The organism is Mucilaginibacter sp. P4_C11 (assembly GCF_056402115.1).
The window spans coordinates 1-230,686 of the sequence record NZ_JBFUIA010000001.1 but is presented as its reverse complement, the minus strand read 5'-3'; the positions used below and the strand labels follow the sequence as shown (position 1 = coordinate 230,686).

The following is a 230,686-nucleotide window of genomic DNA, read 5'->3' as shown; positions in this document are numbered from 1 at the left end:
TGTTGCATTAATCTTAATTGTTGTATCTGCTGTATTACCGGCACTATCTTTTTTACAACTATCAAACGCCAGCAATACTACCACACCAAGTAAAAATATTTTCTTCATGATTTAGGTTATATCCCCATAAAGATAACATTATTCGATATAACTTTCCAAAATTTTAAATCCACTATTGGTTTCCAACTCAATTTTATCAATGCTTTTTGGCAGCAGGATGCACTCGCCCATTTTTACAGGGTAGGTTTCGCCGTTATAGGTTACATTATAAGCTCCTTCAACGCAAACATGTACCACAAACGAGTCAAGCGCCGAGTAATCTTTTGCGGTGCTTTTGTCAAAATCAAGTATGTTGGTGGTAAAGTACGGGCAGGTTACTAAATGAACCGTTTCGTCTTTTTGAGGTTGATATATGGTTTTATACTCCGGGTAGTGTTTATAGTCAATTGCAGCCAATGCCTCCTGGGTATGCAGTTCGCGTTTGTTGCCTTTATCATCAACCCTGTCAAAATCATAAATACGGTAAGTGATATCAGATGTTTGCTGAATTTCGGCAATTAACAATCCTTTGCCGATTGTATGCACACGACCTGCCGGTAAAAAGAAAACATCGCCCGCGGTTACATCCTCTTTGTTCAGGATATCCATGATATGGCCACTGTTTAGCGCGTCTATATACTTTTGCTCGGTCATCTCCTGGTTAAAGCCAGCTATCAGCGTGGAACCCGGATCGGCTTCAATCACATACCACATTTCGGTTTTGCCGAATGAGTTATGGCGTTTTTTGGCCAATTCGTCATCCGGATGCACTTGAACAGAAAGATCGTCATTAGCATCAATAAACTTGATCAGTAAAGGGAAAATATTACCAAAATGGGCGTAAACTTTTTTACCAACAAGCTCGTCTTTATATTGCTCCAGCAAATCAGCCAATGATTCGCCGTCCAGTGCACCGCCGTTTACTACAGATACGTCGGATTTTACGCCTGAAAGTTCCCAGGTTTCGCCACAGTTTGGCAAATCGCCAAAATCTTTATGCAGATAGGTACTGATTTTTTGACCGCCCCAGATCTTATCTTTAAATATGGTTTTAAATTTTAAGGGATATAATGCCGACATAGTAGTGTTGTTTTTTGAAGCGCTAAGTTAAAAGTTAAATATAAAAAGGCGTAAATAGTTACAAAAAAAGCCTATTCCATCAGAATAAGCTTTTTTTTGTAACATATTAACCAATAGAGGGAATTTCCAATTGTTTACAAACCTTCTTGCAAAGTAAGTTATCTAATTCCTGGTGACGCCCAACTGCAGTTTGCTTTTGATTGATCGGGTTGACATAAATAGCGTGGTTGCCCCCTTCTCGCAGCAGGTAACATCCGTTTTTTTCAAGATGCTTAATTAAGGCCGAGCGTTTCATCAGCTAAGTTCAACCTCTTCAAAAATCACTTGTTTGCCTACATACTCTTTCTCGGTAATCTCTTTATTGGTATCCATTATTAGCCGCAATGCATCTAATAAATTAGTTTTTACGTCCTCAATAGTTTCTCCCTGGGAAATTGCCGCCGGAACTTCTTCGATCTGGCCTACAAACCAACCGCTTTCACCTTTTTCTATAACTGCTGTAAACTTCATATTCAAATATAAGAAATTGCTTGCACAAAAAAGCCCGCTCTTTTAAAGAGCAGGCTTTAAATATTAAAGCATTATCAGGCTTATTTACCCAATTTAGCTTTCAGGTTTTCGTCAATTGCGGCCAAAAATTCTTCGGTATATAAATAATCTGTGCCGTGTTCAACTTTTGGTTTAATGGTGATGGCTAAATCTTTGGTCATTTTGCCACTTTCAACAGTTTCAATACAAACTTCTTCCAAAGCTTTACAGAAATCTATCAGCTCCTGGTTTTTATCTAATATACCACGGAACTCCAATCCTCTTGTCCATGCAAAAATAGATGCAATAGGGTTGGTTGATGTTGGCTTGCCGGCCTGGTGCTCGCGGTAGTGGCGGGTTACTGTACCATGCGCAGCTTCGGCTTCCATTACAGTACCATCGGGTGTAACAAGTGTTGATGTCATTAAACCTAATGAACCAAAACCTTGGGCTACCGTATCCGACTGTACGTCGCCATCGTAGTTTTTACAAGCCCAAACAAAATTGCCGTTCCATTTTAAGGCCGATGCAACCATGTCGTCAATTAAACGGTGCTCGTAAGTAATGCCTGCTTCTGCAAATTTTGTTTTGTAATCGTTTTGATAGATCTCTTCAAAAATATCTTTAAAACGGCCATCGTATTTTTTAAGGATGGTGTTTTTGGTTGATAAGTACAAAGGCCAGCCTTTCATTAAAGCCTGGTTAAAACAAGCGTGTGCAAATCCTTTGATAGATTCGTCGGTGTTATACATAGCCAACGCCACGCCGTCGCCTTTAAAGTTAAACACTTCAAATGATTGCTCGGCACTGCCGTCTTCAGGAGTAAAAGTGATGGTTAATTTACCCTTTCCTTTGGTAACAAAATCGGTAGCACGGTACTGATCGCCAAAAGCGTGGCGGCCAATACAAATAGGGGCTGTCCAGTTTGGCACCAGGCGTGGCACATTTGCCATAACAATAGGCTCACGAAAAACAGTACCATCCAAAATGTTACGGATAGTACCATTTGGCGAACGCCACATTTGTTTTAAGCCAAATTCTTCAACACGTGCTTCATCAGGAGTGATGGTTGCACATTTAATACCTACACCATATTTTAAAATAGCATTTGCGGCATCAACAGTTACCTGATCGTTAGTTTCATCGCGATACTCAATACCCAAATCATAATACTTGATATCCAGGTCAAGATAAGGGATTATCAATTTGTCTTTGATGAATTTCCAGATGATCCGGGTCATTTCATCGCCATCCAGCTCAACTACCGGATTTTCTACTTTAATTTTTGACATAGCTGACGTTGTTTCTTTATTTTAATGGCTTCAAATATATTAATTTGAGTTTATCAAACTAACTAAATAACACATGAAAATAATTGATGGCTGTTTAATGACGATTTATTGAAACAGTTTATTGTTTTTATAAACTTTGATGCTATTTTTATAAAATTAAACGTTACTACACCAACGGGCAGCTAAATCAAAGCCCTGTTATTTGTATTATGATAAAATTCATCGCTAAAACCGTTCTGATAATAACCCTTTCAACAATTTCCTTTTTAGCAAAAGCACAGGTTGGATATGATTATGCCCAATATGATGTTGGTACCGCAGTAGGGGTTAACATTGCCGCTATGGCCGATGTAAATTCATTCACGGTTACTCCATCAGTTCACTTTAATTTTAATTATAACCAAAGCCCGTTTGTTAATTATGTATTTGAGTTACAGGTTGGCCGTTTAGAAGGTGGAACGCTGGAATCATCGTCGGGCAGGAAATTTGAAAACCACTTTACAGCCTTTTCATTCAGAGGACAGTTACAAGCTGGTGAGTTTTTGGATTACTCATCAAGTCCGTTCATGAATGTGATGAAAAACTGGTATGCCTCGGCAGGAATTGGCTATATAGTGAACCATATTGTATACAGGAGTGATGATAAGCGTGGATATATTATACCCGGCGACTACAATGCCCAGGTACCCTTTTTACCCGTAAGGATAGGATACGAATTTAAACTCTATAATCAATATAGCCAACCCAGTGTAAGAATTGATTTGGGCTACCAATATAATTTTGTATTTAGCGATAACCTGGATGGTTACAACAACTCGAGCACGGCTAATAACGATGCGTATGCCCAATTTACCATAGGGGTAAAATTTGCTATTGGCGGCGTTACTTCGTACCGTAAGCAAATTCATTATTGATACAGCAGGTATGCACTTAATTTTTGCATTACTGCCAGCACCTGATATTATACTCGCTGTTGTTTTTTTGGCAAGGTTTTTACTGTATCTTTAATTACAAATTACAAAACCTATGAGCATTCAAAATATCAACCCCGGCGATGAAGATGACGATGCATTAACCGATAATGCCAGCGACCGCGACCTGACGCTGAAAGATGAACTTGGCGAAACCATTGACAAGGAAGACCTGAGTTATAACGAGGAAGAGGACAGCTTTGAATACGATGTAAAAAGCGACGACCCGGATTATGACCACCCGGATCCGTATAAAACATCAGTAAAAAATGGCGAGGACATGAACTCCACGTACGACGAAGCCAACCCCTATGATACGGCAGACGGTGAATACGCCAGTAAAAGATCTATTGAAACAGATGTTGATGACCTGGGGATGCATATTGACGATGGCGACATTGTTGAGGTGGATGCCGCCGATGCCGCGCTTGCCCATACACCAGAAGATGACAGGGACGACCTGGATGAAGAGGGGTATCCTAAGAATATTTAAGTTTTGAGTGGTAAGTTAAAAAACAACTCAAAACTCATTACTTAAAACTCACAACTTGATTAATCAAAATCGAGATTAAAGCGATTGCGCAAATCCATTAGTTCGGGGTTGCGGGATGCCATATACTGAAATTTTTCTATTGAGGTGTAGGGCTTGCGTACAACTTCCTGTTCATCAACGCGTGCATTTACTTCGATAGTGAAGTTGTTTAGCTTACTTCGCAAAAAATTATGCATCTCTGGCCGCTCTTCTCTGAATAAATTTTCCTGCACTTTATTGCCCACCAAAATTTCAAATTCGTACGGCCTTATCATCCGCGGCGCGTTTGATGTAAAAATGGTAACCAGGTTTTTTTTACCGTCGGCTTTAACTTTAGCGGCAAAATCACTCCAGTATTTTAAAAAACTATCCATTGTAAAATCATCCCGGGAATCGCCTTTTATATACGGGTCTTCTTCTTCAAGTATTTCCTCTTCTGTTTTAGCGGTATCTGTTAACGACGGAGTTAGCGTACTCCTAAGCGGCATAATAATTTTAGGCTTTTCGGCAGCAGCTTCTTTTACCTGTACAGCTTGATTTGCCGGGGCGGGCTGTCCATTAGTTGCGGGAACTGTTTTGTTGATAGCCTGTGCAGCGCTTAAAACCGGCGCTTCATTGGCTAAATTAACTGCCGGCAGAGGGGTTATTGCTGGGGTATCAGGTTTTTTTTTTAATCCCCCATCTGCGATGGGCGTTGCGTTAAGTGGCGTGGTTGCCATATTAAAGGCCGAAGGCAGGTGGCACATTTTGAGCAGCGCCAGCTCTACCTGTAACCGTTGGTTTTTACTTAGCTTATAGCTGATGTCGCATTGGTTGGCAATATTCATGGCCGATAACAGGAACGATACCGAGCCTGCCTGCGATTGCTGCAGGTATTTATTTTTGATGCCCTCGCTTACTTCCAATAACTTTAAAGTGGTTTGATCTTTACTTACCAGCAGGTTACGGAAGTGTTCGCTTAAGCCGGCAATAAAATGCGCTCCATCAAAACCGCGCGACAATATCTCGTCAAAAAACAATAGTACTTTGGCCGTGTCTTCTTTGAGTAGGCTTTCTGTTATATTAAAGTAGTAATCGTAATCAAGTATGTTCAGATTGTCAATAACCGAACGATAGGTGACCTTACCGCCCGAGAAACTCACTATCTGGTCAAACATCGAAAGCGCGTCCCGTAAGCCGCCATCGGCCTTTTGGGCTATAATGTGCAGGCCATCGGGTTCATAACTGATATTTTCTTTGCCTGCGATAGAAGCCAGGTGGCCAGCCATATCATCAACCCTGATTCGGTTAAAATCAAAAATCTGGCAGCGGGATAATATGGTGGGCAGTATTTTGTGTTTCTCGGTAGTAGCCAATATAAATATGGCATAATGAGGCGGCTCTTCCAGTGTTTTCAGGAAAGCGTTAAAAGCCGCCTGCGACAGCATGTGCACCTCATCAATAATATAAACCTTATAGCGGGCAGCCTGTGGCGGTATGCGTACCTGCTCAATAAGGCTCCGGATATCATCAACCGAATTATTGGACGCGGCATCCAACTCATGTACGTTAAAGGAGTTGCCGTTTTCAAATGCCTTGCAGCTTGGGCATTCGCCACAAGCTTCTCCGTTTGGCTGCAGATTAGTACAGTTAATGGTTTTAGCCAGGATACGTGCGCACGTAGTTTTGCCCACACCACGCGGCCCACAGAACAAAAATGCCTGTGCCAGCTGGTTGTTTTTAATAGCGTTTTTGAGCGTATTGGTTATATGCTGCTGACCAACAACGGTTTCAAAAGTAGCCGGGCGATACTTACGGGCCGAAACAATGAAATTATCCACAGCCGCTAAGTTAATGAGAAATTAGGTTTGTTTAAAGCTGATGTTGGTAAAATTTTGGAAGGAGTATAGCGTTAACCAAATGAATTAAATGCGTATTTTTGATTAAAGTTCAAATACCATGCAGTTATCAGACCTTGATATTACTAAATCATACACTTACGCCGACTATTTAAAATGGGCTTTTGATGAACGATTGGAGTTAATTAAAGGCAAAATCTTTAAAATGAGCCCTGCCCCGGGATCTGCTCATCAACTAATCTCGGGCGCTATTTTTAATGAGCTTTATAACTATCTCAAAGGCAAACCCTGCAAGGTAATCCACCCTCCTTTTGATGTACGATTGACTACGCGATCAAAAAAAGACAACAAAGACATTTTAACTGTAGTACAGCCGGATATTGTGGTAGTTTGCGACCCTCTTAAAATTGATGAAAAAGGGTGCCTGGGAGCGCCGGACATCGTTGTTGAAATTTTATCGCCAGGAAACAATAAAAAAGAACTTCAAAATAAATATGAAGTTTATGAAGAAAATGGTGTTCTTGAATATTGGATCATCCATCCATCCGAAAAAACATTTCTCAAATATACTTTAATTGACAACATCTACCAGGCATCAAGGCTGCTCACCACCGGCGACAAATTAAGCACCCCCATATTACCTGGTTTTATATTGAATTTGGACGAGCTATTTGCCGTAACCAATAACTAACACTTTTTTTTCAACTTACCGGATAAAACCAGCCAACACTATTGCAAATCGTCATCCGGCAGGTGGTCATCATCGTCAGGGTCGGGGTCGTCAATATCATTGCCTGTCTGCATATCATGCAGGTCGCTTTCGGCATCCAGTTGGTCGTCAAAATCTTCGTCGTCCTCATCTTCCCAATCGCCTTCAATCTCATCGTCATTCCCGCCGCCGAAAGACAATACATTGGTGTTCATTTTAGCTAAAAAACTTTCCGGCTCAATGTTTGCCGAACGCATTAAAGATATGGCCATATTTAGATTATGTTTTATATGATAAGTAACAAGAAGTAAGAAGGGTATGTTTGTTGCCAAATAACGGATTAAAGAAAATCGACTCTTAAAATCTCTTTAATAGTATAATACCCCTTTGCTTCGGGCATATAAACTTCTTTTGGGGCCCAGGTTATTTTGAGTTTTTTATTTAAAAGTAAAGCGGGTGTTTTTATGAATTTTTCAGAACCCGGGAAATTGCCGTACCATAAAAAAGATTTTTCGGTATCCTGATCATCTTTTATCACGATATAATTAAACCCTTTCAAGTCAATCCTTTTAAATGTGCCGAGTGTTGAACTGGTAGCGGCCTCCTCACTGTCCTCTTTTTTTGCCATTGCTGTAGATAGCTGTAAAAAGTACTTGCAGTTTTGCTTCATCAGGTCTTTGCCTAATTCAATACCAACAAGGCGCATAGCCGCCTGATCGGTCATGTCCACTTTCTTTTCAGCTGCCAAATCCGGCAACATATCGGCATGCGCCATCACGCAACTTGTATAAGCTTTGACAGCCTCGCTCTTGGTAGTAATTTTTGAGAGGTCGAGCTTTGAAAGGCTGCTGCAGATACTGTCAGCAAGTCTTCTTTCTACTGGGCCGGGGGTAACCGTCTGGGATTTAGCGGTCGTAATAATTAATGTGAGAATAGCAGTGAAAACGAGTAGATGTTTTTTCATGTTTTTGTTTGTCGCAAATATAAATTGACAATTTATTTTTAGATGGTAAATATGCTAATTTTCAAGCTGAAAATATTTGAATGGTAAAAATATTATCACTACATTTGCAGCCCCGTAATAGCGGGTAATTAATTAAAAATCAAAGTATAATAATGCAACAGTACGAAATCGTGATCGTTCTAACCCCGTTGTTATCAGTAGAAGTTGCTGCCGAGGCTAACGCCAAGTTCAGCAAAATCTTAACTGATGGCGGAGCCGAAATTGTCCAGGAGGATAATTGGGGTTTGAGAAAATTAGCGTACCCTATTCAAAAAAAGACTACAGGGTACTATCACTTAACTGAATTTAAGGCTCCGGGTGAATTAATTAACAAATTGGAGGTTGAATTAAGGCGCGATGAGCGTGTTTTGCGTTTCCTGACCATTGCTTTAGATAAGCATGCTGTTGCGTACAACGACAAAAAACGTAGCGGTGCCTTTAACAAGAAACCTAAAGCAACAGAGGAGGCTTCGAAATAATGGCAAACGAACAAATTAAATACGTTACCGCTCCAAAGGTGGAGGATAACCGTAAAAAATACTGCCGTTTTAAAAAGAATGGTATTAAGTATATCGATTACAAAGACGCTAACTTTTTATTGAAGTTCATTAACGATCAGGGTAAAGTATTGCCACGCCGTTTAACAGGTACTTCATTAAAATTCCAGCGTAAAGTGGCCCAGGCTGTTAAGCGTGCCCGTCACATTGGCTTATTACCTTACGTTACAGATTCATTAAAATAATAGGAGATTTAAGAAATGGAAGTTATTTTAAAACAAGATGTAAAAAACCTGGGTGATAAAGACGATGTAGTAAACGTTAAACCAGGTTATGGCCGTAACTACCTTTTACCTAAAGGTTTCGCCATATTAGCTACTGTAAGTGCACGCAAAGTTTTAGCTGAAAACTTGAAACAAGCTCAGTTTAAACAAGAAAAAATCCGCAAGGATGCAGATGCAATTGCTGCCCGTTTAGAAGGTGTTAAACTTAACATTGGCGCTAAAGCCGGTGAAAGCGGAAAAATCTTCGGTGCTATCAATACCATCCAGGTTGCTGATGCATTGAAAAAAGAAGGTTTTGATGTTGACCGTCGCCGTATCACCTTTGATCAGGAGCCTAAGTTTGTTGGTGATTACATCGCAAACATTAACCTGCACAAAGAAGTTAAGGTACAAGTTCCTTTCTCGGTAGTAGCTGAGTAATTTATATTTCGGGATTCGAACTTTTGATTTTTCGTGTATTAATTATTATTTTAATTGGTACTCAAGAATGCTTCGCAGTTTCGGATTGTCAGAAAAATTTTAGAATTTTAAAAGGTGTTTTGCAATGCAAAGCACCTTTTTCATTTTATAGAAACTTATTACAATAGTGCAGCGCAATTACAACTCATCAAAATTATCCAACTCAAAGCCGGGTAAAAAAAGTTCGGTATCAAAAACCAGGTTTAACGGTATTTTTAAGCTTGTTTTCAGAGTTTTTAAGCTGGGATTTATCCTTTTTTTTGGGCTTAGTTTATTTGGCGTACTGCTGTTTCGCTTTGTGCGGCCTCCCTTTACCTGGCTGATGATTGAGCGTGGTTTTCAGCAAAAAGCCCGTGGTGTTGATTGGAAGATAGATAAGCAGTGGGTAAGTTTCGACGAGATATCTGACAATATGAAACGCGCTGCCGTGGCCGCCGAAGACCAAAGCTTTTTAGAGCACCATGGTTTCGATTTCAGGGCGATAGAAAAAGCTATCGAAAAAAACGCGCACAGTAAAAAACTGATCGGTGGCAGCACCATATCGCAGCAGGTAGCCAAAAACGTTTTCTTGTGGGAAGGCCGCTCGTTGCTGCGTAAAGGGATCGAGGCATATTTTACCGTGCTGATTGAAGTTTTCTGGAGTAAGAAACGCATTATGGAGATGTATCTGAATGAGATTGAAATGGGCGACGGCATTTACGGTATCGAAGCTGCATCGCAGGCCTATTTCCATAAACATGCCTCGGAGCTTACAAAACACGAGGCCGCCGCTATAGCGGTAATATTCCCAAGTCCGCTTAAATGGTCGGCCACAAATCCTACAAGGTATTTAAAGCACCGGCAGTATCTGATCATGAAAAACATGAAAAGGCTGGGGCCATTGGATTTTTAGCCCCTAACCCCCTGAAGGGGGAACAACAGTTGCATTTAGTATGGTCTTTACGAACTTTCGTTCCCCCTTCAGGAGCTACCGTTTGCCCACATCTTTTGGATCTCATCAATTAATAAAACCGAATGTCATTTCGAGCGAACCAGGAGGGGCTTTTGCGCAGGGGTGAGGAGAAATCTTGAACGCCCTACATCCAAACCAGCCAATTGGAATGCAGGGCGTTCAAGATTTCTCTTTCGCGCTCCCACTCTTTGCCCTCCCTTGCTCCATCGAAATGACAATTTTCTTTTATTAAAAGATGTGGGTACACTGTAGCTTCAGGAGCTTCGCTTCTATTTATACTTCCAGTGCCTTGATTTACCTTCGGCAATCCATTCCGCGGCAGTTTCCATGCGTTTCTGACGGGTAGCTTCGCTTTTAGCGTCAACAATCCATTCCACATATTCCTTTTTATGCGAGTAGCTGGATTTATCAAAGTTAAAACTCGCGTTAGGGTAGGTTTTTAAAAACTCCGTGAAGTATTCGGGGATAACCAATTCGGTTTTGGGCGCTGACGCCTTTTTTATTGCTTCGGGTGTTTTTTTGCCGCTCTCGTTTAGGGCGATGGCTTGCCGGATAAAATCTTGCAGGATTTCTTTAGATGGCAGGTCTTCTATTTTGGTTATCCGGCCAAAGCTGCCGGCAGAACCATCTCCAATGCTCAATGCACTATGAGGATCATTCAATAACGTTGCCTTCCAAAAACCGAATGAACAGTGCTCTTTGAAAGCAGCCATCTGGCATACCGGGCCTTTATAATCAAAGAAAGGGAAGCCCCATTTTACGGTTTCCATCAATAAGGGGGATGTTTCATGTACAATTTCCCTGATGTATTCCAATATTGGTTTGGCAAAATCCGAGGCTTTTTCAATAAAAGCATCAACGCGACTATCGTATTGTTCCATGAAATAAATTTAGTAACAAATACTATAATTTATAACAATCGGCTCAAAATTTCAGATTAGACATTTATATATCTTTAAGGCTAAGTGATTCTATCTCGCCGGATTGGATCTGTTTTACTTGGTTTAATGCCGTAGCTATCTCCTGAGTAAGTTCACTTTCTTTTGGCAACTCAATAACTTTTGCCTTGAATTTTTTCAAGATCGTTAGCAGCATCTCCGCATCGCTATCTTTTACTTGTACAGTGAAAGTTGTCATATACAAATTTAATGATTATCAACCATTAACCAAATCCCTGAACAACTGAATATGCCAGCTGTTTTTAAATGGTACCTCCCATTTGGTTTCCAGTTCGGTAAGGTTTTGTACCATGTTGTTGTATACAATGGTTTCGGTATTTATTTTGCCTTGTTTTAGCATATCCTCAAAAGCATGGCGGGGGAGGGATAAAATTTCTTCGCCATCGCGGTAGGCCAGGTTAAACCTATCGAACAGGTTGATGTCAAAATGCTGCCCGATATTCTGCATAAAATGCACCGACTTATCAATAGAGCAGCCGCTGGCGCCTGCCTGGCTTTCGTCAACAATGAGTATCAAAAAACGGTTGTAACGCACCTCGCCCTTAGCCTTCAGCTGGTTGTTGTGCGCCGTCCATCCTGTAGTGAATTTATCCAGTTCCTGCTGGATTTGTTGCACCACTTCGTCGGTTAATTTTTTGTCGGCCTGGTAGATCCAAACTCTTGAGTGTTGAGAAAATTCCATTTGCAAAAATATCAATTTATTAACTTAGGGTAACATTTTGTTGTCATGAAAACATCAATCTCGTCGTTAATAAAAAAAAGGGTGCTAATTATAGCAGTTTTGGCCTCCAGTTGCTTTATTTACGGTTTTAAACCGGGTATGGGCGACCAGGAATGGCTTGCCTGGAGTAATAAATGCCTAACAGAATCATTTAATCCGCCGCTGGATATCGCACTGAAAAAGTGGGAATTAATACTTACCAACGATTATTTTTTGCGTTTAAGGAAAACTTATCAACACGACAGGCAAGAGTATTTTTCGTTTAATTTACACCGCCTCAACAACGTGGAGTACCTGGGCAGCGATACCACCGGAACCCTTAAACTAAGTACCCTAACCGACGATATTATTGTGCAAACCTACGAAGACCCCAAAGGCGACCTTGACTCGATGGCCACCGCTATTGAACTGCCCGTAAAACACATGAGCCAGGCAAAGCTGGACAGTTTAAAAATAGCACTGAATTACTTTAAAGCGAAGAGCTTATAATATCGACTATTTAGGTTGATGGATCTTTCGATATTTATATAACGGCAGGTAATCGCCTTTAAATCCATCCCATACCGCCACGTAAGGTTTAATGTCTACCTTGTTAACATCAACCTTCATTATTTTAAATTCGTAGCGGGTTTCAAAACGGTAAACACCAGAGTGGCCTACGTCTACTAAATAATAAGGATCATCCGGAGTCGGCCTTTTTACAACCATTGTTGAAAGATGGAGGTTTAGCCGATTCAACTGTTTAACAACCCCTCGGATTTCACGTAATTTATAAAGCTTATCTGCTAGCTGCCCTTCAATTCGCTCACTTTCATCAATTGGGTGAATCATACAAGTCGCGCGCTCCTTTGCCCGCAACACGGTAGTAATCATCAACATAAAAGCAAGCCAATAAATCTTCATTTGTTTAAAGCGCTATTATAACCCATTTGCCCTTACCGTTATTTCGGCAATATCCAACACCTGTATCTCGTCCTGTTTATCCTGTAGTTTAACGCCATCTGTAAGCATGGTCATACAAAAGGGGCAGCCGGCAGCTACAATATTGGCTTTGGCCTCAATTACATCCTGCATGCGTTCAAGGTTGATATCTTTTGTGCCTTTTTCGGGTTCTTTAAACATTTGCCCGCCGCCTGCGCCGCAGCATAAGCCATTGCTTTTGCAACGTTTCATTTCAACCAGTTCGGCGTCCAGTATCTCCAGCGCGGCACGTGGGGCTTCATAAACGTTATTTGCCCGGCCTAAGTAACAGGGGTCATGAAAGGTAATCTTTTTACCTTTAAAGCTTTCGCCTCCCTCAGCTTTCAGCTTACCTTCATCAATTAGTTGTTGTATCAGCTGGCTATGGTGTATTACATCATAATTACCACCCAAACCCGGATATTCGTTCCTGATGGTGTTAAAACAGTGCGGGCAGCCGGTTACTATTTTTTTGATATTATAGGCGTTAAGCACTTCAATATTGGTCATGGCCTGCATCTGGAACAAAAACTCGTTACCGGCCCGTTTGGCGGGGTCGCCGGTGCAGCTTTCTTCGGTACCCAAAACAGCATAGCTGATGCCTACATGATGCAGTATTTTACATATATCGCGGGTTATTTTTTGCGCCCGCTCGTCAAAACTACCTGCACAGCCAACCCAGAACAGTATTTCGGGTTCAATGCCGTCGGCGGCCATTTGGGCCATGGTGGGTATTTTGAAGTTTGTCATAAATCCGGATTATAAGTCGTCGGGCAACTCGTTTATATTGGCTATAAAGTCATCTACGCCGCTGTAGTTTTTAAATACAATTGCCGTGTTGTTGGCATTTAACTGGTTAAGAATATCGAGCGCCACATTTAAAGCGGGGCTTTCTTTTCCAAACATTTTGGCATCCCAGTTAATACCGGCCAGCACGTCGTTTTCGTGCATTTCCACACACCAGCTTTCTAAAAATTCGGCTATCAGAATTTCAACCGGCAGGTAGCCTTTCCAATCATCACGTGCGCAAGCTTTGGCCAGGGCCCTGTCCGACCAAAATGGAATCACGCTAACGCCTTCATCGTCGCTTGAGTGCGAGTTGGCCCAGCCTGTTTTACTTTTCAATCCCCATACCGATTTAGCTGCGGCTGCACGTTCAATAAATAAATTATATTTCAGTTCAATGGTTGCGGTATCCTGCAGCATATCTGTATTTAATAAAACCTGTAATTAATCGTTGTTTGCCCAGTTCAACCTATCGGCCTGGCTGTACTTCCAGGGGGCGCCGTTATTTTCTACATTGCTAAACATATTGTTCAGGCTTGCCGGCGCCTGTGATTCTTCCATTACTATGTAACGGCGCATTTCTGTGATAATTTCCAATGGATTGATATTTACCGGGCAGGCCTCGGCACAGGCATTGCAGGTAGTACATGCCCAAAGCTCTTCGCGGGTGATATAATTATCCAGCAGCGATTTACCATCGTCATGACCCTTGCCATGCTTGTCCAGGTTGTTGCCCACTTCGGTAAGCCTGTCGCGGGTATTCATCATAATTTTACGCGGAGATAATAGTTTGCCGGTAATATTTGCCGGGCATACTGATGTACACCTGCCGCACTCGGTACAGGTATAGGCCTCCATCAGGTTTTTCCAGGTAAGGTCGGTTACATCCTTTACACCAAAACGGGCAGGCTCGCCGGTATTTTCCGGAACGAACGAAGGATCGAGCATAGCCTTAACCTCGTTGGTAACCGACGCCATATTGGTAAACTTTCCTTTGGTGTTCAGGTTTGAGTAATACACATTGGGGAAAGCCAGCAGGATGTGAAAATGTTTGGAGTAGGGCAGGTAATTTAAAAATGCAAGGATACCTATGATGTGGAACCACCAGCAGCCTCTTTCCAGCATCACCAATGAAGCTGCGCTATCGGGCAATATCGGCGCTATAAGCGAGCTTACCGGGAAACTGCCGGCTGTTATATAATGCTCAAAATGCAATAACTGTAGTTTATAGTCGGCCGCGTTCATGGTTAAAAACGCGGTCATCAGCAATATTTCGATACAAAGGATATAGTTGGCATCTGATTTTGGCCATTGGGTCATCTCGGTGCCCGAAAAGCGCTTTAGGTGTACAATGTTACGCCGGCTCAGGAAAACAATACAGGCAACAAGTACCAACACCGCCAGCACCTCAAAACCGCCTATCAGCAGGTTATACAAGCCGCCCAGCGGGGTCGAAAAAATACGGTGCGAACCAAAAATGCCGTCTATCATAATCTCCAGCACTTCCAGGTTGATGATAACGAAGCCTACATAGATAAAAAAATGCATTATGGCCGCAACAGGGCGCTTAACCATTTTGGTTTGGCCAAGGGCTACTTTGGCCATTATTTCCCATCTCGTTGCCGGCTCGTCGCTGCGGTCAACATCCTTACCCAGTAATATATTGCGCCTTATTTTACCCGCGTTTTTGGCAAACAGGTAAATGGCAGCGCTTAAAATGACGATAAATATAGCTTGTGCAATCATTATGCGTGCATAGTATTTTTATTCAAAGTTAACGGAATTGTTGAAACGGCAAAAGGTTACTTAATTATTTAAGATTGGCATCAATTTTTGAATTTAAATCCATCACGGCCTGCTTTGCGCTTGCTATCCGGGTATTTATTGGCGCTGTGCTGCCCTCAACGTTAATATCTGTCATTTTGCTTAAAGCATCGGTATACCATTTTGCCCATACATCAATTTTATGTTTTTCGGCATCGGCCGGCAATCCGTCTTTAATGGCCTGCGCGCCCAAAGCATATTCGTCATTTAGCCTGTCGGCCGCGTTTTTTTGCAGCTCGTCAATCAGTGTTAACGTAGTTGGTTCATCTGCCGCGGTTAGTGCATAGGCTGTAGCCAACGCACTTACACCCACATTCTTCATTTCCTGTGCCGAAACCATATTTAACCTGTCGGCATCGGTATGGTAAAATACATCGGTAAAATGCCACATCAATAAACCGGGAATTTTGGCCTGCAAAAATGGGGTATGATCGCTGCCGCCTTCAAAAGGGTTGCTTTTTACTACCCAGCCATTATCGCGGCCCTGCTGCATGCAGCGGTTAAGCACCAGATCATTAAAATAATGCGGAAACATATCCGACTCTTTTAACTCACTGCCACCCCACTCAGTATGCTTATCTTTACCACGGGTCCAGATAGCCGATGGGTCGGGCATTTTTTCAATCAGGAAACTGCCGCCTGTTTTGCTTACATCTTCACCCACCATATCCAGGCTTAATCCCCATTTAATACCTTTGGCCCTCAGGGTATCTTCAGTAATATACCTGCCTGTTGATACAATTTCATCGCCCCATAAAAACGTGATGGTACGCTTAGGGCTGAATTTTTTCTGGTTGATGATTGTTGCGGTTACCCTTGCCATTTCGGCAAGCGTACCTACTCCGGTAGCGTTGTCATTGGCGCCCGGCTCCTGTACATGCGCGCTAAATACAAAACGTTCGTCGGGTTTGGCTGTGCCGCGGGCATTAGCCACAATGGTGAGCTCTTTTGACGGATATATTTTTGATTCCACCTCAACGTGAACCTTAACCGGCCCTTTTTGTAAAGCCGCTTTGAGCCTTTCTTTAGCAGCATACGAAAGCAGGATCCCAAATTTCTGGCTTAACGAATCCTGGTACCTGATACCGCCAAACTGGATAGAATTTACATTTTTTTCGGGCTGCGTGTAGGCTGGCATGCTATAACCCATTGCACCAAGCGCGCCGTTTTTAACAGCCGATGTATAAAACCTGCCCACATTAGTTTCGGCAAAAATAATTTTGCCTTTTAAATCCTTGCCGTCGAGGTTTTTCATGCCGGCTTCATCAACAAAAAGCACATCGGCGTCAACTCCTCCCGGCGGGGTACTTGCTGAATAAATAGCCAGCATGTTACGGTTGGTAGTAAAAGTAAGCAAGGGTTTTGCGTCGCCCTCAATGGTTACAACCGCGTTTACTGGTTCCCAGGTGGGGCGGTGCATTTCGCGGGTTTCAATGCGGTAGGTTAGCGGACCATCGGCCTCACCTTTTACCTCTTTTTTATATCCGGCCTGCTGTAGTGTTTTTTCAACTTCGTATATACTTTCGTTAAAGCCCGAATTACCGGGAATCCTCCAGCGTTTTTCAACAAACGCTACCGTTTTATAAGCATTGGCCTCAATAAATGTATTTCGCAAAAGGGGGTAATAACTATCAATAGCATTTGAACCTTGAGCGTTTGCCACCCCGGCAGATAGTGCAAGCAATGTTATTAATAACGGTTTAATCATAAGGGCAAGTTAGCGATTGCCGGGTATAAAGCAAAATAGGTGGAGGTTGCAATGTTTTTTGTAGAGACGCATCACATGCGTCTCCCGCATGCAATCGAATCTGCCTGACATGTTGGTTCACACGCACATTTGATTTGAACGCTGGTCACGACTCACCCCGGCTACGCTGCGCTGGCCGAATCTCTTTCCGGCTTGCGCCGCGAAGAGGGTTGAGGAAAGAAAAATATTTTTTTAGCCCCTCTATGCGACGCAGTCGGAGAGAGGGGCAGACGGGCGCAGCCTCGTCGGGGTGAGTCAACTCGCCGACATGCGATGTACATCATCTGGCCTTCAGAGTTCCCGATTTTACAACTCGCAAGGCGCTAAGAAACTAAGCGATTTGATTGTTTTTTGTGCTTTGCGCTTTAGCGCGAAAAAAGCAACCTCCCAATAAATCTCATCCCATGTCTTTTTACAGCGTTCATAAAGTGATGCAAATCAGATTTGTTAATGACTTGTATTATAAGTTACGCTTTTATTTAAGGTTATTTTTACTTAATAATTCAGGCGATATGAATAACATCCTCGTGCTTACCGATTTTTCTGAAAATGCAAACCACGCAGCCAAGGCAGCCCCGCTGCTTGCCGCGAAATTGCACAACGACATCATTATTTTTAATTCCTATTATAACCATCCGGTAATACCTGTTTATGCGGGTGGCCCTTTAGCTGTTGATGAACTTGTTTTTCGGAAAGGGGACAGCAACTCAGCGCTTCAGCAGTTGGCCAGGCAATTGAGCCATTTGAACAATGGCAATACTAACGACGAATTTAAACCCGAAATCCATTCGCAATGTGGCGAAGGCTCGCTTGGAAATAACCTGGCGGCAGTTATCAATGAAAAAAAAGTATCGTTTATAGTAATGGGCGGCAGTTTAAACAGCCCGCTTAATCATCTTTTTTTTGGTAGCGATACTATGGATGTGATTGACCATGCATCGTGCCCGGTTATAATTATTCCTCCAAAGGTTACGTTGGAAAAGCTGAAGAAAATCACTTTAGCAACTGCATTTGAACCGTTTGATAATTTTGCCGTCACCTACCTGGCCAATCTGAGCAACAAGCTGGGTTTTGAGCTGGAAATAGTACATATATCGGTGTTTGAAAAGTATGAGGATCCTGATAAAGAAAAAGCTTTGCTAAGGCATATCAAAAAGCTTGAAGATTCGGGTATAGTTTATAAACAGATACGCGGGAAAGATGTAATTGACAGGCTGAACCACCTTTGCAAAGAGAACGGATCGGATATGCTTGCGCTGGTTCATTATGAGCATGGCTTGCTTTCAAGTATTTTTAAGAAATCTACCACCGAGAAAGCGCTTGGTCACCATCATATCCCACTGATGGTTATTCCCGCAGGTATTCAATAATGTGATTTTTTTGACGATGGTTTTACTAATTACCGATTCAAAACCCCCAAATGACATTAAATAACCAGGATATAAAAGGACTGAGCAGTAAAGAAGTTATAGAGGCCAGGCAACGGTATGGCGTCAACAGCCTTACCTATAAAAAAGAAAACGGTTTTATTGATGTCCTAAAAAGTATTGCAAAAGAGCCAATGGTTATTTTACTATTGGTTACCGCGGCTATTTATTTTATCAGCGGGAAAAATGGCGACGGCTTTTTCCTGGCATCGGCCGTTATATTGGTATCGGGCATTTCGCTATACCAGGATTCGCGGAGCAGGAATGCCCTTGATAAGCTTAAAGATTACTCGCAGCCAACCTGCAAAGTGATAAGGGATGGTGTTATAGTAGAAATAAAAAGCGACGACCTGGTTATTGGCGATTGTTTGATTGTTGAAGAAGGTACTTCTGTATCGGCCGATGGCGTAATTATCCAATCGAATGATTTTTCGGTAAATGAAAGTATCGTTACCGGCGAATCGCTGCCGGTTTATAAAGATAAATCGTCAACAGATAATACAATTTTGCGAGGTACTACGGTGGCCGGCGGCTTGGCGATTGCCAAAGTAACGGCTATTGGCAATAAAACCCGGCTGGGCGCTATTGGCAAAAGCCTGGAAGCAATTAGCGAAGAAAAGACCCCGCTTGAACTGCAGATTAACAATTTTGTGAAAAAAATGGTGGTTGCTGGCGCCATTGTTTTTATTATAGTATGGGCTATTAACTACACGCATTCCCGCAACCTTACTGATAGCCTGATTAAGGCGCTTACCCTGGCTATGAGTATTTTGCCCGAGGAGATACCGGTCGCCTTTACCTCGTTTATGGCTTTAGGTGCCTGGCGCTTAATGAAAATGGGTATAGTAGTTAAGCAAATGAAAACGGTTGAAACCCTGGGCAGCGCATCTGTGATATGTACCGATAAAACCGGTACCATTACCGAAAATAAAATGAGCCTGGCTAAGGTTTTCGCACTCGAATCGGGCAAGGTTACGGATGCCGGTGGAACATACGATGAACCTGAACGGAAACTTATAAGGCTGGCGATGTGGGCCAGCGAGCCTATTCCTTTTGATCCTATGGAAATTGCTTTGCATGAGGCGTATGCAAAATTGGCTGTAACCGACGAAAGGCCCCGATATAAAATGGTTCACGAATACCCGCTGGGTGGTAAGCCGCCCATGATGACCCACTTGTTTGAAAACGACAATAAAGAACGGATTATAGCAGCCAAAGGGGCACCCGAGGCGATAATGAAGATAGCCGGACTGGCTGAAACCGAACTACGGCAATTGCAAACTACTATTGACGCACTTGCATCTGAAGGCTATCGTATTTTGGCTGTGGCAGAGGCCCACTTTGCCGGGAACAATTTTCCTGCTACACAACAGGAGTTTGAATTTGGGTTTAAAGGTTTGGTGGCTTTTTACGATCCGCCTAAAAAAAATATAAAAGCTGTACTTGAAACGTTTTATAAAGCAGGTATAACGGTGAAAATTGTAACCGGAGATAATGCCGCTACCACAGCCGCAATTGCCCGGCAAATTGATTTTAAAGGCGCCGATAAATGCATCAGCGGCGACGAGCTGATGGAACTGGATAGCAAGCAACTTGGGAAAAGTGTTGAAAAGCTAAACATTTTTACCCGTATGTATCCCGATGCAAAGCTCAGGATAATTAACGCATTAAAATCGAAACACGAGATAGTGGCCATGACCGGCGATGGCGTAAACGATGGCCCTGCACTTAAAGCCGCGCACATTGGCATAGCCATGGGTAAAAAAGGAACAGAGATTGCCAGGCAGGCCGCGTCGCTCGTATTGCTGGAAGACGATTTGTCAAAAATGACAGATGCAGTGGCCATGGGCCGCAGGATTTACACTAACCTGAAAAAGGCTATACAGTATATCATCTCCATCCACATACCCATCATACTAACGGTGTTTATCCCTCTGGCACTCGGCTGGGTATATCCCAACATATTTTCGCCGGTGCATATTATTTTTTTAGAATTGATTATGGGGCCTACCTGTTCTATCATCTATGAAAACGAACCCATGGAAAAAAATACCATGCTGCAAAAGCCCCGGCCATTTACTACTACTTTTTTTAACTGGAAGGAGTTAGCCACCAGCGTTGTGCAGGGGCTAATGATAACCGCCGGAACTTTAGTTACCTACCAATGGGCGATAAAAGCCGGGTTAAATGAGCCGCAAACCCGTGCCATGGTTTTTACCTGCCTTATAGCTGCCAATGTATTACTCACGCTGGTAAACCGCTCTTTTTACTATTCAGTTTTTACAACTTTAAAGTATAAAAACAATTTGGTGTTGCTGATAATCGGTATTACCATAGTTATTACTGGTTTATTGCTTTATGTAAAACCTTTATCCGTTTTCTTTGGATTTGCATCATTGAGTTTGTTTCAATTGACATTTGCTTTTGGTAGCGGATTTTTATCTGTTGCCTGGTATGAAATTGTTAAGTGGAGAAAGCGGAGGGCAAATCAATTAAGTTAAGATCCGCACCCAGGGTGAATAATGCGGAATAAGGAATTTATAGCATTTAAAAATAAAAGTGCCAAAATTTCGCCCTGTTTTTCAAAAAAACGGGTCCGCCGTTCTCGAAACGAAACTTGTGGCGTAAAAATACGTAAACTACGTGTAGTACTGCCATAAACCACAGTGCACAGACCTAATTATACAATTCGTGCTTAAAGCCAGCCAGATCATTCATTTATGGATTAGTGTTTTTTTATTTGCGGGCATGCCACTGGCTTGTTTTGCGCAAAACCAAAGCCTGAAGTTTGAGCATATCGGAACCCGGGACGGGCTATCGCAGATTGATGTAAGCAGTATTATCCAGGATAGCCGCGGGTTTATGTGGATTGGCACCGGCAATGGTCTTAACCGGTACGATGGGTATAAATTCACCAACTATCGGTTCGACCTGGCTAACATCAGTTCGTTAAGCAACAACGTTATCAGCGACCTGGCAGAAGATAAATCCGGAAATATTTGGATAGCCACCAAAGGTGGATTAAATAAGTTTGATAGGGCTTCCGGCCGCTTTATCAGGTACCTGCATAACGACCATGACCCCGCAAGCTTGGCTGTAGATGTGGTTAATCGGCTAAGTTTTGATAGTGCGGGCAATTTGTGGATAGCGACCCAAAACGGAGGGCTTGATTACCTCGATGTGCGTTCAAACAAATTCAGGCATTACACACATTCCGACGTGGATAGCAATAGCCTGAGCAATAATACCGTATACACAGTTTTTACCGACTCGCACCACAACCTGTGGGTGGGAACGGCCGGCGGGTTAAACCTTTACCAGCCGGCAAGTAATAACTTTTCGAGGTTTAAATATTCAGATAATGATGTAGGCGCATCAGGCGATCATATCTTTTGCATCTATGAAGATAGGGCCGGCAACCTGTACCTGGGCACTATATCACAGGGGGTTTTTGTATTTAATCCTGCAAAGCACACTTTAAGGCACATAAACAATAAAGATAGCCTGGGTAATACCAGTTCGGTAAACACAGTAAATAGCCTGGGCCAGGATGATGATGGCAATATTTGGATAGGGGCCGAACATGGCGGGCTAAATTTATTGGATGCTTCTGGCAATCTTTACAATTACCAGCATGACGATATTGACAATAACAGTATAAAAGGTATCACTATTAATGCCATCTATAAAGATAAAACCGGCAATATGTGGCTGGGCGCTTTTGGCGGCGGAATTAACCTTTATAAAAAGGCAACTTCCAGCTTTGCACTTTACCAGCACAATTCTTCACCATCAAGCCTCTCGAGCAATTTTGTACTTGACCTGTTTGAGGACCGGGATAAAAATATATGGGTAGGTACCGATGGCGGCGGGCTCGACCTGTTTAACCGGTCAACCGGGTCTTTCAGGCATTATAAACAACCGCCCGCCGGCAAAAACGGCATTGCCGGCAATTATGTGTTAACTACCACTCAACACCCCGATGGAAACCTATGGATTGGCACCTGGGGCGATGGGTTCAGTATATTTAATCCTAAAACGGGCGCATTTAAAAATTATAAGGCAAACCCCGTCAAACCGGATGGACCAGGCGGCAATAACATTTACGCTATACTGCATACCAAAGATCAAAACACCTGGCTGGGAACATTTAATGACGGGTTGGACTTTTATAATCATAAAACCGGCAAGTTTAAACATTTCAGGTACGATGCCCATAACCCGCAAAGCATCAGCAGCAACCGCATTTATGATTTGTGCGAAGACCGTGATGGCAACTTGTGGATTGGCACAAATGATAATGGGCTTGATATGTTAGATAGTAAAACAGGCGTTTTTACCCATTTTAGGCACCAGGACGGGCGGAACAGCCTGAGCAGTAATACGGTTACAGATATTTTTTTAGATAGCAAAGGTAAATTATGGCTTTGTACCATTAGCGGCCTTAATTTATTTGACCCGGTTACTAAGCATTTTACAGTTTTCACCAAAAAAGATGGCCTGGCCAGCGATATTATTTATGCGATAAAAGAGGATGGTGCCGGTAATTTTTGGGCCAGTACCAATAACGGCATATCGATGTACAACCCGGTTAAGCGGTTGTTTAAAAATTACACAACCGAAGATGGCTTACAGGGCGATGATTTTAAACCACATTCGGCTTTAAGGACAAGCAATGGGGCGATTTTTTTTGGAGGCATTAATGGCTTTAACGCTTTTTATCCGGCGCGGATACTCCGGCCGGCACCATTTTCGCCGGTGGTTATAACATCGTTTCTTGTTTTCAACAAACCTGTAAGTACCGTATTACTTGCGGATGATCCAAACGCGCTGAAGCAGGATATAACTGATACCAGGAGTATTATCCTATCCTACAGACAATCTGATATCTCGATGGAATATGCCGCCCTCGACTTTGCCTCTGCCGACAGGAAAAAATACGCCTTTATCCTGCAGAATTATGATACCCAGTGGAGTGAAGTTGGGAGCAGGAATACTGCCTCCTACACCAACCTGCCTGCCGGCGAATACTATTTTAAAATAAAGTACCAGAGTAGCGCCGGGCAATGGTCGCCGGTGACAACCGCACTTGAAATTACCATTGTACCTCCATTTTGGTTAACATGGTGGTTCAAATTGCTCGCCGTTATCGTTTTAGCGTCCGCTATATATGGGCTTTTCAGGTACCGGGTAAGGTTTATCAAACTGCGGCAGCTGGTATTGGAGCGGCAAGTACAGGAACGTACCGAGCTGCTGGCCAAAATGACAATTGATGAGCATAAAGCACGAATGGAGGCCGAGCAGGCCAACGCGGCCAAAAGCCTTTTTATGGCTACCATGAGCCACGAGATACGCACGCCGATGAACGGTGTAGTGGGCATGGCCATGCTTTTATCGGGCACGCAGCTTACCCCCGAGCAGGAAGAGTATACCGAAACCATTAAAAATTGCGGCGATGCGTTGTTATCTGTAATTAACGATATCCTGGATTTTTCGAAGATAGAATCGGGGAAAATGGAGCTGGATGAAAACGATTTCGACCTGCGGACCTGTATTGAGGGTACCCTCGATGTGTTTGCAGGTGGTGCGTTTAAACCCAACCTGGAGTTGCTTTACCAGATTGCACCCGATGTTCCGGTAGTTGTTTTTGGCGATGAGCTGCGCCTGAGGCAGGTACTGCTAAACCTGGTGAGTAATGCCGTTAAGTTTACTGTACGGGGCGAGATTGTTATTAATGTAAGTATGGTGCCCGGCCACAACCAGGATTTCGCTTTATCGTTTAGCGTCCGCGATACCGGTATAGGGATTCCGTCCGAAAAATTAGACAAACTTTTTCATGCTTTTTCACAGGTCGACTCGGGTACAACCCGCAAATACGGTGGGAGCGGGCTAGGCCTTACCATTAGCAAACGACTGATTGAACTGATGGGCGGTGATATTAAAGTTGAAAGCGAATTTGGGAAAGGTACTACTTTTTGTTTCCATATTAAATCGGCAAAGGGGCATGAAAGTGGTATAGCCGAGCATTTGGAAAGCCATGCCGGCTTGCAAGGAAAACATATATTGATTGTTGATGACAATGATGCAAGCCGCGGGGTATTGCAGGCGCAACTTGCACAATGGGAATTTGCTGCGACAGCGGTAGGGTCGGGGAGTGAGGCCCTGGAAATATTGGCTGTGAATGATAAGATTGACCTGGTATTGGCCGATTTTAATATGCCCGAAATGGATGGCTTCCAGATGACAAAACTTATACTGGCCAGCTACCCCGCTGTGCGCGTGATTTTGCTTGGACCAGCAAGCCATGAGCAGTACAAAAAAGAACCTGGTCTTTTTAACGCTGTAGTAGCCAAACCTGTTAAATATCATGTGCTTTATAGCACTATCATTAGCCAGTTAAAAAAGGTTGATGTGGCCCACGAACCCCATGTGCGCGGAAACCTGTTCACTGTAGAATTTGCCAGGCGATATCCGATAGATATCCTGATAGCAGAAGATAATTTGATTAACCAGAAGCTGGCCATGCGGGTACTCACAAAAATGGGTTATGCACCTGATGTGGCCCCGAATGGACTGGCAGCTTTGGATTCGCTTACCCGCAAAAATTATGGGCTGATTTTTATGGACGTTCAGATGCCGGAGATGGATGGGCTGGAGGCCACCAAACGAATCAGGCTGGACAATATTCATCAGCCTGTTATTGTGGCGATGACAGCCAATGCCATGCCCGAAGACCGTGGGGCATGCCTTGCCGCCGGCATGGATGATTATCTGAGCAAACCTATAAAAGTGGATGAGATACTATCGGCGATAGAGAAATGGTGGAAAAAAACGCGGGATTACTAAATACTGTTTCGGCAGAGCGAATTGTGCTATCAGGTTTAGTGTTAACCATGATAAAATATAAAATATTGATTATCAATAACTTGTAAATATTTTATCTGAAATATGTTAAGTTATGTTAACCCAATTAGATGCGTTTGCCCTGTTACGCCGCCGAGTACCTTAAATAGGTATCGTTTAAAGTTTGTTTACTAAAAGGTTTTGAAACAAAGGATTTTACGAAGGGATAATTCTTTGATCTTGAAAAGTCCCTGGGATCAATGGATGACGATACAATGTATACATCAACTGTTTTCTTAAAAAGGGGAATTAACTCCTTAAATTGAGCCAGGAATTCCCAGCCGTTAAAATCGGGCATATGAAGATCTAAAAATATTAAATCGGGAAGCTTGTTGTTAAAACCACTGTTTTCCCTAAGCGATTCAATTTGTAACCGGGCGTCCGAGCTATGTGTAACGTGTTGAAACAGGTTACCGGAGTCAATCATCCGCTGTAAAATCAGGTGTTCAATCGGGTTATCGTCAATTATCAAAAGCCGGCACATATCTCTTTATGTTTATAATGTATCTAATGCAAATTCGATGCCATGATTTACGCTGCGCTTGTCATTAGTCATTTCGCTTCGCTGTCATTGGTCATTGTCGCTTTTCGAAAAATAGTTTGAAATAATTAAAACAATAAAGTCTCTGGTCGATTCCTCACAACTCACAACTCACAACTCACAACTCACAACTCACAACTCACAACTCACCTTTCCACTTTAAATATTATTGTTGTAATTTCGGCGTTTCAGCATATTATATACAGCAGTGCTTAGCATCCTTAAAAAAGAAATAACATCATACCTCAGCTCGCTGGTGGCCTATGTTACCATTGGCGTTTTTTTACTGGTTTTGGGTTTGTTCCTTTGGGTATTTCCCGATTCCAGCATCCTGGATTACGGTTACGCCGGCCTCGACAGCCTTTTTAGCACTGCACCCTACCTGTTCATGTTCCTGATACCAGCCATCACCATGCGCTCCCTGGCCGAAGAACGTAAAGAAGGTACCTTCGAACTATTGTTTACCCGCCCGTTGAAAGACTGGGAAATTGTGCTGGGCAAATACTTTGCCTGCCTGCTCATTGTACTTTTTGCGCTGTTGCCTACGCTGATTTATTATTACTCGGTAAGTATATTGGGTACACCACAAGGCAACATTGATACTGGCGCCGTTATCGGTTCGTACATCGGGTTATTTTTATTAGGGGCAGCATTCGCAGCTATTGGTCTGTTTGCATCGTCCATCACCAAAAACCAGATCATTGCCTTTACTATTGCGGTTTTCCTGTGTTTCTTTTTTTACAGCGGGTTTGATTCCCTGAGCCAGATGCTTTCCCTGCAGGATCTGGGCCTGCAAAGCCTGGGCATTACCCAGCATTACCAGTCGGTAAGCCGTGGTGTGCTGGATACGCGCGATTTGATTTACTTTTTATTGGCAGCGAGTGCTTTTATATGGCTTACCTTATTTATACTGATAAAGCAGCGGCAAAAGCAGCTAAATACGGCGGTTATGGTTGGCTTGTTGTCGGCTTTTATATTGGTTGGTATTATTGCCCAATTCGCCTTTACCCGTTTTGATTTTACTACCGAAAAACGCTTTACCATATCGCCCATCAGCCGGAAAATTATAAACGACTTACCCAAACCGGTAAAAATTACGGTTTACCTGCAAGGCAGTGGCTTGCCTGCCGGCATGAAACGCCTGCAAGGCGCCGCCCGCGATATGATAACCGATTTAAAGGCTTATAGCCATGGCAACATCCAGTTTGAATTTGTCGACCTGTTATCAACCATAAAAAAGCTGCCTGATGATAGGCAAAAAGAGGCTTATGAGGATTTTGAATCCAAGGGCGTAACAGGTCAAAATATCAGCTTTAAAACCGACGACGGCGTATCGCAAAAATTAATATTCCCCGAAGCTGTTGTAAAGTCGGGCGACAAAGAAGTGGTGGTAAACCTGGTGCAAACGCGCATTGGCTCATCGGATGAGGAGCAGATCAATATCTCGGTTCAAAACCTGGAATATGCCTTTACATCGGCCATAAAAAAAGCGGTAAGCGGCGGCAAACCGCAGATTGGTTTTACCGAAGGCCATCATGAGCTTACCGATGTGCAGTTAAACGATGCCATGAAATCGCTGTCGGATGGTTTCGAAGTGGGCAGGTTAAACCTGGCTACCATTCCGTTTAAGGCGTTACAAAACATTAAACTATTGGTTATTCCAAAACCCGACCAGAAGTTTACCGAACTGGAAAAGTTTAAGTTGGACCAGTACATTATGCGCGGCGGCAAAGTGCTGTGGACTATTGACCAGGTAAGCGCCGAACTGGATAGCCTGCGCGGCCACGGCGGCGAACAAATGTCGTTCCCCAAACAGCTTAACCTTGATGATCAGCTGTTTCGGTACGGGGTGCGTATCAATTATGATTTGATTGCCGATATGAGCTGTTCGCCCATACCGGTAAGTACTGGCGAGGTTGGCGGTCAGGCCCAAATTCAGATGCTGCCATGGTTATATTACCCGCTGTTTATGCCGTATTCCAAACACCCGATAGTAAAAAACCTGGACGCCATACACAGCGAATTTGCCAGCACAATCGATCTGTTAAATACTAAAAACGTTAAAAAGACTATCCTGCTGGCATCGTCGCCTTACAATAAAAAGATAAGCGCACCGCATATTCTATCCTTACAGGCGTTGGAGCAGGAGCCAAACCCCAAAGATTTCCAGGGAACGCCCAAAACGGTTGCCGTATTGCTGGAAGGTAAGTTTGTATCCGACTGGCGTAACCGCCCGCTGCCTGATAGTATGGGCGAGGCTGTAACCATTATGCCCGAAAGTGTGCCCACCAAAATGGTGGTTATCAGCGATGGCGACATTTTAAAAAACCAGATTGGCCGGGATGGATCGCCATACCCGCTGGGGTACGATCATTATACCCAGCAAAGCTATGGCAATAAAAACCTGCTGCTTAACATTGCCGATTACATGACCGACGACTCGGGCCTTATTGCCCTGCGTACCAAAGAGATCAAGATCCGCCTGCTTAACCGCGCCCGCATCCGTAACGAAAAATTGTACTGGCAACTGGTAAATACCGTTGGCCCGCTTGCTTTAGTGTTAATATGTGCTATTTTTCAACATTATATCCGCAAGCGGAAGTATGCCCATTAAATTTTATATTTTTGATAGATTAATTAGACCCATATGAGATTTATTGTTTCTACCACAACTTTACTCAAACAACTACAGGCAGTAAGCGGTGCCCTAAGCAACAGCACTGTTTTGCCTATACTGGAAAACTTTTTGTTCGAGATAAAGGAAGGAAACTTAACCATTTCTGCAACTGACCTGCAAACCAGCATGACCACTTCCTTAACTGTTGAAGCTAAGGAAAACGGCCGCATAGCCATACCATCGCGTATTTTGTTAGAGACCCTTAAATCGTTACCAGAGCAACCGGTGGCATTTTCGGTTGATGACCAAACCTTTGCTATCGAGATAAACGCCGGTGATGGTAAATACAAACTAAGCGGCGAAAATGGTGAAGATTTCCCGAAGATTCCCGTTGTTGAAAATGCATCGTCAGTAAACCTTCCTGCATCTGTTTTGGCCGAGGCTATTAACAAAACCATCTTCGCGGTAAGTAATGACGAACTGCGCCCCGCTATGACGGGTGTTTACTGCCAGTTAAGCACACAACACCTTACTTTTGTAGCTACCGATGCCCACAAGCTGGTACGTTACCGCCGTAAAGATGCGAAAGCAGCAAGCACTACCGCGTTTATATTGCCTAAAAAAGCTTTAACCCTGCTTAAATCGGCTTTGCCTAATGACGATGTAAACGTATCTGTAGAGTATAACTCAACCAGCGCGTTTTTTAAATTTAACCATATTAACCTTGTTTGTAGGTTGATAGATGAGCGTTACCCTGATTACGAAGCGGTTATCCCACAAAACAATCCCAATAAATTAACTATCGACAGGCTTACCTTCCTGGGCTCGTTAAACCGTGTGGCTATTTACGCCAACAAAACAACCCACCAGGTTAGGCTTAAAATAAACGGCAGCGAGTTGAATATATCATCAGAAGATATTGACTTTGCAAATGAGGCCCACGAGCGCTTAAGCTGCCAGTACGAGGGCGACGACATGGAAATTGGTTTTAACGCAAGATTTTTAATAGAAATGTTGAAGAATTTAAGTTGCGAAGAAGTATCTTTGGAGATGTCAACTCCAAACCGTGCCGGCTTATTGCTGCCACAGGGTGGTGATGAAAATGAAGATGTGCTGATGCTGGTTATGCCGGTGATGCTCAATAGCTATGCTTAAGTGTAAACTTAAATTATAAATCCAAAACAAGAGTCCGGCTTTAAAAACCGGACTTTTTTGTTCGATGCAGATAACAAATGTTTCGGGAAGCAGTTATTAGTGTTGAGTTTATATTATGAGAGTTGAACTGTTTAAAATGATCCTTAAAATATCTTTTTTTAGAGACGCACTATTGTGTATCCAATCAGAATTGCTGACTCATGATGTGAGCCTGAACGCGGGAGATGCAAGCATGCGCCTGTACGAAACCTTGCCCTCCCCTGGTAATTCACTACTCACTACTCACCACTTTTAACCTCATATGAATACCAGGATAAAGGTTTTATTTTTTATTGCAGCAGCCGGTGCCTGCTGGGCATCCTGTAAAAAGAGTAACGATGCGCCTGCCAGTGCATCAACGGTAACCGCTCTTGTTGATGTAGTAAATGTATCAAACGCCAATGTTAATTTTTATATAAACGGTACGCGTTTTAACAATACATCAACCTTTTATCCGGGTGGTACATTGGGCTATGTTACTGTGCCTGCCGGTACTAAAAATTACTCATTTAAGGTTGACGGCGCTTCCACGCCATTTTACAATAAGCCTTTCCAGGCCGATTCGGCTGCAGGCTATACCATATACGTGGCAGCCCAAACCAGCGATGATGTGTTTAGCAGCCATGATACCTGGATACCTGATACAGGCACAAATTTAACCAAGTACGCGCAAATAAGGTACGTAAATGCTTCGGCAAGCACAGGAAATATGACCTTTGTTTTAAGAGGAGGAACTACCGATAGTGCGCAGTTTAGCAACGTTGCGTATAAAACTACAACAAATTTTATACGCATTACTAAAGGTGTGCATTATATTGGCATATACAGGGCGGCTTATCCAACTGTTCCTAAGGTCGATACAGTAACTTTATCGGCAGGTAATATATATACTTTTTATGGTTACGGTACCGCGTTGCCTGCGGGTAACCAGGGTGTACTTGCGGGCTTATTTAATAATGGCAGCGAATAATAAAATGAATAATAAAAATAAAAACGGCCTGTTCATATGGTTGCTTACCGGCATACCATTGGTGTTGCTGCTGTGCTTTGCAGCATCGTGCGGCAAATCAACTAATATAACAGGAACTAACACGAAGTTGCAGGTTGTTAACTTAAGCTCAGATGTGCAGCCTTTGAATTTGTACCAAAACTCGATTAAGCAAAGCACAACTACTTACACCTATCCAACAGGTTCGGGTTATTTTACGCTGTCTACCGTTACGCCGCCATTGCAATTTCGGCAGGCTACCGCTGCTGCTTTGAATATCCCGTTTGAAATAGATACTGTTTTAAGGAGTAATGTAAAATACACCATTTTTTTAACCGGCTACCTTACCGATGGTACCATAAAAAACGCCATCCTGTCGTTAGATACCGCAACGGTGCCGCCAATTGGCCGTGGCCTGGTAAGGTTTCTGCATGGCTCACCTTCATCGGCCAGCCTGGATTTAAGGGCAAACGATACCTTGCTTACGGCTAAAGCCGGTGTTGCGTTTAATACCCTAACCCCGTATGTTAAAGTGCCAACCGGTAATTACACCTTTACCATAAACGTGCACAGCACCCCAACAAAAACAGAATACAAACTCAGCAACGTTAGCATATTAGACGGACGCGCCTACACCATTTATACCCAGGGCATTGTAGGCCGAACAGATTCTGTTGCCTTTGGTGCCGCAGTATTAACCAATAATTTGTTGGAAAAAATAACGCAGTAGAGAGACATCAACGCCGAATAAAAAAACTTCGGCATTCTAAAATTATAGGAATCATCTATCAGGGTTTATTTAACAAGGCATTAATTACCGATGTTGCCCTCTTTTCAAAATCATCGTCATATCCCATAGTTACGCTTGCAATTTTACCTTCTTTGTCAATGAAATAAAAGGTAGGGGCGCCTGTTATATGATATAATTTGGCCACATCGCCGCCATCAGGATACATTTGATTTTTTATGAGTTGAGCTTTCTTAAATGCCATAACCAATTCTTTGTTGTCCCGGGTACTAATACTTAGTATTACCAGGTTTTTATCCTTATATTTTTTATGAATTCTATCCAACGGTGCCAATGTGTTCATACAAGGGACACAGCCAACAAAGAAAAAATCCATCAATACAATTTTACCTTTCATTTGTGATAATGACGTTTTCTTACCTCCGGTATCATATAAGGTCCAATCAGGTGCCATTGTACCTGTTGTCAGTAAAGAAGGTTGCTCCTGTGGCTCTTTAGTTTGATGGAACCCTTCGGGTATGGCAAAGGAAGCTGCATTGATATTATCCTGGTCAATCGTATAATTGAAGTAACTTTCTTCGGTATAATAATTGGTGACCTCTTTTCCAAAATCAGCAGTCCTTGACCTTGAAAATCTACCAACAGGCAAACCTGTTACCTTGTTGATGAACAGATGTATCCTTGCATACAAATGGTTGTTGTTAATGATGGTATCTTTGGTATTAAAAATTAAATGATAACTATTTATAGCGTTAAAAGTGGTATCTGCTGATTGTACAATTTTAGAAGGATTTTTCTTTGAAAACGTTTTCATCCAATTTAACTCACCAGGCAACGTCCTTTCAAAAGCCATGGCTTGTATTTTGTTTGAATTATAAGTACTGTCCCCAGGATTTAACGATATTAGGTTAGTTCCATTGTATACATCTGTTGCCTGGGGTTTCATATCCCCGTATGCATGTTTAAAAAAATAACCAAAATCTTTTTCTTCAGGAACCTTTAATAAAACATATTTGTCGTTTAATGTTAGGGTATCACTAAAAACTTCCTTCTGCTTATAAACATAGTTATAGCTAAAATTTTTATAAGTTCCCAGTTTATCAATGGTGTTTTGAAGCAATGAAACCTGTGCGTTTGCAGCTACTCCATGCAAAACCAATGCCATGCAAACAGATAGTTTAATGAGTTTTTTGATAAGGTAAGTCATTTAAACTTTTTAAATAAGGATAGTGTAACACAAGGTAATCTAAAATCTCTTTTTATAAAAAAACCTTAACTTTTTTTAACACTCCTGCTGACGTAGCTTATCAAGTATCAAACTTGCTTCGTTTTTCCGTTGTTGAATAGCGGCGTTGAAAAAATACCATGGTAAATTGTAATTGGTTTAAGCTATTCTTTTCGCAAAAGTGCTAGGTGGCCATTCATCCACTTGCCTTTCTGTGCGCCATTGAGTATTCACACGAAATAAATTTTATCCTGTTACCTGACAACAATCATTTGCTTTATCCGCAAAAGTTTAAAAGCGATTACATCCGGCTTTTCTGTTTATATTCCTATTTTTGGGCAAAATTTAAAAAAGTGGAAGTTATAAAAAGCATCATCGATTTTATATTGCATATAGATAAGCACCTGGTACAAATAACCAGCGCCTACCAGGGTTGGACATACCTGATCCTGTTTGCCATTATTTTTGCTGAAACCGGTTTTGTTGTTACCCCATTTTTGCCCGGCGATTCGCTGCTGTTTGCGGCAGGAGCCCTTATAGCCGGCGGCCAATCGGGCCTTGATATTTACCTGCTGGCCATTATATTGGTAATTGCGGCATTTGCAGGTAATACGGTAAACTACCTGCTGGGCAGTTACCTTGGCCCCAAAGTGTTTAAAGAACAAAATAAGATTCTGAAGCTGGATTATTACCTTAAAACCAAAGCGTTTTTTGATAAGCATGGCGGCAAAGCGGTAATCTTCAGTCGCTTCTTGCCCATCATCCGCACAGTGGCGCCGTTTGTAGCAGGCGTTGGCCATATGCCGTTTTTGCGTTACAGCCTATACAATATTGTGGGCGGGGCTGCCTGGGTGCTTAGCTTTTTAATGATAGGCTTCTTTTTTGGTAATATCCCGGTGATCAAAGAAAACTTTACCATTGTGGTAATGGTAATTATACTGGTATCGGTAGTGCCGCCTGTTTATGCGGCTATAAAGGCTAAAACAGCGAAGAATACAGCCGGGTAATAAAAACCCTGGCTTGTAGTGCTAAAAATTAAACATATAATGGCATTAGTTAGCCATTAGGCCGGTTATACCTTACGCTTTCCATGTTTAACTTAAGCCGGGATGCTGTGATAGTTTACTTCCTGGTATCAGGTAGCAGGGCTTGTGGCAACACCTTCGCCAAATAACATCCTGCTTTTTTTGCCCCGGCGTGCAAACCAAACGGTATAAGCAAGCGGAATGGAGCAATATAAAAAGCCAGAAACACCCGCCAGTACCGGGAAAACGACCCCGATTAGCATAACTACCACGCATATACACATGCATATAAAATTGATACCAGTAATGGTTTTGGTATCAAACAGCTCGCGCTCATTTAGGCCAATTTGGGCGGCGTTTTTAGCCGCGTGCCTATACATTAAATAAAACAGCAGGTATATTACGAAAAAACCCGCGCCGTAGATCAGCATGAGTGGCTGTGTCTGGCCGGTGCGCATCATCGGGAATTCGTGCCCGTTTTTGGTATACATCCCATCCGAAAACGAGAATAAAAGCATGGAAAGGAATTTTAACGGATAGGTGTATATCAGCACTACAAAAAGCAGTACAGCATTTACCATGATGGTATAAAAATCATTGAGTGCATACCTGCGGAAGTAGATGTTCTGGTTGTTCCAGATCTGGAAAAGCAGGGCGAAGCAAACGCCAAAACTAATGGTGCCCTTCATGGTCTCCATCAACTCATCAAATGATTTGGGCACCTCGATAGATACAATGATGAGTGTTAAGGCGAATGCGAAAACAGCATCGCTAAAGGTTTCAATACGCGATGGCTCATGACTGCGCCACTCAATGCTGTTTGCCTTTTTGTGAAGGTTAGCTGCTTTTTTCCTCATATTAGCTTTGTTTTTGTGCTAACAATTTCACGTATTTTTTTCACATAAGCAAATTACCGGGAGCACGTATCGTTGATAATGAAGGAATTGGGATAAAATACCTATCGGCAATCGTTAGTATTCCCAGCCACCGTATTTAATATTGGGAATCTGTTTTGTCTGTTTTTCTTATTTTTCGGTTTCGTTGTTTTTTTAACCATCTCCTAAACCCCGACTTTGGTTTTATACCATATTTTCGAGCAAATTTATGCTCAATTTGATAATACTGTAAAGCCATCTGCTTATTGCTGAAGTAATGGTGGTATTTAATGAATTAAATAAAACAGCCGCGGGGGCACTATAATAGCTTAGTTAATAGCATCAAGCATGGTTGTAGCCACCAGTTTACCATCCTTGCCATAAGTTTCAGATTTGGCAAAACGGCCCAGCTTTGGCGCAAACCATTCAATAACTTTTATTTGAAACGGGATTGATGCCCCCATCATGCTAATCCTGAAAATGATATCGTTGGTTATCTTAAAACAATCAAAGCTGCCGGCTTTGGTGGTTACCTTCTCCTGCTTTTCAACCTTGCGGTTATTGATATTTAATTGTACCTGGCCCATTTGCGTGCCGTTGTTGCCAATATTAATATTAAGGGCTCCGTCGTCAAGCTTTTGCCCGCTTTTCAGGTTGATGGGGTAGGTCAGGTATTTGGTATCGCCGGTCATTTCCATGTTACCCAATTGCCTTAATGAGGCCGCCGGGATAAATGTTTTCATATCAATTTTTATAGCTTGCCCAGTACATATAATTTCGGAATTTCCGCTGCCCATTGATTTGCCTGTTTTGTCAAACAGCTCTATCCTGGCATTTACGGTAGCCGCGTCTTTCCTGTTGGTATTGCACACCATCGATCCCATTGGCTTGCTATCGCCACCCTGGTTAACGTATGTAAATTTTTTGCCATTTACATTGCTGATGAAAGGGCTACAGTTTTGTGCCGATACATGGCAAACGAAAGATGTAATAAAAATTATAGCAGGAATTAATTTTTTCATTGAATTGATTTATTGAACATTAAAACTACAAAACCATTGTGATATTGTGGATACATTACTAACGGATCACTGTTGTCCGGTAAAAATAAAAAAGGAGAAAAAAAGGTCATTTGTGTTTAATTGAGGGATATTTAACGGCGACAATTAAAACAAAGCCCCCTTTTTAGGTTTTAAAAAGTGTTAGTTGGTAGCTTTTTACTTCGCTGTTATATCCTATAATTGCTTTTTCAGGATTTACGAGGAAGTTGATCAGATCGATATAAGTTCCAAGATGTTGCCTGATAAGACCGGCTACGTTAGCAAATGACCATTTATTCTCCTTTAGCTTATCGGCCTTGTCTTTTACTATTTTGACCAACAGATCTGCTATTAACGTGCACCAAAGCTGTATTTTAATTGCATTTTGATTGTCTCCCAGGAAGTTGCTGAGCTGAAAGTTTTGTTTGATGCGTTTGAACAGGATCTCGATCTGCCACCTTCTTTTATATATCCCCGCTATTGTTAAGGCATTAAGTTCTGTATTATTAGTAAGAAACTCAAATTCCTGACCTGTTTCTTTATCATAATAAGTAACCAGGCGGGCTGGTTGCAGGGGCACTTTATGGGCCTTTTCCGGGGTACCCAATAAAATGATCTTATCGCTGCGAACACCGTTAGCCGCCATCTTTTCACTTACCGGCTTCTCTTCCACACATTTCCATCTCGCCCGTTTATTTAAGCGTGTTACCCAGCTAATGCCCTTTTCTGTCCATTCAGCCATAGGTAAATAGCTGTTATAGCCTTTATCCATAACCAGGATCGAACCGTTAGGTAATTCCAGTTTGGGCATTACCGTTTTATCGTTAGTCGAGGCACTGGTAATGTTAACAAAACAAGGGACATTATCCTTAGCCCTGATCAAAACACCTTTCTTTTTTCCATTGCCATTCGCATTTCCGCAAGCTTTAAAAATCTCGGAAAACAAGGTTATTGTTGTTGAATCGACTATAAATAGCTTATCAGATAGTTTGCTGGCAGGCAGGCTGTCCGGTAAAACTCCAAAATGATGCCTGAACAGTTCATGGTACAGATCTTCAAAAAAATCAGCAGAACGCCGTTCATTAGCATCTGCGAGTGTACTCCTGCGGGGCGTATGAACTATTCCCAGGTGTTTTAACCGGTGAGCATTTACCTGGATACCTGTTATAAGTTCCCGAAGCGATGTACAACGGTGAAAACAGCAAAAAAGCATAGTTACCAGATGGTCATATGTCTTAAACTTCTTACAATAATGATTGGAATTGTGCGCAAGGGTTAACTGTTCGACTTTAGCGCCCGGGATATAAGAAAGTAGCTGATTGAAGATCGGCTGTCCGGTAAAAAATGTACTTTTGGGCATAAGTTCAAACTTTGGGTGTGGTAATTCAAAGTTAAACTTTACAGGGGCTATTTGTCCCTGTTTTTTTCTTTAATATGTTTACCGGACAACAGTGACTAACGGATATTTAAGCTACCTTTCGGAGGCTACTTTATACCCATATCTTTTTAACAAGTGAAATTGTCATTTAGATAGAGCTTGAGGGGGAAGAAGCGGGGTGCAAGATTTCTCCTCCCCCCCCTTGTGCACAAGCCCCTTCTGGTTCGCTCGAAATGACATTTGGTTTTATATTAATTGATAAGATCCAAAAGATATTGGTACTCTATAACTTCAAAGGAAAGACAGATTAGGTTGCCCCGCATCTACCCAGGCCGAGTACCAGAAACTGCCCACCGAAAGGATGGATGCCCGCATTTTTCGTTCGACCATACCTTTCAACGCTTTTTGATAGGCAAGGCCGTAGGCTTCCGAGTAATCTTTTACCTCTTTTTTGCCATGCAGCACCATGCTGTACTTTTTATCGGCAGGGAAGTTTTTGCTTAGTATCCTTTCGAAACGTAAAACCGTATCCACGCTTTTAAATGATGCCCTGCAAATCCGGAAGGCTTCGGCCAACGGGTTTTCTATGTAGCGGGCCTTGCCTACCTTTAAATTGTACTTATCGGCAAAAAGCTCGGGTATGCGGCTTTCCCATAGCGCATGGATGCCGGTTTGGTTGCTAAACTGCCCATTGTAGTTAATGGTAAGGTGCAAAGGCACATGAGCATCGGCAATATAGTGCCCAAGGTTGGCCGATGTATTCAGGATAGCCAGTGTGTCATGGGTTTTAAACGCCCTTACCAGTTTATAATACTGGTATTGGATGGTCCATGGAACGGTGCCGTATTTATCTAATGTATCGGCGGTGTATTTTGCGGCGGCATCCTTCCATTTTTGCGGCATAGCGGCCCATGGTTTTTTGCCGTAGTGGTCGGCATCAAAAAAATGGCGCGATGCTTCGGTCGAGTCCACATAACGCCGTTTGTCGGCGCTTACGGCGTGTTGTTCAATGTAATCGATATTGGCCTTGTAAAAGCCTGCCATGCCCTTCGGCAGCGTATAAACGGCCAGTTTGTTGATGCGGTAATGCGCAAAGAAGCCCCAGGAGGAGCAGAGCAATATTAACCCGATACCCGATAGGTTTAAAACGATGACGCGCTTCATAACAGGTCGTATTTTTCTCTTAGGCCGATACTTACTTTGTTGGCTTCGTTAATAATACTGTCGGGGAAACCAATTCCCTGTAAAACAGCTATTCCATTGCGGGTTTTCAGCAAACCCTCCTTCAGCTTGTAATCAAATACAAGGCGGTCATTGCCGCTAAGCTCTTCAAACGAAAATACTTTATACTCGGCACCCAACAGTTCGGCCAGTTCCAGGTCATGTGTCGATACGAATACAAAGCTTTTGTTTTCGATAAAATGGGAGAGTACTGCCTTTGCCGCGGCTATCCGTTCGATGGTGTTTGTTCCCCTGAAAATCTCGTCGATGATTACCAGGCTGTTTACCGGTTTGGCGGCTTCGGCCTCCATCACAATTTTTTTTACTGCCAGCGCCTCGGCCTGGAAATAGCTTTTTTGATCGCCCAGGTCATCGCTCATATTAATGCTGGTAAATATCTTTAATGGCGGCGCACTGTAAGCGTTGGCGAAACAGGTATTAATGGTTTGGGATAGCAGCACGTTTAAAGCGATAGCCCTGATGAAAGTAGTTTTGCCCGACATGTTGGAACCGGTTACCAAAATCCCCTGTTTATTATCAATGCTTATGGAGTTGGCCACACAGTTTTCAATTAAAGGGTGGTACAGGTTTTTTATGGTGATATTGTTGCCTGTTGCCTGGAAAATGGGTTTGCAGTAGTACCCTGCTCCATCCCTTACCGATTGTATGGAGATGGCTGTATCAACCTGGGCCACGGCCTCATACAGTATTTTAATATCATGCAGGTATTTGTTAACCCGGTTTAACGATATGATGAATACCAATGGTTCAATAACCAGGAACATCTTAAACCATTCGGTAATGAGATAGGAAATATCGGTAGGGTCAACAGCTGTTTTATTTTGCAGGTTGATAAAGCTTAGTGATCTTTTAAGCTTATCAACGTTGCTTAAACTATTATCGATGCGATCATCTTTTACAAACAAGCGGTGATTTAACATCCATTTACTTACGCGGTTGAGTGTCAGCAACTGTGGCAGCGAGTGCGTGAAGCTTAGCATTTTGCTTTTGTTACTGTAATGGATCACTACGTTGGCAATAAGCATCGCCAGCAGCAGGAGTAAGGAAAACTGGTCGGGCCTTATTGCTAATTTGGTTGTCAGAAATACGGTCATCAGCGGACTAACAACGATATAAAGCTTTGCCGCCGCCGAGAATATCGGCGCATGTGGCTTGTAGAATAGCTGCGGCAGGTAGCAGGCATCGTTGCTCCCCAGTTCTGATAGTTTAAGCTGGGTAAGTTCTCTTAGGTTTTGGTTGCTGTTAACCAGCTCAATGCTTTGCTCAAGCGATTTAAAATAGCGTTTATCAATTTGAGGCGAATGTAATATCTTATATAAATACTGTTGCCCCGGTTTGGAGCTGGTGTGGTCGATATAAGAGAATACATCATCAATGTCCAGGTCGGAGGCGGTCTCATGGGCAATATCACTGCCGCCTTCATTGGTATTTAAATATGCCGAAATAAGCTTAAAGTTGCGACCGGTGTATTTAGGTTTGCCCCATTGTTCCCTTATTTCGGCCAGTTTTTTCTTTTTCAGGTTTCGGCTTTTAAAATAGGCCAATACAAAAAACAATACAAGTAAAATTAATAACCCCGGTACCCAATAATGCATTTTTAAAAGTAGTATTAAAGCTTAACTAAAACAATTACTACTACAACTTCCCCACATAAACCTTGGTGTCATAATTAATGGTAATAAAACCGTCTTGCTGATACCGGGCAAAAAGTATCTCCAGGTCATTCATCATCGGTTCATATCCGGCCTCGTCGCGGGTGGGCATGTATGATGATGAAAGCAGCCGCCCCGTTAGTCCTTCAAAATCAAAAACCTGTTTGTTTGGAAACATGTTGAGCCGGAAAGGTTCGGGGGCAAAAAAGGCACCTATCTGTTCATCATTGATATTCCGGTGATCAACCTTCACATAATCATTGCCATGCTTAATGATGAGCTGGTCGTACTCCAGTTCAAAATCCGAACTTGTTTTTCGCTCATTCCATATCAATACCACAATCCCGGCAGGCGTTAGTACGCGCTTAAACTCCGCCCTTGATTTTTCCCGGTCGAACCAATGGAAGGCCTGGCCGGCTATAATGAAATCGATGCTGCCGGTTTCCAGGCCGGTATTTTCGGCTGTGCCGTTCATGGCTTTGAAAACGGGATAATTACCCAGGAGCTCAACCGATTTAGCACGCATCTCCTGGTTAGGCTCAATGGCGATAACTTTGTATCCGGCATCAAGGAACAGGGCGGTGGATATGCCGGTACCCGCGCCAATATCGGCGATAAGTTTGTCGGTGGATAGCTCGTAATCGTCTTCCAAAAATTCCACTATAGTTTTGGGGTAGTGGGGCCGGTACTTTACATAATCGTTTACCCGATTGCTAAACCTGGTTGTGCTGTTGTTTTCGGTCATGGGGTGATTGAGTTGGATTGAGATAGATTAAGTTGATTGGGTTAGATTGAGTTAGATTGAGTTGATTAAGTTGGATTGGGTTTTTAAAACAGTTGAACACTAATAATAAGGACAACTGAAGTAGATTGTTTTAGTTTTTTATAACCTTATAACAGTAACTTAATCAACTCAATTTAACCCAATCAACCAATTAACTAATTTGCGTATAACCCCAACATAATCAACCTAATCTAACCTAATCAACCAATAAACTAATTTGCCTTATAACAGTAACTTAATCAACCTAATCTAACCCAATCAACCAATAAACTAATTTGAAAAAACTATTTGCAATAATCAAAATATCACCCTATATTTGCAGTCCTTAAAATAAGTAGAAAAAAGAATAACAAGCTATACGATGGCAAATCATAAATCATCTTTAAAAAGAATCAGGTCAAACGCTGCGAAGCGTCTGCGCAACAGGTACCAGGCTAAAACAACCAGGAACGCTATTAAAAAATTAAGAACCACTACAACTAAAGCTGATGCTGCTGCATTGTTAGGTAAAGTGATTTCTATGCTTGATCGTTTGGCTAAAAAGAATGTTATTCACAAAAACAAAGCTTCAAACAATAAATCGAAGCTTACTAAATTTGTAAACGGCTTAAGCTAAATATCAGCTTTCCAGTATATTAAAAAGGGATTGTACCATTGGTATGATCCTTTTTTTGTTCCATCCTTTTTCATACATTAATGCCGTGGAAAACTACGAAACCAAGATCGGCATAAAATCATGGGCCGAGGCCGACCGTCCGCGCGAAAAACTAAGCGGCCAGGGCCGCCGGGCGCTCACCGATGCCGAACTGATTGCTATCCTCATCGGCTCGGGCAGCCGTAACGAAACCGCTGTCGAACTCAGCAAACGCATCCTGCACCATTACGGAAACGATTTGAATAAGCTGGGGAAAGCATCTATATCAGAGCTTTCTAAATTTAAGGGAATAGGGGAGGCCAAGGCTATCTCTATCATCGCGGCCCTGGAAATTGGCCGCCGCCGTAACGAAACCGAAAGCCAGGCCCCCGAATATATCAACTCCAGCCGCGACGGCTACAATATTATGCGCCGCCATTTGATGGACCTGAACCACGAAGAATTCTGGATCATATTATTGGGCCGTTCACAAAAAGTATTAGGTAAAGAACTCATCAGCAAGGGTGGACTGGCCGCCACCATCTGCGACCCTAAAATTATTTTCCACGCCGCCCTGCAATACCAGGCCAGCGGATTGATTTTAGTGCACAATCACCCTTCTGGAAATCTTAAACCCAGCCAGGAAGATATTATGCTCACCAAAAAGCTATCCGCCGCTGGCAGACTACTGGACATGAGCGTATTTGATCATCTGATTATTACTGATAATGGGTTTGTTAGTTTAGCAGATTCGGAGATGATGTGAGGTTAGATGTGCAGATTGTAGATTTCAGATGTGCAGATGCTTTTGACTATAGAAATACAAGGTTATGAATTTTGATTTTTTAAGAAAACTATTTAAGCACAATCAAATGCATGTTTATGACGTGCCGAGCTTGCTTGATGCGAGCGAAGCGGAAAAGCAACTTGTAGGTGACTTTGTGAAATTATCGCCAGCAGACAGAATAAGAAATATTATAGAGTACGGCGAATCCGGTAGCAAAGAATACTTCTATTTATTAAAATGGGTTGTTTTTTACGACTTGGATAAAAGTATAAAATTTGCGGCGCTCAAGCGGATACATTTGTTTAAAGATAATTCAGATGTAGTAACAGTATTAAACGAATTATCGCATCATACTGAAACGCTTGATTTAGAGCCTTATTATTCCATGGCCTTAAGTCGAGTTGGGATGATTTCAGAAAATGAATTTAAAGAAAGGATGAATAATGCAAAGTAGTCGCCTATAGTATCTTTTGGTTTCCTTGCATCTGCACATCTGAAATCTGCATATCTGCACATCACTATTCACCCTAAATTGTATCTTTGCCGATTATCATTTCTGAATAATGAAGATATCGTATAACTGGCTTAAAGAATTTATTGATACCGATAAAACTCCGCAGGAAATTTCGATCATCCTTACCGGTACAGGTTTGGAGGTGGAGAGCCTGGAGAAAGTACAACCTATTCCCGGTGGCCTGGAAGGGCTTGTGATTGGTTTTGTAAAGGAGAGTGTTGCCCATACCAATTCAGATCACCTGCATGTTACCAAAGTTGACGTAGGCGGCCCTGAAGACCTGCAAATTGTTTGTGGAGCCCATAACGTGGCCGCAGGTCAAAAAGTGGTTGTAGCCACTGTAGGCACTACCATATACCCAACCGTAGGCGAACCATTCGCTATTAAAAAATCAAAAATCCGTGGTGAGGTATCCGAAGGGATGATTTGTGCCGAAGACGAAATTGGTTTGGGTACCGACCATGCCGGCATTATGGTACTGGATGATGACGCCGTAGTAGGATCGTTAGCTAAAAACTATTTTAAACTGCACGACGATTATATGTACGAGATAGGTCTTACGCCTAATCGTGCCGATGCCGTATCGCACCTGGGTACCGCCCGCGATATTGCCGCGTTTTTGAAAATAGGGATCAGGAAACCCGATGTAAGCGATTTTAAGGTTGATGATACCAGCCGCACCATTGAGGTTGTGGTAGAGAATGAGCAGGCAAGCCCCCGTTATGCCGGCTTAACCATCAGCGGTGTTGAGGTTAAAGAATCGCCAAAATGGTTAAAAGAGCGGCTGGCGGTAATTGGTCTGCGTTCTATCAACAACATTGTAGATGTTACCAATTATGTGTTGCATGAATTGGGGCAGCCGCTGCACGCGTTTGATGCTGATGAAATAACAGGTGGCAAAGTGCTGGTTAAAAACTATCCCGAAGGCACTGTTTTTAAAACCCTGGATGATGTTGACCGCAAGCTATCAGAAAATGACCTGATGATTGGCAACACCCAGGAGCCCATGTGTATTGCCGGCGTTTTCGGTGGTGCAAAATCTGGTGTTAAGGAAGCTACCAAAAATATCTTTTTGGAGAGCGCTTATTTCAATTCGGTATCTGTACGTAAAACGGCCAAGCGTTATGGTTTAAAAACGGATGCATCGTTCAGGTTTGAGCGTGGTACCGATCCGGATATGCCGGTGTTTGCTTTAAAACGAGCTGCTTTGCTTATTCAGCAGGTTGCGGGAGGTAAAGTATCGTCGCAAATCTCTGATCATTATCCTGCCCCGGTAGCGCCTTTCGCTTTCGAGGTTACCTATAAAAATATTGACAGGCTGATAGGCCAGCAAATTACTCATGGCGAGATCAAGGCGATTATCGAGGCGCTTGATATTAAGATAGTGGGTGAAACTGCGGACTCATTATCATTGGAAGTTCCTCCATATCGTGTTGATGTAACCCGCGAGGTTGATATTGTAGAAGAGATACTGCGTATTTACGGATATAACAATATTCATATCCCAACCCAGATCAGGGCGTCGCTTAACAATTCGCAAAAAAAGGAGAAGGATACGGTTCAAAATCAGGTCTCTGACCTGCTTACTGCTAATGGCTTTAACGAGATACTTTCAAACTCGTTAACAAAATCGGCCTACTCAGATAACCTGGATGTGGCTGTAAAGATCCTGAACCCGCTGAGCAGCGACCTGGATGTAATGCGCCAAAGCCTGCTGTTCTCTGGCCTGGAAGCCATCGCCTACAACCAAAACCGCCGTGCGGCCGATTTAAAGTTTTATGAATTTGGTAAAGTGTACAGCGTTAAGGATGATAAATATAGCGAGGTACAACGCTTTTCGGTATTCATTACCGGCGCTGATGCCGCCGAGCAGTGGAACCAAAAACAAAAGCCGGTTTCGTTTTATAACCTGAAGGCAATTGTTGATGGTATTTTGCAACGCTTAAACATTACCGATTTTGTGGTTGAAGATGCTACCTGCAGCAAACTGGCCTTCGGGTTGCAATACATGCTGAATGGCAAACAACTGGTTAAGTTTGGCCCTGTTGGCGCTAATGCCCGGAAAAAAACCGATGTAGATAAAGAGGTTTTTTATGCCGACTTTAATTTCGATTTGGTGCTGAATGCCGTACGCAAAAACGTGATTGTTTACCAGGAGGTTTCTAAATTCCCGGCCGTAAGGCGCGATCTTTCGATGCTGATAGATAAGTCGGTTTCGTTTGGTCAGTTAAAACAAATTGCCCAGCGTACCGAGCGTAAGCTTTTAAAGGAAGTAAGTGTATTTGACGTTTACCAGGGCGATAAGCTGCCTGCCGGTAAAAAATCATACGCACTAAGCTTCATCATCCAGGACATTGAAAAAACCTTGACCGATAAAGCCATCGACTCGGTAATGCAGAAATTAATTTATAATTTAGGAAAAGAAGCAGGAGCGGAGATTCGCAAGTAATTATTGAATTATTGAGTGATTGAATTATCGATTTAGCATATAGCTTATTAATTCGTTCAATCATTAATTAAAAAAATCAATAATTCAGTAAATCAATAATTCAGTAATTAAGGATGCCTTCAGTAGCAGAACAGTTAAACAAGATAGTTGATAAAACCGAAAGGTTAATTGAGCTTTGTGCTGCTTTACAGGAGGAGAATGACCTGTTGAAGCTGGAGAGTGAGGCGCTTACTGTTGCACTTGATGCAAGTAAAAATAAGACGAAAGACCTGGAAGAAAAGCTTCGTGTATTGAAACTTGCAAAATCATTTTCAGAAACAAATGAAAAAAGTGTTGACATTAAGCAAAAAATTAACGACTTTGTGCAAGAAATAGATAAGTGTATTGTATTATTGAAAAAATAGTACAAAAAGTGAAAAGCTCAAATGGGAGAAATCTCAATAAAAATAAATATTGCTGACAGAGTTTACCCCTTAAAGGTAAACATGGAAGAAGAAGAGATAATACGCAGGGCGGCCAAACTAATTAATGACCGGATAAAAGAATATCAGGAAAATTATGCGGTGAGGGATAAGCAGGACTTGCTTTCGATGTGTGTGTTGCATTATGCCACATCATCGTTAAAGGCAGAGAAGAAGGTGAACAACGAAGATACCGATGTTGCCGAAAAGGTGTACCAGTTAGACCACATGCTGAACGAATTTTTTTCGAAGTAATAAACGTTCTTTACATAACATACAGAGCACATTTAAGATTTAACCGCAGTTAAATTTTAGGTTTCACTATTAAAAACTTAACGCTTCAATATGAGCGGATCAAAGAGGCATGCGTTACTACAAGTATTAGCGTAACCCATGATTCCAATATCCGAAATGAGGTTTTTAAATACATGATACTTAAAAATTAGTTGCGGTTTTTTTATATACATACATACCCAATAAACCTAAAATGGACATATTTCTATACGTAATAATCGGACTACTCATAGGCACAGGCCTCGGGATAGTCATCGGGCGCTTCCTATTACGGAAGCTTTTTAAAGATCAGGAGACATCGGCACAAAATAAAGTGAAGAAAATATTAAAAGATGCCGAAAACAATGCCGAGATCCTGAAGAAAAACAAGTTACTGGAAGCCAAAGAGAAGTTTTTGCAAATGAAAGCAGAACATGAGCAGGAAGTAACCAACAAAAACAACAACATTAACCAGCGCGAAAACGGTGTAAAACAAAAGGAGCAATCATTAAACCAGCGCCTGGAGAACATGAACCGCAAGGAAAATGAGCTGGATAGCACCCGCAAAAACCTGGAGAAACAAACCGAAATTGTTGTTAAAAAACAAGAAGAGGTTGATATCCTGAAAAATTCGCACCTGCAACAGTTGGAAACCATTGCCGGCCTATCGGCCGAGGAGGCTAAAAACCAGTTGGTTGATAACCTGCGCGAGGAAGCCCGCAGCAAGGCCATGATCCAAATTAAGGACATTGTGGACGAAGCGAAACTTACCGCTACTAAAGAAGCTAAAAAGATAGTTATTCAAACCATTCAGCGTACTGCTACGGAGAGTGCTATTGAAAACACGGTATCTATTTTCAATATCGAAAATGACGAGATCAAGGGCCGTATCATCGGTCGCGAAGGCCGTAACATTCGTGCATTGGAAGCTGCCACAGGTATCGAAATTATTGTTGACGATACCCCGGAAGCCATCATCTTATCTGGCTTTGACCCGGTAAGGCGCGAGATTGCGAGGCTGGCCATGCACCGTTTGGTAACAGACGGCCGTATCCATCCGGCACGTATCGAGGAGGTGGTTGCCAAAACCAAAAAGCAAATTGAAGAAGAAATTGTTGAAATAGGCGAGCGTACCGTTATAGATCTTGGTATTCATGGTTTACACCCTGAGCTGATCCGTATGGTAGGCCGTATGCGTTATCGGTCATCGTATGGGCAAAACCTGTTACAACACTCGCGCGAGGTTGCCAACTTCTGTGCCACCATGGCTGCCGAATTAGGCTTAAACGTGAAGATGGCTAAACGTGCAGGCTTATTGCATGATATTGGTAAAGTGCCTGATGATAACCCGGAGCTGCCACACGCTATTTTGGGTATGCAATTGGCCGAGAAATATAAAGAGCATCCTGAAGTGTGTAACGCCATTGGAGCCCACCATGATGAAATCGAGATGACCTCGATGTTATCGCCTATAATCCAGGCTTGTGATGCTATTTCGGGTGCCCGCCCCGGTGCACGCCGCGAGGTGGTTGAAAGCTACATTAAACGCTTAAAAGAGCTGGAAGAACTGGCGTTATCATATCCCGGTGTCGAGAAAACATTTGCTATCCAGGCCGGCCGCGAACTGCGTGTGGTTGTTGAAAGCGAAAAGATAAGCGATGCACAATCAGAAGTTTTGGCGGCCGATATTTCAAACCGTATCCAAACCGAAATGACTTATCCGGGCCAGATAAAAGTTACCGTGATCAGGGAAACCCGTTCGGTTGCATTTGCTAAATAGTTTTTTAATAAAAAATCAATACAAACCCTTTCGGCTTATACCCGGAAGGGTTTTATATTTGTACCGTGGCCAGCAAAAAAACAGTAAACAATAAAGGCGGGGCGCAAGCCGATGCCAAAGCTAACGAAAGTATTGCCCAGCAATACATTAACAGGTATGCACTAAGTCACCAGGATCCAGCTAACCAGGTGATACATTATATATGTGTGCCATTGTTAATGTTTAGCATATTTGGGTTGCTATGGGCTATTCCTTTTCCCTACTTTAAATTTTTAGGAACCTATAATGGTTATTTTAACTGGGCGTCATTTGCCATTGCTGTAGCGGTCTATTATTATCTGCGTATATCGCCGCTTATTTCGTACACCATGTTGTTCGTATTGTTAGGGTTTAGCTATGTTATCATGACGCTGTTAAGCTGGCAAGCAACAGGCGGCCCCGCCATGTGGCTGGTGTGTCTTATTATTTTTATTCCCTCGGCCGTCCTGGTATTAATTGGCAACACCCGCGAAAAAACTTTCGCCCAATACGGGCTTAATTTAAAGTCGTTACCCGTAGCCCCCGTTTACCTTGTGTATATGCTTTTAAAGAAGTTCGGTATTAATAGCTGATATATTTAAATTATAGTTAATGTTAACAGTTGGGTGTAAATATAATCTTGTGTTAACATTGGGGTAATATTGTAGCGCAACCTTTGTGTTCAAAATAAACACAAATGAAAAAGTTATACTTTATCCTTTTATCACTGCTCATTATTGGGGTTGCTAATGTTGCCAATGCGCAAATTACCACCTCGTTAGTAAGCGGAAAAGTTACCGACCAAAAAGGCGCTACGCTTCCGGGGGTAACTATTACAGTGCTTAACACAAGTACAGGTACACGCTATGGCGCACAAAGCAATGGTGATGGCCGGTATACAATTGCCAACGTTAATCCGGGTGGTCCATACACTATCACTGCTTCTTTCATCGGCTTTAAAAAAGATGAAAGAACAGATATTACTTTAAGTTTAGGTACAACAACCTTAAATTTTGCCCTTGCCGATGAAACCACAACTTTATCGGAAGTGAAAATTAAGGGCACTGCAGGCGGCACCAAAACAGGTGCAAGCACACGCATTAATCAAAACCAGATTAAAAACCTGCCTACCATTAACCGTAGCCTGCAGGATTTAACCAGGTTAACACCACAAAGCAATAACAACTCTTTCCAGGGAACCAACTATCGTTACAACAACGTAACCCTTGATGGTGCCATCAATAACGATGCAATTGGTTTTAGCCCATCATTAGGAGGTCAAAACAATGCTTCGGGCCAGGTTGGTAGCAGTACCCGTACAAGCCCGGTATCTTTAGATGCAATTCAGGACGTTCAGGTATTGGTTGCTCCTTATGATATCAAAATTGGTAACGTATTAGGTGGTAGTATAAATGCGGTAACCCGTAGCGGTACAAACGATTTTACCGGCGCAATTTATGGTTACGGCCGTGGTTCCTTTTTAGTAGGTCCCAACAATGCAGCAGCCGCTGCCGGTGGCGATGGTTCAAAACTGCCAACAAGTTTCCATGATTACCAAACAGGTATCCGTTTAGGTTTCCCTATAATAAAAAACAAATTATTCTTCTTCACCAACGAAGAAATTGCCCGTCGCCAGGATCCTGTTATCCGCGGTGCCGATGCAAGCGGTTCAAGCCAGATCCTGAGCTTGCAGGATGCTCAGAATCTTACCACTGCTTTCAAAAGCTTTACAGGTGGTTTAAGCCCTGGTACTTATCAAAATACCTCTATCTACTCGAAATCAAACAAATTCTTTAACCGTTTAGATTGGAATATCAACGATAATAACCAGTTAACTATCCGTAATAATACCATTTCATCTACGGCTACTAACCTGGAGCGCGATCAGCAAAACTTCCGTTTTGGCGGTATTGATTATGTATCTCATAACAACTCAACTTCAACAGTTGCCGAGTTAAAATCAAGGTTTTCAAACAGCGCCAGCAATAGCTTGGTTATTGGTTACTCAAACGTACATGATTACCGCGATCCTACTTCAGATCCATCGTTACCACAAATAGAAATTACAGGCCGCACACCAGGTACTACCATATTTATGGGTACCGACCGCGAGGCTGCTATATTTGATATGCACCAAAAAACTGCTGAGTTTACCGATAACTTTACTTTAACAAAAGGTAAACACACATTTACATTTGGTACTCACAACGAGTTTTATAACATCACTTATAACTTTGTTAACTCATGGAACGGCCGCGTTGCTTACAGCAGCATAGAGAACTTTATAAACAACGTTCCGTCACGCGTTCGTGCAAACTTTAACTATACCAACAACAGCCGCGATTATATATTAGCCAATCCATCTGCTAAATTTAATGTGGACTTGTTGAGCTTATACGGCCAGGACGAAATTCAGGTTACTGATAACTTTAAACTGACTGCTGCTTTACGTTTTGATTATGCAGGCATACCTAACAAACAACCATTGAGCAGCAAAACAACCAATGCCGCCAGTGATTTGAACTACGGTAATACCTTTACTTATACCAAGCCCCGCGATATCAAACAAAATTATTTGAGCAACGTTGAAATAAACCCACGTGTATCATTTAACTACGATGTAAATGGCGATCAAAGCCTGATTATCCGTGGTGGTAGCGGTTTCTTTACAGGCCGTGTACCGTTTGCATGGTTTGGTTACGCGTTTTATAACAACGGCGCAACTTATGGTGCTTATGATAGCAAAGCAGCTCAAAAGGCAGGTACAAACCCGGTTTCTACCTCGGCAAATGGCCGTTTAGATTATGTTAACGCACAGGGCTTTAATACTGCATCTACCGGTGCAACCCAGGTAGATTTAATTGACAACAATTTTAAAATGCCACAGGTTTGGAGAAGCAGCTTAGCTTTTGATTACACAACCGACGACCAGTGGAAATTTACTTTGGAAGGTATTTACACCAAAACCATCCATGACCTGAAATTCCAACAGGTAAATACCAAGGATAGCGTAACTTACTATACTTACGATACGCAAAAACAACAACCAATATTTGTTAACCAGAAAGTTAGCTCATCATTCACCAATGCTTATGAGTTATCAAACACAAGCCTTGGCTACCGTTACAGCATTACTGCACAGGTAGGTAAAACCTTTCCTTTTGGCTTAAGCGGTAATGTTGCTTATACCTATGGCCATTCAAAAGATGTTACCAATGGTATCCGTAACTCAATGGAATCAAACTGGCAGTTAAACCAGGCTTTAAATCCTAACAACCCGGGTTTAGCCAATTCAAACTTTGATATCCGTCACCGTATCGTATCAAACCTTAACTTAAGGCACGATTGGGATGCTGCTAAAAACTATACTGCAAACTTTACCTTCTTCTTTAGCGCACAATCTGGTAACCCTTACACTTACGGTTTTTACCCAAGCGCTATCGACGGAACAGGACAACAAGTTAGCTTAGCTTACATCCCTAAACAAGGCGAAACTGTTAACTTCTTTAGCGATATAGTAGGTGGTAAAACCGCTGCCGAACAAGCTGCTGCTTTTGATGCCTTCATCGATAAAAACAGCTACCTGTCATCACGTCGCGGTAACTTTACCCAACGTAATGCAGCTTTCACGCCATGGAATAATCAATTAGATTTCCGTTTTTCTCAAGACTTTAAATTTGGTGGCAAACACAAACAGGTTATTACTTTTACCTACGATATTGTTAACCTTACCAACTTGCTGAACAAAAAATGGGGTCAGTATTATTTCTCGGCTAATACATTCAACTCAACTTCAAGTATTGGTTTAGCTCCAAAAACTACTCCATCATTTGCTAATGCTGCAACAACTTATCCTAAATATACATTCCAGGATCCTGGATTGCCATATTCGGTTGATTTATTTGCTTCACGCTGGCAAATGCAGTTTGGTATCCGTTACGGATTTTAATAACCAAACAACATAGTTAATATTCAAAACGTCCCTGCTGGTTTATCCGGCAGGGACGTTTTTCATTTTTGCGAAAATTGCGCGCATATTTTTTAACCATCAAAATTATTTATATTTTCGGCCCGAAACCTTATTACAACATATGTATCTAAATTATTGCCGCTATTACCGGCTCTGCAAAATTATTCCCCACTTTCCAAAACTCCTGTTTTTATTTTTTATCCTTAATTCATTTGCCGCGAAAGCCCAGTTCTCATACGGCGAAAGTTCGCAGAAATTTGGCGTAGGCATTAATGCCGATTATGATATGCCCGCGGGCAGCCTCAAGTATACGTATAAAGCCGCCCCAGCTTATGGCGTAAGCTTTTATATTTTTGATGAAAACTGGACTGCCAACGTAAGTGCCGGTTATCGTGTTTATAAACCTAAGCAGGATGTTTTTTATTATGCGGTGGGCGACAACGATTATGGAACCGCTACTTATAGTAACTTCAGGAGCTATATGTTTTACTTGGGCGGTGCTTACAACCTGGAGATAAGTGATGGCTTCAAAATTTTTGCCGGGGTTAATTTGGGAGCTTATCAAACAAAATTTAGCTCGCATTCGGTTGATGCGACCCAGGATAACACCAACGACATTGAGGGCGAACAGCAAATTTACGGTGCGCCTAAGGCCGGCATTAACCTAAGCTTTGGCGAAAATATTCAGCTTAGTATACAAGGCTCCTATAACTTTTTTGCTGCCACCGGGCGCAGTGATTATTATAGTCGCACCGGCACTTTATACAAATCAATATCAACCGGCGCAGGCTTAATTTATAAATTTTAATGATGAAAAATATTTACCTGGTTTTTATAGCGTTGTTGATTACATCCGTTACCGCCTGCCAAAAAGATGTTAACCCATATATTACCAAAGCGCAAGTTGATAAAATTGATAGTATACGGCACCCGGCTATAAAAAATGTTGCTTTTATTTACAATAACGAAGTTTACTTTTTAGCCGATTTTGCAAACAAACCACAGAAAATTACGAACAACGGATCGACTAAGAAGTTTATCAGGATGTCGCACGATCATGCCAAATTTGCTTACAAAAACGTAGCAGGATCTATTGATATAGTTGATAAGACGGGTAAACTGATGGCATCATTAACGCAATATAATGATATTCGCAACTTTGACTGGAGCGCCGATGATAAAACCCTGTACATTATCAATAGCGATAATGTAGCATTTTACGGGCCGGCCATGAAAGTGCCCGCAATAATTTATTTTACCGGTTATTACGATTTTATATCGGCTGCTGTATCAAAAAACGGCGACCTGGTGTACCTGCTGCGTAAATATAACTTTGATGCCCTTGATCAGTACGAAATGGTGATAAGAAAGGCAAGCGGCGGCGATCCTGTTTTTTACAGGGCCGAGGAGTCGGGCTTACCGCCCATGGCTACCATTAATTTTGCGGCTAACGGCATGGATATGGTACTCGGTTTTGAAGGCCCGGGTGACGATGTATCAAACGTTTACCTGTTTGATAACATGGCCCAGTACCCAACTTATAAATTCGGTTTTAATTCTATAAGCACACCTGCTTACCAAAGTAGTATTAAATATATGCTTGGCGTGTATGATGATGATGCCGGAAATCATTTAATAGGCGCGGTTTATTTGGATACCGACATTAAGGATAATAACAAAGCCTTTGCAGGATATACAGGTGTAAAATACCTGGATTGGAAATAGCAATAAAAAATCTCTGTAGTGTTGCTAAGTCGCAAGTTCTAAGTCGGAAGTCTTAAGTTGATTTTTTTGACTTAGAACTTCCGACTTAGAACTTAAGACTGAAAACTTAAACTATAAATTTTTACCCAGTTTTTCCAATATATCCTGTGGCACCTGCTCCAGGTCGAGCACCAGGAAGCCATCAAGGCAATCGGCAAACTTAGGATCGATATTAAAGCTGATGATCTTGGCATTAAGCGCGATGTACTGGCGCAGCAATACCGGCACTTTCATATTACGCGTTTCCACCTCCGATATCAGGTTATCAAGCCCTTTAAAGCTGTCTTCGCCGGCCATCAACAAGTCGGTGTCGATGCTCGAAAAATCAACTTTGAATTTTTTGCGTGGCTTCACATACTGCGCCAGTTCATGGTCAAAATGGTTGCGGTTGATATAGTCGACAATGAGCGATTTGGAGAATTTAGAAAATGAGTTACTGATGCTTACCGGTCCTATCAAATAACGGTACCTGGGGTTATCAATCAGGAATTTGAGGATGCCTTTCCAAAGTAAAAACAGTGGTAGTGGCTTGGTCTGGTATTCCTTGCGGATCCATGAACGGCCAAGCTCCAGACTTTTACGCAGCACCGGGGTAAACTGGGCCTTTAACTTAAACAGTTCGTTAAGGTAAAACCCCGTTTTGCCTACGCTATAAAAAATCTCATCACCTAAACCAATACGGTAAGCGCCAACTATAAGTTTGGCCTCAAAATCCCAAATAAACAGGTGGTTGTAATAAATGTCGTATTCATCAAGGTCGATAGCTTTGTTGCTGCCTTCGCCAATTTCGCGGAAGGTTATTTCACGCAGGCGGCCAATCTCGCGGATAACATTCGGGATTACCGATGTAGGTACTATAAATACTTCGTAGTTTTTTTCTACCCATATCCTATAGTTATCGCGCAGCGGGGCAACCTCTTTTTCAAGTATATCCACACTTATTTCGGGCACAATATCCTTTGGCTGCCGTTTTATTTTAAAAAGGTTACGCGGGCTAAAAATCTTTTTTTCCTCTTCAAGCCCGGTGCCTAAAGCGTAGGTACGGGCACGTAAAAAATTAAGCAGTTTGGCGCTGTTGTTATAGTCGGGCACATCCAATACATTAATGGGTTTGCCTATGCGTAGTTTAATGGTATGGCCTTGCTTGTTAAATAACTCCGATGGCAGTTTGGCCGTGCGCAGGGCTGGGTGTATCATACTAAGCAGGTTAAACAATAAGCCGTTGTTGCCATGGAAGTAGATAGGTATAACAGGCACTTTTGCCTTCGCGATAATTTTACCTACTACGGGGTGCCATAAACGGTCGGTTACCTGTTGTTGCTCTACTTTAAAGGTAGATACCTCGCCGGCCGGGAATATACCTATCGGCGTTCCATTGTTTAACAACTCGAGCGTGTTTTTAAGGCCGCTGATGCTTGACGAGTGTTCAACATTTTCAAAAGGGTTTACAGCAATAAAAAAATCGCTCAGGTTTGGGATCTTTTTAAGCAGGAAGTTGGCCATCAGTTTGGCGTCGGGCCTTACTGTTAATAACATTTTTAACAACACCAGTCCCTCAATGCCACCATAGGGGTGATTGGCTATGGCAATAAAGCTGCCGGTTTTGGGAATGTGCCTCAGGTCGCGCTCATCAAATTCTATATCGATGCCGCATCCTGCTAATATAGCGTCAATAAACTCGATGCCTTGTTTGGGCTGGGCCTGGGCAAACAGTTCATTAACCTGGTTAATTTTCATTATTTCCATCAATAAAGCGGCCAGGCCAGGCATTTTCAGCTTATCAAGTTTAGTGGCTTTGGCAAACTCTTCGGTGGTTATTACTTTCATTTTTTAGATAGATGAATTAATTGTCAAATAGGTATCCTGAAATTTTTATTAATTTACGGTTGATAATGCTGTAAATGAAAACACCTGTAAAAAACTATCTTTCGGTAACCAAAAAAGAATGGAACGGAATGGTAGTGTTGATTATTTTAATAGCATTGATTTTAGCTGCGCCATACGCGTATCAAACCGTCCGCAAAGATAATACAATAAATTTTAAAGAGTTTGATAAAGCCGCTGCAATGCTCAGCAAAACAGACAGTGCAGGCCCGGCATCAAGTGGCCCGGTAAGTCGTAGTAATGCCTTGAAAACTAAGCTATTTACGTTTAATCCCAACAATTTACCAGAGGCCGATTGGGAGAGGCTGGGGTTGAGCGCAGATCAGGTTAAAGTCATAAAAAACTATGAGGCCAAAGGCGGCCGGTTTTATGCCAAAGGCGATGTTAAAAAGATATACGTTATAACTGATGCTGATTACCAACGGCTTGAACCCTACATAAACCTGCCAGCCACCGATAATTACACTAAGAAAGCAGCGCCCGGCGAAATTATAGAAATAAACAGTGCCGACTCGGCTAAGCTGACCATGATCAGGGGCATTGGGCCCTCATTTGCCAGGCGTATTATCAGGTACCGGGACAGGCTCGGCGGTTTTTACAGTAAGGAACAGCTGAAAGAGGTATTTGGTATAGATGCCGGTAAGTATGCCGAAATTAAAAACGGCATTGCTGTAAACGACAGCCGTATTAACAGGCTTGATATCAATAAAGCCACCTTCGACCAACTGCGGCGCTTCCCTTACTTAGGCTTTAAGCAGATAAATGCGATAATAGAATATCACAACCAGCACGGCGATTATGAATCGGTAGCCGATATGAAAAATATTGCCATACTTGATGACGGAATTTTGCGTAAAATTGGGCCTTATTTAGTTTTTAAATGATTACCGAGCAAATAAAGAAAGCCATCCGCGATATTCCTGACTTCCCGAAGCCAGGGATAATATTTAAGGACATAACCCCCATTTTGAAAGACCCTGCCCTTTGCGATAGTATTATTAATGCTTTTGTGGAGCAATTGAAGGGTACCAAAATAGATGTGGTTGCGGGGATAGAGAGTCGCGGATTTTTATTCGGGCTTACGCTGGCTTCTAAATTGGGCGTTCCGTTTGTGCCTATACGTAAGGCGGGCAAGCTGCCATATACCATAAAGCGCAAGGCCTATAAACTGGAGTATGGCGAAGCGGTAATTGAATGCCACACCGATGCCTTTGAACCCGGCCAGCACATCCTGATCCATGACGACCTGCTGGCTACCGGCGGTACTGTAACAGCTGCCAGCGAGCTTATTGAAGAGATGGGAGGCATAGTAGCCGGTTTCTCGTTTGTAGTAGAGCTGGGCTTCCTGAAAGGCCGCGAGCGGATAGCACCAATAAGCGATACGCTGGTGGTATTGGCGGAGTATTAACTTTAAAGTATAAGGTAGTTGGTATCGAGGGCAAATACTCAATAGTTAGGGAAAACGTATCATAGTTGGGTTAACATAACTTAACACATTTTGGGTGTGTGTTGCGTTAAATATTTGATAATCAATATATTGTTATTTTTTCATGGTTAACATTGAACTGCTGTTTTGCGCAATTTAAAGTATCCAAATGCTTGTTCCTGTGCCGTCTAAAACAGGCGCTAACGTGAGATAAATCTTTTACCGAAATGAGGCGATACGAACAAAGGTATCATTTGATGCTTGTTTTTGCTTAAAATCATCAACTTGTTCTGGCAACTTCATCAGATGGGGGACCGCAGCCTGTTCCCGGTTCTGGCAATCTTTGCGTTAGGGATCGGCGCGGATACCGGCCAGCGTGATTAAGGCCTGTGCAGTATGAGCAAAGAGCCCGGCCGCAGGCAACGCCCTTGTTAAGTATCAAGTAGTTAGTATCAAGTATCAAGACTTTTTGGACTGGTAAACCTCACAGTTAATAATTTTATAAATGACAAAAAATAAAATTTAAAACACTCCCCAAAAAAACGAAAATGGGCATAACTGAATAGGAAAATAGCTACTAATCGGCAAAATAGCTGTGTTGTTTAAATATTTGGTAAAAATATTTTCGTCCTCTTTTCTCACCTAAAAATAAGCCTGTTTCAACTAAAGCTACTATTCATACCGTATACCATTTTGTACTATGTTTACCCGGTATTTTGGATGAAACTTTACCCATACTTAAATCGTTTATTTGTATAACCAGTTATATAAATTAGTATGGAAACCTTATTTACAGACGATTCTACAATGCATGGATTCGACTTTTCTACCAGTGAAAATCAGCGTATGGTGGGCCAGATGGCTAAAGATTTTGCCGAACGCCACATTAAACCTCATGTAATGGAATGGGACGAAGCGCAGCACTTCCCCATTGAATTGTTTAAGCAATTAGGCGAACTGGGCATGATGGGTGTGCTGGTTCCTGAACAGTACGGTGGCTCGGGCTTTGGTTATTTTGAGTACGTAACTGTTATTGTAGAAATTGCCAAGGTTTGCGGGTCGATAGGGTTATCGGTAGCCGCGCATAATTCGCTTTGTACCGGCCACATCCTTGCCTTTGGCAGCGAAGAGCAAAAAATGAAGTGGCTGCCCAAACTGGCTACCTGCGAGTGGCTTGGCGCCTGGGGTTTAACTGAGGCCAACACCGGCAGCGATGCCTTAGGAATGAATACCACCGCCGTTTTAGATGACGACCACTACATAGTAAACGGATCAAAAAACTGGATTACCCATGGCAAAAGCAGCAATGTGGCCGTAGTAATGGTGCGCACCGGGGCAAAAGGCGATTCGCATGGTATTTCGGCGCTGGTTATTGAAAAAGGTACGCCCGGTTTTACCCATGGCAAAAAAGAAAACAAGCTGGGCATGCGCGCATCTGAAACTACCGAACTCATATTTGATAATTGCCGCGTACCTAAAGAAAACCTGCTGGGCGCTGAAGGCGAAGGCTTTAAACAAGCCATGAAGGTTTTGGATGGCGGCCGCATTTCTATAGCAGCTTTATCATTAGGTATAGCTAAAGGTGCTTTTGAGGCCGCCGTAGCTTACTCTAAAGAGCGCAGGCAGTTTGGGCAGCCGATAAGCAATTTCCAGGGCATTGCCTTTAAACTGGCCGATATGGCCACCGAGATAGAGGCATCTGAATTATTGATTATGCAAGCCGCCGACCTGAAAAACCGCCACCAGCCAGTTACCAAACAATCGGCCATGGCCAAATACTTTGCATCAGAAACAGCAGTACGTGCAGCCACCGAGGCGGTACAGATTTTTGGCGGTTATGGCTATACCAAAGATTTCCCGGTTGAAAAATATTACCGCGACGCCAAACTATGCACCATAGGCGAGGGGACGAGCGAGATCCAGAAGATTGTGATAAGCAGGGAGATTTTAAGATAGTATCAAGTAGTTAGTATCAAGTATCAAGATTTTTTTGAATGCCGGGTGTTGGGTTTTTACTTCAATGCTTGGCATTTAACATTAAATAACGGTTGGAAACAATCTTGTTGATCTGTTAATGGTTGTTTCGCATCAAAATTGGTTTTATGATCCAGAGGATCAAAAGCTTTGTAGAAACCAGGGTAAATCCTATTTTAGAGCTCCAGAGGAGCTCAACTTAAATCACAATGGCTGCAAATAATACATATACCCAATTATATATCCATTTTGTATTTGCTGTTAAATATCGTGCTGATTTACTTAATGAAAATTGGGATGGACGCTTACCATTGTACATGGCCGCGATTATTCAAAACAATGGACATAAAATGATCGCCATAAACAATATGCCCGACCATATGCATTTGTTTATCGGTTTAAATCCCAAACAATCAATTGCCGATTTGATGAAATGGTAAAAAGCGATTCATCGGAATGGATCAATAAAGAAAATTTAACAATCGGCAAATTTCAATGGCAAAATGGTTACGGCGCTTTCAGCCACAGCCGGTCGGAAGTTGATAATGTGGTTAAGTACATAATCAACCAACAGGAACACCATCAAAAGAAGGCTTTTTTAGTTGAATAACGGCAATTGCTAAAACGTTTTGATATAGATTATGATGAGCAATATATTTTCAAATTGCCCGAATAATCTTAAAAACAGGTTGCGTAGCATTATCGGGATAGATGGTGCTCCTCTGGAGCACAGAAAATTGATGCGTTTTTTCTACAAAGCTTTTGATCCTCTGGATCAGGGGAAGTACGCTTATTACCTCGTGATAGTTAATTTAAAATAGGAATGCGTTTGATTAAATATCGCAAGGTAAACCCGGTATTAACATTAAATAACATTCGTAAATAAAAAAATACTTTTTCAAAACTTTATATTTAAAGATTGAAAAAGCATTTTCTCATAACCTTTATCTTATCGATGGCTGTTAATTGTGGATATGCCCAGGATTTAACTTTTAAGCCCGGGCGTATTATAGCAAAATTAACTGCTGCGGATTCACTGTGTAGAAATAGTAGGATCACCTATTTTACAGTTTCTCCTCCCGCTGTTGAAGGTTTTATATTATCTGTAGATCAAACTAAGGTAGAAGTGCTCCACGGGCCTCTTTATGATGGCGCAAGAGAATATTACGTACAAGTGCCGGTGAAATTAACCAATACATCTGCCGATACTTTACGATATCTTAGTATGTCATGTTCATGGTGGGATATTTATAGAACTGATAATCAAAAGTTAAATATTTTTTCACCGAATATCTGTTTTAAAAATTCGCCAATAACTTGTTTAGTACCGCCTCATCAGTTTGTAATAAGGAACTTTATTGTTTTGGTTCCTAAAGAAATGGCATCCGTGATTTTTAAAATAGGAATGACTGTGCAGAGGAAATTTGACAACAATTTGCTTAAGGAGAAGATTTTGCTAAGTTCAATTACACCGGCAGACCAGCATGTAATATGGTCTAACTATGTATTGGTTTCGCAGTGGAAGGCTAAAAAAAATAAAAAATATAACTTGTAAATGATCTTGATTGTAATAGAGGGGTATCAAGCAAGCAATCTGTTAATTTTCGATATCTTCTGAACAGATAGCGATCCCTTAATCCTCCGGATCAGAGCAAGCGCACTTATTATGATTTTATTCTTTTACCTAAATTCAAAAATGAAAAAAATATCCCTTGTTTTACTTATCCTCAGTTTTACCAACGTAACGAATGTTTTTGCCCAAAGGCCTACAATTGTTGCTACTGGTGCGATATCGAAAAAAGAAATTATCGGAATATGGCAAACTGGTGTGGTAACAGGAAATGGCTATACAGAAGCATTTATTTTTTTTGCCAACGGCGATTTTAAATATAATTATGACCCCAGTGAAGATACCAGAAACATACTTGGATTTAAAGGTAGATATAGGTTAGTCGGAGATCAATTGTTGATTACGATAAAAACAAGAATTGTTTGCGACGGAGGAAAAATTGCCGCCGGGGCATTAGGTTCTGACGATTTTCTTTTTGTTTTTAATAAGGGAGATGTAAAAGAATTGGACGAGCCGAATGCAAAAGAGCTTGATCCCTTATACATCTCAAAAGTGATTCGAATGGCTAAACGTTTAAGTTTGTTTATAAACAATAGGCAATACTTTAAAGTATCATCAAACCCAAACCAAAAAGAATAAAATACTTTAAATTAAGGCGGAGGAGACGGCAGCGACAATTTAACCACTCACCTAATCAACCTAATCAACTATTTCACTTTCCCTATTTGATATTCAAAACCAAATAGTTAACTTTGCCCTCCCTTGAAAGGAGGTATTTAGGAAATTATGATCATTATTAACGTAAAAGACGGCGAATCATTAGACAAAGCATTGAAACGCTTCAAAAAGAAATTTGAAAAAACAGGTGTTTTAAGAGAGCTTCGCAGTCGTCAGGCTTTTGAAAAAAAATCTGTAACCCGTCGTCATGTTGTTAAACATGCCATCTACAAGCAAAATATGAACTTAGAAACCACTGTTTAATTCTGTCAAAAGAATTTTTCAGTTTTCTTAACACTATATTAAAACTATTTGTACATTCAATCTCTGGATGTTCAAATAGTTTTTATGTTTTTAGAGCGTTTTATCCAATATATTAAGTTCGAAAAACGGTACTCCCTGCATACCGTATCGGCCTATCAATCAGACCTGGATCAGTTTATGCTCTTCCTCAACAACCCTGGTAATGCCACCGTTGTTCCCGAACCCATAATTACCCATCCCAACCAAATTACCTATCATGATATCCGCAACTGGATGGTGAGCATGATTGATCATAAACTAACCGGCCGGTCTGTTAACCGCAAGATGGCCACCTTGCGCAAGTATTTTAAATTTTTATTGCAGGAGGGTGTTATTACCCAAAACCCGGCATCAAAAATCCGTTCGCAAAAAATACCTAAGCATCTGCCTGTGGTAGTTGAGGGCGCAAGCCTTACCCAAATGCTGGATAACGATATTGTTACCGATGATGATTTTGAGGGCATGCGCAACAAGCTGGTGGTTGAATTATTGTTTGGCACCGGCATACGCCTTGCCGAGCTGTTGGGCCTGAAAGACAGTGACATTAACGATTATGAAGGCACCTTAAAAGTGCTGGGTAAACGCAATAAAGAACGCATTATACCTATCAATACCGAACTGCGGATATTACTTGGCCGTTACCTGGAGTTAAAGAAAAATCAAAATTTTCATAACATTTCGGTAATGTTAATCGTTACAAGTAAAGGTACCGACGCTTATCGGCAACTAATTTATTTGATAGTGCAAAAATACCTCTCTAACATATCAACCCAAACAAAAAGAAGCCCGCATGTACTGCGGCACACATTTGCAACAAGCTTACTCAACAATGGGGCCGACCTAAACTCCATTAAAGAACTTTTGGGGCACGCTAACCTTAGCGCTACCCAGATTTATACACACAATTCAGTTGAACGATTAAAGTCTATTTACAAACAAGCCCATCCAAAGGCGTAATTAAAGGAGGAAACATGAAAATTACAGTGCAATCAATTCATTTTACCGCAGACAGGAAATTATTAGATTTTATTCAGAAAAAGGTTGATAAGCTCGAAACCTTTTACGACCATATAATTAGTGGCGAAGTGTACTTAAAGCTTGAGAATGTGGAAGATGAGGCAAATAAAATTGCCGAGATTAAACTATTGTTGCCGGGTAACCAGATTTTTGCCAAAGAAAAATGTAAAAGTTTTGAAGAAGCTACCGATTTATCGGTTGAGAGCCTCCGCAAGCAGATTGAAAAGCATAAACAGAAGAAAACCATTGCCGATGCAGCCGCCAAAAAGGCGATACTGACGGAGGTGGAAGAAGGTTTTTAATATAAAAAAGGCCATTTTATGGTTAAAATCGACGGGTTTACAGCCCGTCGATTTTTTTTGATAAAAAATTTTGAAGCGCGCTATTTTTTTGTAGATTTGCAATCCCTTTCAGAGAGGTGCCAGCGTAGTAAAATACCTTGTAAATTTTTGTAAAGAATGTTCTTTAAAATATAAAAAACTTATTAGTTTTGCCGCTCGATAAACGGAACCCCTGGGTTACGGTAATTGAAAGAGTAAAATAAAAAATAAGCCTCCTTAGCTCAGCTGGTAGAGCGACTGACTTGTAATCAGTAGGTCATTGGTTCGATCCCGATAGGAGGCTCTGTTTTTTTCGGAGGTGTGATGTTTAGCTTCAATCTTGGACACCACAAATCCGAAATCAACAAATGGGGAGATACCAGAGCGGTCAAATGGGGCGGACTGTAAATCCGCTGCTTCGGCTACGAAGGTTCGAATCCTTCTCTCCCCACTTATTGAGTAGGCAGTTTTCAGTTTTCAGATAGCAGTTAAAGTTATCAGATGATTGGGAACTGCTAACTTGATTAAAAAAGGTTTACGAATTTGTATTATCAGCAGGCACGGTGCCAACTGAAAACCGCAAACCGAAAACTGAAAATAAACAAGCGGAAGTAGCTCAGTTGGTAGAGCGATAGCCTTCCAAGCTATAGGTCGCGAGTTCGAACCTCGTCTTCCGCTCGGTTACAGAAGGCAGTTGGCCGTAGGTGGTTTATAGTTATCATTAACTAGCAACTGCAAACTAACAACTGATAACTGCAAACTTAAAAAAATAAGCCGACGTAGCTCAGGGGTAGAGCACTTCCTTGGTAAGGAAGAGGTCATGGGTTCAAATCCCATTGTTGGCTCAACAGAATAAAACATAATAAAGAATACATTTTTAAGTATAAATTAACCTACAAATAATTATAAATCATGGCAAAAGAAAAGTTTGACCGCAGTAAACCGCATTTAAACATCGGTACAATCGGTCACGTTGACCACGGCAAAACAACCCTTACTGCAGCTATCACTAAAGTTTTAGCTGATGCAGGTTTATCAGAAGCTCGTTCATTTGATTCAATTGACTCAGCTCCTGAAGAAAAAGAACGTGGTATTACAATTAACACCGCGCACGTTGAGTACTCAACTGCTAACCGTCACTACGCTCACGTTGACTGTCCAGGTCACGCGGATTATGTGAAAAACATGGTTACAGGTGCTGCTCAAATGGACGGTGCAATCATTGTAGTTGCTGCAACTGATGGTCCGATGCCACAAACCCGCGAACACATCCTGTTGGCACGTCAGGTAGGTGTACCTGCACTTGTTGTTTTCATGAACAAGGTTGACATGGTTGATGATCCGGAATTATTAGAATTAGTAGAAATGGAAATTCGTGAATTATTATCATTCTACGAATATCCAGGTGATGATATCCCAGTAATCCAGGGTTCTGCATTAGGTGGTCTTAACGGCGATCCTACCTGGGTTGGTAAAATCATGGAGTTGATGGATGCTGTTGATAACTTTATCCCTATCCCTCCACGTTTGACAGATCTTCCTTTCTTAATGCCTGTTGAAGACGTATTCTCAATCACTGGTCGTGGTACTGTTGCTACCGGTCGTATTGAGCGTGGTGTAATCAACTCAGGTGAGCAAGTTGACATCCTTGGTATGGGTGCCGAAAACTTGAAATCAACTGTAACTGGTGTTGAGATGTTCCGTAAGATCCTTGATCGCGGCGAAGCTGGTGACAACGTAGGTTTATTGTTACGTGGTATTGAAAAAACTGATATCCGTCGTGGTATGGTTATTTGCAAACCAGGTTCAGTAACTCCACACACCGACTTTAAAGCAGAAGTATACGTATTATCAAAAGCAGAAGGTGGCCGTCACACCCCATTCTTCAACAAATACCGCCCGCAATTCTATTTCCGTACAACTGACGTAACCGGTGAAATTTCATTGGCCGAAGGTGTAGAAATGGTTATGCCAGGTGATAACGTTACCATCACTGTAAAATTGATTAACGCTATCGCTATGGAAAAAGGCTTACGTTTCGCTATCCGTGAAGGTGGCAGAACAGTAGGTGCTGGCCAGGTAACTGAAATTTTGAAATAAGAATTTCAAAAAGGTTAATTGGAAACATAAGTTTACTGTAATAAGTAAACTTATGTTTTCTTATTATAAAATATACACGGGAATAGTTCAACGGTAGAATAGAGGTCTCCAAAACCTTTGATCAGGGTTCGAATCCTTGTTCCCGTGCATAAGCAAAGTTTAAAAATGGCTAACGTAACTGAATATATTAAAGAATCATACATCGAGTTAACTGAGAAGGTAACCTGGCCAACCTGGCGTGAGTTGCAAAGCAGTGCCATATTGGTATTGGTTGCTGCAATTATCATTGCAATGGTTATTTTAGGTATGGATCAGATCATAGCTTATTTGCTTAAAGCATTTTATAGTTCACTTACATAATATTTAGGAGATAGCGATGAGTGATCAATTGAAGTGGTATGTAGTTAGGGCCATAAGTGGTAAAGAAAAAAAGGTTAAACAATATATAGATGCCGAAATTAGTCGTTTGGGCATTACCCATTTGGTACCACAGGTATTAATACCAACAGAAAAGTATTACCAGATGCGCGATGGAAAAAAGATTGCTAAAGAGCGTAACTACTTTCCGGGCTATGTATTGATGGAAGCCGTGTTGGATGGCGAAACCGAACACATCATCAAAAATATAAACAGTGTTATAGGGTTTTTAGGCGATAAAGCCGGTAATGCTATCCCACTGCGCCAGGCCGAAGTTAACCGTATTTTAGGTAAGGTTGATGAAATGAGTGCCCAGGGCGAAACAATGAACGTACCTTACTACATAGGCGAAAACGTAAAAGTAATGGACGGACCTTTCAATGGCTTCAGCGGTGTTATCGAAGAAGTTAACGAAGAGAAAAAGAAATTAAAAGTTATGGTAAAGATATTCGGGCGCCGTACGCCGCTTGAATTGAATTACATGCAAGTTGAAAAAGAATAGTTTTTTAAAATTTCGGATGTCGGATTTTCGATTTCGGAGTTTTTGAATTAAAAATATAAGATAGAAGAGTAAGGAAATAAATCCGAAATGGAAAATCCGAAATCCGAAATCAAAACAACCTTAAATGTTACTTAGCTTCCACTTACTAACATTGAGTTATAATTAAAGTAAATTAAAATGGCAAAAGAGATCGGTGCAATGGTAAAGCTGCAGGTTAAAGGCGGCGCCGCAAACCCATCACCTCCAATTGGCCCTGCATTGGGTGCAAAAGGTGTGAACATCATGGAGTTTTGCAAGCAATTTAATGCACGTACCCAGGATAAAGCTGGAAAAGTGTTGCCTGTTTTGATTACTGTTTATGTTGACAAATCTTTCGAATTTATCATCAAAACCCCTCCTGTTGCAATCCAGTTATTGGAAGTTACAGGTTTAAAAAGTGGTTCGGCTGAACCCAACCGTAAAAAAGTTGCCAATGTAAATTGGGAGCAGGTTGAAACTATAGCCAAAGATAAAATGGTAGATTTAAATGCATTTACTGTAGAATCAGCCATGAAAATGGTGGCAGGTACTGCCCGTAGTATGGGAATCACCGTATCAGGTACGGCTCCCTGGAACTAAATTGATTTCGGATTTCGGATTTTCGATTTCGGATTTTTAAAATCTTAAATCTCAAAATCTCAAATTTCAGATCAAGAATTAACGTTTCGATGGAGGACGGGGATAACGGAGAATTAAATCCGAAATCCAACATCCGAAATCCGAAATAAACAAGAATTTATACAAAATCAGTTTAAGACAGTGGCTAGATTAACAAAAAATCAAAAAGCGGCACTCTCCAAAATTGAGGCAAACAAATCGTATTCATTAGAAGCTGCATCAGCTTTGGTAAAGGAATTAACCTTAACTAAATTTGATTCATCAGTTGATATAGACGTTCGTTTAGGTGTTGACCCGCGTAAAGCCAATCAAATGGTACGTGGTATTGCAACATTACCTCATGGAACCGGTAAAACTGTACGTGTATTGGTGCTTTGTACTCCTGATAAGGAACAAGAAGCTAAAGATGCAGGTGCGGATTACGTAGGTTTGGATGAATATATTGCCAAGATTGAAGGCGGATGGACTGACGTTGATATTATCATCACTATGCCAAGCGTAATGGCTAAGGTAGGTCGTTTGGGTAGAATTTTAGGCCCGCGTAACCTTATGCCAAACCCTAAATCAGGAACAGTAACTCCAGAAGTTGGAAAAGCTGTAACTGAGGTAAAAGGCGGTAAAATCGACTTCAAGGTTGATAAAACAGGTATCATCCATACCTCAATAGGAAAAGCATCATTCCCTGCAGATAAAATTTATGAGAATGCATTAGAAGTATTGCAAACTATCTCAAAATTAAAACCATCAGCAGCAAAAGGAACATATTTCAAGAGCATTCATATCTCTTCAACCATGTCTCCTGGAATAACAGTTGAAACTAAATCAGTAGCGGGGATCTAATCATGAATAAAGAAGAAAAATACGACCTTGTTCTTGCCCTTACTGAGCAAATGAAAGAGTTTGGTAATTTCTATATTACTGATACCTCTAATTTAACAGTTGCAAAGATCAACGATATCCGTCGTCAGTGTTTCCAAAGCGAAATCACAATGAAAGTGGCAAAAAATAGCTTGATTAAAAAAGCTATGGAAGCTGCAGGTGGCGATTACACTCCAATATTTGATGTATTAAAAGGTTCATCATCAATCCTTTTTTCAAAATCAGCAACTGCTCCGGCAAAGTTGATTAAACAATTAAGGAAAAAAAGTGACAAACCGATTTTAAAAGCGGCTTATATTGATTCAGCAATATTTATTGGCGACAACCAGATCGATACGTTGATCAAGTTGAAGTCAAAAGAACAGCTGATAGGCGAAGTTATCGGATTATTGCAATCACCAGCCAAGAATGTTATTTCTGCACTGCAATCAGGCGGAAATACTATCGCAGGTTTGGTAAAAACATTACAAGAAAGAGGTTAACTAACACCTCATTAAAGTTAGATAACAATAAACAAAAAGCATTAAAAGTAAAATTTAAATAAAATGGCGGATTTAAAAGCGTTTGCTGAACAGTTGGTAAACTTAACAGTAAAGGAAGTAAACGAATTAGCTCAGATCTTAAAAGACGAGTATGGTATTGAGCCTGCTGCTGCAGCTGTTGCTGTTGCTGCTGCTCCGGCTGGTGGCGATGACGCGCCTGCTGCTGAAGCAGTACAAACTGCATTTGACGTTATCCTGAAAGAAGCAGGTGGCGCTAAATTAGCAGTTGTTAAATTAGTAAAAGACTTAACTGGCTTAGGTTTGAAAGAAGCTAAAGATCTTGTTGACAGTGCACCAAAAGAAGTTAAAACTGGTGTAACTAAAGAAGAAGCTGAATCTTTGAAAAAACAATTAGAAGAAGCTGGAGCAGTAGTTGAGGTTAAATAAGTTAACCCAATAAAATATAGCATGAGACTCCGACCTATTTTGGTCGGGGTCTATTGCTGTTTATAAAGGTTTGGATTGAGAAGATAATAGATATGAGATTTGAGATAGGAGACTTTGCCGTTTATTAGTAACGCTAAAGTCTTTAAAACATCATTTCCGTCTCAAATCTCACATCTCAAATCTCACATCTACAATAAGTTTATTAATAAACTAAAAATTAAACACCTTGGCAAACAACATTAATCAAAGAGTAAACTTTGCAACCAGTAGAAAGGTACTTGATTACCCCGATTTCCTGGATGTTCAGTTACAATCTTTCCAGGAATTTTTTCAATTGGAAACCACCTCAGACAACCGCTATAAAGAAGGTTTGTTTAAAGTGTTTGCTGAAAATTTTCCGATCTCAGATTCAAGGAACATCTTCGTTTTAGAGTTTCTGGATTACTTTATTGATCCGCCACGTTATGATATACAAGAGTGTATCGAGCGCGGATTAACTTATAGCGTACCATTAAAAGCCAAGCTTCGCCTGTCATGTAATGATGAGGAGCACGAAGATTTTGAAACAATTGTACAAGACGTTTATTTGGGTACAATCCCTTACATGACGCCTAAAGGTACATTTGTTATTAACGGTGCCGAGCGTGTAATTGTATCGCAGTTACACCGTTCACCAGGTGTATTCTTTGGCCAAAGCCGCCACACCAACGGTACAAAATTATACTCTGCCCGTGTTATTCCTTTCAAGGGTTCATGGATTGAGTTTGCTACAGACGTTAACAACGTGATGTATGCTTATATCGACCGTAAAAAGAAATTCCCGGTTACCACGTTGCTTCGTGCCATTGGTTATGACTCTGATAAAGATATCCTGGAGTTATTTGAACTGGCCGACGAAGTAAAGGTTAGCAAATCGGGCCTGAAGAAATTCATTGGCCGTAAGCTTGCTGCAAGGGTACTCAAAAAATGGGTGGAAGATTTTGTGGACGAGGATACCGGTGAAGTGGTATCTATCGACCGTAACGAAATTATCCTTGAGCGTGAAACTGTATTAGAAGATGACCATATTGATATGATCATTGATGCTGGCGTTAAAACCATCATCCTGAACAAGGAAGATGCTTCAACCAGCGGTGATTATACTATTATATATAACACTTTACAAAAGGATACTTCAAACTCTGAGAAAGAAGCGGTAGAGCATATCTATCGTCAATTACGTAACGCCGAACCACCTGATGAGGAAACTGCACGTGGTATCATCGATCGTTTGTTCTTCTCGGATAAAAGATATGACCTGGGTGATGTGGGCCGCTACCGCATCAACCGTAAATTGAAATTAAATACCTCTGATGAAACTAAGGTATTAACCAAACAGGATATTATCGCCATCGTAAAATATTTGATCAAACTGATCAACTCAAAAGCCGAGGTGGATGATATTGACCACTTGTCAAACCGTCGTGTTCGTACAGTGGGCGAGCAATTATATGCCCAGTTTGGTGTTGGTTTGGCCCGTATGGCCCGTACCATCCGCGAGCGAATGAACATCCGCGACAACGAGGTGTTTACACCAACCGACCTGATCAATGCACGTACGCTATCATCTGTGATCAACTCGTTCTTCGGAACTAACCAGTTATCACAGTTTATGGACCAAACCAATCCACTGGCAGAGATTACGCACAAGCGTCGTCTGTCAGCCCTTGGGCCCGGTGGTCTGTCACGTGAGCGTGCAGGTTTCGAGGTTCGTGACGTACACTATACCCACTACGGTAGGTTATGTACCATCGAAACTCCGGAAGGACCAAACATTGGTTTGATTTCGTCACTTTGCGTACACGCCAAGATCAATAACTTAGGCTTTATCGAAACCCCGTACAAACGTGTGGTTGAAGGTAAAGTACAGGTTCAGGAGCCGGTTATCTATTTATCAGCCGAAGATGAAGATGGTAAAACAATTGGCCAGGCAAACGCGMATTATGATGATAATGGTGTATTTGCTTTACCAAAAGTAAAAGCCCGTTTTGAAGGTGACTTCCCGATCATTGATCCGGAGAAACTTGATTTAATGGATATTGCGCCAAACCAGATCACTTCTATCGCCGCTTCGCTGATTCCGTTCCTTGAACATGATGATGCTAACCGTGCCTTGATGGGATCAAACATGCAACGCCAGGCTGTACCTTTGTTACGCCCTGAAGCGCCAATTGTTGGTACCGGTTTGGAAGGCCGTGTGGCTAAAGATTCACGTACACTAATCAATGCCGAAGGCGATGGTGTGGTTGAATATGTAGATGCTAACGAAATCCGTATTAAATATGACCGTAACGAGCTTGACCGCCTGATATCTTTTGATGGCGATTCAAAAAGCTACCGTTTAACCAAGTTCAAGAAAACCAACCAAAGTACTACCATGAACCTTAAGCCAATTGTTAAAAAAGGCCAGAGGGTATCAAAAGGAGAGGTGCTTTGCGAAGGTTACGCAACACAGGCAGGCGAGCTTGCCCTGGGCCGTAACTTAAAAGTGGCTTTCATGCCTTGGCAAGGTTACAACTTTGAGGATGCTATCGTGATCTCTGAGCGCGTTGTTTCACAGGATATTTTCACTTCGCTTCACGTTGAAGAATTTGAATTGGAAGTACGTGATACCAAACGTGGTGAAGAAGAATTAACACCAGATATCCCTAACGTATCAGAAGAAGCCACTAAAGATCTTGACGAAGACGGTATTATCCGTGTAGGTGCCGAGGTTAAGGAAGGCGACATCCTGATTGGTAAGATTACCCCTAAAGGCGAATCTGACCCATCACCGGAAGAAAAACTGTTACGCGCCATTTTTGGTGATAAGGCAGGTGATGTTAAGGATGCATCTTTAAAAACTCCACCTTCAATTGCAGGTGTGGTTATAGATACCAAATTGTTTAGCCGTGCTAAGAAAACGTCGAAAGCCGAAGAGAAAGCGCAGTTAGAGAAACTGGATAACAAACATGATAAAGCAGTAAAAGATCTTAAAAACACTTTGATTGAAAAGTTATTTGAGATTGTAAACGGTAAAACATCACAAGGTGTTTACAATGTTTACAAAGAGCTTCATGTACCTAAAGGTGTAAAATTCACCCAGAAAATTTTAGTTGAGCTTAGCTATGAAAATATCAACCCAACTAAATGGACAACTGATGATGATAAAAACGACCAGATAAAAACCCTACTTCATAACTACAACATCAAAGTTAATGAAGAGTTGGGCGCTTACCGTCGTGATAAATTTGCTATCAGCGTGGGTGATGAGCTGCCATCAGGTATAGTTCAAATGGCTAAAGTTTACATCGCTAAAAAGCGTAAGCTTAAAGTAGGTGATAAAATGGCCGGTCGTCACGGTAATAAAGGTATTGTTGCACGTATTGTACGTGATGAGGATATGCCTTTCCTTGAAGACGGAACACCGGTTGATATTGTGTTGAACCCGCTGGGTGTACCTTCACGTATGAACTTAGGGCAGATATATGAAACCGTATTAGGTTGGGCAGGTAAAGAGTTAGGCATTAAATTCGCTACCCCAATTTTTGATGGTGCAAGCCATACCGAAGTTGAGGAGTGGGTTAAAAAAGCAAACCTACCAGAATCTGGCCGTACCTATTTATACAACGGCTTAACAGGCGACCGTTTTGACCAACAAACCACAGTAGGTATTATTTATATGCTGAAATTGGGTCACATGGTTGATGATAAGATGCACGCACGTTCTATCGGGCCTTACTCATTAATTACGCAACAGCCATTGGGTGGTAAAGCCCAGTTTGGTGGTCAGCGTTTTGGTGAGATGGAGGTTTGGGCATTGGAAGCATTTGGTGCTGCCAATATCCTGCAGGAAATATTAACCGTTAAATCGGATGATGTTATCGGCCGTGCCAAAACTTATGAGGCTATTGTTAAAGGTGAAAACCTGCCAACACCATCAGTTCCTGAATCATTCAACGTATTGGTTCATGAATTAAGAGGTTTAGGTTTAGATATCACGTTAGAATAATTATTGAATTATTGAGGGATTGAATTATTGAATAGTTCAGTCCTTCAGTAATTTTTAGAATTCGATAATTCAATAATTCATCCTTCAATAATTAAAAACAAAGGAGACTATGTCTTACAAAAAGGATAATAAAATCAAAAGTAATTTCACCACGATTACGATCAGCCTGGCCTCTCCGGAGTCCATTCTTGAGCGTTCAAGCGGTGAGGTTTTAAAACCAGAAACCATCAACTACAGGACCTATAAACCTGAGCGTGATGGTTTATTCTGCGAGCGTATTTTTGGTCCGGTTAAAGATTATGAGTGCCATTGCGGTAAATACAAACGTATCCGTTACAAGGGTATAGTTTGCGACCGTTGCGGTGTTGAAGTAACCGAGAAAAAAGTTCGTCGCGAGCGCATGGGCCACATTAACCTTGTAGTTCCTGTTGCACACATCTGGTACTTCCGTTCGTTGCCAAATAAAATTGGTTACTTACTGGGCTTACCAACAAAACGGTTAGACTTAATTATATACTACGAGCGCTATGTAGTAATACAGGCAGGTATCAAAGAAGGAGACGGAATCAACAAAATGGATTTCCTGACTGAAGAAGAATACCTTGACGTATTAGATACCCTTCCGAAAGAAAACCAGTACCTTGATGACAAAGATCCTCAGAAATTTGTTGCCAAAATGGGTGCCGAGGCTTTAGAGGAATTATTAAAACGCCTTGATCTGGATGAGCTTTCATTTAGCTTACGCCACCAGGCAGCAAACGAAACTTCACAACAACGTAAAAACGAAGCATTAAAACGTTTACAGGTTGTTGAGGCTTTCCGTGACGCAAAAACCAGGATTGAAAATAACCCAGAGTGGATGATTGTTAAAATCGTTCCGGTTATCCCGCCTGAATTGCGTCCGTTAGTGCCTTTGGAAGGTGGTCGTTTTGCTACTTCAGATTTGAATGACCTTTACCGTCGTGTAATTATCCGTAACAACCGTTTAAAACGTTTGATCGAGATAAAAGCGCCGGAAGTTATCTTACGTAACGAAAAACGTATGTTACAGGAAGCTGTAGATTCGTTATTTGACAACTCACGTAAAGTTAACGCGGTTAAAACTGAAGGTAACCGTGCTTTGAAATCACTTTCGGATATCCTGAAAGGTAAACAAGGCCGTTTCCGTCAAAACTTATTAGGTAAACGTGTGGATTACTCTGCCCGTTCGGTAATTGTTGTAGGGCCAAACCTTAAATTACACGAGTGCGGTTTACCAAAAGATATGGCTGCCGAGCTGTTTAAACCATTTATCATTCGCAAAATGATTGAGCGCGGTGTGGTTAAAACAGTAAAATCTGCCAAAAAGATTGTTGACCGTAAAGACCCATTAGTTTGGGATATTTTGGAAAACGTGTTGAAAGGACACCCTGTGTTACTAAACCGTGCGCCTACGCTGCACAGGTTGGGTATCCAGTCGTTCCAGCCAAAACTTGTTGAAGGTAAAGCAATCCAATTGCACCCATTAACCTGTACGGCCTTCAACGCGGATTTTGACGGTGACCAGATGGCCGTTCACGTACCACTTGGTAACGCGGCAATTTTGGAAGCCCAGGTATTGATGCTTGCATCACATAATATTTTGAATCCTGCCAACGGTACGCCTATTACAGTACCATCACAAGACATGGTGCTTGGTTTGTACTATATAACCAAAGGCCGTAAAACTGATGATGGACGTGTTGTAAAAGGCCAGGGTTTAACTTTTTACTCGTCTGAAGAAGTAATTATTGCTTACAACGAGCGTAAAATTGACTTGCACGCCTTTATAAAAGTGAAAGCTTTTACAAAAGACCGTGAAGGCAACATTGTAAGCAAAATTATTGATACTACTGTAGGCCGCGTGTTGTTTAACGAACATGTACCTGTAGAGGTAGGTTATATCAATGAACTGCTTACCAAAAAATCATTACGTGATATTATTGGCGAGGTAGTGAAAATTACCGGTATGGCACGTGCAGCACAATTCCTTGATGATATTAAGGAATTAGGTTTCAAGATGGCATTCCAGGGTGGTTTATCATTTAACCTGAAAGATATCAATATCCCGGCAGAAAAAGTTACACTAATCGAAACAGCTTCAAAACAGGTTGAAGAGGTTATGGGTAACTATAACATGGGTTTCATTACCAACAACGAGCGTTATAACCAAATTATCGATATCTGGACACGTATCAACAACCGCTTAACCGCGAATGTGATGGACATCCTGAGCAACGATAACCAGGGCTTCAACTCGGTGTATATGATGCTTGATTCCGGAGCGCGTGGTTCTAAAGAGCAGATTCGTCAGCTTGCAGGTATGCGTGGTTTGATGGCTAAGCCTCAAAAATCTGGTTCAGGTGGCGAGATCATCGAAAACCCGATCCTTTCAAACTTTAAAGAAGGTTTGTCGGTATTGGAGTACTTTATCTCAACCCACGGTGCACGTAAAGGTTTGGCGGATACGGCGTTAAAAACAGCTGATGCTGGTTACTTAACCCGTAGGTTGCATGACGTTGCCCAGGATATGATTGTAGGCGAAGTTGATTGCGGCACCTTAAGGGGTATTTATACAACTGCGTTAAAAGATAACGAAGATATTGTTGAGCCATTATACGATCGTATTTTAGGCCGTACTACCTTGCATGATGTTCATGACCCTATTACAGGTGAATTGCTGGCATCTGCAGGACAGGATTTGACAGAAGAGGTTTCTAAGAAAATTGAAAACTCTCCTTTAGAAGGTGTCGAAATCCGTTCGGTGTTAACATGCGAAAGCAGGAGAGGTGTATGTGCTTTATGCTATGGCCGTAACCTTGCAAGCGGTAAACGGGTGCAAAAAGGCGAGGCTGTTGGTGTAATTGCTGCACAGTCAATCGGTGAGCCGGGTACGCAGTTAACATTACGTACATTCCACGTGGGTGGTACCGCGTCAAACATCGCGGCTGAATCACAGATCAATGCTAAGTTTGATGGTATCATCGAATTTGAAAACGTACGTACGGTTGAATTCAACACTGCCGAAGAAGGTAAAGTTGATGTGGTGTTAGGCCGTTCGGGCGAGTTCAGGATTGTTGAGCAGGGAAGCAATAAAGTTATTGTTACCAACAACATCCCTTATGGTTCATACCTGTATGTTAAAGATGGTGCCAAAATCACCAAAGGCGACAGGATTTGTTCATGGGATCCGTACAATGCGGTTATCATATCTGAATTTGCAGGTTTAACTCAGTTTGAAGCCGTATTAGAGGGTATCACCTTCCGTGAAGAATCTGATGAGCAAACTGGTCACCGCGAAAAAGTAATTATCGATACCAGGGATAAAACTAAAAACCCTGTTATCCAGATCACAGATACAAAAGGAAACGTAATAAAAGGATATAACATTCCTGTAGGTGCTCACATAGCTGTTGAAGAAGGCGAGAAACTACAAACCGGACAGGTTATTGCTAAAATCCCTCGTTCAACTGGTAAAACCCGCGATATCACCGGTGGTTTACCACGTGTAACAGAGTTGTTTGAAGCACGTAACCCATCTAACCCGGCTGTAGTAACCGAAATTGATGGTGTGGTAACCTTAGGCGGCATTAAACGTGGTAACCGCGAAATGACCATCGAATCAAAAGATGGGCAGATCAAGAAATACCTTGTTCCATTGTCAAAACACATCCTTGTACAGGATAACGACTTTGTGAAGGCTGGTATGCCGTTATCAGATGGTTCAATATCACCAGCAGACATCCTGGCTATTAAAGGCCCGGCTGCAGTACAGGAGTACCTGGTAAATGGTATACAAGAGGTTTACCGTTTACAGGGTGTGAAAATTAATGATAAACACTTTGAAGTTATCGTTCACCAGATGATGCAGAAAGTAGCTATCGAAGATGCGGGCGATACCCGTTTCTTAGAGCGTGAAGCTGTTGACAGCTGGGATTTCATGAACGAAAACGACGAGATATTTGACAAGAAAGTTGTAGTTGAGCCAGGTGATTCAAATACATTAAAAGCTGGTCAGATAGTATCATTGAGAAGGTTACGTGATGAGAACTCGATTTTAAAACGTAAAGATTTGAAATTGGTTGAAGTGCGCGATGCTATCGCAGCAACATCAAGCCCGATACTGCAAGGTATCACCAGGGCCTCATTAGGTACCAAATCGTTTATCTCTGCAGCGTCGTTCCAGGAGACTACCAAGGTACTGAACGAAGCGGCAATCGCAGGTAAAAAAGACAACATGCTTGGCTTGAAAGAAAACGTTATTGTTGGTCACTTAATACCTTCAGGTACAGGTTTACGCGAATACGAAAATATCCGTGTAGGCTCACAGGAAGAGTTTGACCGCTTAATGGCTTCAAAAGCTGAAGAAGTAGAAGCATAAGCTTTTATAAATAATGAAAAGAGGCCGTATCATACATAAAATGATGCGGTCTCTTTGTTTTATGACTAATAATTGAATGATAATGTTGATATAAAGTTCACTTAAATATTCGCATTAATAATTACCCATGTTCTTGATAATCTCATTTTCGACATTAAAATCCTGCATAGATGTGCCAACATTTGTGATCCCATTTTGCTGTTTTGAACATACCGGTTATGTATGTTTTAGTTTGAGTCGATCGTGATATCCGAAAAATGAAATAATAGGGGTACCGACCCAAATAGGGCAACACCCTGAATTTTATTTACATACAATTAATAAGCCAACTAATATAAATCGTTAATGAATGTTTAAAAGAGGGGCTATAAAAAGTACGAAGAATATCCAAAACCTGCTTTTATTTTCGATATTGTTCGTTTAGGGAATATAATATGAACATATCGTAGCCAGATGTGTGCAATGGGAAAACAATGCATTAATTCTTCGCCCAATTTAATAGTGATAAATTAAGATTTATATCAACGCAATAATAAACTATTTAAGCTGTTTCTTGTTTAAGGACTGTTGACGTGTCTGAATAGTAAATTGTTTGATACCTGCTTATTAATTATTATCCGTTCAGATCAATAGCTTATTTCAATTTAGGAAGATGGCGAAGTGTATGCAGCATCAAACAAATATTATTATGAAAAATTCAAACGTGTTTAACAAAGTTGTAAATAACAGAATAGGCCAGGGTTTAATTTACTATTTGATTTTAATGATTTTTATAATCTGCTCTGGTTTTGAATTAAACTTGAACAAGATTAGTTATGAATTGGGTGGTAGCGGGAATACTTATTATATAGATCCGGCCGGTAACGACTCAAACAATGGTTCGTCGCCAGGTGCAGCATGGAAAACTATAGCGAAGGTTAATTCTTTTGCTTTGAAACCCGGAGACCGGATTTTGTTAAAAAGAGGAGGAACGTGGCATGAGCGCTTAACCCCTTCTTTTTCGGGTTCAGCTGAAAGTCCAATTTTGATTAGCTCATACGGTAATGGTGCTATGCCGCTTATTTCTGGCTTGATAGAATTAAAAGGTTGGATAGCAAAGGGGGGAGGGGTTTGGGAAGCTGATTGTTCGTCATGTAAAGTGGGGATTAATATGGTTACGCTTAACAATAAGGTACAACCAATAGGAAGATATCCCAATGCCAATGCTAACAATAGCGGGTATCTTACCATTGATTCACACGTAGGAAATACAAGCATTACGGATAAAAATCTTAATGCTCCGGCAAATTTTACAGGTGGCGAAGTTGTAATACGAAAAAATCATTGGATTATTGATCGTAGCCCAATAACAAATCACAGTGGCAATACTATAAGTTATAAATCGGGTTCGCATTATGATGCAACAGACAAATTTGGCTATTTTATTCAAAATCATCCCTCTACTCTTGATATGATGGGAGAATGGTATTTTAATCCATCTACAAAAAAAATGCTTATGTACTTTGGATCTGCCGGACCTAATGGCCTTGTTGTAAAGGCCAGTACTATTGACACCTTGGTTACGCTTAATGATTCGAAAAATATCACTATTGAAAATATTGTAATTGAGGGAGCTAATGAAAGTGCGGTGATAGTCAACCGTGCAAATGGCATAATTTTAAAGGGATGCAATATTCTTTATTCAGGAGGTAATGCCATCACTGCAGCAAATGTAGACGGCTTCATTATAGACAGCGGAAAAATTGCCGAAACATTAAATAATGCTTTCACATGCCCAACATGTTCACATACGTCTATTACTAACAATACTATTATAAATACCGGATTAATTCCAGGAATGGGAAAAAGCGGCGAAAGTACCTACAATGCAATAAACATCTGCAATGCCAATAATACAAGCGCAATTATAAAATTTGGCAGCAATAATCTGATAGCTTATAATAGAATAAGCAATACAGGTTACCTGCCTGTTAATTTTAATGGGGATTCAATAACCATAAAAAACAATATTATCGACCATTTCGCCATTAATAAAGACGATGGTGGAGGCATATATATATGGACCGGGCCAAATAATCCTGAATATACAGGCAGGAAGATTTTGGGAAATATAATTTCATATGGCATGGAAGCCAGGAATGGAACTGATCATGGAAGATATCAATCTCAAAGTACAATGCCATGGACCGCCAACGGTATCTATATTGATGATAATGCTTCAAATATACAGATCAAAGATAATACACTGTTTAATAACAATGGCAGCGGCTTATTTATACATAACGCCAAAAAAATAGATGTTTCAAATAATGTTATTTATAATAATCATGTGCAATTGTTCATGGCTCATAGCAGCAATTTTGTTAAAAGTGTTGTTGAAAATAACCTAATATCAAATAATATATTGGCTTCAAATGACACATCGCAGGTTATTGGCGATTTTAGGGCCATCGATAATGTTGAAATTGAAAAGATGGGTTCATTTAACAACAATAAGTATATACACTCAAAGTTGGGTAAGGGTATTAATTTGGCGGCACAGAACAAATTGCCCAAAACGTTAAATATAACTCAGTGGAAACTTAGTCATAGTAATGATACAGATGACCAAACCTCAGATGACTCATTTATTTTAAAATATAACGACACAAAACTTACCAAGGTAATTGTTCTAAATGGAACTTACTTCGACACAAATAACATCAAGTATACTAATGCTATTACCTTGAAACCATTTTGCTCGGTGATCTTAAGAAAAAAATAGATTTCCAGCAGAGCGAGAGGTCTTTCTTTCTATTTATCACATGATGGGAATCAGTGAGATAAACCGTGACAAGCAGCTGTTTCAAAAGATTTAGCAAGGTTTTTAAGTTATGAACAAAGGAGGAGTTGGTTTGCTCGTGTCATATCACCTGTGTTTTCGGGGAGGGTGACCTGAAGCTACGTATCTACCAGCCGCAGACCGGAAAAATAACCCCTCAAACATAAAGGAAATGTATATAGGGATTGTTCCATCCCGATCATTACACACGGCCAACCGTTTTCCAGGTAGCCATCTGCAAAGAGTTTATAGCGCTATTTATACAGCGTTGTTGTAAGATAGCGCTATAAATACTTTGCAACTGGCTTTGATAGTTGTTAACAAATTTATTGTCAGCTATTTATTAACCAAACCGCATTATGGCGCTTTTTTTAATATTTGCTTCACTTGAACTCATCTTATTCTCGCCAGGTTAGGTAGAGTATGCCATTTCGTTTTTGCCCTCCCGGCATTTTTTGGCAAAAATCTTACTGTTTTGCCAATATATTTTCTTTTTTAAAACTTTATATGCTTTCTTTTGTTTAGTCATTTCTAAATGAATGACCTGCTTTAATTAAAAAATTAAAGTGTTAATCGATAATCAAATTACTAGACAGCTATTACCTTACATTTTATGAACAATGAACAAAACGAGGATCAATTGAATATCGAGCTTTCAGAAGAAATTGCAGAAGGCATATATTCAAACCTGGCCATTATTTCTCATTCAAGCGCTGAATTCGTACTTGATTTCATTCGTGTTATGCCGGGTGTCCCCAAAGCGAAGGTAAAAACAAGGATAATTTTAACGCCTGAACACGCTAAACGGCTTTTGTCGGCACTTGAAAATAATATTGAAAGATACGAGGCAGCAAATGGTAGAATCAAAATTCAGCAGGATCATTCTGGCTTTACCATGAATTTTGGCGGGACCATGGGACAGGCCTAATTTTAAATTATTAATATTAAAAAGGTGCTTTGATTAGCGAAAAAATTATATTTTTGCTTTAACATTGAAAAAAAGTCAATAAACAGTTTTATTTTTAAAAAAATAGTGGCTATATTGCAGCCGTTATTTAAAGCTTAACTAAGCTCAAATAATTACATTTTTATGAAAAAACCCTACCTGAAAAAACTTTACCCCTGTATTTCGCTATATTTTTTGTTTCTTTTAATTACTTCTTGTTCTTCTTCAAAAAACATTAAATATTTTCAAGATATTCCAGACACAGCTAAGGTAACAGAGATTCCGGCTACTTCATTCGTGGCGCCCAAGATACAACCGGATGATATTTTGACAATTACGGTTGTTACAGTTGATCCTCTTGCTAGTCAGGTAATTAATATGGGAAATATTCCCGGGTCAGCTAATGGTTCACTTAATGTAAATCCAGCTGTCACCCCTCAGCAAATTATTGCTGGCTATTTAATTGATAAAAATGGAAATGTTGAATTACCGGTTTTGGGCAAATTAAAGTTGGCCGGCTTAACAACAAGTGAAGCGAAAGATGTAATTCAGGCTAAAGCTGCTACCTTTTTTAATGATCCTACCGTAAGCGTACGGTTTGCAAACTTTAAAATTAGTGTAACGGGCGAAGTAGGGCGTCCTTCTACCTACGTTGTTCCAAATGAAAAAGTAAGTTTATTTGATGCTTTATCCATGGCTGGTGATATCACCATTTATGGTAAAAGGGAAAACGTGCTATTGATCAGAGAAGAAGCTGATGGTCATAAGCTGGCATATCGTTTTAACTTGAATAATTCCAATATTATGAAATCGCCCTATTTTTATCTGAAGCAAAATGATATTATTTATGTAGAGCCTTCCAAATCAAAAGTGGCCGCAAATGATATTGCCCAAACGCGCAATATTACTATAATCAGTTCGGCATTATCAGTATTGATTGTTTTATTAACCAGGTTAAAATAGATTAAATGAGCAACCATAACACACAAATGGGAAAGTCTAATAAGGAAGAGGAAAGCTTTGATTTTAAAGAAATAATAGGTAGTGTTTTATCAAATTGGTATCTTTTTGTTTTGGGAGTCATCCTTTGCTTAGGGCTTGCCTTTTTATTTATACGTTACTCAACACCAGACTATATAATTGACGGTAAATTATTGGTTGATGATGATAAGAAGAACCCAACTTCATCTGCCTTAAATTCGATTGTTGATTTCTCAAGTATTTTTGATTTGCCGAGTAATGCTCAAAATGAGCTTGAAATACTAAAATCAAGATCTTTAATGACAGCAGTTGTTCATCAACTACAGTTGAACGTTACTGTCTTTAAAAAGGGAACGATAAAATCTGTTGAATTGTTCGATGAAACTCCTTTTGATATTGTATTAGATAACTCAACTGATACCATTGAAGATGCAAGATATGTCCTCGATGTATTAGATGCGCATCATTTTAGATTAAAAAACAGTAAAGCAAATGTTGATGTAAATGGCACATTTGGTACCCTTATAAAACTCGATCAATACAATATTGTATTTAAAAACAATTTGAAGCCTTTAATACCCGGCTCACAGTATGTTATATTAGTTCAGGCACCCGAAACTAAGGTGGAAGAACTTGGCGAGAAATTTGACGCGACCCTGTCAGATAAACAAAGTACAACTATTAATTTAACCTTTAATTATCCCAATTCAAAAAAGGGCGAAGCAATTATGCAGCACCTTATTGATCAATATATGCTGGATAATCTGAACAATAAAATTCGCATACTGGATAGTACACTGGTTTTTATTGATAATCGTTTGGTAGGAGTTGGCAGAGATCTTTCAGGCGTTGAAAAAAAATTAGAAGACTTTAAAAAGGAAAATAGCTTGGCTGATGTTGATGAGCAATCAAAGGCATTGGTGCAAAGTGCCAAAGATTTGAACAGTAAGTTAACCGATGCAGATATTCAGCTAACTATTATACAAGATCTAGAAAAATACATTCAAAATCCTGGCAACAGGACAATAATTCCGAGCACTTTAACCGTGCCCGATCCGCTGTTTGCCGGTGCCATCGAAAAATACAATGAGTTACTACTGGAGCGCAGCAAGCAGACTATTTCTTTTAAGGAAAGCAACCCCATCATAGTTAATATTGATAGTCAGATTGAAGGGATACGCGGAAATTTGCTTAAAAGCTTTGCTGCCTATAAAAAAGGCTTACAAGTAACACGGAGCCAATTAAATGTTCGTAATAATGATTTCAATAGTAAAATAAAAGGTGCTCCTGCTACTGAACGTATATTTTTAGATTATTCGCGTCAGCAAAACTTAAAACAGGAGTTGTACCTATACCTGATGCAGAAAAGAGAGGAAACAGCGATTTCGAAGACCTCTACCTTTTCAACTACAAGAATAATAGATAGGGCTAAGAGTGCAATTAAGCCTTATAAACCAAATAAGGGATTTATATTTACGGTTGGAGCATTATTAGGGCTTTTGTTACCTGCAGCATATCTGTTTATCAAGGATAGCTTGAATATTAGGATCATAACAAAACAAAATGTTGAACGTGAAACCGACATTCCAATCGTTGGTGAAATTGGAAACAATGTAGATCAAAACAATCTGGTTGTAGATTCCAATTCACGGTCTATAATTTCTGAACAGTTTAGAGGCTTGCGTACCAACCTTCAATATTTGTTAAAAAGTGGTGAATCACAGGTATTGGTTCTTACTTCAAGTATGAGTGGTGAAGGAAAATCTTTTATATCATTAAATTTAGGTACTGCTTTAGCCATAACCGGAAAGAAAGTTGTGTTTATCGAATTAGATTTGCGAAAACCAAAGCTTTCGGCAAATATCGGGATGGATAATTCCAATGGTTTTACTAACTACATTGTTTCTGAAAGCAACTCGCCGGAGAGCATTATCAGGCCTACTTTTTTTCATGAAAATTGCTTTATTATATCGTCGGGTCCAATTCCTCCTAACCCTTCTGAGTTGATATTAAACCAAAAGTTGGACGTATTGATTGCAACATTAAAAAAACAGTTTGATTTTATAATTATCGATACTCCACCGGTTGGTTTGGTGTCTGATGCATTATTGATAGAGAAATTTGCAGATGTGGTACTGTATGTTGTGCGACAAAACTACACCTTTAAATCACAAATTGGAATTATAAACGATCTCAAGGTAACTGGTAAAATAAGAAGGCCATATTTGGTTATCAATGATATTAAATCAAAGAAGGCTGGCTACTACGGAGGCGGATACGGTTATGGGTATGGATACGGTTACGGTTATGGGTACGGATATTCGGTTGATGTTCAGAAATCAAAAACAGCGTGGTTTAAAAATTTATTTAAGAAATAATAAGCGGAGTAATTAAATATTCGCAGCCATCCTTAAGTTAGATATAGAATATAACGGGATAAGCTTATCACTTTGTGTGATATTGAAAATACAATAATTAATAATTAAAACGGGACTTAATATGCTTACTTACACATTGAGAGTTATGGAGATCAGGCAGGAAACTGGTGATACCGTTACGCTTTGTTTTAAGCAGCCTGGTTTAAAAAAAATTAAGTATTTGCCAGGGCAATATTTGACACTCATTTTCAGGATTAACGGGCGGAGATATATTAGGCCATATTCATTTTCATCAGCTCCTGTTGTTGATGCTTTGTTGGAAGTGACCATAAAGAGAGTACCTGGTGGGATAGTATCAAACCACATCCATGACACTATAAAAATTGATGATATTATAGAGGTTATGCCCCCTCTTGGCGATTTTGTTTACGACCGGATATTGTTTCCTAATGTAAAGAATATAGTGCTTTGGGGTGCCGGAAGTGGCATAACGCCGCTTATGTCAATTATTAAATATGCATTGTCATTGGAGGATGCACCCGGAATTACTTTGGTTTACGGTAACAGAAATTATGAAACTGTTATATTTTTAGACGCTATTAGACGCTTGCATGATGCTTACCCAAACAAGCTTTCGATATGGCATTTTCATACGCAGCTTTCCGTTAGTGACCAAAATCCTTACCTGGTGCAAGGCAGAATAAATCCGTCAAAAGTACTGTCAGTGATGAAAGCAACTGGTGATATTGAAAATTCAATTCATTACATATGCGGGCCAGTTGGTTTAAAGGAATCCGTTAAAGCGTCGTTGAAAGATTTGGGTGCCGACGAATCACAGATTTTTACAGAAGATTTTGAGTTAGTTAAGAACCCTAAAGATTTTGAGGATATCAATACCCGATTCATCCAGATCTTTAAGGATCAACAAACTCATAAAGTAGAAGTTGTTAAAGGACGAAGTATTTTAGAAGCAGGGCTTGATTCTTCGTTGGAGTTATCCTATTCCTGCCAAACGGGAAATTGCTCTGTATGTAAGGGCCAGGTAACTAGTGGCGAGGTTAAAATGATTGGCCTGGATAAGAGGCCGGCCGACCTTAAAGTTAACGAGTACTTATTATGCTGTACTTATCCGTTAACTGATGATGTTTGTATAGCGGTTGATTAATACCAGAAAAGATACTTGTGTTATAGGGTTAGCCCAGAAGCCGGCTAACATGAAATAAAGTATAAATATTAAGGAACATATATATTTAGTTAACATCATTCATCTATTTTAAAACGTATGAAAGTAGTATTACTCGCCGGAGGTTTAGGCACTCGTTTATCTGAGGAAACGGTATTAAGACCAAAACCAATGGTCGAAATTGGAGGAATGCCCATTTTGTGGCATATCATGAAGATTTATTCTTCTTATGGCTTTAACGATTTTATTATTTGCCTGGGTTATAAAGGGTACGTAATTAAGGAGTATTTTGCCAATTACTTCATGCACAAATCAGATGTAACAATTGATTTGACAAATAACTCTGTTAAAGTTCATGACTCGCAAGCTGAACCATGGAAAATTACTTTGGTTGATACAGGTAATGAATCAATGACAGGTGGTCGTATTAAAAGGATAGCACCACACATCGGCAATGAAAGATTTATGTTAACTTATGGTGATGGCGTTAGTGATGTAAATATTAAGGAACTTTTGGAGTGCCATGAACGCGGTGGAAAGTTTTGTACAGTAACCTCGGTACAACCATCTGGACGGTTTGGTGCGCTTAATATTGATGATCATAATAACGTGCACTCTTTTATGGAAAAACCCAAAGGCGATGGTGCCTGGATAAACGGTGGATTTTTTGTTTGTGAGCCTGATGTTTTCAAATATATAGCTGGCGACAGTACTTTATGGGAGCGTGAGCCGATGGAAAAGATTGCTGCAGATGGTCAGATGGTTGCCTACAAACATAGTGGTTTTTGGAAGCCAATGGATACGCTAAGGGATAAGCAGGAGTTAGAGGAAGATTGGGTACAGAATAAGGCTAAATGGAAAATTTGGTAATATGTTTAAAGAATTAGAAAAAATATATAAAGGAAAAAAAGTTTTTTTAACAGGGCACACCGGTTTTAAGGGCGCTTGGATGTTGAAAATACTATCTATGTTGGGTGCTGACGTAAAAGGTTATGCGTTGGCTCCTGAAAACGATTTTGATTTGTATAATTTAATCAAAGGAGATGAAATTTGTGATTCTGTAATAGCAGACTTGCGTGAGAGAGAAAAACTGATTGCATCTATCAGTAGTTTTCAACCAGATTTTATTTTTCATTTGGCAGCACAACCACTGGTGCGGTTATCCTACAGCATTCCGTCTGAAACTTTTGATGTCAATGTAATAGGTACAGCCAACGTACTTGATGGAGTAAGAACTTTGGAAAAAACTTGTCAGGTAGTTTTGATAACTACGGATAAAGTATATCATAACAGGGAGTGGGTTCACCCATACCGTGAAACTGATCGTTTAGGCGGGTATGATCCTTATAGTGCAAGCAAGGCCTGTGCGGAATTGGTAATTGATTCATACCGGAATTCTTTTTTTAACAAGGCTGTATATAATGATCATGGTAAAGCTATTGCAGTTGCACGCGCAGGTAATGTAATTGGTGGCGGAGACTGGGCCAAAGACAGGCTGATCCCGGATATCGTTAAAGCCCTTGCAAAAAACGAGAAAGTCATTATCCGTAACCCAAACGCAGTAAGACCCTGGCAACACGTGCTTGAACCTATAGTAGGTTACCTGTTGCTTGGTAGTAAACTGGTAGCTGACCCGATAGAATACTCAGAAGCGTACAATTTTGGACCGGGGTTGAGTGACGCTTTGCCTGTTCATAAAATGGTAGAGTTAGCTATTGCTTCATGGGGTACTGGTGAATTCGAGTTGCTAAATGCAGATAAGCAACCGCACGAAGCAGGGCTTTTAAAATTGGATATCAGCAAAGCGGTAAATCAATTAAAGTGGAAGCCGCAATATGAAGCCATTGATGCTATTGGAAAAAGCATTGAATGGTACAAGTACTACTATAACGCTTCAGCGGATATTATCGCTTTTACCGAAAAGCAGATTACCGATTTTATTGAAGCTGCTGATCATAGCTAAACGTATAGGTAAAGCGGTATACACTGCTGCATCTTGAATAGTATATTAATATTTGAAAAACAAGTCATTAGTAATAGCATGCTAAAACACATTAACGCGCCCGATCTGGAAAAGAGCCTGAGGGCAATCGCAAAAACTCAAACCACAAAAACTATTATTGCTGGTGAAAATTATATTCCGGTAACAGGTAAAGTTCTTGATGAAGATGATATTTTATTAGGTGTTGAAGCTGCACTTGATGGATGGTTAACAACAGGGCGTTTTGCGAACGAGTTTGAAAGGGACTTTGCGGCCTATTTCAACGCCCCTAAGGCATTACTGGTTAACTCGGGTTCGTCAGCAAATCTCGTTGCATTTTATGCGCTTACATCTCCAAAACTTGGAGATCGGGCAATTAAACCGGGCGATGAGGTGATAACTGTCGCTGCTGGTTTTCCTACAACAGTAAACCCAATGGTTCAGTTTGGCGCTATACCAGTGTTTGTAGATGTAGATATCGCTACGCACAATGTGCTGTCAGATCAGATTGAAGCTGCTGTTTCTCCAAAAACAAAAGCGATTATGATTGCTCATTCATTAGGTAACCCTTTTGATTTAGATGAGGTGATGAGAGTTGCTAAGAAATATAAACTGTGGGTGGTTGAAGATGATTGCGATTCGCTTGGCGCTACCTATAGGGGTAAAAAAACAGGCACCTATGGCGATATCTCAACATTCTCGTTTTATCCAGCCCACCATATCACTATGGGCGAAGGAGGAGCAGTGATTGTTAACAACCCCGAATTGATTAAGTTGGCTGAAAGCTTCCGCGATTGGGGACGCGATTGTTATTGTGAGCCAGGAAAAGACAATACATGCGGATGCCGTTTTGGCCAGCAGTTGGGTAGCCTGCCTTATGGTTACGATCACAAATACACCTACTCGCATATCGGATTTAATTTAAAAGTTACAGATATGCAGGCGGCATTTGGGGTATCGCAACTTAAAAAAGTTGATCATTTTGTACAACGCAGGCGCGAAAACTATAAAGCACTTTATGAGCGCATGAAGCAGTTAGAAGATGTGTTTATTTTACCAGAGGCAACACCAAATAGCGATCCATCGTGGTTTGGGTTTTTATTGACGCTGAGGGAGGGTGACGCCGCCGACAGGCACATGCTGGTACAGCATTTAGAAGAGAAGAAGATAGGAACGCGTTTATTGTTTGCCGGTAATTTATTACGTCAGCCTGCCTACGCAAACGTTCAGCATCGGACAATCGGGGATCTGAAAAATACAGATATCATTATGAATCAATCATTTTGGTTAGGCGTATGGCCCGGTTTAAATGAAAGTCACTATGATTATATGCTTGATACTATAACTGATTATTTAAAATAACTGATCGGGCCTCAATAGATATTGCTATGTATACAATTTTGATCACAGGTATTAATGGTTTTCTGGGTAGTAACGTGGCTAAGAGGCTCTCAATAAATCATACTATTCTGGGCCTTGTACGCAATCCTGAAAACCTGCACAGAATCAAGGGTAATAACTTTGAGATATATAAATCTGACGAGGCCGGCATCAAGGAACTGTTTGAAAAGCACAAGGTTGATGTTGTCATTCACACGGCTACGTCGTATGGCCGTAACAATCAAACTGTAGACGAAATATCCCAAACAAATTTTCAATTTCCGTTGAGGTTGTTAGATATGGCAATTAAAAATGGAGTTAAAGCCTTTATTAATTCTGATACAGTTTTAGATCGTTTTGTCAATTTATATTCGCTAACGAAATGTCAGTTTGCCGATTGGCTCTATTTCAGGAGCAATCAGATCAAAGTAATTAATTTACAGCTTGAGCACTTTTATGGACCAGGCTGCGACAATACTAATTTTATTACGATGATGATCGGAAGGCTTAAGAACAACGAAAGTCATATCGATTTAACTAAAGGTGAGCAAAAAAGAGATTTTATCTACTTTGATGATACGGTTGATGCCTACGAACTGATGGTAAATAAGATTGATAGTTTAGCTAATGCTTACAATAATTTTCAGGTAGGCTCGGGTAAAGTTGTAGCTATTAAAGAACTGCTTAATGAGCTTAAAAAGCTCACAAACAGCTCGACATTATTGAATTTTGGTGCAGTTCCTTATCGTGAAAATGAACTTATGATATCAACCACTGATAACTCGGGCCTTGTGGCGCTTGGTTGGCAGGCCAAAACAACGCTTACAGAAGGATTAAAAAAGACAATTTAATATACATAATTTAAAGGGTACATATGAAATACTTAATAACGGGAGGCTGCGGTTTTATAGGTAGTAATTTAGCCGCTGAAGTATTAAAACGAGGCGAGGAACTTTTTGTTTTTGATAGTCTTTACCGTTTGGGAAGTACCCAAAATCTTGCATGGCTACAAGAACGCGGCGCATTTGAGTTTTATCATAGAGATATCAGAAACTTAAATGATGTTGAAACAGTAATTAAAGATATAAAACCAGATGTTATTTTTCACCTGGCGGGGCAGGTAGCTATGACTACCTCTATCCAAAACCCGCGCATGGACTTTGAGGTAAATGTTATGGGGTCACATAACGTTTTGGAGTCGGTAAGAAAATATTCGCCAAATACTGCTGTTTTATATTCTTCATCAAATAAAGTATACGGAGATTTTGCTGATTTGACGTTTGAGGAAACCGAAACCCGCTACCAATGTAAGGAGTTTCCAAACGGCTTTGATGAGCAGTCCCCACTTTCGTTCCATTCACCTTATGGTTGCTCAAAAGGCGCTGCTGATCAATACCTGATCGATTATAACAGGATTTTTGGCTTGCAAACGGTAGTGTTTAGACATTCTTCGATGTACGGTGGCAACCAACATCCCTCAAATGACCAGGGTTGGGTAAGTTGGTTCATAAAAAATGCGCTGGAAATAAAGAGCGGCAAACTTAAAGAACCGTTTACCATAAGTGGAACTGGTAAACAAGTACGTGATGTTTTACATGCTGATGATGTAGTTCGTTTATATTTTGCCGCATTTGAAAATATAGAAAAAACCAAAGGGCAGGCATTTAACATAGGCGGTGGTGTGGAAAATAGTTTATCGTTGCTTGAACTATTTGACCTGCTTGAAGAATTGCTTGATATTAAAATGATTTACAAACAATTGCCATGGAGAGAAAGTGATCAAAAAGTTTTCATTGCCGATAATACTAAAATTACACGACTTGCAAAATGGAAAGCGCTTGTTGACAAAAGAACAGGTGTCTTAGAAACTATTAACTGGCTGAAAAGTGCGAATATTTAAACCAATAACTAATTTTTTAACAAAAGGGTCAGACAGATCTATTAATGTTAAGAAGAATATTGTCATTTCATTTTTTTTGAAAGGATTAAATATTGGCGCATCCTTATTATACGTTCCTGCTACCATCAAATATCTGGACACAACACGGTACGGAATATGGATTACCTTAACATCGATAGTTGCCTGGTTTTCGTTATTTGACGTTGGTTTAGGAAACGGCTTGAGGAACAATCTTGCAACTGCCTTAGCCAATGATGAAAAGCTTGTGGCTCGGAAGCTGGTAAGTACTACTTACGCATTGTTGGTAATTATTAGTGCAAGCATTGCTTTTTTATTTTTTATTATAAATCATTGGCTTTACTGGCCCTCAATTTTAAATACTCAAACATCTTTTCAGAGTGAGCTATCTAAACTGGCGGTTATTGTAATATTTCTTTTTTGTTTAAAGTTTGTATTACAGGTAATTGATGTGATTTTGCTGGCCAGCCAACGCCCTGCCTTTAGTAGTTTATTGGAGGTTTCCGGGAGTGTTTTGGGATTGGTAGCTATTCTTTTTTTGGCTGTATTAGGCAAAACTTCATTGTTGAACTTTGGTATTGCTATCATGTCAATACCAGCTTTAGTATTTCTGATAGCAAGCATCATCCTGTTTAGCAAAAAGTATAGGTTTTTACGCCCTGGACTTAAATACGTTGATTTTAGTTACTCAAAAAGCCTTTTGGGCTTAGGTTTAAAATTTTTCATGGTACAAATTGCTGTGATCATCATTTTTCAAACCAGCAATATCATTATAGCACAACTGTTTTCACCAGCATCTGTTACACCTTATAATATAGCCTATAAATATTTTAGTGTCATCATAATGGTTTGGGGCATTGTTGTAACACCAATGTGGTCTGCATTTACTCATGCTATGGCAACCAAAGATTATAAGTGGATACAACGCACTATAAGAAAACTTAACTACCTAATGATATTTGTTGCGTTTGTGATATTAATTATGTTTTTGGCAGCACCTGCAGTCATTGCTTTGTGGACAAATAAAAGAGTGGTAATAAGTAACAGAATGCTAGTCATCTTCTCGTTTTATGCTATGATACAAGTATGGAACAATACTTATTCATATTTTCTGAACGGAACAGGCCTAATCAGAATACAGGTAATAACCTCGATTATAGCTTCGATAATTCATATCCCATTGTCAATATTTTTAGTTAGGTATTTACATTTTGGTCCCGAAGGGGTGGTGCTTTCTATGGCGATTTCACTTTCTATATTTGGCGTTGCAGGATCTATCAAATCTTTTAAAATAATTAACAAATGGGTAGCGGTAGCTTAGTTAGTATATTGATTCCTGTATATAATAGGGAGACCCTGGTTGGCAAGGCGATTGATTGTTCGCTTAGCCAAACGTATAAAAATATTGAAGTAATTGTCATTGATAATTGTAGTACTGACAATACCTGGAAAGTGCTGGGCGAATATGCCGGAAAAGATCCTCGCGTAAAAATATTCCGAAATGCCGAAAACCTTGGCCCGGTGGGAAATTGGATGGAATGTATCAAGCAATCAACAGGGGAATACGTGAAGATTCTATTCTCTGATGATTGGTTTGATGATGATTATATTGAAAAAACAATAGGGTATCTTGAAAATAATGCCGACGTTGGCTTGGTTTTTTCAAAGACAATGCTTCATCAATTTGGTGAGGTAGTTCCCAAATACGATAATTTTGGTGAAAATAAAGTTTTTCCATCAAAGCATTTTATTTACAGGTATATACGTAGTAAAGGCAACGTCCCTGTATCGCCAGGTTGTGCTATATTCAGGAAAACTGATATCCAGAAGTCATTGCTATATCATATACCAAATCCTTTAGGTATAAATTATCCCCGTACTGGCGGCGGCAATGACGTACTGCTATTTTTGCTAACAGCAGCGCGCTATAAAAATGTAGGATATGTACATAATACAAACTGTCATTTTTCGGGTGGAGATGACTCAATTACCAGGAATGAAGACCTGATAATGCCATATTTGTATGCAACAGCCTTTTTTTTAAATTCATATCGAACTTTTACTTGGTTTTATAAAGCAGTTTTGGGTACAAGGTATATATACTACCTTATTAAAAGGCATAAATTCAATGTAGAAAAAATAAAAGATGTTTATTTTTTGATACGATAACTTTTACCTGTAGTTAATGAAATCGTCGCTAAGCTTCATGAATGCAGGCTTCTTAAAAACAGAATATAAAAGTAACGAACAGCAGCAGCAATTGGGTTCGAAAGGTTAACAAAAAACTAAGAATGGTTATTAATTACGGTTATTAATGAGTACGATTAAAAGTTCGCATGTAGGGGGGGTAAACAAGTTGAGATCATTAAGGGTTTTCTTGTTGGTATCCTTGTGCTTTTTATCCGTGCAGCCCTGGATAGTGTGGGATCTTAATAACTTGTTCCCGGTTATTGGTTTATTCTACATGTTCATAGTATGTTTTACCACTTTAAAAAGGCGGAAGTACACCGTTTTGCCCTTTTTGCTTATCATATATATGCTTATTCCGCGTACGTATGAAATTATATCATTTAAAGCGGCCCTGATAACATCTATAGCGTTTGTTACTTTTTTGCAACATGAAGACGATGATGTTAAAACGGAAGTTTTTCAAAAGTTTGTAAAGCTATTTAGTACTTTACTGGTACCTGGAATTATATTGTACCTGGTTCATTATGTAATAAAGTTGCCATTTTTTATCATCCCAAGCAGAAACCTGGTACTTGTGCAGGAATACAGAAATTTTGGTTTTTTTGTGGAAGCGGTTCAAGATGTAGATGCAATACCAAGGTTCAGGTTTATTTTTGATGAAGCTGGAGTGGTTGGAACGGTGTGCTTTTATTTGTTATTGTTTTTGAGGTACGATTTTAAGCCGTGGCGTAATAAGATAATATTATTGGCTGGTCTTTTATCATTTTCGCTTTTCTTTTACATTGGGTCTTTTATCATGTTTTTTATGATGAAAATTACCAGTGTAAAAAGGATGTTGATTACAGTGGTTACCGTTTTAATTGTTGTTATAGCCCTTAGTAACACGGAGGTTTTTAATACCCTAATTTATTCGAGGATAACCAATGCACAGGATTTAATAGGTGAACAGCGAACCCAGGAAGTGTTTAATGCCCATTATGATAAATACGTGCAAACACCCCAATTAGCTATAGGAAATGGTATGGGGAGCGAATTTGCACTTGAAGAGCGTAAGGCGGCTATTGCTTCATATAAAGTATACATATATGAATACGGGATAGGTGGAGTACTGTTACTTGTTGTTATTTATTACAAGCTGATACGTAAGGTACTCAATCCTTTTAATTCAATTTTGGCTATCCTGGGGTTGTTGCTCTGCTGGTATCAAAGGCCCTGGATAAGCGATTATTACAATACTATATTGATATTTTGTGGTATCTATATGGTTCGCGATAAGTTGGAATTAACAAAAAAGGGAACCACCAAACCTTCAGAAATTGAAGAGCCATCGTTTGAAGGTGATGTTAAAGGGGCTAATAACTCTTTATCTTTTTAACACTATATAATATTTGATCATGAAATTACCAATAGCTATTGTTATACCTACCTTCAACAGGAAGCATTTATTAATTGAGTGTTTGAAATTGTTAAGAACTCAAACCGTTAAACCCGAACTAACTATAGTAGTTGATGATGGATCGTCTGACGGTACCGGAGAAATATTGAGTAACGATTTTCCGGAAGTGATTTGTTTAAAAGGTGATGGCAATCTGTGGTGGACAGGATCGGTAAATTTGGGAATTGATTATGTATTAAAAAACTACCCTGCAATTGAGGCGATAATTTTGCAAAATGACGATGTGAGTTTTAAAAGTGATTGGATTGCAAATTTAGTAACAGTAGCCAAAGAAAACCCAAAAGCGCTGATTGGTTCTGCAACGGTTGACGTTGCTGATGGTGATACGATAACATATGCCGGAAAAACGACTCACCCATGGTTTGCTTATTCAAAATATTATCATCGTGGAGCAAAGCTTTCCTCGTTTAAGGAGGAATTACTAATTGAATCATTTGATTTAATTGGCCGAGGAATATATATACCTGTGGAAGTATTTAAAGCAACCGGACTTTTTGATTATGAACATTTCAAACACCGCGGCGACACGGAATTACCGCTAAGGGCAAAAAATGCGGGCTATAAGTTATTGGTTACATCTAGGGCCATAGTTATGGAATATACAGGTACTACAGCTTCAATCGATATTAAAGAGAAATATTCACTTAATGATATTAAAGACAAGTTCTTTGATTTCAGAAGTTCGGCTTATTGGAAGTATCGTTATTATTATGGAAAGATACTATCAAAGAATAACCCGGTGCAGCATCATTTCTTTTTTGTGTGCCGTATGTTTATTCACCTTGGCGGTTTTGTTTCAAGATTAAGGTTGTGGTAAAATTTAGAACATTTTTGATAGTATGTTTAAAAATTAATTTGTATGCTTTTTAATTCTATTGAATTTATTTTTTTCTTATTACTGGTATTAATTATTTATCCACTTCTTAATCAAAAAGGGAGGTTGTATTTTTTACTTGCAGCCAGCTACTTTTTTTACGCATGTTGGGATTGGATGTACCTGGGTTTAATATTTTTTACCTCTGCCTCTTGTTTTGTTGTAGCCCGGCTAATAACAAATACCAAATATGCAAATTATCGCAAATTGTTTATGGCCTTAAGCTTAACGGTCAACTTTGGTATTTTATTTGTTTTTAAGTATTTTAATTTTGTTATTAAAGCCTTCGAGGATTTGGCGTCTGCGTTTCACGGAAATTATCAACTAAATGTATTGCATTTGTTGCTTCCGGTGGGTATTTCGTTTTATACTTTCCACTCCATTAGCTATGTTATTGATGTTTATAACGGCCGGATAAAGGCGGAACGCAACATCTTTAGGTTCTTGTTGTTCGTCTCGTTTTTTCCTCAATTGGTAGCGGGCCCTATCGCACGTTCGGAAAACCTGTTGCCTCAATTGCAGGAATTGAAAAACTATGATTATAGTAATTTCAGAAAGGGATTTGTGCTGATTTTTTGGGGATTATTTAAAAAGATGGTTATAGCAGATCGTTTGGCAATCGCGGTAAACCATGTGTATAATCACGTTGATAACGCATCTACATTGTCATTGATTATTGCCACTGTCTTTTTTACATACCAAATATATTGTGACTTTTCCGGTTATTCTGATATTGCTTTAGGTGTATCAAAGCTATTTGGTATCGATCTGATTGTAAACTTTAAGCAACCCTACTTCTCGAAAACTATTACGGAATTTTGGCGAAGATGGCACATATCGTTATCAACATGGTTCAGAGATTATCTATATATACCACTTGGAGGTAATAAAGTGTCAAAATCAAAATGGATATTCAATACTATGCTGGTGTTTGTGGTGAGTGGTTTATGGCATGGTGCAAATTATACCTTTTTAGTGTGGGGCGCTATACATGGGGCGATGCTGGTAATAGAACGGTTTATATATGGAGATAAAATAAGAAATATTACAAGTGGTATTAYGTTCGCTAATATCTGCAGGTGGTTTGTTACTTACGTAGTTGTTGTAATAGCGTGGACGTTTTTTAGGGCCAATAACATAGGTGATGCCATAAAAATATTTGGAAAAATACTTGCGTTTAAGGACATTAAACACGATTCGATAGCATTATTTACGCAAGGAGGTTCCGAGGGATTGATAGGCTTAAAGTTTTATGATTTCTTCTTAGCGGTATTCTTTATTCTGTTATTTATAACAGTTAATTTCATCTTCCGAAAGGATGGGCTGCCAAAATTTATATTGAGCCGGCCGACAGTGGTAAGATGGAGTTTCTATATAGTTATAACCTTTGTTGTACTATGGTTTGGTAAATTTGGGATCAATGAGTTTATATATTTTCAATTTTAATTCATGGGAAATAAAATATTAATAAAAACTGTTATTTACTTATTAGTAATATTTGGCATATGCCAGGTACTGAATATTGTATTCCCATCAAAAGCCATAGTTGTCCAACGTAAATGGGTGACTGATATTATGGCCGAAAAAGATACCCTCCAATCATTAACCTTTGGAAGGTCGCACGGTTTTGCGTTACATTACGATCATTGGGATTATAAGGGGCAAAATTTATCTTTAGGAGGAGAAGATATAGCTTCAATTAACTACAGTTTGAATTATTTTTTGCCTAAGCTCACCAATTTAAAAGAAGTATTGATTTGTATTTCTTATTCTTCTTTGTATTTTGATAACGAGGCGTTGTCGAACGGCAATTTAAATGATGCACGTAAGGCGATATACGCATCCATTCCCTCTTATAAGTTGGTTTCGCCGAAAGATTATAACAATATGTTTTTTGGAAAAATGTTTGCGTTTATGCACGCCGACTATGGCTTCGAGGAATTTAAGAACCTCGTTCAGGGGAATAAAGAATTTACAGAGAGTGACCAAAAGAAAACAGCGTTAGATTCTATTCACATTTTAGAGTCGGCTTCGATACAAGCATATGATCACAGTAAAGATAAGACTATTGCACTGGAATATAATCCGCACATCAGAGATGAGTATGTGAACTATCTTAAACAAATAGCTTCATTTTTAAAATCTAAAAATATAGCGTGCGTGTTTTTTACCCCACCTTATTATAAGGAGTATACGCGACTTTATCCGCAGGGGGATATAAAAGAAACAGAAAAATTTATGCAGCAAATTTGTAAAGAAACAGGCGCCGAGTATTATAATTTCTCAACTTATCAGCCAATTGCCAATGATATAAAATGGTTTTATAACGCAGATCATTTGAATGAACGGGGCGGCGAGTCATTTACAAAACTTTTTAATAAAATATTACGCAATAAAGCAACAATTAAAATGAGTGATTATCCTGATTTAAGAGTCGCTCGTTAAATATATTATTATCTCATTATATGAAATTAGGTAAAGTAATAGCTCATATACCCGCAAGAGGGGGAAGCAAAAGAGTACAATCAAAAAATCTTAGGTATATGGATGGCAAACCGATGATTGCTTATAGCATTGAAAGCGGTTTGAATAGTAACCTATTAGATGAGGTGTATGTAAACACCGATGATGATTCAATTGCGGCAATCGCTGAAAGTTTGAATTGCAAAGTATATCGGCGGCCGGCGTTATTGGGTGGAGACGATGCAACGGGCGAGGATTTTACCTATGATTTTATTAATGCCAAAAATCCGGATACCCTGGTGCTCATTAATCCTGTTTGCCCTCTTATCAGGCAGGTTGATATCCAGGGTGCACTTGAGGCATATGCAGCATCAGATGCGGATACACTTATTGGGTGTACACAAACACAAATGCAGTCATTTGTTAATAATGAACCAATAAATATTGTAGTTGACGGACCGCTTGCCCCGTCGCAAAATAATCAGGTAATTACAATATGTAATTGGGCGGTAACTATATGGAATGCCAATGTTTTTAGAAAATTGTACGAAAATAACCGCAGTGGATATTTTGGTATAAACAGGCTTTTTTGGCCCCTTGATCCATTAGTGGCAGTAAAGGTAAGCGAGGAGAAGGATTTTAGACTTGCAGAAGCGCTCTTGATCGCCAGAAAACATCAGTCAACCCAGGATATCGCACCAAAGTACTGGGCAAAAGAGTAAAGGTGCCACATTTTACGCGTAATAATTGTAACAGAAAATAATAATTTATACTATGAAAATATTAACCTCGCCCTCGTCTTTTGGCCAAGTTGGAAATGAACCTGTAGATCTGCTTGTCCAAAACGGTTACGAAGTAATTAATAATCCTTACGGCAGAAAACTAACAGAAGACGAGGTTATAGAGTTAGCTGCAGATTGTATTGGTATAGTAGCCGGCGTTGAACCACTCACCGCAAGGGTTATGGATGCACTGCCAAAACTAAAATGTATTAGCCGGGTTGGTATTGGTATGGATAGTGTGGATTTAAGCTATGCCGCTAAAAAGGGCATAACTGTAACAAATACTCCGGATGGTCCAACCAGGGCTGTAGCTGAACTGACGTTGGCCATGACACTTGCCCTGTTAAGGAAGATTCCTCAAGCTCACTATGATCTTAAAAATAAAGTTTGGAAAAAACAAGTAGGTAATCTTGTACTTAACAAGGTTGTTGGTGTTGTTGGTTTGGGGCGTATTGGTAAACTTGTTTCTCAATTATTCAGAGGGATTGGAAATCCGGTGATTGGTTATGATCCTTATGCTGACAAGGAGTGGGCGTTAAATAATGGCGTTGAAATTACAGATATGGAAACGCTATTGGCTAAAGCAGATATTCTGACTATTCATGTTCCTGGGAACGAGGACGGCTCGGCAGTTATAGGTGTCAATGAATTGTCGGTGATGAAACCTGGATCATTTTTAATAAATATATCGCGTGGAGGTATAGTTGATGAAGAGGCATTATACAATTCCCTTGCGGCTAATAAATTAGCTGGTGCGGCAATTGATGTTTTCTCGACGGAGCCGTACGCAGGGCCCTTATGCGATCTTGATAATGTGGTGCTTACTCCTCATTTAGGTTCATATGCAGAAGAAGGGAAGTTGCTGATGGAAATTGACGCAGTAAAAAATTTAATTAACACACTAAAATAATACTATTGATGGATTATAAAGTTGGCATAATAGGCTATGGTGTAATGGGCAAAATTCGCCACCAGGCCATAGATGAAATTAAAAAGGGTACAGTGATAGCGATATCCGAACCCAATGCAGAGCCGGAAGTGAATGGGATTCCTAATATCAGCCATGAGCAGATTATTAATCATGCGGATATTGATATAATAATTGTTTGTACGCCTAATTTTTTAAATAAAGATTTAACTATAAGGGCATTAAACGCTGGTAAACATGTTTTCTGCGAAAAACCTCCTGCTTTCACCGGGGCCGATATACTTGAAATAAAGCAGGCCGAAACTGAAAGTGGTAAAAAACTGATGTACGGATTTAATCATCGCCATCATGATAGCGTAATGCATATTAAAAAGCTTATTGATAGCGGCGAATATGGAAAAGTTTTATGGCTACGTGGTCGTTACGGTAAAAGTGTTACAAATGATTATTTTAACCAGTGGAGAGCTAAAAAGGAATTAGCCGGCGGTGGTATTTTGATGGATCAGGGTATTCACATGCTTGATTTATTCCTGCACCTTTCGGGTGATTTTGACGTGGTCAAAGCAGAAGTTTCAAATTTATATTGGCATATGGATGTTGAGGATAATGCTTTTGTTATTCTCAAAGAATCGGCTACAGGCAAGGTGGCATCGCTACATTCAACAATGTCTCAGTGGCGCCATCTGTTTTCCCTCGAAATTTTTCTTGAAAAAGGATACATGGTGCTAAATGGTCTTATTACGTCTTCAATGTCGTACGGTGAAGAAACGCTGTCTATTGCTAAAAACAGATCTACAGCACCTGCGGCTACTTGGAAAGATGAAGTTATAACCAAATACGTTGATAATAATAGCTGGCGTTATGAAATGAATCACTTTTTTGATTCAATTATCGACGATAAAGCTGTAACCATCGGTAATTCAGATGATGCATACAAACTGATGCGCATCATAGATAAAGTATACGAACAAAAAGAGTTTTAATCATAACTTATAAAAAATAAAAATCTATTACAATGGAAAGACAAGAAAAAGTTAAAAGCTATCTGGGCGACTATATCACCCGTTTGACAGATATCTTAAATAAGATTGAGGTTGCGAAACTTGAGCAGGTAATTACAGCCATGATTACTGCCTTTAAAAACGGCAATACTATTTATGTTGTTGGTAATGGCGGCAGCGCGGCTACGGCATCGCACATGCAAGCTGATTTTAGGTTTTTCGTTCGTTATTTCTCTAAGTTTCGTCCGAAGATTATCGCTTTAACTGATAACGTACCTATGATTACCGCCATCGGTAACGACAATAACTTTGATGACGTTTTTGTTGAGCAAATGCGCGGCCAGTTTGTTTCTGGTGATGTTTTAATTGCAATATCAGCAAGTGGAAATTCACCTAACCTGGTTAAGGCAGCGGAGTATGCCAACGAATTGGGGGGTACCTCCATTGCGTTTGTAGGCTTTTTAGGTGGAAAATTGAATGATATTTCGTCGATATCGTTATATACGCCAAACCCTAAAGGAGATTATGGCCCAATTGAGGATGTTCACATGATTTTAAATCACGTCATCGTTAACTACCTTTCAACCGATGAGGAATTTTTAGCACTTACCGCTAAATAATCAATTAATATGGATAGTATATCTAACGTTAAAATTGATTTTACAGGTAAGGTAGCGCTTATAACCGGCGGCACCAGGGGAATTGGAAAAGCCATTGCAGATCGCTTTCTTGATGCTGGTTGTTCTGTAATTTTAACGGGTACGAATGCATCAGAAATTGATCAGCTAAACGCCGATAATAATGGTGACAAAATAAGTTATTTGCAACTTGATTTTACCAATCAGCAATCGGTTGAACAATTTTTATTAAAGCTAGATAAATTTGATAAGATAGATGTGCTCATCAATAACGCAGGAATTAACAAGGTTGCGCTTAACGTAGATACTACCAATGCCGATTTTGATTTGCTTCATAGCGTTAATGTAAAGGGGCCATATGTACTGTGCCGGGAAGTGAGCAAACTCATGAAAAAGAACGGGTACGGACGAATAGTTAATATCACATCCATTTGGAGTGCTATTACCCGGCCCGGCCGGTCTGTTTATGCCACTAATAAAAACGCAATTGTTGGGCTTACTAAAACATTGGCGGTTGAGTTAGGGAAGGATAATATATTGGTAAACGCAGTAGCGCCAGGGTTTACACTTACCGAACTTACGGCAACTACAAATTCTGCCGACGATTTGCAGAAACTGACAGAAATAATTCCAATGAACAGAATGGCCCAGCCAGTAGAAATAGCCAATGTTATACTTTTTTTAAGTAGTGATTTAAATAGTTATTTAACTGGTCAAAATATAATTGTTGACGGAGGATATACCAATGTATAATTTTAAAATAAAATCAATTGTTCACGACTATAGTGTACAGTTTATTGACGATACTCAAGCTGTGTTACTTCAGCAACTTAAAGAAGGTGATGTAATTATCATCGATAATAAAATAAAAGAGCTGTACAAGGATATGCTTCAGCCAGTACTTGATTTGTATTGGCATATTGGTATCGATGCTTCGGAAAATGTTAAAAGCTATCAAGGCGTAATGCCCATCATTGAAAGCCTGATAGATAATGGTTTCAGAAAAAATCATAGGTTAATAGCTATTGGTGGGGGAATAACTCAGGATGCTACAGCGTTTATAGCATCAATTATGTACCGTGGTGTTGATTGGTACTTTTTTCCTACCTCGTTACTTGCTCAGGGTGATAGTTGCATCGGAAGTAAAACCTCCATTAATTTTAACAAATACAAAAACCAACTCGGAGGCTTTTACCCGCCCAATGAAATATTTATTAACCTGGATTTTTTAAATACGCTTTCATTATGGGACTTAAAATCAGGTATGGGCGAAATGTGCCATTATTTCATTGTATCTGGCGAAGAAGACTTTACAAGATTTAAAAATGAATATGCGCAAGCCCTTGTTGATAAAAAAGTTTTAGCCGGCATTATAAACAGAAGCCTGGAGATAAAGAAGGGGTATATTGAAAGAGACGAGTTTGATAAAAACGAGCGTCTTGTATTTAATTACGGGCACTCATTTGGGCACGCCATTGAATCACTGACTAATTATCGCATCCCACACGGAATTGCAGTAAGTTATGGTATGGATATGGCTAACTTCGTATCAGTAAAATTGGGGTATATCGATAATTCAATTCGCCAAAATATCAGGGAGTTGTTACAGCAGATATGGGCTGGAACTACTATCAACGATATCTCGCTTGATAAGTTTGCATCTGCATTAAGCAAAGACAAAAAGAACGTTGGTAAAATATTAGGCCTGATTCTTAATAAAGGTTATGGAAAAATATTTAAGGACATGAGACCCATGGATGAGCAGTTCATAGGGTGGTTAAACGAGTATTTTACAAACGAATTAAACTAAGCATACGATGATAGTTGATAAATTAAAGAACATTGATATTTATAAAGGCATCTCTGCTGACATTTATTTAGGGCTGCAATATTTAAAAAATGCTACTGCTGATATTGAAGTTGGCACTTACCCGATCAATGATAACGTGAAAGCTATTGTTAGCGAGTATTATACTGTTGAAAAATTTGAAAGAGGCTACGAAGCTCATAAACATGTGATTGACATTCAGTATCCTATCAGAGGCCTCGAACGGGTTAAATGGTCACCTATTGAAGGTATGAATGTAAACATTCCTTATAGTGAGGAGCATGACCGCACTTTTTACAAAGATCCTTCACCCCGTGGAACACATGTTGATATTGGCGAAGGAATATTTGCCATTATGTTTCCCGAAGACGGCCACGGTCCGCAGCATTTTGTTGACGAACCGCAGTTTATTAAAAAGATAACGATAAAAATAGCTATTTAGTAGGGAGAAGAATAGCTTAAGAATGGGTCTTGAGAATTTCGGTATGAAGAAGAATATTGGAATGATAGGCCGGGTTTAAATGCAGAATTGGCCGATTATTAATAGATGATGATTGGAAATTATGTTACTTATGTCCTGGAGTTTCAGGGTACGTGGGCAGATAAGCCATAAAGCTTTTCTTTGTCCGGGGATGGAGGCAAAACTATCTTGGTGATTAAAAAGATGTTTTGTGACACATTGCAGCAGTATCAAATCTGTTATTGTTGTCCTGATGTTTTTTGAAGCTGGTAACGGCGACGCCGTAACGGTATTACCCGGCATAGATAATTAAACTATCAAAATGAAAGATATAACCTTAAAGAAAAAAATCAAGAATAATGAAACCGCATTGGGCTCATGTGCAACTATACCACATCGGTGGAGTATAGATATTTTGGCCGGGGCTGGCTACAATTTTATAGCTTTCAATATCGGCTTTTTATTTAAGGATATAAAGGCAACGCAGAAAATGAATTTAAAAACGGGAAACAACTAACATGAAGGCTATTTTAAGTATCGCATATCATTCTTTAAAAAACCATGGCCCTAAAATGGTCTTTACAAGGTTTTACAAATACGCAATTGTAAAAGCTAAACGTCTTTTTTCAAAACCAGATCTGGAAAATATCGAGAAATGGAAAAGTATGAAAGGCAAATATGAGGGCAAAAGAGTATTTGTTATCGGTAACGGACCAAGCTTAAACAAAACGCCATTGTATCTTTTAAAAAATGAGTATACGTTGTGTTTTAACCGTATAAACCTAATGTTTGAGCGCAATGGCTGGACTCCAAACTTTTACATGATTACTGATGACTTGGTTATCAGGGATGTAGTGCAGGAATTAAATGCGGAAATATTACCAAATGTTGATTATGGTTTTTTCCCCGATATACATCCATATAACATTAACTTTCAGAAGTATGTTAAAAAGCGGGACAATGTACTTTGGATAAAAACAGATAAGCCAGGGTTTACTACAAATTTGCCTGAATGCGGTATCAATAACACTGTTGTAAATGCTGGTTTGCAGATTATGGCTTATCTTGGCTTTAAAGAGATATACCTTTTAGGAGTGGATGCTTCTATTGCTTTTTCTGATCATAATACAAGCACCGAGAATAACCGCGAACTTATATCGCAGGCTGATGATCCTAACCATTTCGATCCAAGATACTTTGGAAAAGGTAGAAAATACCACTATCAGCCAATGTATGAAATGGTTGAGAAGTTTAAGGTTGCCAGGGTTTTTTTGGAGGAGTTGGGCGTGAAAATACGTAACCTCGGTTATGATCCTCAACTAAAAGTATTTGAACGCCAGAATTTATTGGATGTTTTAAACTACGATGATAAAACGAAAGAGCGGTTGTTTATGGAAACTGTTGCTCATGGTAAAGATGTGTTGACCTTTGACGAACTTGTTAAGGATGCCGTTCATATAACCGAGGCTGCAACATTTGATCCAAACGCCGATAAAGTACGTATCGACGGTGAAGAAGGTGCAAAATTGGTTCCTAAGTCTATATTAACACACATTCCGTACGGTCCCTTTAATGGCTCATATGTGCTTATAAAACGGACTGAGCCTATTGTTTTGTAAAAAGTAGTTATATATTAATAGAGCTTTAATTATTAAGAAACAAGGTTATGTCAGAGAAAAACCATTACTTATCCTCGCTTGATGGTGCAAGGGCTTTGTCCATACTGTTAGTGTTGTTTGCACATCTGGGATTTGAAAAGAATGTTCCAGGCGGTTTAGGTGTTAATATATTCTTTTTCATAAGTGGGTTTCTGATTACAAGGTTGCTTATAGAGGAGTTTAAAAAACGGCAACATATAAATTTCAAGAATTTTTATATTCGTCGCTTATTACGTTTATATCCGCCGTTATTATTAATGATAGCAGTTGCATTTGTGTTTGCTTTTCTTGTAAATCAAAAGCTGTTACCAAGCGAGGTGTTAGCATCCATATTTTATTATGAAAACTATTTTGTGATATTTCATCCCGAAGTAAAATCTAATCTTGGAATTATATGGTCGCTTTCAGTAGAAGAGCATTTCTATTTGGTGTTCCCCTTGTTTTTTAGCTTGTTTATGCGAAACACGCGATGGCTGATAATATTAACGTTGCTAATAGTTCTTTCGTCACTTTTGTTGCGTGTTTACATAGGTTACAGTTATCACTTTAGCGAATTCTCATATAAGTATAACTACAATGCATCATTGTGCCGGTCCGATTCGATATTATTGGGCTGTCTTTCAAGCATGATATTATGGCTTGATAAAAAAAATGTATATCTTAAAGTTGCAGAATCTCTACCAGTATTTATAGGTGCGTTAGTTGTATTATTCATGAGTTTAGTTATCAGGAATGAATTTTTCAGGCAAACACTTAGGTATTCGGCGCAAAGTATAGCATTAATGTCAATAATTCCTGCTATGTTATTTGGGAAAAGGTATGCTTTCATTAACAGGTTTTTGTCCATTAAGCCATTGGTGTTTATTGGTAAACTCAGTTACTCACTATACCTGTTTCATTTGATTGCTTATCGTATATGTGATACTTACTTCAACATGAACCCAAAATCATTACCTTATTATGTTTTAAGTTTATCAGGGGCGTTTATCCTGGCTTTAATCAGTTATAACCTGGTTGAAAAACCCGTGATGAAATTAAGGCGTAAATTTGGTTCTCATACGGGCGATGCGTCCAAAGCACAGGATACCGTACCTTCATTACAAGTTGAGCAATAGTTAAATATTTTATATATTAGTATGCAGGATTATCTTCTTTTATCTCACATCGTATCACAGTTAACTCCGGCCTATGGAGATAAGGATAGGGTTTTTATCAAAACGAACTCGGCTATAAGTAAGGGCGATACAGCCAATACGTCGTGTTGGTTTTTTTCAAACAACCATATTGGCACCCACATCGATTCAGCTCACCATTTTTGCGAAAATGGACAGAAAACATTTGAAATTCCAATACGGGATTACTTTTATGAAAAAGTATCGATCGTTGATATCCCATGTACCGAGGCTAAGCTGATAGATATTGAGGATTTTAAAACTCTTACCACGATAAAACCGGATACCGAACTTTTGCTTATCAGGACAGGGTATGAGAATTATCGCGGAGAAGACAAATATTGGAACGATAATCCAGGGTTGGCACCTGAACTCGCTGATTATTTTAGAGAGTTATATCCTGCTTTGCGCTGTGTTGGATTTGATTTTATATCCCTTACTTCATGGAAGTTCCGGGTAGAGGGTCGTGCAAGTCATAAGGCATTTTTATGCCCTGCCGATGGTAAAAAATCTATTCTGGTAATAGAAGATATGGCCTTATTAAAGGCCCCAAATGAAATTGATTTAGTAGTAGTTGCTCCTTTAATGGTTGAAGACGGTAATGGAGGCGCTGTTACTATTTTTGCTAAATAAAATAAATAAAAACAATAGAGAAATAATCTGCCTCAAAAATTAAAAGAAAAATATGGTAAAAGTTGCACTTATCGGCGCCGGAAAAATGGGTATATCTCATTTATCTATATTGGGTGCTCATCCCGATGTCGAAGTTGTCGGGGTATGTGATACCTCAAAAATGGTAAATGATTTTTTATCGAGGTATTGTAATTTTAAATGTTTTACTGATTACAAGAAGATGATCAGCGAAGTAAAACCTGATGCAGTAGTAGTGGCGGTTCCTACTAAATTCCACTACAGCATTATAAAGGATTTGCTGGATAGCAAAGTTCACATTTTCGCAGAAAAGCCGTTTTGCTTAACAGCAACAGAAGGCGAAGAATTGGTGAAACTTGCTGCAAAACAGAATGTTGTAAATCAGGTTGGTTACCACAACAAATTTATTGGAACGTTTGGTGAAGTGAAAAAAATTGTGAATAGCGGCGCCCTTGGCGAGCTTAATCACTTTGTGGCAGAATCATACGGGCCGGTGGTGATTAAAGCAAAACAGGAAACCTGGCGTTCAGATCCATCGGAAGGTGGCGGTTGCCTGCTTGATTACGCATCACACGTAATCGACCTGTTAAATGACATCCTTGCACCGGTTACTGCCGTAAAAGGTAGCCTGCTAAAGTCTATCTATTCAAAAAATGTGGAAGATGCAGTTTATTCTTTGGTTGAATTATCAAATAAACTCAGTGGAGTTTTATCTGTTAATTGGAGTGATGAAACTTATCGCAAAATGTCTACCTCGATAACAATCATTGGTACCAAAGGAAAAATTGTTTCTGACGCCAACGAGCTTAAAGTATTTTTAAAAGATGAAAATGCATACAAAGGATACTCAAAAGGCTGGAACGTAAAATATATTACTGATTTAACAGAAGAAGTAGATTTTTATTTACGTGGAGAAGAATATTCTGCACAGCTTGATTATTTTATTAAAGCTGTCGAAGGTAAGGTTCCAAATACAATAAACACGTTTCAAAGTGCATGGTATACAGACCGCGCTATTGATCTGATTAAAAAAAGCGTTAAATAAAATACTATGGAAAGAATTCTTTTTGGAGATAACCAGTTTTTTGCTGTTAATCATATATCTGACGAAAAATCAAGAGCACAATCTATAAAATTCAAGGATGATAGTGCCATTATAAAGACGCTTGATGAAGCGAGAGCGCAGGGTATTAATACATTTATGTGCACAACCCATGATAGGATTGCAAACATCTGCGAAATAATAAGGAAGGATCCTGAAAAATATAAAGACTTTAAAGTTTACCCGTGCATGCCGTATGCCCATAAGTATGCTAATGCTGTTACAGAATTAGGCATCGCAGGCACTATTAAGCAATACGTACCGGGTAACCTTTTTGGTACTATATTTAAAGGCGGCGTAGCTTTCTTGTCAAAAGATTTTATCTCGATCATGGAACTTTTGATTGATGCAGAAATGAAGATGTTTAAAGGTGTAAATACACCTGTGGTGTTTTTGCAAAATGTTATTACCGATCTTTTCCTGGGATTAGGTGCCAACGAAATTTTAACAGGTTTTCATAGCTATGTTAAAAAGAAATATAACGCCGAAGCCGGGTTTATTACCATGAACATGCCAAAACTGCTTGATGTACTTGAAAAAGGCGGCATTGAGAATCCAATTATCTGTTCATCAATAAATAAAGTTGGTTTCCGTATGTCTGGCGGTAAAGAAATTTACGAAGAAACGTTAAAAACACGTAAATTAAGGGCGATAGCTATGCAGGTGTTGGGCGGTGGTGCTATTGCACCAAAAGAGGCAATGGAGTATGTATGTAACTTGCCAAACATCGAATCGATATTATTCGGGGCATCTTCAAAAGCTAACATTGAAAACACGGTTTCGACAATAAATTATTTCGATTCAAAGAAATAATTCAGGTATAGGTATTTACTAAAAGAAAAAATTAAATGAAAAAAGTAGCTTTACTAACAGGCATAACCGGTCAGGACGGGGCTTATTTAACCGAGCTGTTATTATCAAAAGGATATGAGGTACACGGTATTAAAAGAAGAAGCTCTTTATTTAACACCGATAGGATTGATCACTTATACCAGGATCCTCATGATACAAACGTGCGCCTTACATTACACTACGGTGACCTGAGCGATTCAACCAATTTGATCAGGATAATCCAGCAAGTACAGCCGGATGAAATATATAACCTGGGCGCAATGTCGCATGTTAAGGTAAGTTTTGATACTCCCGAATATACCGCAAATGCTGATGGTATTGGTACCCTGCGGTTATTGGAAGCTATCAGGATATTAGGCCTGGAGAAGAAAACAAAAATATACCAGGCATCTACGTCTGAGTTGTATGGTTTGGTTCAGGCAGTTCCCCAATCAGAAACTACGCCTTTTTACCCTCGTTCGCCCTACGCAGTAGCTAAAATGTATGCTTATTGGATAACGGTGAACTATCGTGAGGCTTACGGCATCTACGCTTGTAATGGTATATTATTTAACCATGAAAGCCCACTACGGGGCGAAACATTTGTAACCCGCAAAATTACCCGTGCTACATCTAAAATAGCGATGGGATTACAAGATAAATTATACCTGGGTAACCTTGATGCACAACGCGATTGGGGCCATGCTAAGGATTACGTAGAGGCTATGTATTTGATATTACAGCAGGAAACCCCTACTGACTATGTAATAGCAACCGGCGTAACTACACGCGTACGTGAATTTGTTAGAATGGCTTTTGCTGAAGTAGGTATAACAATCGAGTTTAAAGGCGGGGGAGTTGAGGAAAAAGGTTACGTAGTATCGTGCGATTCTCCCGATTTTCAGGTTGAAATTGGTAAAGAAGTTGTTGCTGTCGACCCTAAATATTTCCGCCCGACAGAGGTTGAATTACTTATAGGCGACCCTACAAAATCAAAAACCTTGTTAGGGTGGACACCTAAATATGATTTGAAAATGTTGGTAGAAGACATGATGAATGCCGATGTTAACCATTTCCGTAAAGAGAAATTGTTAAAAGAATCTGGCTATACAATTAAAAATCAATTTGAATAATCCCAATGAATAAAGACGCTAAAATATATATTGCTGGCCATCGTGGAATGGTTGGCTCGGCAATATATCGCAAGCTGGTTAAAGAGGGTTTTAGCAATTTTGTTACCCGCACTTCTGATACCCTTGATTTAAGGAATCAGCAGCAGGTAGCGGATTTTTTTGCCGAAGAAAAGCCGGAATATGTTTTTCTTGCTGCCGCTAAAGTTGGGGGGATAGTAGCCAACAACACTTATCGTGCGGAGTTTCTGTATGATAATTTACAAATACAGAACAATGTAATTCATCAATCCTATCTAAACCATGTCAAAAAACTCATGTTTTTAGGTTCGAGCTGTATTTATCCTAAAATGGCGCCACAGCCTTTAAAGGAAGAGTACCTGTTAACCGGGTTGCTTGAGCCTACAAACGAACCCTATGCTATCGCAAAAATTGCAGGTATAAAAATGTGCGATGCTTACAGGGCACAATATGGATGTAACTATATATCTGTAATGCCTACAAATTTGTATGGTTATAATGATAATTATCATCCGCAAAACTCGCACGTTTTACCGGCACTGATACGTCGTTTTCATGAAGCAAAAGAGGCGAATGCTCCAAATGTAACTATTTGGGGTACCGGATCTCCAAAGCGCGAATTCCTGTTTGCAGACGATCTTGCCGAAGCATGCTATTATCTAATGCAGAACTATAACGAAGAAGGATTGGTTAACATAGGCACCGGCGAAGATGTCTCTATCAAAGAACTTGCGTTATTAATTAAAGAGATTGTTGGTTATCAGGGCGATATTGATTTTGATGTTACAAAACCCGATGGAACGCCACGTAAACTAATGGATGTTACCAAGCTTCACAGCCAGGGATGGAAACATACTATAGAATTGAATGATGGAATTAAATTAGCCTACAACGACTTTCTAACTAAGCTATAGGGTCAAAATGCAATAGCAGCTTACTTAATAAGCCAGTTGACTAAGGCGCAAAGGCAAAGCCTAATTTAAACTCAAAGCCAGTAAAGCCCGCATTATTGAATTGATAATGTGGGCTTGCTAGTTTACGCTATTCTTGTTTTGTAACTAAACACCCGAATGAAATTTGATGGCTTGGTTGGCCCTCCCGGTTGCTCGGTGGAAATATCTCCTGTCGTTACCCGGCCACCTTTTATTTCTGTTGGCGTTTATAAATAATAAACCGTCAATAATCAAAAATAAATTTCAAGGGCGATTTACACAAGGTTATTGGTTAGCTTTGTGTATAATGCCTAATTAATAATAGTAAAATAACTTATACTCGTTTTATGACAATTATACCAAGCTCTCTTCAGGGATGTATAGTTATTAGCCCCAGGATATTTAATGATGATCGGGGATATTTTTTTGAATCATACAATGAACAAAATTTCAATAAAGCACTGGGCTACGAAGTTAATTTTGTTCAGGATAATCAATCCTATTCAACCAAAGGTGTACTCAGAGGCTTACATCTTCAAAAAGGCGAATATGCACAGGCAAAGCTGGTAAGGGTTACAAAAGGAGAGGTATTGGATGTAGCTGTTGATCTGAGGACCGGATCAGCTACCTATGGGCAACATTTTTCGGTAAAGCTATCCGAAGAAAACAATCAGCAACTTTTTATCCCCCGGGGATTTGCACATGGCTTTATTGTTTTGAGCGATGTGGCAGTTTTTCAATACAAATGCGATAATTATTATAACAAAACTGCCGAAGGTGGTTTACATTATGCAGATCCGGAATTGAATGTTGATTGGGGTATGCCGACAAGTGAACTGTTAGTGTCTGAAAAAGATCTGGAGCTACCATTTTTAAAAGATGCAGGCGATCTGGGCTTTTAATAATTACATTTATCCCCGATAATTAAGATTATAAATTTCGATATGCAAAATATAGTGGTGTTTGGTGCTTCGGGTCAGCTGGGGCAATGTTTAAAAAAGGTAGCCGCCCTTAAAGGTATAACTTCGATATTTTTCCCCCTGGAGTCTGAGGCTAATATTCTTGATGCTGTTTTGCTGAATAAAGTATTTGAACGATATAAGCCTACGCACGTCATTAATTGTGCGGCTTACACTGCCGTAGATAAAGCAGAAGACGATATTGACCTTGCCCGTAAAATCAATAAAACAGGAGCCGAAAATTTGGCAATCCAATGTAAGGCGCATGGCGCTGCATTGGTACAGATATCAACTGATTTTGTGTTTAAAGGAGATAAACCTAACCCACTTGTTGAAGACGATATTGCCGAACCGATAAGCATTTATGGCCTTACTAAATTGGAAGGCGAGCAGGATGTTGCCGCTATATTGCCGGCGCATTACATTATCCGCACCAGTTGGTTGTACTCTGAATTTGCCAATAATTTTGTTAAAACGATGCTTAAGCTTGGCGCCGAAAGGGACGAGTTGAAGATCATTGCCGACCAGGTAGGCACGCCAACTTATGGCATTGATTTGGCGGGCGTGATATTGGACATTATTACTTCTGGTAAAAATAATTATGGTACTTATCATTATAGCAATGAGGGTGTTACCTCCTGGTACGATTTTGCCAAGGGTATATTTGATATATCAAATACACAGGTAACTACTTATCCAATACGTACAAGTGAATACCCTACAAGGGCTGCAAGGCCTGCTTTTTCTGTAATGGATAAATCCAAAATAAAAAAAACATTTGGCATTAGTATTCCGTATTGGCGTGATAGTCTTATAGTTTGTATTAAAGCGCTTGAATCTGTACAATAAATCTAACCGATACTCATATGAAAGGAATTATCCTGGCAGGCGGTTCCGGAACCCGCCTATATCCAATTACCAAAGCAATCAGTAAGCAGCTGATGCCTATTTATGATAAACCAATGATTTATTATCCTTTGTCGGTATTGATGCTGGCCGGGATAAATGAGATATTAATTATAACCACGCCCGAAGATCAGCCTGGCTTTGTACGCTTGCTGGGTGATGGAAGCGAGCTTGGCTGCCGCTTTGAATTTGCCGTACAGGAAGTGCCAAACGGGCTTGCCCAGGCTTTTGTAATTGGAGCCGATTTTATTGGAACTGATAAAGTAGCTTTGGTACTTGGTGATAATATATTTTACGGATCGGGCTTTAGCACATTAATGCAAAGTTTTAATGACGTAAAAGGGGCCGCAATATTTGCCTACCCCGTTGCTGATCCTGAGCGTTATGGCGTGGTTGAATTTGATAAAAATTTTAAAGCTGTTTCGATAGAAGAGAAGCCATTGAAGCCTAAATCATCCTATGCGGTTCCCGGCCTTTATTTTTACGATAACCAGGTAGTTGAAATAGCCAAAAATATTCCGGCTTCGCCAAGGGGCGAATTTGAAATTACCGATGTAAACAGAGTGTATCTCGAAAATGAGCAATTGCATGTAGGTGTCATGGATAGGGGTACCGCATGGCTTGATACAGGTACTTTTGATTCATTGAGCGATGCCACTGAATTTGTACGTGTAATTGAAAAACGACAGGCAACCAAAATAGGCTGTATAGAAGAAGTTGCTTACCGCATGGGATTCATCAATTACGAAGCCCTGCAGGCATTAGCTCAAAAGTATATTAAAAGCGGTTACGGCAAGTATATTCAAAGCATACAACAATAGTATCAGGGAACCTAAAATTATACAGAGCTTTATAAAAATGAAAACGGATTGACTTGCGTCAGTCCGTTTTTTGTATTTTTGGGTTGCCTTAAAAGCGGGAAGTATTACCAAATATCAATGCTGTTAGGGTTACGTAGCGTAAACAAACTATGGAAAATTTATATGACCTCGTTATCGTAGGTGGTGGCATAGTAGGTATGGCAACAGCCTACAAGATCAATACCCGCAACCCGGATAAAAAAATCCTGGTGCTGGAGAAGGAGAGTGAAGTGGCCGCCCATCAAACGGGTCATAATTCGGGAGTTATACATTCGGGTATCTACTATAAACCTAATTCTTATAAGGCTAAATTATGTGTAAATGGCCGCCGGGAACTGGTTGCGTTCGCAAAAGAGCATAACGTACCTCATGACATTTGCGGAAAGATCATTGTAGCCACCAAACAATCCGAATTGGAATACATGAATAAGGTGTTCAACAATGGTATCGCCAATGGTGTAGAAGGTATCGAAAAGATAAGTGCCGAAAAGATCAAAGAAATTGAACCTTATTGCGAAGGGATTGAAGGCATCTGGGTGCCTTGTACCGGTATTATTGGCTTTGCTGCCGTTACCCGTAAATACCGCGAATTGTTTGAGGCTAAATTCCCCCAGAGCAAGGTGCTTACCAATTGCGCTGCAACGGCCTTTGAACACCACACCGGCTATACTACCGTTGTAGCCAGTAAAGGCACCTTTAATACAAAATATTTGATAACCGCGGGCGGATTGCAGGCCGATAGGCTGGCCGCTGGTGCCGGTGCACCAAGCGAGGCCCATATAGTTGGCTTCAGGGGCGATTATTTTGATTTGACCGAACAGGGGAAAAGCAAAGTGAAAAACCTTATCTACCCGGTTCCAAATCCCGAGTTCCCTTTCCTTGGCGTACATTTTACGCGAATGATTGACGGTACCGTAGAGTGCGGCCCCAACGCTGTATTTGTATTTAAGCGCGAAGGATACGGTAAAACCGATTTTTCGTTAGGCGATACTATCGAGGCTTTAAAATTTAAAGGTACATGGAACCTGTTTACAAAACACTGGCGTTTTGGACTTGATGAGTACCGGCGCGCGTTTTCAAAAAAACGTTTTTTAACCGGCCTGCAACAACTCATTCCCAGCCTTACAATGGACGATTTGCAGCCCGGCCGCGCCGGCGTAAGGGCGATGGCCATATCTGCCGAAGGCGAAACCCTTGATGATTTTAAAATTGAGGCCAAGGATAATATGCTGCATGTTATCAACGCCCCATCACCGGCGGCAACGGCATCATTAGCTATTGGCAATGCAATTGCCGATATGGCTGCAGGCCAGTTTGGTTTTTATTAGTGTTTTCAAAACTTCCATAAAAAGCCGGCAAACTATTTGCGGGCTTTTTAGTTTTTATAATTCCTGCACATATTTGTTACAAAGTCCTGTTACATTTGGATTAAACTATCACAGCTGCTCCTGGTCATAGAATTGTAAACGAAAATAATTCATTTATGAAATCATTAAAAGGTTTGATACTGCCGGTGTTTGCGCTCATTGGTGGTTTGCTTATTTTTTCGTCCTTTTATGATCGCGATAACCCAAATGAAATTCATAAATTTCCCTATAAACAGGCTGGTTTAAGCAAAGATCAGGCAGCGGCACATTTACTAAGCCGTTTTACCTATGGCGCCACGCCGGGCCAGGTTGAGGCCGTAGCCCGCGAGGGCTTGGAAAAATGGTTTAGCGAACAACTGGATGCTAAACTACCCGATGATTCCCTTAACCATGCGCTGGATAGTTTTGACGCACTTAAATTAAGCAATAGCCAAATTGTTGATATCTATCCCCGGCCAGGTATTGTAGCCCGGCGGGCCGTAAAAGATGGGTTTATCAATAAAGATTCAATTCAAAGTAACAGGCCAGAGTATAAAAAGTTGCTGCAAGACTATATGGTTCAAAATGGCATGAAGCCGCAGCAGGAGTTGTTCCGGCAGTTCATCAATCAAAAAATACTAAGGGCAGCCTATACAAATAACCAGCTGCAGGAAGTGATGACTAGTTTTTGGTTTAACCATTTCAACGTATCCATTACTAAAAATGAATGCGCCCAGTTTATTCCCGATTATGAGCGCGATGTTATCAGGCCCAATGCGTTGGGTAAGTTTAATGATTTGTTGTTGGCCACAGCCAAATCGCCGGCTATGTTGTATTACCTGGATAATTTTAGCAGCGCATCTGCCCTGCCAGAGAAGCCTAAAATAACACTCAAATTGGTGTTTGCTGATACAACCAAGCAAGCCATGGTACTTAACAAGTTAAAAAAAGCAAGGCAGCAACGTGGCCTTAATGAAAACTATGCCCGCGAAGTAATGGAACTGCATACCCTTGGTGTTGATGGCGGGTACAGCCAGCAGGATGTTACCCAGGCGGCTAAGGTGCTTACAGGTTGGTCGGTATACCCTATGGGCGATTATAGCAAGGGAAACGATATTATATCAAAAGTTATAGATAGGGGTATTATTGCTGATGGAATGGTGCATGACGGCGACTTTTTATTCACCCCGGGCCGCCACGATAGCAGCGGGAAGGTTGTATTAGGCCGGCACTTTGGCCCCAACGGCGGTTACGATGAGGGTGTGCAATTATTGAATATGCTGGCAAATCATCCATCTACAGCAAAATTTATATCGCGTAAGTTGGCGGTAAGGTTTGTGAGCGACATACCGCCACAAAGTTTAATTGATAAAATGGCCAAAACCTTTTTAAACAGTAATGGCGATGTTAAACAGGTTTTAATTACGATGGTATCGGCGCCGGAGTTTTGGTCGGCATCTGCCTTGCGCGAGAAAACAAAATCGCCGTTTGAGCTGGCCATAAATACGGTGCGTAGCTTAAACGCCCAGGTGACACAACCATACCAGTTATATACCTGGATAAACCGCATGGGCGAAAAAGTATATTACTACCAGGCGCCAACCGGCTTCCCGGATAAGGGCCAGTACTGGATAAATACAGGCGCTTTACTTAGCCGGATGAATTTTGGGCTGGCTTTTGCCACGGGGCGCATACCAGGAATTAAATTCGATTTGTTGAAATTAAACAAAGGCCACGAGCCCGAAAGTAGCCAGGCGGCGCTTGTTACCTATAGCAAACTTATTATGCCCGAACGGCCACTGGATAACACCATAAAACAATTAACCCCGATGCTCAATGATCCGCAGCTGGTGGTTAAGGTAGATAAGGCAAGCAATATTACTGCGCCGCCGGTTAAAGATGCCTTATCAATGGTGGGCGAAACCACGGGCAAAAAAGCCAGAATACAAGTAATGCCTAAGCCCGATGAGGTAAAATCAATGATGGCCCAGGTAGTTGGTATTATCATCGGATCGCCGGAATACCAACGACGTTAATTTGATAAAATGCACAAGATTATGTTATCAAGACGAGGATTTTTAAAAACAGGTGGCCTTGCCCTTTTTGGTGTTGGGTTAATGGGTGGCATTCCGGCATTTATAGCCGAGGCTGCCGCGCAGGATAAGATAATAGCCCCTTATAAAAAAGGAAAAACGCTGGTGTGCATTTTTCAGCGCGGCGCAATGGATGGATTGATGGCCGTAACTCCGTTTACCGATCAATACCTGAAGGAGGCCCGCCCCGGCTTATTTATAGATGCTGCCAAAACAGGTAACGATAATCCATTGATTGATCTGGATGGCAGGTTTGGATTACATCCCGCTATGAAGGCTTTTGAACCCATGTTTCGCGAAAAAAGGCTGGGCATAGTGCATGGTATCGGCTCACCAAATAATACCCGCTCGCATTTTGATGCGCAGGATTATATGGAAAGCGGTACCCCTTTTAATAAAGGCACCGCCAGTGGCTGGCTTAACCGTGTGGTTGGCCTGTTAGGTCATGATGCGCTTACGCCTTTTACGGCGGTAAGCCTGACATCGGCCATGCCCCGGTCTTTTTATGGCGATAACCCGGCCGTGGCCATCAGCAACCTGCAGGATTTTGCATTGCAAATGCGCGGTAACCCGGCAGGTGCCAACCTGGCCGCAAAAAGCTTTGAGGAGCTTTATGACAGAACCGCTCCCGGTTTGTTAAAAGATACTGGCAGGGAAAGTTTTGATGCCTTAAAAATGCTGCAAAAGGCCAATGTTAAAAATTATGCACCCGCCAACGGAGCTGTTTATCCAAACTCGGCCTTAGGCAACTCTTTAAAGCAAATTGCGCAGCTGATAAAAATGAATGTGGGTATGGAGGTAGCTTTTGCCGAATCAAATGGTTGGGATACGCACTTTAACCAGGGAACAAGTAACGGCATATTTGCCCGCAATGTAGCCGACCTGAGTAATAGTATGATGGCTTTTTGGACAGATATAGGCAGCTCCTGCCAGGATGATGTAACCGTAATGACGATGACCGAGTTTGGCCGCACTGTTCATCAAAATGGCACCGGTGGTACCGATCATGGCCGCGCATCCTGTAACTTTATTTTAGGCAACAGTGTAAATGGCGGCCTGGTGCACGGCAATGTGCAGCCACTTGCTGCGGAGAACCTGGAAGATGGCCGCGACCTTGCGGTTACAACCGACTTTAGGAATGTGTTTAGCGAAGTGGCCGATAAGCACCTCAGGATCAGTAATGATAGAGTGCTGTTTCCTGATTTTACTGCCAAATCAATAGGGGTATTTAAAGCCTGATTATTGCATCTTATTTTATAAAGTAGTTCTGGGCATTAATATGGCCAGGACTTTTGTGCTTAATAATGAGCGGTTTAATTGTTAAATAATTTATAATGAAACTACTGCTTTGTTGAATTGTTAATGTATTTTAGTACTCAAAGTTGCTAATTTTCGATTATGATATATTCAGCTTAATTCTTAAAATTACACATGAACAAAAACTACTATGCCATCATCATGGCAGGCGGAATAGGTAGCCGTTTTTGGCCTATAAGCCGCACATCGCATCCTAAACAATTCATTGATATTCTTGGAACCGGCAAAACCCTGATACAAAATACATACGAACGCTTTTTGAAAGTTTGTCCTAAAGAAAATATTTACGTTGTAACTAATGAAAATTACACCAAACTTGTAAAGGCCCAGCTTCCGGATATGGAAGACCAACAAATACTTACCGAGCCGGTTATGCGTAATACCGCCCCTTGCGTAGCTTACGGGTGTTTTAAGATAGAAAGCCTTAACCCCGATGCCGCAATTGTTGTAGCCCCCTCAGATCAGCAGATATTAGATGAGGATGCTTTTGTAACAGCCATCATTAAATCATTAGAGACTGCTACTGCCAATGATTGCCTGGTAACTCTCGGTATCAAACCGTCAAGGCCGGATACCGGGTATGGTTATATTCAATACACAGATCATACAATAAATGAAGATTTTCACAAAGTGAAAACCTTTACCGAAAAGCCAACGCTCGATATCGCAAAAACTTTTATCCAAAGCGGCGATTTTTTATGGAATGCCGGTATTTTTGTATGGTCGGCCAAGGAAATTGTTAAGGCGTTTGATACCTTCCTGCCCGAAATGCACGAGATTTTTGCTGATGCCAGGCCGGTTTATAATACAGATGGTGAAAAGGCCCATATACACAAAGCTTATCAGCAATGTGTTAACATATCCATTGACTATGGGATAATGGAAAAAGCTAATAATGTTTATGTATTGCCATCGGAATTTGGCTGGAGCGACCTGGGTACCTGGGCCTCTATTTACGACCTGGCCGAAAAGGATTATGTAGGCAATGCGGTTATCCCTTCAGAAAAGGTGATCATGTACGATTCATCAAACTGCATGGTAAATGTACCGGGCGAAAAGCTGGTGATTTTAAAGGGACTGCATGATTTCATCGTAGTTGAATCCAACAATACCCTGATGATTTGCCCGCGCGACGAAGAACAGAACGTGAAACAAGTAGTTGCCGACGTAAAGAGCAAGTTTGGGGCGAAGTATATTTAGGTTGTAGATTTCAGATGTACAGATTCTAAATTTCAGATGATAAGCTAACAGGGTCCGGTCTCAAAAGAGGCCGGACCCTGTTAGCTTATCATCTATTAGTTCAGATATTTATCTTTTAAAATCTGCATATCTGGGATCTGCACATTTGCACATCCGCAACCTGCACATCCGCAATTACAGGGCGGGGGGGGCCAGCGTTCCGGCGGCTACGGTTTCATTGGTGGCTTCGTCAACCAAAATTAATGAGCCGGTAATACGGTTTTTGCGGTATTCGTCAAAAACAAGTGGCTGGGTGGTACGCAGGCGTACACGGGCCATCTCGTTCATTTTAATATCTCCGGCATTTTCAAGCTTTTCCATGGTGTTAATGTCAAGCTTGTAATAAACTTCTTTTATAATAGCCATCACCTCGCGGGTAGTATTTTTAAGGTGATATTTGGCGCCCGGACGTGGGCCACGGGTGCCCATCCAGCAAAGCATCACCTCCAGATCCTGGCTTACAAATGGTTCGCTTTCGTCTTTAACAATCATATCGCCACGGCTTACATCAATGTCATCTTCCAGGGTAATAGATACCGACATTGGCGCGAAAGCTTCTTCAACCGGGCCTGAAAAGGTATCAATTGATTTAATAGCCGATGTTAATCCCGAAGGCAATACCGTTATTTTATCACCAGGTTTAAATATGCCACCGGCAATACGGCCTGCATAGCCGCGGTAATCATGATATTCGGCAGCATGCGGGCGAATCACGGTTTGTACCGGGAAACGCGCATCGGCATGGTTTTCATCACTTGCAATATGAATGGTTTCTAACGTGTGCAGCAAACTTTCGCCTTTGTACCACGGCATGTTAACAGAATCGTTAACCACATTGTCGCCCTCAAGCGCACTGATGGGCACAAAACGGATATCATTAACATCTATCTTAGCGGCGAAGGCTTTGTATTGCTCAACTACATTATTAAATACTTCCTCCGAGTAATCAACCAGATCCATTTTGTTGATGCAGACGATGATATGAGGAATTTTTAATAACGACGCGATAAAAGAGTGCCGGCAGGTTTGTTCAACAACACCTTTACGGGCATCTATAAGTACAAGGGCCAAATTAGCTGTTGAGGCCCCGGTAACCATGTTACGGGTGTATTGAATATGGCCGGGGGTATCGGCAATAATAAATTTACGTTTAGGCGTAGCAAAATAACGGTAGGCAACATCAATGGTGATACCTTGTTCCCTTTCAGATCGCAGGCCATCGGTAAGCAGCGAAAGATCGATGTGCTGCAAGCCTTTCCTTTCGCTCGATTGTTTTACGGCCTCCATCTGGTCTTCAAAAATAGATTTGGAGTCGTATAGTAACCGCCCTATGAGGGTACTTTTCCCATCATCTACACTGCCGGCTGTTGTAAAACGTAATAGTTCCATAATAATGAGGTACGTGTGGCCTGTTGCCAGGTTGGCGTAGTATATTGTTGGCCAAAAAGCCTGTTTAATTCAATTTAAAAATAACCTTGTTTTTTCCTGTCTTCCATTGATGTATCAGAGCGTTTGTCGTCGCTGCGGTTGCCTCGCTCGGTGCTGCGCGTGGCCGATACCTCGGCTACAATTTTCTCCAGCGTATCTGCGTCGGATTCGATTCCACCGGTAATGGTAATATCGCCCAGGGTACGGAAACGCATCAGTTTATTCTCTACAAATTCGCCATCGCGTAATGATAAAAATTCCGATGCCGGCAACCATGTACCATCGCGGTAAACGGCGTTACGGTTATGTGCAAAGTAAAGTGAAGGGATAGCAATGTTTTCCTGCAGGATGTAATTCCAGATATCCATTTCCGTCCAGTTACTGATCGGGAATACCCTGAAATGTTCGCCCATACGCTTGCGGCCGTTAAAAATATTCCAAAGTTCAGGTCGTTGATTTTTTGGGTCCCACTGGCCAAACTCATCGCGGTGCGAAAAAAAGCGCTCTTTTGAACGTGCTTTTTCTTCGTCGCGGCGGGCACCGCCAATAGCAGCATCAATTTTATGATGTTCGATAGTATCTAATAACGATACAATTTGTAACTCGTTCCGGCTGGCGTTAATGCCGCTTTCTTCAACCGCGCGGCCTTTGTTGATAGCTTCCTGAACCGAGCCTACAATTAATTGTACACCCAGTTTTTCAACCAGCTGGTCCCTGAATTCCATAGTCTCGGGGAAATTATGCCCGGTATCAATATGGATAAGCGGCATAGGTATTTTGGCGGGCCAAAAAGCCTTTTGAGCCAGGTGCGTAACAACAATGGAGTCTTTACCGCCCGAAAACAGTATTGCAGGGCGATCAAACTGGGCAACCACTTCCCTTATTACGTAAATGGCTTCCGATTCTAATTCCTGCAGATGGGTAAGATAATATTTGTGCATGCTAATTTAAAAACCCGCTAAATCCACCTAAATTGTAGTACTTAGCATTTAAACTGCAATATTAGCAATTTTATACTAATGTTGAGGGTATTAAATGGATTTTGACCGGGTTATACAACAGCGACGTAACTGATTGAATTTTTAAGATATTTTTTCAACCACTTCAATCATTTTTTCGATTAAGTCCGGTGCTCCGGCATCAAACCAAATAAACTGTTGATCCTTACGGAACCAGGTGAGTTGCCTTTTGGCAAACCGGCGGGTGTTTTGTTTTATCATTTCAACCGCTTTATCAAGCGTAATGGCACCATCCATATAGTCGAAAATTTCGGAGTAACCTACTGTGTTCAGCGCGTTTAACTGGCGATGGGGGAGTAACGACGCTACCTCGGCTAATAAGCCTTGTTGTAACATGATATCAACCCTGTCATTAATGCGGCGGTACAATAATTCGCGCGGCATGTTAAGGGCCAGTTTTATAATTTCAAACGGACGCTTATTAACCGTTGCCTGCCGATAGGATGAAATGGGCTTGCCGATGCTTTCAAAGACCTCCAGCGCCCTGATGATGCGTTGCGGGTTGCCCAGGTCAACCTGGTTATAGTAAACCGAATCGGCCAGTTTTAATTTTTCCTGTAAATAGGTTAATCCTTTTTCTTCCAGCTCAAGGTTCAATCGTTCGCGGATAGCCGGATCGGCCGTTGGTAAATCATCAAAGCCTTCGCAAATAGCTTTGATGTACAGGCCCGAGCCACCTGCCAAAACGACATAGTCGTGCTTTTTAAAAAGCTCGTCGAGTAATAACAGGCATTCCCTCTCAAAATCACCTACCGAAAAGGGCTCGGTTATAGAATGGGAATCAATAAAATAATGTTTTACCTGGGCCAACTCCCCGGTGCTGGGTTTAGCCGTACCAATGCTCATTTCCCTGAAAAACTGCCTTGAATCGGCCGATACCACCACCGTATTGAAGTGTTTGGCCACCTCAATAGCCGCGGCTGTTTTGCCAATGGCTGTAGGGCCGGCAATTACAATGAGGTTTTTGGTAGGTAAATGAGGCATGTTTAAATAAAATATGTCATTGCGAGGAACGAAGCAATCGCGAACTATACAAATTCGCCATGAGCGCGGCGCGATTGCCACGCTTCGCTCGCAATGACATAGTTGTTGTGAGCATCTGAAGCCAATACGTTATCTTTTTTAGGCTTTACCTGGTAAAGCCTCGCAATGATGGCGCTGAGATAGCCCTTTAATAATCGTCACCACCACTACGATGTGGTTTGTCATCATCATCGAAGCCTTCATCATCGGCAAATTCGTTACCAAATTCATCGTCTTCCTCGTCCTCCGCTGCTTTTTCTTCAGGAAGGTCGGCGTCAATGTCGGTTACTTCCGAAAAATCTTCGGCATCTTCGGGGTTATAGGCCATTTCATTCAAAAAGTCAAAGTCTTCATCAGGGGCGGCAGCTGTTGCGGCCGGTGTAAATACATTGCCAAATTGTTTTGGCGCTTCACCTACTGATTTTATAACTGCGGGGTAGGTAGTGCCCGGTGTTTCGTCAAGAATAATTTTCATCAGCTCGACATGAAAATCAAAAGGGCGATCGAAGTTGAACGTATAATAAAATTTTTGATGCGGATCGTCAATAAAGCTCAGGAGCTTTACATTGGTCATGAGCGAAATACCACGATCTTTTCTTTTTTGATTTGGCAAATAGGTAATTTCTTCGCCTTTCATCCACTGATCGTTACTGATATAAAAAGACGACGGGAATTCGGGATTATAACCGGTTGACTGGTGTATTGCGCGGTGTAAATCTTCGAATGTTTGATTCGATTTTACATCAATTTCACGCATCACATCATCATAATCTTCGAAAGTAACCCTGAACCTGTATAGTGCCATTTTGTTAGTAAATTTTTAATGGGGACAAAAATAGTGTTTTAATTCAATTTCAGCTTGCCACAACTTTTAAGCCAATTTCTAAACCTTTGGCAATTGTGTAGTTGATGGCAGCTTCCCGTTCGTTCGGAATTTCGCCTTCCAGTATGGCTTCGCGGATCTGATTTTTGATAATTCCTACCTCGCGGCCTTCTTTTATACCAAAAAGTTCCATAATATCCAGCCCGGTAACCGGCGGCTGCCAGTTTCTGATACTGTCGCGCTCTTCAACATCTTTTAATTTTTGTTGAACAAGCTCAAAATTGTTACGGTATTTTTTAACCTTGTATTCGTTTTTTGTGGTAATGTCTGCTTTACACAACAACATTAGTCCTTCAATATCATCTCCCGCCTCGAAAAGCAAGCGCCGCACTGCCGAATCTGTCACGATAGATTGCGAGAGTACTATAGGCCTTAAATGCAGCTGCACCAGCTTTTGCACCTGTTTCATTTTTTCGTTAAGCGGCAGCTTTAACTGGGCAAATATTTTAGGGACCATACGCGCGCCGCGGTCTTCATGACCATGAAATGTCCAGCCGTGGCCGGCTTCAAAGCGTTTGGTGGCGGGCTTGGCAATATCGTGCAAAATAGCGGCCCAGCGCAGCCAAAGATCAGTAGTGGTCTCGCAAATGTTATCAAGCACCTGCAGAGTATGGTAAAAATTATCCTTGTGGCCTTTGCCGTCAATATAATCAACCCCGTAAAGGCCTGCCATCAGCGGGAATATTTTATGCAGCAAGCCGGTGTCAAACAAATAATTGAAACCAATGGAAGGTACTTTGGATAGTATGATCTTATTCAGTTCGTCGGTTATACGCTCCTGCGATATAATGGCGATTCTATCTACATTGTTTTTTATAGCAGTAACAGCCTCGTCGTCTATCCTGAAATTAAGCTGCGATGCAAACCTGATGGCACGCATCATACGCAAAGGGTCGTCAGAAAAAGTTTCCACCGGGTTTAGCGGTGTGCGGATTAGTTTGTTTTGCAAATCGATAATGCCGCCAAATGGGTCAAGCAATTCGCCAAAAGTTTCCGGATTTAGGGATATGGCCAGCGCATTGATGGTAAGGTCGCGGCGTTTTTGATCGTCTTCCAGCGTACCATTTTCAACAATAGGCTTGCGCGAGTCGCGGCGGTACGATTCTTTGCGGGCACCCACAAACTCAACCTCTAGGTCCTGGTATTTGAGCGATGCAGTGCCAAAATTTTTATAAACAGCAACTTTTACCTTCAGCTTAACACCTACGGCCTCGGCAAATTCAATCCCGTTACCAATAATTACAATGTCAATATCTTTTGACGGGCGGTCCAAAAAAATATCGCGTACAAAGCCACCAATGGCATACACCTGTACATTATGCTGCGCGGCAAGTTTTGAGATAACAGAAAATACAGGATGCCGCAGGTGATCTTTCATAGTGTAATAAAATTCTTATCGGCCATCCGAATAATTTATCCTACCTCGCAATGACGGTGTTTGTTATTTTTAGATAACCGTTAAGTAAACACAAAGGTAATGCTAAAATTCAAACTCTAAATTTTAAACGTTAAAAGCTGTAGGGCAAACGCATCTAAACATGGTTAACATAACTTAACACATTTTAGATAAAATATTTATAAATGCTTTATAATCAATATCTTATATTTTATCATGGTTAACACTAAACTGCTGCTTCGCGCAATTCAGGTGCATCAAAATATTTATGCTTGTTTAACCTCAGCACAATTTGAAAACGCATAATTCCTGATTTTGAAAATGATCATTTTGCGACATTAACATTATCTTTGCGCTGTTGCCATACATACAACTTACAACTCATAATATACAACTTTCACATGCCTACTCTCCGTCAGCTTTTTTTGGCTAATAACGCGCAAACTACCAACTTTCCTTTATTGCTGGAGTTTGAGCGCGCCGAGGGCATTTATATGTACGATTCATCGGGCAGGGCATTTATTGACCTGATATCGGGTATTGGGGTAAGCAGCCTTGGGCATGGCAACCCTTATGTAAAGGAGGCCATTAAACAACAGGTTGATAAATACATGCACCTGATGGTTTACGGCGAGTTTGTGCAAACACCGCAGGTAATGTTTGCACAGAAACTGGTATCGTTGTTACCGGATAATTTACAATCGGTTTATTTTACCAATTCGGGTACCGAGGCGGTAGAGGGCGCGTTGAAGTTAGCTAAACGATTTAGCGGGAGGCAACAGATCATCGCCTGCCACAACTCGTACCATGGCAGCACCCATGGCGCTTTAAGCGTAATGGGTAACGAGGAGTTTAAGCAAGCCTATCGCCCGTTATTGCCCGGGGTGGGTTTCATCAACTTTAACAATACCGATGACCTGCAATTGATAACGGACCAAACCGCATGCGTTATTATAGAAACCGTGCAGGGCGAGGCCGGTGTGCGGGTGCCGGATAGCGCCTATATGCAAGCCTTGCGTAAACGTTGTGATGAAACGGGGGCGTTATTAATTTTGGATGAAATCCAGGCGGCATTTGGCCGTACCGGAAAGTTGTTTGCTTTTGAGCACTTTGGTATAGTGCCCGATATTTTGTTGCTGGCCAAAGCGCTGGGCGGCGGTATGCCGATAGGGGCATTCATAGCATCAACCCCAATTATGGGTGCGTTAAAGGATAATCCCATACTTGGCCACATCACCACGTTTGGGGGGCACCCGGTATGCTGCGCGGCGGGCTTAGCGGCATTGCAGGTATTGATTAATGACAACCTTATACCTGGGGTAGCCCAAAAAGAGGCCTTGTTCCGTCAACTACTGGTACACCCGGCCATTAAAGCGGTGCGCGGCAAAGGCCTGATGCTGGCCGTTGAATTGGAAAACTTTGAGCTTAATAAGAAAATAATAGACCGCTGTATTGAAAATGGTGTAATAACCGATTGGTTTTTACATTGCAGCAACTCCATGCGCCTGGCGCCACCGATCATTATCCAACCCCGGGAGATAGAAAAGGCCTGCGCAGTGATCATCGAGGCTATAGACCATTATAATAGATGATGCAGTAAAAGGGGATGGGCGGCGCTATAAATTATTATCCCTCCCAATTTTTCAGTATGTTTGTAGTAGAGGTTCTGCACGGTTGGGAAGCAGAGAAGATGTTCTTCTTGTTACTAAGTCTCCCTGATTATCATATTCGCTTTTTTACATTTTTTTGTAAACAGGTTTTCTCTTTTAAATTACATAATAAGTTAGTTGTCAGTTGTTTGTTTGGCCACAAAGGTGCGCCAAAAGTGTGTGAAAGGTATGCCAAAGGTATGCTGTAAGGGGCGGGTTTGGTTATAGCCTGGTGTGTGTAAGGTGCATGTTAGGTTGTATTAATTTATAATGAAAAGTGCCTGATTGTCTACCACATCTTTTCAGGCACGGTAAACAAGCGGCTGGCTTATAATTAAATTTAATAAGCAGATTCCTATACAACCTTTTGGTAACTTTTATGTAACGAATATTAAATAATACCTCATAATATTTTGTTTGAATTAAACTGGTATGGTTTATGCATTTATGGTATAATCAGATAAAAAGATGCCGTTAAGGCCTTTATTCAGGGAAATAAGAACACTAATGCACTTTTTTATGGTCACAAACTTAAACAGCCGGCTTGATATTGCTGTTTATGCGCACAACTACAAGTTTTAACACGCTATCGAATTATGAAAATCGCCTATATATCAACCTATCCTCCCCGCGAGTGCGGCTTAGCCACATTTAATCACAATTTAATGCACGCCATCAGCGCTAACTATCCCGACAGGAAGTCATTACTTCAGGGGGGCTTCGTGGTAGCGCTTAACGATTCTGAAGACGTGCACGAATACGAATACCCGGAGGAGGTGAAATACGTTATCCGTCAAAACCATCAAAAAGACTATATCCGTGCTGCCAACTATATCAACACCAGTGCGGCGGATGTTTGCATTATGGAGCATGAATTTGGCATTTACGGCGGCGAGAGCGGTATTTATATATTACCGTTGATAAACCGGCTGGAAAAACCGCTGATATCGATATTGCATACCATATTAAAAGACCCCAGCTATGTGCAGCGCATCATTATCCGCGAGATTGCCGAACAATCGTCAAAGATCATCGTAATGAGCCAGCGTGCTGTGGAGTTTTTAACTACTATTTATGAGATTCCTGCGGATAAGATCCAGATTATAGAACATGGCGTGCCAGATGTAGAAGCACCGGAAGAAAACCCGGTTAAAGCGCTTAGCTCTTTTAAAAATCACAGGGTAATGCTCACTTTCGGGCTAATCAGCCGTAATAAAGGGCTGGAAACCGTGGTTAGGGCTTTACCAAAAATTGTCGAAAATCATCCCGATGTAATGTACGTGGTACTGGGTAACACCCATCCCGGCGTTATAAAAAATTCAGGAGAGGAGTATCGCGATCACCTGAAATCGCTTGCTGCGCAATTGGGCGTATCTAAAAATCTATCGTTCATCAATAAATTTGTATCTGAAGAAGAACTGGTAGATTATCTTACCGCCTGCGATATTTATGTAACACCGTACCTTAACGAGGCTCAAATTACCAGTGGCACCTTATCTTATGCCGTTGGTGCCGGTGCTGCCGTAGTATCTACACCTTACTGGCACGCTACCGAGTTGCTGGCCGATGGCCGGGGCAGGCTATTCGACTTTAAAAATTCTGATGCACTTGCCGATACCGTAATTGAGCTGCTTGACCAGGACAGGGTTTTACAGGAATTGAAAGAGAATGCCTACCAATATGGCCTGCACCTGCGCTGGCCGGTAATTGGGGCCGAATTTATAAAGGTGGCCCAGGAAGCAACAGCCCGTTTTGATTTTAGTGATAAAATATTGAAAAACAGCATTGTTGACCCCGAGATATTACCAAAATTCAGCCTCACGCATGTTTTGAGGCTGACCGATGATACTGGTATTGTGCAACACGCCAAATACGGTATCCCTAACTTAAAAGAGGGTTACTGCCTTGATGATAACGCCCGTGCGCTTATCATGGCCTTGATGGCTTACCAGCGCAGCGGGAGCAAGGAGGCCTTTGAATTGCTGCCTATTTACCTCAGCTATATTCACTATATGCAAACAGATGATGGTAACTTCCGTAACTTTTTGAGTTTTGACAGGCGCTACCTTGATGAAGTTGGATCGGAGGATTCATTTGGCCGTACCATATGGTCGTTAGGCCATTTGATAGGCTGCGCGGCCAGTAACTCATACCGGGAGTTTGCTTTAGAGATTTTTCATAAATCGGTACCGCATTTTTCAAGTTTGAAACATTTGAGAGGAATAGGCAACACCATTATCGGGATAAGCCTTTACCTGCAGGCCATACCTACAGATGATGGGATGATTAAAATACTAAACGATTTAACCCAACCCCTTATTGATGCTTTTGAAAAAACGCAATCAGAAGATTGGCAATGGTTTGAAGAGAAAATGACCTATGATAACGCGATACTACCGCTGGCCTTATTACACTCCTGCGAGATAACCGGGAATGAGGATGCCAAACGGATTGCACTGGCATCGATGGCGTTTTTAGATAAGCTGACTTTATCAAACGGTTACTTAAGCCCCGTGGGCAATGATGGCTGGTATTATCGCGGCGGTACTTTTCCAACGTTCGATCAGCAGGCTATTGAAACCATGGCTATGGTGCTGATGCATTTCCAGGCTTACCAGATTTTCAGGGTGCCGCAATATGTAGAGAAAATGTTTTTGAGCTATAAGTGGTTCCTGGGCGAAAATACCTTGCGTGCCCCGCTTTACGACCATGAAACCAAGGGCTGCTGCGACGGCTTGCTGCCCGGCGGTATTAACCGTAACCAGGGAGCCGAAAGCACGCTGGCGTACCTGATATCGCATTTAACGGTATTAAAAGCCTTTGAACTGGAGTATGAGTACAATAAATACGGCCAGAAACTCGAGATCTGCTAAATGAAGGTAGCCGTTTTAGCCCCCGTAGCCTGGCGTACACCGCCAAGGCATTACGGCCCGTGGGAACAAATTGCATCTAACATTGCCGAGGGACTGGTGAAGTTGTGTATTGATGTAACGCTGTTTGCTACCGGCGATTCGGTAACTGCCGGAAAACTGGATGCTATTTGTGCAACCGGGTACGAGGAAGACCGAAGCCAGGACGCCAAAGTGTTAGAATGCCTGCACATTAGCAACCTGATGGAGAAAGCGGACGAGTTTGATATTATCCATAATAATTTCGATTTTTTGCCGCTCACTTATTCCGGGCTGATTAAAACGCCTGTTATCACTACGATACATGGCTTTTCGTCGCAGAAAATTATCCCGGTTTATAAAAAGTATAACGATATAGGGTATTATGTATCCATCAGTAATTCGGATCGCAGCGCCGATCTGGATTACCTGGCTACGGTTTACAACGGTTTGGATACCCGCGATTTTGAGTTTTACGAACAGCCTGAAGATTACCTGCTGTATTTCGGCCGCATCCATCCCGATAAAGGAACTGCCGAAGCCATTGCGATAGCACAAAAAAGCAGACGTAAGCTGTTAATTGCAGGTATTATTCAGGACGGGAATTACTACCGTGAAAGGGTTGAGCCTTATTTATCTGACCAAATACAATACATTGGCCATGCCGGCCCCGATAAGCGTAAAGATTTGCTGGGCAACGCCGCCGCCCTGCTGCACCCCATTAGCTTTAATGAGCCCTTTGGCATGAGTGTAGCCGAGGCCATGCTTTGCGGAACGCCCGTAATAGCATTTAACAGGGGATCGATGCCGGAACTGATTAAAGATGCCCAAACCGGGTTTTTAGTTAATGACGTTGATGAGGCTGTTGAAGCAGTGGGTAGATTAGCCGGGATTAATAGAATAGACTGCTGTAACTGGGCTGGCTCGCAATTTTCGAGGGATAAAATGGTAGCGGATTATTTGGGGCTATACCAGAAGATACTTGACAGGTGACAAAGGAAAAACACAAAGGGAAACCGATGCGGTACTTTATGTATCACACAACACCAAAAAGGTAATCAGCTTTTTGCCGGAATGCTATCAGCCCGCATCCCTTATCAATTCATTTGCCTGGGAAGAATTGCCTGATTCCGGCTGATTGGCGTAATCATTTAACGGCCTTATTTTGGTTTCGCCAAGCAGCGGGTAAGTGTTTTCAGTAACTTCGGGCTGCTGTTGTGGTAAAACCTCGCTTGCACGGGCATAGCTGTAGCCTAACCTTTTATTTTCTTCCTCAATAAAAGTGAACAGATCGCCAAGGCACGAATAAACCGACTGTAAGTATTTATAGTTGGTTGATGTAAGGCTCTTGCCTACATCTTCGGGGCCTTTGCCCGGCTCACAAAAATTAAGTTTGGTAATAATACCGTTGATCAGCTCAACTTCAAATTTGCCCTCATTGTGCCAGGTTAAGCTGTTTTTTATTTCTCTGAAATGGTCCATGGCTTTATAAGTTTTTTATCATATATTAATTTGTAACGTTCACTGTGTTAGTTAAATATACTAAATTGTTTATATCAATGGATATGCCAGATTCCTTTTTTTTTGTAAAACTTTTTAATAATCTGCTGAATTAAATTGCAGCGGCCATTTTTGCATATGAGCAACAGAAAGCAGGGATACTACGCCTAATAATACGCTTATTATTTAGGACGGGTTGTCGTTTATTACATGCCGAAAAAAATGAAACGCAGGACTATTTTTGCGTCATTTTATTCAGTTTTAACATGCTTGTTATAAAATGTCGGCGCGATGGTGTAACGGGACTTACAGGGTTTCATAAACTTGTAAGTTAGCAAACTCCTGAATTAATTATTTCATAACTTGCTGTTAATTAACCTTCGGCAATGGCAAAACATAAATTAGGTAACCCGGTATTTATAGCCGCGGTTTTGTTACTGATTGTAAACGATTGGTATCTTAAACAAACGTTTCATAACGGCTTAACCGGTAAGCTTTCTGATTTTGCTGGTTTGTTTGCGTTCCCGTTTTTGTTGAGCGCTTTATTTCCGCGGACAATAAAGCTGGGTTATTTTTTTACGTTCCTGTTTTTTGTGGTTTGGAAATCGTCTTTAGTGCAGCCTGTTATCGATGCATTAAATGGTGCAGGTATCCCCGTACATCGCACAATTGATTATACCGATTATATAGCACTGCTCATTTTGCCTGTATCTTTTTATCAGTTTAACAAGCCAGTGGTATATTACTTCAAACCTGTAATTTTTAATATGTTAATAGTGTGTTCTTTAATATCCTTTATAGCTACCACCATGCCTCCGGGGGCCTATACCAGGTTTAATGATATCAATAAAGTTTACACTTTCGATTTTTCTAAACGTGAATTGGTTTCCAGGATTAATGCCCTGCAACTGGAGTATGTTCACGAGTTTAACCAATACGTTAAGGATAATAATAAGCGCAGTTATGGCGCGCTTTACAAAGACACCGCGAGAGTTGATTTTGACCGTAAGAGCAGTATTTTCTACTACAGTTCATCTTTAATAAAAAACAAAAAAGATACTTTAGCTATGCTTATTGATTACGAGCGCGTAAAAGATGCGGATACCATAGTTTTAAAAACGATGTATGCCAACCTGAACATCAGCGGTAACAATAATACATCGCAGCTAAAGCTCCTGAGTTTAACTAATTACGTACGTAAATCAGAAAAGGGCGATCATAAAGAAATTGCTGTCAGGATTTTTGAAAAGTTTACGCTTAAAACAATCAGCGCCAGCTGGCGATAGGTATTTGTTGCTAATCAAAAAACTCCTTAAAGAACTCAGCGGTTATCTTTTCGTCAGCCGATTAGCGTCCGGCCTTTCCTGCGAACATGTAATGTGACATTATTTAAGCCAATGACAAAGGCCGCTTTATTCGCTCTGATCGCTCTTCAATTTATCCAATAACTCCTGCAAGCTAACTTCTGCAAAGGCAGTTGATGAGTCGGATACGCCATAAGGGATAATCAGCTTTTCGTTGTGAACTATTGCCCCGCACGAATATAGTACGTTAGGTACATAGCCTTCGCGCTCATCGCTGTTGGGGATAAGCAAAGGTTCACGCAGTCGGCCTATTTCAATGGCCGGGTCATCCAGTTTTAGTAAGCTGGCTCCCAGTACATAGCGGCGCATAGGGCCTACACCGTGGGTTATCATCAGCCAGCCATCTTTGGTTTCAATCGGCGATCCGCAGTTACCTATTTGTACAAATTCCCAGCTAAAGCGGGGTTGCTGCAACATAATTGGCTTTTCCCATATGTTAATCTTATCAGCATACATGATGTAATTATTACAGCCATCAATACGCGAAATCATTACAAACTTGCCATTCACCTTGCGCGGAAACAACGCCAGGTTTTTATTTTGGGCGCCGGCGCCGTATAATGGCATTATTTTAAAATTATAAAAATCGGTGGTTTGCAACAGTTTGGGCATAATAAGTGCGCCATCATATGCGGTGTATGTAGCATAATAAACAGAAGTATCGTCATCGTTCCTGAATTGTACAAAACGGGCATCCTCAATACCTTTGCGCTCATACTCAGATATAGGGAATATTACCCTGTCGGAGATATCGGTATCCAGCGAAAAAACTATTTCGTAGTACGAGTCGGCTAGCCACAGTACTTTGTCGTACTCCAGTTTCTTCATATCGCTTTCCTGCAATTTTTGCGAATCGATAATAATACGGCGCAGGTTGGCGTATTCAAAATGATGATCCAGCTTGGATTCCAGTTCGTGTAGGACATCAATATTGATCTGTGTGATAGCAGCTTTATCAAAAAACAGCTTTTTATTGTATACAGCGTTCCTGACAATTTCGGCTTCGTCAATGTAGTTACCGGCAGGCAAAATGGTGATGTTGTTGTCTTTATCAATTAAACCACGACGAAAAGTAATGGATGAAATATGTCCCTCGCCCACAGCCCTGAAACTGATGATCACTCTGCGTTGCCCATCTTGCAGTTCGGTTTGGTCCGGATCTTCCACAATAGAGGGATTGAAAAAAGCAGCCGATTCAATGGAATACTCGTGGGTAAAATAAGATCCTATAAGTAGCTTGCGGTTAATGGTCAAGGTATCATAATCGATATTTAACTCCAAAAAAAGCGGCTTCAATTTACTGCAATGCCGGTTTAAAACCCGGGTTATATTACGGTGCCGTTTGGAGTATTCCTGCAATAGCGGCGATACAATGCCGAAAGCTACCTCCTCGCTTATTTGCATAACGCGCTCAATTACTTCTTTTGCACGATCGTTCCCATTAAAAAAAAATCTGGCAATAACGCGTTTAGGATCGGGGTTAACTCTTATTGGTTTTCGTTCAATGGAAAGTCTCATATGTATACAATAGTAGCGTTTATTTTGTAACAGCGTTAAGTAGAAATTGATTTAGCTATTTTTAGAAAAGAATCAAGAGTTAAGAATTAAAACAATTTTACATCGATAGGGCTGAATGTAAATTTTTTGTCTTGATTCTTGATTCTTGGCTCTTGACTCTAAAATCTTGTAACTTGCACACTTATGAATGTTTTGATTGTTGAAGACGAAAAGGGCCTGGCCCTGGAGGTTGATGAATTTTTAAGTCACGAAGGATTTACAGTGGAGCATGCGCGAACCAAAAGATCGGCCGAAGAAAAGATTTTTGTTAATAATTACGATTTTATCCTGCTTGATCTCGGATTGCCCGATGGCGATGGGTTCGACCTGTTAAAAATGCTGAAAGGGCTTGATAAACGTGATGATGCCGTTATTATACTAACCGCCCGCGGGGCAGTTGACGACAGGGTATCGGGCCTGGAGCAGGGCGCGGATGATTACCTGGCTAAGCCATTTTCGTTGAGTGAATTGCTGGCCCGTATGCACGCCATTACCCGCCGTAAACACCGGCTGGAGAGTAATGACATTAACATAAAAGGCCTTAAAGTAAATATCCAGAACCGTACGGTGATGTTTAATGACGAGCGGATAAACCTTACCAAAAAGGAGTTCGAAATTTTTAACTACCTGGTGCTTAATAAAAACCGCGTAATATCGCGAACCAACCTTACCGAGCACGTTTGGGGCGATGTGTTGGAAATAAACAGCGACTCGAACTTTGTTGATGTGCACGTAAAAAACCTGCGCAAAAAACTATCGCAATACATCCCCATTGATTGGTTTGAGACGGTACGCAGCATAGGTTACCGCATTAACATTTAAACAATGAAACTGCAGGTTAAGCTGGCCCTTTATAATACTTTAACCAAAGTAGCTATCATCCTGTTTACGGGTTTGCTCATCCTGCTTTCGATAGAAAAAATTTCTTATAATCACATTGAGCTGAGGCTTGAAAATGATAAGGAGCAAACGCTTAAAAACCTTTCTTCCAGTGAAATCAGTAGTATTTTGGGCGATAAAAAGGCCTATACCGACTACAATATTCTGAAGGAAGAGTTTATTACTATTACCCAAACAAAATACAACCCGGAGGTAACTAAGGAAGTTAAATTCACTACCGAAACCCGCGATTTTGATAAATACACCCAAACCTACCGCATTTTAACACACCGGTTGAATTTTAATGGGCATACCTATATTTTGCATATCGGCGTGGCGATAGAATCGGTTGAGGAGCTAAAATCCATCATTAAAAAGTTCACTATTTTGGTTTTGGTGGTAGCCCTGGTATTAACACTGATAAGCGATCTGGTTTTTACCAAATTTCTGCTGGCCCCGTTTTATCAGATTATCGATCGTAAACTGATTAAAGTGAACGATCCGATGAACTTTGATTACGAAAAAATAAAAACAACTACCCAGGATTTTGAGCTTTTGGACGATAGCATCAGCTCGCTTATGAAAAAAATATCGAACCTGTTTATCCTCGAAAAGCAATTTATCGCCAATGTATCGCACGAATTGCTTACCCCCATATCAATCATCAGCTCAAGGCTCGAGAATATTTTACTGCAAGAGGAACTAAGCGAGGGGAGCGAAAACAAGATGCACGCGTCGTTAAAAACGCTTAACCGGCTAAAGTCGATTATTAATAGTTTGTTGCTGATATCGAAAGTTGAAAACAACCAGTATGATAAAGCAGATATGGTAATGATTGCTGCCGTAGTAATGGAAATTCAGGAAGAACTGGAAGACAGGATAGAAGAGCGGCAGTTAACTTTTTCAAACAACCTGAAATATATATATACTATAACGGGCAACCGGCCCCTGATGCACACTTTATTATTTAATTTGATTAATAACGCCATTAAGTATAATAATGCGGGTGGATTGATAACTATTAGCGATGAGCTTAAAGAGGGTACCTACAAAATCATCATTTCTGATACCGGGACAGGGATGGACAAAAAGCAAATTGAAAATGCCTTTAACCGTTTCGAAAAGCTGGACACCGACGAAAAGGAAAGTTACGGCTTAGGCCTGGCAATAGTTAAAAGTATTACGAGTTTTCATGATATAAAGGTTCAAATAAATTCGGTAAAAGGGGAGGGAACTACAGTTACGCTTGTCTTTAACGTGCCTAATCCCAATTTAATAGATAATTAGCTACGCCATTTTATTTCTTTTGGTATAGCAACATCATCATAATCCCTGGCAATATGTAGCGGGCAATAATGCAGCCTGGCGGGTTATTTTACGAAACCATTCCAATTATCGGCAGTTGGATCAAGCAAATCCTGATTGCTTACCCAGTAAGTATATATTTTTCCGTCGGTTACAGGCTGATACAAAACTTTAGAGAAATTATCTTTCTTTTCAACCACTTTAACAAATTCGTTAGATACCAGATAGCCTTTCCTTATGGTAAAGTTATCGCCATTAAGGTTGTATAAGTACGCCCGTTTTGATTTAATGAATGTTAATAAAAGGTATTTGTTTGGCTTTACAAAAGGGAAGTAGCTTTTATCAGATTCATGATCGATGTCAAATCCGGCGTCCATCGGCGGTGTCCCGGTTAAAACTATTTTCAGTTTGCCGTTCAAAAACGAAAGACGGCCTTTTTGAATGTCACCAGGAAAACCAGGATCTGTGCTTATGATACTGAAATCTTTTCCGTTTACCGAGGTTCCTTTTAAAAAGAATATATTTTCCCTTAGGTACCCTTTTACTTTTTCATCGTATTGCTCATAATATTCATACAACCCGGTAATTTTATTATTTGTTACAACTATAGTGAATTGGCCGAAATTGCTTGAATATTCGCCGCTGAGTTTAAAAGGATCACCTTGCGCAAGCACACGATTGGGGAGAACAATAAACAATAAAAGAATGGCGAAAAAGGTTAGGTATTTCATACTAAAGTGTGTTGGATTTAGGTAGCTGCTTAACTACACCATTTTATTTCTTTTGGCAAGGTAGGTTTTTAGCACATCATGGTAACCTTCATTAATATCCACATCTACCAAATCAATATGGTATTGGGCACATTTAAGTTCAAGTTGATGCCGGTATTCGGTTAAAGATGCTTTGTAGGCATCCCGTACTTTGCCAGGATGCACCTTTATTTCGGCACCGCTTTCTATATCGATAAAATGATGTGGGCGGTTATCAAAGTTAAAGTCGACCTCTTTTTGTTTATCGTTAACGTTAAAGATAATCACCTCGTGTTTGCTGAACTTCAGGTGCTGAACTGCCGCGAACAAGGCTTGCACCTTACCGGGGTTGAGGCTATTCTCCAGCATATCGCTAAAAATGATCACCATCGAACGCTGGTGGATCTCGTTAGCTACATGGTGCAATACCTGTGTGATGTTGGTAACTGTATTGGTTTTGGGATTATTATAAGCCTTCTCCAGTTCGGCGTATAAATGAAACAGGTGTGTTGTTGTTGATTTTGCCGCACTCAGCCAATCTACCTTGTCCGAAAAAAGACACAGCCCAAACGCGTCCCTTTGTTTTTTAAACAAGTGCATTAATGATGCAATGGCGTATATAGAAAACTGGAGCTTGGTAGTCCCTTTTTCAGGAAAGTTCATGGATGACGATGTATCCAATAACAGGTAGCAACGCAGGTTGGTTTCTTCCTCAAATTGTTTTACAAACAGCTTATCGGTACGGGCCAGCAATTTCCAATCGATGTTTTTCACCGATTCGCCGTTGTTGTACAAACGATGCTCGGCAAACTCCACCGAAAAGCCGTGGAAAGGACTTTGGTGCAGGCCGGTTATAAAACCTTCAACTACCTGCCGGGCCAGCAGTTCGAGGTTGGCTAATTGCTGTATTTGCTGATCGTCGTTTAATTTGGGCATAGGGCTAATATRGGGCATAAAAAAAGCGTTGCCAACATTAGCAACGCTTTTTAAAGTAAAATATGGTGGATTAAGTTATTGATAAACTTAATTTATGCCTGTACGGATTAAGCTAATTGCTTAGCTAATTTATCAGTTAATACTGATTTTGGAACTGCACCAATTTGTTTATCTACGATTTCGCCATTTTTGAAGAACAATAAAGCAGGGATATTACGGATGCCGAATTTTACAGATATACCTGGGTTGTTATCGACATCAACTTTACCAACAATAGCTCTGCCTTCGTATTCTTTTGCAATATCTTCAACTACCGGGCCAACCATTCTACAAGGGCCACACCATTCTGCCCAAAAGTCAAGTAGTACGGGTTTGTCTGATTTCAGGACAAGTTCGTCAAAGTTTGCATCAGTTATTTCTAAAGCCATGATTTCTATTTTTTAAATTTTGTTGTACAAATATATACTATTCAAATAGCTTGCCACAAACCACACCTGACAATGTGACAATTATATTAATATAAGTTATCCACTTAACGTTGTGGTGACTGTAAGTTTTTAACAAGGGTGAACAGATGCTAACAATTAGCCTTCACTGCTATACACGTTGTTGTTCATTACCCCAACAAAGGCTGCGTATTCGTAATGTTAAATATGCCCTCAATCAAATCATCGCTTGGGTTTACTTTAAAGTTTTTGGATGATAGTTCTACGTGCATGGCCTCTTCGCGGTTGTTGATCTTAAAACGCAGTTTGCAGTTTTTTACCGGGTATTTTTGGTTATTCTCGTCGATGATGTGTTGTATATCGTCAAGTAATTTGCTGCTGAGCATGCTCACGTCGATACAAACCGTTAATGATTTGGTGAGCTTATCGCGCATTTCGGACAGCAAATCCATCACCAGGATGCGCAGGTCCCAGTTATCCTTTTGGCGGAATTTTTCTTCGATGCTGCCCTTAATATGTAAAAAATAGCCGTCCATCATCATGTTACGGAATTTTACATAATCATCACCAAACAAGGCAAATTCGTACGATTCATTGTAATCCTCCAACACGAAAGTGCCAAAGGGCTTACCTGTTTTAGTTATTTTATGCTGAACGCTGCTTACCAGTCCGCCTATGCGGATCTCGCCGCGTTTACGTAACTCGTTAAAGGCACCCATGATCTCTTCGCCACCTTCGCCCGAGCGTGCTTTTTGCATCAGTTTCAAATCGCTGATGGTGCTGTTGCAAAAGCGGTCAAGCTCTACCTTATAGTTATCCAGCGGGTGGCCGGTAAGGTAAATACCAATTACCGTTTTTTCGTATTTCAGTTTTTCTATCAACGGCCATTCTTCAGCCTCGGGCATGGCCGGTTCAGGCACATATGATGCTACTGAGCCGCCGAATAATGATGATTGCGAGCTGCTTTGTACATTCTGGTAATCATTGGCATACTTGGTAAGGCGCTCAATACCTGTTAATACGCCAACATCTGTTTTAGCAAAAAACTGGGCGCGGTTATAGCCAAACTCATCAAAGGCACCACCGTAAACCAGGTTCTCGTACGATTTTCGGTTTACACTGCGGGTGTTCGACCGGCGTGCAAAATCATAAACAGATACGTAAGGGCCTTTGGCAACCCGTTCTTCAATAATACTCTCCACCGCTTTATCGCCCACTCCTTTAACACCGGTTAACCCGAAACGCACCTGCCCTTTACGGTTTACCGCAAAAGCCATGTCCGACTCATTGATATCCGGCCCTAACACCTCTACACCCATCCTGCGGCATTCCTCCATAAAAAAGGTAATCTTTTCCATGTTGTTCTGGTTGTTTAAAACTGCCGCCATGTACTCGGATGGATAGTGTGCCTTTAAATAAGCCGTTTGATAGGCCACAAAAGCATAACAGGTAGAGTGCGATTTATTGAACGCGTACTGCGCAAAAGCCTTCCAGTCGGTCCATATTTTGGTCAGTTTATCTTTGGGATGGCCTTTGGCTACAGCCCCATCCATAAACTGGGACTCCATTTTGTTCAGAATCTCAATTTGTTTTTTACCCATCGCCTTACGCAAAACGTCGGCATCGCCTTTACTAAAGCCTGCCAGCTTTTGCGATAAAAGCATCACCTGCTCCTGGTACACGGTAATACCATAGGTTTCGCCCAGGTATTCCTCCATGTCGGGCAAATCGAACACGATAGGCTCCCTGCCGTGTTTACGGGCAATAAAGTTGGGTATATACTCAATCGGTCCCGGGCGGTACAGGGCGTTCATGGCAATTAAATCCTCAAACTTATCGGGCTTAAGTTCGCGCAGGTACATTTGCATACCATCACTTTCAAACTGGAAAGTACCATTGGTATCGCCTCGCTGGTAAAGCTCATAAGTTTGCAAATCATCAAGCGGGATATAATCTATATCGATATGTACGCCATGATTTTGTTTGATCATCCGTAACGCATCTTTAATAATGGTAAGGGTTTTAAGCCCTAGAAAGTCCATCTTAATTACGCCTGCATCTTCAATTACACGGCCATCATATTGTGTAACCAGCAGATCGGAGTCTTTGGCAACGGCAACTGGAACAATATCGGTTAAATCATAAGGGGCAATGATGATGCCCGCCGCGTGTACGCCTGTATTACGTACCGAGCCTTCCAGCTTAGCTGCCTCGCGCAGTACCTGGCTGCGCAGGTCGTTGCCATTTAATATTTCTTTAAGCTCGGGTACCTGTTCAATGGCATCTTTAAGGGTAATGCCCAGGGTATCGGGTACCAGCTTTTTAATTAAGTTCATTTCGGATAGCGGCATATCCAATACGCGCCCTACATCCTGTATACTGGTACGGGCAGCCATCGATCCATAGGTGATAATTTGCGCCACCTGGTTTTTACCATACTTATCTACCACGTAATCAATAACCTTTTGGCGGCCTGCATCGTCAAAATCCGTATCAATATCGGGCATCGATTTACGGTCGGGGTTCAGGAACCTCTCAAACAGGAGGTTGTACTTCATCGGGTCGATGTTGGTGATCCCGGTACAGTAGGCTACCACCGATCCGGCTGCCGAACCACGGCCCGGGCCTATGAATACACCCATATCGCGGCCTGCTTTTATAAAGTCGGCCACAATTAAAAAGTAACCGGCAAAGCCCATCGTTCTGATGGTGAACAATTCAAAGTTAATGCGCTCCTCAGTTTCGGGCGATATATCTATGTAACGTTCCTTGGCGCCCATAAAGGTAAGGTGCTTCAGGTATTCCCACTGGTTCAGCGTATCAGCATCCCCGGTATTGTGAATTTTAAACTCCTCGGGTATTACGTAATTAGGTAACAGGATATCACGTTTAAGCTTTAAAACCTCCACCTTGTCCACAATCTCGTTGGTATTGTCCAATGATTCGGGCAAGTCTTTAAACAGGTGGCTCATTTCCTGTTGGGTTTTAAAATAAAACTGGTCGTTAGGGAAACCAAACCTATAGCCACGGCCGCCTTCCTCGTCGGTAGCAATAGGGGTGCTTTGCATATCGCCGGTGTTTACGCAAAGCAAAATGTCATGAGCGTTGGAGTCTTGCTGATCTACATAATGTGAATCATTGGAGCAAATTACCTTTACATTATACTTTTTGGCGTACTCCAGCAATACTTTGTTCACCGTATTTTGGTCGGGAATATCGTGGCGCTGCAGTTCGATGTAAAAATCTTCGCCAAACAAATCAAGCCACCATTTAAACTCGGCTTCGGCCGCTTCGGGGGTATCCCTTAATATGGCCTGGGGTACCGATGCCCCAATGCAGCAGGTTGTAGCAATAATGCCTTTGTGGTGCTTTAAAATTAGCTCTTTATCAATACGGGGCCATTTGCTGTACAGGCCTTCCATGTAGCCGTATGAACATAGCTTAACCAGGTTTTTATAGCCTTCAGGATTTTTGGCCAGCATCAGCTGGTGGCGGCGAATGTCTTTCTTTTCCTTTGTAAAGGTTTTTTTATGCCTGTCTTCTACCACGTAAAACTCGCAGCCAACAATGGGTTTTACATTGTGTTTACCAGCTTCGGCCACAAATTTAAATACGCCAAACATGTTACCATGATCGGTAATTGCAAGAGCTTTCATCCCATCAGCTGCGGCCTTTTTGTATAGTTTTGAGATGTCGGCAGCGCCATCAAGTAACGAGAACTGGGTATGAACGTGTAAGTGAGAAAAATCTGGCATAGTAAATCCGTTTCAACAAAATCTGTAGAAATACAAAGTTATTAAAAAACAAGTTCGCGGGGTTGAGTGTTGAAAAAACAAAAGAGAGCCTCACCCCGGCCTCTCCAAAGGAGAGGGTAAAAAAGTTTGTTTTGAATCGGCTCTTCCGGGAAAGATTTAGAGGGGGGTTACTTTAGCACATTATTTGACTATATTAAGCATATCGATCTTCACCTTTGAAAAATTAATACAATTGAAAAAAATATTACGAATAACCCTCAAAACAATACTTTGGATACTGGTGAGTGTAGTTTTACTGGTTATCCTTGTAGTTATTTTGATACAGGTGCCCGCCGTGCAAAATTTTGCTAAAAACAAGGCGGTAACTTTTTTACAAAACAAAATACACACTAAAGTTAAAATAGGCCACATTAGCCTTGGCCTGCCCAAGTTGCTGGTGTTGGAAGATGTATACTTTGAAGACCAAAAGAAAGACACCCTGATAGCCGGCGAAAAACTGAAGGTTGATATCAGTATGCTAAAGCTGTTACACAACCAGGTAGAAGTTAATGAAATTAACCTGCAGGGCATCACGGCGAACATAAGCCGGGGTGCCGATAGTGTTTTTAACTTTGATTATATTATTAAAGCCTTTGCAGGCGAACAAAAAAAAGAGGTGAAACCTACCGACACAACCTCTACTATGAAGTTTTCTATCGATAAGGTAAACCTGGATAGGATCAACGTTAAATACAAGGATGTAACTACGGGCAACGATGTGAAATTCCTGCTTGGCCATTTTGATACCAGGATAAAAGATTTTGATATGGATAAAATGAAATTTTCCATACCTAAAATTACTTTGTCAGGTGTAAATGCACGTATCATTCAAACCCCGGCGGGATCATCAATAGCGCAGGCTGCCAAAGTAGATACCGCTGTAAAACCTATGAACCTGGATTTAAATTTAGGCCAGATAGATCTGTCTAAAATAAAGGTTGATTATCAAAGCAGCGAAATGACGGCCAATATTAACCTGGATAAGCTGTTGGTTAATATGGATAAGATAGACCTCAAACATCAAAAGGTGGGCATTAAAGATATCGAATTGAATGATACCAAAGCTGCCCTAAGCTTTGCCAAACCTCAAACGGTTGCAAAAGCCATTGTTAAAACCGCCAAAAAGCTTGATACCCTTGTGGCTGCTCCGCAATCATCGCGCTGGGCTGTTACGCTCGGCAAAATCAGCTTAAATAATAATAATGTTAAGTTTGATAATAACGCGCAAAAGGCTATTGCCAAAGGCCTGGATTACGCCCACATGGATATCCGCGACCTGAATGTTGAAGCGGAAAATATCGCCTATACATCGGATACAATTTCTGGTAAAATAAATAACTTTTCCTTCGCCGAAAAAAGCGGATTGAAGATCAATAAATTCCATACTGCGTTCTTTTATGGGCCAACCAATGCTTACATGAATGATTTGTTATTGGAAACACCACAAACCACACTGCAAAAGTCGGTTCAGGTGCGCTATCCTTCTATCGCTGCTATCAGTAAAAACGTTGGCTCGTTAGGTATTAATGCCGATTTAAACGGCAGTCGCCTGGGTTTAAAAGATGTGTTATTGCTGATGCCCACAATGGCAGCTATGGAGCCATTTAAATCATCGCCGGGCGCTGTATTTAAAATAAACGGCAAAGTAAGGGGGCAGGTAAATAACCTGGATATCCCCAGCCTGGATATTGCCGGCCTAAACAACACCCGCATTAAGGCATCGGCAAAGCTAAAGGGCCTGCCCGATATAAGCAAGGCCTATTTTGATGTTACCATAAATGACCTTAACACCAGCCGCGCCGATATTGCCAAACTGGCGCCGGCAGGCAGCATCCCGGCAAACGTAACCATCCCCGAAAATATGAACCTGAAAGGAAATTTTAAGGGTGGCATGTATACTTTTAACACCAGGCTGGGCCTCAGATCAAGCCTGGGCGCTGCGGATGTTATTGCATCGGTAAAAAACTTACAAAACAAGCAAAAGGCAAGTTATAAGGCCAATATTAAAGTTAACGAGCTAAATGTAGGCGCGCTTACCAAACAACCACAAACCGTAGGTAAAATTACGTTAACCGCCAATGTAGACGGTTATGGCCTTGACCCCAAAACGGCCAATATTAAATTTGATGGCAACCTGGCCAATGCGTACGTAAAAGGTTATAACTATAAAAACCTGGCTTTAAAAGGCAGTTCGCACAATGGCGCTTACACGGCTATTGCCCGGATGAAAGACCCTAATATTGATTTTAGCCTGGATGCCAAAGCCAATCTGAATAAAAAATATCCTTCGGCTTCGGGCACATTAACCGTTGACAGCATCAACCTTAAAAAACTTAATTTTACTACCGGCGAAATGCGGTTTCATGGCAAGATAGTGGCTGATGTGCCAACCGCCGATCCTGATTACCTGAACGCCGATGTTAAGGCGACAGATTTGCTGGTGGTTAACGGAACCCAACGCATAAGATTAGATACCATAAGCCTCATCTCGACAGCTAATGCGGATAGCAGCACGCTGCGTTTAAAAACACCGGTTATGAGCGCTCATATGGCCGGTAAATACAAGCTTACCCAGGTTGGCGATGCTGTGCAGGATGTAATTAATAAATACTTTAACACCGCCATTGCGGGCGGGCAGCAGGTGGCCATTACCAAAAAGGATGCGAAAGGTAAAACGGTTAAAACCGGCAAAGTTAAACCCGCCGTAGCCGCCAAATATCCGCCGCAGCAATTTGTGTTTGATGCTAAACTGGTTAAAACTCCTTTACTTACCCAGTTTGCGCCCGATTTAAAAACGCTTGACCCGGTATTGTTAAAAGGAAGCTTTAATAGCGAAAGTGGCGAACTGGTTGTAAACGGATCGATACCAAAAGTGGTTTACGGCACCAACACCGTTAACAAGGGAAGCCTGAAGATAAATACCGGTAACAATGCGCTTAATTATAATCTATCTGTAGATGAGGTAAAAGTTGGTTCATCGGTTGATCTGTTGTATACCAGCATATCGGGTAGCGCGCAAAACAATAAACTGGGCGTAAGTTTACAAGTAAGGGATGCTACAAAAAAAGAGCGCTTTAGGGTAGCCGGCACGTTTAGTATTTTACCAAATGAGTATCAGTTTAGCTTTAACCCCGATGGGCTGTTATTAGATTATATGCCATGGGCTGTTAATGCCGATAACTTTTTACAATATGGCCCCAAAGGAGTGCTGGCACATAACTTTACCATTAGCAATAGCAACCAGGTATTGAGCATCAACAGCAAAACACAGGAGTTTAATGCGCCACTTGATGTTAAGTTCAGCAATTTTAAAATAGAAGGACTTGCCAAAATGGCCAAACAGGATAGCCTGCAGGTAGGCGGGGTTATTAACGGCGATGCAGAGGTTAGTAATTTCCAGGCTTCACCGGTATTTACAGCAGCAATCAACATCAACGACTTTAATTTTAAAGGAGATACCGTAGGGAACATTGCCTTAAAGGTAAATAACCAAACTGCCGATGCTTATGCAGCAACAGTTGATATTACCGGCAAAGGCAACCAGGTTAAGCTGGATGGTATTTACTATACCAATCCCGCAAGCAAGTTTGATCTTAACCTGAACATCGTGAGCCTGAATATGAAAAGTATAGAAGGCTTTGCATTTGGTAGTATCCGCAACGCATCGGGTAACATTACGGGCCAGTTAAAAATATCCGGTACCACAACGGCACCTTCTATTAGGGGCGATGTAAACTTCAATAAGGTTGGGTTTAATGTATCAATGCTCAACTCGTATTTTACAATGCCGCAGGAGAGTATTACGTTTAGTGACCAGGGCATCCGCTTTAACGATTTTACACTGGTTGATTCTACCGGGAACAAGGCAATTGTTACCGGCAGCGTGTACACCAAAACCTATACCGACTATGCGTTCGGCCTTGATATTAACGCCAAAAATTTCAGGGCGGTAAATTCTACGCAAGACGATAACAAGCTGTTTTACGGCAAGCTTTATATTGATACCAGGATAAAAGTACGCGGAAACATGGACAAGCCTGTGGTTGATGCAAGCCTCACCGTGAACGACAAAACCGACATGACTTTTGTATTGCCCACTAATGACCCCGGCATCGAAGACAGGAAAGGGGTGGTAGAGTTTATTGACCAAAACGAGCCGAAACTCGATTCGATATTATTGGCCAGGCAATTGGATTCCCTTAAAAAAACCAATGTTAAAGGGCTCGATTTATCGGCAAATATTGTGGTAAGCAAAGAAGCTGCCTTTACTATTGTGGTAGACGAACGCAACGGCGATGTGGTACACTTAAAGGGCGAGGCTAACCTGAACGGGGGTATCGACCCAAGTGGTAAAACGAATTTAACAGGTACATATGTGGTTAATTCCGGATCATATAACCTGGCTTATGCTACCGTGAAACGCACTTTCCTGTTTAAAAAAGGCAGTACCATTGTTTGGACAGGTGATCCAACCAGTGCCAATATAGATTTGACTGCCGTTTATGTAGCCAATGTACCGCCTATTGACCTGGTCGAAAATCAGCTCTCCGGTTCGGATAATGCAACCATGTATAAGCAAAAGCTTCCATTTAACGTAAATCTTAATCTTAAAAACCAACTTTTAACACCCGATATCAGCTTTGATATTGTACTGCCCGATAGCACATACACCGTATCGTCAGATGTGATCAATACCGTAAATACACGCCTTACCCAGGTTAGGCAGGATCCTAATGAACTAAACAAACAGGTGTTAGGTGTATTGATATTGGGCCATTTTATAGGCGATAACCCATTGCAAAGCCAGGGCGGCGGCGGCGGTGTTGAAGGCGCCATCCGTAGCAGTGTAAGTAGCTTATTGTCAGATCAACTGAATAAACTGGCCGGTAACCTCATTGAGGGCGTCGATCTCAACTTCGGATTAACATCCGGCGAGGACTATTCATCCGGTACGGCCACAAACCGAACGGACTTGAATGTGGGGCTATCTAAACGGTTCCTGAACGACAGGCTAACAGTAACAGTTGGCAATAACTTTAACCTGGAGGGCGCGCAACAAGGCCAAAAGGCTACCAATATAGCCGGAGATGTATCTGTTGGTTACAAACTAAGTAAGGATGGCCGCTACAGCTTGCGCGCTTACCGTAAGGATGAGTTTATAGTTATACAAGGGCAGGTGATTGAAACCGGTTTAGGATTTACCCTCACGGTTGATTATAACCGCTTCCGGGAAATATTCAGGAAGCGTACCGAAGAAGAAAAAGCCATGCGCCGTAAATACAGGCAGGAGCAAAAAGAAAAGGATAAGGAAAAGGACGCTGCTAATAAAGCCGCCGAAGATAAAGCCAAAGCAGATAGCACTATTACACACTAAGTACATGATTAAAAATTTAAGATATTTATTGATACTCGCCGTGTTGCTGAATGCCTGCAGTAATACCAAATACCTTGCACCCGGTCAAAAATTATACACAGGGGGAGAGGTGAAGATTGCAGATAAGGATTCGTTAAAAAAGGGAGAGGCAAGCATGCTTACCACCGATCTTACATCGTTGTTAAGGCCTTATCCAAACGGTTCTATTTTAGGTTTGAGGGTTAAATTGTATATCTATAACATCACCAAAACAAAAAAAACAAAAGGTTTGGCACATTGGCTAAATACCAAGTTTGGCGAGCCACCTGTATTGATAAGCTCGGTTGATGTCGAAAAAAATGCCGGAATATTACAAAACAGGTTACAAAACGTAAGCTATTTTCAGGCGCAGGTTGCCGGGGATACGGTTAGCAAAGGTAAAACAGCAAAAGCAGTTTATACCGTACAGGCAGGGCCTGGGTACCGTATCAGGAAAGTGGTATTCCCCAAAGGAACCGAAAATATCGATACTGCGGTGGCCGGTTCGGCCGCTAAAAGCCTGTTAAAGGTGGGCGATAAGTATAATCTTGATGTGATAAAAACCGAGCGGATACGCATTGATGCTAAATTAAAGGAAGAGGGCTTTTTCTTTTTTGCGCCCGAAGATTTGATCATGAAGGTGGATAGTACGATAGCCGGGCACCAGGTGGATATTTTTGTAAAAGTTAAAAACGATATAGCCGAACGCGCCCAGGAAATTTATACTATCCGTAATATTTATGTTTATCCTAACTATTCATTAACGGATACATCGATGATGATGGATAAAGCAAAACATTACCGTTGGTATAACATCGTGGAACGCCGAAAAACCATCAGCAGTTTTGCATTTGCCAATACGGTATTGCTGCACCCTAATGATGTTTACAGCCGTACTGTTCATAATAATTCATTAAACAGGTTTGTAAACCTGGGGCCATATAAATTTGTGAAAAACAGGTTTGAAGATGTAACCCCCGATTCGCCTAAGCTGGATGTTTATTATTTTTTAACGCCCTATAAGCGCAAATCGTTACAATTTGAAATTCTGGGCCGCACCACATCTGCCAACTATACAGGTACACAGGTAAACCTCAGTTGGAAACATCGGAATGCTTTTATGGGGGCCGAGGCGTTGGGCGTTACGCTTTTTGGTAGTACTGATGTGCAGGTAGGCGGTGGCAACAACGGTTTTAACGTTTACCAGTTCGGTATTCAAGGTACATTATCGTGGCCGCGTTTTATAAGCCCGATAGAACCCAAGGCCGATAATGCCTATATACCGCATACGAATTTAACGCTGGGCTACACAATTGTTAACCGGCAAAAGCTTTATAATCTAAATTCATATAACGCCACATTTGGATATAACTGGAAAGAGAACGCTCACCGAACGCATGAACTGAATATCCTGAACTTTCAATTTGTAAATCCACTAAGCGTATCGAAGCTATACCAGGACAGCGTGCTGGGCGTAAACCATCCCGGTGTATTACCTAACCCGGCTTTAAAGCATGTTATTGATAAGCAATTGATCCTCGGGCCGAGCTATAGCTATACGTTTACCAATACTACAGACGACTACCGTACCAATACCATGTACTATAACGGAAAGGTAAGCTTGTCAAATAATCTGTACGGGCTGGTTACCGGTGCCGATACCACCGCAGGTAAAGTGCGTAAACTATTTGGAGCTACTTTTAACCAATTTGTGAAACTGGAAAACGAAATTCGGTATTTTCATAAAACGGGGCCGAACAGTACCATAGCATCGCGGGTTATACTGGGCGTAGGTTTGCCTTATGGCAACTCGACCCAGTTACCATACAGCCAGCAGTTTTTTATAGGTGGCCCCAATAGTTTAAGGGGTTTCCAGGCCAGGTCGATTGGGCCGGGGCATTTTAACCCAACAGCAAGTGTTGCACAGGGTAATTTCCTGCCCGACGAATCTGGCGATATTAAACTGGAAGCCAACATCGAGTACCGTCCAAAACTATTCAGTATAGTTAGGGGGGCATTATTTGCCGATGCCGGTAACATCTGGTTGCTCAATTCAAATGGAGGGCAGCCTGGCGGGGTATTCAGTAAGAAATTTATTAATGATATCGCTGTTGATGTTGGCTTCGGCTTACGTTTTGATATCACGGTGCTGGTGTTGCGTACCGATTTGGGAGTGCCACTACGTACACCATACGTTCGCCCCGGCGAGCCTCAGTGGAATCTTGACTGGCACAGGAGCGTATTTAACCTGGCAATAGGATATCCGTTTTAATTATTGAATTATTGATTTACTGAATTATTGAGTTAGGCAAGTTTGCGAAAGCGCCATTTTTATCGGTGCTGAACAAAGCTATTTTATAACTTGCACATTCAATAAATCAGTAAATCAGTAATTCAATAATTGCCCATGACATCTATTCCACTCCAGATCATCGACCTGCACRACGATGGCTACCATCCGTTAATTGAGGTGATCCTGTTTGGCAAAGCATTTATTATGGTTTTGGACACCGGTGCATCAAAAACCGCTTTTGACCAAACCATGCTGGCAGAAGCGAGTGAGGCAACTTTTATATCCGAGAGTGACAGGCTGTCAACAGGTTTAGGCACCAATACTATGCAGTCGTTCACCGCTTTAATCAGCGGTATGCAAATCGGCAGTGTATTGGTTGACGATTTTGAAGTTGCTGTACTGGATTTATCCACTATCAACATAGCCTATGGCCAAATGGGACATCCACAGGTATTGGGCGTTTTAGGCGGCGATATATTGATGAAATACAGAGCGGTGATTGATTATGGTAAACAGGTTATTAAACTAAAAAAGCCCCGCGTTAAGCGAGGCTGATCATTATCTTTAAATAGTATCTGCACATCTGTAGTCTACAAATCTGCACATCTTCCTATGTATCTATCTTAGCATACTTAGCATTGCGCTCAATAAACTCACGACGCGGTGCTACTTCATCGCCCATCAGCATGCTGAAGGTGTGGTCGCACTCTGCTGCGTTTTCAATGGTGGCGCGTTTTAGGGTACGTGTGGCCGGGTTCATGGTGGTATCCCAGAGCTGGATATCATTCATCTCGCCCAAACCTTTGTAACGTTGTACGTGTACGCTATCTTCTTTACCGGCACCTTTAAGGCGTTGTATAGCGGCATCGCGCTGTACATCATTCCAGCAGTATTCAAACTCTTTACCTTTTTTAACCTGGTACAATGGTGGCGAAGCGATGTAAACATAGCCGGCTTCAACCAATTCTTTCATGTAACGGAAGAAGAATGTAAGGATCAGCGTTGTAATGTGCGATCCATCCACGTCGGCATCCGTCATGATGATGATTTTGTGGTAACGTAGTTTAGTGATATTTAAAGCTTTATCATCATCAGGTGTACCGCGGCTTACGCCAAGGCCGGTAAACATGTTCTTGATCTCTTCATTTTCGTAAATTTTGTGCTCCATGGCTTTCTCCACGTTCAGGATTTTACCACGTAAAGGTAAAATAGCCTGGTATTCGCGGTCGCGGCCTTGTTTGGCGGTACCACCCGCCGAGTCACCCTCTACAAGGTAAAGTTCACACAGCGATGGATCGTTATTGGCACAATCAGATAATTTACCTGGCAGGCCAGATCCGGTCATTACACTCTTGCGCTGTACCAGTTCGCGGGCTTTACGGGCAGCGGCACGGGCTGTAGCAGCAAGTATTACTTTGTTTACAATTAGCTTGGCCTCTTTCGGGTTTTCTTCCAGGAAGTTGCCCAATATTTCGCCTACTGCCATATCAACGGCGCCCATCACCTCGTTGTTACCTAATTTGGTTTTGGTTTGGCCTTCAAACTGTGGCTCCTGTACTTTAACAGAAATTACAGCGGTTAACCCCTCGCGGAAGTCGTCACCGGTAATTTCCATCTTCATGTTTTTAAGCAATCCCGATTTATCGGCATATGCCTTCAGGGTACGTGTCAATCCACGGCGGAAACCTGCTACGTGTGTACCGCCTTCAATGGTATTGATGTTATTTACGTACGAGAATACATTCTCGGAGTAGGTATCATTATACTGAAAGGCAAGCTCAACAGGGATACCATTCTTTACACCATCCAAATAGATAGGCTCGGGAATGATAGACTGGCGTGTGCCATCTAAAAACTTAACAAACTCGCGTAAGCCACCTTCAGAGTAAAACTCTTCGGTAGGGTATGATCCATCCTCGTTAGGTATACGCTCATCGGTTAAGCTAAGGCGGATGCCTTTATTTAAGAATGATAGTTCGCGCAGGCGGCCTGCAAGTGTATCGTATTTATACTCGGTTGTAAGGGTAAAAATGGTAGCATCCGGTTTAAATATAATGGTAGTACCCCTTTTATCCGTTTCGCCAATAGTTTTAACTTCAAACAAAGGCTTACCTTCTGAGTATTCCTGTGTCCACACTTTGCCTTCGCGGTAAACTAGAGCAGTAAGGTGGATAGATAGCGCGTTAACGCAACTAACACCCACACCGTGCAAACCGCCGGATACTTTGTAAGTATCCTTATCAAATTTACCGCCGGCGTGTAATACGGTCATTACCACCTCTAAAGCCGATTTTTTTTCTTTAGTGTGCATAGCGGTTGGGATACCGCGACCATTATCTTCAACCCTTATCGAGTTATCTTTTAATATAAAAACCTTAATTGTGTCGCAGTGGCCGGCAAGGGCTTCGTCGATAGAGTTATCAACAACCTCATATACCAAATGGTGCAAACCTTTAACGCCTGTATCACCAATGTACATGGACGGGCGCTTACGTACCGCCTCTAAACCTTCTAATACCTGTATATTATCTGCTGAATAATTGGATTTGTCCTGATTTTCTTCGCTCATATTTATTTAGTACAACAACCTTCAAAAGTACGAATTTTTGATGGCAATGACGAATGATTGTGGATAAAAAGCGAGGTGTGGATAGATGTGCAAATGTGCAGATTTCAGATGTGTAGATGTTTTTCCAGATGAGCAAATTTCAGATATTCAAATGCGCAGATTAATAATTTAGATGGGGCGGATGATTAATCGGATGATCGTAAACTCAACATTTTCAAATTGATCATCATCTGCACATCTGAAATCTGCAATTTGCACATCTAATTAGGATACTTGCAACGAAAGTTTATCTTTGTCAAACTTTTTTAAATTTTACGTGAGATAATGAAAACTACTGTTTCAACTTTAACAAAATTCACCTTCGGGATATTAATTGCAGGTAGCATTGCCGCCTGTAACCAAAATAAAACTGCCGACAAACCAGCCTCAGGCGCTACCACTGTAAGTGATGGCAAGGATGCAATTGTTTATATCAACTCAGATACTTTACTAAGTAAATATGAGTACACAAAGGATATGAACAAACGCCTGGAAGAAAAAGGCAAAGCCTCGCAAGGCGATTTACAAAACAAAGGGCAGGCTTTTCAACGTGAAGTTGCCGAGTATCAAAAAAGTGCAGCCACTTTACCTGCCGACCAACGCCAGGCTACTGAGCAACGTTTACAACGCAAGCAACAGGAATTACAAGGCTATCAGCAAAATGCTACTGCCGAGTTCCAAAACGTGCAGGCTACCGAAGCAAGCAAACAATACGATAAAATTGCTGATTTTGCCAAAGCCTACGCTAAAGAAAAGGGCTACAAACTTGTGTTGTTATACTCAAAAGCAAACCCAACCGTATTATATGGCGATCCATCTTTAGATGTAACAACTGACGTGATCAAAAGACTTAACGACGCTTACGCGAAGGAGAAAAAATAAAATCGATTTGAAAATTTGAGAATTTGAAGATTTGAAAATGAAAAACATCTTCAAATTTTCAAATTGCAGAATTCTCAAATTTAAAATAGGACCTCAACTTCGGCTGAGGTTTTTTAATTTAGAGGACTATGGAAAACACGGCACATGAAAAATTCATGCGGATAGCAATTGAGCTATCCGAGTATAATGTAAAACAGGGGATGGGTGGCCCTTTTGGCGCCGTTATAACAAAAGATGGCATGATCCTGGCCCGTAGTGCCAACAGGGTTGTTCCTACAAACGATCCAACTGCACATGCCGAGGTATCGGTTATCCGCCTGGCCTGCCAGGAGTTGGGTACTTATGATCTTTCCGGTTGCGAGATTTATACCAGTTGCGAACCTTGCCCCATGTGCCTTGGCGCCATATACTGGGCCCGTATTGATAAAGTTTACTATGCCAATACCAAGGCCGATGCCGCAGCAATTGGCTTTGATGACCATGATATTTATGATGAACTTGCAAGCCCAATGGCCGACAGGAAGTTACCCTTTGTGCAATTATTACGCGATGAGGCAATTGCTGCTTTTAAGCTGTGGGAGGTAGAAGAAAATAAGACGAAATATTAATTTAATTTGAGAATTTGAAGATTTGAGAATTTGAAAATGCTTGTCCGATTAATCTCTATCGGTAAGTTTTCAAACCATTTTATTGCCATTTTCAAATCTTCAAATTCTCAAATCTTCAAATTATTCTTCCTCATCTTTCTCAAAAAAATTATCTTTTAAATCGTCTATCTCTCTACGGTCAAGTTTTGTAGGCCGACCGGTGCCTCTGTCGCGTTTAAGTATTGGGGCTTGGAACATGGATTTAAAAGCCTGGGTTTGTTCAACCGGGGTTATATCCAGGTAATAGTCAGCTGCCTTTTTTGCATCAACCCTGTTCTCCAGCAAGCCGGTTACCCTAATAATCTTCCGGTCAGGGCCCTTTGATACCTGGTAGGTATCGCCAATTTTTACTTCATATGAAGGTTTTATATTTTTGCTGTCAAGCTTTACACGGCCGGCCTTGCACGCATCAGATGCCAGTGTACGGGTTTTAAAAACGCGGATAGCCCACAGGTATTTATCAATTCTTAGTTTTTCTTTTTCGGCCATTGTTTATTCAATTATGCTACAATAGTTTAGCCAACTGGCTGCTAATCCGTCGATTTTTTTTTCGATAATTCAACAGGAACGCCTAAAGCATCGCCAACAGCAACGCCAAATAGTATATCTTTGCAAAAATTACGGTGATGGGACATTAATTTACACTGGTTCCGGTGATTATGATTTTAGCCGGTACTCGTGCAAAACTAAGCAATCCAACTAATAATGCTACCGGTTGTTTTGCCAGGCCTCCAGGTCTTTTTTTATAAATTTGTGGTACAAGTATTCTGCATAGCCAACGCTAATGTAATCAGGGAATTTCCAGGTTGGATAATAGGTTCTTTTGATCCACTTTAAAAAACTGAAAAATACGATCCCGGCAATCAGTAACGAAGAGATTGCCAGCAAAGCGATACAAAAAAAAGCCATAATAGTCATAATCAGGGGGGAGATTAGGTTGGTAAATTTGTGTTTTATAAAAACAATGATAATCTAATTTATCATAATTATATAACTTATGTCATTAAAAATCAGCGTATTTATCCTTTGGTAAAATTGTTGATTTAATTTTGCCTTAAGGTTTATTTTTTAATAGATAGCAACAGCTACATTACCCTGTTCAAAAGCAACGGGGCAACAAGTTATTGGAGCTAATCCTGTATTTTTCCTTAAAAATCCTTTTATTTGCCAAAAGTTAATTTTACCGATGCAAGATCTTAAAAAAATGATTGAAGATGCCTGGGAAGACAGGAATCTGCTGAATTATAACGAATACATCACCGCTATTGAAACCGTTGTTGAACGGTTGGATAAAGGCGAGATTCGTGTGGCCGAAATGATTGGTACGCGCTGGCATGTGAATGAGTGGATAAAGAAGGCGGTTATCCTTTATTTCCCTACCCGCAGCATGAAAGAAATTAAAGTTGGTCCGTTTGTTTTTCATGACAAAATGGATTTAAAAACCGATTATAAAGCAAACGGTGTTCGTGTAGTTCCGCATGGCATTGCCCGTTACGGCGCATACCTTGCAAAAGGTGTTATCATGATGCCATCGTACGTAAATATTGGCGCTTATGTTGACGAAGGTACCATGGTTGATACATGGGCTACAGTAGGTTCATGTGCGCAAATTGGCAAGCACGTACACCTAAGTGGCGGTGTAGGTATTGGCGGCGTATTAGAGCCGCTACAGGCTGCCCCGGTTATTATTGAAGATAACTGTTTCCTGGGATCAAGAGCCATCGTAGTAGAAGGCGTGCATGTTGAGCATGAGGCCGTGTTGGGTGCTAATGTTGTTTTAACTGCCTCAACCAAAATTATCGATGTAACCCAATCAACGCCGGTTGAATATAAAGGCCGTGTGCCTGCCCGTTCGGTAGTTATACCTGGTTCATATACCAAAAAATTCCCTGCCGGTGATTACCAGGTGCCTTGCGCGCTCATTATCGGCACCCGTAAGGAGTCGACGGATAAAAAAACTTCTCTAAACGACGCGCTGAGAGAAAATAACGTAGCGGTTTAAAAGTTGTAAGTTATACGTTTTACGTTATACATGTTTCAAATGCATGTAAACGTAAAACGTACAACGTAAAACGTACAACATGAAAATAGGATACGATGCCAAGCGGGCCTTTTATAATAATACGGGCCTCGGAAACTACAGCCGCTGGCTTATTAAAACGCTGGCATATTTCCATCCCGAAAACGCCTATTTTTTATATACACCAAAAGCTAAACCAAATGTAAGACTTAAGTTTTTGGGTGATCATGGCAATGTTTTTACTTTAACGCCTGCCAGCAAATTTTTTACTTCCTGGTGGCGTAGCAAAGGAATTGTTAAGGATTTGCGGCGCGATGGGATTGAATTGTATCATGGCCTTAGTCATGAGTTACCCTCGGGCATTGCCGGTAGCGGCATACGGTCGGTTGTCACGATACATGACCTTATTTTTATGCGCTACCCTAAGCAATTTGGCTGGTTTAATTATCGTATTTACCTCGCCAAAGTAAAATACGCCTGCAAGGTAGCCGATAAAATCATCGCTATAAGCGCAAAAACCAAGGCCGATTTGGTAGAGCTGTTAGACATCAACCCCCAAAAAATTGAAATAATTTACCAGGGCTGCGACGTTATATTTGACGTTACAAAAACACCCGATCAAAAAGCCGCGGTAAAGTTAAAATACAACCTGCCCGATAAATTTTTGCTGAGCATAGGCACGATCGAAGAACGTAAAAACCTGTTGCTAACGGTAATAGCCTTAAAAAACATTGATGGCGATATCCCTTTAGTGGTAATTGGTAAACCAACAAAATACACAGACGAAGTAAACGCCTACATTGCTGCCGGTAATTTAACCAGCCGTGTTGTTTTTTTAAGAGATATTCCGTTTGATGAATTGCCGGTCATTTATCAATTAGCGTCGGTTTTTATATATCCTTCAAGATACGAAGGTTTTGGTATTCCGATATTGGAGGCTTTAAACTCCGGCACCCCGGTTATAGCTACCACAGGATCATGCCTGGAAGAAGCTGGCGGAGCCGGCAGCCGATATGTTGACCCTGATGACGCGGCCGGTTTAGCTAAAGAAGTGAACCAGATACTTGGTGATGATGCTTTAAGGCAAACAATGATTAACCGGGGCATCGAGCATGTCGCCAACTTTAACGATGATAAACTGGCCCTGCAATTGCAGCAGCTATACACTAATATATTGAACAATGCTTAGAGATGAAGTTGCCAACGCATTTAAAGTATTACAAGATGGAGGCATTATCCTGTACCCAACAGATACCATTTGGGGTATAGGTTGTGATGCCACCAATACCGAAGCCATCAAAAAAATATTTCGCCTTAAACAGCGCGATGAGGCTAAAAGTATGGTGATATTGGTTGATACCGAAAACAAGCTGGAAAGCTACGTACAGGAAGTAAACCCGTTGGCTTATGACCTGATTGAATATGCCGAAAACCCCTTAACGCTGGTAATGCCAGGGGCAAAAAACTTATCGCCTGCTGTGATAGCTGCCGATGGGAGCGTAGCTATACGCGTAAGCAATCATGAGTTTTGCAAACAATTGATACAGCGGCTGCGCAAGCCTCTTGTATCTACATCGGCCAACATCAGCGGTAAGCCTTCGCCCCAATATTTTTCGCAAATTGACCAGGAAATCATCGATGGGGTTGACTATGTGGTTGACCTGGAGCAACACAGCAAAGAGATCCGCAATCCATCAACCATCATGAAACTGGCGCCTGACGGGAGTTTTGAGTTTATACGCAGGTAGGGGGAGATAGTATCAAGTAGTTAGTATCAGGTATCAAGATTTTGGGCTTTCGGAAAAGACTTTTGAAAAGTAATCAAAACAAAGATTCCCAAAAGTCATTCCCACTAATGACTAATGACTAATGACTAATGACTAATGACTAATGACTAATGACTAATGACTAATTCCCCGCTCTTTCGCTGCTTTCGCTTAGGCGTTTGATAAGTTCATCATTAAATTCCTGTTCGCTTTTGTAAAGCATACTCACTTTTTCGGGTGGGAGAATTTTAGCAAAGGCGTCTCTGTAACGCTTGCGGATGGCCACCAGCTGGCTTTCGTAATAAATTTCTTTATCTATTTGCTCAGTACCGTTTGATGCCGCTTTGGAGTTGTTTAAGCGCTTCAGGATGCGTACAGCTGTTAATTCCTGCTGATATGAACGGTATAATGGCCAAAATTTGCGGCCCTCGGCATCGCTCAGGTCAAGCTGCCTGCTAATGTAGTTGTTGCGGGCTGCCTCAAGCTTGGCACCTGTTCCTTTTTTAAGCTTTGTATTGGGGGCAACCCGTCCGGCAGGTACCAATTGTTCCTGCGCGTGCGATTGGTAGCCCACTGCTACAAAAAAAAGTACCGTAAAAATATGCCTGATCAATTTAACCATTAAAACTCCTTATTAATTAGCATCTATATAATCCGACAGATTCTCGTCCACGTTGGAACTATTACTTTTCTGATTGGCATCTATTAACGTGCGGGTGTCGCTTGCGTCGCTGTGCAATTCCAGGTAGCTTTTTATTTCATCTACCGGTACAGACGATACCTGCTCATGTAAAAATGAGTGGTTATGATCTGGTACAGAATTGCCTTTAAGCAAAACAGTAATACTTATCAAAACCGCGAAACATGCCGCAGTAGCATACCTGAATGTACCGGATGCAAGCATCTTGCGCACAATACTGCGTTTATCAACAGCCTGTTTAAAGCTTATAACATTGTCGGTTTCTTCAAACTCAACGGTTATAACCTCGTTAACTGTTTTATTTAAAATGTTTTGGCTTAGCTGCTCAAAATAATTTGCCGGTACCGTAAAAATTTCGGCGTCATTGTTCATTAGCTCCTCTACCGCTATTCGGCTTTGGATATTGCTGCTTAACTCGTCAAAATAATTTTCAGGGACCGCAAAACCTTCATCCTGGCCATCTAAGAATTCTTCGATAGCCACCCTGCTTTGGATGTTATTATCCAGTTCCTCGAAATAATTTTCGGGAACGCTAAAGCTTTCAGCGTCATTACTCACGTATTGCTCAATGGCAATCCTGCTTTGGATTTGGCTGGCTTGTTCGTCAAAAAAATTTTCGGGCGTAATAAAACCGGTCTCTTCAGTACCTAAAGCTGCCTGGATATTAATGCGGCTTTGTATGTTGCTGTTTAATTGTTCAAAGTAATTTTCAGGAATAGTAAACCCTTCGGATGAGCCTTTAAGCTCTTCCAGCCTGATGCGTGACGTTATGTGCTGCGCTAATTCATCGAAATAGCCAGCAGGCACCAAAAACGGGTTGCTTGCGTCAACCTGCTTTAGTGACTTATAGTCATCCAGCCATTCCCTATTGTCCATATCGCTTTTCATACATAACTATAGATGAACAAAGTGCTAAAAGGTTTAACGTAATTCTGAATTAATTCTGAATTCAATCTTTCGAGATTAAATATGCTTCTATCTTCTTGACAGCCAAGTGAAAAGACGCTTTTAAAGCACCTACACTTGTACCCAAAACTGCCGAAATTTCTTCATACTTCATATCCTCATAATATTTCATGTTGAATACAAGCTTTTGTTTTTCGGGCAGGGTAAGCAATGCCTCCTGCAATTTGCGCTGTGCCGCATCGCCATTAAAATAGCTTGAATCTGCAAGCGTATCTGCAAGTTCATACGCAACATCATCCAACGAAACATTATTTTTAAGTTTTTTCTTATTCAAAAAAGTAATGCATTCGTTGGATGCTATGCGGTACATCCAGGTATACAGCTGCGCGTCATTTCTGAAGCCCAGCAGATTTTTCCAAACTTTTACAAAAACATCCTGGGTAAGGTCGTCTRCATCGTCATGATCAATAACCATGCGCCTTACGTGCCAGTAAATTTTTTGCTGGTATTTTTTAAGCAACAGGTTAAACGCTTCATTACGCGTCCGCTCGTCTTGGAATTTGCTTAAAATCTCTGAATCTTCTACCTGCACCGACATTTTATAATTTTTATAGTTAAATGCTAATTAAGCATTTTTGTTTTTTCTTTCGATAACCTTTTTCACGGCCAACACAATATGTTCTGCATCTAAACCGTATTTGGTCATCAGTTGCTCAGGTGTGCCGCTTTCGCCAAAGCTATCGTTCACCGCTACAAATTCCTGCGGGGTAGGGTTGTTAACAGCCAGCAATTGCGCTATGCTATCGCCCAAACCACCAAGGCGGTTATGCTCTTCGGCAGTTACCACGCAACGTGTTTTAGCTACCGATTTTAATACGGCTTCGGCATCCAAAGGTTTGATGGTGTGGATGTTAATAATCTCGGCATCAATACCTTCTTCCGCCAGTTTTTCGCCTGCTAAAATAGCTTCCCAAACCAGGTGACCGGTGGCAAATATAGTAACATCTGCGCCTTCGTTTACCATCCACGCTTTACCGATCTCGAATTTTTGGTCAGGATCTGTAAAAATAGGAACAACCGGGCGACCAAAACGCAAATAAACCGGGCCTTCATATTCGGCAATAGCCATGGTAGCCGCTTTGGTTTGGTTATAATCGCAAGGGTTAATTACGGTCATCCCGGGCAGCATTTTCATCATGCCTATATCCTCCAATATCTGGTGGGTTGCACCATCCTCGCCCAAAGTTAAACCAGCGTGCGACGCGCAAACTTTAACGTTTTTGTTTGAGTAAGCAATTGACTGGCGAATTTGATCATAAACCCTGCCAGTTGAAAAGTTGGCAAAAGTACCTGTAAAAGGTATTTTACCACCAATGGTCATACCTGCGGCAATACACATCATGTTTGCTTCGGCAATACCAACCTGTACAAAGCGTTCAGGAAATTCTTTAATAAAATCATTCATTTTTAACGATCCAATAAGGTCGGCGCAAAGTGCAACCACCTGGTCGTTTTTTCTGCCGGCTTCCAGCAACCCGGCGCCAAAGCCCGAGCGGGTATCTTTTTTATCTGTATAGGTGTACTTTTTCATTTCTGTTGAGATAGGGTTTTACGTGAGACGTTATACGTTTTACGTGGCATGTGTTATTTAAATGGTACGTTAACTGATGGGTTTTGTGCTTTCTGGAAAACGTAGAACGTAAAACGTCCCACGTACAACCTAAAAAACATGCACAGCCTAATAGTCGCCCAAAGTTTCTTCTAACTGTGCCAATGCCAATTTAAGCTGCTCGTCGTTAGGGGCAACACCGTGCCATTTGTGGCTGCCAACCATAAAATCAACGCCGTAACCCATTTCGGTGTGCATTAATATCATAATAGGTTTGCCCTGGCCTGTGCGGCTTTTAGCCAATTCCAATGTTTTAACAACATCGGCCATATCATTACCTTTCATCTCCAAAACATCCCATCCAAAGGCTACCCATTTGGCATGCAAATCGCCCAATGATAATACCAGGTTGGTTGGCCCGTCAATTTGCTGGCCGTTAACATCAATAGTCGAAATTAAATTATCAACCTTGTTGTGCGGTGCAAACATGGCTGCTTCCCAAATTTGGCCTTCCTGTAACTCGCCATCACCGTGTAAAGTGTATACTAATGATTTATCACCATTCAGTTTCTTAGCCAAAGCAGCGCCAATAGCAACAGATAAGCCCTGGCCTAATGAGCCGGATGCAATGCGTATTCCAGGTAAATGCTCATGCGTGGTGGGGTGGCCCTGTAAGCGGGTATTCAGCTTACGGAAAGTTGCCAGTTCTGCTTTATCATAATAGCCTGCGTGCGCCAGGGTGCTGTAAAACACCGGCGAAATATGGCCGTTTGATAAAAAGAAAAGGTCTTCGCCAATACCATCCATGTTGAATTTAGGATCGTGGTTCATCGCCTCGAAATAAAGGGCGGTAAAAAAATCTGTGCAACCTAATGATCCACCTGGGTGGCCCGATTGACAACCATGTACCATACGTACAATGTCGCGCCTGATTTGCGACGCGGTTTTTTCTAAGTCTTGAATTGTTGATTTCATTATTAATTTAGGAAACTGAACGGCTAAAGTAAAAATAATTATTGTTCTTTTAACACTTATTTTACTAAGTCGAGCACTTGTTGTGATGAGTTCTTGGTATCTACCTTGCTGATAACGTGGCTAATAGTGCCGTCGCCGTCAATAATGAAGGTAGTGCGGGCGGTGCCCATATATTGCTTGCCATACATATTCTTCTCTACCCATACGCCGTAGGCCTCTACAATAGATTTTTCTTCATCGGCAATCAGGGTAAATGGAAGGCTATACTTGGTTTCAAATTTTTTATGCGATTTTTCGTCGTCGGTGCTTACGCCAATCACTTCGTAGCCTTTGCTTAGCAACGATTGGTAGTTATCCCTGAAATCGCATGATTCTGCAGTACATCCGGGGGTATCGTCTTTTGGATAGAAATATAGGATTACGTTTTTGCCCTTATAATCAGATAACGATACGGTTTTTCCGTTTTGGTCTTTTGCTGTAAAGTCGGGGGCTTTATCGCCTTCTTTTAATGTTGACATAGTTTTTTGAGGTATTATCTGTAAAACTTTGCAGTAAAATCTGCAAAGTTGTTTTTGTTATCTACCAGAACCAGTTTAAAGGTATGCTTACCCTGTGTAATATCGCCGCCAAAGGTATAACTTAGAATTTTAGTTTTATAATCCAATTCCATTAAAACCCACTTATTATCAATGGTTCCGGTGTAAGTTTTAATGCCCGAAAGGTTATCGCTCATCCTGAAACTGATGGTGCGGGCGGCCTTCATATTGCTGCCATCCTTTATATTTAGCGGGTGAATCACTGGTGGCACGGTATCCAATTTAATAAAATAATCGCCAAAGGTGCTGGTCTGGCTTTTTACCCAGCCATCCTGGTAGTAGCCGCCAACGCAGCCCACGGTGGTGCTTACAATAACGGCCTTATCTGCATACTTGCCCAAATCAACTTCGGGCTTTATCCAAAGTTCGTAATTTTCGTGTATTGGGGTAAGGCGGTTATGGATATGGTGTAACGACGAGTAGGCACCCTGTGGCTTTGGCGAAACGGAATAGATAAAATCAAGATCGTCATACAAATTACCGGGCATCACGGTAATCTTTACCTTATCCATACTAAACTCGCTCTTTTTATCGTAGTGAAATAAAGTGCCGGCTATTTTGTTGGCCGTTGCATTAAACGGGCTTGCCTGCACTTTTAATTTTAAGGTTGATGTATTGCCGGCTACATCTTTAACAACGTACTCAACATCATGCAGTGCATTATCATTAAAGGTGATAATACCCCGGTTAACAGATTGCGGGTACAGCGAGATATGACTGCCCGGCATAATAAAGCATTTTTGCATCCAGCGTCGCTCCAGCGTGTATGATGGATAATCGATATAAGCATTGATGGCATGGGTTTGATCGAATGCGAAACGTTCTACCGCGAAGGTGTACACGGTTTGGCCATCCAGCTTCAACTCCAGCGAGTAGATGCCGTTGTGGTTGGCCGATGTGCTGTTCATATCCGTAGTATTGATGCCAAAGCCTACGTTACCGCTTAAATGCAATACCTGTGGTTTGGTCAAATGATAATTACCCGCTGCCCCGGTAACACCCATAAACTCTCGCGGTGTTTTTTCGCTAAAGGGGTTGCCATTAAGGTGATAGATGCCGATAGAGGTGATAGTAGGGGGCACCTGGTCTGGAATGGTTAACCCGAACAATTGCGGGTTGATGGTTTCCTCAGTTTGTGTATCCCTGATCTCGAAGTGTACATGCGGGCCGGCAGATGCGCCTGCATTTCCGGAGATGGCAACCACATCGTTTTTACAAACGGCAGCCTGAGTTGGGCCTAATTTAAAATCGGCCTCGTAGGTTTGATGCTCATACTGGTAGGCTTTTACCAGCGCCGCCACAGCAGGCGTAAGCGCTTGCAGGTGACCGTAAACCGTAGTATAGCCATTAGGGTGCGTAATATAAATAGCCCTGCCGAAGCCGCCAAACTGAACCCGCACCCTTGATATATAGCCATCATTTACCGCGTAAACCGGGTAGCCGGTACGCTGGTTGGTTTTAAAATCGAGCCCGGAATGGAAGTGCGCCGGCCGTAATTCGCCAAAGGAACCGGCCGTAGTATGCGGTAGTAAATCAAGCGGGTAGCGAAAATAATTTTGCGGGTATGGTCTGCTTTGTATGGTGGCTGTTTGCGCCAGCAGGTGTGTGTAGATGCCTGAAAATACTATGGAGAGGAGGATAATTGTTTTTTTAACCATGCTTGATAGCGGAATAGTTTTAATTCAATAATGTTGTTATTTCCTAACGCAGAGACGCATAATTGCGTTTCCCGCCAGACGGGGCAGATTTCCATGGCAGGCTTGGTTAATTTGCATGTGTGATTTGCGTGCGGAGACGCAATTATGCGTCTCTACACAACAACAGGTGCATTTTCTACTTCACCCAAAAATCCAGCATTTTTTCATCCCCGATATATCCTTCCAGCCTGTCACCAACCTTTACCCGGCCTACGCCTGCAGGTGTGCCGGTAAATATCAGGTCGCCCTTTTTTAGGGTGATATAGCGGGATACAAAGGCGATGATACTCTCGAAGCTGAAAAGCAGCATGTTGGTATTACCCTGCTGCCTGGTTTCGCCATTAATATCCAGCTTGAAATTGATATTATAGATATCAGGAAAAGTAGCCTTGGGCACAAAGTTGCTGATTGGCGCCGAGCCATCAAAAGCCTTGGCCAGTTCCCATGGTAAGCCTTTTTCTTTATGGCGGGCTTGGATATCGCGGGCGGTAAAATCAACTCCCAGGCCTATCTCGTCATAATAACCGGCGGCAAATTTCTCGCCAATGTGCTTGCCTTCTTTACTCACCTTTAACACCAGTTCAATCTCGTGATGGATATCTTCCGAAAAATCGGGATGGTAAAAAGGCTTGTTATCTTTTAAAAGTGCGGTGTCGGGCTTCATGAAAATAACCGGGACAGTTGGCACCGGGTTATTTAACTCTTTGGCATGTTCGGCATAGTTGCGGCCTATGGCAATAATCTTCATATATACGATATGCTTAAATGCCAAAGCTAAAAAAAAAGGTTGAGTTCAGTGCTTCGCGTTATTGGTCATTTCACTTCGCTGTCATTGGTGCCTCTCGGGTTGGTGAAAAAATAGTTTCGATAATCAAAACAATAAAAGCGCCGATGACTCAATGACTAATGACTATAAAACAGAGATCCGTTTGATAACCGATTCGGTACCGGCTACTACGCGTACAAAATAAAAGCCCCGGGTAAGCTTGTTATTAATTTGGTAGTTTATGTTATGGTCGCCGCCTTCAACACGCTGGTTAAATACGGTAGTAATATCGTTGCCCAAAACATCCATTATTTTAACAGTAACATTGGTGTTGCGGCTTATGGTGTATTTAAGGTTGAGCTGATCGGTTACCGGGTTGGGGTATAGCTGCACATCGTTTAACAATTTATCATCAGGCCGTGATACATTTACTTTCGCCGTTGATGTTACCGCAGGTTTTAACGGTGGCAATGCCAGGTGAAGGCCGTTTTTTAAATAAGAAGGTTTACCGCCTTTGGTTTTGGTTACGTGATAAACGGTATCGCTTTTAAATTTGTTGGCATCGGCTTTTTGAGGAGACGCAATCCCTTTGGCAAATGCAAAATTCATAAAAATTGCCATCGCAATTAATACGGACCATGCATATGTGTAAGTAAAAGGGTAAGTAATTTTTCGCCTCATTATTAAGTTTCCGTACAAAAGTATAAATAATGCCCTCACGGCCTAAGAAATTGACGTTTTTGTTAATGTTTTTAACAAAATTTAACAATGAGGACTGTTTTATAGTATAGACTGACTAAACCCTTATACGTTTAATCCTAATTTAAGTTTGAATGAAATAGTGTTTTTTATACATTTATTAAAGGAATTCAAAAAGATAGCTTTTGGCGCTTTTTTTTGTTTGATTTTTTAACATTTATATTAATATACATCATTGGGTTCCAATTACTTCATTATTGTTTATTAAATACCCATAAAATTTACATTATTTATAAAAAACTTCTTAATTCTTCATGAATTCTTGATAATTTGACTTTGAAATGTAAAAAATTAATATTTTTGCCGTCTCAAACTAACACATAGTGTCAAATCATAAAGATCTGCAAAAACTGTCGGCAGCTGGTCTGCTCATCAGTTTAGGAATAATTTACGGTGATATTGGTACCTCGCCATTATACGTATTCAAAGCCATTGTTGGCACCAACCACATTTCAGAAACATTAATATTAGGCGGAGTTTCGCTTATATTTTGGACGTTAACCCTGCAAACTACCCTAAAGTATGTGGTAATAACGCTGCGCGCCGATAACAAGGGCGAAGGTGGCATTTTTTCGCTTTTCTCGTTGGTGCGCCGTAAAGCCAAATGGCTTATAGTACCTGCCGTTGTAGGTGGTTGCGCGTTACTTGCCGATGGTATTATTACGCCGCCCATTACCATATCGTCGGCTATTGAGGGTTTGCAAACCTATTACCCCAATTTACCAACTGTTAAAATAGTGATAGCCATTATTACCGGGCTGTTTATTATACAGCAATTTGGTACATCGCTGGTAGGTAAAGCATTCGGGCCAATTATGTTTATCTGGTTTACGATGATGGGCGTACTCGGTATCTCCTACATCGTACATTCGCCAGGCATCGTCAGGGCGCTTAACCCTTACTATGCTTACGAATTGTTAAGTTCAACAAATAGCCACAACGCGTTTATTATATTGGGTGCTGTGTTTTTGTGTACTACCGGGGCCGAAGCATTATACTCTGACCTGGGGCACTGCGGTAAGCAAAACATCCGCATCAGCTGGATTTATGTTAAAGCGTGTTTAATTTTAAACTACCTTGGCCAGGCGGTTTGGTTGCTGCAAAGTAACGGATCGGTGATGGACCTTAACGTGAACAACCCCTTTTATAAAATAATGCCGGAGTGGTTTTTGATATTTGGTATCGGTATCGCTACCGTAGCTGCTATTATTGCCAGCCAGGCGCTGATATCGGGATCGTTCACGCTGATTGCCGAGGCTGTAAGGCTTAACCTTTGGCCAAAAGTGAAAATTAATTATCCATCTGAGCAAAAAGGGCAATTATATGTGCCAAGTGTTAACTGGCTGCTTTGGGCCGGCTGTTTGGGTGTTGTGCTAATATTTCGCCATTCGGATAAAATGGAGGCGGCTTATGGTTTAAGTATCACCGTAGCCATGTTGATGACCACTATACTGGTATCAAAATTCCTGAAAAGGAAAAAGGTACCAAACTACATCATCAATACATTTTTGGCAATTTACCTGGTTATTGAAGGTACCTTCCTGACAGGTAACCTGGTTAAGTTTTTGCATGGAGGCTGGTTTACACTTTCGATAGGTTTTGTTTTGTTCACGGTGATGTGGACATGGCATACTGCCCGTAAGATCAGGAATCGTTATGTTAAATTTGTTGGAATTGATGATTATTACAACATCATTAACGAGCTGAGCGCCGACGAAAGCGTGCCTAAATATGCATCGCAACTGGTGTACTTAACCAGCGCTAATTTTAACTCGGAAATTGAATCGAAAATTGTTTACTCCATTTTACAGAAGCAACCAAAACGGGCCGATGTATATTGGCTGGTTCACGTTGATGTAGTGGATGAGCCTTACAAACGCGAATACGAGGTTGACTTTTTGATCCCTAATAAACTGATCCGTATCGATTTTAAACTGGGCTTCCGGGTTGAGCAGCAAATTAACCTGTTGTTCCGTAAAGTGGTTGAAGACCTGGTTAAGAAAGGTGAAGTTGATATCACCAGCCATTACAAATCATTAAATAAGCATAAAATTGTTGGTGATTTTAGGTTTGTGGTGATTGAGAAAATTTTCTCCCGCTCGCACAGCTTATCATTTTACGAGCGCTTTATCATGGATTTTTATGTTTACCTGAAGCATTTAAGCCTTTCAGAAGAACGTGGCTTTGGTTTGGATTTAAGCTTTGTTACGGTTGAAAAAGTACCGTTAATGTTATCGATACCTGATGCTATTGAAATTCATAGGGTAAATTAGGGCTCGTCACACCCTTTCCAAAATGGAGGGGCCGATTTGAAGCTGTTTTTGCTGAAGTAGAAAAATTAAATAAAGTCTTCCCTGTTCGGGAGGACTTTTTTGTTTACTACCTTTTTGTGCTGATTTTTCGAAGTATCGTTGTCGCGAGCATAGTTAACGCCTGTTTTTTTGAACTTTCTCCTTTTAGTAGGGTAGGGTAAATAAATTCAGTATTACTACAGATTGTTTTCACATATTTACAAAGCTGAAGTAATATCCTGTGAACAAAAAGATACAATTAACCTTATTAGCCCTGTTTTTTGCAACTGGTTTATTTGCCCAGGGCGCCGATCTCAACCTGCTTAAAGCTATTAACGGGCCGCCAAGTGGTGCCGATAGTAAGTGGAAATTTATAAGCGATAAAGCTGTTATTGTAAACGTAGCCGCCCCTATAAGTTTAATTGTTGCCGGCTATATTAACCACGATGATAACCTTAAAATAAGCGGGTTGCAAACAGCCGCGTCGTTTATTGTTGCAGGTAGCGCAACCTTTGCTGCTAAAAAAATATTTAACCGCGAGCGGCCTTTTGTTACCCACCCGGATGTGATTTATGCCAAAGAATACCCAACAGACCCGTCATTCCCGTCGGGACATACTGCTTTCGCATTTTCGACCGCTACATCCTTAAGTTTGGCTATTCCTAAATGGTACGTGATAGCACCATCGTTTGCATTTGCCAGCGCTGTAGGCTATTCACGAATGTACCTGGGTGTGCACTACCCAAGTGATGTTCTGGGCGGGGCAATAGTTGGCGCTGGCTCAGCATATCTTACCTGGAAGTTACAGAAATGGATTGTGGGGAAGAGGCCTCACCCTGCCCTCTCCAAAGGAGAGGGTTCTTACTAAACGCGTAATATATCTCTAATAGCACTACGTATTTTTCTAAAATTCAAGCTTTTAAACCCAAATCAATACCAAGGAAAAGGTCTGGCTAAATTTTTCTGTTGGGTTGTTTATCTAATATTTCTTTGATATTCAGAAACACATTTTGAGGATATTTTAAAACTTGGTCGTTAGTAAACCGGATAACGTGAAAACCTAATTCATTTAAAACAGAAGTTCTTAAATCATCCTGTTCTTTGGTAAACAGATGATACCCGCTGTCTACCTCAATGACCAATCCTTTTCCCAAACAAACAAAATCAGCAATATAACCATCAATGGCGTGCTGCCTTCTTATTTTATAGCCGGTTTTATTATTCCTTAAAATTTGCCACATCATGTTTTCTGCTTCGGTGGGGTGCCGCCTGTTTGCCTTTGAATTCTCTTTAAGAATCTCCCATAAAATAAGGTCGGCAGTTTCGAATCCTTGCCACTTGCTTTTAATGCCGGTAATATTTACATCATTTTTACTCATGAAACTAATTGAACCGATTATATTTTATATCATAAAATCAGAATCTATTATTTGAACGGGACTGCCAAAACCAGCCTTGCAAATCAAAAGCCCTCTCCTTTGGAGAGGGTTTGGGTGAGGCTTTTTCTCATATACTTTCTCACCTCCTCATTAATATCCTCCTTCAAATACATCCTGAAATAATGATTGTGCTGGTTAGTGCCGGGTACTGTTTTTATTTTGCTGAAGCAGAGGTTATCGGCATATATTTCATTAAACGGAAAAACCACATCAATAAAGTTTTTACCTAATTGGGTAACGTAGGCAAAATTGGTGCGCAGGCCAAATGCTATCATACTTTTAGTAGGATAGACTTTGATGGGCGCCATGGCTAAAAGTTCTTCTACCAGGTAATCAAACAATTCAACCGTATGGGCGGATTTACCCTGCAAAAAATCACCCAGGTTACGTTCGCGACAGGAGTGTACCTGGTTGGTGTTTGCAAATTCGCGGCTGCAAATGGGGCATATCCACATAAAGTTATTGGTTAGGCTGTTTTAACTTCCCTGCCTAATACACTGTTTTTGTAACTGTAGGTAAAGTAAATAACCAAACCTATTACCAGCCATATCAGGAACCGTAGCCAGTTGGTATAGCCAAGTTCGGTCATGAGGTAAAAGCAGCTCATGAGCCCTAAAACGGGTATCAGCGAGAAGTTTTTGAGGAAGCTATACACAGCAATAATAATAATGAGAATAAAGAACAGGTAATTAGGGAAGTTGTACAGGAAGCCATCAAAACCAATATGGTATTTTTTTAGCTCACTGATAGGTGCTGCCCGTAAGGCGCTGTTAAATCTATCTTCTTCCAAATCTTTAAAATACTTTTTTTGCGAGGCGGAGTCAGCCAGGGTAGGGGTGCCGGTATTTAGTTTAACAACAGAGGCGTATACAGCTTTTATTTCACCTGCATTAAGGGCGTCAATAATGGCGGGTTTTTCTCTCAGTTTCTTAAACTGCATCATTTCAACCTGGGGGGCGGGTTTAAAGTAAACTATCGAGCCCAGGATAATGATAGTTATCAATGGCACTATGTATTTGCCATTGGCGTATGGTAAATGAAATTTGCCTTTAACCGCCTCTTCGCGCGGTAGTAATAAAACACCGCCACAAACCAGTACAAAGGCAAATAAAGTGCCTATACTGGTTAAATCGGTAACCTCGGTAAGGTTCATGAATAACGCCGGTATTGCCACCACAAAACCTGTAATTACAGTAGCAAAAGCAGGAGTATGATATTTAGGGTGAATGCGGGAAAACGCTTTTGGTAATAAACCATCGCGGCTCATGCTCATCCAGATACGGGGCTGCCCTAACTGAAATATTAATAGCACGCTTGCCGTTGCAATTACAGCGCTTATGGATATTACGTAACTTACTTTATGCAAGCCAACTTTAGCAAATACAAAAGCCAGCGGATCGCCCACTTGTAAGTCTTTGTAACTTACCATACCGGTAAGTACCAGCGCAATCAGGATATACAAAACGGTACAAATAATAAGGGAATATATCATACCGCGGGGTAGGTCGCGCTGCGGTTTTTCGCATTCTTCGGCCGTGGTCGAAATAGCATCAAAGCCGATGTAAGCAAAAAATACGCCCGAAACGCCTTTCATAACGCCGCCAAAGCCATTAGGCATAAAAGGATGCCAGTTGGCCGGGGTAACGTAAAAAAAGCCCACTACAATAACGGCAATAACAATCAGTATCTTTAAGATAACCATGGCATTGGTTGCCTTTTTTGTTTCGCGGATACCAATATAAACCAGGTACGTAATAATAAAAACAATAGCCAGGGCCGGCAAATTAGCTATCAGCTTAAAATTACCTAAGCCGGGCGCATTATCCCAGGCAATTGCCCCGGCTTTCAGCCTATCGGCAATATCTGCAAGTACCGCCCCCTGTTTGGTTACAGCTTCGTGTCCTCTTAGGGCCGAAACATAATCCATAGTAAGATATTTAGGTAAATGAATATTAAAGCCTTCAAGCAGGTTTACAAAATATTCGCTCCATGATATAGCTACAGCAATGTTGCCAATGGCATATTCCATCAATAAATCCCAGCCAATTATCCAGGCTATCAGTTCGCCAAAAGAAGCATAGGCGTAAGTATAGGCGCTGCCCGCTACCGGTATGCGCGATGCAAATTCGGCATAGCATAAGGCCGAAAATCCGCAGGTAACGGCGGTAACAATAAATAACAGGGAAACAGCCGGCCCTCCGTGAAAAGAGGCTTCGCCGATGGTGCTAAAAATGCCGGCCCCAACTACGGCGGCTATCCCCATCAGGGTTAAATCTTTTACGTTTAATTCTTTTTTTAGCTGGGAGTTTACTGTGCCGGGATGTTCGCTATCGCTGAAACCGCATTCAACATCATGTAATATTTTCGAGACCGATTTTTTACGAAATATGCTTTTCGACATTTAATTTAAATAATAAGTGCAACCTATTCCCAAACATAATCATTTTTTTGCATTAGATAAGTATATGCTTACTTTGCATCATGAAGATAGGGGTACAAGATGTTTTATACAGGATAAGGCCATTTTTTTTACTTTACCTGATTGTTTTGTGCGCCTGTTTGGTTATCAAACTACTATATACCCGCGAACAGATTTTTTTTGCGGTAAACGGGTGGAATAGCCCCTGGGTCGATTACATTGAACCCTACATGACCGACCTTGGCGACGGCCTTACCGCGGTTACACTCTCGTTGTTTTTTTTGTTATTTAGCTATCGTAAATTCCTGCTGCTGGCATCAAGCTATCTTTTAACCGGGTTTGTGGCCCAGGTAATTAAATATTTTGCCGATGCCCCAAGGCCCAGTTTATATTTTAAAGATCAATGGGCGCCTGTACATACAGTTAAAGGAGTAGAGATACTAACGTATAATAGTTTCCCTTCGGGGCACACTACCAGTGCGTTTTCGGCAGCGGTGGTGCTGGCTTACCTGGCAACAAAAAAAGGCTGGGGTATCCCAGCCTTACTCATGGCCATATTAATTGGCTATTCAAGAATGTATCTTACCGAACACTTTTTTGAAGATGTTATAGGTGGTTCGGCTATTGGGGTAATAGTTACTGTTTTGTGGCTTACCTGGCTGGAAAATAAGCAATTTATCCATTCCGAAAAATGGCGTACCGGGTTGATTAAAACAGTTTTTAAATAATTACCCTTCGGCGGCAAGCCTTTTTTTGCGGCGAATGGTTACCAGTATAATAATGATAATGAGCGGCAGCCCGCCATATAGGCCAATTTTAACCGGGGTTGATAAACCCTTTGCGTTGGAAATATACTGATCGTTACGTTTCAAATCGGGCGCAACTTTAATCGAGTTCGAAAATTCTCTCAGCTCGGCTTTGGCAAGCTCGGTTCTGGCTTCGGGGTAATAATATTCAAAAGTATATGTTACATCCTGTGTATATAACAAAATAAACTTTCTTAACTGGGGCGCTTCGCCGGTCGATCCGCTATTGTCAATCCTTAGGGTAAATACCCGTGCTTCAAGGTTGCCAATGGTTGTGTCGCGCGGGTTCATGATACTGCCGTTGCGCGATTGTTTCCTGATGCCATCAGCAAAAGTATTAAATACCTTTTTCAGGTCCCGCTCTTTATTCAGCGGCTTATTGTTGGCAGCGTTTTGAACGCGTATTACGCTTATAAATCCGAGGGCGGCAGTACCCTGGAAAATTTGTTGACCTAATGTATCTTTCTTGGTAAAGTTTGCTGGTAAAGAGACCGTAACCAAACTATCAATCTTTACGGGTTTAAGTATCTGACTAAAACCTAAAGTCGCAAACAGGACGAGGCTTAAACTTAAAATTGTCTTTTTCATAGATTGTTTAACTATAAAAAGAGCAAACAGTTTTAAAAATAATCAGTAATCACGCTTTTTGACGATAATGATGAAATGGTAATTGCTTGTTCTTTAATTGGTTGGCCAATGGTGATTAATGAGTAATTCAAAAGCGAGAAACAATAATTGTTGTTAATGCAATCTGTGCTTAACTCCGTTTAGTTTATGAATTGATTTTTATAATCAGTTGTGTCGATGGTATTATCACTCTATCAAATACCATGTATAGCTTTCGGCATCTATTGTAAAAGTTAAGTTGGCGGTATAATCGCGGTTAAGTTTTACGTTGATTTTCGATTTTCCCTGCTCCAAAAACGTTGCCGATTGCGTAAGCCCCGTGTAATAAAGCGGTATCTTGATGGTCCGCGTTATTTTTTGTTTAAGCGGATTATACAACATAATAAGCCCCTTAACCGGTAGCTGCGGGTTTACATGCATAATGCCATCCCAGTCGCGCCCATCGGCACGCCTTAAATGAATGATATCTGAGTTAAGAATGTCGCGGTACTTTTTATACCAATTAATTACCCCGGTTACGGTTTGCTTTGTTGCGGGGCTATCATACAAACGCGGGCCGCGATAGCAGGCTTGCACCCCGGCGCCATAATATTGCATCATTAAGGCTTTATAATCCTTTAAATGATCTTTTAGTGGTTCAAGCACGGCCTCGGGGCCGCCGCCCTGGTATTTGGTAAGCGGCACAAATCCCCACACCATTGATGGAATTTCGTTCCAAAGGCCATCAAAAATGTTTTGCCTGTTCAGTATCACCTGCTGCTCGCGCGAAAGCGAAAAATTCACTTCGCGGTAGCCAATGGCAATTTTGTTCGTACCATCTAAAAAATACCAGTCAGGGGCATTAATGTAAACACCAAGGTTATTTAGCCAGTGGTACAGTTCTTTTTGAATAGCCATTTGCTGCCATTGGCTGTCTTCTAAACCTTTATGGCCTGGATGAGTGGTGGATGCACAAACATCGCCAGGGTAGGGGCCATCGTTTTCCCAAATATCAAAACCGGTTGCGGCATAAAACTTTTTAATTTTATCGCGATAGCCCAATCCCCATTTACTGCCATAACAAGGCGCGTTACCGAAAAGCGCGCCGCCCGATTTGTTGGTTTTGGGATCGATAACATCATCCGAGTCGCTGATTCGCCGGGAGCTGAACAACGAATAGCCGCCAATTTTAATGTTTTTACTATGCGCGTAATTGGCGAGCGCTTTCCACCGGTTTAAATTTTGCATGGTGGTATCTTCCTGGTTTACCTGGCTGCCAAAGCTCATAATCAGGGCCTCGTAGCCAGTTGCTGCGCATTGATCAATAGCGGCGCGTACCTCATCGTCATTTTTGCTTACCAGGTGCATAAAAATGGGGTTGGCGGTTACCCAGGGTGCAATGGTACGGTACATTTTGCGTATGGCCAGGCCGCGCCGCTCGCGGTCATAGCTATCCATCAGCAATTCATAGGTTTGTATTGATGTAAAATCTTCGCCAGGCTTTAGCTGTACACTAAATACCCTTTCGGGATATACCTCAAGCAGGCAAGGTGTTTGATAATCATAGTTAACCTGCGATGTATAGGCTGGGTCGGCCTTCCAGTGCGTGGTTTGGTCGCTAAGAATATAGCGCATGGCGTTGTTAAACGCGTAATTGCTTTCAAAATAAATACCACGCGGCGGCTGCATTTGGGTTGTACTGCCAACTACGGCGGTTTCTTCTTCTACCATGCCCAGTATTTCGTTAGCCACCTGGCCAACTGTAATACTGCCTGTTGATTGGTTTTGAATGCTAACCCATTTACTGATAAGGGGCAGGCCATCATAAATGCTGTAATGTACGTTTACAACAATGCCTTTTAAATCATGAAATGCCGATTGGTAAACAAAAGTGATTGTTTTGCCGGTAGCCTGTTTTTTATTGGTGGACCACCAGCCATCGCTTTTCCAGTTGATGACAGTTTTGATGGGGCTTACCAGGTAATGGCTGAATTTGAAATCCGCGTCATCAGCTTTAAGCTCGTCCAACTGACCCGGAACCAGGTAGGCATTTTCCTTTTGACCATACAGGCCGCCAACGTTATAGCTTTTGCCATTTACCTGGATGCGTGCTTCGGGTTTTACCGAACGTAATAACTGCTGATGGTTTTGCAGGTTAATAAAATCGTAGCAGGCAACATTGGGCGTAATGCGGAAGCTTCGCTTTAGTAAGCCATTGTATAAAATAATGTTCTTACCGTCGGTACTTTGGTATATGGCAGCTTTTTCAAGTGCAGGTTTAACCAGCCAATCTGCCGGTTCATTTTGCCCTTTGGCGGTATTCCAAACGGGCAACGATTGTGCGTACAGCGGGGAGATATTTTGGCAAGCGCCAATAAACAGGCATATGACCGTTAACCGGCCCCAAATTGATTTAGCTGATTTCAAGTGTTTAGTAATTGATTGGCATAAAAATAAGATATGTTTAACGCATTAAGCAAGCCGCCGGCATATAAACAGTTATTTAGATGCTGTTGCACTTCAGGCGTTGTATGATTTGTATGAAGGAGACGCAATTATGCGATTTCTATCTTGGGGGAGATGAATTTGATAATCAATGTCTTACAATGACGGTACTTTAGGGCATTGATTTAACTATATTTAGTTGCGCGTCATGATATTTTTTTCAGGTTTTGCCTGATGGATACTCAATGACGGTTTTAATAAGAGCTCTTTTACCCAATCTTGTCCATCTCGCCCTTTACAAACTCGGCCAGTTCTTTTACATATTCGGCGCTGAAATCAAACTTAATTCCCGCGGTTTCGTAAATTTCTTTGATGGTTTTGGTATAGCCGAGTTTCAGGGCATCCAGGTATTGCTGTAAGCCTTTTTCGGGGTTTTCTTTATAGTTTTTCCATACCGCGATAGCGCCTAACTGGGCCATGCCATACTCAATATAGTAAAATGGCACTTCAAAAATGTGCAGTTGCTTTTGCCACAGGTTTGCTTCGGCATCCGGGTGGTCGCTCCAGTCAACAAAACCGGCGCCAAATGGTTCGTAAATTTCCATCCAGGCGGCACGTCGATCGGCATCGGTATGGTCGGGGTTGGTATAAATCCAGTGCTGAAACTGATCTACCACGGCCACCCACGGCAGGGTTTTCAATACATCGAACAATTGATCACGTTTGGCGCGTTTCAGGTCTTCTTCGTTATCAAAAAATACGTTCCAGTTATCCATCGAGATCAGCTCCATCGACATAGAAGCCAGTTCGGCAACTTCAGATGGGCAATGTTTAAAATCATTCAGCTCGAGGTCGGCAGTAAGGAAGGTATGTACCGCGTGCCCGCCCTCATGTACCATGGTGGTTAAATCGCGAAAGGTGTTGGCCGAATTCATGAAAATGAAAGGTGCGCCGGTTTCAGATAGCGGGTAGTTGTAGCCGCCTGGCGCTTTGCCTTTGCGGCTTTCCACATCAAACAGGTTGTTATCCTTCATGATCTCTAAACGCTCGCCCAGGTATCGGTTGATGTTACTAAAACATTGGATTGATTTTTCAATGAGGTCATTACCGTTTTGAAACGGTTTCAGTGCCGGCTTACCCGATACATCTACATCCATATCCCATGGTTTTAAAGCAGGTAAATTAAGCGCTTTCTGGCGTTTTTCGGCTTGTTCGCGCAGGATAGGAACAATCTCCTTTTCGATTGCCTCATGGAACGCATAGCAATCCTGCGGCGTGTAGTCAAAACGGCCCAATGCCTGGAACATGTAATCCCTGAAGTTTTCGAAGCCTGCATTCAGCGCCACTTTATGACGAAGTTTACGCAGGTGGTCAAAAAGGGTATCCAGTGTGTCTTTTTCCTGTAAACGGCGACCGGTTATCTTTTCCCAAACTTCCTGGCGCTTAGCCCGATTTGTGCCTTTTAAAAACACCGATGCCTGCTCAAGGGTATATTCCTTATCATCAATATGGACCGACATAGCGCCGGTTATCGACTGGTATTTTTGCTGCTCCACCTGTATCTCGGTTTGTACCGGGATATTCTCTTCGCGGAAAAGTTCTAAGCTTTTTTTGATCGCCCGCAAAAACACAAAATACTTTTCGCCGTCCAACTGGTCGATGTAAGGACTTGCAACCAGTTTTTTATTCAGTCCGTTATCGTAAGGCGCAATTTTGGGCGAAATTTCGGTAGCGAAGTACTGGAAGCTTTGCAACAGCTCTTCGCTGGTGGTATCGCAGGTCATGCGAATATAGCGCCAGGCCGAGTCTTCCTCTAAAGCAGCTTCCAATTCGCTCCTGTCATGCAGCCATTTTTCCAGTTCGTGGGCCGAGTTGATGGAACGGTCTAACAATTCTTTATAAAAAGGTTCAAGCGTTTCCCATTTAATATCAAGTGTAGCCGGGATATATTTTCTTGTTTTTTTGTGGATCATAATTTTTAGATGTGCAAATATGCAGCTATGCAAATATGCAGATTTAGTGGGAAAGTTAGCAAATTCTGTAAGCCGGAAAGATGTCGTTGGCATGTCAATATCCATTTGCCAACTTTTAATTACATTTGGTTAGTTAAAATTGTAAAAACAGTTTTGACGGTGCAAAAAATGAACTACTCTTTTATCACATTTTTGGGTACCGACGGCTTTTTGCCCGGCGTGCTTGCTTTAAACAATTCGATTAAAAAATATAATTACACTTACGGCCTGTTAGTATTGACAACGGACCTGGTCTCGCCCAAATCTTTAGCCGCCCTCGATAGCCGGAATATTAAACACAAATACGTAGAGCGAATAAAAAATCCCAACGAACTGGGAAATGACGAGCGTAATTTTAGGCACATGTATACCAAGCTGCGGATTTTTGAACAGGACGAGTTTGATAAAGTGGTTTATATAGATGCCGATATGCTGGTTTGTTGCAACATAGAGGAACTTTTTGATTGCCAGCATATGTCGGCAGTTGTGGCCGGCGCATTAAACCCCGTGAATAGCCATTGGGACGCGCTAAACGCAGGTTTTTTGGTTGTAGTACCAGATAGAGCACTTGCTGAACAGATGTATGCACTAATTGATACCACCCCATCAGATGATGGGAGCGACCAGGGCTTTTTGCACTCATTTTACAACAACTGGCCCAATGATAAGCACCTGCATCTGCATCATAAATACAACGTGCCTGTTTATGAAATAGAGCTTTATGCCAAATTAGATCATTTTAAATTTAGTTATAACAATAGCCGGCTGGATACGGATATTGCCATTATCCACTATTGGGGATATGATAAGCCCTGGTTTCACGATGGTAAATTGCTTAACATCCGCAGCCCGCGAATTGTAGACCGCGCCTACCTGCTTTGGTGGGATGTTTATAGGCCCGCTGATAGAAAACTTAGGGCGTTTTATTATATCAGGAATGTTATTGCCCGTAAATTACGTTCGTTATTAAAAGTTAAGTAAGTTTGGTCAAGGCAGTTATTGATAACAAGGCCCGAAAGTTATCGCTTTAGCATTTTCGGGCCTTCATTATTTTTTACTGGTTAAGCCTTTGGTTTATACAGTGTTTTCGACAATTCTTTTAGCCCTTCCTCATAGCTTGTAGGTTTAAAATTAAAAGCCTTTTCAAATTTGCTGCTGTCAAAAATATAATCATGATCGTATTGGTAGTACATCTCAACAGTGCCCATAACCACTTTTTGGAACAGGCCTATCAGCCACAGCATGTACCTGCGTAAAATAAAGAATTTAGGTTTTACGCCGTACGCCCGGGCGGCAATAGCCATAAACTCTTTGCCGGTTATAGCAGACGGGGTGGGCAGGTGCCATACCTGGTTATCACTATCGGGGTTTTGGCCAAGCAGAAACATCGCTTTACCGGCATCGGGGATGTAAATAAAGTTGTGTTTTTTGTTTGGATCGCCAATCCACTGGGCGGTTTGCTTAGCGGCGTACTTGGTTATTACCATCATATCCACAAAACTGTTTAATGAATCGGTGCCGTAAAAATCGGGCGCTCGTGCAATGGAAGCACGGATAGTACCGGCCTTAACCTCGTCCATCAGCATATTGGCAATGCCTGCGCGTACCTGTCCTTTTTTGCTACCGGGGTTGTAGGGAGTATCCTCTGTCATGGGCCCATTAACCAGGCCATACATGTATATGTTGTCAAAAAATATTAATCGGGCCCCGGTGGCTTTCGTAACGTTGATGACATTTTGCATAATAACAGGCCATTGCGCCTGCCAGATGGCGGCATCATAAACAATGCCTGCCGCCATGTAAATAACTGCCGATCCCTGGACAGCTGCCAAAACCTCATCATAGTTTAGCAGATCTGCTTTTTGCCAGGTTACATTTGTACCTGTAATGTTTACCGGTTTACGGCTAACCAAACGAACGGTTTGGTTGGCGTTAATCAATTCGCGGCTAAGGGCATTTGCTACTGTGCCGCCGGCTCCTAATATGGTGTGCATCATTTTTTCGTTTTTGTTTATCCAAAGGTAGGTTAGCTTTGAATGTCAAAACGTTAACAAAAGATAAGAAAAACACGATTTAAGGATTATACAGGATTTGATGTGCAGATTTCAGATGTGCAGATGACTTAGACATTTTAGTTGAATTGCGGAGCTTAGCTTTTGGCCTTAAGCCTTCCGCTTTGAGCTCATCAGGCGCTTATCTTCATGATCCTCCGCCTGATCCGCGAAAGCGAAACGGGTGTGATGCCTAAAAAGTTGGCTATGTAATGTTGCGGGATGCGCTGCATTACTTCGCCACCGGTTTCAAGCAGGTTGTTGTAGCGTTCTTCGGGTGTTTGAGTAATGAAGGATGCTACCCTATCTTCATAGCAAATGAGGTAATGCTCGGCTACTAATCTGCCAAAACGCTCCATTTTATAACCAATGAGTTCGTGGGTATAAATTTGCTGCATCGCTTTATAGCTAAGGGCAACTATTTGCGTGTCTTCCAGTGCCTGGATATAGTTTGAAGCCGGGGTACCGGTTAAAAAACTCTTATATGAGCTTAGTAACTCACTCTCGAAGCTAAAGTAACCGGTAATTTCTTCCCCATCTTTTACATGGAAATAGCGAACCGCCCCTTGCACTACCAGCCCAATTTTATCGCAAGTTTTACCTGGCTCCGCAAAATTTTTCTTTTTTTTAAGATTGATTACCTCCAAAAGCGGCGCTAATACAAGCCATTCGGCATCGTTCAGCTTTACATATGTTTCCACATGCTCACGGAATTTGCCGATAGCGGTTAGCGCGTCCATATTCTATCTAACAGGAATAACACCGCAAATACAACACTGGCAATGCCGTTGGTAGTCATAAAGGCAAAGTTTACCCGGCTCAAATCGTTTGGTTTTACCAACAGGTGCTGGTAAATTAACATAGCGCAGAAAAAAGCTATCCCAACATAGTATAAAATACCTACATGAGTAAAAAATACCGGCATCATGATAAATAAAGCCGATAACACATGCAAAAATGTTGATAGCCTTAATGCGTTTACCTTACCCAAATAGGCCGGGATAGAATGCAGGTTTTGGCTGCGGTCGAAATCCTCATCCTGCAACGCATAAATAATATCAAAGCCACTAACCCAGCATAAAACCGATAGTGAGAAGAATATGGGTGTTAACGCAAATTCGCCAGCAACTACTAAGTATGCGCCGATTGGAGCTAAAGACAATCCCAGACCTAAAACCAAGTGGCAAAGTGCCGTAAAGCGTTTAGTTGCGCTATAGCCCATAACTACAACCAAGGCTATCGGCGATAAGTAAAAGCACAGGTGATTCGACGGATCAATAAAAAATGTGGCTGCTATAAACAAGCCGCAATTGATCAATGTAAAGGTTAACGCCGAAGCCGCGCTGATACGGCCCGCCGGGATATCCCGCTGCTTGGTGCGCGGGTTTTGGGCATCAATATCCCTATCCAAATAGCGGTTAAAAGCCATGGCCGAATTACGGGCGAAGATCATGCACAGCACCATAAGCAACAGCTTACGCCAGTCGAATGTGTGCTGCGTAGTGGTTACCGCCAAAAAAAAGCCGATAAAAGCAAACGGCATGGCAAAAATGGTATGGGTAAATGTTACTAATGAAAGGTATTTTTTCATGTTATTTGAGTCCTTCTATTGAGAAGAAATGTTTTAATGTATTGACTTTGAAAGGTGGTGTAATTATTGTTACCATGAGGCAAAAAACACACTTTCTCCTTCTACAAAATTATCTAAAAAATTTTCTTTAAAATCAGATCCCCAAGGACTGTTGGGGTCCAGATAAAAAGAAGCCTTTTCTACTAATCGTTTTTCAAAATAGGGAAGGCAATTATCGAATGCATCGAAAAACTTGGTGACCATACCTTTTCTTTGGTAAGCTTTCTCGTTAAAATACAATACAATTTCGCTTCCAGACAATTCATCTTCGTTTTCTATTGTTTTAAACCAATCCTTATAGCGGGCAACGAATTCATTATTTTCGCTTAGTTCGTCAAGCGAAAAGTAAAGCGAAGTTTCATTTGGTGTTGGCACGACATGCCATAAATCCAAGCCCATGATGGTTTTCTTTAATCCGGTATTTGATAATGTGGCACCACAAAACTCTTATTAATATTATCTATGAACCCCAAAATCTCGTCCCGGCCCAATTGTAATTCGGCCGAGGTGATGAAGTATTGCGGGGCTTCTTCAAAAGTTTCCAGCATGGCTTTTTTAAATTTGGCTATGTTCTGATCGGTTTTAACGCTCGATTGTTTGTCGGCCTTGGTGAAAACCAGCACAAACGACAAGCCTTTTTCGCCCAGCCAGTTACAAAATTCGATATCTATTCTTTGCGGCTCCAGGCGGCTATCTATCAATACCATAACGCATTGCAGGCTTTCGCGCTTATCAAGGTAGTTATGAATAAATTTATTCCAGTTGGCTTTGTTTGTTTTGGATGCGCGGGCGTATCCGTAGCCGGGTAAATCAACAATATACCAGTTGTCGTTAATGAAAAAATGATTTATCAGCTGGGTTTTACCCGGTGTTTGCGATGTTTTGGCTAATCCTTTTTTTTGCGTGAGCATATTGATCAGCGAAGATTTGCCTACGTTTGAGCGCCCTATAAAAGCGTACTCGGCCTTAATGGGTGGCGGTAGCTTCGAAATTTGGGTATTGCTGCAAATAAATTCGGCCGTTTTAACAATCATGCTGCAAAGGTAATTATTTTTAACTGCAAGCATACGCCCGCTAACCCGTACAGGTACATGCTTGCTTTGCTTCGCGTTGTTTTACAATGGGTAAACAAATGTAAGCGCAATAATACTTAAATTTGATGTTTAAACATGTAATATAATGAACGATTATAAAATTCCTGCCCAAACCCGCATTGGTCACGTGCACTTAAAGGTAAGCGATCTGCAAAAATCCCTTGATTTTTATTGCGGTTTGCTGGGCTTTGATAAAATGATGCTGTACGGCGATCAGGCGGCTTTTATATCTGCCGGCGGCTATCATCACCACATCGGTTTAAATACCTGGCATAGTAAAGGTGCTTCACCGGCGCCGGAATATGCACCAGGCTTGTACCACACGGCTATACTTTACCCCGAACGTAAAGATCTTGCTGCAATTTTGCAGCGGCTGATTGATGCCAAATACCCCATCACCGGCGCATCAGACCATGGCGTATCCGAAGCCATCTACCTGAATGATCCCGACCAGAACGGTGTTGAACTTTACTGGGACAGGCCAAAAGAAAACTGGCCACTTGATGAAAATGGCGATCTGACCATGTTTACCAGGAGGCTGGACATAGAGGGATTATTGGCTTTGGCTAAGTAAGCTGAAGAAGAATCTGTAGTTGTGCCGGTAGTTGAGGAAAGCTGGTTGTGGAAGCACAACCGGCAGAAATTAAACTTTTGCGCCTTCTTTGGAACATCACAAACTGCCAAACAGGTTTTTAATGGCGATATCATCGGGAGTTTCGGTTAAAACTATAAAAACGCTGGTGCCAATTTGTACAGGTTTAAATTTGATATAGACCTCTGATAAAGAATAACGCTCGTTTGATTTAAGATATTTAAATACCCTGTTGGCCAGTGCCTTATTTTTATAAATAAATTCGCTTACACCAAGGTGTTGATTTTTGGAGGTGATGGTAAAATTACAGCATCTAAATGCATCATACTTATAAAGTAGTTTACTTTTTAAAGTTTGTTTGAAAAAGCCGACCTCGTAGCTTGTCGAGAAGCTTCCATTTTTGATATCCTTTGGGCTATACGCTAGCCTAACGCTGCAAGTCCCCAGTATCCGGACCATCTGGCTTTTAGAATGGTTGGCTACCCGCACACTGTCTTTTATAACCTGTGCGCGGGCATTACCAAAGCCCAAACTAAGGCAACATATCAAGATCTGTTTCCTCAACATATTAAATTCCAATCAAAAAAAATCCTGTCAATCCTGCAAAATCCCTAAATCGTGTTATAGCTCCTTTATCCTGATGTTCCGGAAGTAGGCTTTATGCCCGTGGTCCTGCAGGGCAATTAAGCCGGTTTTGGCGGTACCGTAGTCGGGATAATCTTTCCATTTACCTTCGGCTTTTTTCTTGTTCCATTCGTCGGTCCAGGCTTCAAAAGCAATTATTTTCGATCCGTTTAGCCAGTGCTCTACATGGCCATTGTTGAACACTATTTTGCTGATGTTCCATTTACCAACCTGCTCCAGTTTTTTAAGGGTGTTGGGCAGATACATGGCATAATCGCAGCCCGTTTTTTGCCATTCTTCCAATTTGTCGGGCCAGCCTTCATCGTCGATGATCTGGTATTCGGGACCGGTGTTATAGGTAGCATGGTATTTCGGGTCTTCAATTACATGGTATAGTACGCCGCTGTTGCTGCCCTTATCAATTTTCCATTCCCACTCCAGCTCAAAGTTGGTATAAGCTTTATTGGTTACAATATCGCCGCCGGTATCGCCTTCGGCCGCGCCAAGGCAAACCAGGGCACCATCAACAATAGTCCAGTTTTTAACTTCACCCTTTTTGTTGAAGCTGTGCCAGCCATTTAAAGTTTTACCATCAAAAAGGTTTACCCATGGGCCTTTTTTAACAGTTGCTTTTTTTACGTGCGTCGGTACTTTTACGCTAACCGCCGATGTTTGCACACAAACCAAAGCCGCGGCAGTCATTACCAAGCCCAGTTTTTTAAAATGTTGTTTCATAAGTTTAATAGATCGGTAAACTACTTATCATGATCCTGAATCCTCAGGGTCCTCTACCGAGAGACCCTTAGGTTACGGGAATTTTTTGTCTTAACTCTTGATTCTTGACTCTTAACTCTTTTTTGCTACCTGCATTTTCTCCGGATCCCAAAACATGGGGCTATTATTGTAATAGCTATCGTTACATAACAGGGCAGGCGCGGCAGCACGATAGCCAAATACAGCATCTTCGGTTACCTTGCCATTATTGCGGATGGCATTGAAAAAATTGTTCATATGATCATATGGGCCACCCATGTAGCCTTTGTCGGCATCGTAGGTAATCTCTTCGGGTGGCAGCATCTTTTTACGTTCGGCATAGCCAACACCGGCTTTTTTTAGCTTATCTAAATAAAAGGGATCGTCGCTGGCAAAAGTTTTGTTGCGTTTAAGGGTTACCTTGTCCCAGGTAATATCCATCGAGCCTTCGCTGCCCACCAGTTTTAAATAGGTGGTGCCGCTGGTGCCATCCACAAAGTTGCAGCGCAGCGAAAGGTTGAAAGCCGGATGTGCCTGGGTTTTACCATAATCAAAAGTGCCCAATAATACGTCGGGTACTTCGCGGCCATCGTTCCAGAAACGCAGCCCGCCCGATGCATAAATTTTATTCGGGCCCATCGAGTCGGTTATAAAGTGCAGGCTCGAAAACAAGTGCACAAATAAATCGCCGGCCATGCCGGTGCCGTAATCGGTATAGTTTCTCCAGCGGAAAAATCTTTTTTCGTCAAAGGGGCGTTTTTTGGTATTGCTGATGTAGGTTTCCCAATCCAACGTTTGGGGCGATGCATCTGCCGGGATGGGGTATTGCCAAACTTCTAACGGTTCGCGGCGGGCCCAAAATCCTTCGGCATAATTCAGCTGGCCAATAGCGCCGCTTTTTAACAGCTCATGCGCTTTCTCGTTACCTAATGATGATACGCCCTGGCTGCCTACCTGGAAAATTTTACCGGTGTCCTGCTGGGCTTTTATTACGGCAGGGCCTTCGGTAATGGCGTGTACCATGGGTTTTTCGCAGTACACATGTTTGCCGGCGTGCATGGCATCAACAGATATTTGCTGGTGCCAATGATCGGGTGTTGCAATAATAACAGCATCAATATCTTTACGGTTTAATATCTCTTTATAAACGCGGGTGGTAAAAATATCGGCACCATACTTGGTTTTGGCATCTTTAAGGCGGCCATCGTACAAATCGCAAACGGCTACCAGTTTTACGCCAGGAATTTTTAGCGCGGTATCGGTATCGCTGTTGCCCATACCACCGGCACCTATCAGGGCGATGTTGATCTGGTCGTTATATTCATAGCCCAATTGCCTTTTTAATATGGCGAAAGGTTTAACGGTACTTTGCGATGCAAACAGGCTATTGCCAACAGCAACGGCGGCAGTGGTTGTGGTTAATTTTTTAATAAAACTTCGGCGCGAGGATTCTTGTTTTTCTTTCATAGATAAGGGACATTCAATTGATGTATAATTTAATTAAAAATGAGCCGGTAAAAATTGTTATCCTATCAATAGGATAGTCTTGCCGCATTTGTTTTGGCGTTAAATTGGTTTTTAAAATTAGTGAATTGACTTAACATTTACACAAGGTTGGCAACTTAATCCAACCAGATAAAATCAATCAACATACAATCGCTATCTTTGCGCACATTATAAAAATGAGCAAAACCATAACTCCGTACAATAATGAGCAGACCACCAAGAAAGAACAGGTGGCCGATATGTTCAATAATATATCAAAAACCTACGATTTTTTGAATCATTTCATGTCCCTGGGCATCGATATCATCTGGCGTAAAAAGGCTATCAACGAATTAAAAAAAGATCAACCCAAACTGATCCTCGATGTGGCTACCGGCACCGGCGATTTTGCCTTTGAGGCCTTAAAGATCCTGAAACCCGAAAGAATTATTGGTGTGGATATCTCGCGCGGAATGCTGGACATTGCCGACCAAAAAATAGCTAAACGCGGGTTGAGCGATAAGTTTTCGGTAAAACTTGGCGATTCGGAGAAACTGCCTTTTGCCGATAACGGGTTTGACGCAGTTACGGTAGCTTACGGCGTACGTAATTTCGAGAACCTGGAAGTTGGCCTGGCCGATATTCAACGGGTTTTAAAACCAGGTGGCAAAGCAGTGGTATTGGAGTTTTCAAAACCAAAGGCATTCCCTGTAAAGCAATTGTACAATTTTTACTTTAATTATATTACGCCGGGTATTGGCAAGTTATTCAGCAAAGATTCCCGCGCTTATAGCTACCTGCCTGAGTCTGTTGCGGCCTTCCCTGATGGCAAAAATTTTGTGGCTTTAATGGATAAAGTTGGCTTTAAAAATACCAAACACAGGCCGTTGGCGTTTGGAATTTGTTCAATATACACAGGCGTTAAATGATCAAAAACCGGTACCTCTTACTTTTATGCCTTTTATTTTGCAGCAAAATTTCGCTGGCACAATACGTACCGGCATGGGGCGGAGGGGCCGATCAGCAAGACCTGAGCTTTGGTTTTAGCTTTAGTTATGTAAGCAGCGACCTGCGGATAGTAAAAAAGCCCGACTGGCGCAAGCCCTTTTTTGATGCCGCTACCAACAAAAACATCACCGACTCGGTAAACAGCATAGGCTCAAAAAGCCAGCCCGGCTTTGCCATTGGTTTTTTAACCCGCTACACCTTAACCGAACATTTTGAAGTACGCGTAACCCCTTCGCTGGTTTTTGCCGACCGGAACCTGAGTTATACTTACGCTAATCCCGACCAAAACCAAGTAAAACAAATTCAGACCACCTCGGTAGAAATCCCCCTTTCTTTCAAGCTAAAATCCGACAGGTTGGGCGATTTTCGCGCTTATATTTTGGGGGGAGTAAAATACACCAAGGCCATCGGCACCAAAAAGGATGAAACCAATCTTGATCCTTTAGATAAGATGGTAAAAAACGCTGGCGGATTTAGCTCCTACGAAGCCGGCCTGGGATGTGACATCTATTTCGAGTTTTTTAAGCTGTCGCCACAAATAAAAGTATCCAATTCCTTTGGCAACATCCTGGTGCCCGAGAATCACCCGTTTTCGGTACCTATCAGTAAGTTGTCGTTGCATACGGTGATGTTTAGTTTGTTTTTTGAGTAGCGGAGCGTTTATTGCATGGCGGCGAAGACTCACCCGGCGAGGCTACGCCCGCCACCCTCTCTCTTCTGCTGCGCAGGAAAGAGGGGTTTGAAGAGTTGACTTTTCAGCTGGGGCATAATAACTATATCGTTTTTTTAAGAAAACACAAGTCGACTTTGCAAATAAAGCTTTGCGGATTTTTGGACTATTTATTACATTTATGCATGCCATCTATCACGGATTTTTGCCGGGAACTGCGACAAAAGGAAACGCCTGCGGAGAAATTCCTTTGGCAACGGCTGAGAAACAGAAGGGTGTTTATCAAGAAAATCCTGAGACAATATCCTATTGCCGTTCAATCTACTACAAAAGGCACAATTTACTACATCGCGGATTTTTATTGCCATGAAGCTAAATTGGTAATAGAAGCCGATGGCCCCATACATTTACTGAAGAAAGATTACGATCAAAATCGCGATGAAGTTTTATCCACATTGGGCCTAACGATTTTGAGGTTTGACAACGATCAGATTTTGAAAAATACTGGGATCGTGTTAAATAAGATTAAAGCACATTTGTAATTTGACAATCGTTGAAACGCCGACTCTACGATTGCGTTTTCTTTAAAACCTAACCTTAAGTAAAAATCAATAAAAAATTTCTATTTGTTTTTTAATAACTCTTCAAGCCCCTCTTTCCTGCGCAGCAGAAGAGAGGGTGGCGGGCGTAGCCTCGCCGGGTGAGTCTTCGCCGATGTTCAACGCGCTCCCAAAACTATCCTTACCCACACACGACAATAATCCAAACTAAAAAACATAATTTCGCAGCCATAGTTATACTTCTATTATGAGTAAAATTGCATTAATCACAGGCGCAACATCGGGCATAGGCGAAGCATGCGCGCACGTATTTGCCCGCGAAGGATATAACCTGGTACTTACCGGCCGCAGGCTGGAAAGGCTGGAGAAGCTGGCCGGCCATCTAAACAAAAAATATGATACGGAGATAGCCATAGCATCATTTGATGTGAGCGACCGTGCCCAGGTGCAGGAAAACCTTGACGGTATACCCGCCCAATGGAAAAATGTTGATGTACTGATTAACAACGCCGGGCTAAGCCAGGGGCTGGACCCGATACAAAACGGCAATATTGATGACTGGGAAACCATGATTGATACCAATGTTAAAGGTTTATTATATGTAAGCCGCATTGTATCAAACTGGATGATTGAAAATGGTAAAGGCCATATCATTAACCTGGGCTCGATAGCAGGCAAAGAGGTTTATTTGAATGGAAACGTGTACTGTGCTACCAAACATGCTGTTGATGCCTTAAATAAAGGTATGCGTATTGATTTACTGCCTCACGGCATCAGGGTTACGGCCGTGCATCCCGGTGCCGTAGAAACCGAGTTTTCGGAAGTGCGCTTTAAAGGCGATAAGGAAAGGGCCAAAAAAGTATATGATGGGTTTGAACCCCTGGTAGCACAGGATATTGCCGAAACCATTTGGTTTGTAGCATCGCGCCCGCCCCACGTAAACATCAACGACCTGGTAATTATGCCAACAGCACAAGCCACGGCCGGGAATATATTTAGGAAGTAGATGTGCAGATATGCAGATTTTAGATGTGCAGATGATTGATTGATTTGAAAATTTGAAGATTTGAAAATGTTCAGTTTACGGTCAGCGACTTAATCATCTCCGCATCTAAGTTTTTAATCTGCACATCTAACCAGGCTGCACATCAAAAATCAATAATTCACTAACTCAATAATTCACTAATTAAACAATGTCACTAATCACACAAATAGACCAGGATATAAAACTGGCCATGCTGGCCAAACAGCCAGATCGTTTAAGAGGGCTTCGGGCTATAAAATCGGCCTTGTTATTAGCCAAAACTGAAAAAGGAGCCGCCGAGGAACTTACCGAAGAGGCTGAAATTAAAGTGCTGCAAAAACTGATTAAACAGCGTAAAGAGTCGGCCGATATTTACCGTACGCAAAACCGCGAAGACTTGTACGAGATTGAGATGGAAGAAATGCGGGTAATTGAGCCTTATTTGCCACAACAAATGACCCGGTTTGAAATTGAAGGCTACTTAGAGGAATTGATAGGCCGTATAGGCGCCACATCAACAAAAGACTTAGGCCGCGTTATGGGCATGGCCAATAAGGAGCTTGCGGGCAAGGCCGATGGTAAAACTATATCAGAAGTTGTACGCCAATTGTTAGGATAGCAATAATTTATCAATATAACGTTAACATCTACATTGATAAATTATTGCTATAATTGTTGCAACTCGTTCGCGGTAAACTAATTTTACAGCGGATTAACACATTTTATATACTAAAACGGGTTTTGGTATAGTTAATTGAAAATTAATACTAATTATTTATATGGATTTCGTGCTTAAAGAGGAACACGGTTTTAGTTACATCGATGAGGGCGAAGGCGAGGTGCTGTTACTACTGCACGGTTTAATGGGTTCATTGAGCAATTGGGATGGCGTGGTTAATCAATTTAAATCAAAATACCGCGTATTAATACCTATATTGCCTATTTATGATATGCCGCTTATTACTACAGGTGTTAAAAGCCTGTCGAAATTTGTGCATAAATTTATCAAGTTTAAAAAACTGAGCAATATTACAGTGCTCGGTAATTCGCTTGGCGGGCATGTGGCTTTAGTATATGTTTTGGCCCATCCAGAAAATATAAAAGCGATGGTACTAACCGGCAGCTCGGGTTTATATGAAAACGCTTTTGGGGGTTCGTTCCCGCGGCGCGAGAGTATTGATTTTGTAAGAGAAAAAGTACAATATACTTTTTATGACCCTGCTGTTGCAACAGATGAACTGGTTAATGACGTATACAAGTTAGTAAACGACAGGCATAGTGTTATAAGGCTGCTGGCCATGGCAAAATCGGCTATCAGGCATAATATGAAAAAAGATCTTCATAAAATGCAGCTTCCGGTTTGTTTAATATGGGRCCGTGATGATAAAATAACCCCGCCCGAGGTAGCAGTGGAGTTTAACGAATTATTACCAAATGCCGAATTGCACTGGCTTGATAAATGTGGCCACGCCCCTATGATGGAGCGGCCCGATGAGTTTAACGTGTTGCTGGGTGCGTTTTTAGAAAAAATAAAAGAATAAACATGGTTGCAATTGAGTTGATAGCTAACGCGATACCACCGGTACACACTTCTGACCCGATACAGAAGGTTTACGACCGTATGGTAGAGTTTCGTGTGCGCCATTTGCCAATTGTAAATGAAGAACAGTTTCTGGGCCTGATAGCCGAGGATGATATGGTTAACGAAAGCGATTTGCAGGTGCCTGTTGGCGCATTGGCATTATCGCTGGTAAACCCTTACGTGTTGGAGGATCAGCATATTTATGATGTTATCCGCCTGTTTTATGAACGCCAGCTTACCATAGTGCCTGTACTTGATGCCAAGCATAATTACCTCGGCATGATATCTATAAACGCCATTACCGAGTACTTTGCCAAAATTACGGCTGTATCTCAGCCAGGTGGTATTATCGTGCTCGAGATCAATAATAAAAATAATTCCCTGGCACACATGTCGCAAATTGTCGAATCGGATAATGCCCAGGTACTAAGTTCATACGTACAAACCTTCCCCGATTCAACCCGGATGGAAGTAACGTTAAAAATAAACAAGCAGGATATATCAACCATTGTAGCCACATTCCTCCGTTATGAGTATGATATTAAAGCAACCTTTAACCATACTGACAACAATGATAACGCCCGCGACCGGTACGATTCGCTCATGAACTATTTGAATTTGTAATTAGAAGTTAGTCCATGGACCATGGACCATAGCCCATCGACTAATAAAAAACATCTATGAAGATCGCAGTTTACGGCAGGCCATTTAATGAACCTTCGGTTATACCTTATATACAGCAGGTATTTGATAACCTGGCCCTGCACAATGTGGATATTTATGTGCACTATCAGCTTCATGAGTACCTGCAGGATAAAATAAACGGGGTAAAATACAATGTGCTGCAAGCTACCGATTCGTTAAAGGGTTTTATCGATATTTTTATAACCCTTGGTGGCGACGGCACCTTGCTGGATATGGTAACCGTTATCCGCGACTCGGGCATCCCCGTTATCGGTATCAATTTTGGCAGGCTGGGCTTTTTGGCCAGCGTAAACAAAAGCGATATCAACGCGGCTATACATGCCGTGGTAAACAGGGAGTTTACGCTGGATTGCCGCGAACTGCTCAGCATCGATTCAAAAACAAACGTATTTGGCAATGATAACTTCGCGCTTAACGATGTAACTATTCACAAGCGCGATGATGCGGCCATGATTATCACCCACGTATTTTTAAACGATGAGTTTTTAAACTCCTACTGGGGCGATGGATTGATTATATCAACATCGACAGGTTCAACCGCTTATTCGTTAAGCTGCGGCGGGCCAATCATATTCCCGCAATCAAACAGTATTGTAGTTACCCCGGTATCGCCGCATAACCTGAATGTACGGCCAATTATATTACCCGATAACAGTAAGCTATGTTTCGAGGTGGAAACCCGCAGTTCCAAATACCTGGTATCATGCGATTCGCGGATGGCTGTTATGGACGAAACCATGAAATTCCTGGTACAAAAAGCAAACTTCCAGCTAAATTTAATCAGGTTAAATAATGAAAGTTACTTAACCACGTTAAGAAACAAACTATTATGGGGATTGGATGCCCGTAATTATTAATTTTGCTTGATGCCCAAATTTGTACTTTTCGCACTCCTCTTCATATTTTCGTATCATGTACAGGCCCAAACCTGGGAGGTAGGCGGCGCTATTGGCGGGGCAGGGTATATTGGCGATTTAAATCCCAATAATCCGGTTAAAATAAGCGGAGCCTCTGCCGGCTTATATATTAAACGCAATTTTGACGGTTACTTTTCGGCAAAGCTAAATTTCAGTTACGCTAAATTTGGCGCGGCCGACAGTACATCCTCCAGCCAGCAATTTCGTGACCGTAACCTGAGCTTTACCGATGGTGTAATGGAGCTTGCCGTTATTGGCGAATTTAATTTCCTGAAATATATACCCGATGCCGGCCCTAATAAATTTACGCCTTTTATATACGCAGGTATAGGTGTTTCTACATATGACCCGCGTACTACTTATAACGGTAGTACAGGATCACTCAGGCAATTGAAAACCGAGGGCCAGAAAACCCAGTACGGCGATAATACCATGGTAATTCCGTATGGGGTAGGTGTAAAGTACAATATCGGCGGCAAGTTTAGCCTGGCGGCAGATATGGGCTACCGATACGCCTTTACCGATTATCTTGATGATGTAAGCGGTACGTATGCCGATAAAAGCAAATTAACCGGTGTTGCCCGCGCATTATCTGATCGGTCGGGCGAAAAAACCGGCATCTACATAGGCTCGGCCGGCACCCAGCGCGGCGACCTTAAGCCACGCGACAGCTATTTTATAGTTGGGCTTACCATCTCCTATACTTTTGTTACCAAGCGCTGTTATTTTCAAAATTAAATTTCAATTTAACAGTATTTAACAAATTAAATTTTGTTTTTTATGCAATAAATGATTTTATAGTTCGTTTTGATATTAAAATCAGTATTTAATACTGGTTTTAAATTTTAACCTTAATCTATAATGTCATGGCCGAATTAACTGCTTCTCCCCAAAAATCTGGTGCAGCCCACGGGCGCAAAAAACAAAATCTCAGGATTGACCTTACCGCAATGGTCGACCTTGCTTTCCTGCTCATTACCTTTTTTATCATGACAACTACACTGGCCAAGCCAAGAGCGATGGATTTAGCCATGCCGGTGGATGTCGATCATACAGATGTGCCCGCCAGTCGCAGCCTTACCATTTGCCTCGGCAAACACAATCAGGTTATGTGGTATCTGGGCGAACTTAAGAATCCTATAATAGCGCCCACGGTGGCAGGCTTTGGACACGATGGCTTGCGAAAAGCGCTTATCGAAACCAATAAAATGATCCATGATAAATATGGTAAAGACATGATTGTTTTAGTTAAACCCAGCAACCATTCTGTTTACAGCAGTTTGGTGAGTACGCTGGACGAACTTACCATCACCAAAACAGACAGATATTCTATTGTTGATATAGCCACACCCGATATAGACGCCTTAAAGCAAAAAGGCATTTATTAAAATGATATTCAAGTAATTCCACCTAACCTTACACATATCCTTTTGACGGGCATCGCAACCATTTTACCGGTTGTTGATGCCCTTTTTTGCGTTTTGTTGATTTATAAATTAAAATAAACAGATGCATAAAGTGCCATTCATGTGTTTTTTATGACATTTATCAGCATTATTTACAATAACATTTTCTTTTATTGCTGCATACTAAAAAAATACAAAGTAAGTTTTACCTTTGTACCCTGAAAAAACCGGCAACGTGGCATTTAACTATGGCTGTTGGCGGCTGATTTATAAAGCGGATTAGTCTAAAAAAACAAATATTTATTAGACATAGCATTGACGACATTTAAAACAAGCATGTCTTTTTTATAGCCATAACACCGGCTTTTGATAATGAGCAATATGGAATATTTGGATCAGATTGATTTGTTGAAACTACCTAAGCACGTAGCTATCATTATGGATGGCAATGGGCGCTGGGCCAAAGAAAAAGGCAAATTACGCGTATTTGGTCATCACAATGGTGTAATATCTGTAAGGGATGTAGTGGAGGGATGCGATAAACTGGGTGTAAAATATATCACACTATATACCTTCTCGTCAGAAAACTGGAACCGCCCTAAGTTTGAGGTAATGGCTATTATGGAGTTAATGGTAAGCACTATCCATAAAGAGATAGCCGGCTTTATGAAAAACAACATTAAGCTTAATGCCATTGGCGACCTGGATTTGCTGCCCGCCAAATGTTTAAAAGAACTTAACAACGCCATGGAAACCACAAAGGATAATACCGGAGTGATTCTTACACTAGCTTTAAGCTACGGCTCGAGGCGCGAAATTTTACACGCTGCAAAAAATATAGCAGCACAGGTAAAAAGCGGCGAGCTGGAGATTGAAGATATTAACGAAGCTGTTTTTGAACGCAACTTATTTACCAACGATATGCCCGACCCCGAACTATTGATACGTACCGGCGGCGAGTATAGAATAAGCAACTATTTATTATGGCAAATAGCCTATGCCGAATTGTATTTTACAACCAAGCTATGGCCCGATTTCAGGAAGGAAGATTTGTACGAAGCTATACTCGATTATCAAAAACGCGAACGCCGTTTTGGTAAGACCAGTGAGCAGGTTAACTAAATTTTTTCTTTTAACAAATTTTAACAACTGTATAAATTAATTTTAGCCCACTAAAATATTCGAATGTATAAATTTCTTTTTGCTATTCTTTTCACTGTTTTTGGTACTGCGGTACTGGCCCAGGTTTCAAATGCGCCAAGGCCACAGCTCACCAAACAGATACCGGCCGATAGTTTAAGTTACCTCAATCCGCGCGATTATATTATTGGTGGTATTAGTGTAAGTGGCGTAAAATATCTTGATAAAGACAACCTGATATTACTATCTAAATTAACCAAAGGCGACCGTATTAACCTGCCAGGCGAGCGCAATGCCGAAGTAATTAAGAAGTTATACGAGCAGGGTTTATTTGACGATGTACAGTTAAATATTACCAAAATTAACATGGATACCGTTTACCTGGAGATTGTTGTTGTAGAGCGCCCACGTTTGTCGCGCCTGCATATTACAGGTATCCGCAAAGGCGAAATAGAAGATATCCAGAAAAAGCTAACCGATAAAACGGGTAAAATAGTAAATGAAAATTTACTGAGCACCACATCGGCCATCATCAAAAAGCATTTTAACGAAAAAGGTTTTTTAAACTGTACCGTTATCATGACCCAGCGTAAAGATCCGGGAGATGCTAACAGCGTGATATTGGATGTTAAAATTGATAAGAAAACAAAAGTTAAGATAAACGACGTTATTTTTGAAGGGAACAAAGCCTTTTCGCAAAGCGATTTGCGCGGTTATTTAAGCAAAACCCGCAGAAAGCACTGGTATAACGTTTTCGGATCAAAGAAATTTAAACAGGATAAGTACGAAGAAGATAAGTTAAACCTTATCGAAAAAATGCAAGCCAAAGGTTATCGCGATGCCGAACTGGTGAGCGATTCTGTTTGGAAACACGACGATCAAACGGTTAATGTAAAAATAAAAGTTTACGAAGGACCTAAATACTACTTTGGTAAAGTAACCTGGAGCGGTAACGCCAAATACTCTGCCGATATATTGGAGCGCATACTGCACGTTAAAAAAGGCGATGTATTTAGCGAAGATGAGTTAAACAAACGCTTAAGCGGCCCAACGCCAAGCAATGATGATGTATCATCGCTGTATTTAAATGACGGTTATTTAACCTTCAACGCCGACCCGGTACAAACAAGGGTTTATAATGATACTGTTGATCTGGATATTCGTATCTACGAAGGCCCGCAGTACACCATTAACCGTGTAAGCCTTAAAGGTAATGATGTAACCAACGATAAGGTTGTGTTGCGCGAAATCCAAACCAAGCCAGGCCAAAAATTCAACAAAGAGTTATTGATCCGTAGTGCGCGTGAAATTGGCCAGCTGGGTAACTTTGACGAGCAGAAGACAGAGCCTAAGCCAACCAACATCAATCCGCAGGATGGTACCGTAGATATTGTTTACAACGTAGTTGAAAAACCTTCAGACCAGATCGAACTTTCGGGCGGTTTTGGCGGCGGGCAGCTGGTGGGTACACTGGGGCTTACATTCAACAACTTCTCGTTACGTAATATTTTCAACCTTAAGGCTTACAAACCACTGCCAAAAGGCGATGGACAAAAACTAAGCTTACGTGGTCAGTCAAGCGGTCGTACTTATCAAAACTTCTCGTTCACATTCAGTGAGCCGTGGTTGGGTGGTAAAAAACCAATTTACTTTGCTTTATCGGCGTATACACAAGGTAGTTCAACCGGGCAGTACTATGCAAAAACAAGCCCTTACTACAATAACCTGCGTATTAACGGTGTTGGTATTACTTTGGGTAAACGCTTAAAATGGCCTGATAACTATTTCCAGCTTAACTACTCATTAAACTTCGACCACTATAACCTGGATAACTATACCGGTTACCTGTTTAGCAACGGTACATCGTTCAACATCAAGTTAACACAGGAGTTAACACGTAACTCTATTGATGCGCCTATATTCCCTACACAGGGTTCAAACATCAAATTTACGGTACAGGCTACGCCTCCGTATTCCATGTTCAACAACGTGAACTATAAAGTAGCTACCCCGCAGGAGCGTTACCACTTTGTAGAGTACTATAAATTCAAATACGACGCACAATGGTTCAACAAAATTGTGGGTAAATTTGTGCTGATGAGCCAGGTAAGGTTTGGCTTCCTGGGTATGTACAACAAAGAAGTAGGCCCATCGCCGTTTGAGCGCTTCAAATTAGGTGGCGATGGTATGCAGAGCTACCAGTTTTTACAGGGTAGCGAGATCATCGGCTTAAGGGGTTACCAAAACTTCTCGATTGTACCAGAAGGTTCAAACGAAAATCAGAACACTAACACTGGTAGCACTATCTATAATAAGTACACTATGGAGCTGCGCCACCCGGTTATCGCCAGCCAGTCGGCAACGATATTTTTGTTAGCATTTGCCGAAGGTGGAAACGTTTGGAATAATTTTAGCCAATTCAATCCGTTTAACGTACGTCGCTCTGTAGGTGTGGGCGCAAGAATATTTTTACCTATATTTGGCTTGCTTGGATTAGATTATGGCTATGGATTTGATAAAATACCGGGCGCGCCTGATGCAAACAGAGGGCAGTTCCATTTTACAATTTCTCAGAGTTTATCCGGCGGATTTAATTAATTTGCACCGCGATATATGAAAAAGATAATTTTAGTAGCCTTTTTAACGTTAACTGCATTTGCCGGGGCTTATGCACAACGTGTTGCATATGTAGATTCGGATTATATATTGAAACATATGCCCGAATACGCGTCGTCGCAAAAACAATTGGCCGCTTTGTCTGATCAATGGCAAAAGGAGGTTGATGGCCGTTTCCAGGAAATTGACCGTTTATATAAAGCCTACCAGGCCGACCAGGTGCTGATGACAGCCGATATGAAAAAACGTCGCGAGGCCGAAATTGTAGATAAGGAAAAAGCAGCCAAAGATTTTCAACGTCAAAAATTTGGACCTGATGGCGAGCTTTCACAAAAAAGTACCTCATTGGTTAAACCAATTCAGGATAGAGTATCTAAAGCTGTACAGGCTGTTGCCGAAAGCAATGATTTAGATATTATTTTTGACAAAAACAGTGAGGTAATTATGCTGTACGCAAACCCAAGGTTTGATAAAAGTGCAGAGGTGATAACCAAATTAGGGCTTAAGCCCGGCGTATTAGCCAAATAAATTTAAAAGTAAAATAAACAGAACAAAACTATTATTAAAACAGGACAAGAAAAAAATGAAAAAACTATTTAAAGTTGCTTTAGTTGCAGTAGGAATGATATTTGCCGGCAACTTTGCCAATGCGCAGACCAAAATTGGCCATATTAATTTTAATGCGGTTATTGATGCTATGCCCGAAACCAAAACCGTTTCGGCCCAGATTCAGGCTTACCAAAAAACCTTTATCGATGTACTTACCAACATGAACAATGAGTACACTACAAAAGGTACCGACTTTCAGAAAACCCAGGCTACTATGACAGATGCCGTACGCAGCCAAAAAGGTGCTGAGTTACAGGATATGCAAAAACGTATGTCTGATTATCAAACAGACGCTCAGCAAAAAGTTGAAGCTAAAAAGAACGAATTAGGCAAACCACTTTTTGATAAAGCTACTGCCGCAGTACAAGCTGTTGCCAAAGAAAAAGGTTACGCTTATGTATTGGATTCATCACAGGTTAGCCTGTTGGTATCGCCAGATGCTGACGATTTGATGGCCGCTGTAAAATTGAAATTAGGTTTAAAATAATATCAACCTTTAGTCATTTATAAAAAAGCGCTCCGTACTACGGGGCGCTTTTTTTATGTTTGTATATGGACAATCAACCTATAGGTATTTTTGATTCGGGCTTTGGAGGCCTTACGGTTTTTAAATCAATCATCGGCCGCCTGCCGGGTTACGATTATCTTTACCTGGGCGATAACGCCCGTGCGCCTTATGGTAACCGCTCATTTAAAACCATTCATGAATATACCTGGGAATGCGTGCAATGGATGTTTGCGCAGGGTTGCCCGCTGGTAGTGCTGGCCTGCAATACCGCATCGGCAAAAGCATTGCGTACCATACAGCAGCAGGATTTAAAAAACGCCGACCCTTCAAAACGCGTATTAGGCGTTATAAGGCCTACTGCCGAAATTGTTGGCAACTACACCAAAAGCAAACAAATTGGAGTGCTGGGCACCAAGGGAACGGTACAGTCGGGCTCATACCTTATCGAGATACAAAATTTTTTCCCGGATGTGAAAGTTTACCAGCAGGCCTGCCCGCTTTGGGTGCCGCTGATAGAGAATGGCGAGTATGACCAGCCCGGCGCCGATTATTTTGTGAAGTTGTACCTTGATGAAGTAATGGCGCAATCGCCGGCTATCGATACTATCTTATTAGCCTGTACCCACTATCCTATTATCCAGGATAAAATTGAAGCGCAGTTGCCCGCCCATGTTAAAGTGATAGGCCAGGGTGATATTGTAGCTAAAAGCCTGGTTGACTACCTGCATCGCCACCCCGAAATGGAGACCAGGCTCAGCAAAAACGGCACCAACCAGTTTTTTACCACCACAGATGATACTGCCGACTTTGATCATCACGCCTCGCTGTTTTTCTCGCAACCGGTGAAATCGACTTTCATTTCGGCTAATGATTTGGTTATATGTAAGTGAGTGGTTGATTTGGTTGATTAATTGAGTGGTCGGTGGGCCGAAATACTAAAAAAGATACATCATTGCGAGGTAAGAAGCAATCCCCAACATGCTAATGGCGACATGCAAAGTTTGGTAATTGTCCTAAAGAAGATTGCTCCGTGCCTCGCAATCACGGTTAAGGGTATAATTAACCACTCACTTAATCAACCCAGCCAACCACTCATCAATTTAATATACTAAACTTGTCGTCTAAAATAACTCAACATTTAGTAAGTTTGCAGCTTCATCAAAAAAGCGCTTGAATTATTATATCACATATTTTATTGTTGCTATAGGGTTGTTCAGTTTTTCGGCCTTTTTTGCGTTGTTTGGTGTTTATGCCGAGCGGAAGATCTCTGCATTTATACAAGACAGGCTTGGGCCTACTGAAACCGGAAAATTCGGCTCGCTGCAAACCCTGGCCGATATTATGAAGATGATCCAAAAAGAGCTCATCATCCCGGCAGCTGCCGATAAATGGCTGTTTATGCTGGCGCCAGCTGTAATATTTATAGCGGTATACATGGGTTTTGCCGCCCTGCCCTGGGGGCCGGGACTTATTCCATCAAAAATAAATTTAGGCATCTACTATATATTCGCCATTATCTCTATCGAAACATTGGGTATCCTGATGGCCGGCTGGGGATCAAATAACAAATATTCAATATTAGGTGCCATGCGCTCGGCCGCGCAAATCATATCTTATGAGATTCCTGCCGGCTTCGCCATTATATCTGTTGTGATGATCGCCCAAACACTGGATCTACAGGTTGTGGCCATGCAGCAAGGTGTGTTATCGCCAGAGAAAATAAAATTTGCCGGCTTTTGGGACGTAACCGCAACAGGTGGCTTGTTAAGCTGGAATATATTCCGCGCCCCCCATCTTATCATTGCGTTTGTAATTTATTTTATAGCCTCACTGGCCGAAAGTAACCGTGCCCCCTTTGATATTCCCGAGGCGGAATCGGAGTTGGTGGCAGGTTTTCATACCGAGTTTACGGGCATCCGTTTTGCGCTGGTTTTTTTGGCCGAGTATTCGATGATGTTTTTGGTGAGCATGATAGGGGTTATTCTGTTTTTGGGCGCATGGAATACACCCTTACCAAATATGGGCCCGGTGCATTTGGCAACATGGACAACCGGTATGTGGTGGGGCATTTTATGGGTAAGCCTAAAAACGTTAGGGCTGGTAGCCATCCAAATGTGGATCAGGTGGACGCTGCCCCGTTTCCGGGTAGATCAACTGATGAATCTTTGCTGGAAAGTACTCACCCCGCTGGCATTTTTATGTGTGCTGATATCGGGCGTTTGGAGAGTGTGGCTGATGTGATTTCGGAATTCGGATGTTAGATTTCGGATTTAAGAAATTGAATTTAGGATTTTAACAATTAGGATTTAGAGTTTAGAATTTAGGGTTTAGAGTTTAGAATTTCAATATTAGGATTTGTTAACTAAGTTAATCAACGGTTTTAAAACGGCATGGAAAGGTTTAAGTCTTACCGTGAAGCATTTGTTTGCCAATAATTCTGCGCGGAAGATTACAACCGTAAGTGATAGTAACTACTTTAAACAGCTGGAAAAAGGCACCAATACCATCCAGTATCCCAAGCAGCAATTGCCGGTTCCCGAAATTGGCCGCTACCAGCTGGATGTGGAGATGGACGATTGTATTGTATGCGATTTATGCGCCAAAGTATGCCCGGTAGATTGTATTGATATTGAAGCAATAAAGGCTACCGAAGCCATAGGCCAAACGTCCGACGGCACCACCAAACGCCTTTACGCGGCTAAGTTTGATATTGACATGGCCAAATGCATGTACTGCGGCCTGTGCACCATTGTATGCCCAACCGAGTGCATAGTGATGACCAATCAGTACGATAAAACCGTTTTTGAACTAAGCGACCTTGTTTATGAGTTCTCGGACATGCCACCCGAAGTTGCTGCGGAAAAGCGTGCTTTGTTTGATAAGCAACAGGCCGAAAAGCAGGCCGCCAAACTGGCTGCCATGCAAAAAAAGGAGGGCGGGGCATGAGTTTAGTCCGTGTGCTGTTTTATTTTATGAGTTTTATCGCAGTGGCTTCGGCATTGTACGCGGCATCAACCACTAATTTGGTACGCAGCATATTTGTATTTTTTGTAACCCTGTTTGCCCTGGCCGGCCTATACGTTTTTGCCCTGGCCGATTTTGTGGCGGTTACACAGGTGGTAATCTATGTAGGCGGAATATTGGTGCTCATCCTGTTTGCTTTTATGTTATCAGGTAAAGAAACGCTGGATGTTTTGCAGCAGCAAAAAGGTAAATTCTTCAGCATCGGCAAATTGCCTGCAATACTACTTGCGGCCTTGTTTTTTATCGTGATGATCAACGTTGTATTAAAGGCCGATGTAAATAACCTAAGCTGGGTAAAAGCTTCTATTGCCAATAATAATACCATTACCCCAAACGCGGTGATGATTGACAATATAGGTGTTAATTTAATGACGCGCTACCTGTTGCCGTTTGAAGCTATATCTGTTTTATTGCTGATGACGTTAGTTGGCGCGGCACACCTGTCACGTAAGGAGGCCGGGGCATGATCACTTTAACCGACTTTTTGATTGTGAGTGTAATGCTGTTTTGTATCGGCCTGTACATGATCGTATCTAAACGCAACGCCATCCAGATATTGATCGGTATCGAATTGATCCTGAACGCGGCCATATTAAACCTGGTAGCATTTGGTAAACACGATGCTGCCAACAACAGCGGGCAAATTTTCGCCTTGTTTGCCATTGTACTGGCCGCGGCTACAACGGCGGTAGCACTGGCTATTATTTTGAACGTGTATAGGAAATATAAAACCATTGATCCTGGTAAGATTAATAATTTGAGGGATTGATGATGAAGAGGCTGGTGATGATAATTTTGCTTTTTTTTCAATTAAGTTTCTTAGCTGGATTAGCGTCTGCCCAGAGCGTGCCTTTTGATTCTACAAAAAATGTCGATAGATTAATCAGTGCAAGCACAGCACGTAATTTTTACAAAACATTGGTAGTATTAAACGACAAACTTTATACTGCGGACATGAAAAACATCGATCCTAAAGATATTGYGTCAATTCAAGTATTTACAGCCACAGCAGCTTTAGCGTTTTATGGCAGCCGGGCAGATAATTGTGTTTTGAATATTTATACTAAACATTATAATCATGGTCTGATCAAAAAGTCAGTTCAGCAGAAATCGCCCGTCAGCGACAGCATTCTGTATGTTCTGGATGGATCGATTTCTGACAAGAACCTAAATGGCGTTCAGGTCGGGGATATACTTAGTCGGGATAGCATTGGTAAAGTTAAAGTCGCTGAAATATTTAACGCAGCACCTAAAAATCGATTAGTTGTGGTTTTAACTAAACGTGCTGCAATTGATAGCTATCAGAAAAAGTTAAGCCAGTTTTCAAAAGAATACGCTGCATTCCTTCAGGTTAATCACTTTGATGATAGCAATGTTGGATATATGAATACAACCAGTGGCGATTTTTATAAGCAATCGACAAATGAAGGTATTAATCTTCTTTATAAATTATCTGCAGATGATATTGTAAAAGTTGACTTCTCTCCGAGAACAGAAAACGCTGCCGGCTGGAAACCAGCGGTATTATTTATAACAACTAAAAAGATTGATTAATCAACTATCCTATACCGACGCCACCCTCATCGCCTGCACCCTCGCAGCTGTAGCATCGCCGCTGCTTGCTGCTTTGGTAAACTTTTGCCTGCCGGTAAAAAGTAAAGTTGCGGGTTGGGTATCTACGGTGGCTATTTTGCTGAGCTGTGTTTTGGCCGCCAAAGTATTTGCCGGGGTGTGGAATAATCCGCAGGTCCACGTAAAGCAGGTCTGGTTTACCATTGGGCATAGTAAAGTTTACGCGGGTATTCTACTTAATAATTTATCGGCTTTGATGCTATTATTGGTGTCAGTTATCGCTTTGCCGGTACACATTTACTCTACCGCTTACATGAAGCATGATGATAGGTACAGCCGTTACTTCACCTACCTCAGCTTCTTCTGTTTCAGCATGTTGGCATTGGTAGTTGTGGATAACCTGGTGCTGTTTTATGCCTTCTGGGAGTTGGTTGGTTTTTCATCCTACTTGTTAATTGGTTTCTGGTTTACAAAAGATAAAGCGGTACAGGCTAATAAAAAAGCTTTTATCATGAATAGGATAGGTGATATTGGTTTGTTAAGTGCTATTATTATCCTGTTCGCCATGTATAGCACTTTTGATATTAATGCATTGTTTGGGCATGAGGGGATGCTCAGTATTTCTGCCATAAGGGACGGGCAATGGGCTGTCCAAGCTGATTTGCTGCCCAGGTCTTACGGATCAATATGGTTCTCCGGAGGGGCTTCTGGCTCACTGCCCGCCATCTGGCAATACATTGCCGTTGCAGGTATCGTTTTAGCAGTCGCTGCTAAATCGGCACAGTTCCCGTTACATGCCTGGCTGCCGGATGCCATGGAAGGGCCGACATCCGTTTCGGCGTTAATACACGCTGCTACCATGGTTGCGGCAGGTGTTTTCCTGTTAGGCAGAGTATATCCAATGTTTACCCAAACAGAGCTTACCGTACTCGCCTGCATCGGCTGTTTTACTGCTTTTATGGCGGCTACCATCGCGCTTACACAAAATGATTTAAAACGGGTGCTGGCATATTCTACCATATCGCAATTAGGTTTTATGGTTTTGGGTATGGGGGTAGGGGCTTACTCATCGTCGCTGTTCCATTTGGCTACCCATGCGTTTTTTAAGTGTTTACTGTTTTTGGTGGCCGGTATCGTGATCCACGAAATGCAGCATGTTAAGGATGATAATAACCTGGACATCGATCCGCAGGATATTTCGATAATGGGAGGCCTGCGTAAAAAATTGCCGCTTACCTTCATCGTTGCGCTTATTGGTGGACTGGCATTAGTCGGCTTGCCGCTTACATCTGGCTACCTGTCAAAAGACGGTATCCTGATCCAGACTTTTGAGTGGATCGATGGTAAAGCTGCGTGGTTCAAGATAATCCCCATCATGGCATTACTGACCAGCTGGCTTACGGCTTTCTATGTAGCGCGACTGATCTTCAAGGTTTTCTTTGGCCAATTCAGGCTTTCCCAAATATATCCCGGTTTAAAAATACACATGGGCGACGGCGGCTGGCAATACAAATTGCCTTTGGTTCTACTGGCCCTTTGCTGCTTCTTCCCGCTGTTTTCATTTAACCCCTTTGGGTACGAGCAGGCCTGGTTATCCAGCGGTTTAAGACTGCACGGCCTGGCTAAGTTCGAAAGTATTTATCACGTTACCATCCCGACGCTGGTAAATATTTTCAGCTTACTGGTCATTTACGCTGCTTATACCATCTATGTAAAACAAAGCAGTTTTGCATTCCCGCAAACCGGGTTCTTTTACCGTTTATCATACAACCAATGGTATTTTGATAAAATTTACAAACGTGTATTTGTAAAACCCGTATTAGGGCTGGGTAAGTTCATGTACTGGTTTGATAAAAATATTATTGATGGATTTATCCATTTACTTGCTGCTGTGAGCAGATATGTTGCCGGTTTTGCCGCCTGGGCTGATAAATATATCGTCGACGGATTTTTGCACCTGGTGGCTGCCATTGTACAAAGTATTGGCAATTTTGCACGTAAATTCCAGGGCGGTAAAGTGCAATATTATTTGTTTAGTATGCTGGCCATTGTGCTGCTGCTGTTTATTTTAAAAATACTGATATAAACCTGATGAATATATTAACCTTACTCATATTTATACCTGTACTGTTTGGCATTATCATTATGCTGCTGCCATCAAGCATGCGCAACAGTTTTAAATATATCACGCTTGGGGCTACCTTGATCCAATTGGGCATCAGCATATGGATGTACCTTAACTTTAAAACAGGCGCCGGCTTTGGCGGCATTAACCACGAAGAGCAGTTTCAGTTTGTACAAAAACTGCCTTGGATAAGCCTTAACCTGGGTAGCCTGGGCAAAATGCAAATTGATTATTTTGTGGGGATAGATGGCATATCGATAACCCTGCTGGTGATGACATCGCTGGTATTGGTGATAGCTACCTTGGCTTGCTGGGAAATCAAGAGTAACCTTAAAGGGTTTTTTCTGTTGTTTTTATTGCTGGATATGGCCGTTATCGGCGTGTTTTGCGCGCTGGATTTCTTCCTGTTTTATATGTTTTATGAGCTCATGCTACTGCCGTTGTATTTCCTGATCGGGATGTGGGGCGGTGCACGGCGCGAGTATGCTTCCATCAAATTCTTTTTGTACACCCTGTTTGGTTCGGTATTTATGTTACTGGTGATAGTAGGTTTATACCTCTCGGTTACCGATCCCGCCACCGGCAATCATACTTTTAATATGGTGCAGATGATGAACCCGGCAAACTTCAATGTCGGTTCGGTATTTTCACTGGCAGGCCACCAAACCATATTGGGCATGCCTGCGCGTACCGTAGGTTTTGTGGTATTGTTTATCGCCTTCGCTATAAAAGTGCCGGTAGTGCCCTTGCACACCTGGCTGCCCGATGCCCACGTAGAGGCACCAACGCCGGTATCTATCATCCTGGCTGGTATCCTGTTAAAAATTGGCGGCTATGGCATTATCCGCATATGTATCGGCATCTTCCCCGAAGTAGCCACAGCGCATGCCTTCTGGCTTGGCCTGTTAGGTGTTATCTCCATTTTATACGGTGCATTCAACGCGCTTGCCCAGCGAGATCTGAAACGGATGATCGCTTATTCATCGGTATCGCACATGGGTTTTGTGTTATTGGGCATCGCGTCGCAAACTGCCGAAGGCGTAAGCGGAGCCGTAATGCAAATGGTGAGCCATGGCTTTTTATCAACCATGCTATTCTTCCTGGTAGGGGTTATCTACAACCGGGTGCATGACAGGGATATTTACCATTTCCGTGGCCTGGCTACCTTGATGCCAAAATATACGGCCTTTGTTATGATCGCGTTTTTCGCTTCGTTGGGCTTGCCGGGCTTTTCGGCATTTGTGGCCGAGGCGTTTACATTAGCCGGTGTATTTAAATCGCATACAGAAAATGGTTTACTGCCTTATTGGATGGCTATTTGCGGCACCCTGGGCATACTGTTTGGCGCGGCCTACTTTTTATGGACACTGCAACGCATGTTCTTCGGTAAAGAATCATTAAAAGGTGGTGCCGTTTGGAAAACAGCGCTTACAGATTTAAACCTGCGTGAGAAACTTACCCTTGCACCACTGGCCATCATCGCCCTGGCATTGGGTATAATGCCATCATTAGTTTTTGATAAGATCAACGATTCGGTATTGGCTTTTATACAATTTTTACACACCAAATAATTGATAGTGTATCAGCATAAATTCTTTTATGGAAAAATGCATACCGCTGCATCTTTAGTTTACCCGGTAGCCTTTGCGGCTAATGGGGGAAAACTAACAGCAAGTATCCATTTAACCGAAGACGTTATGTTCAAAAAAAAACTATCAACCGCTATTTTTTTATTTATAGCTATTGCCGCCAGAGCAGATGAGGGGCAAAAAATCGCCTCGAAAGTTCAAAAAGTTACCGTGTTTTTAAGCGGGGCACAGGTAAGCCGCACCGCGCAGGTAAATATAAGCGCCGGTACATCAACCCTGGTATTCAACAACCTATCGGCAGATATGGACGTGCAGAGTTTGCAGGTAAGCGCAGGTGGTAATTTTACCATTCTTTCGGTTAAGCACGAGCTTGATTTTTTTAACGAAGAGTTGAAGCAAAAGCAAATTATCGATTTGCAGGCTCAGCAAAAACTCATCAGGGACAAAATATCCTTACAAAACGGCTTGCTCCCTATTTACCAGGAAGAGGCCGATATGCTATCAAAAAACCAGGTAGGTAGCGGCGAAAAAAATGGCCTCGATATTGTAAAACTTAAACAGGCACTTGACTTTCAAACGGCCCGCCTAACCGAGATCAAGCAAAAACAGCAAACCGTAGCCGACCAGGTGGCCTTGCTAAACCTCGAACTTCAAAAATACGATAAGCAAATAGCCGATATTGTTAAAGGCCGCCGCAGCACCACCAGTAATGTGCTGGTTACGGTATCGTCTAAAGCCGATCTGCAGTCTACATTTACCATCAACTACGTGGTGCATACCGCCAGCTGGTATCCTGTTTATGATATCAGGGCTAAAAATGTAAACAGCCCCATCAGCATAACTTATAAAGCCAATGTGTCGCAGCAAAGCGGCGAGGAATGGAAAAATATTAAAATCACCCTGTCAACAGGCAACCCAACCGTAAGCGGCAGTAAACCCGAGCTTACCCCGGACTATTTAAATTTCGGGATGTATTATTCAGGCGCTGCCAGCAGCATCACCAAAGTTACGGGCAAGGTTGTTGCTCAGGATGATGGGCAGCCCTTGCCCGGCGTATCCATTAGGATAAAAGGCACATCGATAGGTACGGTAAGCGATAAAGATGGCAATTACAATATCCAGGTACCGGCCGGCAACCCAACACTTACTTATAGTTTTCTTGGTTACGAAACCATGGAGCGGCAGGCCAATGCGGCTGTTATAAGTGTAGCGCTTAAACCATCAAGCCAGGCTTTAAATGAGGTTGTTGTTGTAGGTTATGGCAGTACATCAGAGTCGCTTGAGGGGCGGGTTTCCGGAGTGAGTATTACACCTGGAGCAGTCGATAAAATAAAGATCAGAGGGATATCCAGCCTGGGCTATTCAACTACCCCAATCGAAGTAAAGCAAATTGAAAACCAAACCAACGTAGAGTTTGCCATTGCCAATCCTTACACGGTACCAACAGATGGTAAGCAATATATGGTAGAGATTGGGCAGTTTGATTTAGAAGCCAGCTATCAGTATTACGTTGCCCCCAAAATAAGCACCGATGTGTTTTTAACCGCCCAGCTTACCAACTGGAACAAATACAATTTCCTATCCGGCGAAGCCAGTTTGTTTTTTGAAGGAACTTTTATCGGTAAATCATTAATTAACACCCAGGCCACTACAGATACGCTTAACCTTTCGTTAGGCAACGATAAAAATATTGTAGTTACCCGCACCCTGCAAAAGGAACTGGCCGAGCGGCAGATCTTCGGCTCCAACAAAAAGGAAACCCGCAACTGGCTTGTTGAAGCTAAAAACCGCAAAAGCCAGCCGGTTAACTTATTGGTAGAAGACCAGGTGCCCGTTTCGCAAAATTCCGACATACAGGTAGATGTGCAGGAAACATCGGGTGCAAAATTGGATGCGCATACGGGCAAACTTTCATGGAATTTCGTGTTAAATTCGCAGGATGATAAAAAGGTGCAGTTAAAGTACCAGGTTAAGTACCCCAAAAATCAATCAGTAATAGTTCAATAATATAAATGCACCAACTGCTCACCAACATATCCGAACAGCTAACCCAGGTAATTGCCAGCCTGCACTATTTTTTGCCCGAAGCATACCTGGGTTTACTGTTTGTGTTTGTGATGATAACCGACCTGCTTTTTGGTAAAACATCTGCTGGTTACTGCCGCATGGTAGCCATTACAGGCATGTTATTGGTAGCCTTTACCGATTTAAATCAATTTGGGCTGATATTGGATGGCCCGCACCTGCTATTTAGCCAAATGCTGCTCCTGAGCCGCAGCGGCTTGTGGTTTAAATTAACCATTGATGTGCTGGCTTTTATCCTCCTGTTATATTTTAGCTGGGACGCGAAGCTGAAAAGCCATCAGAAAGGCTTATCTGATCTATATACCATTACCATAGCCTCTATATTCGGGCTGCATTTAATGGTGATGGCTATAAACCTGTTATCTATTTACCTGGCTATCGAGATGGTTTCCATCGCATCGTACCTAATGGTAGCTTACCGCAGCGAGAACGCTTTCAGTACCGAGGCGGGCTTAAAATATGTATTGTTTGGCGCGGCATCGTCTGCAATTATGCTTTATGGTATTTCGTTGATATATGCATTCAGCGGTTCGCTGGATATTTTGCAGCACAATACCGTTATGGAACTTTTAAAGGTCAATCAGCTTAGCTCGGCTTTTGCTATAGTGCTGGTGTTGGTGGGCATAGGGTTTAAGCTGTCATTTGTCCCCGTTCATTTCTGGGTGCCCGATGTGTACCAGGGAGCGCCAACGCCGGTTACTGCATACCTGTCTACCTTACCTAAAATTGCGGCCTTTGCTTTATTGGTTAACTTTTTACCGCCTTTTATACTGCTTGGCGCCAATACCGGGTTCAATTTGGTTATTGTGCTATCAGTAGCGGGTATTATCAGCATGATAGCGGGAAACTTTGCCGCAGTATTGCAAAGTAATGTTAAACGGATGCTGGCTTACTCCAGCATTGGCCATACCGGCTTCGCGCTTATGGCCGTGGTAGTACTTAACCAGCAAGGCATATCGTCTTTAACTTATTACCTGTTAGTTTATGCGGTGGCCAATATTGGCGCATTGGTGCTGGCAACTTATTTTACAAATGTAGCGGATGCTCAGGACCTTGACGCTTATAAAGGCCTTGGTTTAAAATACCCGGTTGCCGGGGTGTGTTTTACCATCATCCTGATATCGCTGACAGGCTTGCCGGTGAGTGCCGGCTTTACGGGTAAGGTGTTTGTGTTTTCGGCGGTATATGGGCTTTATCAGCAAAATCATAGTATCTGGCTGTTGCTTATGATGGCTACAGGGGCTTTAACAACGGTAGTAAGTTTATTTTACTATATAAAAATTCCACTTAATTTATTCCTGAAAAGATCAGAAAATCAGGATATTGAATATAAAAAATCGTACAATTCGCTCATTTTGGTTGTAATTATAAGTTTTGTGCTGATTTTGTTGGGTGTTTTTCCGGATTTCGTTTTTAAATACCTGTAAACGTAATTTTTTATTACCTATTTAATATAAAATTAACACAATCTTCTTTTTATCGACAGAAAAGTATTAATTTAGGCTGTTTTTTAACAAGTCTAAAAATTAAATGAAGCGGTATATTCCTTTTCTAATTATACTTATAATTCTTACGCTTACTTTTTTGTTTCCATCTGTCGAGTTCAAAAACTCCGGCAATCCTCATTTTAATACCGGTGATATAGCCTGGATGCTGATGTCGACAGCGCTTGTTTTGATTATGACGCCGGGTCTTGCCTTCTTTTACGGCGGTATGGTAAACAAAAAAAACGTGATATCTACCATGCTGCAAAGCATAGTGTGTATGGTTATCATCACGGTACTTTGGGGTATATTTGGTTTTAGCCTGGCCTTTGGCGAAAGTTTTCATGGCGTTATTGGCAACCCCGCCACCTTTTTTATGATGAAAGGAATGCTGGGTAATGCTACCTGGAAAGCCGCGCCAACCATCCCGTTGTTGTTGTTTGCCATGTACCAGTTAAAATTCGCCATAATTACCCCGGCACTGATTACCGGTGCTTTTGCCGAGCGGATTCGTTTTAACTCCTACATTATTTTTTTGGTACTGTTCTCCATCTTCATATTCTCGCCACTGGCGCATTGCACCTGGCACCCGGATGGCATACTGGCCAAACTGGGTGTGCTTGACTTTGCCGGCGGTACGGTGGTACACATGTCGGCCGGATGGGCGGCGCTGGCTTCTGCATTATATTTAAAACGCCGTAACGAGGCTAATCATTCGCCTGCCCGTATTACTTATGTAATGATAGGCACCGGGCTTTTATGGTTTGGCTGGTTTGGCTTTAATGCAGGTTCGGCTTTTGGCGCAAATGCTTTGGCGGTAACCGCTTTGGCCACCAGTACAACAGCATCAGCTGCAGGTGGTATTACCTGGATATTTTTTGATATGCTGCGTGGCCGCAAACCATCGGCTATGGGTACCTGTATAGGCGCGGTAGTAGGACTTGTGGCCATTACGCCGGCTGCAGGTTATGTAACTGTTCCGCATTCGCTGGCTATCGGTATTATATCGGCCGTAATCAGTAACCTGGTTGTGGAGTGGCGTACGCGCACTACCATTGATGATACACTTGATGTATTCCCTTGCCATGGGGTAGGTGGTATGGTGGGTATGCTGCTAACCGGTGTTTTTGCCAATCAGCACGTAAATGCTGCAAACACTACTGGTAACGGCCTTTTCTTTGGCGAAACACACCTGTTTTTGGTACAGTTATTAGCACTGGTAGGAGTATCGGTGTTCGCGTTTTTCGGGTCGTTGTTATTGCTTAAAATAACAGACATGATCTCTCCTCTCCGGGTATCTGCCGAGGATGAAGTTGTGGGGTTGGACATTAGCCAGCACGGCGAAAAACTTTAATCTTGAATTTCAAACCAAATCAATAAACCTGAAAGTCCGGCTGAGAAGCCGGATTTTTTATTTGGTGGCGGCGAGGGAGTCAAGACACGGGTGCGATGACTGCCGCGTAGTCATAAAAATATTATATTATTAAACGTATTGACAATACACTTGTCTATAAGGTGTTGTCAATACGTGTTTTTGTCTTAACTCTTGATTCTTAGCTCTTGACTCTATTTTTAAAATATGTTTTCAGATAATCAATTAGGGATGTTTACAACTGCTCATCAAAATATATTACCATTTGATGGGGAGGTTTACCTGTACCCTAATTTTTTTGAAGAGGAGGGCACGCTAGGTATTTTTGAACAGTTAAAGCATTCCATCCTTTGGAAACAGGATAAAATGAAAATCTATGGTAAAATGGTCAACTTTCCACGGCTTACTTCCTGGTACGCCGATAGCGACCAGGAATACACCTACTCGGGCGTAGTAAATACACCTATCCCTTTTACGCCATTGTTAAGACAGATAAAAGAAGCGGCCGAACAGCAATGCGGCAAACAATTTAATTCGGCCCTACTTAATTACTACCGTCATGGCGACGACAGCATGGGCTGGCACAGCGATGATGAAAAGGAACTGGCCGGCAACCCTGTTATAGCCTCGGCGTCGTTTGGTGCAACCCGCACTTTTCAATTTAAACACAAGCAACAAAAGAGCGCTAAAGTTTCTATCGCCTTGAATAATGGCAGCCTGCTTATTATGCAGGGTGCAACACAACATAATTGGCTGCACCAGGTACCCAAAACGGCAAAACAGCCTGGACCTCGGATCAACATAACTTTCCGGGATATTAAGTATGTCTGAATCAAAATTTTTCACGCTTAATTTATTTTTAACGGTTTTCAAGAAGGCTACGCCGTTTACAGAATTATTAAATTAAGAGAATGCCGCGTTATTTTGAAAATTCTAAAATTCTGTAAATTTTGATTCAGACAAAAAAATCTGCACATCTGAAATATTGCAACACCCGTGATTAAATGATAACTTAGTTTATCTGAATCTACCTGCATATGAAAAAAATTAATGTGTTTGCCCCGCTTTTAGCGCTGGCTTTTAATGTGAAAGCCCAAACCGATTTGCCCGATAGCGGCACCTTCTTTCTATACAAATTCGCGCAGCATATTGGTAAGGAAACTTACCGGGTTGCTAAGTATAAAGATGCTATTGAGTACACCGTTGATTTTAAGTTTGTCGACCGTGGTTCACCGGTGCCTTTAAAGGCCAAACTAAAATTAAATCCGGTGGGCAATCCGCTTGAACTCGTTGTCAAGGGCAGTACATCCAGGTTTTCTATAATTAACGATTCTGTGGTTATTTCCGGCGACAAGGTAATTGCTAAAGTTGATGATAAAACTACTAATTACAACTTAAGCGGTCAAATCAGCTTCCCTGTAGCCGGTTACTCGCCAACATTGGTACAACAGGCAATGCTTCAGTATTGGAAAAAGAATAAGCAGCCGGTAACTATGAAAACCCTGCCTTTTGGCTCGGTACAAATAAAAAAAGACGGTACAGATCAACTAACGTTTAACGGCAAGCCATTACTGCTTGACAGGTATACCGTAAGCGGCCTTGTATGGGGCAATGAGCTGATATGGACGGATGCCGGTGGTAAGCTCATTTGCCTCATCACCAATGATGCTGAAGGCGATAAGTTGGAATCCATGCGCGAAGAATATGAAAGCCTGTTGACCGAATTAATCAGCAAAGCGGCGGTTTATGGTATGGAGGTTTTCGCTAAGGCTGCAGCGCCCACAGGTGCAGTTAGTAAGGTGATAGCCATTACAGGCGGTAACCTGGTTGATGTAGACACCGGCACAAGCATGTCCAATGCTGTAGTATTGATAGAAGATGGCCTTATTAAAGTGATAGGTAAGGTGGGCAATGTTAAAATACCTGCCGGCGCCAAAGTAATCAATGCAAATGGTAAAACTATTTTACCCGGCTTGTGGGATATGCACGCGCATTTTGAACAGGCAGAATGGGGACCTGCCTACCTGGCAGCCGGCGTAACAACGGTTAGGGATTGTGGCAACGAATTTGAATATATTAACGCTATAAAAAGCGCCATAGATGGTGGCAGGGGCGTTGGCCCAAATATCCTGAAAGCGGGTATTATTGATGGTAAAGGGCCGATGGCGCTTGGTGTTATACAGGCAGATACCAAAGAAGAAGCCGTAAAAGCGGTTGATCGTTATAAAGAAAATGGATTTGCGCAGATAAAAATTTACAGCTCGGTAAAACCAGCTACAGTAAAAGCTATTTGCGACGAAGCCCATAAATTAGGCTTAACGGTAACCGGCCACATCCCCAACGGGATGACCCTGCAACAGGGCGTAGACTCGGGCATGAACATGGTAAACCACGAGCAATATGTTTACGCCATTTTGAAAAGAAATAAAGACAGGTCTGTCGATTTTAGTGATTCGGTAAGCGTGGCGGCCATAAAATTCATTAAAGACCATCATGTGGTGATAGACCCAACTTTGGGTGTTTTTGAACTTGCCTTTCGAAATGTAAAAGATAGTATCACGAACCTGGAGCCGGCATACAATACGTTGCCACCCCCATTGCAAACGCTATTTAAAAACATGGGGATGGAACCGGCCAATGCCATGAAATTTAAGCCCCTGATGCAAAGCATGACAACTTCTGTAAAAAAGCTATATGATGCAGGCGTTATTATTGTGGCCGGTACCGATATGGGATTCCCTGGTTTTAGCCTGGATAGGGAGCTGGAACTATACGTATCGGCGGGTTTAACACCGGCCCAGGCCATCAAAACGGCAACTATTACGCCAGCCCAGGCCATGGGTATTGATAAACAAACAGGCTCCGTTGAAGCAGGTAAACAAGCAGATATTATACTGGTAGATGGAGATCCGTTAAAAAACATCAGCGATATCCGTAAAGTATCTACCGTAATTAAAGCAGGCAGGGTTTATGATCCTGTCGCTTTGCATCGGATGGCTGGTTTTTCGAGGTAGGGAGTGCAGATTATAAATTTCAGATGTGCAGATGTTGTCTGAACCGGAATTTGTGGAATTTAAGAATAGCTCGAATTTAGGCACATTCTGTTAATCCTTTAATTCGATGAATTCCGGTTCGGAAAGATTCAGACAAATTCTCTAAATTCACATCGTGCAACAAGAAGAACTTACAACTTTATGGCGGCCGGTTGGGCCGAAGGAATTAAAGCTGATAGAAGAGTCGGGTTTTAAACGGTTCCCTAAACGATTGGCGCAACAACCGATCTTTTACCCGGTAATGAATGAAGCTTACGCCATACAAATAGCAAGGGATTGGAATGTGCCTGCATCAGGTTCGGGCTTTGTAACTAAGTTTAGTTTGCCTGCCGCGTTCCTAGTAAAATATAATGTTGAAAACGTTGGCGGCCCTATTCATAACGAATTATGGGTGCCGGCCGAAGAGCTGGAAGAATTTAACGATCACATTGTAGGGTTGATTGAGGTTACGCAATCATTTTACCCTGCTGAAAAAGAGTGATTCGGACAAATGATCAGACAAAAACATCTGCACATCTGTAATCTAAAATCTGCACATTAAAAAGGATGTTTAAACTACTATTTAATGACAAATGATTTTATAAAGAGTCCATTATAAATGATACCTTTGCAGCCTCATTCCGAATCATGAGCGATCAGATTAAACATGAATGCGGTGTGGCATTTATCCGCTTATTAAAGCCACTATCTTTTTATCAGAAAAAGTACGGAACTGCGCTGTACGGCCTGAACAAGCTTTACCTTTTAATGGAGAAACAACATAACCGCGGCCAGGATGGCGCAGGTGTTGCTACCATTAAATTAGATATTGCTCCGGGCAAGCGGTACATCAGTCGTCACCGGTCAATGGCCTCAAATGCCGTTGCTGATATTTTTGAATACATCCAGAAGAAATTCGCGGAGATTCAGAAAGAAACCCCCGAAAAAATGTTGGATGCCGAGTGGCTCAAAGAACATGTAAGCTTTACCGGCGAGGTTTTATTAGGGCACCTACGTTATGGTACCCATGGTAAAAACTCGATAGAAAGCTGCCATCCGTTCCTGCGCCAAAACAACTGGCAAACCAGGAACCTGGTTATTGCAGGTAACTTTAACATGACCAATGTTGATGAGCTTTTGCAGCAACTTTACGACCTGGGCCAGCATCCAAAGGAACAAGCCGATACCATTACAGTGCTCGAGAAAATGGGCCACTTTATTGATACCGAAAACCAAGGCTTGTTTGACCAGTACAAACGCGAAGGATTAGACGATAACGTGGAGATTAGCAAGCTGATAGCCAACGATATGGATGTTGCCAAAATTTTAACAAAATCGGCCAAAAACTGGGATGGTGGTTATACCATTGCCGGCATACTTGGCCATGGCGACGCCTTTGTAATGCGCGACCCGGTTGGCATACGCCCGGCGTTTTATTACTATAACGACGAGATTGTTGTAGCTGCATCAGAACGCCCTGCTATCCAAACAGCATTTAACGTGCCTATGGAAGAGATCAGGGAAATTATGCCCGGTCATGCCCTTATCGTTAAAAAGAATGGTAAAATAAGCGAGACCATGTTTAGCGAGCCCAAGGAGAAGAAAGCCTGCTCTTTCGAGCGGATCTACTTTTCACGCGGCAGCGATGCATCTATCTACCGTGAGCGTAAACAATTAGGCCGGTTATTATGCCCGCAAATATTGGATGCCGTTAACCATGATATTAAAAATACCGTATTCTCATACATCCCTAACACTGCCGAGGTTGCTTTTTATGGCATGGTAGAGGGCGTACACAAATACGTAAAAAAATACCAGCGCGACAGGTTGCTGAACCGTGAGGATAAAGTGAGCGACGAAGAGCTTACCGAATTACTTGCACTGGCACCACGCGTTGAAAAAATAGCTATTAAGGATGTTAAACTGCGAACCTTCATCACCCAGGATGCTGACCGTAGCGAAATGGTTGCCCACGTTTACGATACCACCTACGGTTTAATAAAACGTGATACCGATACCCTGGTAGTATTAGACGATTCGATCGTTCGTGGTACCACGCTTAAACAAAGTATCCTGAAGATACTGGACAGGCTTGGCCCTACCAAGGTTGTAGTTGTATCATCGGCGCCGCAAATCCGTTACCCTGACTGCTATGGTATAGATATGTCGCGTATGGGTGAGTTTGTTGCTTTTGAGGCTGCCATTAGCCTGTTAAAGGAAATGGACAGGGAAGATGTGATTTTAGATGTTTACCAGAAATGTAAAGACAGCATTAAGCTGCCTAAAGAGAAGGTACAAAACCATGTAAAAGCCATATACGAGTTATTTACCGATCAGCAGGTATCTGACCGTATAGCGCAGATCATCACACCTAAAGAAATAAAATGCGAAGTACAGGTAATTTATCAAACCTTAGATAACCTGCACTTAGCCTGCCCAGACCATACCGGCGACTGGTACTTCAGCGGCGATTACCCAACCCCAGGTGGTAACAAAGTTGTTAACCGCGCCTTTGTTAACTGGATGGAAGGTAAAAACCAAAGGGCTTATATGTAAGTGAGGCCCCCCGGCCCCCTGAAGGGGGAGTGAAATTATATGGAGGCGATGAGTTTATACTTGTCGCCTTTTTTGTGCTTTTTTGGGTGTTTTCATCAAAATTAAAACGAGATTATTCTGAATTGTCGGATTTCGGGATGAATTCTGAAGGAGGAGTGATAAAATTAAGCTATGTCATTGCGAGTAAACATCAGGCTAACCTGAAAAAACAGTAATGACATGATTGTAAATTGGGTTTAATGTAGAGAAGCAATATTTTGCGTCTCCGCCAGGCAAGCAGATTTGCAAGGTTTGATTTGCATGCGGGAGACGCAAAATATTACGTCTCTACGTAAAAAAATCAACGTTGATAGTCAACGCATTACAATCATGTCATTATAAGGCACTAAGCAATTGCGAGGACGCTTAACCAATAAAAAAGCTCCCCCTTCAGGGGGCTGGGGGGCCTCATGACCCTGCCGGTGCCGCGAAGATGAAGTGCGTAACCAGTTTGTCGATCAGTACCAATGAGGCGATTATTAACGCTATACCGGCCACTTCGTTAAGGCGGTGAATGAGTTTAACCGAAATTTTGTCGCGCAGCTTATCGGCATAAAAAGCTTTAATGGTATCCATACCAAACTGTACAACAAGGATAGTTAAAAACATAACAGCTATATGGAATGACCGATGGGGCGTGCCCACCAGGAAAGTGGTACTCGCCGCGCCGATAACAACCGTCCAGTGGAATAACAGCGTGGGGTTGAAGATGCACATCAGAAAGCCTTTGAAAAAGTAGCCTGCCTTGTTGATATTTGTTGCCTTGTTATCGTAGTTTACCTCGGCTTTTTTGAACATATAGTACAGCCCAAGGGTAAACAATATTACAGCGCCAACAACGCCTGCAATCAGTTTAGCATGATCAGATACATCTATATATTGCGAACCGAAGAGTAGCGCACCAACAAATACTACATCGCTGGTTACAACACCGAGGGCAAGGGCTACACCTGCATGGAAACCTTTTTCGATGCTGGTTTTAATGAGCGCAAAAAAGACCGGGCCAGTAATAACAGTCAACACTAATCCAAACCCAATTCCCGAAATAATGGCTTTTATCATTAAGTTAGGCTTTGTTCATTTTTGAACAATGCGAATATGCAATTTTATCTCATAAACAACGAAACTTAAAATTGTGATTTATTTTAATTTAAAATAGTATGACCAGTTTTACAAAAAATCAATTATGTTTAACGATTCAAAATCTATTCTGTATAACCTAATTTTAAAATGGAACAAAACAATGCTAAAAGTTACAGTTCGGCACTTTACACGCTAATAACTGTATTTTTCTTTTGGGGCTTTTTAGCCGCCTCCAACGGTGTATTCATACCTTTTTGTAAAGAACACTTTCATCTAACCCAGTTTGAATCACAGTTGATTGATTTTACCTTTTATGGCGGTTATTTTATAGGTTCATTAATACTTTATTTTGCTTCATCTATCAGCAAGGTTGATATTATGAATAAAATGGGTTATAAAAATGGTATTATTTTAGGATTGATTGTATCGGCGGTCGGCGCTTTGGGAATGGTCCCTGCAATAGCATCAGGTTCATTCGGTTTAATATTAGCAGTGTTCTTTATTATAGCTGTTGGCTTTTCATTACAACAAACTGCTGCAAACCCTTTCGTTGTTGCCCTTGGGCCACCGGAAACTGGCTCAAACCGATTAAATTTTGCGGGCAGTATTAATAATATTGGTGGTTTATTAGGCCCCGTAGTTGTAGGTATAATTTTGTTTGGGTCGGCTGCGGCTAAAATTGATGCAAAAGATGTTCAAATCTCCTCCGTAAATAACCTTTACTACATGCTTGCCGGTTTATTTATTGCCGTAGCTATCTTCTTTTGGTTTTCGAATTTACCAAAGGTTACCAGCGATGAAAAAATTGAACCAAGCCCTAAGGCCAATACTCCGCTTTTAATTATGTTTTTGGCGTTCTGTTTAATATTGGCAGCCGATCCGTTGAGCGCCTATCTTAATAAGTTGCTGTCTTCAGATCACATAAAAAGCCAGTATTTTGTATACGCATCATTAGCTATTATTGTATTAACGCTGGTGGGAACTATTTTTGCCGCTAAAAAAAGCAAAGAAGGTTGGGGCGCGATGCAGTACCCGCAACTAATTCTGGGTATGCTGGCTATATTTACTTATGTAGGTACCGAGGTTACTATTCAAAGCAATATGGGATCGTTATTAAAAACGCCTGAGTTCGGTTCGTTCAAAGAATCGGATATAGCGCCTTATATTTCATTGTATTGGGGTAGTTTGATGATCGGTCGTTTTGCCGGTGCTATAGGCGCGTTTAACTTATCCAAAACGGTTAAATATGTGTTAACCATTCTGATACCTTTTATAGCGTTTGGTATAGTATTATTAGTTAACGCTGCCACCGGCGTAAACGTAAGTAACCTTTATGGTTATGCAGCATGTGTAGCAATTCTTATTGTTGCGTTCTTTATTGGTCAACAAAAACCTACACGTACACTATCTGTATTGGGCTTATTAGGCGTAGCATTTATGTTGGTTGGGTTATTTACCACAGGTAAAGTTGCAACGTTTTCTTTCATTAGTGGTGGACTGTGCTGCTCCATTATGTGGCCTTCCATATTCTCTTTGGCTATTACGGGTTTGGGAAAATACACAAGCCAGGGCTCCGCGTTCCTGATCATGATGATTTTGGGGGGCTCTATCATCCCTCCGCTCCAGGGCAAAGTTGCTGATGGTGCAGGTAACGTTATACCAGGTATGAGCGGTATACACTTTTCATATATTGTGCCTGTAATAGGCTTCGCGTACCTTGCGTATTTCGCCTGGAAAGTAAGCCGCGAATTGCGTAGCCAGGGTATCGACCTTGACCATGTTGAAGTTGCTGCAGGCCACTAATTTTTAATGCCGTTATAAGCCATTGGGTCATTAAGTCATTTTCACTGATTTAATGACCCAATGGCATTAATGACCCAATGATTTAATTTATGAAACCAAGTTTTGATTCGATATTCATGAACCTGGCAACCGACCTCGCTAAACGCTCGCACTGCGTTAAAGCCCACGTAGGTGCTGTTTTAACCCGGGACACGCGTATTATATCCATCGGCTACAACGGCCCGCCTGCGGGTACGCATAACTGCGACGAGGAGTGGCCGGGCCAGGGCTGCGCACGCGATTCAAAAGGAAGCTGCTCATTAGCGTTGCATGCCGAAGAAAACGCGATTTTATACGCCGTAAAAAGCGGCGCAAAGCTGGAGGGAGCAACCTTATATACCACGCTTTCGCCTTGTATTGCCTGTGCGCGTCTTATCTATTCGGCCGGCATTACCAAAGTTTATTTTGATAAATCATACGCCGAATACAAAGGCATCGGCAGCGACGAAGGCGTTGATTTTTTGAATCGTTTTGGTGTACCAACCGTACGATTTATAGAAGATTAGATTGCCCGGCCACTTTTTTAGGCCGGGGTTAATGACAATATTTGCGATAAATAGTAACCTGGCTTTAATCGGCCAGGAAAGGTTCAATATGGCTAAGCGCGAATAGCAGTTGTTCGTCTGGGCTCAGGTCGGTATTATCCAAAATAATAGCGTCTTCAGCACGCGTCAACGGGCTTTCCTTGCGGGTGGTATCCTGGTAATCGCGGTGGGCCAGGTTATCAAAAATTTCTTCTAAAGTTATTTCGGGGTTTGTAGGCAACAGCTCTTTATACCGGCGCTCGGCACGGATTTTTGGGTCGGCAGTCATAAACAGCTTTACCTGCGCATTCGGGAATACAACGGTGCCAATATCGCGGCCATCCATAATAATGTTTTTTGATTTGCCCATGCGCTGCTGCTGTTTTACCATGGCAACGCGCACTGCATGTATTGCTGCAATGGTACTTACCTTTTCGGCCACATGCATCTGGCGTATCTCGTCAGATACTTCTTCATCATTCAGGGTAATGTGTGTTTGGTAATCCCTGGAGTGAAAGTTAAGATGGATGTTGTTCAGCGCATCGGCAATCTGTTCCTGGTTGGCCAAATCGATGTTATTACGCAGAAAGTACAACGCCACGGCCCGGTACATTGCGCCGCTATCCACATAAATAAAATGAAGTTTTTTTGCTAAAGCCTTTGCTAAAGTACTTTTACCACATGATGAATAACCATCAATTGCTACTACGATATTGTTGTTCATAAGAGCTGCTAAAATAATGATTTTTGTTGATTGTTGTGTAGTTGGGTGCCGTGATTTAGTTATAGAAGGCTTTAATTTAACCAGTCGCCCGCTTAAAAATCCTCAAAAACCGGTAAGACAGATGGAATCCAGTTTCAAACAATTACATTGGGTTATAGGAGCATGTAGCCCTTACAGAGGTAGCACCAGGAAAAGAAAACAATAACGATGTTTTTTTCCTTCGCATTATAAGCATAGATGGATGCCATGGTTTCGAAGTTTTTTCTTCGAAAGTACTTTTTACGCAGAAAATACCATTCTGTAACCCCAAACCCCTTGTTAAGCCAGTGTTAATTCTGACATTGAAAAAGCAATTCAAAAGCTATTTTACAGTAGTCTGACTATTGTACCTTATTGGTCAAAAAATAAATTATTGTCAATCAAACGGTTAAATACACATGACTTTGGGATGAAAAATGATATGTGTTCTGGTGCTTTAATTTGCCTTGTGTTTAAAACAAAACAAAATCAAAACACAACAATTGTTATGAAAAATTCATTCAAAATTTCAGCTTTAATTTTAGCTTTTGCCGGTTTAGGTCTTGGCGCATCAGCTCAAACAACAACTACTACCACAACAACTTCTACTACAACAACCACCCCGGGTGGCATTCGTTACAGCATTGGCGTTGATGCGGGTATTCCTGTAGGCAACTTTAAAGATAATTACAAATGGAACTTAGGCGGATCGTTACAGGCAGATATCCCGGTTTACAAACAACAGTTATTTGTAACTATTAACGCAGGATACAACAATGTTTTTGGCAAAAAGAATATTGGTGGTGTTGCCAATGCCGATGTTACCGATTTTAAATTATTGCCAGTTAAGGCCGGTTTAAAATTCTTTCCTATCGAAAACTTTTATGTACAGGGCGAAGCAGGTGCCGCATTTTTGTTAAACAAATCTGATTTGGGTGCCAACAAATCAACCGCGTTTGTTTACGCTCCGCAAATTGGTGTTCAGTTCCCGGTAAGCAAAAGCAGCTTTATTGATGCCGGTGTACGTTACGAAGCAACTACCAAATTTGCGACCGGTGTTGATGCAAGCAAAGTAAATTTTATAGGTGTACGTGTAGCCTACGGTTTTTAATATCGATCCTACTTTTACCTGAAAAAACGAAAGAGGCGGCCAGTTATGGTTGCCTCTTTTTGCTTTTTGTGGATATTTTTTTAACCAATGAGACAACTATAATTCAATAAAATCGTACAAATAGCTACATTGTTTGTAATTTAACGCCTTTAATACATTTTACCACTGTAGTAACCGATATGAAAAAAATCCTCATCATTGATGATGAAGTTAATGTAGCCTTACTGCTATCTAAATTTTTAATTCGCAACGGCTTTGATGTAAGCACCGCATCAAGCGGTACCGGCGGGATGGAAGCACTTAAAGTTGGCGATTATAACCTGGTACTGTGCGATTTCAGGCTGGAGGATACCGATGGCCGCGAAATGCTTCGGAATATTAAGACGCAGTATCCAAAAACCGGGGTAATTATTATAACCGGCTACTCGGATATAAAAATGGCTGTTGAACTTATTAAAATGGGCGCTTATGATTACATCACCAAGCCATTATATCCCGACGAAATTTTAAATACGATCAATAAAGCTTTTGAAACCCACTACGCATTAGTTGAAGAGTCGGAAAGTGCCGCAACGGTAGTTGCCGATAAGTCGAAAAGCAAAGAAGCTAAAAAGCAAGTATTTGCCGGTGAATTTGTGGCTGGCACCAGCAAGGCCTCTAAAGAATTACTGAGGCAGATTGAGCTGGTAGCCCCAACAAACTATAGCGTAATTATTTTAGGCGAGAGCGGTACAGGTAAAGAATCGGTTGCTAAAAGCATCCATCTGAACAGTCCGCGCCATAACCAGCCTTTTATTGCCATGGATTGCGGTTCGTTAACAAAAGAACTGGCCGCCAGTGAGTTTTTTGGACACGAGAAAGGTTCTTTTACAGGTGCTTTATACACCAAGATAGGCCACTTTGAAATGGCCAACGGCGGTACTTTGTTTTTGGATGAGGTTGGTAACCTATCATACGAAATACAGGCCGCCCTGCTGCGCACCGTTCAGGAGCGCAAGGTTAAAAGGATTGGCAGTACCAAAGAAATTGACCTTGATGTACGTATTATTATAGCCACCAACGAGAGCCTGCAGGAGGGTATTAGCAAAGGCAAATTCAGGGAAGACCTGTACCACCGCTTTAATGAGTTTACCATTTATATGCCGCCACTGCGCGAGCGGGGCGGTGATATTATGTTGCTGGCCGAACATTTTTTAAGAATAGCCAACAACGAACTGGGCCGTAATGTAGATGCGTTTGCGCCCGAGGTTATTGATTGTTTTATGAATTACCGCTGGCCGGGTAATATCCGAGAGCTTAAAAACGTAATCAGGCGGGCGGCATTGCTGGCCGAAGATAACGAGATTACCATGAAAGCCCTGCCGCTGGAGATATCGAACTTCAAAACCCCATCCTTTGACCAATCTGCTTATGCGCCGTTGTCATCGTTTGAGCTGCCCGATGTTAAAGAAAACCGGCACGATTTAAAAAATGCCGCACTTGAAGCTGAGTATGAAACAATTATTCGCGTTTTAAGGGAAGTGAATTTTAACAAAACCAGGGCAGCCGAGATTTTGAAGATTGACAGGAAAACCTTGTATAATAAAATGAAAGCCATCAACCTGAAGTAATACGATGGATTTGCAGGAACAGGAAAAGGACGGCGAAGATGACCAACTGCGCAAATTGAAGCATGATATAAGAAACCAGCTTTCAAACGTGCACCTGGCATTAGAACAATTAAAGTACGAATTGCCGGATATAAACGACGAGGGCTTATTTTTTATAGAAATGATTGACACAAGCGCCAAAAAAATAAACGAGCTGTTAAACGATGCAGAATAAGGAAATTGTGGCCAAAATACTTTTTAAAAACGCTGAAACTTTTTAGCGTTTTTTTTGTCTCAATTTTAAGGATAGGATCAAGAACCATGAGTCAGGAATCAAGGCAACAGTTTACGATTTTCTTTCTTGATTTTTGGATCTGATATCTTGATTCTTATCACCCATGTCAATTTTTAACTACAAACAACGCAATAACATTATCCTGGCCAGTATTATAGTGCTGGGGTGTTTCTTGCTTTACGCGCTCAGCGGCTTATTCAGCAGTATACTTGGCGCTATTGTATTGTATGTTATTTTCAGGCCGTTGTATGTTAACTTGGCCGAGAAGCGCGAATGGCCAAAGTCGCTGGTGGCACTTATCATTATTTTTACATCGCTAATTATCATTGTTATACCTTTCCTCATCCTGAGTATTATGGTGGTGGGGAAAATATCGAGCATTAACATTAAAGACCTGCCCATTGATCAGTGGACTACAAAAATTGATGCTTTTGCTGCTGCTAACCTTAATCAGCCCCATTTTGCCGAAGATACGCTCCAAAAATTAGGCTCATTTGGCACCAGCCTATTCCCATCTATATTAAGCAGTGCGGCAAGCATTATTCTTACCTTGCTGGTTTTGTATTTTATTTTGTATTTTATGCTTACGCAAATGCGCGAGTTTGAAGCGGGTTTGTTAAAATACGCACCGTTCAGAGAGCAACATGCATTAAAATTTGCAGCTGCCCTACGCGATTCTACCTATTCTAACGTTTTAGGACAAGGAATCATAGCTGTTACCCAGGGTGCCTTGCTGGCCAACGGATTTTTAATATTCGGCATTCCCGATCCGGTTTTTTGGGGGGTTATAGCCATATTTATTTCGTTTTTGCCGGTAGTAGGGGCGCCTACATTGTGCATACCTGCAAGTATTTTGTTGTTTGCGCAGGGGCATAACTGGCAAGGTGTTGCATTACTGGCGTATGGCTTGTTATTTATAGGCAATGTTGACAATTTTTTAAGGATGATTATCAATAAGCGGGTGGCCAATACGCACCCAATTATATCCATCATCGGCGTGTTTATTGGGCTGCCTCTTTTTGGGATTTTGGGCCTGGTTTTTGGTCCGGTTTTGCTATCTTACTTTTTGTTACTGTTGGAAATATATGAAACCAACCGCATGGCTGCCGACAGGCTCGAGCGGATTAACACAGCAACAGAAAACTGACAGGCATTGAACAGTTTTGTAAACACATAACCAAAAAATAACTGACAAAAAAACTATTTACACACAATTAGCATACAAATAATACAATTGATGATATTTGGCAAGGTATTAGTATTAATCAATCAAATGTTCAACTTTAAATTTATATTACAATGAATGATAACACAAAAGTAGTTGTTGCATTGCTTGCGGGCTTGGCAGCAGGGGCGGCTTTAGGCATTTTATTTGCACCCGATAAAGGTGGGGAAACTCGCGACAAGCTTACTGAATCATTAAAAAATCTTGGCGACTCCATTAAGGAAACTGCCGCTGCTGAGATTGATAACCTGGTTGGCTTAAAAGACAAAGTGGTTGAGAATATTAAATCAAAAATTCGTGGTGCTGAAGAAGAGTACCAGGACGATTTGGAACACGCATAATTTTATTTAAACAACCCGGATAATTCATCGTATTGAATTATCCGGATTATAAAATTATTAAACCAAACACCTATGGAAGCCGAAAAAGAAACTCCACCACCACTACCACCAATTATTGATCAGTTAAGGGAATACGCCGAAACACGGTTTAAGCTTTTAAAATATGAGGCTATTGAAAATGGCACCTCCATTTTAGCAAGCGTTATTACCGATGTTGTTGTGGTAATAGGGATGGTGCTCTTCTTTATATTTGCCAGCCTAACCTTGGCGTTTTACCTGGCCGATGTACTGCATTCCAACTGGATGGGCTTTGGATGCGTTGCCCTTATTTATTTAATTATCGCTATCATTATTAAGTTGAATAAAAGCCGCATAGAAAAACCATTGGCCAATATTTTTATTCAAAAAATATTTAAAAGGTAAACATCATGAGCTATCAGATAAGAAGTATAAACGATTTACAGGATGAAATATTCAGGCTTAAAACGCTCGAGAGCCAGCAAAGCACCGCTTTACGGGCAAGGGTAAGCAGCCCTTCTGCCATATTTTCATCTGTTATGTCGTTGTTTCCGCGTTCAGTTGATAGCGATGGTGTCCGCAACCCAGGCCTTTTTCATCCGGATATTATAAACCTTATATCCAGATTTGTGATTCCGCTTACCTTAAATAAAACGCTGTTTAAAAATTCCAATTTTTTGGTTAAAACTTTGGTAGGGTTGGTATCGCAAAAGGCATCCAACTATGTTAATGAAGACTCTGTTTCGGGCGTTTGGGGTACAGTAAAAGGCCTTTTTGAAAAATTCACCAAAAAGAAAAGCAAGGACGAATACAAGCCCGAGCCCTATAAAAAGCCAATTGCCGGCCCGGTAGTTTAAAGGTATTTTAAACGCCACCCCGCTCAATTAGCAGAAAAAGTTATTTTTGCACTTTATTTTATAAAGTGGGAAAAGATAAGTTAAAGCGATTTGCAGAGATTGATACCTTTATCAATGTATTACAACTGGATGCAGGCAAACCTTTTAAAGGGGAGTGGAGCAAAGGTTTTTTTAATAATGACAACCCGGTAGTTTTAGAGTTGGCCTGCGGCAAAGGTGAATACACAGTAAACCTGGCCCAGCTTTTTCCTGATAAAAATTTTATTGGTATTGATTATAAAGGCAACCGCATTTGGCGTGGCGCAAAAACTGCTATTGAAGATGGCGTACCCAATGTTGCTTTCTTACGCATTCAGATCGAAAACCTGCTGGATTATTTTGCCGATGGCGAAGTAGACGAAATCTGGATTACCTTTCCCGACCCGCAGCCGCAACTAAGCCGCGAAAAAAAACGCTTAACCTCTCCACGCTTTTTAGATAAATATATCAGGATACTAAAACCATGGGGCTGCGTTAACCTTAAAACCGATAACGATGGCCTGCATGCCTACACAGCCGAAAAGATTGAAGAGCTGAAATTAAAACTACACATCCGTACTGAGGATCTTTATCATTCGCCATATGCCGATGATGTTTTATCGATAAAAACCTATTACGAGAAAAAATATTTGAAGGATAACAAGAACATTAATTATCTTAAGTTTTCGTTTGAATAACACAGAAGCTTAAAGCCGAAGGCCTAAAGCTTTGAAATTCAAAATGTGGCAGTAATAACACCAGGCGACTTAAAGCTTTTAGCCTTAAGTATTCGGTTTTAAGCTTTTAAAATGGACGATATTAATTTTTTTGATAAAGTATACCAGGTGGCCCGGCTGATACCCAGGGGAAGGGTAACGTCATACGGTGCTATAGCATCTTATTTGGGTACCAAGGGATCATCGCGCATGGTTGGGTATGCTATGCAGGCGGCAGGCAGGGCCAATCCGCCCGTACCGGCGCACCGGGTTGTAAACAGGCAGGGATTGCTTACCGCCAAGTTTCATTTCGGGGGTAATACCATGCAGGAGATGCTGGAAAGCGAAGGCGTAAAAGTAACTGACGACCAGGTGCAGGATTTTAAAACGGTGTATTGGGACCCCAATATTGAACTGGCATTATAATTTTATTTGAATATTGAAGTTATATACATTGTTGTCAATATTTAAAATCCGGCCTTATGAACAAACTCCTTATCGCATTTGCAATAACACAGTTATTCTTTAAAACTTCAGTTGCCCAAAATGCGGTTTTGCATATCGCAGTTGCTAATTCCACCAGCCATAGTTGTTATATCGCAAACCACAACGGCTTTACTTTTGATTACCTGAAAAAAGGGGGCGATGAGGTCACTTTAAGTAAAGAATACACCGCGACTTATACCTTCGATTTGTCTGAACCACAGTTCATTACACTTTATTGCAACAAGGATACCGTTAGCCGTAACTTTTTGAAGTTTACTTTTTTCGTATCGCCAGGTGATGACATTTTGTTTAAAGCCGATTTTGCCAAAAAAGGAAACGAATTTGTAGTAACAGGTAAGGGAGCAAATAATAATCAGCCGTTGTTAGGTGGTATGTTAAGCACAGATATGCAAAGCTTTTATGGCGATACAATCCCAAACCGAATTATAGCCGTTATCAAACAACAGGAAAAAAATTATCAAACTGCCGTTGCAGCATATTATGAAAAGTATAAGCCTACCGCCACCTTTATAAAAGCCACAAACTCTAACCTGGCATATTACGCCATAAGTGCATATTACGAGTTTAAAGAGGAAAATAAATTTAGGATTCGTGAGGCTTATGATCGTAATTTTTCAAAATGGAAAGTGATAACTGATAGCTTGTTTAAGCAGGTTAAGTTAAACAATAGTGATGCTATAAATTCCAAAACCTATTCTTATTTGATCAGGACATTTTTAACGCGTGAAAAAGAGAGGCTTTGGAACGAAAGCAATAAAAATCCGATGACGTTTTATAAGGAGTGGTATAATACAGATACTACATCGGGAAAGAAGTTGTTTAACGAGGATCAGCAAAACCTGCTAAAAGAAAAAATAATTAATAAGCAGTTCAGCGGCAAAGCAGCCGAATACTTATATGGAGTGCTGTTTGATGAAGCAATGAATGAAAGCGATCCTAAAAATGTGGCTGCTATTTTTAACCGCTTTAAACAGCAATATCCCGATAGTAGGTACATAGAATGGTTTGGCCCTTCGGTTGATGCAATGGTAAAAAGGCTGCAACAAGGTTTAACAGCCGAAATGATTTTTGTTACGGATAACGGAACTAAGCTGAATACATTTGATGAAGTACTGGCACTTAATAAAGGCAAAACCATATTGTTGGATATGTGGGGAACATGGTGCGGCCCCTGCAGGAAAGAGATTGGCAAAAACAGTGCTGCCATTAAAGAACATTTTAAAGATAGGGGCCTAAGCTATGTGTATATAGCAAATTCTGATACAAAGCATGAAAAGGAATGGAAAAGCCTTATTGCATACTTTGATTTGAAAGGAACACACATTTTGGCTAACAGTTCCCTCTCGCAGGATATTATGACTAAGGTAGGAGGTAGGGCATATCCAACTTATGTAGTCATCAAAAAAGATGGTACGTATGAGCAATCAAAAGCCGGCTATCCAATGAAACGTGATGTTTTAATTAAGCAACTGGAAGATGCGCTGGCGCAGTAATATGTTACTGCAACATTTCCAATAACTCTATCCTGTTACCAAAAGGGTCGATAAATGAAAAACGTTCCCGGCCCGGAATCACCGGTTCTTCCATAAACTCCACCCCATGGTTTTGCAAATGCCGGCGTGCCGCGACAATGTCACTTATTTCAAACGCGTTATGCCTCGATGTGCGGGGCATGGCTTCCTCTGTACTTAAATGCAGCTGAATATTGGCGATGTTAAACCAATAACCTTTCGATCGGAACTTAGGCCGTTCAATTGGCTCAAGACCTATTACATCGTTATAAAAAATCCTTGCCTCTTCCAGGCGTTCGGGTGGTACAACAATCTGGAAATGGTCGGCACGTTTAAAGTTGATCATCGGATATTTAGAAAACAAGATATTTATTCAACATAGCGCGACAATTTTAATAACAATCAAAAGTCGGCTAAAAATTGTAAACAGCAAATTGCGCGTCAAAAATTGGCCTTTATTTTGCTTTGGTTAAAATATCTATCTAAACGTAAATATTATGGCAAAGTATTCAGAAAAAGCAGGTGAAAAAGTTGAGAAAACCATGCATGAAATGAAAGAGGGGAAACTTAAAAGCGGCAGCGGTAAAAAAGTGACCAGCAAGAAACAGGCTGTAGCTATTGGTTTATCAGAAGCCCGTAAAGAAGGTGCAAAGGTGCCTGAAAAGAAAAGCTGATGTCTAAAAACAACAAAGCCATCAACTGTAAAAAGCGATGGCTTTCTTGTTATAATTGTTTTAAATGGTAATGATGCCAAAAATAGTTGGTGGAATTAGTTAAAAAAAGCAGTATATAGCAAATGCAGATATAAGAGTACCCAGGCTCTGCAGAGGTGCAACCTGCCAGCAATAATATTTGCGAACGATACCATGGCCGGACGAAAGTCCGGCTTTTTTTATTCATGGTAGAGTTCAAATATGGCTAAGAAAACCTATTGCCATTTTGTTTATTCTTGAGGAACAAGTACCATAGAATAAACTCTTTTCTAT

208 protein-coding genes, 5 tRNA genes and 1 pseudogene (1 of these 214 cut by a window edge) are annotated in these 230,686 nt (G+C 41.5%); 149 read left to right on the top strand and 65 right to left on the bottom strand.

The genetic code is table 11. The annotated features are described in order from the left end of the window. From AC1DU2_RS01070 to AC1DU2_RS01050, 5 genes are all read right to left on the bottom strand, one after another. Positions 1-108: the 5' end (the start) of a hypothetical protein gene (locus AC1DU2_RS01070; protein ID WP_477357314.1), read on the bottom strand. The gene continues 384 nt to the left of window position 1, outside the view; 108 of the gene's 492 nt are visible here — the first part of the coding sequence; its start codon is at positions 106-108; its stop codon lies off the left edge, out of view. Positions 109-138: 30 nt separating this feature from the next. Continuing rightward, the gene (locus AC1DU2_RS01065) at positions 139-1,119 is read right to left on the bottom strand and encodes a type I phosphomannose isomerase catalytic subunit (protein ID WP_477382387.1); all 981 of its coding nucleotides are present in this window, start codon (positions 1,117-1,119) and stop codon (positions 139-141) included. Positions 1,120-1,225: 106 nt separating this feature from the next. Further along, positions 1,226-1,414 (bottom strand): type II toxin-antitoxin system HicA family toxin, encoded by a 189-nt coding sequence (locus tag AC1DU2_RS01060; protein ID WP_477382386.1) that lies wholly within the window; start codon positions 1,412-1,414, stop codon positions 1,226-1,228. Continuing rightward, the gene (locus AC1DU2_RS01055; protein ID WP_477382385.1) at positions 1,414-1,629 is read right to left on the bottom strand and encodes a type II toxin-antitoxin system HicB family antitoxin; all 216 of its coding nucleotides are present in this window, start codon (positions 1,627-1,629) and stop codon (positions 1,414-1,416) included. The genes AC1DU2_RS01060 and AC1DU2_RS01055 overlap by 1 nt, the downstream gene beginning before the upstream one ends. Before the next feature lie 80 nt (positions 1,630-1,709). Then, entirely contained in the window at positions 1,710-2,939 is a 1,230-nt protein-coding gene (locus AC1DU2_RS01050) for an NADP-dependent isocitrate dehydrogenase (protein ID WP_477357306.1), read from the bottom strand. Positions 2,940-3,148: 209 nt separating this feature from the next. Between AC1DU2_RS01050 and AC1DU2_RS01045 the strand changes: the two genes are divergently transcribed. Then, on the top strand, positions 3,149-3,853 hold the full coding sequence (locus tag AC1DU2_RS01045; RefSeq protein ID WP_477382384.1) for a hypothetical protein: 705 nt from the start codon (positions 3,149-3,151) through the stop codon (positions 3,851-3,853). A 112-nt stretch (positions 3,854-3,965) separates the two neighbouring features. Continuing rightward, positions 3,966-4,403, top strand: coding sequence for a hypothetical protein (locus AC1DU2_RS01040; RefSeq protein ID WP_477382383.1), 438 nt, complete (start codon positions 3,966-3,968; stop codon positions 4,401-4,403). A 59-nt stretch (positions 4,404-4,462) separates the two neighbouring features. On the opposite strand, the gene AC1DU2_RS01035 is transcribed toward AC1DU2_RS01040, so the two are convergent. Then, positions 4,463-6,262, bottom strand: coding sequence for a DNA polymerase III subunit gamma/tau (locus AC1DU2_RS01035; RefSeq protein ID WP_477382382.1), 1,800 nt, complete (start codon positions 6,260-6,262; stop codon positions 4,463-4,465). A 118-nt stretch (positions 6,263-6,380) separates the two neighbouring features. Here AC1DU2_RS01035 and AC1DU2_RS01030 point away from each other — a divergent pair, with 118 nt between their 5' ends. Next, entirely contained in the window at positions 6,381-6,971 is a 591-nt protein-coding gene (locus AC1DU2_RS01030) for a Uma2 family endonuclease (protein ID WP_477357291.1), read from the top strand. Between the two features lie 38 nt (positions 6,972-7,009). On the opposite strand, the gene AC1DU2_RS01025 is transcribed toward AC1DU2_RS01030, so the two are convergent. Beyond that, on the bottom strand, positions 7,010-7,261 hold the full coding sequence (locus AC1DU2_RS01025) for a hypothetical protein (protein WP_477382381.1): 252 nt from the start codon (positions 7,259-7,261) through the stop codon (positions 7,010-7,012). Positions 7,262-7,329: 68 nt separating this feature from the next. Beyond that, the gene (locus tag AC1DU2_RS01020) at positions 7,330-7,953 is read right to left on the bottom strand and encodes a hypothetical protein (RefSeq protein ID WP_477382380.1); all 624 of its coding nucleotides are present in this window, start codon (positions 7,951-7,953) and stop codon (positions 7,330-7,332) included. A 152-nt stretch (positions 7,954-8,105) separates the two neighbouring features. Between AC1DU2_RS01020 and rpsF the strand changes: the two genes are divergently transcribed. The 4 genes from rpsF (at position 8,106) to mtgA (ending at position 10,124) form a co-directional block, all read left to right on the top strand. Further along, positions 8,106-8,471 carry a 30S ribosomal protein S6 gene (gene rpsF / locus AC1DU2_RS01015; RefSeq protein ID WP_090652333.1) on the top strand — a complete coding sequence of 122 codons (366 nt, stop codon included), beginning with the start codon at positions 8,106-8,108 and terminating at the stop codon, positions 8,469-8,471. Further along, positions 8,471-8,734 carry a 30S ribosomal protein S18 gene (rpsR, locus tag AC1DU2_RS01010; RefSeq protein ID WP_022833472.1) on the top strand — a complete coding sequence of 88 codons (264 nt, stop codon included), beginning with the start codon at positions 8,471-8,473 and terminating at the stop codon, positions 8,732-8,734. The genes rpsF and rpsR overlap by 1 nt, the downstream gene beginning before the upstream one ends. A 15-nt stretch (positions 8,735-8,749) precedes the next feature. Continuing rightward, positions 8,750-9,193 carry a 50S ribosomal protein L9 gene (gene rplI, locus AC1DU2_RS01005; protein ID WP_477357283.1) on the top strand — a complete coding sequence of 148 codons (444 nt, stop codon included), beginning with the start codon at positions 8,750-8,752 and terminating at the stop codon, positions 9,191-9,193. Positions 9,194-9,359: 166 nt separating this feature from the next. Continuing rightward, on the top strand, positions 9,360-10,124 hold the full coding sequence (gene mtgA, locus AC1DU2_RS01000; RefSeq protein ID WP_477382379.1) for a monofunctional biosynthetic peptidoglycan transglycosylase: 765 nt from the start codon (positions 9,360-9,362) through the stop codon (positions 10,122-10,124). Between the two features lie 329 nt (positions 10,125-10,453). On the opposite strand, the gene AC1DU2_RS00995 is transcribed toward mtgA, so the two are convergent. The 3 genes from AC1DU2_RS00995 to AC1DU2_RS00985 form a co-directional block, all read right to left on the bottom strand. Continuing rightward, the gene (locus AC1DU2_RS00995) at positions 10,454-11,065 is read right to left on the bottom strand and encodes a YdeI/OmpD-associated family protein (RefSeq protein ID WP_477357279.1); all 612 of its coding nucleotides are present in this window, start codon (positions 11,063-11,065) and stop codon (positions 10,454-10,456) included. A 64-nt stretch (positions 11,066-11,129) separates the two neighbouring features. Beyond that, positions 11,130-11,321, bottom strand: a complete 192-nt coding sequence (locus tag AC1DU2_RS00990; RefSeq protein ID WP_477357273.1) for a hypothetical protein — start codon at positions 11,319-11,321, stop codon at positions 11,130-11,132. A gap of 18 nt (positions 11,322-11,339) precedes the next feature. After that, complete coding sequence (locus AC1DU2_RS00985; protein ID WP_477382378.1) at positions 11,340-11,825, bottom strand: ABC transporter ATPase; 486 nt, start codon at positions 11,823-11,825, stop codon at positions 11,340-11,342. 45 nt (positions 11,826-11,870) lie between these two features. Here AC1DU2_RS00985 and AC1DU2_RS00980 point away from each other — a divergent pair, with 45 nt between their 5' ends. Continuing rightward, positions 11,871-12,353 (top strand): hypothetical protein, encoded by a 483-nt coding sequence (locus AC1DU2_RS00980; RefSeq protein ID WP_477382377.1) that lies wholly within the window; start codon positions 11,871-11,873, stop codon positions 12,351-12,353. A gap of 6 nt (positions 12,354-12,359) precedes the next feature. Here AC1DU2_RS00980 and AC1DU2_RS00975 read toward each other — a convergent pair whose 3' ends face one another. From AC1DU2_RS00975 to AC1DU2_RS00955, 5 genes are all read right to left on the bottom strand, one after another. Then, positions 12,360-12,767, bottom strand: a complete 408-nt coding sequence (locus AC1DU2_RS00975) for a hypothetical protein (RefSeq protein ID WP_477382376.1) — start codon at positions 12,765-12,767, stop codon at positions 12,360-12,362. A gap of 15 nt (positions 12,768-12,782) precedes the next feature. Further along, complete coding sequence (locus AC1DU2_RS00970) at positions 12,783-13,574, bottom strand: (Fe-S)-binding protein (RefSeq protein WP_477382375.1); 792 nt, start codon at positions 13,572-13,574, stop codon at positions 12,783-12,785. Positions 13,575-13,583: 9 nt separating this feature from the next. Next, a complete protein-coding gene (locus AC1DU2_RS00965) occupies positions 13,584-14,030 on the bottom strand; it encodes a DUF2750 domain-containing protein (RefSeq protein ID WP_477382374.1) in 447 nt (148 codons plus the stop codon). Between the two features lie 24 nt (positions 14,031-14,054). Then, complete coding sequence (locus AC1DU2_RS00960; protein WP_477382373.1) at positions 14,055-15,356, bottom strand: 4Fe-4S dicluster domain-containing protein; 1,302 nt, start codon at positions 15,354-15,356, stop codon at positions 14,055-14,057. Positions 15,357-15,420: 64 nt separating this feature from the next. Beyond that, on the bottom strand, positions 15,421-17,142 hold the full coding sequence (locus tag AC1DU2_RS00955) for a M28 family peptidase (RefSeq protein ID WP_477382372.1): 1,722 nt from the start codon (positions 17,140-17,142) through the stop codon (positions 15,421-15,423). Between the two features lie 551 nt (positions 17,143-17,693). On the opposite strand from AC1DU2_RS00955, the gene AC1DU2_RS00950 reads away from it, so the two are divergent. From AC1DU2_RS00950 to AC1DU2_RS00940, 3 genes are all read left to right on the top strand, one after another. Continuing rightward, positions 17,694-18,551, top strand: a complete 858-nt coding sequence (locus AC1DU2_RS00950) for a universal stress protein (protein WP_477382371.1) — start codon at positions 17,694-17,696, stop codon at positions 18,549-18,551. A 50-nt stretch (positions 18,552-18,601) separates the two neighbouring features. Continuing rightward, positions 18,602-21,109: a cation-translocating P-type ATPase gene (locus AC1DU2_RS00945; protein WP_477382370.1), complete on the top strand. Its 2,508-nt coding sequence runs from the start codon at positions 18,602-18,604 to the stop codon at positions 21,107-21,109. 190 nt (positions 21,110-21,299) lie between these two features. After that, positions 21,300-25,454, top strand: a complete 4,155-nt coding sequence (locus tag AC1DU2_RS00940) for a hybrid sensor histidine kinase/response regulator (protein WP_477382369.1) — start codon at positions 21,300-21,302, stop codon at positions 25,452-25,454. A 142-nt stretch (positions 25,455-25,596) separates the two neighbouring features. On the opposite strand, the gene AC1DU2_RS00935 is transcribed toward AC1DU2_RS00940, so the two are convergent. Then, positions 25,597-25,995: a response regulator gene (locus tag AC1DU2_RS00935; RefSeq protein WP_477382368.1), complete on the bottom strand. Its 399-nt coding sequence runs from the start codon at positions 25,993-25,995 to the stop codon at positions 25,597-25,599. A 265-nt stretch (positions 25,996-26,260) separates the two neighbouring features. Here AC1DU2_RS00935 and gldG point away from each other — a divergent pair, with 265 nt between their 5' ends. From gldG to AC1DU2_RS00915, 4 genes are all read left to right on the top strand, one after another. Then, the gene (gldG, locus tag AC1DU2_RS00930; RefSeq protein ID WP_477382367.1) at positions 26,261-28,666 is read left to right on the top strand and encodes a gliding motility-associated ABC transporter substrate-binding protein GldG; all 2,406 of its coding nucleotides are present in this window, start codon (positions 26,261-26,263) and stop codon (positions 28,664-28,666) included. A 33-nt stretch (positions 28,667-28,699) separates the two neighbouring features. Further along, positions 28,700-29,824, top strand: a complete 1,125-nt coding sequence (gene dnaN / locus AC1DU2_RS00925) for a DNA polymerase III subunit beta (RefSeq protein WP_147056306.1) — start codon at positions 28,700-28,702, stop codon at positions 29,822-29,824. A 301-nt stretch (positions 29,825-30,125) separates the two neighbouring features. After that, positions 30,126-30,833, top strand: a complete 708-nt coding sequence (locus AC1DU2_RS00920; protein ID WP_477382366.1) for a DUF4397 domain-containing protein — start codon at positions 30,126-30,128, stop codon at positions 30,831-30,833. A 4-nt stretch (positions 30,834-30,837) separates the two neighbouring features. Further along, positions 30,838-31,581: a DUF4397 domain-containing protein gene (locus AC1DU2_RS00915; protein WP_477382365.1), complete on the top strand. Its 744-nt coding sequence runs from the start codon at positions 30,838-30,840 to the stop codon at positions 31,579-31,581. A gap of 58 nt (positions 31,582-31,639) precedes the next feature. Here AC1DU2_RS00915 and AC1DU2_RS00910 read toward each other — a convergent pair whose 3' ends face one another. Then, complete coding sequence (locus AC1DU2_RS00910) at positions 31,640-32,806, bottom strand: TlpA family protein disulfide reductase (RefSeq protein ID WP_477382364.1); 1,167 nt, start codon at positions 32,804-32,806, stop codon at positions 31,640-31,642. A gap of 371 nt (positions 32,807-33,177) precedes the next feature. Between AC1DU2_RS00910 and AC1DU2_RS00905 the strand changes: the two genes are divergently transcribed. Continuing rightward, positions 33,178-33,831, top strand: a complete 654-nt coding sequence (locus tag AC1DU2_RS00905; RefSeq protein ID WP_477364634.1) for a DedA family protein — start codon at positions 33,178-33,180, stop codon at positions 33,829-33,831. 128 nt (positions 33,832-33,959) lie between these two features. Here the strand turns inward: AC1DU2_RS00905 and AC1DU2_RS00900 are convergent, their stop codons facing one another. From AC1DU2_RS00900 to AC1DU2_RS00875, 6 genes are all read right to left on the bottom strand, one after another. Continuing rightward, positions 33,960-34,706, bottom strand: coding sequence for a TMEM175 family protein (locus AC1DU2_RS00900; RefSeq protein ID WP_477382363.1), 747 nt, complete (start codon positions 34,704-34,706; stop codon positions 33,960-33,962). Between the two features lie 347 nt (positions 34,707-35,053). Next, entirely contained in the window at positions 35,054-35,746 is a 693-nt protein-coding gene (locus AC1DU2_RS00895) for a TapB family protein (protein ID WP_477382362.1), read from the bottom strand. 163 nt (positions 35,747-35,909) lie between these two features. Then, positions 35,910-37,124 carry an IS4 family transposase gene (locus AC1DU2_RS00890; RefSeq protein WP_477382361.1) on the bottom strand — a complete coding sequence of 405 codons (1,215 nt, stop codon included), beginning with the start codon at positions 37,122-37,124 and terminating at the stop codon, positions 35,910-35,912. A 309-nt stretch (positions 37,125-37,433) separates the two neighbouring features. Further along, positions 37,434-38,306, bottom strand: coding sequence for a zinc dependent phospholipase C family protein (locus tag AC1DU2_RS00885; RefSeq protein ID WP_477382359.1), 873 nt, complete (start codon positions 38,304-38,306; stop codon positions 37,434-37,436). Continuing rightward, positions 38,303-39,979, bottom strand: a complete 1,677-nt coding sequence (locus tag AC1DU2_RS00880) for a MutS-related protein (RefSeq protein ID WP_477382358.1) — start codon at positions 39,977-39,979, stop codon at positions 38,303-38,305. The genes AC1DU2_RS00885 and AC1DU2_RS00880 overlap by 4 nt, the downstream gene beginning before the upstream one ends. Before the next feature lie 40 nt (positions 39,980-40,019). Next, positions 40,020-40,781 carry a class I SAM-dependent methyltransferase gene (locus AC1DU2_RS00875; protein WP_477382357.1) on the bottom strand — a complete coding sequence of 254 codons (762 nt, stop codon included), beginning with the start codon at positions 40,779-40,781 and terminating at the stop codon, positions 40,020-40,022. A gap of 400 nt (positions 40,782-41,181) precedes the next feature. On the opposite strand from AC1DU2_RS00875, the gene rpsT reads away from it, so the two are divergent. The 11 genes from rpsT (at position 41,182) to AC1DU2_RS00820 (ending at position 53,431) form a co-directional block, all read left to right on the top strand. Further along, complete coding sequence (rpsT, locus tag AC1DU2_RS00870) at positions 41,182-41,436, top strand: 30S ribosomal protein S20 (protein ID WP_477364654.1); 255 nt, start codon at positions 41,182-41,184, stop codon at positions 41,434-41,436. 85 nt (positions 41,437-41,521) lie between these two features. Then, positions 41,522-42,220 (top strand): RadC family protein, encoded by a 699-nt coding sequence (gene radC, locus AC1DU2_RS00865; RefSeq protein WP_477382355.1) that lies wholly within the window; start codon positions 41,522-41,524, stop codon positions 42,218-42,220. Between the two features lie 64 nt (positions 42,221-42,284). After that, on the top strand, positions 42,285-42,695 hold the full coding sequence (locus tag AC1DU2_RS00860; RefSeq protein ID WP_477382354.1) for a hypothetical protein: 411 nt from the start codon (positions 42,285-42,287) through the stop codon (positions 42,693-42,695). Positions 42,696-42,804: 109 nt separating this feature from the next. Next, positions 42,805-45,204, top strand: a complete 2,400-nt coding sequence (gene pheT / locus AC1DU2_RS00855; RefSeq protein WP_477382353.1) for a phenylalanine--tRNA ligase subunit beta — start codon at positions 42,805-42,807, stop codon at positions 45,202-45,204. 113 nt (positions 45,205-45,317) lie between these two features. Next, positions 45,318-45,608: a hypothetical protein gene (locus tag AC1DU2_RS00850; protein WP_147056325.1), complete on the top strand. Its 291-nt coding sequence runs from the start codon at positions 45,318-45,320 to the stop codon at positions 45,606-45,608. Positions 45,609-45,629: 21 nt separating this feature from the next. After that, positions 45,630-45,920, top strand: a complete 291-nt coding sequence (locus AC1DU2_RS00845; RefSeq protein WP_090642882.1) for a cell division protein ZapA — start codon at positions 45,630-45,632, stop codon at positions 45,918-45,920. Positions 45,921-46,152: 232 nt separating this feature from the next. Then, a complete protein-coding gene (gene rny / locus AC1DU2_RS00840) occupies positions 46,153-47,718 on the top strand; it encodes a ribonuclease Y (protein ID WP_477382352.1) in 1,566 nt (521 codons plus the stop codon). A gap of 65 nt (positions 47,719-47,783) precedes the next feature. Then, on the top strand, positions 47,784-48,329 hold the full coding sequence (locus tag AC1DU2_RS00835; RefSeq protein ID WP_477364670.1) for an Mpo1 family 2-hydroxy fatty acid dioxygenase: 546 nt from the start codon (positions 47,784-47,786) through the stop codon (positions 48,327-48,329). Positions 48,330-48,433: 104 nt separating this feature from the next. Further along, complete coding sequence (locus tag AC1DU2_RS00830; RefSeq protein ID WP_477382351.1) at positions 48,434-51,685, top strand: TonB-dependent receptor; 3,252 nt, start codon at positions 48,434-48,436, stop codon at positions 51,683-51,685. Between the two features lie 142 nt (positions 51,686-51,827). Then, positions 51,828-52,514 carry a hypothetical protein gene (locus AC1DU2_RS00825; protein WP_477364676.1) on the top strand — a complete coding sequence of 229 codons (687 nt, stop codon included), beginning with the start codon at positions 51,828-51,830 and terminating at the stop codon, positions 52,512-52,514. Next, complete coding sequence (locus tag AC1DU2_RS00820; RefSeq protein ID WP_477382350.1) at positions 52,514-53,431, top strand: hypothetical protein; 918 nt, start codon at positions 52,514-52,516, stop codon at positions 53,429-53,431. Before AC1DU2_RS00825 ends, AC1DU2_RS00820 begins: the two co-directional genes overlap by 1 nt. Before the next feature lie 111 nt (positions 53,432-53,542). Here the strand turns inward: AC1DU2_RS00820 and AC1DU2_RS00815 are convergent, their stop codons facing one another. Then, entirely contained in the window at positions 53,543-55,297 is a 1,755-nt protein-coding gene (locus tag AC1DU2_RS00815; RefSeq protein WP_477364682.1) for a lysophospholipid acyltransferase family protein, read from the bottom strand. Positions 55,298-55,371: 74 nt separating this feature from the next. Here AC1DU2_RS00815 and AC1DU2_RS00810 point away from each other — a divergent pair, with 74 nt between their 5' ends. From AC1DU2_RS00810 to AC1DU2_RS00510, 61 genes and pseudogenes are all read left to right on the top strand, one after another. Next, positions 55,372-56,238, top strand: coding sequence for a ComEA family DNA-binding protein (locus AC1DU2_RS00810; protein WP_477382349.1), 867 nt, complete (start codon positions 55,372-55,374; stop codon positions 56,236-56,238). Continuing rightward, positions 56,235-56,762, top strand: coding sequence for an adenine phosphoribosyltransferase (locus tag AC1DU2_RS00805; RefSeq protein WP_477382348.1), 528 nt, complete (start codon positions 56,235-56,237; stop codon positions 56,760-56,762). Before AC1DU2_RS00810 ends, AC1DU2_RS00805 begins: the two co-directional genes overlap by 4 nt. Before the next feature lie 795 nt (positions 56,763-57,557). Then, entirely contained in the window at positions 57,558-58,736 is a 1,179-nt protein-coding gene (locus AC1DU2_RS00800; RefSeq protein WP_477382347.1) for an acyl-CoA dehydrogenase, read from the top strand. Between the two features lie 227 nt (positions 58,737-58,963). Further along, positions 58,964-59,364 (top strand): annotated as a pseudogene (tnpA, locus tag AC1DU2_RS00795) (IS200/IS605 family transposase). A gap of 309 nt (positions 59,365-59,673) precedes the next feature. After that, entirely contained in the window at positions 59,674-60,309 is a 636-nt protein-coding gene (locus tag AC1DU2_RS00790) for a hypothetical protein (RefSeq protein WP_477382346.1), read from the top strand. 141 nt (positions 60,310-60,450) lie between these two features. After that, entirely contained in the window at positions 60,451-60,963 is a 513-nt protein-coding gene (locus AC1DU2_RS00785) for a hypothetical protein (RefSeq protein ID WP_477382345.1), read from the top strand. 147 nt (positions 60,964-61,110) lie between these two features. Further along, complete coding sequence (gene rpsU / locus AC1DU2_RS00780) at positions 61,111-61,305, top strand: 30S ribosomal protein S21 (RefSeq protein ID WP_090642938.1); 195 nt, start codon at positions 61,111-61,113, stop codon at positions 61,303-61,305. A 48-nt stretch (positions 61,306-61,353) separates the two neighbouring features. Continuing rightward, positions 61,354-62,301 (top strand): tyrosine-type recombinase/integrase, encoded by a 948-nt coding sequence (locus AC1DU2_RS00775; protein WP_317131353.1) that lies wholly within the window; start codon positions 61,354-61,356, stop codon positions 62,299-62,301. Positions 62,302-62,315: 14 nt separating this feature from the next. Continuing rightward, on the top strand, positions 62,316-62,663 hold the full coding sequence (hpf, locus tag AC1DU2_RS00770; RefSeq protein ID WP_477364703.1) for a ribosome hibernation-promoting factor, HPF/YfiA family: 348 nt from the start codon (positions 62,316-62,318) through the stop codon (positions 62,661-62,663). Positions 62,664-62,912: 249 nt separating this feature from the next. Further along, positions 62,913-62,985 (top strand) — tRNA-Thr (locus AC1DU2_RS00765). Between the two features lie 66 nt (positions 62,986-63,051). After that, a tRNA-Tyr gene (locus tag AC1DU2_RS00760) sits at positions 63,052-63,132 on the top strand. A gap of 154 nt (positions 63,133-63,286) precedes the next feature. Next, positions 63,287-63,359: transfer RNA gene (locus tag AC1DU2_RS00755), tRNA-Gly, on the top strand. 95 nt (positions 63,360-63,454) lie between these two features. Further along, a tRNA-Thr gene (locus AC1DU2_RS00750) sits at positions 63,455-63,526 on the top strand. Positions 63,527-63,593: 67 nt separating this feature from the next. Then, positions 63,594-64,781 (top strand): elongation factor Tu, encoded by a 1,188-nt coding sequence (gene tuf / locus AC1DU2_RS00745; protein WP_090642950.1) that lies wholly within the window; start codon positions 63,594-63,596, stop codon positions 64,779-64,781. 76 nt (positions 64,782-64,857) lie between these two features. After that, positions 64,858-64,928, top strand: a tRNA-Trp gene (locus AC1DU2_RS00740). An 18-nt stretch (positions 64,929-64,946) separates the two neighbouring features. Further along, positions 64,947-65,141: a preprotein translocase subunit SecE gene (gene secE / locus AC1DU2_RS00735; protein WP_477364706.1), complete on the top strand. Its 195-nt coding sequence runs from the start codon at positions 64,947-64,949 to the stop codon at positions 65,139-65,141. 16 nt (positions 65,142-65,157) lie between these two features. Next, a complete protein-coding gene (nusG, locus tag AC1DU2_RS00730; protein WP_076374894.1) occupies positions 65,158-65,700 on the top strand; it encodes a transcription termination/antitermination protein NusG in 543 nt (180 codons plus the stop codon). A 177-nt stretch (positions 65,701-65,877) separates the two neighbouring features. Continuing rightward, positions 65,878-66,318, top strand: coding sequence for a 50S ribosomal protein L11 (gene rplK / locus AC1DU2_RS00725; protein ID WP_090642959.1), 441 nt, complete (start codon positions 65,878-65,880; stop codon positions 66,316-66,318). 180 nt (positions 66,319-66,498) lie between these two features. After that, a complete protein-coding gene (gene rplA, locus AC1DU2_RS00720) occupies positions 66,499-67,197 on the top strand; it encodes a 50S ribosomal protein L1 (protein WP_090642963.1) in 699 nt (232 codons plus the stop codon). 2 nt (positions 67,198-67,199) lie between these two features. Continuing rightward, positions 67,200-67,718, top strand: coding sequence for a 50S ribosomal protein L10 (gene rplJ / locus AC1DU2_RS00715; protein ID WP_477364709.1), 519 nt, complete (start codon positions 67,200-67,202; stop codon positions 67,716-67,718). Positions 67,719-67,781: 63 nt separating this feature from the next. After that, positions 67,782-68,165, top strand: a complete 384-nt coding sequence (gene rplL / locus AC1DU2_RS00710; RefSeq protein ID WP_477364712.1) for a 50S ribosomal protein L7/L12 — start codon at positions 67,782-67,784, stop codon at positions 68,163-68,165. A 226-nt stretch (positions 68,166-68,391) separates the two neighbouring features. Then, entirely contained in the window at positions 68,392-72,195 is a 3,804-nt protein-coding gene (rpoB, locus tag AC1DU2_RS00705; RefSeq protein WP_477382343.1) for a DNA-directed RNA polymerase subunit beta, read from the top strand. A gap of 109 nt (positions 72,196-72,304) precedes the next feature. Next, positions 72,305-76,594: a DNA-directed RNA polymerase subunit beta' gene (rpoC, locus tag AC1DU2_RS00700; RefSeq protein WP_477382342.1), complete on the top strand. Its 4,290-nt coding sequence runs from the start codon at positions 72,305-72,307 to the stop codon at positions 76,592-76,594. A 688-nt stretch (positions 76,595-77,282) separates the two neighbouring features. Continuing rightward, positions 77,283-79,358: a right-handed parallel beta-helix repeat-containing protein gene (locus AC1DU2_RS00695; protein ID WP_477382341.1), complete on the top strand. Its 2,076-nt coding sequence runs from the start codon at positions 77,283-77,285 to the stop codon at positions 79,356-79,358. 670 nt (positions 79,359-80,028) lie between these two features. Next, positions 80,029-80,343, top strand: a complete 315-nt coding sequence (locus tag AC1DU2_RS00690) for a DUF3467 domain-containing protein (RefSeq protein ID WP_439699180.1) — start codon at positions 80,029-80,031, stop codon at positions 80,341-80,343. 162 nt (positions 80,344-80,505) lie between these two features. Then, positions 80,506-81,324, top strand: a complete 819-nt coding sequence (locus AC1DU2_RS00685; protein ID WP_477382339.1) for a polysaccharide biosynthesis/export family protein — start codon at positions 80,506-80,508, stop codon at positions 81,322-81,324. Positions 81,325-81,329: 5 nt separating this feature from the next. After that, positions 81,330-83,720, top strand: a complete 2,391-nt coding sequence (locus AC1DU2_RS00680; protein ID WP_477382338.1) for a GumC family protein — start codon at positions 81,330-81,332, stop codon at positions 83,718-83,720. Positions 83,721-83,841: 121 nt separating this feature from the next. Next, entirely contained in the window at positions 83,842-84,885 is a 1,044-nt protein-coding gene (locus AC1DU2_RS00675) for a ferredoxin--NADP reductase (protein WP_477364730.1), read from the top strand. Positions 84,886-85,002: 117 nt separating this feature from the next. Then, the gene (gene rfbF, locus AC1DU2_RS00670; RefSeq protein WP_477364733.1) at positions 85,003-85,773 is read left to right on the top strand and encodes a glucose-1-phosphate cytidylyltransferase; all 771 of its coding nucleotides are present in this window, start codon (positions 85,003-85,005) and stop codon (positions 85,771-85,773) included. Between the two features lies 1 nt (position 85,774). Next, positions 85,775-86,866 (top strand): CDP-glucose 4,6-dehydratase, encoded by a 1,092-nt coding sequence (gene rfbG, locus AC1DU2_RS00665; RefSeq protein WP_477364736.1) that lies wholly within the window; start codon positions 85,775-85,777, stop codon positions 86,864-86,866. A 78-nt stretch (positions 86,867-86,944) separates the two neighbouring features. Beyond that, a complete protein-coding gene (rfbH, locus tag AC1DU2_RS00660) occupies positions 86,945-88,246 on the top strand; it encodes a lipopolysaccharide biosynthesis protein RfbH (protein WP_477364739.1) in 1,302 nt (433 codons plus the stop codon). Between the two features lie 26 nt (positions 88,247-88,272). Next, positions 88,273-89,115 (top strand): NAD-dependent epimerase/dehydratase family protein, encoded by an 843-nt coding sequence (locus AC1DU2_RS00655; RefSeq protein ID WP_477364742.1) that lies wholly within the window; start codon positions 88,273-88,275, stop codon positions 89,113-89,115. 23 nt (positions 89,116-89,138) lie between these two features. Next, a complete protein-coding gene (locus AC1DU2_RS00650) occupies positions 89,139-90,164 on the top strand; it encodes an NAD-dependent epimerase/dehydratase family protein (RefSeq protein ID WP_477364745.1) in 1,026 nt (341 codons plus the stop codon). Beyond that, a complete protein-coding gene (locus tag AC1DU2_RS00645; protein WP_477382337.1) occupies positions 90,151-91,503 on the top strand; it encodes a lipopolysaccharide biosynthesis protein in 1,353 nt (450 codons plus the stop codon). The genes AC1DU2_RS00650 and AC1DU2_RS00645 overlap by 14 nt, the downstream gene beginning before the upstream one ends. Then, positions 91,485-92,351, top strand: a complete 867-nt coding sequence (locus tag AC1DU2_RS00640; protein ID WP_477382336.1) for a glycosyltransferase family 2 protein — start codon at positions 91,485-91,487, stop codon at positions 92,349-92,351. The genes AC1DU2_RS00645 and AC1DU2_RS00640 overlap by 19 nt, the downstream gene beginning before the upstream one ends. Before the next feature lie 145 nt (positions 92,352-92,496). Then, the gene (locus AC1DU2_RS00635; RefSeq protein ID WP_477382334.1) at positions 92,497-93,747 is read left to right on the top strand and encodes a hypothetical protein; all 1,251 of its coding nucleotides are present in this window, start codon (positions 92,497-92,499) and stop codon (positions 93,745-93,747) included. Between the two features lie 19 nt (positions 93,748-93,766). Further along, positions 93,767-94,645: a glycosyltransferase family 2 protein gene (locus AC1DU2_RS00630; RefSeq protein ID WP_477382333.1), complete on the top strand. Its 879-nt coding sequence runs from the start codon at positions 93,767-93,769 to the stop codon at positions 94,643-94,645. 270 nt (positions 94,646-94,915) lie between these two features. Next, on the top strand, positions 94,916-96,148 hold the full coding sequence (locus AC1DU2_RS00625) for an MBOAT family O-acyltransferase (protein ID WP_477382332.1): 1,233 nt from the start codon (positions 94,916-94,918) through the stop codon (positions 96,146-96,148). Positions 96,149-96,151: 3 nt separating this feature from the next. Continuing rightward, positions 96,152-97,147: a hypothetical protein gene (locus tag AC1DU2_RS00620; protein WP_477364764.1), complete on the top strand. Its 996-nt coding sequence runs from the start codon at positions 96,152-96,154 to the stop codon at positions 97,145-97,147. A 20-nt stretch (positions 97,148-97,167) separates the two neighbouring features. Beyond that, complete coding sequence (locus AC1DU2_RS00615) at positions 97,168-97,887, top strand: acylneuraminate cytidylyltransferase family protein (RefSeq protein WP_477364767.1); 720 nt, start codon at positions 97,168-97,170, stop codon at positions 97,885-97,887. Between the two features lie 52 nt (positions 97,888-97,939). Beyond that, complete coding sequence (locus AC1DU2_RS00610) at positions 97,940-98,857, top strand: phosphoglycerate dehydrogenase (protein WP_477364770.1); 918 nt, start codon at positions 97,940-97,942, stop codon at positions 98,855-98,857. A gap of 8 nt (positions 98,858-98,865) precedes the next feature. Further along, the gene (locus tag AC1DU2_RS00605; protein ID WP_477364773.1) at positions 98,866-99,858 is read left to right on the top strand and encodes a Gfo/Idh/MocA family protein; all 993 of its coding nucleotides are present in this window, start codon (positions 98,866-98,868) and stop codon (positions 99,856-99,858) included. 32 nt (positions 99,859-99,890) lie between these two features. Next, a complete protein-coding gene (locus AC1DU2_RS00600) occupies positions 99,891-100,496 on the top strand; it encodes a D-sedoheptulose-7-phosphate isomerase (protein WP_477364777.1) in 606 nt (201 codons plus the stop codon). Between the two features lie 9 nt (positions 100,497-100,505). Further along, complete coding sequence (locus AC1DU2_RS00595; protein ID WP_477382330.1) at positions 100,506-101,267, top strand: SDR family NAD(P)-dependent oxidoreductase; 762 nt, start codon at positions 100,506-100,508, stop codon at positions 101,265-101,267. Then, positions 101,260-102,324: an AroB-related putative sugar phosphate phospholyase (cyclizing) gene (locus AC1DU2_RS00590; RefSeq protein WP_477382329.1), complete on the top strand. Its 1,065-nt coding sequence runs from the start codon at positions 101,260-101,262 to the stop codon at positions 102,322-102,324. Before AC1DU2_RS00595 ends, AC1DU2_RS00590 begins: the two co-directional genes overlap by 8 nt. Positions 102,325-102,331: 7 nt before the next feature. Then, positions 102,332-102,784, top strand: a complete 453-nt coding sequence (locus tag AC1DU2_RS00585) for a NanQ anomerase/TabA/YiaL family protein (protein WP_477364787.1) — start codon at positions 102,332-102,334, stop codon at positions 102,782-102,784. A gap of 340 nt (positions 102,785-103,124) precedes the next feature. Beyond that, complete coding sequence (locus AC1DU2_RS00580; RefSeq protein WP_477382328.1) at positions 103,125-103,319, top strand: hypothetical protein; 195 nt, start codon at positions 103,125-103,127, stop codon at positions 103,317-103,319. Between the two features lies 1 nt (position 103,320). Further along, positions 103,321-104,421, top strand: coding sequence for a 6-hydroxymethylpterin diphosphokinase MptE-like protein (locus AC1DU2_RS00575; protein WP_477364794.1), 1,101 nt, complete (start codon positions 103,321-103,323; stop codon positions 104,419-104,421). Between the two features lie 47 nt (positions 104,422-104,468). Then, the gene (locus AC1DU2_RS00570) at positions 104,469-105,575 is read left to right on the top strand and encodes an acyltransferase family protein (RefSeq protein ID WP_477364797.1); all 1,107 of its coding nucleotides are present in this window, start codon (positions 104,469-104,471) and stop codon (positions 105,573-105,575) included. Positions 105,576-105,596: 21 nt separating this feature from the next. Continuing rightward, positions 105,597-106,265: a cyclase family protein gene (locus tag AC1DU2_RS00565; protein WP_477364800.1), complete on the top strand. Its 669-nt coding sequence runs from the start codon at positions 105,597-105,599 to the stop codon at positions 106,263-106,265. A gap of 52 nt (positions 106,266-106,317) precedes the next feature. Next, positions 106,318-107,328, top strand: coding sequence for a Gfo/Idh/MocA family protein (locus AC1DU2_RS00560; protein ID WP_439699153.1), 1,011 nt, complete (start codon positions 106,318-106,320; stop codon positions 107,326-107,328). A 6-nt stretch (positions 107,329-107,334) separates the two neighbouring features. Beyond that, on the top strand, positions 107,335-108,198 hold the full coding sequence (locus AC1DU2_RS00555) for an aldo-keto reductase family protein (protein ID WP_439699152.1): 864 nt from the start codon (positions 107,335-107,337) through the stop codon (positions 108,196-108,198). Positions 108,199-108,233: 35 nt separating this feature from the next. Beyond that, positions 108,234-109,349, top strand: a complete 1,116-nt coding sequence (gene gmd, locus AC1DU2_RS00550) for a GDP-mannose 4,6-dehydratase (RefSeq protein ID WP_477364807.1) — start codon at positions 108,234-108,236, stop codon at positions 109,347-109,349. Between the two features lie 5 nt (positions 109,350-109,354). Continuing rightward, positions 109,355-110,281 (top strand): GDP-L-fucose synthase, encoded by a 927-nt coding sequence (fcl, locus tag AC1DU2_RS00545; RefSeq protein ID WP_477364810.1) that lies wholly within the window; start codon positions 109,355-109,357, stop codon positions 110,279-110,281. Between the two features lie 365 nt (positions 110,282-110,646). Beyond that, on the top strand, positions 110,647-111,201 hold the full coding sequence (gene rfbC / locus AC1DU2_RS00540; protein ID WP_477364813.1) for a dTDP-4-dehydrorhamnose 3,5-epimerase: 555 nt from the start codon (positions 110,647-110,649) through the stop codon (positions 111,199-111,201). A gap of 18 nt (positions 111,202-111,219) precedes the next feature. Next, on the top strand, positions 111,220-112,107 hold the full coding sequence (rfbD, locus tag AC1DU2_RS00535; protein WP_477382506.1) for a dTDP-4-dehydrorhamnose reductase: 888 nt from the start codon (positions 111,220-111,222) through the stop codon (positions 112,105-112,107). A 17-nt stretch (positions 112,108-112,124) separates the two neighbouring features. Beyond that, on the top strand, positions 112,125-112,985 hold the full coding sequence (gene rfbA, locus AC1DU2_RS00530; RefSeq protein WP_477364816.1) for a glucose-1-phosphate thymidylyltransferase RfbA: 861 nt from the start codon (positions 112,125-112,127) through the stop codon (positions 112,983-112,985). A 149-nt stretch (positions 112,986-113,134) separates the two neighbouring features. After that, positions 113,135-114,352 (top strand): L-2-hydroxyglutarate oxidase, encoded by a 1,218-nt coding sequence (lhgO, locus tag AC1DU2_RS00525; RefSeq protein ID WP_477382327.1) that lies wholly within the window; start codon positions 113,135-113,137, stop codon positions 114,350-114,352. Between the two features lie 155 nt (positions 114,353-114,507). Then, a complete protein-coding gene (locus AC1DU2_RS00520; protein WP_477382326.1) occupies positions 114,508-116,406 on the top strand; it encodes a DUF1800 domain-containing protein in 1,899 nt (632 codons plus the stop codon). A gap of 21 nt (positions 116,407-116,427) precedes the next feature. After that, positions 116,428-117,702 carry a DUF1501 domain-containing protein gene (locus tag AC1DU2_RS00515; RefSeq protein WP_477382504.1) on the top strand — a complete coding sequence of 425 codons (1,275 nt, stop codon included), beginning with the start codon at positions 116,428-116,430 and terminating at the stop codon, positions 117,700-117,702. Between the two features lie 192 nt (positions 117,703-117,894). Next, positions 117,895-118,980: a mannose-1-phosphate guanylyltransferase gene (locus AC1DU2_RS00510; RefSeq protein ID WP_477364828.1), complete on the top strand. Its 1,086-nt coding sequence runs from the start codon at positions 117,895-117,897 to the stop codon at positions 118,978-118,980. Positions 118,981-119,154: 174 nt separating this feature from the next. Here the strand turns inward: AC1DU2_RS00510 and cysN are convergent, their stop codons facing one another. The 5 genes from cysN to AC1DU2_RS00485 form a co-directional block, all read right to left on the bottom strand. After that, the gene (cysN, locus tag AC1DU2_RS00505; RefSeq protein WP_477382324.1) at positions 119,155-120,408 is read right to left on the bottom strand and encodes a sulfate adenylyltransferase subunit CysN; all 1,254 of its coding nucleotides are present in this window, start codon (positions 120,406-120,408) and stop codon (positions 119,155-119,157) included. A 74-nt stretch (positions 120,409-120,482) separates the two neighbouring features. After that, positions 120,483-121,388 (bottom strand): sulfate adenylyltransferase subunit CysD, encoded by a 906-nt coding sequence (gene cysD / locus AC1DU2_RS00500; RefSeq protein WP_090651329.1) that lies wholly within the window; start codon positions 121,386-121,388, stop codon positions 120,483-120,485. A 141-nt stretch (positions 121,389-121,529) separates the two neighbouring features. Beyond that, positions 121,530-122,450 (bottom strand): tRNA (adenosine(37)-N6)-dimethylallyltransferase MiaA, encoded by a 921-nt coding sequence (gene miaA / locus AC1DU2_RS00495; protein WP_477382323.1) that lies wholly within the window; start codon positions 122,448-122,450, stop codon positions 121,530-121,532. A gap of 187 nt (positions 122,451-122,637) precedes the next feature. Further along, positions 122,638-123,294: an IS1096 element passenger TnpR family protein gene (locus AC1DU2_RS00490; RefSeq protein ID WP_477382322.1), complete on the bottom strand. Its 657-nt coding sequence runs from the start codon at positions 123,292-123,294 to the stop codon at positions 122,638-122,640. Positions 123,295-123,343: 49 nt separating this feature from the next. Next, a complete protein-coding gene (locus AC1DU2_RS00485) occupies positions 123,344-124,750 on the bottom strand; it encodes a CCA tRNA nucleotidyltransferase (RefSeq protein WP_477382321.1) in 1,407 nt (468 codons plus the stop codon). 419 nt (positions 124,751-125,169) lie between these two features. Between AC1DU2_RS00485 and AC1DU2_RS00480 the strand changes: the two genes are divergently transcribed. From AC1DU2_RS00480 to AC1DU2_RS00470, 3 genes are all read left to right on the top strand, one after another. After that, positions 125,170-126,360 (top strand): aspartate aminotransferase family protein, encoded by a 1,191-nt coding sequence (locus AC1DU2_RS00480; RefSeq protein WP_477382320.1) that lies wholly within the window; start codon positions 125,170-125,172, stop codon positions 126,358-126,360. Between the two features lie 653 nt (positions 126,361-127,013). Next, positions 127,014-129,290, top strand: a complete 2,277-nt coding sequence (locus AC1DU2_RS00475; protein ID WP_477355512.1) for a glycosyltransferase family 4 protein — start codon at positions 127,014-127,016, stop codon at positions 129,288-129,290. Further along, the gene (locus AC1DU2_RS00470; protein ID WP_477382319.1) at positions 129,291-130,298 is read left to right on the top strand and encodes a glycosyltransferase family 4 protein; all 1,008 of its coding nucleotides are present in this window, start codon (positions 129,291-129,293) and stop codon (positions 130,296-130,298) included. Positions 130,299-130,385: 87 nt separating this feature from the next. Here AC1DU2_RS00470 and AC1DU2_RS00465 read toward each other — a convergent pair whose 3' ends face one another. Continuing rightward, entirely contained in the window at positions 130,386-130,787 is a 402-nt protein-coding gene (locus AC1DU2_RS00465; protein WP_477355518.1) for a hypothetical protein, read from the bottom strand. A 404-nt stretch (positions 130,788-131,191) separates the two neighbouring features. On the opposite strand from AC1DU2_RS00465, the gene AC1DU2_RS00460 reads away from it, so the two are divergent. Further along, the gene (locus AC1DU2_RS00460) at positions 131,192-132,091 is read left to right on the top strand and encodes a hypothetical protein (RefSeq protein ID WP_477355524.1); all 900 of its coding nucleotides are present in this window, start codon (positions 131,192-131,194) and stop codon (positions 132,089-132,091) included. A 126-nt stretch (positions 132,092-132,217) separates the two neighbouring features. On the opposite strand, the gene AC1DU2_RS00455 is transcribed toward AC1DU2_RS00460, so the two are convergent. Further along, positions 132,218-133,687: a glycoside hydrolase family 130 protein gene (locus tag AC1DU2_RS00455; RefSeq protein WP_477355527.1), complete on the bottom strand. Its 1,470-nt coding sequence runs from the start codon at positions 133,685-133,687 to the stop codon at positions 132,218-132,220. Positions 133,688-133,870: 183 nt separating this feature from the next. Here AC1DU2_RS00455 and AC1DU2_RS00450 point away from each other — a divergent pair, with 183 nt between their 5' ends. Together AC1DU2_RS00450 and AC1DU2_RS00445 are read left to right on the top strand one after the other, a co-directional pair. Continuing rightward, positions 133,871-134,548: a response regulator transcription factor gene (locus AC1DU2_RS00450; RefSeq protein WP_477355530.1), complete on the top strand. Its 678-nt coding sequence runs from the start codon at positions 133,871-133,873 to the stop codon at positions 134,546-134,548. Positions 134,549-134,551: 3 nt separating this feature from the next. Continuing rightward, positions 134,552-135,892: a sensor histidine kinase gene (locus AC1DU2_RS00445; RefSeq protein ID WP_477382318.1), complete on the top strand. Its 1,341-nt coding sequence runs from the start codon at positions 134,552-134,554 to the stop codon at positions 135,890-135,892. 83 nt (positions 135,893-135,975) lie between these two features. Here AC1DU2_RS00445 and AC1DU2_RS00440 read toward each other — a convergent pair whose 3' ends face one another. The 4 genes from AC1DU2_RS00440 to dnaE all read right to left on the bottom strand — a co-directional run bounded on the left by AC1DU2_RS00440 (position 135,976) and on the right by dnaE (position 141,796). Continuing rightward, complete coding sequence (locus AC1DU2_RS00440) at positions 135,976-136,641, bottom strand: hypothetical protein (protein ID WP_477355536.1); 666 nt, start codon at positions 136,639-136,641, stop codon at positions 135,976-135,978. Between the two features lie 33 nt (positions 136,642-136,674). After that, positions 136,675-137,595 carry a DUF58 domain-containing protein gene (locus tag AC1DU2_RS00435; protein WP_477382317.1) on the bottom strand — a complete coding sequence of 307 codons (921 nt, stop codon included), beginning with the start codon at positions 137,593-137,595 and terminating at the stop codon, positions 136,675-136,677. Between the two features lie 107 nt (positions 137,596-137,702). Beyond that, the gene (gene trxA / locus AC1DU2_RS00430) at positions 137,703-138,023 is read right to left on the bottom strand and encodes a thioredoxin (RefSeq protein ID WP_147056439.1); all 321 of its coding nucleotides are present in this window, start codon (positions 138,021-138,023) and stop codon (positions 137,703-137,705) included. A 188-nt stretch (positions 138,024-138,211) separates the two neighbouring features. Continuing rightward, entirely contained in the window at positions 138,212-141,796 is a 3,585-nt protein-coding gene (gene dnaE, locus AC1DU2_RS00425; protein ID WP_477382316.1) for a DNA polymerase III subunit alpha, read from the bottom strand. A gap of 232 nt (positions 141,797-142,028) precedes the next feature. Here dnaE and AC1DU2_RS00420 point away from each other — a divergent pair, with 232 nt between their 5' ends. The 3 genes from AC1DU2_RS00420 to AC1DU2_RS00410 all read left to right on the top strand — a co-directional run bounded on the left by AC1DU2_RS00420 (position 142,029) and on the right by AC1DU2_RS00410 (position 150,075). Then, complete coding sequence (locus AC1DU2_RS00420) at positions 142,029-147,209, top strand: translocation/assembly module TamB domain-containing protein (protein ID WP_477382315.1); 5,181 nt, start codon at positions 142,029-142,031, stop codon at positions 147,207-147,209. 4 nt (positions 147,210-147,213) lie between these two features. Beyond that, positions 147,214-149,499, top strand: a complete 2,286-nt coding sequence (gene tamL, locus AC1DU2_RS00415) for a translocation and assembly module lipoprotein TamL (protein WP_477382314.1) — start codon at positions 147,214-147,216, stop codon at positions 149,497-149,499. A gap of 135 nt (positions 149,500-149,634) precedes the next feature. Continuing rightward, positions 149,635-150,075 (top strand): aspartyl protease family protein, encoded by a 441-nt coding sequence (locus AC1DU2_RS00410; RefSeq protein ID WP_477382313.1) that lies wholly within the window; start codon positions 149,635-149,637, stop codon positions 150,073-150,075. Between the two features lie 55 nt (positions 150,076-150,130). On the opposite strand, the gene gyrB is transcribed toward AC1DU2_RS00410, so the two are convergent. Continuing rightward, the gene (gene gyrB / locus AC1DU2_RS00405; protein WP_477355557.1) at positions 150,131-152,089 is read right to left on the bottom strand and encodes a DNA topoisomerase (ATP-hydrolyzing) subunit B; all 1,959 of its coding nucleotides are present in this window, start codon (positions 152,087-152,089) and stop codon (positions 150,131-150,133) included. Between the two features lie 324 nt (positions 152,090-152,413). Between gyrB and AC1DU2_RS00400 the strand changes: the two genes are divergently transcribed. Together AC1DU2_RS00400 and AC1DU2_RS00395 are read left to right on the top strand one after the other, a co-directional pair. Further along, positions 152,414-153,010 carry an OmpH/Skp family outer membrane protein gene (locus AC1DU2_RS00400; protein WP_477355560.1) on the top strand — a complete coding sequence of 199 codons (597 nt, stop codon included), beginning with the start codon at positions 152,414-152,416 and terminating at the stop codon, positions 153,008-153,010. A 128-nt stretch (positions 153,011-153,138) separates the two neighbouring features. Beyond that, complete coding sequence (locus tag AC1DU2_RS00395; RefSeq protein WP_477355563.1) at positions 153,139-153,618, top strand: nucleoside deaminase; 480 nt, start codon at positions 153,139-153,141, stop codon at positions 153,616-153,618. 120 nt (positions 153,619-153,738) lie between these two features. On the opposite strand, the gene AC1DU2_RS00390 is transcribed toward AC1DU2_RS00395, so the two are convergent. Together AC1DU2_RS00390 and AC1DU2_RS00385 are read right to left on the bottom strand one after the other, a co-directional pair. After that, the gene (locus AC1DU2_RS00390) at positions 153,739-154,146 is read right to left on the bottom strand and encodes an RNA-binding S4 domain-containing protein (RefSeq protein WP_477382312.1); all 408 of its coding nucleotides are present in this window, start codon (positions 154,144-154,146) and stop codon (positions 153,739-153,741) included. A gap of 219 nt (positions 154,147-154,365) precedes the next feature. Then, positions 154,366-154,566: a hypothetical protein gene (locus AC1DU2_RS00385; RefSeq protein ID WP_477355569.1), complete on the bottom strand. Its 201-nt coding sequence runs from the start codon at positions 154,564-154,566 to the stop codon at positions 154,366-154,368. 277 nt (positions 154,567-154,843) lie between these two features. On the opposite strand from AC1DU2_RS00385, the gene AC1DU2_RS00380 reads away from it, so the two are divergent. From AC1DU2_RS00380 to AC1DU2_RS00370, 3 genes are all read left to right on the top strand, one after another. After that, positions 154,844-155,659 (top strand): 2,3,4,5-tetrahydropyridine-2,6-dicarboxylate N-succinyltransferase, encoded by an 816-nt coding sequence (locus tag AC1DU2_RS00380; protein ID WP_090651304.1) that lies wholly within the window; start codon positions 154,844-154,846, stop codon positions 155,657-155,659. Positions 155,660-155,738: 79 nt separating this feature from the next. Continuing rightward, positions 155,739-156,866 (top strand): glycosyltransferase family 4 protein, encoded by a 1,128-nt coding sequence (locus AC1DU2_RS00375; RefSeq protein ID WP_477382311.1) that lies wholly within the window; start codon positions 155,739-155,741, stop codon positions 156,864-156,866. After that, on the top strand, positions 156,859-157,425 hold the full coding sequence (locus tag AC1DU2_RS00370) for an L-threonylcarbamoyladenylate synthase (protein WP_147056466.1): 567 nt from the start codon (positions 156,859-156,861) through the stop codon (positions 157,423-157,425). Before AC1DU2_RS00375 ends, AC1DU2_RS00370 begins: the two co-directional genes overlap by 8 nt. Positions 157,426-157,585: 160 nt before the next feature. On the opposite strand, the gene AC1DU2_RS00365 is transcribed toward AC1DU2_RS00370, so the two are convergent. The 9 genes from AC1DU2_RS00365 to AC1DU2_RS00325 form a co-directional block, all read right to left on the bottom strand. Next, a complete protein-coding gene (locus tag AC1DU2_RS00365) occupies positions 157,586-158,065 on the bottom strand; it encodes a hypothetical protein (RefSeq protein ID WP_477355575.1) in 480 nt (159 codons plus the stop codon). 12 nt (positions 158,066-158,077) lie between these two features. Then, a complete protein-coding gene (locus AC1DU2_RS00360; protein WP_477382310.1) occupies positions 158,078-159,031 on the bottom strand; it encodes a hypothetical protein in 954 nt (317 codons plus the stop codon). A gap of 61 nt (positions 159,032-159,092) precedes the next feature. Continuing rightward, the gene (locus AC1DU2_RS00355) at positions 159,093-159,647 is read right to left on the bottom strand and encodes an RNA polymerase sigma factor (protein WP_477382309.1); all 555 of its coding nucleotides are present in this window, start codon (positions 159,645-159,647) and stop codon (positions 159,093-159,095) included. A gap of 27 nt (positions 159,648-159,674) precedes the next feature. Next, positions 159,675-160,640, bottom strand: coding sequence for a transketolase family protein (locus tag AC1DU2_RS00350; protein ID WP_477382308.1), 966 nt, complete (start codon positions 160,638-160,640; stop codon positions 159,675-159,677). Between the two features lie 147 nt (positions 160,641-160,787). Further along, positions 160,788-161,633 carry a transketolase gene (locus AC1DU2_RS00345; RefSeq protein WP_477355584.1) on the bottom strand — a complete coding sequence of 282 codons (846 nt, stop codon included), beginning with the start codon at positions 161,631-161,633 and terminating at the stop codon, positions 160,788-160,790. Between the two features lie 56 nt (positions 161,634-161,689). Then, a complete protein-coding gene (bcp, locus tag AC1DU2_RS00340) occupies positions 161,690-162,151 on the bottom strand; it encodes a thioredoxin-dependent thiol peroxidase (protein ID WP_477382307.1) in 462 nt (153 codons plus the stop codon). A 14-nt stretch (positions 162,152-162,165) separates the two neighbouring features. Next, entirely contained in the window at positions 162,166-163,887 is a 1,722-nt protein-coding gene (locus AC1DU2_RS00335) for a M23 family metallopeptidase (RefSeq protein WP_477382306.1), read from the bottom strand. 175 nt (positions 163,888-164,062) lie between these two features. Next, on the bottom strand, positions 164,063-164,674 hold the full coding sequence (locus tag AC1DU2_RS00330) for a fumarylacetoacetate hydrolase family protein (protein ID WP_477382305.1): 612 nt from the start codon (positions 164,672-164,674) through the stop codon (positions 164,063-164,065). A gap of 162 nt (positions 164,675-164,836) precedes the next feature. Then, positions 164,837-165,301, bottom strand: a complete 465-nt coding sequence (locus tag AC1DU2_RS00325) for a T9SS type A sorting domain-containing protein (protein ID WP_477355596.1) — start codon at positions 165,299-165,301, stop codon at positions 164,837-164,839. Between the two features lie 473 nt (positions 165,302-165,774). Here AC1DU2_RS00325 and AC1DU2_RS00320 point away from each other — a divergent pair, with 473 nt between their 5' ends. Together AC1DU2_RS00320 and AC1DU2_RS00315 are read left to right on the top strand one after the other, a co-directional pair. Then, a complete protein-coding gene (locus tag AC1DU2_RS00320) occupies positions 165,775-167,724 on the top strand; it encodes a KUP/HAK/KT family potassium transporter (protein WP_477355599.1) in 1,950 nt (649 codons plus the stop codon). 259 nt (positions 167,725-167,983) lie between these two features. Beyond that, a complete protein-coding gene (locus AC1DU2_RS00315; protein ID WP_477355602.1) occupies positions 167,984-168,610 on the top strand; it encodes a phosphatase PAP2 family protein in 627 nt (208 codons plus the stop codon). Positions 168,611-168,695: 85 nt separating this feature from the next. On the opposite strand, the gene AC1DU2_RS00310 is transcribed toward AC1DU2_RS00315, so the two are convergent. From AC1DU2_RS00310 to AC1DU2_RS00300, 3 genes are all read right to left on the bottom strand, one after another. Beyond that, on the bottom strand, positions 168,696-169,121 hold the full coding sequence (locus AC1DU2_RS00310; protein ID WP_477382304.1) for an endonuclease domain-containing protein: 426 nt from the start codon (positions 169,119-169,121) through the stop codon (positions 168,696-168,698). Positions 169,122-169,204: 83 nt separating this feature from the next. Then, positions 169,205-169,636 carry a DUF5655 domain-containing protein gene (locus AC1DU2_RS00305; protein ID WP_477382302.1) on the bottom strand — a complete coding sequence of 144 codons (432 nt, stop codon included), beginning with the start codon at positions 169,634-169,636 and terminating at the stop codon, positions 169,205-169,207. Between the two features lie 11 nt (positions 169,637-169,647). Then, a complete protein-coding gene (locus tag AC1DU2_RS00300; protein ID WP_477382300.1) occupies positions 169,648-171,582 on the bottom strand; it encodes an amino acid permease in 1,935 nt (644 codons plus the stop codon). Between the two features lie 80 nt (positions 171,583-171,662). Here AC1DU2_RS00300 and AC1DU2_RS00295 point away from each other — a divergent pair, with 80 nt between their 5' ends. Further along, the gene (locus AC1DU2_RS00295; RefSeq protein WP_477382297.1) at positions 171,663-172,328 is read left to right on the top strand and encodes a phosphatase PAP2 family protein; all 666 of its coding nucleotides are present in this window, start codon (positions 171,663-171,665) and stop codon (positions 172,326-172,328) included. Here AC1DU2_RS00295 and AC1DU2_RS00290 read toward each other — a convergent pair whose 3' ends face one another. The 3 genes from AC1DU2_RS00290 to AC1DU2_RS00280 all read right to left on the bottom strand — a co-directional run bounded on the left by AC1DU2_RS00290 (position 172,329) and on the right by AC1DU2_RS00280 (position 177,430). Further along, positions 172,329-172,994, bottom strand: a complete 666-nt coding sequence (locus AC1DU2_RS00290; RefSeq protein ID WP_477382295.1) for a hypothetical protein — start codon at positions 172,992-172,994, stop codon at positions 172,329-172,331. Positions 172,995-173,219: 225 nt separating this feature from the next. Beyond that, entirely contained in the window at positions 173,220-175,439 is a 2,220-nt protein-coding gene (locus tag AC1DU2_RS00285; RefSeq protein WP_477382293.1) for an alpha-galactosidase, read from the bottom strand. Between the two features lie 287 nt (positions 175,440-175,726). Next, complete coding sequence (locus AC1DU2_RS00280; protein ID WP_477355621.1) at positions 175,727-177,430, bottom strand: M3 family oligoendopeptidase; 1,704 nt, start codon at positions 177,428-177,430, stop codon at positions 175,727-175,729. Between the two features lie 168 nt (positions 177,431-177,598). On the opposite strand from AC1DU2_RS00280, the gene AC1DU2_RS00275 reads away from it, so the two are divergent. Further along, positions 177,599-178,450: a glycosyltransferase gene (locus AC1DU2_RS00275; protein WP_477355625.1), complete on the top strand. Its 852-nt coding sequence runs from the start codon at positions 177,599-177,601 to the stop codon at positions 178,448-178,450. A gap of 80 nt (positions 178,451-178,530) precedes the next feature. Here the strand turns inward: AC1DU2_RS00275 and AC1DU2_RS00270 are convergent, their stop codons facing one another. The 5 genes from AC1DU2_RS00270 to yihA form a co-directional block, all read right to left on the bottom strand. Beyond that, positions 178,531-179,466, bottom strand: coding sequence for an NAD-dependent epimerase/dehydratase family protein (locus AC1DU2_RS00270; RefSeq protein WP_477382292.1), 936 nt, complete (start codon positions 179,464-179,466; stop codon positions 178,531-178,533). Between the two features lie 188 nt (positions 179,467-179,654). Then, positions 179,655-180,260: a Crp/Fnr family transcriptional regulator gene (locus tag AC1DU2_RS00265; RefSeq protein WP_477355631.1), complete on the bottom strand. Its 606-nt coding sequence runs from the start codon at positions 180,258-180,260 to the stop codon at positions 179,655-179,657. After that, entirely contained in the window at positions 180,248-181,111 is an 864-nt protein-coding gene (locus AC1DU2_RS00260; RefSeq protein ID WP_477355634.1) for a UbiA-like polyprenyltransferase, read from the bottom strand. The genes AC1DU2_RS00265 and AC1DU2_RS00260 overlap by 13 nt, the downstream gene beginning before the upstream one ends. A gap of 69 nt (positions 181,112-181,180) precedes the next feature. Next, a complete protein-coding gene (locus tag AC1DU2_RS00255) occupies positions 181,181-181,549 on the bottom strand; it encodes a hypothetical protein (protein ID WP_477382291.1) in 369 nt (122 codons plus the stop codon). Positions 181,550-181,560: 11 nt separating this feature from the next. Beyond that, positions 181,561-182,184 (bottom strand): ribosome biogenesis GTP-binding protein YihA/YsxC, encoded by a 624-nt coding sequence (gene yihA / locus AC1DU2_RS00250; protein WP_477382290.1) that lies wholly within the window; start codon positions 182,182-182,184, stop codon positions 181,561-181,563. Between the two features lie 145 nt (positions 182,185-182,329). Here yihA and AC1DU2_RS00245 point away from each other — a divergent pair, with 145 nt between their 5' ends. Continuing rightward, the gene (locus AC1DU2_RS00245) at positions 182,330-182,818 is read left to right on the top strand and encodes a VOC family protein (RefSeq protein WP_477382289.1); all 489 of its coding nucleotides are present in this window, start codon (positions 182,330-182,332) and stop codon (positions 182,816-182,818) included. Between the two features lie 96 nt (positions 182,819-182,914). On the opposite strand, the gene AC1DU2_RS00240 is transcribed toward AC1DU2_RS00245, so the two are convergent. From AC1DU2_RS00240 to AC1DU2_RS00230, 3 genes are all read right to left on the bottom strand, one after another. Beyond that, positions 182,915-183,403 (bottom strand): hypothetical protein, encoded by a 489-nt coding sequence (locus AC1DU2_RS00240; protein WP_477382288.1) that lies wholly within the window; start codon positions 183,401-183,403, stop codon positions 182,915-182,917. Between the two features lie 54 nt (positions 183,404-183,457). Continuing rightward, entirely contained in the window at positions 183,458-184,195 is a 738-nt protein-coding gene (locus AC1DU2_RS00235; RefSeq protein ID WP_477382287.1) for a 3-keto-disaccharide hydrolase, read from the bottom strand. 111 nt (positions 184,196-184,306) lie between these two features. Continuing rightward, positions 184,307-185,680: a Gfo/Idh/MocA family protein gene (locus tag AC1DU2_RS00230; protein WP_477382286.1), complete on the bottom strand. Its 1,374-nt coding sequence runs from the start codon at positions 185,678-185,680 to the stop codon at positions 184,307-184,309. Between the two features lie 215 nt (positions 185,681-185,895). Between AC1DU2_RS00230 and ubiE the strand changes: the two genes are divergently transcribed. The 29 genes from ubiE to AC1DU2_RS00085 all read left to right on the top strand — a co-directional run bounded on the left by ubiE (position 185,896) and on the right by AC1DU2_RS00085 (position 217,282). Continuing rightward, positions 185,896-186,627, top strand: a complete 732-nt coding sequence (gene ubiE / locus AC1DU2_RS00225; protein WP_477355653.1) for a bifunctional demethylmenaquinone methyltransferase/2-methoxy-6-polyprenyl-1,4-benzoquinol methylase UbiE — start codon at positions 185,896-185,898, stop codon at positions 186,625-186,627. Then, positions 186,624-187,358 (top strand): type IX secretion/gliding motility protein PorT/SprT, encoded by a 735-nt coding sequence (porT, locus tag AC1DU2_RS00220; RefSeq protein WP_477382285.1) that lies wholly within the window; start codon positions 186,624-186,626, stop codon positions 187,356-187,358. Before ubiE ends, porT begins: the two co-directional genes overlap by 4 nt. A gap of 11 nt (positions 187,359-187,369) precedes the next feature. Further along, positions 187,370-187,918: an endonuclease domain-containing protein gene (locus AC1DU2_RS00215; protein WP_477382284.1), complete on the top strand. Its 549-nt coding sequence runs from the start codon at positions 187,370-187,372 to the stop codon at positions 187,916-187,918. A gap of 265 nt (positions 187,919-188,183) precedes the next feature. Further along, positions 188,184-188,942, top strand: a complete 759-nt coding sequence (locus AC1DU2_RS00210; protein WP_477355659.1) for an SDR family oxidoreductase — start codon at positions 188,184-188,186, stop codon at positions 188,940-188,942. Positions 188,943-189,129: 187 nt separating this feature from the next. Further along, positions 189,130-189,579 carry a GatB/YqeY domain-containing protein gene (locus AC1DU2_RS00205; protein WP_147056520.1) on the top strand — a complete coding sequence of 150 codons (450 nt, stop codon included), beginning with the start codon at positions 189,130-189,132 and terminating at the stop codon, positions 189,577-189,579. A 160-nt stretch (positions 189,580-189,739) separates the two neighbouring features. After that, on the top strand, positions 189,740-190,501 hold the full coding sequence (locus AC1DU2_RS00200) for an alpha/beta fold hydrolase (RefSeq protein ID WP_477382282.1): 762 nt from the start codon (positions 189,740-189,742) through the stop codon (positions 190,499-190,501). 2 nt (positions 190,502-190,503) lie between these two features. Continuing rightward, the gene (locus AC1DU2_RS00195; protein WP_477382280.1) at positions 190,504-191,166 is read left to right on the top strand and encodes a CBS domain-containing protein; all 663 of its coding nucleotides are present in this window, start codon (positions 190,504-190,506) and stop codon (positions 191,164-191,166) included. A 56-nt stretch (positions 191,167-191,222) separates the two neighbouring features. Further along, a complete protein-coding gene (locus AC1DU2_RS00190; protein ID WP_477382278.1) occupies positions 191,223-192,104 on the top strand; it encodes an NAD kinase in 882 nt (293 codons plus the stop codon). A gap of 9 nt (positions 192,105-192,113) precedes the next feature. Next, positions 192,114-192,902 (top strand): type IX secretion system protein PorG, encoded by a 789-nt coding sequence (gene porG / locus AC1DU2_RS00185; RefSeq protein WP_477382276.1) that lies wholly within the window; start codon positions 192,114-192,116, stop codon positions 192,900-192,902. Positions 192,903-193,030: 128 nt separating this feature from the next. Then, positions 193,031-193,552, top strand: a complete 522-nt coding sequence (locus AC1DU2_RS00180) for an ExbD/TolR family protein (RefSeq protein ID WP_477382274.1) — start codon at positions 193,031-193,033, stop codon at positions 193,550-193,552. A gap of 399 nt (positions 193,553-193,951) precedes the next feature. Further along, complete coding sequence (locus tag AC1DU2_RS00175; RefSeq protein ID WP_477355683.1) at positions 193,952-194,692, top strand: isoprenyl transferase; 741 nt, start codon at positions 193,952-193,954, stop codon at positions 194,690-194,692. Positions 194,693-194,755: 63 nt separating this feature from the next. Next, positions 194,756-197,308 carry an outer membrane protein assembly factor BamA gene (gene bamA, locus AC1DU2_RS00170; protein WP_477355686.1) on the top strand — a complete coding sequence of 851 codons (2,553 nt, stop codon included), beginning with the start codon at positions 194,756-194,758 and terminating at the stop codon, positions 197,306-197,308. A gap of 15 nt (positions 197,309-197,323) precedes the next feature. Next, complete coding sequence (locus tag AC1DU2_RS00165; RefSeq protein WP_090651269.1) at positions 197,324-197,854, top strand: OmpH/Skp family outer membrane protein; 531 nt, start codon at positions 197,324-197,326, stop codon at positions 197,852-197,854. 55 nt (positions 197,855-197,909) lie between these two features. Continuing rightward, positions 197,910-198,422 (top strand): OmpH/Skp family outer membrane protein, encoded by a 513-nt coding sequence (locus AC1DU2_RS00160; RefSeq protein WP_477355692.1) that lies wholly within the window; start codon positions 197,910-197,912, stop codon positions 198,420-198,422. Positions 198,423-198,487: 65 nt separating this feature from the next. Beyond that, positions 198,488-199,333 carry a glutamate racemase gene (gene murI, locus AC1DU2_RS00155; protein WP_477382272.1) on the top strand — a complete coding sequence of 282 codons (846 nt, stop codon included), beginning with the start codon at positions 198,488-198,490 and terminating at the stop codon, positions 199,331-199,333. Positions 199,334-199,613: 280 nt separating this feature from the next. After that, positions 199,614-200,684: a complex I subunit 1/NuoH family protein gene (locus AC1DU2_RS00150; RefSeq protein WP_477382270.1), complete on the top strand. Its 1,071-nt coding sequence runs from the start codon at positions 199,614-199,616 to the stop codon at positions 200,682-200,684. Positions 200,685-200,798: 114 nt separating this feature from the next. After that, on the top strand, positions 200,799-201,389 hold the full coding sequence (locus AC1DU2_RS00145) for a 4Fe-4S binding protein (protein WP_477382269.1): 591 nt from the start codon (positions 200,799-200,801) through the stop codon (positions 201,387-201,389). Beyond that, complete coding sequence (locus tag AC1DU2_RS00140) at positions 201,386-201,934, top strand: NADH-quinone oxidoreductase subunit J family protein (RefSeq protein WP_477382268.1); 549 nt, start codon at positions 201,386-201,388, stop codon at positions 201,932-201,934. The genes AC1DU2_RS00145 and AC1DU2_RS00140 overlap by 4 nt, the downstream gene beginning before the upstream one ends. Then, positions 201,931-202,236: an NADH-quinone oxidoreductase subunit NuoK gene (nuoK, locus tag AC1DU2_RS00135; RefSeq protein WP_477355707.1), complete on the top strand. Its 306-nt coding sequence runs from the start codon at positions 201,931-201,933 to the stop codon at positions 202,234-202,236. Before AC1DU2_RS00140 ends, nuoK begins: the two co-directional genes overlap by 4 nt. Then, positions 202,236-203,021 carry a hypothetical protein gene (locus AC1DU2_RS00130; RefSeq protein ID WP_477382266.1) on the top strand — a complete coding sequence of 262 codons (786 nt, stop codon included), beginning with the start codon at positions 202,236-202,238 and terminating at the stop codon, positions 203,019-203,021. The genes nuoK and AC1DU2_RS00130 overlap by 1 nt, the downstream gene beginning before the upstream one ends. After that, complete coding sequence (locus AC1DU2_RS00125) at positions 203,014-205,125, top strand: NADH-quinone oxidoreductase subunit 5 family protein (RefSeq protein ID WP_477355713.1); 2,112 nt, start codon at positions 203,014-203,016, stop codon at positions 205,123-205,125. Before AC1DU2_RS00130 ends, AC1DU2_RS00125 begins: the two co-directional genes overlap by 8 nt. 5 nt (positions 205,126-205,130) lie before the next feature. Continuing rightward, entirely contained in the window at positions 205,131-206,735 is a 1,605-nt protein-coding gene (locus AC1DU2_RS00120) for a complex I subunit 4 family protein (RefSeq protein ID WP_477355716.1), read from the top strand. Positions 206,736-206,741: 6 nt separating this feature from the next. Next, positions 206,742-208,760, top strand: a complete 2,019-nt coding sequence (locus tag AC1DU2_RS00115; RefSeq protein WP_477355719.1) for a DUF4139 domain-containing protein — start codon at positions 206,742-206,744, stop codon at positions 208,758-208,760. Positions 208,761-208,765: 5 nt separating this feature from the next. After that, positions 208,766-210,265, top strand: a complete 1,500-nt coding sequence (locus AC1DU2_RS00110) for an NADH-quinone oxidoreductase subunit N (RefSeq protein ID WP_477382265.1) — start codon at positions 208,766-208,768, stop codon at positions 210,263-210,265. 103 nt (positions 210,266-210,368) lie between these two features. After that, complete coding sequence (locus AC1DU2_RS00105; RefSeq protein ID WP_477355725.1) at positions 210,369-211,676, top strand: ammonium transporter; 1,308 nt, start codon at positions 210,369-210,371, stop codon at positions 211,674-211,676. Positions 211,677-211,901: 225 nt separating this feature from the next. Beyond that, complete coding sequence (locus tag AC1DU2_RS00100) at positions 211,902-212,525, top strand: alpha-ketoglutarate-dependent dioxygenase AlkB family protein (RefSeq protein WP_477382264.1); 624 nt, start codon at positions 211,902-211,904, stop codon at positions 212,523-212,525. Positions 212,526-212,731: 206 nt separating this feature from the next. Then, on the top strand, positions 212,732-214,708 hold the full coding sequence (locus AC1DU2_RS00095) for an amidohydrolase family protein (RefSeq protein WP_477382263.1): 1,977 nt from the start codon (positions 212,732-212,734) through the stop codon (positions 214,706-214,708). Between the two features lie 154 nt (positions 214,709-214,862). Beyond that, complete coding sequence (locus tag AC1DU2_RS00090; protein ID WP_477382262.1) at positions 214,863-215,228, top strand: hypothetical protein; 366 nt, start codon at positions 214,863-214,865, stop codon at positions 215,226-215,228. A 146-nt stretch (positions 215,229-215,374) separates the two neighbouring features. Beyond that, on the top strand, positions 215,375-217,282 hold the full coding sequence (locus tag AC1DU2_RS00085; RefSeq protein ID WP_477382261.1) for an amidophosphoribosyltransferase: 1,908 nt from the start codon (positions 215,375-215,377) through the stop codon (positions 217,280-217,282). 447 nt (positions 217,283-217,729) lie between these two features. Here AC1DU2_RS00085 and AC1DU2_RS00080 read toward each other — a convergent pair whose 3' ends face one another. Beyond that, positions 217,730-218,383 carry a LysE family translocator gene (locus AC1DU2_RS00080; RefSeq protein ID WP_477355739.1) on the bottom strand — a complete coding sequence of 218 codons (654 nt, stop codon included), beginning with the start codon at positions 218,381-218,383 and terminating at the stop codon, positions 217,730-217,732. Between the two features lie 168 nt (positions 218,384-218,551). Here AC1DU2_RS00080 and AC1DU2_RS00075 point away from each other — a divergent pair, with 168 nt between their 5' ends. Beyond that, positions 218,552-220,207 (top strand): MFS transporter, encoded by a 1,656-nt coding sequence (locus tag AC1DU2_RS00075; RefSeq protein WP_477382260.1) that lies wholly within the window; start codon positions 218,552-218,554, stop codon positions 220,205-220,207. Between the two features lie 89 nt (positions 220,208-220,296). Continuing rightward, positions 220,297-220,752 carry a deoxycytidylate deaminase gene (locus AC1DU2_RS00070; RefSeq protein WP_477382258.1) on the top strand — a complete coding sequence of 152 codons (456 nt, stop codon included), beginning with the start codon at positions 220,297-220,299 and terminating at the stop codon, positions 220,750-220,752. A gap of 64 nt (positions 220,753-220,816) precedes the next feature. Here AC1DU2_RS00070 and cmk read toward each other — a convergent pair whose 3' ends face one another. Next, the gene (gene cmk / locus AC1DU2_RS00065) at positions 220,817-221,494 is read right to left on the bottom strand and encodes a (d)CMP kinase (protein ID WP_477382257.1); all 678 of its coding nucleotides are present in this window, start codon (positions 221,492-221,494) and stop codon (positions 220,817-220,819) included. Positions 221,495-222,020: 526 nt separating this feature from the next. Here cmk and AC1DU2_RS00060 point away from each other — a divergent pair. The 10 genes from AC1DU2_RS00060 to AC1DU2_RS00015 all read left to right on the top strand — a co-directional run bounded on the left by AC1DU2_RS00060 (position 222,021) and on the right by AC1DU2_RS00015 (position 229,682). Further along, positions 222,021-222,623, top strand: coding sequence for a hypothetical protein (locus AC1DU2_RS00060; RefSeq protein WP_477355751.1), 603 nt, complete (start codon positions 222,021-222,023; stop codon positions 222,621-222,623). A 179-nt stretch (positions 222,624-222,802) separates the two neighbouring features. Next, positions 222,803-224,233, top strand: a complete 1,431-nt coding sequence (locus AC1DU2_RS00055) for a sigma-54-dependent transcriptional regulator (RefSeq protein ID WP_477382256.1) — start codon at positions 222,803-222,805, stop codon at positions 224,231-224,233. A gap of 4 nt (positions 224,234-224,237) precedes the next feature. Beyond that, on the top strand, positions 224,238-224,447 hold the full coding sequence (locus AC1DU2_RS00050; RefSeq protein ID WP_477355757.1) for a hypothetical protein: 210 nt from the start codon (positions 224,238-224,240) through the stop codon (positions 224,445-224,447). Between the two features lie 163 nt (positions 224,448-224,610). Next, a complete protein-coding gene (locus tag AC1DU2_RS00045) occupies positions 224,611-225,654 on the top strand; it encodes an AI-2E family transporter (protein ID WP_477355760.1) in 1,044 nt (347 codons plus the stop codon). A 152-nt stretch (positions 225,655-225,806) separates the two neighbouring features. Continuing rightward, positions 225,807-226,073 (top strand): YtxH domain-containing protein, encoded by a 267-nt coding sequence (locus AC1DU2_RS00040; RefSeq protein WP_147052900.1) that lies wholly within the window; start codon positions 225,807-225,809, stop codon positions 226,071-226,073. Positions 226,074-226,145: 72 nt separating this feature from the next. Next, a complete protein-coding gene (locus AC1DU2_RS00035) occupies positions 226,146-226,496 on the top strand; it encodes a phage holin family protein (protein WP_477355763.1) in 351 nt (116 codons plus the stop codon). Between the two features lie 5 nt (positions 226,497-226,501). Next, positions 226,502-226,948, top strand: a complete 447-nt coding sequence (locus AC1DU2_RS00030) for a hypothetical protein (protein ID WP_477382255.1) — start codon at positions 226,502-226,504, stop codon at positions 226,946-226,948. Positions 226,949-227,013: 65 nt separating this feature from the next. Then, complete coding sequence (trmB, locus tag AC1DU2_RS00025) at positions 227,014-227,664, top strand: tRNA (guanosine(46)-N7)-methyltransferase TrmB (RefSeq protein ID WP_477382254.1); 651 nt, start codon at positions 227,014-227,016, stop codon at positions 227,662-227,664. Between the two features lie 111 nt (positions 227,665-227,775). Next, a complete protein-coding gene (locus AC1DU2_RS00020; protein ID WP_477355772.1) occupies positions 227,776-228,108 on the top strand; it encodes an MGMT family protein in 333 nt (110 codons plus the stop codon). Between the two features lie 56 nt (positions 228,109-228,164). Continuing rightward, the gene (locus AC1DU2_RS00015; RefSeq protein ID WP_477382252.1) at positions 228,165-229,682 is read left to right on the top strand and encodes a TlpA family protein disulfide reductase; all 1,518 of its coding nucleotides are present in this window, start codon (positions 228,165-228,167) and stop codon (positions 229,680-229,682) included. Positions 229,683-229,686: 4 nt separating this feature from the next. Here AC1DU2_RS00015 and AC1DU2_RS00010 read toward each other — a convergent pair whose 3' ends face one another. Then, positions 229,687-230,046, bottom strand: a complete 360-nt coding sequence (locus AC1DU2_RS00010; protein WP_477355778.1) for a VOC family protein — start codon at positions 230,044-230,046, stop codon at positions 229,687-229,689. 151 nt (positions 230,047-230,197) lie between these two features. Here AC1DU2_RS00010 and AC1DU2_RS00005 point away from each other — a divergent pair, with 151 nt between their 5' ends. Next, positions 230,198-230,374 (top strand): DUF6496 domain-containing protein, encoded by a 177-nt coding sequence (locus AC1DU2_RS00005; protein ID WP_477355781.1) that lies wholly within the window; start codon positions 230,198-230,200, stop codon positions 230,372-230,374. Positions 230,375-230,686: the final 312 nt, after the last annotated feature.

Excerpts from the sequence above, each read along its gene's own strand:
- AC1DU2_RS00035 (WP_477355763.1), top strand. The coding sequence starts at position 226,146 with ATGGAAGCCGAAAAAGAAACTCCACCACCACTACCACCAATTATTGAT.
- AC1DU2_RS00005 (WP_477355781.1), top strand. The coding sequence starts at position 230,198 with ATGGCAAAGTATTCAGAAAAAGCAGGTGAAAAAGTTGAGAAAACCATG.
- AC1DU2_RS00595 (WP_477382330.1), top strand. The coding sequence starts at position 100,506 with ATGGATAGTATATCTAACGTTAAAATTGATTTTACAGGTAAGGTAGCG.
- AC1DU2_RS00800 (WP_477382347.1), top strand. The coding sequence starts at position 57,558 with ATGGAAACCTTATTTACAGACGATTCTACAATGCATGGATTCGACTTT.
- AC1DU2_RS01050 (WP_477357306.1), bottom strand. The coding sequence starts at position 2,939 with ATGTCAAAAATTAAAGTAGAAAATCCGGTAGTTGAGCTGGATGGCGAT.
- AC1DU2_RS00180 (WP_477382274.1), top strand. The coding sequence starts at position 193,031 with ATGGCCGAATTAACTGCTTCTCCCCAAAAATCTGGTGCAGCCCACGGG.
- AC1DU2_RS00515 (WP_477382504.1), top strand. The coding sequence starts at position 116,428 with ATGTTATCAAGACGAGGATTTTTAAAAACAGGTGGCCTTGCCCTTTTT.
- AC1DU2_RS00845 (WP_090642882.1), top strand. The coding sequence starts at position 45,630 with ATGGGAGAAATCTCAATAAAAATAAATATTGCTGACAGAGTTTACCCC.
- AC1DU2_RS00085 (WP_477382261.1), top strand. The coding sequence starts at position 215,375 with ATGAGCGATCAGATTAAACATGAATGCGGTGTGGCATTTATCCGCTTA.
- AC1DU2_RS00175 (WP_477355683.1), top strand. The coding sequence starts at position 193,952 with ATGGAATATTTGGATCAGATTGATTTGTTGAAACTACCTAAGCACGTA.
- AC1DU2_RS00485 (WP_477382321.1), bottom strand. The coding sequence starts at position 124,750 with ATGAAAGATCACCTGCGGCATCCTGTATTTTCTGTTATCTCAAAACTT.
- AC1DU2_RS00520 (WP_477382326.1), top strand. The coding sequence starts at position 114,508 with ATGAAATCATTAAAAGGTTTGATACTGCCGGTGTTTGCGCTCATTGGT.
- rpsT (WP_477364654.1), top strand. The coding sequence starts at position 41,182 with ATGGCAAATCATAAATCATCTTTAAAAAGAATCAGGTCAAACGCTGCG.
- AC1DU2_RS01065 (WP_477382387.1), bottom strand. The coding sequence starts at position 1,119 with ATGTCGGCATTATATCCCTTAAAATTTAAAACCATATTTAAAGATAAG.
- porT (WP_477382285.1), top strand. The coding sequence starts at position 186,624 with ATGATCAAAAACCGGTACCTCTTACTTTTATGCCTTTTATTTTGCAGC.
- AC1DU2_RS00640 (WP_477382336.1), top strand. The coding sequence starts at position 91,485 with ATGGGTAGCGGTAGCTTAGTTAGTATATTGATTCCTGTATATAATAGG.
- AC1DU2_RS00850 (WP_147056325.1), top strand. The coding sequence starts at position 45,318 with ATGCCTTCAGTAGCAGAACAGTTAAACAAGATAGTTGATAAAACCGAA.
- AC1DU2_RS00105 (WP_477355725.1), top strand. The coding sequence starts at position 210,369 with ATGAAGCGGTATATTCCTTTTCTAATTATACTTATAATTCTTACGCTT.
- rpsF (WP_090652333.1), top strand. The coding sequence starts at position 8,106 with ATGCAACAGTACGAAATCGTGATCGTTCTAACCCCGTTGTTATCAGTA.
- AC1DU2_RS00895 (WP_477382362.1), bottom strand. The coding sequence starts at position 35,746 with ATGAAAAAATTAATTCCTGCTATAATTTTTATTACATCTTTCGTTTGC.
- rny (WP_477382352.1), top strand. The coding sequence starts at position 46,153 with ATGGACATATTTCTATACGTAATAATCGGACTACTCATAGGCACAGGC.
- AC1DU2_RS00095 (WP_477382263.1), top strand. The coding sequence starts at position 212,732 with ATGAAAAAAATTAATGTGTTTGCCCCGCTTTTAGCGCTGGCTTTTAAT.
- AC1DU2_RS00480 (WP_477382320.1), top strand. The coding sequence starts at position 125,170 with ATGCCTACTCTCCGTCAGCTTTTTTTGGCTAATAACGCGCAAACTACC.
- AC1DU2_RS00160 (WP_477355692.1), top strand. The coding sequence starts at position 197,910 with ATGAAAAAACTATTTAAAGTTGCTTTAGTTGCAGTAGGAATGATATTT.
- rfbF (WP_477364733.1), top strand. The coding sequence starts at position 85,003 with ATGAAAGTAGTATTACTCGCCGGAGGTTTAGGCACTCGTTTATCTGAG.
- AC1DU2_RS00375 (WP_477382311.1), top strand. The coding sequence starts at position 155,739 with ATGAAAATAGGATACGATGCCAAGCGGGCCTTTTATAATAATACGGGC.
- cysD (WP_090651329.1), bottom strand. The coding sequence starts at position 121,388 with ATGCACAAATATTATCTTACCCATCTGCAGGAATTAGAATCGGAAGCC.
- AC1DU2_RS00975 (WP_477382376.1), bottom strand. The coding sequence starts at position 12,767 with ATGAAGATTTATTGGCTTGCTTTTATGTTGATGATTACTACCGTGTTG.
- nusG (WP_076374894.1), top strand. The coding sequence starts at position 65,158 with ATGAGTGATCAATTGAAGTGGTATGTAGTTAGGGCCATAAGTGGTAAA.
- AC1DU2_RS00570 (WP_477364797.1), top strand. The coding sequence starts at position 104,469 with ATGTCAGAGAAAAACCATTACTTATCCTCGCTTGATGGTGCAAGGGCT.
- AC1DU2_RS00205 (WP_147056520.1), top strand. The coding sequence starts at position 189,130 with ATGTCACTAATCACACAAATAGACCAGGATATAAAACTGGCCATGCTG.
- AC1DU2_RS01040 (WP_477382383.1), top strand. The coding sequence starts at position 3,966 with ATGAGCATTCAAAATATCAACCCCGGCGATGAAGATGACGATGCATTA.
- AC1DU2_RS00490 (WP_477382322.1), bottom strand. The coding sequence starts at position 123,294 with ATGGCACTATACAGGTTCAGGGTTACTTTCGAAGATTATGATGATGTG.
- AC1DU2_RS00580 (WP_477382328.1), top strand. The coding sequence starts at position 103,125 with ATGAAAGATATAACCTTAAAGAAAAAAATCAAGAATAATGAAACCGCA.
- AC1DU2_RS00190 (WP_477382278.1), top strand. The coding sequence starts at position 191,223 with ATGAAGATCGCAGTTTACGGCAGGCCATTTAATGAACCTTCGGTTATA.
- rplK (WP_090642959.1), top strand. The coding sequence starts at position 65,878 with ATGGCAAAAGAGATCGGTGCAATGGTAAAGCTGCAGGTTAAAGGCGGC.
- AC1DU2_RS00830 (WP_477382351.1), top strand. The coding sequence starts at position 48,434 with ATGAAAAAGTTATACTTTATCCTTTTATCACTGCTCATTATTGGGGTT.
- AC1DU2_RS00680 (WP_477382338.1), top strand. The coding sequence starts at position 81,330 with ATGAGCAACCATAACACACAAATGGGAAAGTCTAATAAGGAAGAGGAA.
- AC1DU2_RS00995 (WP_477357279.1), bottom strand. The coding sequence starts at position 11,065 with ATGGAACAATACGATAGTCGCGTTGATGCTTTTATTGAAAAAGCCTCG.
- AC1DU2_RS00140 (WP_477382268.1), top strand. The coding sequence starts at position 201,386 with ATGAGTTTAGTCCGTGTGCTGTTTTATTTTATGAGTTTTATCGCAGTG.
- AC1DU2_RS00240 (WP_477382288.1), bottom strand. The coding sequence starts at position 183,403 with ATGTTGAGGAAACAGATCTTGATATGTTGCCTTAGTTTGGGCTTTGGT.
- rfbC (WP_477364813.1), top strand. The coding sequence starts at position 110,647 with ATGACAATTATACCAAGCTCTCTTCAGGGATGTATAGTTATTAGCCCC.
- AC1DU2_RS00965 (WP_477382374.1), bottom strand. The coding sequence starts at position 14,030 with ATGCTGCAGGATACCGCAACCATTGAACTGAAATATAATTTATTTATT.
- murI (WP_477382272.1), top strand. The coding sequence starts at position 198,488 with ATGGACAATCAACCTATAGGTATTTTTGATTCGGGCTTTGGAGGCCTT.
- AC1DU2_RS00395 (WP_477355563.1), top strand. The coding sequence starts at position 153,139 with ATGGAAAACACGGCACATGAAAAATTCATGCGGATAGCAATTGAGCTA.
- AC1DU2_RS00335 (WP_477382306.1), bottom strand. The coding sequence starts at position 163,887 with ATGGTTAAAAAAACAATTATCCTCCTCTCCATAGTATTTTCAGGCATC.
- ubiE (WP_477355653.1), top strand. The coding sequence starts at position 185,896 with ATGAGCAAAACCATAACTCCGTACAATAATGAGCAGACCACCAAGAAA.
- AC1DU2_RS00880 (WP_477382358.1), bottom strand. The coding sequence starts at position 39,979 with ATGCATTATTGGGTACCGGGGTTATTAATTTTACTTGTATTGTTTTTT.
- tamL (WP_477382314.1), top strand. The coding sequence starts at position 147,214 with ATGATTAAAAATTTAAGATATTTATTGATACTCGCCGTGTTGCTGAAT.
- bamA (WP_477355686.1), top strand. The coding sequence starts at position 194,756 with ATGTATAAATTTCTTTTTGCTATTCTTTTCACTGTTTTTGGTACTGCG.
- rpsR (WP_022833472.1), top strand. The coding sequence starts at position 8,471 with ATGGCAAACGAACAAATTAAATACGTTACCGCTCCAAAGGTGGAGGAT.
- AC1DU2_RS00560 (WP_439699153.1), top strand. The coding sequence starts at position 106,318 with ATGGTAAAAGTTGCACTTATCGGCGCCGGAAAAATGGGTATATCTCAT.
- AC1DU2_RS00275 (WP_477355625.1), top strand. The coding sequence starts at position 177,599 with ATGAACTACTCTTTTATCACATTTTTGGGTACCGACGGCTTTTTGCCC.
- AC1DU2_RS00470 (WP_477382319.1), top strand. The coding sequence starts at position 129,291 with ATGAAGGTAGCCGTTTTAGCCCCCGTAGCCTGGCGTACACCGCCAAGG.
- AC1DU2_RS00290 (WP_477382295.1), bottom strand. The coding sequence starts at position 172,994 with ATGAAAAAGACAATTTTAAGTTTAAGCCTCGTCCTGTTTGCGACTTTA.
- AC1DU2_RS00195 (WP_477382280.1), top strand. The coding sequence starts at position 190,504 with ATGGTTGCAATTGAGTTGATAGCTAACGCGATACCACCGGTACACACT.
- pheT (WP_477382353.1), top strand. The coding sequence starts at position 42,805 with ATGAAGATATCGTATAACTGGCTTAAAGAATTTATTGATACCGATAAA.
- AC1DU2_RS00460 (WP_477355524.1), top strand. The coding sequence starts at position 131,192 with ATGGCAAAACATAAATTAGGTAACCCGGTATTTATAGCCGCGGTTTTG.
- AC1DU2_RS00910 (WP_477382364.1), bottom strand. The coding sequence starts at position 32,806 with ATGACTTACCTTATCAAAAAACTCATTAAACTATCTGTTTGCATGGCA.
- AC1DU2_RS01060 (WP_477382386.1), bottom strand. The coding sequence starts at position 1,414 with ATGAAACGCTCGGCCTTAATTAAGCATCTTGAAAAAAACGGATGTTAC.
- cysN (WP_477382324.1), bottom strand. The coding sequence starts at position 120,408 with ATGGAACTATTACGTTTTACAACAGCCGGCAGTGTAGATGATGGGAAA.
- AC1DU2_RS00305 (WP_477382302.1), bottom strand. The coding sequence starts at position 169,636 with ATGTGGATATGCCCCATTTGCAGCCGCGAATTTGCAAACACCAACCAG.
- AC1DU2_RS00915 (WP_477382365.1), top strand. The coding sequence starts at position 30,838 with ATGAATAATAAAAATAAAAACGGCCTGTTCATATGGTTGCTTACCGGC.
- AC1DU2_RS00935 (WP_477382368.1), bottom strand. The coding sequence starts at position 25,995 with ATGTGCCGGCTTTTGATAATTGACGATAACCCGATTGAACACCTGATT.
- AC1DU2_RS00475 (WP_477355512.1), top strand. The coding sequence starts at position 127,014 with ATGAAAATCGCCTATATATCAACCTATCCTCCCCGCGAGTGCGGCTTA.
- AC1DU2_RS00270 (WP_477382292.1), bottom strand. The coding sequence starts at position 179,466 with ATGATGCACACCATATTAGGAGCCGGCGGCACAGTAGCAAATGCCCTT.
- yihA (WP_477382290.1), bottom strand. The coding sequence starts at position 182,184 with ATGATTGTTAAAACGGCCGAATTTATTTGCAGCAATACCCAAATTTCG.
- AC1DU2_RS00345 (WP_477355584.1), bottom strand. The coding sequence starts at position 161,633 with ATGAAATCAACAATTCAAGACTTAGAAAAAACCGCGTCGCAAATCAGG.
- AC1DU2_RS00265 (WP_477355631.1), bottom strand. The coding sequence starts at position 180,260 with ATGGACGCGCTAACCGCTATCGGCAAATTCCGTGAGCATGTGGAAACA.
- AC1DU2_RS00885 (WP_477382359.1), bottom strand. The coding sequence starts at position 38,306 with ATGAAGCGCGTCATCGTTTTAAACCTATCGGGTATCGGGTTAATATTG.
- AC1DU2_RS00255 (WP_477382291.1), bottom strand. The coding sequence starts at position 181,549 with ATGGGCTTGGATTTATGGCATGTCGTGCCAACACCAAATGAAACTTCG.
- porG (WP_477382276.1), top strand. The coding sequence starts at position 192,114 with ATGCCCAAATTTGTACTTTTCGCACTCCTCTTCATATTTTCGTATCAT.
- AC1DU2_RS00280 (WP_477355621.1), bottom strand. The coding sequence starts at position 177,430 with ATGATCCACAAAAAAACAAGAAAATATATCCCGGCTACACTTGATATT.
- rplJ (WP_477364709.1), top strand. The coding sequence starts at position 67,200 with ATGAATAAAGAAGAAAAATACGACCTTGTTCTTGCCCTTACTGAGCAA.
- AC1DU2_RS00350 (WP_477382308.1), bottom strand. The coding sequence starts at position 160,640 with ATGAAAAAGTACACCTATACAGATAAAAAAGATACCCGCTCGGGCTTT.
- AC1DU2_RS00875 (WP_477382357.1), bottom strand. The coding sequence starts at position 40,781 with ATGACCGAAAACAACAGCACAACCAGGTTTAGCAATCGGGTAAACGAT.
- AC1DU2_RS00650 (WP_477364745.1), top strand. The coding sequence starts at position 89,139 with ATGAAATACTTAATAACGGGAGGCTGCGGTTTTATAGGTAGTAATTTA.
- tuf (WP_090642950.1), top strand. The coding sequence starts at position 63,594 with ATGGCAAAAGAAAAGTTTGACCGCAGTAAACCGCATTTAAACATCGGT.
- AC1DU2_RS00380 (WP_090651304.1), top strand. The coding sequence starts at position 154,844 with ATGCAAGATCTTAAAAAAATGATTGAAGATGCCTGGGAAGACAGGAAT.
- AC1DU2_RS01020 (WP_477382380.1), bottom strand. The coding sequence starts at position 7,953 with ATGAAAAAACATCTACTCGTTTTCACTGCTATTCTCACATTAATTATT.
- AC1DU2_RS01025 (WP_477382381.1), bottom strand. The coding sequence starts at position 7,261 with ATGGCCATATCTTTAATGCGTTCGGCAAACATTGAGCCGGAAAGTTTT.
- AC1DU2_RS00585 (WP_477364787.1), top strand. The coding sequence starts at position 102,332 with ATGATAGTTGATAAATTAAAGAACATTGATATTTATAAAGGCATCTCT.
- AC1DU2_RS00820 (WP_477382350.1), top strand. The coding sequence starts at position 52,514 with ATGATGAAAAATATTTACCTGGTTTTTATAGCGTTGTTGATTACATCC.
- AC1DU2_RS00955 (WP_477382372.1), bottom strand. The coding sequence starts at position 17,142 with ATGATTAAACCGTTATTAATAACATTGCTTGCACTATCTGCCGGGGTG.
- AC1DU2_RS00510 (WP_477364828.1), top strand. The coding sequence starts at position 117,895 with ATGAACAAAAACTACTATGCCATCATCATGGCAGGCGGAATAGGTAGC.
- miaA (WP_477382323.1), bottom strand. The coding sequence starts at position 122,450 with ATGCCTCATTTACCTACCAAAAACCTCATTGTAATTGCCGGCCCTACA.
- AC1DU2_RS00365 (WP_477355575.1), bottom strand. The coding sequence starts at position 158,065 with ATGGTTAAATTGATCAGGCATATTTTTACGGTACTTTTTTTTGTAGCA.
- AC1DU2_RS00325 (WP_477355596.1), bottom strand. The coding sequence starts at position 165,301 with ATGAATTTTGCATTTGCCAAAGGGATTGCGTCTCCTCAAAAAGCCGAT.
- gmd (WP_477364807.1), top strand. The coding sequence starts at position 108,234 with ATGAAAAAAGTAGCTTTACTAACAGGCATAACCGGTCAGGACGGGGCT.
- AC1DU2_RS00810 (WP_477382349.1), top strand. The coding sequence starts at position 55,372 with ATGAAAACACCTGTAAAAAACTATCTTTCGGTAACCAAAAAAGAATGG.
- AC1DU2_RS00690 (WP_439699180.1), top strand. The coding sequence starts at position 80,029 with ATGAACAATGAACAAAACGAGGATCAATTGAATATCGAGCTTTCAGAA.
- AC1DU2_RS00960 (WP_477382373.1), bottom strand. The coding sequence starts at position 15,356 with ATGATTGCACAAGCTATATTTATCGTCATTTTAAGCGCTGCCATTTAC.
- AC1DU2_RS00390 (WP_477382312.1), bottom strand. The coding sequence starts at position 154,146 with ATGGCCGAAAAAGAAAAACTAAGAATTGATAAATACCTGTGGGCTATC.
- fcl (WP_477364810.1), top strand. The coding sequence starts at position 109,355 with ATGAATAAAGACGCTAAAATATATATTGCTGGCCATCGTGGAATGGTT.
- AC1DU2_RS00295 (WP_477382297.1), top strand. The coding sequence starts at position 171,663 with ATGAAGATAGGGGTACAAGATGTTTTATACAGGATAAGGCCATTTTTT.
- AC1DU2_RS00310 (WP_477382304.1), bottom strand. The coding sequence starts at position 169,121 with ATGAGTAAAAATGATGTAAATATTACCGGCATTAAAAGCAAGTGGCAA.
- AC1DU2_RS00985 (WP_477382378.1), bottom strand. The coding sequence starts at position 11,825 with ATGGAATTTTCTCAACACTCAAGAGTTTGGATCTACCAGGCCGACAAA.
- AC1DU2_RS00370 (WP_147056466.1), top strand. The coding sequence starts at position 156,859 with ATGCTTAGAGATGAAGTTGCCAACGCATTTAAAGTATTACAAGATGGA.
- AC1DU2_RS00455 (WP_477355527.1), bottom strand. The coding sequence starts at position 133,687 with ATGAGACTTTCCATTGAACGAAAACCAATAAGAGTTAACCCCGATCCT.
- AC1DU2_RS00300 (WP_477382300.1), bottom strand. The coding sequence starts at position 171,582 with ATGTCGAAAAGCATATTTCGTAAAAAATCGGTCTCGAAAATATTACAT.
- AC1DU2_RS00045 (WP_477355760.1), top strand. The coding sequence starts at position 224,611 with ATGTCAATTTTTAACTACAAACAACGCAATAACATTATCCTGGCCAGT.
- AC1DU2_RS00970 (WP_477382375.1), bottom strand. The coding sequence starts at position 13,574 with ATGACAAACTTCAAAATACCCACCATGGCCCAAATGGCCGCCGACGGC.
- AC1DU2_RS00435 (WP_477382317.1), bottom strand. The coding sequence starts at position 137,595 with ATGCCCAAATTAAACGACGATCAGCAAATACAGCAATTAGCCAACCTC.
- AC1DU2_RS00080 (WP_477355739.1), bottom strand. The coding sequence starts at position 218,383 with ATGATAAAAGCCATTATTTCGGGAATTGGGTTTGGATTAGTGTTGACT.
- dnaN (WP_147056306.1), top strand. The coding sequence starts at position 28,700 with ATGAGATTTATTGTTTCTACCACAACTTTACTCAAACAACTACAGGCA.
- AC1DU2_RS00120 (WP_477355716.1), top strand. The coding sequence starts at position 205,131 with ATGAATATATTAACCTTACTCATATTTATACCTGTACTGTTTGGCATT.
- bcp (WP_477382307.1), bottom strand. The coding sequence starts at position 162,151 with ATGTCAACATTAAAAGAAGGCGATAAAGCCCCCGACTTTACAGCAAAA.
- AC1DU2_RS00590 (WP_477382329.1), top strand. The coding sequence starts at position 101,260 with ATGTATAATTTTAAAATAAAATCAATTGTTCACGACTATAGTGTACAG.
- AC1DU2_RS01030 (WP_477357291.1), top strand. The coding sequence starts at position 6,381 with ATGCAGTTATCAGACCTTGATATTACTAAATCATACACTTACGCCGAC.
- cmk (WP_477382257.1), bottom strand. The coding sequence starts at position 221,494 with ATGAACAACAATATCGTAGTAGCAATTGATGGTTATTCATCATGTGGT.
- rplL (WP_477364712.1), top strand. The coding sequence starts at position 67,782 with ATGGCGGATTTAAAAGCGTTTGCTGAACAGTTGGTAAACTTAACAGTA.
- AC1DU2_RS00630 (WP_477382333.1), top strand. The coding sequence starts at position 93,767 with ATGAAATTACCAATAGCTATTGTTATACCTACCTTCAACAGGAAGCAT.
- AC1DU2_RS00030 (WP_477382255.1), top strand. The coding sequence starts at position 226,502 with ATGAGCTATCAGATAAGAAGTATAAACGATTTACAGGATGAAATATTC.
- rfbA (WP_477364816.1), top strand. The coding sequence starts at position 112,125 with ATGAAAGGAATTATCCTGGCAGGCGGTTCCGGAACCCGCCTATATCCA.
- AC1DU2_RS00945 (WP_477382370.1), top strand. The coding sequence starts at position 18,602 with ATGACATTAAATAACCAGGATATAAAAGGACTGAGCAGTAAAGAAGTT.
- AC1DU2_RS00020 (WP_477355772.1), top strand. The coding sequence starts at position 227,776 with ATGGACGATATTAATTTTTTTGATAAAGTATACCAGGTGGCCCGGCTG.
- nuoK (WP_477355707.1), top strand. The coding sequence starts at position 201,931 with ATGATCACTTTAACCGACTTTTTGATTGTGAGTGTAATGCTGTTTTGT.
- AC1DU2_RS00695 (WP_477382341.1), top strand. The coding sequence starts at position 77,283 with ATGAAAAATTCAAACGTGTTTAACAAAGTTGTAAATAACAGAATAGGC.
- AC1DU2_RS00260 (WP_477355634.1), bottom strand. The coding sequence starts at position 181,111 with ATGAAAAAATACCTTTCATTAGTAACATTTACCCATACCATTTTTGCC.
- AC1DU2_RS00110 (WP_477382265.1), top strand. The coding sequence starts at position 208,766 with ATGCACCAACTGCTCACCAACATATCCGAACAGCTAACCCAGGTAATT.
- AC1DU2_RS00010 (WP_477355778.1), bottom strand. The coding sequence starts at position 230,046 with ATGATCAACTTTAAACGTGCCGACCATTTCCAGATTGTTGTACCACCC.
- rpoC (WP_477382342.1), top strand. The coding sequence starts at position 72,305 with ATGTCTTACAAAAAGGATAATAAAATCAAAAGTAATTTCACCACGATT.
- AC1DU2_RS00400 (WP_477355560.1), top strand. The coding sequence starts at position 152,414 with ATGAAAACTACTGTTTCAACTTTAACAAAATTCACCTTCGGGATATTA.
- AC1DU2_RS00050 (WP_477355757.1), top strand. The coding sequence starts at position 224,238 with ATGGATTTGCAGGAACAGGAAAAGGACGGCGAAGATGACCAACTGCGC.
- AC1DU2_RS01045 (WP_477382384.1), top strand. The coding sequence starts at position 3,149 with ATGATAAAATTCATCGCTAAAACCGTTCTGATAATAACCCTTTCAACA.
- AC1DU2_RS00900 (WP_477382363.1), bottom strand. The coding sequence starts at position 34,706 with ATGAGGAAAAAAGCAGCTAACCTTCACAAAAAGGCAAACAGCATTGAG.
- AC1DU2_RS00555 (WP_439699152.1), top strand. The coding sequence starts at position 107,335 with ATGGAAAGAATTCTTTTTGGAGATAACCAGTTTTTTGCTGTTAATCAT.
- AC1DU2_RS00605 (WP_477364773.1), top strand. The coding sequence starts at position 98,866 with ATGGATTATAAAGTTGGCATAATAGGCTATGGTGTAATGGGCAAAATT.
- AC1DU2_RS00230 (WP_477382286.1), bottom strand. The coding sequence starts at position 185,680 with ATGAAAGAAAAACAAGAATCCTCGCGCCGAAGTTTTATTAAAAAATTA.
- gyrB (WP_477355557.1), bottom strand. The coding sequence starts at position 152,089 with ATGAGCGAAGAAAATCAGGACAAATCCAATTATTCAGCAGATAATATA.
- AC1DU2_RS00990 (WP_477357273.1), bottom strand. The coding sequence starts at position 11,321 with ATGACAACTTTCACTGTACAAGTAAAAGATAGCGATGCGGAGATGCTG.
- AC1DU2_RS00385 (WP_477355569.1), bottom strand. The coding sequence starts at position 154,566 with ATGGCTTTTTTTTGTATCGCTTTGCTGGCAATCTCTTCGTTACTGATT.
- AC1DU2_RS00070 (WP_477382258.1), top strand. The coding sequence starts at position 220,297 with ATGAAACCAAGTTTTGATTCGATATTCATGAACCTGGCAACCGACCTC.
- AC1DU2_RS00075 (WP_477382260.1), top strand. The coding sequence starts at position 218,552 with ATGGAACAAAACAATGCTAAAAGTTACAGTTCGGCACTTTACACGCTA.
- AC1DU2_RS00600 (WP_477364777.1), top strand. The coding sequence starts at position 99,891 with ATGGAAAGACAAGAAAAAGTTAAAAGCTATCTGGGCGACTATATCACC.
- rplI (WP_477357283.1), top strand. The coding sequence starts at position 8,750 with ATGGAAGTTATTTTAAAACAAGATGTAAAAAACCTGGGTGATAAAGAC.
- AC1DU2_RS00785 (WP_477382345.1), top strand. The coding sequence starts at position 60,451 with ATGAAAAAAATATCCCTTGTTTTACTTATCCTCAGTTTTACCAACGTA.
- trxA (WP_147056439.1), bottom strand. The coding sequence starts at position 138,023 with ATGGCTTTAGAAATAACTGATGCAAACTTTGACGAACTTGTCCTGAAA.
- AC1DU2_RS00360 (WP_477382310.1), bottom strand. The coding sequence starts at position 159,031 with ATGAAAAGCGATATGGACAATAGGGAATGGCTGGATGACTATAAGTCA.
- AC1DU2_RS00450 (WP_477355530.1), top strand. The coding sequence starts at position 133,871 with ATGAATGTTTTGATTGTTGAAGACGAAAAGGGCCTGGCCCTGGAGGTT.
- lhgO (WP_477382327.1), top strand. The coding sequence starts at position 113,135 with ATGGAAAATTTATATGACCTCGTTATCGTAGGTGGTGGCATAGTAGGT.
- AC1DU2_RS00440 (WP_477355536.1), bottom strand. The coding sequence starts at position 136,641 with ATGAAATACCTAACCTTTTTCGCCATTCTTTTATTGTTTATTGTTCTC.
- hpf (WP_477364703.1), top strand. The coding sequence starts at position 62,316 with ATGAAAATTACAGTGCAATCAATTCATTTTACCGCAGACAGGAAATTA.
- AC1DU2_RS00655 (WP_477364742.1), top strand. The coding sequence starts at position 88,273 with ATGTATACAATTTTGATCACAGGTATTAATGGTTTTCTGGGTAGTAAC.
- AC1DU2_RS00100 (WP_477382264.1), top strand. The coding sequence starts at position 211,902 with ATGTTTTCAGATAATCAATTAGGGATGTTTACAACTGCTCATCAAAAT.
- AC1DU2_RS00015 (WP_477382252.1), top strand. The coding sequence starts at position 228,165 with ATGAACAAACTCCTTATCGCATTTGCAATAACACAGTTATTCTTTAAA.
- AC1DU2_RS00920 (WP_477382366.1), top strand. The coding sequence starts at position 30,126 with ATGAATACCAGGATAAAGGTTTTATTTTTTATTGCAGCAGCCGGTGCC.
- AC1DU2_RS01055 (WP_477382385.1), bottom strand. The coding sequence starts at position 1,629 with ATGAAGTTTACAGCAGTTATAGAAAAAGGTGAAAGCGGTTGGTTTGTA.
- AC1DU2_RS00950 (WP_477382371.1), top strand. The coding sequence starts at position 17,694 with ATGAATAACATCCTCGTGCTTACCGATTTTTCTGAAAATGCAAACCAC.
- AC1DU2_RS00675 (WP_477364730.1), top strand. The coding sequence starts at position 83,842 with ATGCTTACTTACACATTGAGAGTTATGGAGATCAGGCAGGAAACTGGT.
- AC1DU2_RS00040 (WP_147052900.1), top strand. The coding sequence starts at position 225,807 with ATGAATGATAACACAAAAGTAGTTGTTGCATTGCTTGCGGGCTTGGCA.
- AC1DU2_RS00825 (WP_477364676.1), top strand. The coding sequence starts at position 51,828 with ATGTATCTAAATTATTGCCGCTATTACCGGCTCTGCAAAATTATTCCC.
- AC1DU2_RS00330 (WP_477382305.1), bottom strand. The coding sequence starts at position 164,674 with ATGAAGATTATTGCCATAGGCCGCAACTATGCCGAACATGCCAAAGAG.
- AC1DU2_RS00685 (WP_477382339.1), top strand. The coding sequence starts at position 80,506 with ATGAAAAAACCCTACCTGAAAAAACTTTACCCCTGTATTTCGCTATAT.
- AC1DU2_RS00165 (WP_090651269.1), top strand. The coding sequence starts at position 197,324 with ATGAAAAAGATAATTTTAGTAGCCTTTTTAACGTTAACTGCATTTGCC.
- secE (WP_477364706.1), top strand. The coding sequence starts at position 64,947 with ATGGCTAACGTAACTGAATATATTAAAGAATCATACATCGAGTTAACT.
- AC1DU2_RS00980 (WP_477382377.1), top strand. The coding sequence starts at position 11,871 with ATGAAAACATCAATCTCGTCGTTAATAAAAAAAAGGGTGCTAATTATA.
- rfbG (WP_477364736.1), top strand. The coding sequence starts at position 85,775 with ATGTTTAAAGAATTAGAAAAAATATATAAAGGAAAAAAAGTTTTTTTA.
- AC1DU2_RS00620 (WP_477364764.1), top strand. The coding sequence starts at position 96,152 with ATGGGAAATAAAATATTAATAAAAACTGTTATTTACTTATTAGTAATA.
- AC1DU2_RS00610 (WP_477364770.1), top strand. The coding sequence starts at position 97,940 with ATGAAAATATTAACCTCGCCCTCGTCTTTTGGCCAAGTTGGAAATGAA.
- AC1DU2_RS00635 (WP_477382334.1), top strand. The coding sequence starts at position 92,497 with ATGAGTACGATTAAAAGTTCGCATGTAGGGGGGGTAAACAAGTTGAGA.
- AC1DU2_RS00245 (WP_477382289.1), top strand. The coding sequence starts at position 182,330 with ATGAACGATTATAAAATTCCTGCCCAAACCCGCATTGGTCACGTGCAC.
- AC1DU2_RS00060 (WP_477355751.1), top strand. The coding sequence starts at position 222,021 with ATGAAAAATTCATTCAAAATTTCAGCTTTAATTTTAGCTTTTGCCGGT.
- AC1DU2_RS00235 (WP_477382287.1), bottom strand. The coding sequence starts at position 184,195 with ATGAAACAACATTTTAAAAAACTGGGCTTGGTAATGACTGCCGCGGCT.
- rpsU (WP_090642938.1), top strand. The coding sequence starts at position 61,111 with ATGATCATTATTAACGTAAAAGACGGCGAATCATTAGACAAAGCATTG.
- AC1DU2_RS00465 (WP_477355518.1), bottom strand. The coding sequence starts at position 130,787 with ATGGACCATTTCAGAGAAATAAAAAACAGCTTAACCTGGCACAATGAG.
- AC1DU2_RS00210 (WP_477355659.1), top strand. The coding sequence starts at position 188,184 with ATGAGTAAAATTGCATTAATCACAGGCGCAACATCGGGCATAGGCGAA.
- AC1DU2_RS00805 (WP_477382348.1), top strand. The coding sequence starts at position 56,235 with ATGATTACCGAGCAAATAAAGAAAGCCATCCGCGATATTCCTGACTTC.
- AC1DU2_RS00815 (WP_477364682.1), bottom strand. The coding sequence starts at position 55,297 with ATGAAAGTAATAACCACCGAAGAGTTTGCCAAAGCCACTAAACTTGAT.
- AC1DU2_RS00055 (WP_477382256.1), top strand. The coding sequence starts at position 222,803 with ATGAAAAAAATCCTCATCATTGATGATGAAGTTAATGTAGCCTTACTG.
- AC1DU2_RS00445 (WP_477382318.1), top strand. The coding sequence starts at position 134,552 with ATGAAACTGCAGGTTAAGCTGGCCCTTTATAATACTTTAACCAAAGTA.
- AC1DU2_RS00575 (WP_477364794.1), top strand. The coding sequence starts at position 103,321 with ATGAAGGCTATTTTAAGTATCGCATATCATTCTTTAAAAAACCATGGC.
- AC1DU2_RS00860 (WP_477382354.1), top strand. The coding sequence starts at position 42,285 with ATGAATTTTGATTTTTTAAGAAAACTATTTAAGCACAATCAAATGCAT.
- AC1DU2_RS00565 (WP_477364800.1), top strand. The coding sequence starts at position 105,597 with ATGCAGGATTATCTTCTTTTATCTCACATCGTATCACAGTTAACTCCG.
- AC1DU2_RS00890 (WP_477382361.1), bottom strand. The coding sequence starts at position 37,124 with ATGCCCAAAAGTACATTTTTTACCGGACAGCCGATCTTCAATCAGCTA.
- dnaE (WP_477382316.1), bottom strand. The coding sequence starts at position 141,796 with ATGCCAGATTTTTCTCACTTACACGTTCATACCCAGTTCTCGTTACTT.
- rfbH (WP_477364739.1), top strand. The coding sequence starts at position 86,945 with ATGCTAAAACACATTAACGCGCCCGATCTGGAAAAGAGCCTGAGGGCA.
- AC1DU2_RS00615 (WP_477364767.1), top strand. The coding sequence starts at position 97,168 with ATGAAATTAGGTAAAGTAATAGCTCATATACCCGCAAGAGGGGGAAGC.